Origin of the sequence: Gluconobacter japonicus (assembly GCF_002723975.1) — a bacterium.
Classification (GTDB): domain Bacteria; phylum Pseudomonadota; class Alphaproteobacteria; order Acetobacterales; family Acetobacteraceae; genus Gluconobacter; species Gluconobacter japonicus.
Map to the genome: position 1 here is coordinate 1 of NZ_BEWO01000002.1, position 230,686 is coordinate 230,686.

Genomic DNA, 230,686 nt, shown 5'->3' on the forward strand with positions numbered 1-230,686 from the left:
GACGGCCAGAAGATGATGGCCTCTCCCGAGCTAAGAGAGGCCGTAGAGCGGGTGATCAGCCGCGTGTCTTCACAATAATCTGGGAAAGATCACGAACAGCGCCATTGGCCGCACTGGTCGTCATGGCGGCATACGCTTGCAGAGCACGGGAGACGTAGCGCGTCCGGTTCGGCTTCCAGGCAAGTTCACCGCGATTGTGCATGGCTTCACGACGGCTGGAAAGCTCTGCATCCGAAACATCCAGATGCATACCGCGGTTCGGTATATCGATCACGATACGATCGCCATCTTCCACCAGTCCGATCAGACCACCTTCAGCAGCCTCTGGCGAGACATGACCGATCGAAAGGCCAGAACTACCGCCTGAAAAGCGACCATCTGTAATGAGGGCACAAACCTCGGCCAGCCCCTTGGATTTCAGATAGCTGGTCGGGTACAGCATTTCCTGCATCCCCGGACCACCGCGCGGCCCTTCATAGCGGATGACCACAACATCTCCGGCGACGATCTTGTTACCCAGAATAGCGGCAACAGCATCATCCTGACTTTCGAACACGCGGGCAACACCCGTGAAGGTCAGAATATCTTTTGCGACGCTGGCCGTCTTCACAATGGCCCCATCCTCGGCAAGGTTGCCGTACAGAACAGCCAGTCCACCATCCTGTGAGAAGGCGTTTGGTTTGTTGCGCAGAACACCCGCTTCACGATCCAGATCCAGATCATGATACCGGCTGGACTGCGAGAAGGCATGAACAGTGCGCACACCGCCCGGAGCGGCGCTGAACATGTGACGGGCTTCTTCATCCCCGTTCGCGATGTCCCATTTCTGCAGGGCATCGGTCATGGTGGGCGCATGAACAGTCGGAACTGATGTTTTAATCAGTCCAGCACGGTCCAGCTCACCGAGAATGGCCGGGATGCCGCCAGCACGATGCACGTCTTCCATGTGAACATCGGCCTTGGCTGGTGCCACCTTGCACAGGTGCGGAACCTTGCGAGACAGACGGTCGATATCCGCCATATGGAAATCGACTTCGCCTTCACGCGCTGCCGCCAGAAGGTGAAGAACCGTATTTGTGGACCCGCCCATGGCGATATCCAGCGTCATTGCATTTTCAAACGCACTTCGCGTCGCGATGCTGCGGGGCAAAACAGAAGCATCATCCTGCTCATACCAGCGACGTGCCAATTCCACAGAAAGACGGCCCGCGCGCAGGAACAGATCACGACGATCCGCATGCGTGGCCAGCAGGGAACCATTACCCGGCAGGGCAAGACCCAGAGCTTCCACGAGGCAGTTCATGGAATTGGCCGTAAACATGCCGGAGCATGATCCGCAGGTTGGGCAGGCAGAGCGCTCGATCTGCTCGGACTCACTGTCCGACACATTCGGGTTAGCAGCTGCCACCATGGAATCCACGAGATCCAGCTTGCGCTCGATGCCCGGACCGTTGAGCTTGCCGGCTTCCATCGGGCCGCCGGAAACAAACACGACAGGAATGTTCAGGCGCAGAGACGCCATCAGCATACCCGGCGTGATCTTGTCGCAGTTGCTGATGCAGACGATGGCATCTGCACAATGGGCATTGACCATGTATTCGACGGAGTCAGCAATCAGTTCACGCGAGGGCAGGGAATACAGCATCCCGCCATGGCCCATCGCGATGCCGTCATCAACGGCGATCGTATTGAATTCCTTGGCAACACCGCCCGCTTCTTCAATAGCGGACGCAACAAGAGACCCCATGTCTTTCAGATGGACATGACCCGGCACGAACTGGGTGAAGGAGTTCGCAATCGCGATAATGGGCTTTCCGAAATCCCCATCTGTCATTCCCGTTGCGCGCCAGAGGGCACGCGCGCCAGCCATGTTGCGGCCATGGGTTGTGGTACGGGAACGATAGGCAGGCATCAGAATAGAACTTTCATATCAGAAGGAGCCATGCTCCATAGCGAATCAAACAAAAAAAGACCAGCACAGGAAAGATATGAAAAGCATTCTTTCCCGCTCTTGCTAGATGGGAACACACGAGGCCAAAATCCATTCAAAGATCAGGAGCCTTTTGTGAAACGTTATCTTCTCAGCCTTGGAACGGCTCTTTCCCTTGTCTGTAGTCCCGTCGCACTGGCGGCTCCAGCATCTGCTGGACCGGCCGTGACGCCAGACATGATCCAGACCGGAAATGACATTCCAGCTCATGCCGCCCTGCCAACTGATCAGCAGGATTACATCAAGCGTGACGTCATGATTCCCATGCGGGATGGCGTGAAGCTCCATACCGTGATTGTCATCCCCAAGGGAGCAAAAAACGCACCGATCCTGCTCACGCGGACACCGTATCATGCCAGTGAACGCCTGAACCGCATTCCCAACGCGCCAACCATGCGTGAGATCTGCCCTCAGGGCGATGGCGTTTTTGTTGAGGAAGGCTATATCCGCGTCTTTCAGGATATCCGTGGAAAATACGGATCTGAAGGCGATTACATCATGACGCGCCCTCCGATGGGCCCGCTTAACCCGACCAAGACAGACGACACCACCGATGCGTGGGACACGATCGACTGGCTTGTGAAAAATCTTCACGAAAGCAACGGTCGCGTTGGCATGACCGGCTCTTCTTATGAAGGCTGGACCGTCGTGATGGCCCTCCTGGATCCGCATCCAGCCCTTAAAGTTGCGGCTCCCGAAAGCCCGATGGTGGATGGCTGGATGGGTGACGACTGGTTCCACTACGGTGCCTTCCGCCAGACCGGCCTTGACTACTTCACCATGCAGATGAGCGAAGCTGGTGAAGGGCCAACCATCCCCCGGCTAGACGCCGATGATTACACCAACTTCCTGCGAGCCGGCTCAACCGGAGCTTTCGCGACCAAAGCAGGTCTTGATCAATATCCCTGGTGGAATCGCCTGAAAGCGCACCCGGCCTATGATGCGTTCTGGCAGGAACAGGCTCTGGATCAGATTCTCGTCCGCAAGCCTCTGAAGGTTCCAACAATCTGGGAACAGGGTCTGTGGGATCAGGAAGATATGTGGGGGGCGATCCATTCCTGGATGAACCTCAAGGCCCATCACACGCAGGTCCCAAATGTCCTTGTCATGGGACCATGGCGCCATAGTGGCGTCAATTATGATGGCTCAACGCTTGGCCCGCTCCATTTCGATGGTGATACCGCACTCTGGTATCGTTCCAACGTCATGCGTCCGTTCTTTGATCACTATCTGAGAGACGGCGCCGATCCGCATCTTGATGAAGCGATCATCTACAATACAGGCGAGAATCATTGGGACCGTTTCCGCAACTGGCTTGCCGAGTGTGATACGACCTGCCTGATGCGAGGCGAGCGTCTCTACCTCCAGCCCGATCACGGCCTGTCGTTCAAGCGGACGTTGCCGGGAACGGATGCTTATATCTCTGACCCGTCTCATCCGGTTCCGTTCATGCCACGGCCTTACACCGCCAACGATCCACGCTGGAAACCCTGGCTTGTCACGGATCAGCGTTTTGCAGAAAGCCGTCCCGATGTTCTGACGTACGAGACACCCGTTCTTGATGCGCCTGTCCGCGTCTCCGGCGTTCCAACTGCAGACATTTTTGCATCCACAACAGGCACAGATGCAGACTGGATCGTAAAAATCATCGACGTTCAGCCCGGCGTTACACCGGACCGGCCAGAGATGGGCGGATACGAACTCCCGATTTCCATGGATATCTTCCGCGGACGTTACCGCAATGACTTCGCCCACCCATCCGCTATTCCGGCAGGGCAGGTTCAGGAATACAAGTTCACGCTGTCAGCCGTGAACCATGTGTTCCAGAAAGGGCATCGCATCATGATCCAGATCCAGTCGAGCTGGTTCCCGCTCTATGACCGTAACCCGCAGACCTATGTACAGAATATTTTCGATGCCAAACCATCGGACTACCACACCGCCACCCAGACCATTCACCGGGGCGGAAACGCTGCCAGTGCCGTCTGGCTGCCAGTCGTGAAATAAGGACGGGGCCTCCCTATATGGGGAGGCTCACCTCCCTCAGGAGATCCCGCTCATGAGTACACACTCTTCCATTCTTCTTGGCGCAGGCTGCTTCTGGTGCGTAGAGGCCGTTTTTACCGGTCTACGCGGAATCATTTCGGCTGATCCGGGATACGCGGGCGGCCATGTGGACAATCCGTCCTACGAAGCCGTCTGCACAGGGAATACCGGTCACGCAGAAGTCGTGAAGGTCGTTTTCGACCCTCAGGAAATTTCCCTGCACGATATTCTGCGCGTCTTTTTCACGACCCATGACCCAACCCAGCTTAACCGTCAGGGTAATGACATCGGCACACAGTACAGGTCTGTTATTTTCGGAGACGCAGAGCAGCAACGTGTTGCCCAGGCCGTCAAAGATGAAATTACGGCAGAACAGATCTGGCCCGCACCGATTGTCACAACCATCGAAGGTCCCGCCCATTTCTGGCGCGCAGAGGAAAAGCACCTCGATTATTTTGCTCGCAACCCGGAAACCGCTTACTGCGCAGCGGTTGTCGCTCCCAAGGTCGCCAAAGCCCGCAAACTATACCGGGATCGACTGAAAAACCCAGCCTGAGACCTTACTCTTCGGTTTCCAAATGAAAGCGGTCTGACTCTTCATCGTAATCGAAGAGTTCCGCATAGCGTGCCCAACCGATCGCTGTTGTCAGCGTCTGTTGGGCATAATCGGGAGACATGCTTTCTTCCAGCGCCTTTCGAAAACGATTGGCATCCACGACATGGTTGGACCGCTCATCGAGCGTACTGCGGATGGCGCGAAGAAGTGGCAGATAATGCAACAAGGCCGTGCGCATTATGTCACGTCGCGCATCAGCGTCCCCTTCGACAAACAGGCGTCCTTCATCCGTCAGAAGAATATCGCCATCCTCAAGCTCCGCCAGTTCCAGAAGCTGTAGCGACTCACCGAGCGAAAGCAGATCATCAAGCGTCATCTGAAGACGCTGCGCCAGTTCGGGAAGGTCCGCACGACCGGATAGAGGCGCGCCATTCAGCACTTCCATCAGCCCGACAAGAACCTCCACAGGAAGATCAGGCAACACAATGGAGAGCGGTGGCAACGCCGCAGGAGACAAACCAACTGTTGTCTCGGCTTCAGAAACGATCGGGGCCCGGCGTGTCATCAACGTATAGATCTGATCCACAAACCGGCGAAAATCCGCATCCTCACGGTTTCTAGGGTGCGGAAAGGGGACATTGATTTCGTGGGTCACGCGCCCGGGACTGGAAGAAAAAATCAGAATCCGGTCACACATCAGCACCGCTTCCTCAATGCCATGTGTCGCCAGCAACATGGCATGAAGGGAAGACAGTCTCTTTTCTGCCCAGAGTTCAATCAGGTCCGTGCGAAGATTTTCAGCACTCAGAACATCCAAAGCAGAGAAAGGCTCATCAAGCAGAAGCAAAGACGGCTGTAATGCGAGCGCTCGTGCAAGGGACGCACGCTGGCTCAACGCCTCCGACAGCTCCTTGGGATAAGCGTTTTCGTATCCTTCCAGTCCCATGACCGCAATCGCCGCACTGGCCTGGCTCTCACGATCCGCCCGCGATAAACGACGCACCTCAAGCCCGAGAAGCACATTCTGCCGCAGGGTCAGCCATGGAAAGAGCGCTCCGGACTGAAAAACCGTAGCAACACCATCGAGCGGCCCGTTAACGGGCTTTCCCTGCCAGAAAACCTTTCCTTCCACAGGCGGCATCAATCCGGACATCACACGCAGAAGAGATGATTTTCCTGAACCGGAACGCCCAAGGAGACCAAGAATTTCTCCGGCACGGACATCAAAGCTCACCTGATCGAAAACAACGAGATCAGCATTGCTGTCTTTCAGATAGGTCTGACGACAATTCTGGAGACTGAGCAGGGTTCGGGTCATTGGATCGCGTATTTCTGAGCGGCATGAACCGCAAGGGGCTGAAGAACGAGACGGTCCAGCAGCATGGACAAAAGTGTGAGAAGCATGAGAACAACAACCTGAGCCGCAATCTGCCCCTGAAGCATATCAGCCAGCAGCGTTGCTCCCAGACCGGTGTCTGACGGCACAAATGCCTCCGCAATCATGACAGCATCCCAGATGGGGACGGCCGCCAGCAGAAGTCCGCCACACAGATCAGGAGCCACGGCTGGAAGAATAAGCCGCTTCCAGAGCAGAACGCCTTTGAGGCGCAGACCTCGCGCCACCTGACGGAAAGGTCCCGGAATAGCCTGCATGGCATCCAGAACCGTCCCCCCCGTCAACCAGTGTGCGCCCACGAACAGCAAGACTGCTGCAGGGATAATCTCGAACTTGCGGAAAAGAGGATACAGCAGAACAGCCGGGAACAGCGCCCCCCCAAGCACAAACAGTCTTGCAAACCGGAAGACGCGCTCGCTTGCATCAAAAAAGAACAGGGCCAGAGGTAGCCAGAGCATCCCGCACAGTACCAGCGCGCCACAGACGTGCGAAAGCGTAAGAAGACTCTCGAGCAGATCATAGGGCAGGCGGTCTGTCAGGTGGCTTTTGGCAACTGCCAGCCCCAGAAGGATCAGGGACGCCAAAGGCACAAGCCAGTCTGGCACTGGAACAGAGACGGAGGACAGCGCAGGCATATGCCGGCGCACTCGACCCACACGCCAGTTTCCAATCCCTCCAATGAGCCTGTGCAGACCTACACTGGCTCCATTGAGGATCGCAGACTCACGCCAGAACTGGAGGACCCAGGATCGTCCACGGTTTTTCTGGGATTGCGGACCGTCCAGCCGGTAGCGCTGTGCCCACCCCATCATCGGGCGTGTCAGGCACTGATCGACGATCAGGATGAGCAGGACGGCCAGGCTACCGGCCGCCAGAAACCAGAAAGCGTGATGCGTTTCGAGGCCAATCAGAGCCTGCGCTCCCAAGCCGCCGACATCATGACGTATCAGGAGCGTCGCAAGGCCTTCCACACATAAAAGGCGGAACCATAAACCCGGCATGGCCTGAGACGCACGGAACGTTACAAGAGGAATGGCAACCGGCATCTGCAAACGCCAGAAATGCTGCCATCCCGTCATGTGAAGACCTGTTGCAACTTCGTTCAGTTCGGGCAGAAGCGTTTCTTCAGCATCCAGAATGGCAGTCAGGACACGCCAGATCATGTTGAAAGCCGCCACACTCACGATAACGGCGACAGGTGGTAGGGCCAACGCCAGAAGTCCCACCAACCCCAGTCCGGGAATGGATCGCGCTACGGACAGCGCAGGCACCAGCAATCGACGAAAGCGTGGAAACTGGCGGGACAAACCGGCCAGAGCCAGAGAGACGGCAACGACCGTGATCAGAGCCAGAAACGCATGCAAAAGCGTGAATAAAAGCTCTTGCCACACTGGAACCGCGGGCCTCTCTGGCAGCACCACAGAAGCAGGCACCCAGACTGCCTTCTTCACAAGAAAAAGACAGAGGGCAGTCCCGGCAAACAGGATCGAAAGTTCAATGCCGCTCATGCGCTGTCGCCAGCGATGCATGACACGGATGGGCATGGCCAGAGGGCTGCCCGTCATGATGACTGTTGTCCTCCCGGTTTCAGAGAAACCGAGAGTAAGGAAGGTTCTTCCGGAGGCTCAAGTGTTTTCTGCATATCTCAGGAGGTCTTAGTGGCCGGTACTGCCAAAACCACCTGCGCCACGTTCCGTTTCATCCAGAGACGGAACTTCCTGCCACCGTAGTCTGGACACAGGAGCCAGCACCCCCTGAGCAATCCGTGTGCCACGCTCGATCGTGAAAGGTTCCGTCCCGGCATTCATGACAATGATGCCAATCTCGCCACGGTAGTCTTCATCGATTGTCCCAGGAGAATTCGGCAGCGTAATGCCATGCTTCAGAGCCAGACCAGACCGCGGGCGTATCTGAAGCTCATAAGCTGAGGGCAGGGCGATGCACAAACCAGTCGGGACAAGTGCACGACCGCCTGGTTCAATCGTCACCGGGGCCGAAATAGCCGCAACAAAGTCGAAACCAGCGGCTCCGGAGGTGGCATAGGATGGAAGAGAAAGCCCTCCCGCATGAGGAAGACGCGTAATGCGGACATCAATCAGATCGGTCGTCATGACGCTTCTCTTATCCCGGATTTTCAGGCGGTTGAAGACTCGAAGGTTTTGGAAATCCGCTCTGCCAGCTTTCCTGCCACTGCGGATTTATCCATCTCCGGCCATTCTTCTATGCCATTACCGTCAATCAGGCTGACAAGATTCCGATCTGCCCCGAAAACCCCACGACGAACATCATTGGCCACCAACCAGTCACAGCCCTTACGCTGACGCTTGGCGAGCGCATTTTCCAGAACGTCATCTGTTTCCGCCGCAAAGCCGACAACCAGCTTGGGACGGCTGGCATGACGGCACAGCGTTGCCAGAATATCCGGGTTCTCAACAAGACTGAGGGTTGGGGGGCCATCGCCCGTCTTCTTGATCTTGCTTCCAGCCGGAACGCTGGCGCGCCAGTCACTGACAGCAGCCGTACACACGGCGATATCTGCGGGAAGCGTGGCCTCACAAGCCGCCAGCATTTCCTCGGCAGTCTGGACTTTTACGCAGGCCACACCATCAAGAGCAGGAATCGAGACCGGGCCGGTGACAAGCGTGACCCGCGCTCCAAGGGCCGCAAGGGCTTCTGCAATAGCATATCCCTGCTTGCCGGAGGAATGATTGGATATGAACCGAACAGGATCGAGAGGTTCGACAGTGGGCCCAGCCGTCACAAGAGCATGAAGTCCAGCCAAAGACTGGTCTGGCGTGAGAGCAGCCACAATCGCGTCCCGCAGCACATCAGGCTGACTCAGGCGCCCCGGCCCAAACTCGCCGCAGGCCATACTGCCCTCATCTGGCCCAACCACCTGCACGCCACGTTGCCGAAGAAGTGTGAGATTGGCCTGCGTTGCGGGGTGCTCCCACATGCGCACATTCATCGCAGGAGCAAGCAGGATGGGGGTCGTCGTCGCCAGAAGCAGCGTCGTTGCCAGATCATCAGCAATGCCATGCGCCATACGCGCCATGAGATTGGCCGTAGCCGGGCAGACCACGACGAGATCTGCGCTTCTCGCAAGCGCAATATGGCCGATTTCGCTTTCCTGCGTGGGGGCAAAAAGCGCGTCATGCACGCACTCCCCAGACAGGGCCTCCAGACTGAGAGGTGTAATGAACGCCTTGGCCGCGTCTGTCATGACCGGGGTGACGGCAATGTTCTCAGCTTTCAGAAGGCGCACAAGTTCGAGCGCCCGGTAAGCTGCAATGCCTCCACCAACAATCAGCAGAACACGACGCATGAATTACAGACGCCAGCCGGAATGAATGGCCGCGATTCCACCAGAGAGATTGCGATACTGCACGCGCTCCAGACCAGCATCACGCATCATCTGAGCAAGCGTCTCCTGATCCGGGAACATGCGGATGCTTTCCGCAAGATACTGATAACTGTCCGCATCCTTGGCGATCAGTTGCCCCATCTTCGGCAGAACCTTGAAAGACCACGTATCATAAACAGGTGACAGCGCAGCAATTTCAACGCGGGAAAACTCAAGACAGAAGAAACGCCCGCCCGGCTTCAGCACACGACGCGCTTCTCGCAGGACAGCGTCCTTGTCCGTGCAATTGCGCAAACCAAAAGCAATGGTCACACGATCAACGGAGCAGTCAGGCAGAGGAATCGCTTCCGCATCTACAACGCAGACTTCGATCTGGCCAATCAGCCCCGCCTTGATGGCGCGGTCACGGCCGACGGACAGCATGGCGGAGTTGATGTCGGACAGGATGGCCGGACCACCACCGGAGCGCAGCCAGCCAAACGTGATGTCACCCGTTCCGCCAGCCAGATCCAGCAGCTTCATGTTCGGGCGCGCACCAAGCATCCCCACAAAAATCCGCTTCCAGACGCGATGGATACCCAACGACATGACATCGTTCATGATGTCATATTTGCCAGCGACGCTCTCAAACACCTCCCTGACCATGGTCTTCTTCTGGTTCCGCGGGACATTGCGGTAACCAAAATCCGTGGTGTCTCCGGTCTGCTCGGAAGACGGGAAGGGCGGGACGTTATGTTCAGCGCTATCGGTCATGGGGCAATCGATATATCTTTGTGTCCAGTCATGCCAGAGCTTCCAGAAGTCGAAACCGTTATGCGTGGGTTCCGCACCGCCTTCGAAGGGCAGCGGATCCGTCACGTTACCGTCAACCGCCCTGACCTCAGATGGCCATTTCCCTTGGATCTCCGGGAAAGGCTGGAAGGACAGGACGTGCTCTCCTTTCATCGTCGCGCGAAGTATATTCTCATGCGCGTCGGGAAGGGCACGAGCATGATGCTGCATCTGGGAATGTCCGGCAGACTGCTCCTTGGACAGTCCGGTATGAACACGACTCCGTCCAAGCATGAACATCTGGTGCTGGAAACAGAGAACGGTGCCCGCGCGGGCCTCGTGGATCCGCGGCGATTTGGGATGGTGGATCTTGTTGCAACAGATCAGGAAAACGCGCACCGCCTCCTGAGCGGTCTCGGCATTGAGCCGCTCTCGGAAAGCATGACAGGCCCGTATCTGCACAGCCTCATGCAGAGCAAGCGCACTCCGATCAAAACGGCTCTCCTTGATCAGCGGCTCATCGTAGGTCTCGGCAATATCTATGTTTGCGAGGCGCTGTTCCGCAGCCACATCCACCCCACACGCATGGCCATGTCTCTTAGTAAAAGGGAAGCGAATAGCCTCGCCGCTTCCATACAAGCTATTCTGACAGAGGCCATCGCATCTGGAGGGTCGTCTTTAAGAGACTATGTTCAGGCCGATGGCACAAAGGGCGGCTTTCAGGACCTGCACCTTGTCTACGGACGGGCAGGAGAGGCATGCTTAAAGTGCGGGACAGGTTATCCTGTTTCACGCATCACACAGGCAGGTAGATCTACATTCTACTGCACAAACTGCCAGAAATAAGGAAGACTCTGCGCAGACGCCCCGTGTGTATAAAATGTGCAAAACGCTTGACGTCCCCGCTCATGACGGGTAGAGGGCGCCAATCATTTTCCGCGACAAGACCGCTAACTGAACCGAAAGATCCATGGCAAATACAGCTTCTGCCCGTAAGCGCATCCGTCAGAACGAACGCCGCCGCGAGCGCAACGTGGCCCGCGTGTCCCGTATGCGTACCTTCATCAAGAAGGTCGAACAGGCTATCCAGTCTGGCGACAAGACGGCTGCTGCCGAAGCATACAAGGTTGCACAGCCTGAAATGCAGCGCGCTGCTGGCAAGGGCGTCGTCGCAAAGAACACGATCAGCCGCAAGCTGTCCCGTCTGTCTGCCCGCATCAAGGCTCTGGCAACCGCCTGAGCCCCTTTGCAGGGTATGAACTGAAGAACGCGCTCCCCTCAGGGAGCGCGTTCTTTTTTGACCATACTGCAACACCTCGCCTCGGCACCTCTGAACCTTTCGTGTTCCAGCTTGCTTCGGTTTGGGCAGAAGCCTATCCTGCCAGATCAAGCTCAGTGCCAGAGGCTCTGTTTTCTCCGGTAAGCGTTCGCTTTATTTGAAGCGCCACCCAATCCTGTGTGGACGTTCTCCGTTGGAAGCATATCCACCCTGCGTGCAGGGAACCATGACAGACGCCCCATCGTATCTGGGGCAGAAATGAAAGGGGGTATCATAGGTGGAAAACGCTCAGTATCTGGACGCCAGCGCCTCCGCCCCCGGCTCGGCGGATCTTCTGGAAGCTTCCTGGCACAAAGTTCGTGAAAAGCTGAAGGGCGAAGTCGGCGAAGTCGAATATCGCACATGGCTGCGCCAGATCGTTCTGGGGCCAATCGAAGACGGCGAACTTATCCTGTACCTACCGACCCGTTTCCTGCGGGACTGGGTTCGCAGCCAGTACGAAGAGCGCCTTCAAACGCTTTGGCGCACCGAGCGTGCGGATGTGCAGGGTATTGAACTCCAGGTCAAACGTGGCCTGCCCGAAGTTCCCCCGTCCGCCGATATTGCAAGCGACAGCGTCGTTGAAGAAGTCACAGCTCAGGTCGCGGTCAGCCACGAAGTTCGCAGCGATCTTGCCGTTCCCCTGGATCCAAGGTTTTCCTTCGATAGCTTCGTCGTGGGCAAGCCGAACGAATTTGCCTATGCCTGCGCCCGCCGTGTGGCTGAAAAGCCGTCCAGTCCCGGCTTCAACCCACTTTTTCTTTATGGCGGTGTCGGCCTTGGCAAAACGCATCTCATGCATGCCATCGGCTCGGAACTAACGAAGACGGGGAATGTCTCGGTTGCCTATATGTCGGCCGAGAAGTTCATGTATCGCTTCATCGCAGCCATCCGCTCCCAGTCCACCATGGAATTCAAGGAGCAACTGCGCTCCGTTGACGTTCTGATGATCGACGATCTTCAGTTCCTGATAGGCAAGGACAACACGCAGGAAGAATTCTTCCATACGTTCAATGCTCTTGTTGATGCCGGACGTCAGATCATCGTCAGCGCGGACAAGAGCCCATCTGATCTGTCTGGTCTTGAAGATCGCCTGAGAACACGCCTTGGCTGTGGCATGGTTGCGGACATTCACGCCACAACCTTTGAACTCCGCATCTCCATTCTGGAAGCGAAGGCTAAGGCGTCCGGCACGCATGTTCCATCCAAGGTGCTGGAATATCTGGCTCACAAGATCACGACAAACGTGCGTGAGCTTGAAGGCGCACTGAACCGTCTGATTGCCCATGCCGATCTGGTCGGCCGGCCAGTCACACTCGATACGACTCAGGATGTCCTGAAGGACATGCTCAAGGCTCATGACCGTCGCGTGACGATCGAGGAAATTCAGCGCAAGGTTGCGGAACACTGGAATATCCGCCTGACGGACATGTCTTCTGCACGCCGCGCCCGGGCTGTAGCCCGTCCGCGCCAGGTCGCCATGTTCCTTGCCAAGCAGCTGACCAGCCGATCCCTTCCGGAAATCGGACGCAAATTTGGTAACCGTGATCACACGACCGTTATGCACGCCGTGAACCGCGTTGCAGAACTGATGGAGCAGGATACGTCTTTCGCAGAAGACGTCGAACTGATGCGCCGGATGCTTGAAGGCTGAGCAAGGACGACAACCCGCTATCGGTGCCTTTCGCCGGAAGCGGGTGTCTGCTAAGAAACGGCAAAACTTAAAGATTGCCGACCAGGGAAAAAAACGATGAAATTCAAGGTTGACCGCACCCTGCTGCAACGGGCCCTGGCGCATATTCATGGCGTTGCAGAAAAGCGGAACACCATTCCCATCCTTGCGAACGTCCTGTTGTCCTATGAAGGGGATATTCTTCGCCTGACGGCCACCGATATGGAAATTGCCGTCGTCGAAGACGTCGTAGCCACAGGTGAGCGCCTCGGCTCTACTACCGTGCCTGCTGCTGTGCTGTTCGAGATCGTTCGCAAGCTGCCAGATGGCGTGGAAATCGAATTTGACCACCCGGAAAGCGACGCACCGCTTGCCCTGCGCGCCGGCCGCTACGCCACCAGCCTGAACGTTCTGCCGGTTGATGATTTCCCAGCCATGGTGGCAGGAGATCTTCCGCACCGTTTCCGCATTCCAGCTGCGACACTCCGCGGGCTGATAGACCGTACCAAGTTTGCGATTTCCAATGAGGAAACGCGTTATTATCTGAACGGTATCTATCTGCATGTCGCAGAAGGCGGGACGTTTCCGATGCTTCGCGCTGTTGCTACAGACGGTCATCGTCTGGCTCGCGTCGAAACAGAGCTACCTGAAGGCGCTCGCGGCATGCCGGGCGTCATCATTCCGCGCAAGACAGTCGCCGAACTTCGCAAGCTGCTGGATGAAGGTGCTGCGGACATTGAAGTGTCCCTGTCCGATACCCGCATCCAGTTTCAGGCTGGCCCTGTCCTGTTAACGTCCAAACTTATCGACGGCACATTCCCTGAATACGAGCGCGTTATTCCCAAGGGCAATGATCGCATCCTTCGCACGACGAAGAAAGATTTCGCCGCGGCCGTCGGTCGTGTGGCAGCCATCAGTCAGGAGCGCTCGCGCCCCGTCAAACTGTCCGTCACGCACAATATGCTGACGCTTTCCGCTATCAGCCCAGACCAGGGCGTGGCACACGAGGAACTGGACGACAGCACAGTCACCTATGATGCGCCACCGATCGAAATCGGTTTTCAGGCCCGTTACCTGACGGACATCACAGACCAGATTGACGTTGAAGTCGAGTTTGCTTTTGCAGACAGTTCCGCCCCCACACTGGTGCGCGATACGGCGTCTCCGTCTGCCCTGTATGTTCTGATGCCGATGCGGGTCTGATCGGCCCGCATTGAGACTGATACGCCTGGCCCTGACGGATTTCCGGAACTACCAGCATTCCGTTTGGAAGCCCGAGACAAACATTTCAATCCTGACCGGCGAAAACGGATCAGGAAAAACCAACCTGCTGGAAGCTGTGTCGCTTCTGGCACCAGGGCGCGGCCTTCGAAACGCGCCCCTTCAATCCCTGTGCCGAACAGAGGCCTCTCAGTGGGGCGTAGCAGCCACGTTGAGCCATGGGCTTGACCAGACCCTGCTTGGGACGGGCGCCGATCTTTCCGAAAACAGCAGACGCTCTTTCAGGCTGGATGGTGCAAACGTCCGATCTCAGGCAGAGGTCGCGCAAGTATTTTCATGCGTCTGGCTGACACCACAAATGGATCGCCTTTTCCTAGAAGGCGCCAGCGGCCGAAGACGTTTTTTGGATCGTCTGGTCATGGCCTTGACCCCGGATCATGCACGTCAGATGGCGGCCCATGAACGTTCGGTTTCAAGCCGAAACCGCCTTCTGGCAGATCGTCCCAACGAAACCCTTTGGCTGGCCTCTCTTGAAGACTCCATCGCCCGACATGCTGTTGCCGCCTGCGCTGCCCGACTTTCCCTCGTAGAAAGCATGAACGCTCACCCTTTTTCCGGTGGCGACTTCCCCCAGAGCATTCTCAGCCTGAATTGCGACATTACCCGGAAACTCATGAGCGCTTCCGCACTACAGGTGGAAGACTGGCTAAGGGCAAAACTCCGCGACAGTCGGACCGAAGATCGCACGCGCGGCAGCACGTCCGTTGGTGCCCACAAAGCAGATTTTCTTCTCTCCGACGCAAAAACCGGTCGCTCAGCTGAGCTTTCAAGCAGCGGTCAGCAAAAAGCCATGCTGATTGGCGTTGTCCTGAGCCATGCTGCGCTGATCGAACAGAGTAGGGGGGATGCGCCTGTCATCCTTCTGGATGAACCGCTCCTTCATCTGGACGAACCCCGGAGAGATGCTCTTCTTGTCAGCCTGCTAAATCTCAATACGCCAGTCCTATTAACCGGGACAGATGCCGAACCCTTTTCGGCTCTCACCGGAAAGGCCGGATTTTTCAATGTTCAGGATGGGCATATCCAACCTGCATAGCGTGCGTGCTCTGGCCTCACAGGCTTCGACGCGCTATAATTAAGACAATAATTTTTCAGAGTTCCACGGAGACCGCCTCGCGCATGTCAGAGACCCAGAACCAGCCGGAGATTCCAGGCGCAGACGGTGAAGATTACGGCGCCTCCTCTATCTCGGTACTGAAGGGACTGGACGCTGTCCGTAAACGCCCTGGCATGTATATCGGTGACACGGATGACGGTTCCGGCCTTCATCACATGGTGTTCGAAATCATCGATAACGCCGTTGACGAAGCCCAGGCCGGTCACGCTACCCGCTGTATCCTCACATTGAACGGAGATGGGTCCGTCTCCGTTCGCGATGATGGCCGTGGTATCCCGACCGACATGCACCCTGAAGAGGGGATCAGCGCAGCCGAAGTCGTGCTGACCAAGCTTCACGCAGGCGGCAAGTTCAACCAGAACTCCTACAAAGTTTCCGGCGGTCTGCACGGTGTTGGCGCGGCTGTCGTGAATGCCTTGTCAGAATGGATGGAAGTTCGGATCTGGCGTAACGGGCTCGAGCACAAGATCCGCTTTCAGCATGGTGAGCGTGACGAAGCCCTAAGCGTTGTCGGCCCATCTGACGAACCCCGCGGAACACTCGTCACATTCAAGCCGAGCAAGCAGACCTTTACCAAGGTGGAATTCGAGTTCTCCATTCTGGAACGTCGCGTCCGCGAACTGGCCTTCCTGAACTCCGGAATGGAAATCATTCTTCGCGATGAGCGCCATGCCGAAAGCAAGGAAGTTCGCTTCTTCTATGAAGGCGGCCTGAGCGCATTCGCCGAGTGGCTTGATTCCTCCAAGACCTCGATCGTCACACCGCCGATCACGGGTGAGATCGACCATGTCGAATGTGGCATTCGCGTCGAGTTCGCCCTGACGTGGAACGACAGCTACCACGAGACAATGCTGTGCTTTACGAACAACATCCCCCAACGGGATGGTGGCACACATCTTGCAGGCTTTCGTCAGGCCCTGACGCGCGTGGTCGGCAAATACGCTGAGAGCGTTGCCAAGCGTGAATCAGGCTCCCTGACGGGCGAAGACATGCGTGAAGGCATGACGGCAGTTCTTTCCGTCAAGGTGCCGGATCCCAAGTTCTCGTCCCAGACCAAAGACAAGCTGGTTTCCTCTGAAGTTCAGCCGGTTGTGCATGCAACAGCGGCGGATGCGATTGCCCACTGGTTTGAAACGCATCCCAAGGAAGCCAAGGCGATCGTCGCCAAAATCATTGATGCAGCCAGCGCCCGTGAGGCTGCACGCCGTGCCCGTGAGTTGACGCGCCGCAAGGGTGTGCTGGACGTCTCCTCGCTGCCGGGGAAACTGGCGGATTGCCAGGAACGCGACGCCTCAAAGGCCGAAATCTTCATCGTTGAGGGTGACTCCGCAGGTGGTACGGCAAAGCAGGGACGTGATCGCCGCTTCCAGGCGATCCTGCCTCTGCGCGGTAAAATCCTGAACGTCGAACGTGCCCGCTTCGACCGTATGCTGGGCTCGGCCGAAATTGGCACACTCATTACGGCGTTAGGCACCGGTATCGGACGTGGCGAAGTGGATCAGGGCGGCTTCTCAGCCGAGAAGCTGCGCTACCACAAGATCGTCATCATGACTGACGCTGACGTGGACGGCTCCCATATCCGTACGCTGTTGCTGACGTTCTTCTTCCGCCAGATGCCTGAACTGATCGAACAGGGTTATCTCTATATCGCTCAGCCACCGCTCTATCGCGCAAAGCGTGGTCAGGAAGAGCGTTATCTGAAGGATGATGCCGCTCTTGAGCAGTATCTTCTGGATAAAGCGCTGGCAAATGCCTCCCTGCGCTTTGGAGACAATCTGGAACTGACAGGCGATGCCCTTCAGGAGGAAGTCCGCTTCCTCATCGCAGCAGCCCAGAACCTGAAAAATATTGCCACCAAGATCCCGGTCTGGGTACTCGAACAGGCCGCAATCGCACGCGTTCTGGAACTTGACCCGACAACAATTGGCGATCGCATCCCCGACTTCCAGCGCCGCCTTGACGAAGCATCCGCTGAGAACGAGCGTGGCTGGAAAGTCTCTCTTTCCAGCACCGGGGTTGAGTGTGCGCGTTCGGTTCGTGGCGTCAGCGAAATCTATCGTCTTGAACAGAGCGTTCTCAAATCCGCAGAAGCCCGCTGGCTGGCCTCGGAAGGGGAACGTCTGGCACGAGACTTCGCCACCCCCGCTATTCTGCGGCTCGATCAGAACGAGCAGAAGCTGTTTGGTCCGTCCAATGTCATGGACCGGATTTTCGCACAGGGCCGCCGCGGCCTGACGATTAACCGCTTCAAAGGCCTGGGCGAGATGAACGATGAGCAGCTCTGGCACACAACGCTCGACCCATCGACCCGGACCCTGCTTCAGGTGAAGATTGGTGACGTCGAAGAAGCGGGGCAGGTGTTCTCGACCCTCATGGGAGACGTGGTGGAGCCCCGCCGTGACTTCATCGTCGGAAACGCCCTGAAAGTGGCCAATCTTGACGTTTAAGACACTCCGAGCGCTGGCTGGAGCAGGTTTCCTGCTTCTGTCCGGCGTTTCCACGGCTCATGCGGCAGCCGGTCAGGTCAACACGTCTTACGCGGTTTATCTGCGCGGACTGCATGTGCTTGATACAGATGTATCCTATCAGATCGAGCACTGGGGCTACGGCGGAACCACCCATATCAGACCAGCAGGTATGATCAGCTGGTTCGTCAAGATGGATATCCGCTCTCGCGTAGAAGGAGATTTCGTCGAAGGCGGGAACGTCAAACCCATTCGGTATGATAGCGGGGGCATGTCGCGCGGGCAGCATCGTCGTGTTTTGCTCACCTATAATGGTAACACCCCACATGTTGATATTCTGGAACCCGTTGAAACAGACCGGGACCCCATACCAGACAGCGACTTGCCTCATACGATTGATACGCTGAGTGGCATGGCTCGCCTGCTGGAGACGTTGACGCAGACCGGACATTGTGACGGTTCTGCCGTCATTTTTGACGGGCTACGTCTGACAAAAATGACGGTTCACGGTCCGACACAGGCGGACATCCCGAGAACGCATAAACAGGCTTATGCTGGAGATCCGTCGCTCCGCTGTGATTTTATCGGTCAGCAGGTCGCAGGGTTTATCAAAGACTCTCCAAATCGGGCGAAACTGGCCACCCCTCAGCCTGGAGCGGCCTGGTTCAGGAATGTTGAAGGTATCGGGCTAGTCCCCGTCCGGATCGAGTTCAATCATCCGAAGCTGGGACATGTTACTGTTGTTATGCAGAACCCGCTTCCACCTTCAAAATCAGCTGCAACCATTTCGCAATAAACGGCAATCCGAAGTGATGGTGTAGCGCTCAACCATCGTTTGACGAACTGGCGCGGTTTGGATACCCGGGACGGAACATGACCAATATCGCACGCCACACCACAGCCATCATCCTTGCCGCGGGCCTCGGCACGCGCATGAAGTCCCGCCTTCCCAAGGCTCTGCAACGTCTTGGAAACCGTCCCATGATCACACATCTGATCGAGACTGCCCGCGAAGTCTTTGACGATGTGGTTGTGGTGGTTGGGCCTGATATGCCCGAACTTGAAAAAGTGGTTTTGCCCTACCGAACGATCGTGCAGACCGACCGTCTGGGAACGGCGCACGCCACCAACATGGCAAAAGACCTGTTCGGTGACGGTGACATTGCCGTCCTGTACGCCGACAATCCCCTGATCACCGCAGACACAATGCGCAAGCTCACGGCAGCCCGCCAGACCGGGGCAAGTCTCGCACTCCTTGGAATGCGTCCTGTTAATCCCGGTCGTTACGGTAGAATCGTTGAAGAACAGGGACGTGTCAGTCGGATCGTCGAATTCAAGGACGCAACCGAGGACGAGCGTCAGATTACGCTGTGCAATGCAGGCGTCATGTGCGCGGGTGCCAATGATTTTCGGACATGGCTTGCAGCCGTCGACAACAACAACGCACAAGGTGAATATTACCTGACGGATGTTGTCGCCATGGCCGCCACACAGGGGCGTGTTCAGTGTGTCGAGGCTCCTGAAAGCGAACTCGCAGGCGTTAACTCCCGAAGTGAACTGGCACAGGCAGAAGCCACACTCCAAGCACGCCTCCGGGCCGCTGCCATGGAAGCGGGTGTAACGCTTGTCTCTCCTGAGACCACCTTCTTGAGTACAGACACGATTTTGGAAGCGGATGTGGTGGTTGAACCAAACGTCTTTTTCGGGCCGGGCGTGACAGTCCGCAGCGGCGCGTTGATTCGGGCGTTCTCACATCTTGAAGGATGCACAGTCGGTGAGGGCTCCATGATTGGCCCCTATGCCCGTCTGCGTCCCGGGACGGTCTGCGCCGCAGACACGCATGTCGGAAATTTTGTCGAACTCAAGAATGTCGATCTCGGTCGCGGCGCAAAAGCCAATCACCTGACCTATCTCGGGGATGCGTCCGTCGGCGCGGAAACCAATGTTGGGGCAGGGACCGTGACCTGCAATTACGATGGATATTTCAAACACCGCACCATCATCGGTGAACGCAACTTCATCGGGTCGGACTCCATTCTCGTGGCCCCCGTCACGATTGGAGACGACGCGCTGATCGCTGCGGGAAGCACCATTACGGAAGATGTTCCGGCAGAGGGTCTGGCGTTCGGACGCGCCCGTCAGATTGTCAAACCAGGTCGCGGCCTTGAAATCAAACAGACCCTTAAAGCCAAAAAGGAGCAGGGCTGATGTGTGGAATTTGTGGCGTTGTAGGCCATCGTCCAGCCACCCCAATCGTTTTCGAAGCGCTGCGTCGGCTTGAATATCGCGGTTATGATTCTGCCGGTATCGCGACCCTGTCCGCCGACGGTACCATTGATCGCCGTCGCGCAGCCGGCAAGCTCGATAATCTCGAAGCTGTTCTGAAGGCTGAACCCCTCAGCGGCACAACAGGCATCGGCCACACGCGGTGGGCCACTCACGGCGCACCGACAGAAACCAACGCTCATCCGCACGCGGCTGGTCGGGTTGCGATCGTCCATAACGGGATTATCGAAAACTTTGCCACACTAAAGGCCGAGCTCGAAGCACAGGGCCGAATTTTCCTGTCTGATACGGATTCAGAGACCGTCGCCCATCTGGTCGATTTTTATCTGGATCAGGGCAAGACGCCGCGGGACGCAGCTTTTGCTGCCATCAAGCGCCTTGAAGGCGCGTATGCGATTGCCATCATTTTTCAGGGCCATGACGGCCTGCTGATTGGCGCCCGTCATGGCGCCCCTTTGGCCGTCGGCTACGGCGAAGGCGAGATGTTCCTTGGCTCCGACAGTCTGGCTCTCGCTCCCTTGGCAAGCCGCATCACCTATCTGGACGATGGCGACTGGTGCGAACTGACGCCTGGCAACGTCATCATCTTTAATGGCGAAGGTCAGGAAGTCAGCCGCCCGATCCAGAACATTGCGTTTATGGCAGGGCAAGTCGGCAAAGATGGCTATCGCCATTACATGGAGAAGGAACTGCACGAGCATCCGGTCGCCATCGGCCAGACGCTTCAGCGCATTACCGACCCTGCCTCCAAGACCATCGCATTACCGGACATGCCGTTTGACCCGGCTCAGGTTCCTCGCATCACCATCACAGCATGCGGTTCCGCTTTCTATGCTGGCATGGTCGGCCGGTACTGGCTTGAGTCTCTGGCCCGTGTACCCGTCGAAATCGATGTAGCTTCCGAGATGCGCTATCGGGACGCGCCACAGCCTGACAAAGGGGTTGCACTCCTCATTTCCCAGTCCGGTGAAACGGCAGATACGCTCGGCGTTCTGCGTAGCCTGAAGAAGGCAGGACAAAGTATCGTGTCTGTTCTGAACGTCGAACATTCAACGATGGGGCGTGAGAGCGATCTGGTTCTGGGGATGGTTGCTGGCCCGGAAATTTCGGTAGCTTCCACTAAAGCTTTTACAGCACAACTCTCTGTTCTTGCAGCTCTTTCCATCGACTTCGCACGCGCACGGGGTACGATCGACAAGGCTCGCGAAGAAAGTCTGACCGCCAACCTCCTCGATCTTCCATCCCGTGCAGCTGAAGTTTTCACGCGGGTTGAGGCCATTCAGGCCATGGCACGTGTTATCGCAGAAGCCAGAGATGTCCTGTATCTGGGGCGCGGCATTTGCACGCCAATCGCTTATGAAGGTGCCTTAAAGCTCAAGGAAATCAGCTACATCCATGCAGAAGCTTATGCTGCGGGTGAACTGAAGCATGGCCCGATCAGCCTGATTGACCGGACCGTTCCTGTCGTGGCGATCGCCCCCTCCACAATCCTGTTCGACAAAACCCTGTCTAACCTGCAGGAAGCCAAGGCGCGTGGTGGGCGCATTCTGGCCTTTACAGATGCGGCGGGAGCAAAACGCCTTGAAGGCATTGCAGAACATATTGTTGTACTGCCGGATGTAGATGCTTTTGTTGCTCCCATTCTCTACGCAATCCCCGTCCAGATCCTCGCTTACGAGGTCGCACTGCTGAAGGGCACGGATGTGGACCAGCCTCGCAATCTGGCTAAATCCGTCACGGTGGAATAAGGACATTTTCTTCCGGTTGGCGGGGCTTTCCAAGACGGTTCATTTCGCGGAGGATAGCCCCTCAACACATGACGTGAATGGGAGAAAAAATCATGGGTGGCGATGCAGCTTTATCAGGTGGAACCGTACATTCCGGTCTCACCCTGGCCGCATCTGAGATTGCCGCCCGTGATACTTTTCTGAGCCGGCTAAGAACTGAGGGATTTGAAGGGGACATCACCCCACAAGTTTCGGCACGGCTGGTGGCAGCCACTGACAACAGCATCTATCAGCAGCTTCCTGTTCTAGTCATTTATCCCAAAACTCTTGAAGATCTGAACCGGGCGGTTCGTGCGGCTGCCGGAGGACATCTGACACTTGCGATACGCGGTGGCGGGACAGGCACCAATGGCCAATCCCTGACGTCCGGGGTCATCGTTGATGTAGCCCGCTATCTTGACCATATTCTGGACTTCGATGCCGAAACCGGCCTGGTCACAGTCGAGCCTGGTGTCGTCCTCGCCAGACTGAATGCATTCCTGAAGCCGCACGGCTATTTTTTCCCCCCGACAGTCTCAACCGCAACCCGCGCTACGATCGGAGGCATGGTCGCTACTGACGCGTCAGGCAAGGGGTCGCGCCTCTACGGCCGCACGTCCGATTACATCGAAACAATGGACGTCGTATTGTCCGATGGGTCTGACCTGCATGTCGGGAAGCTTTCACAAACCGACCTAAAACAGGCTGAATCACGAGAGGATCTGCCCGGACGCATCTATCGTGAAGTTCATCGCGTCATCAAGGATCAGGCTGACGAAATCCGTCGCGTTTTCCCGGATATGAACCGTGGGCTCACAGGCTATAACCTGCAGAATATTTTTCTTGAAGACGGACGGTTCAGCCTCACTCGCCTGCTCGCAGGCTCGGAAGGGACACTCGCCCTGACAAAGCGCATGGTGCTGCGCGTGCGACGTCTCCCAAAGTTCAGACAGCTTCTGGTCGTCCGCTATGCCAGTTTCGATCATACGTTACGAGACGTGCAGACCCTCCTTCCATCCAACCCTTCGGCTATCGAAGTGCTGGATGACCGGGTCTTGGAAAAAGCAGCGCAGGATATCGTCTGGCAGTCTCTTGAAAGTGTTCTGGGAGCGCGTTCAGAAGTCCCGGTTCGAGGGATGAGCTTCGTCGAATTCGTGGGAGACAATGCTGCTCATCTGCATCAGCAGATGCAGGAAGCCGTGACTCTTCTTGAGAGCTCTCCTTTCGAAGTTATTGATTATAAACCTGTTTCAGATCAGGAGATCATCAATCAACTCTGGACTCTGCGGGAAAAATCCGTTGGGCTCCTAGGGCGACCTGATGGCCACAAACAGGGCGTGGCTTTTGTCGAGGACACAGCTGTTCCGCCCGAAGCCCTTGCAGATTATGTCTCTGAATTCCGAGCGATCCTCGACCGGTATGATCTGTCATATGGCATGTTTGGACATGCTGATGTTGGATGTCTGCACGTTCGACCTTTCCTGGATATGCTTTCCGAAAAAGATCGGGCCTTGATCCGGCCAATTTCAGACGCTGTCGCAAGCCTCACCAAGAAGCATGGCGGATTGCTATGGGGGGAACACGGGCGAGGTTATCGCGGAGAGTTCTCTCCTTTGTTCTTCGGGGAAACGCTTTTCAAAGAGTTGTGCCGGATTAAGGAGGCCTTTGATCCTGAAGATATTTTCAACCGTGGAAAGCTGGCTCCGGTTGGGAAACTCTATCCCGTGGACCGCATCGATGGCGTCCCATTCAGAGGTGAATTCGACGAGCAAATCTCTGATGATTTCAGAGAAAATTTTGGCCTTGCCGTTAGCTGTAACGGGAATGGCGCCTGTTACAATCGTGAGCCAGATATGGCGATGTGTCCGTCTTACAAGGCAACGAAGGACAGAACCCAGTCGCCTAAAGGCCGCGCAACACTTCTGCGGAGTTGGGCACGCCTGAACGCACTGCCAGATGATGCTTCCGACAAGAATGCTCTGCCAGAACTGACGGCAGAACTTAAAGCCTCGCTTGACACCTGTCTGTCCTGCAAGGCCTGTGCGACCCAGTGTCCGATCCGCGTGGATATTCCCTCCATGCGCTCCAAGTTTCTGGATCTGTATTTCCAGACACGGCAACGCCCCATGCGAGATTATCTGGTGTACTGGCTGGAGCCACTTCTTGGGATTGGGCGACGGATGCCACAAATCGCCAACATCCTGATGCAAAATCCAATTTCAGCCGGTCTGCTCAAAAAAATTGGGCTGGTCGATTTGCCAGTACTGAAACCGGCCACTCTCCCACGCACAGCACTTCTGACACAGAACTGGCTTCGACACGCCGCAAAGAATGATCGCTCTGTCGTGCTGATTCAGGATTCCTTTACCGGCAGCTTCGATGGTGGCGTCATCGAAAGTGCGTACCAGCTTTTGTCGTCCCTTGGCATGGACGTGCGGATCACGCCTGTATGGGATAACGGCAAGGCACGGCATGTCCGGGGCTTTCGCAAGGGATTTGCCTCCACGGCACGCGAAACCCTGCGGCAACTCCGTAACATCAGTCGCCATAATGTGCCCGTGGTTGCCCTTGATGCCGCAACGGGATTGATGTTCGAGCAGGAATATCAAGACGTTGCAGGCATGGAGCCCGTTCCGGCGGTGCTCTCTCTGGAAAGCTTTCTAAAACGCCAGATCGACAAACGCATAGTGGCCGAAAAGCCTCCTGCAGGAGATATGGCGCCCCTGACGGTTATTTCACATTGTACGGAACAGGCCGTTCGCCCCGGCAGTGCACAGGACTGGGCCACAGTTCTGCGACATCTTGGTGTACGGGCTCAGGCTGGCAAAGCCGGCTGTTGCGGTATGGCTGGTCTGTTCGGCCATGAACAAGAGCATGCAGATCTTTCGGCGACCATTTTCGAACAGAACTGGGCAGCGAAAGGCGATGTTCTAGCGACAGGTTTCTCCTGCCGTTGCCAAGGAAAGAGGCTGGCAGGAAAGCGTCCTGCGCACCCCGTGGAAATTCTCGCCGCACAACTTCATAGCAAGACACAAGAAATCCATACAAAACCATGAAATTAAATAATTTTACTGGTTGCAAAAAGCTTTCTTCCGTCCTGTTTTTTTCAACTTTATCCTTACTGTATCTTCTACTGGCCATTCGGGTTTCATCCCTCTGGCCAAAAACATCTGATCAAGCTTCGTATTTTCTCGCAGGTCTGGATGTTCTTCGCGGAAACTGGCGCCTCAAAGGCTGGGTTCTGACGCCTCCCGATTTCTGGACGTCAGATATTCCCTTGAGTGCAACCTTGGCGGCGTTCTGGTATGCTCTTGGCCATCCTGCGAGAAGCCCGTTTTTGCTGATGGTACAACCCGCCATTCTCTGGACTGGCGTCGTAATCTCCGCCTTTGCTGTAGTTTTTCTGCGGCTCCCAGATCGTCAGTCCCGCTTGGGAGCCGCTGCACTTCTTCTGCCAGTGCTGGCATTTCCGCTCCTGCGCGCACCAACGGCCTATTTCATCACGCTCTCGGCTATCCACATTGGCGTGCTGATCTATGGAGTGTGGGCTTTCCACTGGGCTGACCGGTTCCTGTCATCTGGCTCCTGGCGGTCGCTGCTCATTATGGCACTTCTTCTCTGCCTTGGCGTTATCGGGGACCCGTTACTGGCCATCACGGGAGCAGGATCGCTGCTTTTATATGCCGCTCTGGCAAGAGAACTCCCCAAGAAACATCGTTTCCTTATGGCAGGCGCCACACTTGTGGCCGTTATGCTGGCAAAAACCCTCCTGCATCTCAATGCTGCAACCGGAGGTTTTGAAACCGAACCGCTGGAGACCCGATTTGCGCCCTGGGAGCAGTTGAGCAGCAATTTTTTCACAACATTCCGCTCCATTCTACTCGTCTATGATGCCGATCCTTCTGGTCAGGTCGTTAGTGCAGTGCTTCCGGAATGTCTGCGTCTGGCACTTGTCGTTCTGGCCCTGGCCGGAGCCTATCGAGTGGCCAGAACAGCCTGGGCGAGTGGGGGCCGGAATACTCCCTTCTGCTCTTTCCTGGTTGTATCCGCACTGCTGGACTTTATCGCACTGGCCGTCAGCAACCGTATTGCGCTTGACGGAAGCCCGGTAGCTATAGCGCGCTACCTTTTCCCCCTCTGGCTTGATCTGGCCTGCATTACCGCACTTGTCTGGCCCACACGACGTATGGCCATCAGTATTTCGATAGCCGTGCTGGCGGTAACGCTCATCACAGATTACCGAACTCTCCCACCATACTCGACAGGGATCCTCAGCACGGAAGATAACCAGCTTCTCAGCCGGCTGGAAAAAGACTTCCCTCCTGATGGAATTGGCACCTGGTGGAGTTCAGGCAATCTCGAAGTGGCATCCCTTGGGAAAATTCATGTGTATCCGGCGATGATACAGGGCAACGGAACGATTGCCCCATTCGTGCATATTCGCAAACACATGGACTGGCACTCTTTGGATGGCAAAGCGTTCTTCATCGTCATCCCCCATCCCGAGGAAACCTTCAACGAGGCCGGCGCCATCAAAACTTTCGGCGCTCCCGCAGCCCGTGTCACAGAGGGCCGATACACCATTTTGCTTTACAACGCCGATCACCTTCCTGCGCGAGCCTCCTGACCGTCCGTAAGAGGTGTGTTACACCCATCACGGTTTTTCTGAGGGGGCAAACATGACAGAACCTCACATTCTGGTTCGTGGAGCCGGGGTGGCCGGCATGGTCACCGCCGTTGCTCTTGCCGAGCGCGGCGCCCAGGTCAATGTGTATGATGCTGGTGGTCGCATAGGGGCGGGAGCATCCTGGTTTGCGGGCGGGATGCTTGCCCCATGGTGCGAGGCAGAGTCAGCTCCCGATGAAGTCACCCAAGACAGTCTGTCATCACTAAACTGGTGGAAATCTCACGTCCCGGATGTAGTGCAGGCCGGAAGCCTTGTAGTAGCCCCACCGCGTGACACTCCTGAACTTACGCGCTTCGGACGCAGAACCAGTCACTTCGAGACAATCGGCGTTGAGCGTATCAGAGCCCTTGAACCCGATCTGGAAGATCGCTTCGACAGAGCGTTGTTTTTCGCGGAAGAAGGACATGTTGATCCGCGCAAAGCGCTGGTAGCCCTTGGAGACAAGCTGGCTCACCATGGTGGAATAATCGTCTCCAACGCTGCGATTGATACGGCCTCTTTTGACTGGATCGTCGACTGCACAGGTGTCGCCGCACGGGAGACGCAGAAAGATCTGCGAGGAATGCGTGGAGAGATGGTGCTTCTGCGCTGCCCCGAGATCACACTTCACCGTCCGATCCGGATGCTACATCCGCGTATTCCGGTTTATATCGTTCCGCGTGACAATTCGGTCTTTATGGTCGGCGCAACGATGGTGGAAAGCGATGATACCCGAGCCATCACCGTCCGCGCCATTACGGACCTTCTGAATGCCGCCTACACGCTTCATCCAGCCTTCGCCGAGGCTGAACTGCTGGAAGCCAATGCCGGACTGAGACCCGCTTATCCGGATAATGTTCCCCGCGTCCGGCGAGAGGGCAACAGGATTTCCCTTAATGGCATGTACCGTCACGGGTTCCTGTTATCTCCTGCGCGTGCAAGGGAAGTCTGTGAGATCATTTTCGGAACAGATCGGGCCTGAACCCTTTCTTCCTCATACAGCCCTGGATGGGAGAGACATCATGCAGATCACCGTCAATGACGAACCCAGAGAGGTTCATGCCCGGACCCTTGGAGCCATTCTTGATGAACTCGGCTACGGGAAAGCCCGTGTCGCTACGGCTCTGAACGGTTTTTTCGTTCCTGCAACGCAGCGCAGTGTCAAGGCTGTGGACGAGGGGGCCGTCCTCGAAATTCTGGCCCCGATGCAGGGAGGCTGACGCATGAAATTTTACGGCACCGAACTGTCCTCACGCCTGATGCTGGGGACAGCACAATATGACAGTCCGGCCATTCTTGCCGATGCGGTTAAAGCCGCTCAGGCTGGCGTCGTGACCGTATCCCTTCGCCGTGAGTCTGCGGGCGCTCAGGCCGGGCAGGCGTTCTGGTCGCTGATCCAAAGTCTGGATGTCCCCGTTCTGCCCAATACGGCTGGCTGCCACGGTGTCCGGGAAGCGGTCACAACGGCGCAAATGGCCCGCGATGTCTTTGGAACCAACTGGATCAAACTCGAAGTCATCGGGCAGGGCGACCTGCTCCAGCCAGATGTGTTCGGACTTGTGGAAGCAACCCGCATTCTGACGGAAGACGGGTTTCAAGTATTCCCCTACACGACGGAAGATCTGGTCGTTGCGGAACGCCTTCTACGAGCTGGTGCGGAAGTTCTCATGCCTTGGGGCGCACCGATTGGCTCGGGCAGGGGCCTGAACAACCTTTTCGGTCTGCGGGCTCTGCGTGGACATTTCCCGGATGTGCCCATGGTCGTGGATGCCGGGATCGGTAAGCCATCCCATGCGACCGCTGCCTTCGAACTGGGGTTCGATGCCGTCCTGATCAACACAGCCGTCGCCAAGGCTGGCAATCCGGCAGAGATGGCAAAAGCTTTTCGTCTGGCGTGTGAGGCCGGTCTAGCAGGGTATGCGGCAGACCCTATGGAAGAACGTGATATGGCGGTGCCCTCAACCCCGACACTGGGTCTGGCCCGCACTCTTGGTGGAGAAATGCTCTGATGTCCCGTTTGCCTTCGAAGATTTATCCGGTTGTTGACCATCCCCGTTGGGTTGAGCGTCTTGGGGGGGCGGGTGCACGCTTCATTCAGCTTCGCCTCAAGGATCTTCCACCCGAAGAATTACGCGCCCAGATCGAAACCGCGCAGGAACTCGCCGTACGCCATAATGTCGCCCTCGTGCTGAACGATTACTGGGAACTAGCAATCGAACTTGGCTATGAATGGCTGCACCTGGGACAGGAAGATCTTGATACCGCTGATCTTGATGCCATCCGACAGACAGGCATCCGCCTTGGTATCTCGACCCATAGCCATGAAGAGTTGCAACGCGCTCTGGCCTGCAAGCCGGATTATGTTGCGCTTGGTCCAATCTGGGAAACGAAACTGAAGAAAATGGCGTTTGGTCCTCAGGGCATTGAACGTCTGACGGAATGGCGGGAACTGTGCGGTGACGTCCCTCTGGTCGCCATCGGCGGCATAACGCTCGAACGTCTGCCATCCTGCCTCAAAGCTGGAGCTGACAGCGTGGCGGCCGTCAGTGATTTTATTCGCGTAGACGACCCGGAAAGTCAGGTGAAACAGTGGCTTGCAGCCGCTGACACATAATTTGAAGACAACGCTATCTTACAGCGGAAACGCTCTCTAGGATGGTATTCGAACTAAAAGGGTACGGAATACAATGATGGTGACAGGGCTTGCAGCCGTTCTTCTCGCAATTGCGTTCCTGCTCACGCTCGTCAGCATCATTCAGCCTCTGGCCAAACGGCTTGAGATTTCCGAAACGGTCCTGCTTGCCCTCGCTGGTATTGTTCTGGGCGGGGCGGCATCGCTCATTGTGCGCTCATCCGCCACAGACCTGCTGGATGGAGCGGCTGAAGCCCTGATCTATTTTCCGATCAACAGCGAAGCCTTCCTGCTGATCTTCCTGCCCATTCTGGTCTTTCAGGGCGCCATGGCCATTGACGTAAGACGTCTGGCACATGAAACGGCCACTGTTCTTCTGCTGGCCGTTGTCGCGGTTGTGGTTTCAACCGCCACGATCGGCTTCGCTCTCTACCCCTTTGCTGGTCAAAGCCTTGTTGTCTGTCTTCTGCTGGGCTCCATCGTCGCCACGACCGACCCATCCGCAGTGGCCGGCATCTTCCGGGAAATCGGCGCTGCGTCGCGACTGACGCGTCTTGTTGAAGGCGAGGCACTCCTGAACGATGCAGCGGCCATCGCAATCTTCGCCATCCTGCTGGCCTCGGTCACCTCACACCGACACATCCATCTGGGTGAGGCCGTTGTTGATTTCGCGTCTGCCTTCGGCGGCGCAATCGTTGTGGGTGTCTGCCTGGGCCGGCTGACACTGCTCCTGATCGCAGGTCTGGGTGGCGCACCTGCCGCAGAAATCACACTAACACTCGCTTTGCCCTACACGGTCTATATCCTGTGTGACGAAATGCTCGGCTTCTCCGGCGTGGTGGCAACAGCTGCTGCTGGCCTGACAGTCTCTGCTTACGGACCCTCGACATTCCGTCCGCAGGTCTGGCGGTTTCTCAACGACCTCTGGCAGCAACTGGTCTTCTGGGCCGGTTCACTTGTGTTCCTGCTGGCGTCCATGCTGGTACCACGCCTGCTGATCGGCATGACCCGCTGGGACTGTGTACTGATCCTGATCGCCAGTGTGGCCGGGCTACTGGCTCGCGGTGCCGTCGTGTTCGGCCTGCTGCCCATCCTTGCTTTCACAAAGCTTTCCCCACCAGTGCCAACACCGTTCAAGGCTACCATGGTCTGGGGCGGTCTACGCGGCGCCATCACGCTGGCGTTGGCGCTGGCCGTGACGGAGAACCAGAGCGTCTCCAGCCCGGTTGCCCACTTCATCGGTATCATCGCAACGGGCTTCGTTCTGATCACGCTGCTGGTCAATGGCACGACGCTGCGTTCTCTTGTGTTGTTCCTGAAGCTCGATCAGCTTTCACCAATTGATCAAGCTATTCGTCAGCAAATTCTGGGCATTGGTCTGGGCGAAGTTGCAGAACGTACCCGCGTCATGTCCGACGAACTGGGATTTAGTGAGCAAACACGCATTGGCGTCATCAGCCGCATTGAAAAGCGCGCAGAAAAGGAGAGGGCGGCCAATAATTTTGAATCTGCCCTGAGTGACCGGGCCCGCGTGAATATCGCGCTTATCACGATCGCCAATCAGGAGCGCTCCCTGCTTCTGGATCTCTTCCGCATCCAGGGCCTGTCACGTCGTGTGATGGAGACGCTTCTCCGCACTGCCGAGGCCATGTCTGATGGCGCCCGTCTTGAAGGACGGTATGGATACGTCAAAGCCCTGAAGCGCCGCCTCCAGCCACCTTTACGCTTCCGGATTGCTCAGGATCTGCACAGTCGCTTCCATTTCGATGAGCCACTGATGTATGCAATGATGGAGCGCTTCGAAATGCTCATCATCGCACATCTGGTCTCCCTGTCGCTGCAACGCTTCGTCCGTCAGCGCATGGAGCCAACACTGGGTCCACGCATTACGGAAATCGTGTCTGAAGTTCTTGGTCGTCAGCGCAAGCTGCTCGACGATGCACTGGAAACATTGCGTCTCCATTATTCCGGGTACTCAGAAGCCCTGGAGAGCCGGATTCTGCGCCAGATCGCCCTTCGTCTCGAAGACGAGGAGTACGACGCACTCCAGGCCGACAACCTGATTTCCGAAGAACTTCATAGGGAACTCCATCGCGATATCGAACGTCGGAGCGCGCGCCTCGAAGCGCCTTTGCGGTTCAACCTGAAAAGCGGCATCGAACAACGTTTGAGGGCTTTTCCGGCGTTCAATGGCGTGCCCGATAGTGTTTTACACACACTCTCCCGCAAGGTGGCGATGCGTTTCGTGTCTCCAGGGGAAGTGCTGTTCAAGCGCGGACAGAAAGTCCGAACCGTTTACGCTCAGGTGGCAGGACTGGCGGAAGTTCACCTACCTGAAAGGGAAATCCTGTTTGGGAGCGGGGATCTTATTGGTGCGGCCAGCGTCATTCGGAGCGAGCGTATGCCCGGTACAGTGCGCGCCCTTCAGTTCAGCCACTTGCTGGCCATTCCCAAGCCTGTCTTTGAGCGTCTGATCCACGACTACCCGATTGTCCAACGGCTTATTATCGCTCGCAGCAATAAGCGGGCAGACGGACTGCTGGACCCTTACGTCCTGCAAACGGCAGAAGGCGTCAGATTGGCTCCGTCACAGGATATGAGACGGATTGTCTCGCCCTGAAGGCACATTTTCCGGGGCCAAAAGGCTCCGGAACACAATTGAGCACATCAACAAAATCACCCCCGCAACCAAGCTGGCTCCACTGTGAAGGAGCCAGAAAGGAACATCTCCAATATGTCCGATCAGGGTTGAGAGCTTACCGATGGTCAGATTGGCCATAAAAAGATGAAGCGAGAAACAGGCTACGAAAATCGTATTCAAGCTTACCGGTGCAGCACGGGAATACATTGCCATTCCAATGGCATAGCTCATACTAAAGCCAATATCGTTGATAATATGAAAAGCCAGCCCCCAGAACAGGCTGATCTGATGAGGCTCAGGATAAAGCCATGATGCAAGCGCCAGAACAGCCGGGCCTGACGAGGCAATAAAAGTGCCTATGGCCACTTTGGTGATTTCTGCCGGGTCTGACCTGTGTCGGGCATACATTCGCCAGAACCACAGTACGGAAATTGTCATCAAAGTGCTGATGAAACCATCGAACGAGACGAGACTGCTGACAGGGAACAGATGTCCGAAGAACGTCAGCTGATAATGCTCACGCCCCCACAACAGATATCCGTCAAAGATCTCATCATTTGGCAGCGCACCTAAAGCCAGCACTGGCAGCAACACCAGAAGAAGAACGCTCGTTTTTTTCTCGCGGGATGTCAGGCGAGGGCGAGGGGATGAAGCCTTGAAAACCGTATCTTCTGGCAGCCAGCGACGCCCGAAGAGATAAACAATCAACCCAGTCAGCATCCCCAGACCAGCAGTCAAAAAACCCCAGTGCCAGGCTTTCATTGCCAACATTCCACAGAGGGCAGGCGACACAATAACGGCAGCCTGCACACCGAGAGAGTAGATCTGATAAGCGTCCGACCGCCGACGGTCATCAAGTTCATAAAGCGCACCAACCTGCGCCCGCAGCCCTCCGGCAGCTCCAATACCCAGCAGAAGAAAAACAACAACCAGCACGAAGCTCCAGTCGAACGACATCAGGACATGCCCGACGGTCATCAGAATGGCACCCAGAAGGATGGTCCGGGTTTTCCCCAGGAACCGGTCTGCCACAAAGCCTCCCAATAGGGGCGTCGCATAAACCAGAGCCAGGAAAAGCCCTGTTATGGCGCCAGCCGTCGCCTGAATCCCGACGGGAGCATAAAGAATGTCCAAAACGGCTTTTACAGCACCCATGCCCCAGACATTCTCAATATGTCCGGACTGAAGAAGATGATCAGCCAGATACAGCACGAGAATGGACTGCAATCCGTAAAGGGAAAATGCGACCCATCCTTCCGTCAGGACAAGAACCCAAAGCCCCCTCGGATGACCGAAGATCTCCTTATGACGAGGGACGGCCAAGGCATCGATAACGGGATCATTAGGAAGCACTTCAGTCAAAGCAGACCTCGGAGGCGGGAGAGGAAAACCTTTCGTAGCGGTCAGCACGACGTAGGGTAAAGGGGAAGAGAAGAGCATTGGCAAAATGCCAATGCGAAAATCTGTGGCAAAATGTCCCAAGCGCAATCTATGGCAAAAAGCCATAGATCTCATCCTCACAATTCTTTGTGGCTTTTTGCCACAGAAGAAACTGTCTGATTCCAAGGATATATTTTCCAGAAAATCCCTGAAAACTGCCAAAATCGGGATATATGGCAAAATGCCAAATCTCAACATCACCAATGCAACAGCCGTACAACCACGCGAAAGTCCTACAAAATGTTGGTTTGAAAGCCTCAGGAATTCAGTTTTACAAGCATCGGAAGAGGTTCAATATCAGCTCACACGTATGTCGTATAAGATATATTATGCCAACTTATGTATTAGGAAGACGCCGTTTCCTCACATAGTCGTGATACACGATGACTTGTTGCAAAGAATGGCCGTTTTGGCGCTAACGTGAAACGAAATTCAATTTCTCCCGGTCTTCGAACGCATTTTCGTGACCGGCTCACTCGATGGAACGGTCATTGCATGGCTCGCCTTTCTCTGCGTCAGATTGCCTTTCTGGGCTGCGCTTTCTCTCTGGGCTCGCTTACAGTTCTTCCTGCAACGGCACAGGCGGATGACTACACCGAACTTCTGGACATTCTTCGCGCCAAAGGCAGCCTGACGCGCGGCGAATATAATAGTCTTCTGGCACACCACCTAAGGCATGGCCGTTCTTCCAGCACTTCGACCAATCAGGACGATACATCCAGCCCCCCTGCAAGACACAACCGTTATCGTCGATACAACCCCAATCAGTACGATGGTTCTCTTGAACCGCCGGATGTCACAACCATTGCAGCCTCCCAGGCAGCGCAGCGTGCGGCTCAGGACGCTGCCGCCAGCGCACGTGACGCACGCTCCATGCTCGCACATTACGACCCGGACAGCATTGTCAGGGTCAAACCCTACGTCGCAGGCAAAGGCGTAACCGTTCAGGCTGGTCAGATCGAAATCAATCTGTCCGGCTTCATCAACGGCTTCTACACCTATAACAGCCCGGGCGGTGGCCGCCCCGTTGCCGGTGGAATCTCCACAGGGGCCAGCGGCTTTGACTCCTCATCCGTTCGTAACGGCCTGCTGCCAGGCGGCCTGATCCTGAAGTTGAACACCGTTCAGGACGGGATCAAGCTCGGCGCGGTTTTTGGAATGTACCCGGGTCTGAACAATGCGGATGTTGGTACATTCAACGCCAATTCTGGCGGTAGCCCGGTTGGGCTTGGTACGGCAGGCGTCGATTTCCGTCAGGTCTATATGACCGCCGGAACCGACAAACTTGGAACCATCAAGATCGGCCGTGACATCGCACTCTTTGCCTCCGATGCCATCCTGAATGACGCAACGCTCCTCAGCGTCGGCAGCACCGGCAGTAACGCCAATCCGGCCAATACCTCCCTCGGCCGTATTGGCGTCGGCTATGTCTACACCGACTGGCTCCCACAGATCACCTACATTTCCCCGAAATGGCATGGTCTTCAGGGCTCTCTCGGTATCATGACCCCCTTGGACCAATACAATTTTGCTGGCGGCGGCCTATCTGCCACCACAACACAGCACAGTTCTCCAATGGTTCAGGGTAAAGTCACTTACGACACCACCATCGCCGGATTCACCACACGCTTCTGGGCCAGTTTCCTGACACAGCACGTCCAGAACCTGACCAGTTCAACCCTTGGAACCGACAGTCGCAAAGGCGCGACGGTTGCCGCGGGCGACGTTGGCGTGAAACTGTCCCGCGGCCCATTTGAAGGCGTAGCATACTACTATTACGGCAACGGTCTCGGCACGACCGGCCTTCTGTTTGACGGCATTTCACAGACCGGACGCAAGCGGAACTCTGAAGGTTACTATGTTCAGGCATCCTATAAGATCCTGCCGCGCCTGAAGCTGGTCGGAAGCTATGGTGTCAGTAATCTTTATCAGGCGGCTGGCGAAGACAATCCATCACTGGTGCGACGTAATGAGTCCGAAGTCGGCGCGCTGTATTACACACTGACAGACTGGATGTTCCTCGTGGGTGAATATGCCCATACGGAATCAGCTGCTCACGGCCCGAACCGCGAAAGCGATCACACCATGTCTGCCGGTGCGATGATCACATTCTGATCCTAAAAAACCGGGCAGCCCCCTGCCCGGTTTTCAAAACTCCAGCACCATTCCGTCATAAGCTGGCCGCACATCTGGCGGCAGCGTTTTGCACAAGATGTCGTAATCCATATCTGTGCCCATATGGGTCAGAATTGTGCGCCCTGCCCTGATTTTCGTGCGCCATTCCAGCACACGCTCCAGCCACGCATGAGCGGGATGCGGTTCATACTGGAAACAATCAACAACCCACGTTCCGACACCATCCAGAAGCTCCAACGCCTCATCAGACAGCGTTTCAACATCTGTCGAATACGCAAACTTCCCAAATCGCAGCCCCAGAGACGTGATCCGTCCATGCTGCTGCTCGAAAATTCGCCCTTCAAGACCCGGAAAAGTAACAGACTGACCCGCCGCAACGACCTGCTCATCAAAGACCGGACGATAAAAATCTGGCCCTTTCCAAGGGGCAAAAGCGTAGGCAAAACGCTGTCTAAGTTCTTCCAGAGTGCTTTGCGAAGCCAATAGCGGCAATGGCCTGTCGATAACCCGATTGATGGCGCGCAGATCATCCAGTCCGGCAATATGATCACTATGCGGATGCGTATAAAGCACCGCATCAATGTGGCTCAGACCACAATTCAGCATCTGAGATGCGAAAATCCGGACCGGAATCAACGAGAAGCCGAAAGCCTCCCTCACCTTCGATCACGATCGACGAGCGTGTACGCCGGTTCTTTGGATTATCCGGGTTACAGTGCCCCCAGATCCCCGTCTGTGAGCCATCACGCCCCCCGAGCATCGGGACGCCCGCTGAACCACCACATCCGAGGATCGTGACTTTCACGGGCGCGTCCTTGTAAACAGCCGATGCACGTTGGCCGTTGTAATCTCCGCGATCCGTTCAGGCGAAACTTCCCGCTCCTGCGCCAAGCGGGCCGCCGTATGCGCCACATATCCGGGCGTATTGGGCCGTCCGCGCTTGGGTGCAGGCGCCAGAAATGGGCTATCCGTCTCCACCAGCAAACGGTCTTCCGGCACAATCCGCGCAACTTCGCGGATTTCCTCACATTTCGGGAATGTCAGAAGCCCCGAAAAACTGATGTAACCCCCAAGTTCCAGAGCCGCTTCCGCCAGCTTTGGCCCGGATGCAAAGCAGTGGATCAGAAACGGAAAGGCGCCCTTCCCGCTCTCATCCCGCAGGATTGCAATCGTGTCGTCATCCGCCTGACGCGTATGAATCACGACCGGCAATCCCGTTTCCCGAGCCGCGGCAATGTGTGTTCTGAAGGATTCATGCTGCGCTGGCTTCGCCTCATCTCCGCTATGAAAATAGTCGAGCCCGGACTCACCAATTGCCACCACGCAGGACGGCTCAGCTTTGCAAACCAGTTCCTCAACGGACGGCAAACGCTCCTCACCCACATGGTCAGGATGCGTCCCGATCGCGCACCAGACGCGCAGATCCGGCGTATCGAACCGCGTCAGGCCAATCTGTGTGTCAGCCTGAGAAAACCGCGTTCCGATCGTAATCATCCCGTCCAGACCAGACTGCCGCGCGATGTCCAGCGCGGCAGGCACATCGTCAAGACGGTCCAGATGGCAGTGACTGTCAATCAGTCCCGTCATTCTGCTTCCTCGACGACAAAGCGCGGGAACAGCCCTTCTGGCTTCGGCAGTGTACGACCACCCGGCAGTGGCGTTTCAAGAGCCGCGAATGAACGCTCACCCTCTTCCACACCAAGCTGCGTCAGCATCTTATCCATGGTGTTGGGCATGTAAGGCTGGAGCATTGTCGCGATACCGCGGATCACATCCAGCAGCACACGCAGCACATGCGCCATCCGCTCCGGATCGGTCTTCTTCAGCGCCCAGGGGGCCTGACGGTCGATGTACGAGTTAGCGGCACGAATGATCTTCCAGACTTCTTCAAGCGCATCCGTGATCGCCTTGCGCTCAATCTGTTCGCTCATAAGCGTCGGGAGTAACTGAACAGACGCCAGAATGGTCTGATCATCTTCTGTCAGCGGACCACGCTCCGGTACGACGCCACCAAGATTGCGTGCAACCAAACTCAGCGTCCGCTGGCACAGATTGCCAAGGTCGTTCGCCAGTTCGACATTCGTGCGCGTAATCATGGAGCGGCGGCTGAAGTTTGAATCGCCACCAAACGGCACTTCACGCATCAGGAAGAACCGCAGCGCATCCAGACCGAACTCATCAGCCAGTGCCTTCGGGTCCAACACATTGCCGAGAGACTTGCTCATCTTCTCGCCTTCGACCGTCCACCAGCCATGGGCAAACACGCTTTTCGGCAGTTCGATACCCGCAGCCATCAGGAACGCCGGCCAGTACAAACAATGGAACCGGGCGATTTCCTTGCCGACAATATGCAGGTCAGCCGGCCAGAACTTCGCACGCGGATCATTCAGGTCCGGATAGCCCACAGCCGTCAGATAGTTTGCGAGCGCATCAAACCAGACATACATGACGTGATCCGGATCATTCGGAACCGGAATACCCCATTTGAAGCTGGTCCGGCTGACGGAGAGATCCTTCAGCCCCTGCTTCACGAAGCTCTCGATTTCCCGACGGGGACCATGTGGGCCAATGAAGTCGGGGTTATCTTCATAAAGCTTCAGCAGACGGTCCTGAAACTCAGACAGCTTGAAGAAGTAAGACGGCTCCTTGACGCGCTCTACTGGCGCACCGGATGGAGCAACCATCGTGCCATCCGGCTTCTTGACCAGTTCGTCTTCGCCAATGAACGCTTCATCGCGCGTGGAGTACCAGCCTTCATACGCGCCGAGATAGATGTGGCCGTTGGCCGCGACCTTCTCCCACAGAGCCGTCGCAGCAATCTTGTGGCGCTCATCCGTCGTGCGGATAAACTCATCCGTGGAGATTGCCATGTCCTGCTGCATCTGGCGGAAGGACGCAGAAATCTTGTCGGCATAGGCCTGCGTGTCCATGCCCTGAGCGGTCGCGGTCTGCTCGACCTTCTGGCCGTGCTCGTCCGTCCCGCTGACGAACAGGACGTCTTCACCATTCAGGCGATGGAAACGGGCCAGAACGTCCGCCGCGATGGACGTGTAGGCATGCCCGATATGCGGAGCGCCGTTCACGTAGAAGATCGGAGTTGTAATGGTGAAGCGCCGCGTCATGTCCACTCGTCTTGTCATGCCCGAGCCATTCACATCCCGGCAGCGCGTTCCACTGCCTGACGGATGGCCTGGGCCTTGTCCAGATTAAAACCGTCTGTCTGCCGCTTCAGTGTATCAAGTTCCGAACACTGACGGGCAGAAGAATCAGCAAGAAGCAGATCGCCACGTCGTGCAGCCGAGCGTGCGCGTTCTGCTAACCCCTCGCCTAGCAAATCGCAGAGCAATGCGAAACCTTCCGTCTCCCGGGCGATCCGGTCAATGAGAGGGAGCATCTCTGCAGTCAGAGCCTTCCCGGCCAGAATTTCCGCCACAAAACCCGCAATGGCTCCATCCCGGTCCTGCGCCAGAAACAGCGCCCGTCCCGGTGAACCATGTGCCCTTGCCAGCACATCCTCGGACACATCTGGCAAAATAGCCCTCATGTCCTGATCCGAAACGGGAGACAACGCCAATGCCCGACAGCGGCTCCGGATTGTGGGAAGAAGCTTGCCCGGAGACGCTGTGGTCAGCAGCAGGATGGCCTGTGGCGGTGGCTCTTCAAGGATTTTCAGAAGCGCGTTGGCCGCGAAACGGTTCAGAAACTCCGCCCCGTCGACGATAACCACACGCCAGCCGCCTTCAGTGGCCGTGTGATGCAGGAAAGACTGGACCGGCCGGACATCCGCAGCCGTAATTTCTCCGCGCAGACGCCCTTTTTTCTCATCAACCGCACGAGAAATTTCCAGAAGATCACCATGTGTGGCGGCTGTAATACGCCGACCAGCAGGTGAGTCGGGATCTTCCCCGTTCAGAAGAAGACGCGCCAGACGAAACGCCAGCGTCGCTTTCCCGATCCCTGCAGGGCCGGAAATCAGCCAGGCATGATGAAGACGTCCCGATGCCAAAGCAGTCCGAAAAACATTTTCAGCCTCTTCATGACCCCAGAGTTCAAACGTATGCCGAGGATCTGTCACGCGCCAGAAACACTCGCCGTCTGATCCAGACGTTGCAGCACAGCTTCAAGCAATGCACGGCTGACAGCCTCGGGCGTGCGACCAGCATTGATACGCTTCACACGTTCTGGCTCTGCACGGGCAATCGTATCGAACCCCGTCAACACACGCTGATGAAAAGCCTCAGCCTGACCTTCATAACGATCCGTCCGCCCACCCCGGCTTTCCAGACGCTCAAGCGCCTGCTCCCGAGGAAGCTCCAGCAGCAATGTCAGATCCGGCTCGCGGGCCACGAGACGCCGGGCGCCCATAATGAAATCCAGACGCTCCGCTGATGCATTCCCAACGCCGTAGCCCTGATAAGCCAGCGTCGAGTCATGAAAGCGGTCACAAACAACAATCGCACCACGCCCAAGGGCAGGCAGAATCAGATTATCCAGATGATCACAGCGCGCTGCCATATGGGCCAGCACTTCCGCACGCCAGGAAAATTCCTCTTCCCCGAACAAAAGCAGATGACGGATGGCTTCCGCGCCTGGTGTCCCGCCCGGCTCACGGGTCAGGATCGTCTCGTAACCCCGATCTCGAAGTGCATCCGCCAGAAGGCGCGCCTGTGTGGATTTCCCCGCGCCTTCGCCACCTTCCAGCGTGATGAACAGACCGTTCTTAATTTGCAGGGCCATGACCAAGGCGCGCCATTGCACGTCCAACCAGTCCGAGTTTCGCAACTGACGCGCCAGCCTGAAGCGCCACACGAATATCCGCCATGCCCGGCGCTGAAATAACAATCGCTCCACAGGACTGCCCGGCGACAACCGGCGCAATCACGGGTGACGCATAATCCACGGCAATGTGAGAGCGCTGCTGCCAACCCACCGGCATCGTCATCACGATGTCAGAACCAGCCACGAGCGGAACAGCCTTACGCTCGCCCATCCAGACCGGCGCATGATCGACAACCTGCCCCTTACGGAACAGAGTCGCATTCTCAAAATTCGCAAAAGCCCACGCCATCAGACGCTCGCCTTCATGAGCGCGCTCATTGCTGGATGCCGTGCCGTTGATCACAACAATGACGCGATTGCCATTGCGGTTGGAACTGGCGCAAAGACCGAACCCACCTGCATCGGTATGACCCGTCTTCAGACCGTCAGCGAGGCCCTTGTCCACGAGGACGTTCCGGTTGCCCTGCTTGATCTTGTTGAACAGGAACTCGGTTTCACCGAAGAAATGATAGTACTGCGGAAAGTCGCGGATCAGATGCATGGCAACGGTCGCTACGTCATGAGCGGACATGTAATGCCCCTCAGCTGGCAGACCCGTCACATTCATGAAGTGCGAGTTGTTCAGCCCGATCTTGGGCGCTTCCTCGTTCATCATCGCAACGAAGCGTTCTTCAGACCCCGCAATACCTTCTGCCAGCACAACGCAGGCATCATTACCGGACTGGATCACCATGCCCTGGATGAGATCCTGCACCGCGACGCTCTCGCCAAGCGGCACGAACATCTTGGAACCCTGCGTCCGCCACGCTTTCTCGCTCACCGGGAGCGTCTGCTCCAGACGAAGTCGTCCGGTCGCCAACATCCCGAACACGATATAGGCCGTCATCATCTTCGTCAGGGACGACGGTGCCATACGCTCGTCAGCAGACTTGTCCAGCAGGACTGCTCCCGTGTCGAAGTCCACGATATAGGCCCAGCGCGCCACGGTATCGAACGGGCCGATCGGCGTATTCGCAGGTGTTCCAACTGGTGTTGCTGGAGCAGCAGAGGCCGCAGCTGCTGCGACCTTCGCGTGGCCAGCATGATGATGCGGGCGTGCCAGTGCACTCAGCGGCCCGCCAAAAGAAGCACAGGCAGCAAAACCTGCCACACCACCGAAAAGAGAGCGTCTAGTCCGCACGTTCGTCCCCAGTCTTTCAGCCTTAATCACGGCCGTCATTCCACAATGATCCGCGCGCCCTCTACCCCGCACGCATGGGTCCGGTCCAGTGCCGCATCGGCCTGGGCGGTATCGGTATAGGGTCCGGACCTCACACGCCAGTCCAGACCTGCCCCATCAGGCACGCGCTCAACCTCACCGGAGCACCGTGCCGCAATGCTGGCAGCAGCTCCACGACCGGAAAACTTGCCCAGCAAAACATAAAGCCCCGTAGGCCCCGGACTACCCTGCGACCACGTGACAGGCATCGCGGCAACCGTTGATGCAGCCTGATGCCCTTCCGACGAGTCGCTTCCATAGGTCTTCGCTACACCACCATCGAGAGATTCTGCACGAACCTCTCCAACCGGGGCGGATTGAACATCCAGATGAGGCGCGCCAGTCAGTCCTTCAACCAGAGCCCGGCTAGCGGCTTCTTCTTCCGTCACCTCTACAGGTGTATCGGCGGTCATCCCAAGAAGATCCGCAGCTTTCGGAGAGAGCGCAATAATTCGTCCGGCGTTCTCGGGACCACGACGCGTCAACCGGATACGCACAACCCGTCCGTTGATCAGATTGCGAACCGTCACAACGGCAGGAAGCTGCAAAGTCTGATGCGATCCGGTCATGCCATCCGCAGACCAAACCTCCCCATCAGACGCAAGCTGCCCCTTTAGAGGCATTTCGCGTGTAGCAAGGCCAGTCGCGCGGTAATCGAACTGCTCATAAGGATAAAACCACCCCTGCGGCCCATGCCAGGCATTCCCCAGCTCGTAATGAGGGTGTGCGACGGATACGGGCGCATCATCCTGATGACAGGCGCCAAAGAGAGGCAGAAACGCCAGAAGTGGCGCGCAATTACGGAGTAACAATGCCGGTTCCCAGAAGACCTACGCCCAGCGCGTAATAATCAGACGGATTGTAACGACGGATCACGTTGAAATTATGGTAAACCATGAAGGCCTGCGTGCCCGGACCATCCGGCTGGACAATCGCCCCTTTGACGTCACTCCGCGAGAAGCGCGCACCATCTGCCCGGCGAACGCCGAGAGACATCCATTCCGCCAGAGACTTCGTATTGGTCCGGCCGATCTGGCTCTTGTCCAGCACATTCGCCAGTGTGACTTCCTGCCCCCAGGGCTCATAGGGCTGCCAACCACATTTGCCCATATAGTTGGAGATGGAGGCAAACACATCTGGCTGGGACGTCCAGATATTGCGCTTTCCGTCTCCGTCTCCATCTGCGGCATAGCGCAGATAGGCACTTGGCATAAACTGGGCCTGCCCCATGGCTCCGGCATAGCTGCCCATCATAGCTTCAGGGGAGATATCCCCGTCGTTCAAAATCTGGAGCGCCTTCATCAGCTCTCCCCGGAAAAACGTGGAGCGGCGACCATCAAAGGCCAGTGTCGCTAACGCATCAACAACCGAGAACGTGCCGGTGTGTGCGCCAAAACCCGATTCGAGCGCCCAGATCCCCATGACCGCACGATCATCACATCCGAACCGCGCACTGATCGGAGCCATGATGTTTCCCACACCAGCGTAAACAGTGCGCCCTTTCTGAAAGCGCGACTCTGGCAGAACACGATCACGATACTGCGCCCAGGTCAGGGTAAACTCAGGCTGATGACGATCAAGCTTCAGAACCTTGGGGTTCGGCTCCCTCGTCAGCGACAGCGCGCGCGTTACGACAGCGGAAGACAGCCCCTGAGCCAGCGCCTGCGTCCTCACCCCTTCAAGAAACGCCCCGTAGTCCTGTGCTTCAGCGGAACGTATTCCCATCGCCGCGGCTCCGGCGACAGAGGAAAAGGCGGCAAGAAGGTTACGTCTTTTAAGCACTGGACTATCAGCCCCCACAGGGTGGTTCATTTGCAGCGCACGCTAGCAACCTGTGATGCTCCCCGCCAGTCTCCCGTCCTTCTTTCCGCCCTCAGACGGATGAAACCGCAGGCTTGAGATTGTCGCCAGCGCGCCAACATGCGACATCAACGTTCCATGATCATGGAACATCCCCCGGCATGATAGCCATTGGCCCCGCCCTGGCGTCGCAGCCTGCCTGGCTGAAAGCCGTCAGCATCATTGTGGGGACATTCATCCTTGAGGATGTAGCCACCGTTCTGTCAGGCGTCGCAGCCCGTGCCGGACATGTCAGCATAGCACTGGCTCTTGGGGCCCTCTGGTTCGGGGTCGCCGTCGGAGATCTGGGGCTCTACGGCCTTGGAACTGCCGGAGCACGCTGGCCTTACCTACGCCGCTTCCTGACCCTCCCCAAACAGGAACGCACGCAGGACTGGTTCTCGAAGAACGTCGTCCGCATCGTGGCCATCTCACGCTTCGTGCCCGGCGCCCGCCTCCCGCTCTACACCGCCTGTGGCTTCTTCCGCGCGCCTTTCCTGCGCTTTGCCCTGACGGCCGTTCTCGCTACGCTTGTGTGGACAACACTGTTGTTCCTGCTGGCCATGCGGATCGGCGGCTGGCTTCTGGCACACCAGGGAGGCTGGCGCTGGGCCGGACTGGCGGGATTTGTTCTGTGTATTGTCGTTGTCGGGCGTCTGATCGCCCGTATCCAGACCGTGAGCCAGTAATTGAATGTCCAAGACAGAGACCGAGCAAAATCCCCTTTCTCTTTTTGAGTTCTGGCCAGGTTCCATTTTCTACACGCCCATCGTCCTCTACTGGATCGCCATGGGCCTGAAATACCGAGATCTCAGCATCCCTACGGCTGCCAATCCGCGCATTGAAACAGGCGGCCTCTGCGGTGAGAGCAAGTCCTCGATCCTCGATATGGCCGGTCCCGTCGCAAAGGGTGCCATTGCGCCCTACGCGATTTTTCAAAGCGGTCCTGGATCAATGGAACGCGCTCTGACAGCCATGGAGCAGTCCGGCCTCTCGTTCCCCGTCGTCGTGAAGCCTGACATCGGTTGCAATGGAACAGGCGTGAAGCTTGTCCACACTCGCGAGCAAATGGAAGAAGTCCTTCCGCAGTTCCCGGATAACGTGGCGCTCATGGTGCAGGAACTCATCGATTACCCGGTTGAAGCGGGCCTGTTCTATATCCGCCATCCGGATCAGACACAGGGCCGCATTACGTCCGTGACCTACAAGGAAGCCCCGGTCCTGACGGGTAACGGACGTTCCACCATTGAGGAACTCATCATGCGCGACCCTCGCATGAGTCAGGTTCCCCAACTGTATCTGCCGCGCCTTGCAGGCCGGGAGAAAATGGTGCTGGCCGAGGGTGAGCAACTGCCATTGGTTTTCGCTGGCAACCATTGCAAAGGGTCCGTGTTCCGGGATGGCCGCGCAGACACCACACCTGAACTGACCGCCCGTCTGGATGCCATCATGAAAGACGTTCCGGATTTCTATTTTGGTCGGGTCGATGTGAAGGTGCCTTCAGTCGAAGCCCTGCAGCGTGGGGAAGACCTGCGGATCATCGAGATCAATGGCGTCGGCTCTGAAGCCATCCATATCTGGGATCGACGCACAACACTGTGGGAAGCCTATCGCGCCCAGTTTTCCCACTATCGCCAGACATTCCTGATCGGTGCAGCCAACAAGGCCCGCGGATGGAAGACCTCTGGCGCGTTCGGAATGCTACATTCCTGGCGCAAGCAGCGTCGCCTGCTCGCGTCCTATCCGATGAACGACTAAGGGAACATCAGTTCCCAAGGTTACCACCACCGAAGATATAATTGCTGACCTGCTGTTCCAGAGACAGCTGATCGCGAGTGTCCTTGATAACCCCGCCAGCAGTCAGCGTCTTCGGGTCTTTGCCCGGCTCGATCTGAAGCGCATTATCCGCCGTCATGCTGGGCGCACTGATCCCAACAGCCGTGTCGACCGGTAGATGAAGACGTTCATCCACCGAGAATGCCACGTCGGCCATCTGGCTCTGCGGATCCAGGCGGATGGACTGAACGCGCCCAACGGTCACTCCAGCCAGATCAACATCCGCACCCGGCTTCAGGCCGTTGGCCGAATTGAACTGAGCATGCATGACAATGCTGTTCTGAACCGGGTCCTTGCGCAACTCTTTGCCGTAAACAAGAAACGCCCCGGCAACGACAAGAACAAGGCCACTTGCCAGAATGGCACCGCCGCGCCCGCTGTATCCTGACTTCATGCCGCGCCTCAACTTTCAGAAAACCGAATAGAAAAGCGAGTTAATCTGCCCCCAGAGCCCGGTCAAGGTTGCGTCCCTTCGCCCCATCAGGCAAGTGACTTCCTTTTCCGCCCATCCGTGCAGGCTCCATGACGCTTTTCCAGGCCATCATCCTCGCCATCGTTCAGGGTATTACCGAGCCCTTCCCTGTCAGCAGCCTCGGTCACGCCGTTCTGCTCCCCGGTATCCTCCATTGGAACGTGGACGAACATTCAGACATGTTCCTGCCGTTCCTGACGATGCTCCATGTCGGAACCCTCGTGGCCCTGGCGGGTGTTTTCTGGCGCGACTGGATGGCCATTCTTCGCGGGATGCTTGGTCTGCACGGTCGATACAACCAGCTTGAGTCGATTCGGATCTTTGGCCTTCTCGTGATTGCGACAATTCCGGCTGTGATCTTCGGCGGCCTTTTCGAACATCGCCTCCGGGGCATATTCGGAGCCCCTCTGGCCGTCGCAGGGTTTCTGGTCCTGAATGGCCTTCTGCTTCTGGTTACCGAATGGCTCCGCAGACAGCGTGGACAGGCAGATCACCGCCCGATCTCTTCCCTGTCTCCCAAGGATGCCCTGGTGATCGGGTTCTGGCAGTGCCTTGCCCTGTTCCCAGGCCTGTCACGCTCAGGCGCCACGATGAATGGCGGCCTTCTGCGCGGGCTGGATCATGGCACAGCTGCCCGCTTCTCCCTTCTTATGGCCCAGCCAGTCGTTCTGGCCGCGACGGTCAAGGAAGGGTGGCAGATGCGGCACATGACGATCTCTCATGACGTCATGTTCCAATGCGTCGTAGGTGCCTTCGCAGCCGGTATCACCGCGCTGATCTGTTCTCTCCTGATGTTGCGCTTCTTCCGCAATCATGACGAATGGGCTCTCAAGCCTTTCGGCATTTACTGCATTATTGCCGGTCTTCTGGCAGGCGTTCTCATCGTTCTATAAACCTTTCCAGACGCCGCTTTTCCCGGCAGATTAGGGATCATGCCACTTCCGATACAATCCAGCGCATCCGCCGCCACAACTGCCCGTCGAAAGAGTCTCGAACAGATCATGTCCGAGAATGAATCGCATGGGCTGAAGCGCAGCCTCACAGCCACACAACTCATCCTTCTGGGCGTGGGATCAACAATCGGCGCTGGCATTTACGTCATGACGGGGACTGCTGCTGCAGAGTATGCTGGCCCATCCGTTCTCATTTCGTTCGTTGTCGCAGCTCTGGCCTGCCTCTTTACAGCGTTTTCTTATGGAGAACTGTCCTCCACGTTGCCTGTTTCCGGCTCAGCCTACTCCTATGCCTATATTTCAATGGGCGAAAAAGTGGCGTGGATCGTAGGATGGCTCCTGCTTCTGGAATATGGAATTTCCTGCGCTGCCGTGGCCGCTGGTCTGTCCGGTTACGCGTCGTCCCTGCTGGCCGTCTTTGGTATTCACCTACCTCAGTCCCTTATCCAAGCCACTCTTCAACCGGTTCCAGGATCGGAAGGCTCCTCCATCAGCGGAGGATGGAGGCTGGATCTGATCGGGTTAACTGCCGTTTTCCTGGTCACGGGTCTGCTCGTTCGGGGCATTGAGGAATCCGCCCGCGTCAACACGATCATCGTCTTTCTGAAAGTGGGTGTTCTCGCTTTGTTCGTGGCATTTGGCATTCATGCCATTCATCCTGCAAACTGGCATCCTTTCATCCCCTCCAATCAGGGCGGCTTCCATTACGGCGTCAAAGGTATTTTCCGGGCCGCCTCAATCATCTTTTTCGCCTATGTCGGCTTTGAGGCCGTCTCCACAGCATCAGCCGAGGCCAAAAACCCGACCAGGGACGTCCCGGTCGGAATTATTGGAAGCCTGCTGATCTGCACTGTCGTGTATATGATCGTCGCTGCAGTATTGCTTGGCATCGTTCCTTATCACGAACTGGACGTACCGGACCCGCTGGCCATTGCCGTGAAAGCCATGAACACGCCGTGGCTGGCCATCTTCATCAATGTCGGCGCAACAATCGGTCTCTGCTCGGTTCTGATGGGGCTTATGTATGCCCAGTCCCGCGTCTTGTTGACCATGAGCCGTGATGGCCTCATCCCTGCCCTGTTTGGCAAGGTTCACACACGGTTTCGCACCCCATGGCTTGGCACCATCGTTCTCGGTCTGGTCGTGGCATTCATGACCGCTACCCTGCCCATCGACATCATCAGCGATCTGGTCTCCATCGGCACAGCTGCCGCTTTCGGCATCGTCTGCTTCACAGTCATCTGGCAGCGAAACACGCGGCCAGACATTCAAAGACCCTTCAGCGTTCCCTTGGGCGGGTTTCGTATTCGTGGTTTCTGGGTTGGTATAACGCCCCTTCTAGGCATTATTTTCTGTCTGCTCATGACCATTCCCCTCATCACAGACATGATCCATGCAGTGGCCAGCGGTAACCCTGTCCCTCTGCTCCTTCTTACAGGATATGTAGTGCTGGGTGTCATGACGTATGTTCTCTACGGACGCCACAACTCTACGATGGCGCCGTAAATTCTGTCTGACGGATAAAGACGTTACAGACTGACTTCTCTATCCGTGTCACCATAACGCTGAACGCAACAAGCGGGACAAATAATAAAAGCCACTGGGACCCAGTGGCTTTTACCTTTACGCGCCGGGCGTACCGGGCCCCATATAGCTGCCTGGCGGAGGTCGATCGATCTTGGGAGATAGCAATTCGCTGGGCCATGCGTCCTCTCCCGGCCTCGGGGGCATCATCGCAAAACGCGCACGAGGCAATGCTTCAGGACATTCTTCCCGAATACGTGCAATGATTTTCTCCCGGATGTCACAGCGCAGATCCCAGCTTTGTAACGCATTCCGGGCACTGGCAATGATACGGATAGACATGACCTGAGCATTGCAATCTGCCACCTGCACATCAAAAACCTTACCATTCCAAAGCGGGCATGTGCGGATGATTTCGTTCAACATCTCCCGCACCTTGTCCATCGGCGCTTCATAATCCAGCCAGAGGAACACTACGCCGATGATCGCCGCGGAATTATGGGTCCAGTTTTCGAACTGGTTTTCCAGAAAGTAGGAAATCGGGACGATGTGTCGGCGCCAGTCCCACACCCGAAGGACAACATAGGTCGCGTTGATTTCCTCAACCCAGCACCAGTCCCCGTTGATGATGACAAGATCTTCCATACGAATTGGCTGTGTCACTGCAATCTGCACGCCCGCAATCAGATTGGTCAGCAGACCACGTGCAGACAAACCAACGATCAGGGACGCGGCACCAGCGGAGGCAAAAAGCGAAACACCGTATTGCTTGACGGACGGAAAAAGCATCAGCGCGGACGCCACCGTCACGATACCCACCATGATCTCTGTCAGACGACGCAGAACGCGGATCTGCGTCTGATGCGTACGGATCATGATGTCATCAGTCTGCTCTCGGGACGAAAGGCGATTGAGGTATGCCTCCGTCATGATCCGGAACACGATAATGGCCGAAAAGCCAAAGGTCAGAACCAGCAGGAACAGGAAAAACAGCTTGAGATCCTGCTCCGTCTCATAAGAAAACCCCGTGGCAGCCGGGAGTGCGCCCAACATGGCAAGCAGCGCAACCATGATCCGTGTTGGACGACGAAGAGCCGCAACAATTTTTCGGATCAGCGCTGCACTACGGGAACCAGGAATACGCAGCGTCAAGGACGTGACGAGGTTTCCGCAATAGAAAGCGAGAATACCCACGACCGCGAGCATCAGAACGGAGACGACAGGTGCCGGGAGCCAGGTAAAGTAGGATCGAACGGCAAACAGCGTGCTGACGAAATGCTGCGTCACTAGGCGGAAAACTCCTTAACAAGAGATCTGGAGAAAAGCGGAAAGCAGGCCAGCCATAACAGATATGACCAGTGTAAAAAATGCAGTGACCAAAATCCTGCATTTTCCTCTGGATAACGTGTTGACACTCAATCAGATCCCCCTTAAAAACCCGCCTCAACGCCGGGGCATCCCGGTGGGATGGCGGTGTAGCTCAGCGGTAGAGCAGGGGAATCATAATCCCTTGGTCGGCGGTTCAAATCCGTCCACCGCTACCATCCTTCTTTCCTAAAAAATTATAAAAATCTTTCAGGTATCTGATCTGAAAGCATTTTTGTATCCTGACGGTATGATCAAGAAACCTCTTGCCGTCGTCACTATGGTTTACAATGAGCCAGAACATCTTCTGGTCTGGCGCAGACATTACGGCGCGCAGGTTGGCGAACAGTCCTGCTACGTTATCGACCACGGCTCAGATGACGGATCGACAGATGCTCTCGGGCAGATCAATCGGCTCCGAATTCCCCGCTCTCCGCAGGATGATGAACGCAGAACAAGATCCATTGGGAAGTTCTGCGAGAGTTTGCTCGAGTGGTACGACAGCGTCATCTACGTCGATGTTGATGAACTCCTTCTCCCTGACCCGGACATCTTTCCGTCCCTCACACACTTTGCCCAAGCGAATACGCGACCAGTCGTAACCGCCACAGGCCTGGACATCATTCATCTGCCGGAGAGCGAAGCTTCCCTGGACTATACGCGCCTCGTCTCTGTCCAGCGCCAGCACGTGCGATTTTCAAGCGCCATGTGCAAACCCGTCCTGATCCGTACCGCCATCACATGGGCGCCTGGTTTTCATTGCTGTGCAGAAATTGCTCCCGAAATGGGCGTCCCGCTTTTTCTCTTCCATCTTCGTTATGCAGATCTGCCTTCTGGTCTACGCCGACTAGAGCGGACACGCACGCAGCCCTGGTGCTCCAACGACGTTGGGCAACATCAGCGAATTAACGATCAAGACTGGGAAAACATGCTCCGCGGCATGGCGGCTCTTCCCGTAGTGGAAGCCACTTTCGATCAGAACGATCAGCGTCTGCATAACTGGCGGCACGCTGTCGAGAACAGCGCAACGTCTCGAACACATGATCGCTACAGACTGGATTTGCACCTGAACGGAACAGAACTCTGGCGCCTGCCAGAACGGTTTATTGGCCGGATATAAAAAAACCGGCCCTGTGAAGGGCCGGTTTCAGAACTGTTACTCCGCTTCAGCCGGAGCTTCTTCCGAACGGGAAGACTCGATCGAAGGCTGATCATCGCCCTCGTCCTGCCCGTGTTCGTCACCGCCACGCTCGCCACGCGATTCACGGCGTTCTTCATAAGCCCGCTGACGCTGCATCTGACGCTCATTGCGCTCCTGCTGGCTCTGCTGAGCAGCCTGGTTCATGGCATTCAGAATACGGAAATAATGCTCTGCATGCTGGAAGTAGGCTTCCGCAAGGATGCGATCCCCCGTTCCTGTCGCATCCCGGCCAAGCTGGAGATACTTTTCGAAGAGCTGCTGGGCAGTTCCACGAATTCTGAGGTCCGGGCCATTGCTGTCAAACACATGGTTGCGGTTCAGAGGGGTCTGGGAATTGCTACTGCGTGGTGTCCCGCCGCCAGCACGATGATGCCGGCCTCTTATACGCTTCATATTCATCGACCCGTGATGCACTTTCCTGATGGCGTGCCCCACTTCTGCCCGTGCAGAAGGATGCGTCCGCCGCTGCCGAAAAGACGTCTGTCTATCTCGCTGTGGCTGGACACTGGCCAGCCTCTCATCCGCTGCCGGCTACTGAAAGACGGTCAACAGGAGCAACTGCATAAGGAAAAAACCGCCATTGCGGCTTCTACGACAGAATGCAGTTTCCTGTTCATATCAACTCTCAGTCTCTAAGCCAACGTCTTTCCTGAGTTTTCTGACCACTGAAGAACAAGAGCCCGTGCGATTCCACCCAAATCGTTCTGCCGCGCAACCTCCCGTAGTCCGTTAGCGCGACCGATTTCTGAGACAGCATCAATCTGGCCCAGACCCATTTCCAGAATAGCGTGACCGCCCGGCACCAGAAGTGACGGAAGCGCCTGACAGAGCAGGCGATATGCATCTAACCCGTCCTGACCACCATCCAGCGCACGAGAAGGTTCATAGCGAGCAACTTCCGGCATGAGATCGGGCACATCTGCTGTTTCAATATAAGGAGGGTTAGAAATCACCACATCGAACTTGCCGGCCAGAGCGGAATCCCAGTTTCCCGCCAGAAAACAGCTTCGGTCCTGCAATCCGTTCCGGCTAGCATTCCTGCAAGCAAGTGCTGCTGCTCCTGCGGAGAGATCCACCCCCACACCCCAGGCTTGCGAATATTCCGACAACGCAGAAAGAAGCAAGCAACCTGTGCCAGTTCCAAGATCAAGCATCCTGAGAGGCGCCGTACGATCCGGCCGCACAGTCAGAAGCGCCTCAATCAGAGCTTCACTATCCCCACGCGGAATCAGCGTGTCAGGTGTCGTATGGAAATCAAGCGTCCAGAACCCTGTTTCCCCGACAATAAATGCCAGTGGCTCCCGTGCCGCACGTCGCGTAAGAGCGTCTTCAAACCGAGTCGCATCAGCCTCCGAAACAGTTGTCAGGGAAAACAGTCCCGCTGGATCACGACCCGTCGCCCACCCCAATAGAAGCCGCGCTTCCCGCCGTGGATCTTCCAATCCGGCGCTTTGCAGAACCTCTGTTGCCTGTCGAAGAAGAACATCTTTTGCAGTCATCTTGCCCGAGAACCTGCTATACCTGTCATCATGAAGTCCAAACGTGCATTCTTATTCTCAGCCCTTCTTCTGGGATGCGCCTTGCATACGGCTCAGGCCCAGTCAGAACTGCCCGGTACCTTCACCGTGACAGATGAGCGCGCTTCAGAAGAAATATCCGAAGTGTCCCGTCTTTACCTTGACGGTAACCTTGTGGCGACCTTCCGGCTGGGGCTGTCCAAATCCCGCGAAACCCGCACTATTCCCCTACCCGCCGGACGATATGACGTTGATTACGCGCTCTGCGGCGAAATCACCATCATGCATAACGGTCATCAGGAAACGCATCAGGTCAGCAGCGAAGGACAACTCCATCATCCAGAAGGCCATACTCTGGATGCCGTCGGAAGTAACAACTTCACTGATTTCTTCCTTGTGGATTACAACGACCCCTCTGTTGCAACCCACCGACATGGACGCGCTGCTGTCTGCGCTACGCCGAGTTCCTGACTCTTAAAAGCCTTCAGCTGCAAGAAGCTCTGTCTGCTCCTCACGCGTCAGAGCATCAATAATCTCATCGAACTCACCTGCCATGATGCGCTCGATCTTGTAGAGGGTCAGGTTAATCCGATGATCCGTCACACGTCCCTGGGGAAAATTGTAGGTCCGGATGCGTTCTGAACGATCACCCGTTCCCACCTGAGACTTACGATCTGCGGCACGCGACTCATGCGCTGCGGATCGTTGACGCTCATAAAGGCGTGCCCGAAGAATCTTCATGGCCTTGGCACGGTTCTTGTGCTGGCTCTTTTCTTCCTGCATCGCCACGACAACGCCAGTCGGGATATGCGTAATCCGAACAGCACTTTCGGTCTTGTTAACGTGCTGTCCGCCCGCACCAGACGCGCGATAAACGTCGATCCGCAGATCGTCGTCATTGATCGTCACGTCCACTTCTTCCGCTTCTGGCAGAACAGCAACAGTCACCGTCGATGTATGGATACGGCCCTGACTTTCTGTGGCCGGAACGCGCTGAACACGATGAACGCCTGATTCATACTTGAGACGGGCAAAGACGGAACGACCGGAAATCGTCGCCATGCCTTCCTTCAGGCCAGCGACTTCGCTCTCGGCATATTCCATGACCTCGAACCGCCAGCCGTTCTGTTCCGAGAAACGGCGATAGGCGTCGAAAAGCTGGGCGGCAAAAAGCCCGGCTTCATCGCCACCCGCCGCCGGACGGATTTCCAAAATGGCGCTGCGCTCATCAGCAGCATCCTTGGGCAGAAGCGCAATACGCAGGTTGTGCTCCAACTCAGGGATACGCGCTTCTATCTCTTCAAGCTCGACCTGAGCGAGTTCCTTCATTTCAGGATCAGCAAGAAGAGCCTGAGCCCCTTCCCGCTGTTTTTCGGCAACCTGCCAGGCCTGAATGGACGCAACAACAGGCTCAAGCTCCGCATATTCGCGCGAAAGACGGGTGAACTCCTCTCCCCCCATTTCGCCGGACGACATCAGAGCCTGAATTTCTTCCGAGCGAGCAACAATCCGCTCCAGCCTGTCATCAAATGCCACGTCTCAGGCGCCTTTCAGAGCCTGTACGAGGTCGGATATGGCCACTTCCTGCTGCTCGCGGGCACCAAGGTTCCGAAGCTGTACGACACCGCGCGCAAGTTCTTCATCGCCAAGAACAACCGCATGAGACGCACCGGATTTCACAACGCGCTCCATACGCTTCTTCATGTTGCCACGCGTCTCGATCTCCGCACGTAAACCGGCTTCACGAAGAGCACGTGCAATGGCCGCCCCCTTGAGAACCGCTTCATCGCCCATGGGAACGATCGCAATACCAGCCGCAACGGAAGGCGTTTCTTCCAGCAGAAGCGCCAGACGCTCGATACCGCCAGCCCAGCCAATCGCCGGAATGGCAGGACCGCCCATCTGCTCGACCAGACCTTCATAACGCCCGCCAGCCAGAACAGTACCCTGCGCGCCCAGCTTGGTTGTCACAAACTCGAAAGCCGTGTGGCTGTAATAATCAAGACCACGTACGATCCGCGGATTCTCAACAAACTCCACGCCAAAGGCCGTCAGGTAAGACCGCAGATCATCCCAGAACTTACGAGACTCATCGTTCAGATAGTCTGCAAACGCCGGTGCATCCGCCAGAAGAGCCCGATCCTGCTCGGATTTGCTATCCAGAATACGCAGAGGGTTCACCTCAAGGCGGACACGGCTCTCTTCCGAAAGCGCGTCTGCATGCTGACGGAAATAGGCCACCAGAGCCTCCCGCCATGCCTGACGAGACGCAATATCACCCAGCGTATTCAGTTCCAGCACAACATGCTCGGACAGACCAAGAGCCTTGAGAATGTCGTAAGCCATCGTGATGACTTCGGCATCCCGCAGCGGCCCTTCAGCACCCAGCAGTTCCGCACCGATCTGGTGGAACTGGCGATACCGCCCCTTCTGAGGACGTTCATAACGGAACATCGGCCCGTGATAGAACGCCTTCTGGGGCAGCGACTGGGTCAGACCATTCGTCACGAGCGCACGACAGATGGAGGCCGTGTTCTCGGGACGCAGCGTAATGCTCTCGCCACCCCGATCCTCAAACGTGTACATCTCCTTGGACACGACATCAGATGTCTCACCGAGCGTACGGGAGAAAACCCGCGTGTCTTCGAAGATTGGCGTGCTCCATTCCTCAAACCCATAGGTTTCAAGAACCGAACGCGCCGTTTCCACCACATGGTGATGACGGCGCATGGTGTCGCCGATGAGGTCGTGTGTGCCGCGAGGCGGTTGCAGTCCTGACATCAGTGGCTCGCCGGATCCATCTGCTTGGCGGCTTCAGCGGCGGCGGCAGCCTCGGTCTGAGCCTTGTCCGCTTCGATAGCGGCAACTTTGGTTTCAACCAGATCCACAATGTGCTCGATCATGTCTTCGGCGGGCATCGTGTGATCCTGACGACCAGCGGAGTAAACCATGTGGCGGCCAGAGCCACCACCGGTCACACCGATATCGGTCATCAGGGCTTCACCCGGACCATTCACAACGCATCCGATGATGGAGAGCGTCAGCGGCGTCTTGATATGCTGGAGGCGATCTTCAAGCGTCTGAACTGTCTCGACCACATTGAAACCCTGACGCGCACAGGACGGGCAGGAAATGATCTTCACACCGCGATGACGCAGGCCAAGGGACTTCAGAATGTCCCAGCCCACCAGTACTTCTTCTTCCGGCGCAGCAGACAGTGAAACACGCATCGTGTCACCCACGCCCGCCCAAAGCAGATTGCCCAGACCGATGGAAGACTTCACCGTACCGGCACGCTTAGACCCGGCTTCGGTAATGCCGATGTGCAGCGGATGGTCACAGCAGTCTGCAAGCTGCTGATAGGCTGCAACCGCCATGAACACATCAGACGCCTTCACGCTGATCTTGAACTCATGAAAATCATGGTCCTGAAGGATCTTGGCGTGTTCCAGAGCACTTTCAACCAGTGCTTCCGGGTTAGGCTCACCGTACTTTTCCAGAAGGTGCTTTTCCAGAGAACCGGCATTCACGCCGATACGGATGGAACAGCCGTAATCCTTGGCGGCGTTCACAACTTCACGAACACGCTCGGCACTCCCGATATTGCCCGGATTGATACGCAGACAGGCCGCGCCGGCCTTCGCGGCTTCGATAGCGCGCTTGTAGTGGAAGTGAATGTCCGCAACGATCGGCACGTTCACTTCGTGCACGATCTCCTTCAGGGCTTCCGTGCTAGCTTCATCCGGGCAGGACACGCGAACAATATCTACACCTGCCAGTTCGGCCAGACGGATCTGGTCGATCGTCGCCTGCGCGTCGGATGTCAGGGTGTTGGTCATGGTCTGCACGGAGATCGGCGCATCACCACCGACCGCAACCTTGCCGACATGAATCTGGCGCGACTTGCGACGCTCGATGTGCTGATAGGGGCGGTAGCTGCTCATGATTTACCTCTTCGTGCCCGGACAAACCGGGTCCTGTGGGTCAGGGGCTTGGCCCCTGTTTAATGCGATGGAGACGATTGATCCAGTTGCCGGGCATTCAGATCGTCAGCAGAAAGTTCTGCGGAAGGCTTTGCAGGCGCTTTTGCCCGATGCGGCACGGGTTTCACAACAGGTGCAGGACTATCCTGCGATGCATCAACCGCCTCAGGAACAGCAGACGGATTTGACGGCTCAGACGCAGGTTGCGCAGGCAAGGCAACGCCATTGCCAAATGCCCCAGACTTGATGGCTTCTGCCGTAACCTCGACGTTCCGACGAACCTCACCTTGACGCCCGAGAGGCGCACTGGTCGTACCATCCGTTGAAAGAACCACGCCTCCGGCATTGCCAAATGACATTCGGAAAGGAGCACCTGCCGCGTCGCCCTGCCAGCTTTCTCCGGCTTTGAGAACACGCGAGACAAGAACATGACCGTCCTTATCTTTGACCTGCATCCAGACAGGAGCAAGCAGACGCACAACAACCGACCCGACAGGGACAGCCGGAGCGGGAGTTTCTGCTGGCGTATTCGTGGCAGGACCGAACTGGTCTCCGGCGTTCTGGTCCACATCTTCAGAACCTGCCTCAGCTCCTGCCGTAACGGCAGGAGCTGGCTGGACCTGAGACGCCGGAGGAACAGCCAGCGGCAAAGCCTTTGCAGGCGGAGCCTCAACAGATGGCGTCATGGCGGGCGCTACAGACTGCGAAACATGCGGTTCCGGGGTCGGCGCACGTCCCGGCATGACCGATGCAACCTGCGGAGAGGTCGTTGCGGGCGTTGCAGCGCCTGACATCAACTCCGCAACAGCCGGAACCCGGCGATCAGCCGGGCTTTCATGCGAGGCAAACCGATACCACCCCGCATAGGCGGCAACGACAACAACAAGCCCTGCCCCGACAAGAAGCCCGACTGGCAGGCCGCGCTCTCCCTCCGGTTGAGGAAAAACAAGATCTGTCTTGCGGTTAACAACACCGCGATATTCCTGGCGGAAGCGTGCAACCAGACCATCGGCATCCAGTTGCATGGCATGAGCATATGTCCGCAGGAAACCCACGGCATAGGCAACACCTGCCAGGGACGACAGATCATCCGCCTCCAGGGCAACCAGAAGACGGCTACGGATCCGCAGCCACTGAGCCACATCCTCAATCTGCCACCCCAACTCCTCCCGACGCGTACGCAGGATCGTTCCAACACTCGGCTGGTCTGAGCGAAGCGGCATCGTGCGGATATCGGAAGGAGGGGACATGGCTGAATAACCTGACCAGGCGGGGGCGTGAACGCGGTCTTCCCGCTTTGCAATGGCTTCCACAGCCTGCTCCACGAGCGTAGCGATGATTTCGGACACCGGACGGATCTCCTTGACCATACCAACAGACTGGCCAGCCATGACAGACCCGTTATCGACGTCCCCATCCATCACGGCACGACGCAGCGCACCAGCCCAGAAGTGCTCGATGGAAAGCTGGGCATCTTCCTTGCTCACAGCGCCATTCTGGAACTTCTGGATCGTCTCAGCCTGATGCTTCAGGAAGCCACGGCTACCCGCATTGGCAAGACCACGCACCGGAATGACCGGGAACTGCTCGTCAAGCTGCACGGATGTCACGGCATCACGGGCATTGGCTCGCAGGAACGCCTTCTTGAAGTTCTCGTGTGCGATGCTCTCCTGGGACGCCGCGAAGATCGTTCCAAGCTGTGCACCGGAAGCGCCCTGCTCAAGATAGGACACGATGGCATCGCCACGACCCAGACCACCTGCCACAAAGACAGGAACGTCCTTGATGTGCGGCAGGATTTCCTGCGCCAGGACCGTCAGGGAAACCGGACCAACATGGCCACCTGCTTCCGATCCTTCAATAATGAGTGCTTCAATACCCAGCTTCACCAGACGCTTGCCCAAAGCCAGTGCAGGCGCAAAACCAATCGCACGCGCTCCGCCATCACGGACACGCTTGATCGTGGCACTGGTCGGCACACCACCCGCCAGAACAACATGGGAGACGTTATGTGCAAGACATACGTCCACCAGCCGGTCTAGTTCAGGATGCATGGTGATAAGGTTCACACCAAACGGGCGCTTCGTCAGAGCCTGCGTGGCAACGATTTCTTCCTCAAGGCGCTCCGGCGTCATCGCACCGCAGGCAATCACACCAAAGCCGCCAGCATTGGAAATGGCTGAGACAAGATTGCGCTCGCTCACCCAGGACATCGCGCCGCCAAGAATGGCGACTTCGCTGCCCAGAAAGTCACATCCCGGCTTCCAGAGGCGGTTCAGGGTTTCGCGGGCGTCCGTCATTGCACTCACGTAGAGGGTTCCTCTTTCTTATCCAGCCCGTACGCGGTGTGCAGTGCACGCATCGCAAGCTCTTTGTATTCCGAATCAATCAGGACGGAGATCTTGATTTCGCTCGTGGAAATCACCTGCACGTTGATCCCGCGCTCCGCCAGAGTGCCGAACATGGTCGCCGCAAGTCCGGCATTGGAGCGCATGCCAACACCAACAACACTGATCTTCACAACGTTGTGAGATGTCTCAAGCTCACCATACTGGATATCGGCATGAGCCTTTTCCAGAACAGCGCGGGCCGCCGCCTCGTCGCTCTTGCCGACCGTAAAGGTCATGTTCGTCATGCGGTCAACGCCCGTGCTCTGCACGATCATGTCCACGTTGATGTTTGCCGCAGCCAGAGGTCCGAAGATGGCCGCTGCGATGCCCGGACGGTCCGGAATACGCCGGACGGAGAGCTTTGCTTCATCATGCGAGCTGGCAATGCCCGCAACCAGTTCCTTCTCCACGATCTCGTCCTCATCCACCACAATCGACCCACTGTCATCATCCGTCTCGGAGAATGACGACAGCACACGCACACGAACTCCCTCGCGCATCGCCAGCCCGACACTCCGGGTCTGAAGAACCTTGGCGCCTACGGAAGCAAGCTCAAGCATCTCTTCATATGTGATGCGATCCAGCTTCCGCGCACGCTTCACGATACGCGGGTCCGTCGTATAAATTCCATCAACATCCGTATAGATGTCACATTGATCCGCATGGATCGCAGCGGCAATCGCTACCGCAGATGTGTCTGATCCGCCACGCCCCAGTGTGGCAATCCGGTTATCCGGACCTACACCCTGGAAACCAGCGATAACCGGCACAACACCATTATCAAGACATTTCAGCAGTTCAGTCCCGTCAACGCCATCAATGGATGCTTTCCCGTGCGCGTCATCTGTCACAAGCGGGATCTGCCAGCCCTGAAAAGAGCGTGACGGAACGCCGATAGCCTGTAGCGCAATAGCCACAAGACCACTCGTGACCTGCTCACCGGATGCCACGACAGCATCATATTCCTTCGGGTCCGCCAGCGGGTCCAGTTCGGCACAGTATCCAACCATCTGATTGGTCACACCCGCCATGGCCGACACAACAACAGCCACACGGCGCCCAAGCGCATGCTCGGCCTTGACTCGCTGCGCAACGATCCGGATGCGTTCAATTGTTCCGACGGACGTACCGCCGAATTTCATGACGATCGTTTTCCGTTTCCCGCTATCCACAGACATGGAAAGAGTATCGGCACGACCCGAAACCTGGTCGTGAACGGGAGTATCGGACATGGACATCGCGGATAAGGCTCCAGTACGTGTCTGGCGTTGCGCGCTCGGGTCTGGCATCGGATACGGCACAAACAGATTTGCCGGCCGGTCTTCTGAACAGACTCTGCCGGTCCACATACTCGTCTCGCCACGCCGCGTCCAGCCGACGGCATCATGCGGGCACACAGAAGGACAGTTCTGATGGCCTCAGAAACCGTTTCCGGAAGCACCTTACATCGTTCTTCCGTTTCCGATTCCGAAATTGCCCATTTCAGCGCACTGGCCAAAGACTGGTGGAACCCTCGCGGCCCGATGGCCCCTTTGCACGCCATGAACCCCCTGCGTACAGACTGGGTCTCTTCCCGGACGACTTCTCTCAAGCCGTCCGAAGGAAAACGCCTTTCCCTGCTCGATATCGGTTGCGGTGCAGGCCTCGCCAGCGAAGCCTTTGCAAAACTGGGGTTCGAGACGCTCGGCCTTGATGCAAGCCCGGACGGGATCGAAGCAGCACGCGCGCATCAGGCTAACTACCCACTGCCACCGAGTGCCGCCCCCCTGACCTATCGCAATGGCAGCGCAGAAGATCTGGTCGAGGAAGGCGTAGAATTCGACGTCGTGTCAGCTCTGGAAGTCATCGAGCACGTCAACGATCCGCAGGACTTTCTGCACATGCTTGCAGCCCTGACCCGTCCGGGAGGCATGGTTGCCGTCTCCACAATGAGCCGCACACCGCGCTCATTCGCCATGGCAAAGCTGGGCGCGGAATACATTCTGCGGATGCTGCCCGTCGGAACACATGATTGGAAGAAATTCATCAAGCCGGAAGAACTGGCAGCCATGGCCCGTAACGCCGGTCTGCGCATGACGGATATTGCCGGCATGAGCTACCTGCCCCCGCGCTGGCGCACGACCCGCGACACTGGCGTGAACTATATCGCAATGTTCACGAAGGGCTGAAACAAAAAAAGGCGCTCTGAAGAGCGCCTTTTTCATGAAAGGTCAGACCTGCGTATTCATGAACGCAAACGTCGTCGGGCTACCGACAGGTGTAAAGTTCTCCGTAAACGCAAGCTGGCCAGTGTTCTTGTCCACCTTGAAGGACGTCACCGCATCCGACCGCTGGTTGGCGCAGAACAGGAACGTTCCTGACGGATCGAACATCATGGCACGGCCATAATCGGCATGCATCCAGACTTCATCCTGCAAGGACAGCGTTCCATCCGCAGCAATCGCGAACACAGCCAGCGAATCGCCCAGACGGTTGGAGGCATAGACATACTTTCCGCTCGCCGAGATCAGAATTTCCGCAGCCAGCGTTGAACCACGGAAGTGCGGCGTGACCGTGCTGACGGTCTGAATATTGGTGATGACACCCGTCAGCGGATCGAAGCTAGAGACCACGATCTTCGAGTTCTGCTCACACAGATTGTACATGATGCGCCCCGAGTGATTGAACTCGAAGTGACGCGGCGCAGAACCAGGCTCCATATCGTAATACGGCGTCTTGGCCGGAATCAGCTTTCCGGTCGTCAGGTTCAGTGTCCAGACATAGACCCGATCCAGCCCAGCATCATCCGCAATCACAAATCGCCCACTAGGATCAGAGCGGATCATATGCGGATGCGATCCGGAATGATCTGAAACGGCGAAGTTGCCCTGCGGATTGTCGGCTGCACGCTCTGGCTGACGCGGACCAGTGTTATGAACGACGTCCGTTGCCTCTCCCAGAGAACCATCGCTCCGGATCGGCAGAACGGCCACACAGCCTCCCATGTAGTTCGCCACCAGAACATAACGGCCTGAGTGGTGCACACTCAGATGCGCCGGAACGGCCCCGCCGGAACTGACCACGTTCAGCTTGCGCAGGGAGCCGGTCTTCTGATCCACGGCAAATGCCGTAACAGACCCATGCCCATCCTTGTTGTAATCATCAATCTCGCTAAGAGCGTACAGGAAATGATTATCCGCAGACAACGTGATGAATGAAGGACTGGCAATATCGGTATAAGTCGTGATCGGCGTCAGAACGCCGGATTCACGATCCATTTCGAAGACAGCAATTCCCTGCCCGTTTCCCGCTCCGCCAGGCGGAGCATGCTTGGTGTATCCGCCGACGAAACAGACCGTCTTGGAAACAGGCTTCGGCGGCGGTGGCGGAACGGGAATGACTGTGGGCTCATCCGCCGCATGAGACGTTCCTGCAACACCGGCTGCAACGGCACCAGCAGCAAGTCCAAGCGCAAAATCGCGACGGGAAACGGGGTGGGACATAGTGGTTCCACGGTCCTTTCAGTTTGGCGGATGCCAAGGCCACATCGGACCTGCACATTCCTGAAAGACCATATCAGAAGGATACGGTCTGCCATGATAGTTTCTCAGTGAGGCTGCGGAGGCATCTTGCACTGCGCGCCAAAGGCGCCACCGGTATACCGGGTCCAGGTCTCGGTTTTCCCCAACAAAGGCATTCCCAGAACATAGCCCCGCAGCTTCAGGACATTCGGCTCTGAAAGCCAGATGTAGGCCTGATAAACACGTCCGCTCCGTGGATCAAGAATGTGACCACCCCATTTGTGGTCTTCAACTGGTACAAAGTCTGTCAACATCCATAAGCCGCACTCAGCTCGACCCCAGGTGTCTTTCGGCATTTCCCCATCATAGTCCATGCCGACCAGCTTGCCACACAGGGCATTCCCGTTGCTTCCACAGCGTTCGATCGAGAAGACACCATCCTTCCCGCCGGACAACCAAAGACCCAGTTCAGTAGGACCCGCAGCCGAAGAGACATCAGCGGTTGCCGCGGCCCGCCCCATTGAAGGAGACAGACACGCCAGCAGACCCGACAGGATCAATCCCCACCGCACTCAGACACCGCCAAGCAGGGAATCAAGCCGCCCTGCTCGATCCAACGCCACAATATCATCGCACCCGCCGAGAGGCGTTCCGTTCACGAAGACCTGCGGAACAGTTCGGCGTCCCGACCGCGCAATAGCCTCCTCCCGCTCCGGCGTGCCATGGGGCGCATTGATCTCTTGGAAAGCTACACCCTTCGATCTGAGGAGATCGACAGCATGAACACAGTATGGGCATCCCGGCTGCGTGAAAATTTCAATTTTTGACATATTGTTTTTACTCCTCGGGATACGGAACATCCCGTTCATCGCCCTTGCCGGTCCGGGCTGCAACGAGAATATCCACCGATAATGCTCCCGCCTTCAAGAGTGCATCCGCGCAGACAGACGCCGTTGCTCCGGTTGTCAGCACATCGTCCACCAATAGAACGGCCTGCCCCGCAATTCGTTTTTCACGCCCTGGCCGAACAACAATCGTATCTGCAATTTCAGCATAACGTTCTTTTGGAGAAAGCCGAGCAAGCGCTCTGGTTGCCCGCCTGCGCTCAAGCCCATCCAGCAAAGCAGGCACCTTATTGCGACGCGCCAGTCCATGAGCGAGAAGCGCAGCCTGATTGTAACGACGCCTCCACAGTTTCCCCCGGTACATCGGCACAGGCACCAATACTGTTGCCTGCTCCAGCAAGGCTTTTCCGGCCCTTCCCATTTCCTGGGAAAGAACGGCTGCATTTTCCGTTCTGTCAGAATATTTCAGAGGAAGGATCATCCGCCGCGACCAATCATCATAAACAAAGGCCGCACGCCCCTGACGCCAGACGGGAGGCTTCAGTTGACAGGAAACGCAGATTCTTCTGGCACCCCCATAAGTTTCATTGATCAGTGGCGTCCCGCACCGGTCACAACAAGGGGGAATAATGCGCTGGGCCGACGAAAAACAGTCAGAGCAGAATGCTCCCTCTGTCACGACATCGGCTCCACACCCGGAACACACCGGCGGAAGCGCCAAATCGAGAAGCATTCTGCAGCAGCGGGAGAAAAGTGGCGGCAGTATGTTTCGCAATCAGGACTGAACCAACTTTAGCGTCACCCGGGAAGCATCAATCAGAACCTTACCCTCGTTCTGAAAATTGACAGTCACGCGTTCCGCAATTGCAGACTGAACCTGCCCCCAACCCCATTCCGGATAGTCAGGATGCTGCACGATCTGGCCGGGCTCTAGAAAAGACTGAAATGGCATGGACATTCTCCTGTCCATGCCATGAAAGCCGCTTCAGTGCCCAGCGTTTTCGCCAGAAAAATCTGGCGCCACAAGACCTGACGCCTCAAGCTGAAATGCCAAAGCACCCTTCAGACGATCAAGCCCTTCGTGGGTCAAAGCCTCTGCCCGGGCAACCAGAACCGCCTGGGTATTGGATGCGCGCAAAAGCCACCACCCATCTTCAGTATTGACGCGCACGCCGTCAATTTCAGAAACGTCAGCGCCTTCACTCCGAAGGCGCTTTGCAACCTCAGCTATCACGTCAAATTTTCGCGTATCGGCACAATCAAAACGCAGCTCAGGCGTGCTGACTGTTTCTGGCAATGCACGTCTAACCTGTGAAAGCGGCTGCCCCAGTCGAGAGACAATCCCTATAAACCGTACTGCCGCATAAAGTGCATCATCGAAGCCGTACCACTTGTCGGCAAAGAAGATATGCCCCGACATTTCGCCCGCCAAAGGGGCCTTTGTCTCAGCCATTTTGGTTTTTACCAAAGAATGGCCGGTCTTCCACATCAGCGGCTGACCACCTGCTTTCTCGACTTCATCAAAGAAAACCTTGCTGGCCTTCACATCCGCAATAATTGTCGCGCCGGGATACTCCCGAAGCACATCACGGGCCAGAAGCACCAAAATCTGGTCCCCCCAGAGAATTTGCCCCTGATCATCCACCACACCGATCCGATCTGCGTCACCATCAAAGGCGATGCCAAGATCCGCACCTGTGTCCTTAACCTTAAGAATCAGTTCCTGAAGGTTTTTGGGAACGGTAGGATCGGGGTGATGATTCGGGAAATGACCGTCAATTTCCGGAAACAAGACCGTATGTTCACCTGGCAATTTTTCAACCAGCCGACACAGCACGTCGCCCGCAGCAGAGTTACCATTATCCCACACGACCTTGAGCGGGCGTGACCCATCGTAATCCTGAAGGAGGCGGGCAATATAAGCACAGGAAATGTCTTCACTGCGCGACGTTCCCTCAGTCGCGGGAACAACATTTCCTGCTGCAGCCAGATGCCCCAGTTCACGAATCTGATCTCCGTAAAACGGCTTACCAGCACTCATCATCTTGAAGCCGTTATAATCCGGCGGGTTATGGCTTCCCGTAACCATAATCGCGCCGTCAGCCTTCAGGGCAACGGACGCAAAATAGAGCATGGGCGTCGGGCCGCAGCCGATGCGGATAACATCCGCACCAGATTCTACGGCGCCTTTGACAAGGGCATCTTCAAGAGCAGGAGAAGACAACCTTCCGTCAAAACCAATGACAACGCTGCGCCCACCCTGCCGGATGACCATGCTCGCAAAAGTACGACCAATCGCAAAAGCGTCTTCAGGGTGAAGCGTTTTTCCAACAATCCCGCGAATATCATATTCGCGGAGACTGGTTGGATCAAAATCATGTCTGAAAGACATCAAACAGCGTCGACATACTTCTTGAGGAATGCCTTCACCGCATCACCCAGATCAGGGCGATCAATCGAGAAGGCAATCTGTGCTTCCAGGAAGCCCGCCTTGTCACCACAGTCATAGCGCGTGCCTTCGTAGCGAAGACCATGGAACGGAACATGCCCGATCATCTTGGCCATGGCATCCGTCAGCTGCACTTCGTTACCAGCGCCACGCTCCAGCTTGGAAAGGTGCTTCATCACATCAGCCGTCAGCACGTAACGACCAATGATCGACAGATTGGACGGCGCATCTTCAGGATTTGGCTTCTCAACCAGACCCTTCACTTCCACGAGGCGGCCGTCGTCCGCACCAACATCCAGAATACCGTAACGGTTGGTATGCTCACGCGGCACTTCCGTTACGGCAACGACATTGCCGCCCGTCTGATTGTAGGCATCGACAAGCTGGGCAACGCAGCTGCGGCCGCTCTTTACGATGTCATCCGGGAGAAGGATAGCGAATGGATCGTTACCGATAAAGGACCGGGCACACCAGATGGCATGACCGAGGCCCAGTGGCTCCTGCTGACGGACAGCCACAAGTGAGCCAGCCTGCACACTGCTGGGCTGCAGGGCTTCAAGCGCACTCTTCTTGCCACGCTCTTTCAGCGTTGCCTCAAGCTCGTAAGCGATATCGAAATAATCGATCAGGCTGTCTTTACCGCGTCCAGTGACGAGGCAGAATTCTTCGATGCCAGCTTCGCGCGCTTCATCGATGGCGTACTGGATCAGCGGCTTGTCAACGACAGGAAGCATTTCCTTTGGCATAGCCTTGGTCGCCGGAAGGAACCGCGTTCCAAGTCCTGCAACGGGAAGGACTGCTTTCTTTAGGGGCTTGATCACGAAACCTCACACATCAGCCAGAACAATCATCCGACCGCCGAGCCGAAGCTCACAACGCTCTGATGAAAACATAGAAAGGCATAACGGTGGATTAGCAGTCTGGCAATAAAATGGCACAGACGCAAAACACCACTCTGGATGCCTTAACTCTGGCATTCAGGAGGAGTTTTATTTTTGTGATTTTTTCGAGATTTTTTCCATTTCCCTCAAAAGGGAAATGGTGCGGCCGAGAAGACTCGAACTTCCACGGGGTTGCCCCCACAAGCACCTCAAGCTTGCGCGTCTACCATTCCGCCACGGCCGCCCCGTGACAAACCGTCTTGTGTAGTGCAAGACCGTCCGGTGAGGGGCGATATAGCCGAAGCCTGAAGCGAGAGCAATGACCAGAAACGATATTTGTGAAGAAATTTTGTGGAAAAAATCAGACGGGCTGACACCTTATCCTGAAGCTCTGGATTTCATGGCAACGCATTCTCGCCAAATCCATGAGGGCACTGCCAGCCCTCTCGTCTGGTTGGTGGAACATCCTCCGATCTTTACTGCGGGAACATCTGCCCGCCCGGAAGACCTCTACAACCCTCATGGATACCCGACCTACAGCGCAGGCCGTGGCGGACAATGGACCTATCATGGACCTGGCCAGAGATTGGCCTATGTCATGCTAAATCTTGGCCAGCAGAACGGCACCATCCCTCCCCGTGATCTAAGAGCGTTCGTCAAAGGGCTGGAACACTGGATCATCGAGACGCTGGCACGTCTCGGTGTGGAAGCCTTCACCCGTGACGGACGCATCGGCGTCTGGACCGTTGATCCTTTGAGCGGTCAGGAAGCAAAAATTGCTGCGCTTGGCATCCGCGTCAGCCGCTGGGTCAGCTGGCACGGTGTCTCGATTAATCTTGACCCGGCTCTGGACGATTTCGATGGAATTGTTCCCTGCGGCATCCGGGAATTTGGCGTCACGAGTCTTCGCCGCTTCAATCCAGCCCTGACCATGCAGGATCTGGACGAGGCGCTGGCCGCAGCATGGCCAGCGCATTTCGGATCTATCCCCCAGGAGGAGTGAAAACCGTGGGGGTAAACGCCACCCCCTCCTCCACGCTGTTCAATGACACGCTGAAACGGTTCTGACGGGCATCCACGCCCTGAAGACCCATGAGGGACAACTTACCGTCTATATCAGAGAACTGAAGCGTGAGAAGCCCCTGAGACGGGTTGTTTGCCTTAGCCACGGAAATCTGAAGCGATCCCTGCCCTCGCCTCACATCCGTGACCTGAATATCCCGATCAAAGCGGATCGGATGATGCAGAAGCAGGCCCAGCGGATTCCGCTTCAGAGACAGATGCGTCACGGCCCCACTGTCCATGTCATCCAGCACAAGATGACCGTCACCCGCGACAAGCTCCATGATGTGTGGAGTTACATAGTCGAGGCGCAGATGCCCAGGCATGTAAACGAATCGTCCAGAACTATGCCCCTCATCCGGACCAATCTGGTTGAATGACGCCCGCATCCCGGTCACACCGTTCATGTAGGTTTCAATGCGATGTACATCTGCCTGTTGATCAGCAGGAAGATGGCCATAGCCGCTCGTGGCGCAGCCAGACAGAAACAGAAGAGCCAGAAGAGCACGCTTCATGGAGTGGTTTCTCCGTGGAGAACAAGAGACAGGGCGTGTAGTCCCGTTTCAAACTCCCCGGCGAGCAATCCGTTCACCAGACGATGCCGGGCAATCCGGTTCAGACCATCAAACTTCGCACTGGTGATAGCGATATTGAAATGCGTTTCCCCCGGATTACCAAGAGCTTTTGCCCCGGCATGATGAGCGTGACGGGCACTGTCGTCATGAATTTCCAGAGCACTGGGCGCCAGTTCCCGCGTGAGAATTTCGGCAATTCTGTCCCGTCTTGTAAGGGGCTGTGTCATGGTCAATTAAATCCGACTTGGTTTGTCCGCTTGCATCAGGCGGCTCACATTGCCCATATCAGACACCATGCAGCGTAAATCTACCAGACATCGGGCCTTTGACCCCGATCCAGAGGCACCGGACCAGACCTGCGACCATCCGGGCTGCACGGAACGTGCCGGCTATCGCGCACCCCGCGGGCGGGATGCCCTGCGATCCTACTTCTGGTTCTGCCTTGATCATGTGCGCGAATATAATTCCCGCTGGGATTTCTACCGTGGCATGACACCCGGCCAGATCGAGGCCCATCTGCGGGCCGATACGTCCTGGCAACGCCCTTCATGGAAACTCGGTACCGGCACGGCCAACAAGGCTGAGTTCAACGAAGAGGATATTCTCGACCCGTTGGATATTCTTGGCGCCAGCCGTCGGAATCGTGCCGAACGGGCCAAGGAAACCGCCAGACAGCGTGCCGCCGCCAGTGGTCCACCAGAACCACTTCGCCAACCATTGGCCACACTGGATTTGTCCTGGCCTGTGTCCCTTGATGACGTGAAGACCCGCTATCGCGCGCTAGCGCGTCGTCATCACCCCGATGCGAATATCGGTGACCAGAAAGCTGAAGAGCGTTTTAAAGCCATTGGATCCGCGTATGCGGTGCTGAAAACGCATTTCAGTCGCGAGTCAGAGTTCGTTTCCTGATTTTCTCTCTGGAAGAATATGGCCCAAAGGCCCATCTTTTCAGAACATTCCTGAATTCAATGAAAGTCCGTCAGACCCATGAGTGATTTCGCGACGATCGACGCCCCGGAAACTGTCACCACCGCCGAGAGTTCAACTGTGCCAACCAGCGTTCTCGGTGCGCCTGACCTCATGGTGTCTTCGCGTGAGGTGTTTGGCATCAAGACGGATATTCAGGTGCCCGCCTACTCGGTGCGGACCGAGCACGTCCCCGATATCGACGAGTCCTACAAGTTCGATGAAGACACAACCCGCGCCATTCTTGCAGGCTTCGCGTACAACCGCCGCGTCATGGTGCAGGGCTTCCACGGTACCGGCAAGTCATCCCACATTGAGCAGATTGCAGCACGCCTGAACTGGCCCTGCGTCCGCATCAACCTCGACAGCCATGTGTCGCGTATCGACCTGATCGGCAAAGACGCCATCGTCCTGCGAGACGGCAAGCAAGTAACGGAATTCCGTGAAGGTCTGCTGCCATGGTGCCTCCAGCATCCCTGCGCGCTGATCTTTGACGAGTACGATGCTGGCCGCCCGGACGTGATGTTTGTGATCCAGCGTGTTCTGGAAGCCGAAGGTCACCTGACCCTGCTCGACCAGAACCGCGTGATCCGCCCGAACCCGGCGTTCCGTTTGTTCTCCACGGCCAACACGGTTGGTCTTGGGGATACGACCGGTCTGTATCACGGCACCCAGCAGATCAATCAGGGTCAGATGGACCGCTGGAACATCGTCGCCACTTTGAACTATCTGCCGCTGGAGCAGGAAGTCGCCATTGTCACGTCCAAACTTAAAATTGGCGCGGACGATAAGGACCGGACGAAGATGGTTGAGCGTATGGTGGCTCTTGCCAACCTGACGCGTTCCGGCTTCATGGCTGGAGACATTTCCACAGTCATGTCTCCCCGCTCCGTCATTGCCTGGGCAGAGAACGTTCAGATTTTCAATGACGTCGCTTTCGCCTTCCGCCTCACCTTCCTGAACAAGTGTGACGAAGCGGAGCGCGGGATTGTGGCCGAGTACTATCAGCGCTGCTTCAACGCCTCCCCGGTGGAGTAAAAGCCTTGTCAGCGCCCAAGAACTCCCCCCCTGATGAGAACCGTCAGGAGGGCTTCCGCCGCGCCACCATCGCGACCCTTCGCGCTCTGGGCGGTACGCCTGACCAGAACGTTGACTTTCAGGGCGTGGTCGTGGGCAACCGACTGCCAGCCCCTCCGGCACCAGACTCGATTCAGTTGCCTTACATGTCGCGCAGCATGCACGACCGGGAAATCCAGAAAGTCCGTGGTGCAGCCGATGCCGCGGCCCTGAAACTCCGCCACCACAAAGATGGTCTGGACACGCATTTTCCCGAGCCACAGGCTCAGGAAGCGTTCAGCGCGCTTGAGCAGGTCCGCTGCGAGGTTTACGGCTCCCGGCATATGGCAGGCGTCCGCGCCAATCTGGACCAGCGCGTCATCCAGCAATGCGCCGAGGCTGGCTGCAACCGCATGGCCACCAAGGACGATATGCCCGCAGCCATGGCACTTGGCCTTCTGGCCCGCGAGGCCATGTCCGGCGAACATGCGCCTTCACAGGCAGGCCCGGCTCTCGATGCATGGCGCTCCTCCCTTTCGCCATCTGCGCGTAGCGCTCTGGCTGAAATGGCCGAAACACAGGGCGATCAGACAGCATTCGCCAAGGCGATCACGCATCTTCTGGGTGCCTGTCAGCTTACCGAACTGCCGGAAGAGATTGAGCAGCAGGCTCCGTCTGATGATTTTTCAGAAGACGAGCAACAATCTGAAGACGATGCAGCCGTCCCACAGGAAGACGAACAGACGCCCGCAGGCGAAGAGCCGGATCAGGAAGACGGGTATCAACCCGAGAGCGGCGAAAGCGGCGTCACAGGTGAGACGGAAATGTCTTCCGACGCGCTCGATTCCCCTGAAACCGGCTCGGAAGAAGCCGCTGGCCCCTCCGATCAGACGGGCGATGGCACAAGTGCGGGCATAGCGTCGTCCTACAAGGCCTATACGACGAAGTTCGACGAGGAAGTCGGGGCGGCTGATCTGTGCGATCCGGATGAACTGGACCGTCTCCGGCAGCAACTTGACCAGCAGCTTGTTCAGCTTCAGGGCCTTGTGTCCCGGCTGGCACACCGTCTGCAACGCCGCCTCATGGCGCAGCAGCAGCGCCGCTGGGAGTTTGAGCAGGAAGAAGGCATTATCGACGCCGGACGCCTCTCCCGCGTCGTGACCAATCCGACCCTGCCGCTGTCCTATAAGTATGAAACCGAAATGGAGTTCCGCGATACGGTCGTGACGCTCCTGATCGACAATTCAGGCTCCATGCGTGGTCGCCCAATTGGTACAGCAGCCATCTGCGGCGACATTCTGGCGCGCACGCTGGAACGCTGTGGCGTCAAAGTGGAGGTTTTGGGCTTTACCACCCGTCAATGGAAAGGTGGTCAAAGCCGGGAACAATGGGTCAAAAACGGGCGCCCACCTGAGCCAGGCCGCCTGAATGATCTGCGGCATATCATTTACAAGGACGCGGATACCCCTTGGCGTCGGGCTCGGAAAAATCTGGGCCTGATGCTGCGTGATGGTCTTCTTAAGGAGAACATTGACGGGGAATCGCTGCTCTGGGCCTGGAAACGCCTGAAACGGCGCCCAGAGCACCGCCATATCCTGATGGTGATTTCAGATGGTGCGCCGGTAGATGACAGCACGTTCTCTGCCAATCCGCACAACTATCTTGAGAACCACCTGCGTGAGGTCATCAAGCGGATCGAGAGCGATCGCAACACGGAACTTCTGGCTATCGGGATCGGCCATGACGTAACGCGGTACTATCGACACAGCGTGACCATCAGCTCCGCCGAAGACCTGGGCGGAACCATGATGGCTCAGCTGAGCGAACTTTTTACGCCCGTCGGTCAGCGGCGAGCGCGATAACCGCGTCAAGCATACGGTCGGTATCGGCGGTCGTGGTGCGGTGATTGACGATCGCCGCCCTCACCGCCAGCCGACCGTTGATCCGTGTCGTGGACGGCGCTGCCACACCGCTTTCATGCAGGTCCTGCACAAGTTCGGACACGTCCTGATCTAACAGGCCATCAATCCCGAAACAGACAATATTCAGCGTCACTGGCGCCAGAAGAATAAGACCCGGTGTCATCTGGACACGATGTGCCAAGTTCGTCGCCACGCCGCAGCATTCTTCAACCATTTGCCCCATACGTTCGGAGCCATAATGGCCCAGCGTCATCCAGACCTTGAGCGCCCGAAATCCGCGAGACAGATCCGGCCCAAAATCACAGAACCATGGCGCACCGCTCGCCAGGCCACGCGGTTCGCGGGTCAGGTAATCAAGGGACTGAGCAAAAGCAGCCGCATGCGCTTTTCGATCCCGCACAAGAACACATCCCGCGTCATAGGGAACCTGTGCCCATTTGTGGAAATCGAAAGCCAGACTATCCGCTTTCTCAATACCGGAGAGCGCCTTCTGAAACCGGAACGACAGACAAGCCAGAGCCCCAAACGCTGCATCGACGTGAAACCAGAGCCCGTTCTCACGGGCAATCGCTTCGATCCCGGCAAGATCGTCAATCGCGCCACAATCCACGGTTCCAGCCGTTCCGGCCACCATGAACGGGATATAGCCCGCTTCACGATCTTCCCTGATCATACGCTTCAATGCGATCAGATCCATCCTGTGATCTGCGAGAACCGGAACTCGTCTGAGGGCATCGCTGCCAAAACCCGCCAGATCGAACGCTCTCGGAAGGCAACCATGAGCAGTCGTCGCGGCATAGCCGACCATCTTACGGCCCCCCGTGCCTTGGGAGCGCAAGGAAATATCCTGCGCGCGACTGGCTGTGATGATGCTGATGAAATTGGCCATGGAAGACCCGGTCACCAGACAACCAGAGCCGTCTTCCGGCATGCCCACCATCGAAAGAGCCCAGCGAATGACTTCGCGCTCGACTTCATTGGCAGCATGACTGCGCCCACCACAGTTAGCGTTCATACCGCCAGCCAGCATCTCCGCCAGCATCCCTACGGGCGTTCCGGCACCATGCACCCAGCCCATGAAACCCGGATGGGTGTTTCCGTTGCCATACGGAACAACAAAATCCGTGAAGCGACCATGCAGTTCTTCGAGAGACTGCCCCTGTTCGGGGAAACCGGTTCTGAGAGCGTCACGGGCGTCATGCGGCATAGACTGCCAGACGGGCCCTTCCCCCACATGCTCCATACGATCAAACAGGGCATCGAGCATCTGGTGCCCCATCGCGCGGATGCCGCTCCAGTCTTCAGGGTCCAGTCCCGCCACAAAGAGATCCTTTTTCGCTGCCAGATGTCTCTAGCCGCGATACAGACCTCCCGCTGCGATGTCACGCAGCAGGCTCAGAAAAGCGCTGAATAGAGGTTAGATGATGTTGAAGAGCTGCCGCCCGTAAACAGGGACAGAACGCCATCAGAAGATCCGCTGCTGCCGTAGAGGGTCAGCATGCTCGCCGGGGTTGTAGTCTTGTCTGGATTGACCTGAAGAAGCGCCAGATACTGCTCTGCAAACCGTTGCACACCACTCGATGTGCTCAGCCGCGACAGATCCAGCTTGTCACTCAGCAGACGCACCTGTTGATCATAATCCAGTGCACCGAACTGAGTAGTGTCAAACCCGGCTACCTTCTCAGCCACCTTGAGAAGCTTCGGGTCCGCCATGATATTCGTGAGCTTCGTGTCAGACGTCACGGTCCGGGTAAAATAGAGCGCATCGCCCAGACCCGGCGTCTCTTCCTGAACGCTGCTTTCATAGCCATTCGTCAGATAATTCTGCGTAATGGTGGAGACTGTATCGGCCGAGGCCAGCGGCGACGTGGACCAGTCTGAAAAAGCCTTGGCAAATGCCTTCCAGGAAGCATTGCCACTTCTCTGCGCCAGCGACGTGGAAGATGTCGGATCCTGCGTCATAAGCTGTTTCAGAACAGCCGTCTGATCAATGTTTGACGACATGTTGTAAGCGCCAAGAACAACTTTCAGCGCCTTGTAATTCTTAAGCAGCTGATCGGGCGTCGTAATCGAGGACGCCTCACTCGCGAATGTTGCAAGCCCCTGCCGGGAGTCGGAGCTTGTCTTCTCCCATTTATTCACGGCTGTCTGTTCGTCTTTGACGATGGACAGATACTGCGGCACCGCTGGCATGGCGGAAATGGACGAAGACATGCACACTCACCCGCAAGAAAGGATATTGGGGAACCATTGTCTCTCCATAATCCTAAGAGAGTCTTAACGATCTTGAAGCAACACGTTGTCCAAGAGACCGGACACCACCAGCACCGAGGGCATGATGTCTTTCCGCACCCTTCTTCTGACGGCCATCGCGACGGCTCTTCCAGCCTTCGCATCCTCCGCTTTCGCAGACACACTGCCCAATATCCCCGCCTCGTGCTTCACGTATTCGCTCAGCGGCCACCAGGCTGCATCACATGCGTTCTCCGCCTCAGGAATGCACGCAACCCTGACCGGCACCGGCATCGGGCTGGACATCGGCCCTGTCAGCCTGAAAGACCCAAAAGGGGCAGTTGAAGAATCAAAACTCGAACAGTTCAATGCGACTGCGGCCTATGCAGCCCTCAGCGCCTTCCGCGGCGGCCTAAGCCCGGCGTGTCAGGGTCAGGACGCAACCATCACGGTCCGCAATATCCATGAGGGTACCCCGGAAGCATCCTGGAGCAGCGTGAAGCTGTCTCGCCCCGGCCATACGATGACGATTCAGCACGCGACCATCAATGCCGTTGAGACCAATCCCGACCTCCGCATGAAGGTCAACGGGACCGGCATCCACGATTCGAAGCAGCCACTTATTCCCTCTGCACTCTCGGCTGATCTGACCGTTCACGGACTTTCCGGCGCGTCACAGCAGATCACCATCAACGCCCTGCACGCTATCTCCGGCAGCAGCACGGTCGATGGAACCGGAACCATCCAGATCGGATCTTCCGCAGCCACATCAACTGCCGACACGCATGTCAGCATCACAAACATTGCTGACCTGATCGAGAAAATTCACCAGACAGCACCGACCAAGGTCGTGACTGCCCTGACAATCGCCCGCCTGATGGGCCGCCAGAATGGCGACACCACCAGCTGGGACATTGCCCTTCAAGGTGGCGTTGTAACGGTTAATCGTATCCCGCTTCCAATCGCCGTTCCTTAAAAAGAACCGGAAGGCGCGTTCAGTCCACGTCTTCCATCTTCCGCACCAGTTTGCACAGAACGGTCGTCACCTTCTTTGCAAAACCAATCCGGGTGGCGTTCGTCATTTCCCGGATCACGGCCAGCTTGTGGTCCGGGCGAATCTTCACACCCGAGTCCTTCTTCCGGGTCGCCCAGTCGATCAGCCCGGCGGGATTGCGGAACCGGTTCTTGCGGAACTGAAGCACCATGCCCTTCGGCCCGGCTTCCAGACGCTCCACACCCGCTTCACGGCACAGCCGCTTGATGAGCACCACGTCCAGCAGATTGCCGACTTCTGGCGGCAAGGATCCGAAACGGTCCACAAGTTCAGCGCGCATGGCTTCGACTTCCGCTTCCCCATTCAGAGATGCAATGCGGCGATAAAGCCCCAGTCGAACAGGCAGGTCAGCAACATAAGTTTCCGGGATCAGAACCGGCAGACCCAGAATGATATTGGGCGTCCAGCTCTCATCCTCTTCAGCCTTGCGACCCCGCTCGCGACGCAGATCCAGAACCGCGTCTTCCAGCATCTGCTGATACAGCTCAATGCCAACTTCCTTGATGTGACCGGACTGCTCATCACCCAGCAGATTGCCAGCACCACGCAGATCCAGGTCATGAGAGGCCAGCGTAAACCCTGCGCCCAGCGAATCCAGCGTCTGCATAATTTCCAGACGCTTCTCGGAAGCCGCCGAAAGCGGGTTCGTCTGCGGCCAGGTTAGATAGGCATAACCACGCTGCTTGCCACGACCCACGCGCCCACGAAGCTGGTAAAGCTGCCCCAGTCCGAACATATCCGCCCGATGGATGATGATCGTGTTCACGCTGGGCATATCCAACCCGCTTTCCACGATATTAGTGGAGAGAAGGATATCGTACTTCCCATCCGCAAACTCGGTCATGACCCGTTCGAGTTCCGTAGGCGTCAGACGGCCATGGGCCTGAACGACCTTGGCGTCCGGTACGATCTCGGCCAGACGGTCCGCCATCCGGTCCAGATCCGCCAGACGCGGCAGGACGCAGAAGACCTGACCGCCCCGGAAACGCTCGCGCTGAATGGCCTCACGGATCATCACGCTATCGAACGGCGTAATAAACGTGCGGACAGCCAGACGATCCGTCGGTGGCGTGGCGATCAAGCTCATTTCACGCACGCCGGACAGGGATAGCTGAAGCGTGCGCGGCAATGGCGTGGCGGACAGCGTCAGGACATGCACGTCTTCACGCAGAGCCTTGAGCTTCTCCTTATGAGCCACACCGAAATGCTGTTCTTCATCGATAATGAGAAGGCCTAGGCGATTGAAGGACACTGTCTTGGCGAGCAACGCATGCGTTCCAATGACAATATCAAGACGGCCATCAGCCATCTCTTCGCGCACCTTCGTTGCTTCCTTGGGCGTCACCATACGCGACAACTGGGCAATCCGGACGGGCAGCCCTTCAAAGCGGGCGACGAACCCCCGATAATGCTGACGCGCCAGCAAAGTCGTCGGGACGACAACAGCCACCTGCATGCCAGACAAAGCGGCCACGAAGGCTGCCCGCAGTGCCACTTCCGTCTTTCCGAACCCGACGTCGCCACAAATCAGACGATCCATCGGACGTCCGGAACTCATATCTTCCAGAACATCCGCAATGGCGCGGGACTGATCTTCAGTCTCCACAAATGCAAAGCGCGCACAAAATTCGTCCCACAGACCTTCAGCAGGTGCCAGCGTCGGTGCTTCGCGCATCGCACGGGCGGCAGCGGTTCGGATCAGTTCACCCGCCATAACGCGGATGCGCGACTTCATCTTGGCCTTGCGGGCCTGCCACGCCGTACCGCCCAATTTATCAAGCTGAACACTGGCCTGCTCAGAGCCGAATCGGCTCAGAAGCTCAATATTCTCAACCGGGAGAAGAAGCCGCTGCTCTCCATCATAGAAAATGGAGAGGTAATCATGCGCCACCCGACCTTCGCGAATGGTCTGCAAACCCACATAGCGCCCGATGCCGTAGTCCTGATGAACAACCAGATCGCCTTCCGCGATTTCCCCAACCTGGGAAATAAACTGCTCGCCGCGCTTCTTGCGACGGGGTGGACGGGAGATACGCTCACCCAGTAGATCCTGCTCAGAAACGAAACACAGCCGGTCTGAGACAAACCCGCGCTCCACTCCAAGCACCAGCAGTCCAACCGTTCCGCGTGATATCCCCGCAGCCGACGGCCAGTCATCGTAGCTTTCCGTGGTCAGGCCATGTTCCTGAAGCAGATGGGCAATCCGCTCCCGCGAACCGCGGCTCCAGGCCGTCACATAGGTTCGTCGGCCAGACTGCGCCCAGTCTTCTACCTGCTTGCCGAACGCCTCGAACACGCCATCACGCGACCCATCCTTGGCTCGTGCGAAAAGCGGGCCTGGACGATTGCCCGCATCAATGCCGTCACCAAGGTCTGGTTTTGCAAAAGCGTTGAGCAGCACAGATGGCGTACGGGAGAGCATCGCGTCCCAGCCATGCCGATCCAGATATAGCCGATGTGGCGGAAGTGCCCGATATGGCATTTCCCCTTCACGAACGGGGACACGACGGGCCTCATAATGGTCCGCAATCATATCCAGCCGGGCTTTCAAAATATCTGGAGCGTGGCTGTCAAAACTGACGGCTGCATCAGGAAGATAATCCAAAAGCGTTTCCATCTGATGGCCATCGCCATCATGGAACAGTGGCAGATAATGCTCCAGGCCCGGATAGCGGCGACCGTCCGAAACGTTTTCGTAAATCGTATCCGATGCGGCAGTCGGGCCGAACGTATCGCGCCAGCCTGTCCGAAAGCGGCTGATGCTGTCCGGGCCCAGCGAAAATTCGGAAACGGGGCGGAGTTCGAACCGGGCAAGCTTTTCGGTCGAACGCTGCGTCCCGACGTCAAAAGCACGAATATTTTCGACTTCATCGCCAAACAGATCGAGACGGATCGGGTCCGGCGCACCCGACGGGAACAGATCGAAAATTCCGCCACGCGTTGCGAATTCGCCAGCTTCCATGACGGTATCCGTCCGGGTGTAGCCATTGGCGACCAGAACTTCGATCAGCATGGACTGGTCCAGCATTTCGCCGGTGGCCACGCTGATGGACTGCCCTTTGAAGGCTGAACGCGGGGGGACGCGCTGCAGAAGGCTGTGAACTGTCGTCAGAACAATCCGGCGCGCCTTGATCGGCTCCAGAAGACGACAGAGCGTTCCAACGCGCTCGGCCACAATGACGGAGTTCGGAGAGACGCGGTCATAAGGCAGGCAGTCCCACGCAGGCAGACGCAGGACTTCGACTTCGGGCATCAGATAGGCCAGCATGTCCGCAAGGGAGGCTACTGCAGCATCATCCCGGGCAACATGTAAAAGCGGCCCGTCATGTTCAGACAGTCTCTGGCGCAGCAGGAGGGCTACGCTTCCATCAGGTACACCCCAGACGGTTGGACCAAAGGATGCAAGTGGGATTTCACGGGTCATGGTTTCGTTTTGTTCCATCCTGCTCTTGCCCTATACCTGCCGTTTCATAGCCTGACACATCAAGAGGAGCCGGGGAGCGCCCGTTGCAATGCAGTCCGAACAGCCGTCTCCAGATCTTCTTGCCCCGCTCTTTGCACCCCTGACGTCCCTGCCCGGTATCGGGCCGCGACACGCCAGTCTGCTGGAAAAGATCGCAGGCGGACGGCGCGTCCTGGACCTGCTGTTCACTCTTCCCGAGCGGATCGTTGATCGTCGTATTCTGCGCACAGTTGCCGCCGGACACAATCTCGCGCCCGGAGAAATCCTGACAACGCGTGTCCGTGTCGTTTCGATGCGCAAAGCTGCACGCCCCGGACAGCCCTCCGTCATCCGCACAGAAGACGATACGGGACGGCTGGATCTGGTCTTCTTCCAGCAGAAGAATATGCCAGCTCCGACTGTCGGTGCGGAACTTCTTGTGTCCGGCAAAACCAGCCGGTTTCAGGGCGAACTGACCATGCCGCAGCCGGATCACGTTACAAGCTGGAGTAAGCGGGATAGTTTTCCTCGACTTGAGCCCGTCTGGCCCCTGACGGCTGGCCTGTTTCCCTACACGGTGCGCAAGGCCATGAAGGCTGCTCTTGCCCTCCTGCCTGATTTTCCCGAATGGCAGGACCCCGCTCTTGTTCACAAACGACGTTGGCTGTCCTTTTCACAAGCCCTCAGGCTCATACAGGCGCCGGAAAACAGTCCTGCTGATGTGGAATGGGCGCCTCTGCGTGAGAGAGCTTTGACCCGCCTTGCAGCCGACGAACTTCTAGCTGACCAGCTCTGTTTTGGCCTCGCACGCCTCAAAGCCCGCAGCCGGTCGGGCCGAAGCATGCCGGGAGATGGCACACTCCGCGCCGAACTCAGCCGTCGCTTTGGTTACCCCCCCACGGAGGCACAATCACGCGCCATCGCGGAAATCCTGAAAGACATGGCGTCGCCCACGCCCATGATGCGCCTTCTTCAGGGCGATGTGGGAGCGGGTAAGACATTCGTCGCCATGAATGCCATGCTTCAAGCTGTGGAATCCGGCGCTCAGGCTGCGCTTATGGCTCCAACGGAAATTTTGGCCCGCCAGCATTTCGAGACCCTTTCCCGCCTTTGTCCGACCGAATGCGTGTATCTGAGCGGGACCATCAAGAGTGCAGCACGCCGGGAAACGCTGGCCGCAATCGCCGATGGAACGGCCAAAATCGTTATCGGGACACATGCCCTTTTTCAGGACGGCGTCACTTTCGCGGATCTCGGGCTGGCAGTCATCGACGAGCAGCATCGGTTTGGCGTTGAACAGCGGATGAACCTCAGCGCCAAGGGCGAGGCCACAGACATTCTGGTCATGACGGCTACGCCTATTCCCCGAACACTCCAGTTGATGGAATGGGGGGAGATGAGCGTGAGCCGACTGGATTCAAAACCGGCAGGACGTCAGCCAATCCGCACAACGCTGCACAGCATGGATGCCATGCCGGAAATTCTCGCGGCCATTTCTCGCGCGATTGCAGATAATGTGCAGGTTTTCTGGGTCTGCCCGTTGATTGAGAACAGCGAAACCCAGTCCGCTGCTGCTGCCGAAGAGCGCTGGGCCATGTTGAGCGAACGCTTTCCCGGTATCGTCGGGCTAGCGCATGGCAAACAGGATATCGCAATCCGCCAGGCCGCTCTTGAAGCTTTCCGCCTGGGAGAAACCCGCATTCTTGTCGCAACCACTGTAATCGAAGTGGGTGTGGACATCCCGAATGCCTCCGTCATGGTGATCGAACAGGCCGAACGATTTGGGTTGGCTCAGCTTCATCAATTGCGCGGACGCGTCGGAAGGGGGGCAAAAAAATCGTTCTGCTTGCTGCTTCATGATGGCATGGCTACGCCAACTGCCGTCAAACGCCTCACCCTTTTACGCGACACAAACGATGGATTTATGATTGCTGACGAAGATTACCGGATTCGCGGCGGTGGAGACCTTGCAGGAAATCGCCAATCCGGCCTTCCCGGCTTTCGTCTGGCTCAAGGTGCACGCCTGTCTCTTCTGGTAACCGCCATGCAGCAGGACTCCGAACGAGAACTCGGCCGAAACCCTCACCTTGAAGGATCTCGAGGAGCGGCGCTTCGGACCCTTCTGTTTCTTTTTGATCGCAACGAACCAGACCGACTTTTGATCTCTGGTTAGAAGATCGTTAAAGATAAGTGTGTAATCCAAGCGTCTGAAGAAGGAACTTTTTCTACTTCAGATGGTTACAACGGCTTCAGAATACTGGGCATTAAAGTATGACGTTAACTGGTACAGATCGGCATGCGGCCTCTCTTTCAACTGGAAACATGCCTGCCAGTTATCAACCCATTCTCAGAGTGGCTCTCGCTATTACCGGAGTATCATCGGCAGCCGTCTACAATTTTTCCACTACTACAGCTTTGCCTGTAGAGATTTCCCGTATTGGTCCATCTTTTTCGGATCAGGTTCAAAATTTCCCATTTTCTGACCTATTTCATTCTTCTTCAGTCGTGAAATTCAAAGCCGAGGGCGGCTACAGTATCCACGGTGTAGCCATCGGTAATCCTGCGTCTCCGCGACAGATAGCTCTTTTGATATTCGCGAATGATGAAACCAAATTTCATTCTTCCAGCGACGCTGTACTCGAGGACATGGCCAAACTGATACGTAGCCCTGTCGAAAACTCCCCTTTCGCCATGCCTAATCGACTACAAACCCTCGAAGCCATTCAATCCCATATTGACCGAACAAAAGATCTTACGAAGCGCGCAAACTTTGGACTGATCTGGTTCAATCTCGATCACCTGTCTTTCATCAACGAAAGATATGGCTGGGATACCGCGGATCACATGCTGGAAGAGATTATCAGCCGTGTTGCTAATCTTCTCCCTCAAGGCAGTTTTTTCGGCAGCATGGGCGGAGGTAATTTCGTCGTTCTCACACCACCGGGTCACACAGCAGTGACGACGCGGTCTCTTATGACATCGATCCTGCACATATCAGACAAACCCATCTGTCTTGCAGAAATGTCCCTTCCTTTCTCTCTTTCCGTCGGCTGGGGCATGTTTCCCGAAGATGGAAAATCCGTTGAAGATCTGCTGACAGGTGCCAAGGCAGCATTGGTCGAAGCACAGAGAACTGGTGGCGGACATGAAAGACGCGCCTCAACAGAAAAAACAGAACTCCATCTTCAATCCTCCAGTCTTGAGCAGGACCTCGCCCAAGCCGCCGAGAAAAATGCCCTGTTCCTGAAATGGATGCCGATCGTCGATACAGCGTCCCAGAGAGTGATTGCCCATGAGGCTCTACTCAGATGGAACAGACCCGGTCATGGTGAGGTTTCGCCTGAACTTTTCATTCGATGCGCTGAAGAAGCCGGAATGGTAGAGGTTTTGGATACCTGGAGTCTTCGATATGCGTGCAAGGCAGCGGCACAGTGGGAAAAGCCTTACCGGGTCTGCGTCAATATTTCTCCCGTCTGGCTGGCAAGCGAAAGGCTTTCGAAACTCATTGCAGAAATCCTGCAGGAGACTGGTCTTGCCCCTAACCGTCTTCAGATAGAAATGTCTGAATCTCGCTTTTTTGGGCCAGAAGACATTACATTCCGCGAATTAGCGCGTGTTCGTGCACTCGGTGTAAGGCTTGCTCTGGATGACTTTGGCTCAGGCCATTCTTCTCTGGAGCGCCTACGATTTTATCCACTTGATCAGATCAAGCTCGACAGAGGCTTCATCAAGGGGCTGGGTGAAAATGATCGCGCCAATGACGTGATGTCTTCTGTTCTGGCTCTGGCTCGCGCCCTGAACATCACAACCTGCGCAAAAGGCGTGGAAACCGAATACCAGATGGCGTTTCTGGACGCCTACGGCTGCGAGGAAGTACAGGGATACCTGCTAGGCTCACCCGTTCTGGACCAGACACAGCCTCTCTCTCGCCCCGCATAAAAAAACCCCGGAGAACCGGGGCTTCAAAATGATCTAAATCAGATCAGAATTTCACGGACAGTTTCAGTGATCCGTAATTGAACAGTCCTGCCTTCTGAGTCTTGAATTGAGCCGTCTGCCAGTTCTGGCTGTAGGACAGTCGAACGCCGTGCCACATCACAGCCACACCGGCATGAATTTCACCCACATCCCAGACCTTGTCGACATGCGGGGCATTCGCACGCACTGTGCTGCCCTGAAGGCTGGAGTCGTACCCTACAGCCTGACCTTCGACACCACCGTAGAAATACCACGCCAAAGGACGGGTTGCACGGAAGGCATCCGTTCCATCCGTTCCTGGGCCAATTGTCGAGTTTCCAAAATCACTGTTCAGACCCTGACCGATACGGAAGGTCGCGGCCGCATCAGCATACGTACGATAGTCACCTGCTGCGCCAGATACGGCGGGAAGAACATCCATCCCGACGCCATAGAGATCCACGATCGGCAAACGCCAGATACGTCCTGCCTGAATCTGCATGATCGGCTGGTTGGCCAACTGGTGGCTCCAGCCTTTGTTCGGCGTATCACTGATCAGATTGTGGAAACCGTTCTGAACCTGGCGCCCCAAACCTGCCGGGCCCATGACACCAAACTGGATTCCCATAACCGTACGGGACAGATCCGTATCGTTAATGAGATTAACAGTTCCCAACAGAAGACCGGCGTATGGACGGTCTCCCTGCGGTGGCTGAGCCATCTGGGTTTCACGGGGCGTCATGATCAACTGCTGCAGCCCGATACTGATGCGCTGCTGACCATTACCCATCAGGAAGTGATTCAGATTCGCAAACGGAAGCGGCAGATTGTCCGTGCCCGATGTCCAGTTGATACGCAGACCCGAGGTGTAATACTGATCCGACGTTCCCTTGAGCGTTGAAACTGCATCGTTTTCACCTTGGATCGTCCAGGTCCCGTAGGGATCCTGAAGAGGGGTCGCCATGGCGGACGAAGAGGCCAGTGCAAGCAGGGCTGTGGCCCCGAGGGAAAGAGTCAGTCGGGTCTGCATAGGCACCTCTGTTCTCGCGAACGATCAGGATCTGGGGCATTTATAATGCGTCTGTATGTCATCTCCGGGCTGTGAAGCAAAGCCTTCCAGCAGGCGTGACAATCTTAAAATCCGCGCGAGTTGGGCGCTTCTCTCACTTTCGTTGTGGCAGGAGGGCAAAAAACCATGCTAGTGATTCTCTTAGAGGAAGGCGCTGGCGCTGAACTCACCTTTTTTGAAATACGTCACGACAGGGAATTGACCCCCTCCGTGGCGCCCCAGTCTCGGGATTAGACCGTTGAGAAACAACAGAACCGACCGCAGCTTTAACTCACCTCGCCGCGGCGGGTTTGACGGGGACTATTCGTCCCAGCCGTCCTATGGTGACCGTGGTGGCTTCGGTGGCGGCGGTGGTGGTGGCTTCGGCGCCCCTCGCCGTGGCGGCGCTGGCAGCAGCTTCGTCACAGCATCCGGCCCAGAAATCAGCTCACGCGTTAAGTGGTTCAACACGGAGAAGGGCTTCGGCTTCGTGGAACTCGCTGACGGCTCCGGGGATGTGTTCCTGCACGCCAACGCTCTTGGCAACGCTGGCGTAAGCAGCGTCAACCCGAGCGCAACCGTTGTTGTTCGCATCGGTCAGGGCCCGAAGGGTCGTCAGGTTGCGGAAGTTCTTTCCGTTGACGAAAGCACGGCTGAAGCACCGCGTCCGCGCGCTCAGTTCGGCGCTCCGCAGCAGCCGCGCTTTGGTGGTCCGTCCGCTCGTCCGGGCCGTCCGGCTCCTGACCTGTCCGACGCACAGGACATCCGCGGCACCGTGAAGTGGTACAACTCCACGAAGGGCTTCGGCTTCATCACACCTGACTCCGGTGGCAAGGACATCTTCGTCCACGCTTCCGCTCTCGAGCGTTCCCAGCTTGCAACCCTCGACGAAGGCCAGACGATTAACGTCAAGGTTGTTCAGGGTCAGAAGGGTCCGGAAGCTGCTGTCATCAGCGCTGACTGATCGCCCTTCAGCGCTTTGCTGAACGAATAGAAAAACCGCTGTGGACTTAGTCCACAGCGGTTTTTTTGTTTCTGTCTAATATGCTGTTTAGCGAGACAAAAAAGTAATTTGGTTAGTGTTTCAAAAAAACTGGCGCTACCGAAGATTTAATAATCCCTGCCCTTGCTGCGGATCAGGCGCGCCTTGTCACGCTGCCAGTCACGCTCTGCAATCGCGTGACGCTTGTCCTCTTTCTTGCGGCCCTGCCCTAATCCGATCGTTACTTTCGCGACTCCACGGTCGTTGAAGTGAATATCCAGAGGCACGAGAGAAGCGCCCGCCCGCGTTACAGCAGACAGGTAATGGGCAATCTGCTTTTTGTGCATCAGAAGCTTACGAGGTGCTCTTGGCTCAAAACGAGACAGAACACCGCCCTGATATTCAGGAATATAGGCATTGAAGAGCCAGATCTCGCCGTCACGTTCAGCAGCATAGGCTTCCGTGATCGTTGAACGACCTAATCTGAGGCTTTTCACCTCAGGACCTTTCAGAACGATACCCGCTTCCGTCGTTTCAAGAATCGTATAATCGAACCGGCCTTTACGGTTCTGAGCGACGATCCCATGAGAGATCATGCCACTCTTCTCTTTTTTTCCGGCCATTTAGAAATATCAGTCCAATAGATCGAGAGAACGCAGGGCTGCGTCGATTGCCTTGCGCGTTGCATCCTGAGGCTCAACCAGCGGCAAACGCAGCGTGGCTGTGCACAGTCCCAGTCTGGACATAGCGTATTTCACTGGCCCCGGGTTGCTTTCCATAAACATGGCATCATGCAGCGGAGAGAGGCGATCCTGAAGAGCGATCGCGTCCTGCACGCGACCTTCATTCCAGGCTGCATGCATTTGTGCGCACAGATCCGGCACAACATTGGACGTCACGCCGATGCAGCCATCACCACCAGCAGCAAGGAACGAAACAACCGTATTGTCGTCACCAGACAACTGGTTAAGCGGCTTCTTCACGTTCCGACGCACAGCAATCGGCCGTGCCATGTTGGCCGTAGCGTCCTTCACACCCACGATATTCTGATGCTCGCCCAGACGGCCAAGTGTTTCTGGCGTCAGATCCACGACGGAACGACCGGGAATGCAATACAGGTACATCGGCAGTGGCGTTGCATCCGCAATCGTCATGAAATGGCGGTAAAGCCCTTCCTGCGTCGGCTTATTGTAATAGGGCACGACAACCAGCAGGCTATTCGCGCCCACCGAGTGAGCATGCTTTGCCATCTGCACAGCTTCGGAGGTGCTGTTTGAACCCGCACCCGCCATAACAGGCACGCGCCCATTGGATGTCTCGACGCAGTGCGCGATGATCTGACCATGCTCTTCATGAGACAAAGTCGGGCTTTCACCGGTGGTCCCAGCGGGAACAAGACCACTGGTACCGGCTTTGATCTGGCGCTCGATGAGCTTTGTCGCCACACCGAAATCGATACGTCCATCCGTATCCATCGGGGTAACCAGAGCCGTCAGCGACCCCTTGTACATGCCCGTCTCCACCATCGTCTCGCCTCTGCTCATCATGCGTTCCATCCTGCTCTTCCGATCCGTCAGCGTCATGTGCCGGAACGAGCAAGACTGCGTGGGTATGCACCCAGAATCTTCAAATTGTTGCTGGTCTGCTCCAGTTCTTTCAAAGCGGCTGCAAGCGCAGGCTGGTCCGGATGTCCTTCGACATCCATCAGGAACTGCGTCGCCGTGAAAGAGCCGTTCAGCATGTAGCTCTCAATTCGGGTCATGTTTATACCATGCCGCGAAAATCCACCCAATGCCGCGTAAAGCGCACCTGCCGTATTTCCGACCCGCATCAGAAGCGTGGTCAGCGTGTCGTTCCGGCTCACATCTGGAAAATTCGGTACAGGCGCCACTCGGTAAAATCGCGTGGTGTTATGTGCCGCATCTTCCACATTCCGCCTTAGAACGGTCAAGCCGTTGAGTTCACCGGCAAGGGAGGACGCAATTGCTGCATCCTCTTTGCGGCCCCATTTGGCCACCAGTTCGGCAGCTCCAGCGGTGTCAAACTCCGGCACGGCTTCCAGATTCAGCTCACGAATGAGCTTGCGAACCTGCCCAAGTGCCACGGGATGCGTATGCAAGCGGCGGATATCTGAAATTTCAGTCCCCGGAACAGCAAGAAGGCAGTGCTCAACGCGCTGGAAATGCTCTCCCACAATGTGCAGGCCAGCCTCTGGCAGCAGGGAGTGAATGTCCGGCACACGCCCGGCGAGCGAGTTCTCACAAGCCAGCAGAGCTTCGTCTGCGCGTCCATCATGAACAGCCTCAATCGCAGCTGCGAAACTTGCGCATGGGAGCGTGATCCAGCCCGGACAGGCCTGACGGCACGCGAGGTCTGAATAGGCGCCAGGCTGCCCCTGAAAAGCAATGACCGGCATCAGACCAACTCCCTCACTCGTTCCAGATCTTGTGGCGTATCAACGCCCTGTGGCGCATGTTCAATACGTGCGCATCCAATGGTCATCCCGGCTTCCAGCGCCCGAAGCTGCTCAAGGCTTTCCCGGCGCTCAAGCGCCGATGGAGGCAAAGACACAAAGCGTTCAAGCGCCTGCCGTCGCCACGCGTAAACTCCAACATGGTGCCAGTGCAGACCAGCGCCCCATGGGATCGGCAGACGTGAAAAATAGAGAGCCCGTGCGACAGAAGCGGTCCCAAAATCACAGGCGATTTTCACCACCTGCTCGGCATTCCGCTCCCATTCACTTTGGACAGGCGCGGCCAATGTCCCGATATCGAAATCGCCCTGTTTGAGAGGCTCAAGAACAGCCGTGAGGCTGGCAGGCTCAATGAGAGGCAAATCGCCCTGAAGATTGATGACAACATCATGCTCGCCATCGGGGTCCACCTGCTGAAGCGCGGCGTGGACACGGTCCGAACCGCTGGCCAGAGACGAGTCGGTCAGGACACCCTGAACGCCTTCCAGTTTACTGACTGCATCGAGAATCTCCTGATCCCCAGCGGCGACCACTACTTTCCCGATTTTTGCTTCAAGAGCCCGTTTCGCAACACGGACAATCATGGGAAGACCGCCAATATCCGCAAGGGGCTTGCGTGGAAGACGGGTCGAGGCAAGTCTGGAGGGAATGACGATGATCGGACGCATGGCCCTTCTGATGCCGCCCACCTGATCGGGCGTCAATCTCACTCTGGGTTTTCTGTGAGTATTACTGAAAGAAATTGGAAAATATGACTGAAACAGTTCTGAACAAGGCGCTTGCCGTCGCCGAAGCCTGTGCTGATGCTGCCCGCAGGACTGTCATCCCCCATTTCCGGACATCTTTACAGGCCGATGCGAAGTCCGACGACAGCCCCGTCACCGTGGCCGATCGTGCTGCGGAAAAGGTCATGCGAACCATTCTGGAAGATGCTCTTCCAGACCATGCCATCCTTGGCGAAGAAAGCGGCATGAGTGGACATGCAAGCGACTGGCTCTGGGTTCTCGACCCGATTGACGGAACACGCGCTTTCCTGACGGGGCGCCCAACCTTCGGCACCCTGATTTCGCTTTTTCATCAAGGCCGTCCGGTATTGGGTCTGATTGACCAGCCACTGACCGGAGAACGCTGGATTGGTGTTGCAGGACAGGAAACTCGCTTCGTCTCAGATCGCCTTCCTGGAGAAATCGGAACACGCCTCTGCCCGGAATTGAAAGAGGCCGAACTGTCCTGCACCTCTCCGGAAATCATGACCCCTGCCCATACGCCGCGCTTTACCAATCTCCAGAAGCACGTCCGCCGCACCTCCTGGGGCGGAGACTGCTACGCCTACGGATTGCTGGCGCTCGGACAGATTGACGTCATTGCGGAATGCACGATGAACCCTTGGGACTGGGGCGCTCTGGTGCCCGTTATCGAGGGTGCGGGCGGTAGCATCACGGACTGGCAGGGCCAGCCCCTCAGCCTGGAGAGCGATGGAACGGTTCTGGCCTGTGGCAACCCTGCTCTGCTTCCAGAGATCGTGAGCCACCTTTCCCATTTGTGAACGATGCGTTAGGCATGACGCCCCGGTGATCATGGGCCGGGACAGGTTGGAATGAGAGCCGGAGCCTTCCGGTTCAGGACCGGGATGGAAATATGGACGCGCAATTCTCTCTCCCCAAGAACAAGATCCGCATTCTCCTGCTTGAAGGCATCCATGAGAGTGCTGTCGAGCATTTCAATGTGCAGGGTTATGCAGAGGTCACACGCCTGAAAGGCGCCCTTGAAGGCGATGCTCTCAAGGAAGCACTCCAGGGCGTGCATATGGTCGGCATCCGGAGCCGCACGCAGCTAACGAGAGAGGTTCTTGAATCCGCTGATCGCCTCATGGCGATTGGCTGCTTCTGCATCGGAACGAACCAGGTTGATCTGGAAGCCGCTCGCATGGCCGGTATCCCGGTCTTCAACGCCCCCTATAGCAATACACGTTCTGTCGCCGAACTGGTGATGGGCGAAGTTGTCATGCTAATGCGCCGCATCCCCTCCCGTTCCGAACAGTGCCATCAGGGTGGCTGGGACAAGTCTGCCATCAACGCCTGGGAAGTCCGCGGAAAGACGCTCGGTATTGTCGGTTACGGTTCGATCGGCTCGCAGCTTTCCGTTCTGGCCGAAGCCTTCGGTATGCGCGTCCTGTACTACGATATCATGCCACGCCTTCCCCATGGCAATGCAGTTGCTGTGGCCACGCTAAAAGACCTGTTGGCCCAGTCGGATGTCGTGACGCTCCATGTTCCGCAGACACCGGACACGGATCTGCTGATTGGCGAAGCTGAAATCCGAGCCATGAAGCCCAACTCCATCCTGCTCAACAACGCGCGCGGTAATGTCGTGGACCTGGAGGCGCTGGCTGCTGCTCTCAAGGACGGCCACCTCATGGGCGCAGGTGTAGACGTTTTCCCGGTCGAACCGAAGATTGCTGGCGAGCGTTTTGTTTCCCCGCTTCAGGGTCTGAAAAACGTGCTTCTCACCCCGCATATCGGCGGCTCCACCATGGAAGCGCAGGAGCGGATTGGCGTTGAAGTCGCTCGTAAGCTGGTGGACTATTCGGATGTTGGCTCCACCATTGGTGCCGTAAATTTTCCGAGCGTACAGCTTCCGGAGCGGCCACGTGGCACGCGTTTCATGCACGTTCATGCCAACCGTCCCGGCATCATGCGGCAGATCAACGAGCTATTCGCAGCCGAGAACTGCAATGTGACGGCACAGTATCTGCAAACGGATGGTGAAGTCGGATACGTCGTCGTTGAAGCCGAATCGACCGGCCCTGACATGGACCAGCAGCTTCTGGACGGTCTGCGCGCTATGGACGGTACGCTCCGTGCACGCCTGATTTACCAGCGTTAACCATCTAGTAATATGTTCTGGCTACGATCTCGTCCCATGACGACATCCGGCCAGAACACACCTCCCAAGACCACCCCCACTCTCGCCCGTATCCAGAGCTTCGCCTTCTCAGGCATCGAAGCTGTTCCGGTCACGGTCGAAGTTCAGGTTTCTACCGGTTTGCCTGCGTTTTTGGTTGTCGGCATGGCCGATAAATCTGTTGGAGAAGCGCGCGAACGTGTTCGCGCTGCTCTGACGGCAATGGGCTTGGCGCTTCCACCCAAACGTATTCTGGTCAATCTGGTGCCTGCCGACCTCATCAAGGAAGGCGCACATTTTGACCTTCCCATTGCCCTGGGTCTGCTGGTGGCGATGGGACTTTTGCCGTTCGAAGCCGTGTCTGCTTATGCCGCCGTTGGTGAATTGTCTCTGGATGGGCGTGTTAATCCAATCAACGGTGTTCTGTCAGCCGCTCTGGGTGCCGCGACAGAGGGGCTAGGCCTGATCTGTCCTTCGCTTCAGGGTACGGAAGCACGTTGGGGCAATCCCGATCATGACATTCTGGCTCCAGAAACATTGCTCGCGCTTGTTTCCCATTTTCGAGGCGAACAGGTTCTGACGCCTGTTCTACCGGCGCAGGGCTACACGCCCGATTACGGGCCAGACCTTGCAGACGTCAAAGGTATGGCATTGGGTCGGCGCGCTCTGGAGATTGCCGCCGCCGGTGGACATTCCGTTCTCATGAGTGGGCCGCCCGGCGCAGGAAAATCCATGCTGGCATGTCGTTTGCCAAGTATTCTGCCGGACCTCACAACGGAAGAAATGCTGGAAACCAGCCGTATTCATAGTGTCTCCGGTCTTTTGAAAGAGGGACGCCTGACGGTTCGGCCGCCTTATCGTGCTCCGCATCACAGTGCGAGCCTCCCTGCCATGGTCGGCGGGGGTGCAAAAGCGAAGCCTGGTGAAGTCAGTCTGGCGCATAACGGGGTGCTGTTCCTTGATGAACTCCCCGAATTCTCCCGCTCCTGTCTGGAATCGCTGCGTCAGCCTATTGAGACGGGTTCCATCTCCATCGCGCGTGCGGCCCAGCACACGACTTATCCAGCCCGTTTCCAGTTTATTGCCGCGATGAATCCCTGCCGGTGCGGCTATCTGGGAGACCCGGAACGCAGTTGTCGCAAAGCGCCACGCTGCGGTGAGGATTACAGTGCCAAAATCTCAGGCCCCATGCTCGATCGCATGGATATCTGCGTACAGATTGACCCGCTTTCGCCTGTCGAAATCAGCCGGGCACCGCGAGGCGAAGATAGTGCGACGGTTCGGGCCCGCGTTGAAAAAGCGCGGGCACGACAGATCGAACGGCAGGGTGCTTGCAATGCTCAGGTCTCACCAGACCTGTTCGTCATGGATGATGACGCCCGCTCCCTTGCTGAACAGGCCGCCGAGAAAATGCGCCTCTCCAATCGGGGACTGACACGCCTGATGCGGGTTTCCCGAACCATTGCGGATCTGGAAGGCACACAGCAGATTCAACGCCATCACGTTGCCGAAGCCTTAGGGTTTCGGCGGCGTTGATCCATTCTTACGTCGACCCAGATCCCGAAAAGACGGGATCATGGCGACCATGATGAACAGCGTGATCCAGAAATTGATCTGGTGGAACATCGCCGTTCCATACAGCCAGAAACCGTACAGCAGGGTTGCGGTCATGACGGTATAACCCACCAGCATGACCCACCAGATAATCCATTCCTTGCTTGGCATTACTGATCCACCCCTGCCAGACCATCCAGTCCGCGCGCCAGATCTGCCTTGAGATCCTCTACGTTCTCCAGACCAATATGCAGGCGGAAAGTTGCCGCTTTTGGCCCACCGTCTCCCGTCACGCGGCGAACATGTCCGGTCGTGGGCAGCACAAGGCTTTCGTAGCCTCCCCAGGAGGCCCCGATCCCGAACATGCTCAGATTATCGATCATGCGTTCCGCGGCCTCGACACTGATATTCGGCTGAAGCTCAACGCCAAACAGCCCGCACGCACCGGTAAAATCACGCTTCCAGATATTGTGCCCCGGACAGTCTTCCAGAGCCGGATGCAGCACACGCGCCACTTCCGGACGTGTCTTCAGCCACTGAGCAATCTCAAGTGCAGAACGGGACTGATGAGCGAGACGCACACCCATGGTTCGCAGACCACGAAGAGTCAGCCAGCAGTCATCCGGGCTGGCACACTGGCCAAGCTGGATGGAGGCATCCCGCAAGGTCTTCCAATGCGTCTCATCATTGACCGTGATGGAGCCGATAATGACGTCCGAATGGCCCCCGGGATATTTCGTCAGGGCCTGGATCGACACGTCTACCCCATGCTCGAAGGGTTGGAATACGCCGATTCCCCATGTGTTATCGAGGAACAGCAGCGCCCCTGCCTGATGGGCCACATCCGCCAGCATTGGCACGTCCTGCACTTCGAATGTGTGGCTACCGGGGCTTTCAGCAAAAATGATGCGCGTTTCAGGCCGGGTCAGGACTTCAATTTCTGCGCGTGTCGTCATTGGCGCGTAGTACGTTGTGCTGACGCCCAGACGTTTGAGCATGGTGTCAGCAAAGCGGCGCGTTGGCCCATAAACCGAGTCGGGAAGAAGCAGATGGTCGCCCTGCCCCAGAAACGCCACCAGCGGCGTTGTACAGGCACTTAGACCGGAATTGACAACCTGTGTGTGGGTCCCGCCCTCAATGGCCGATAACAGCACTTCAAGTTCGTGCTGGATCGGTGTTCCCATTGCGCCATAAACCGCCTTGTGGGCATGGCTGCGGCCATCCATCCGGTTCATGGATTCAAGCGTGGGAAACAAGACCGTCGAACCGCGCGAGACAGGCAGGTTCACCAGTGTTCCGCCCTCGCTGGCCTCTGCACGCCCACCCTGTACAAGGGTTGACGCCAAGCGGTTCCAGCCCGCGCTGACACGTGTTTCGAGATCGCTCATGCCTGTTCTCCCGTCACAATCGGCGCATCCGGATCACTCCCCCATTCCGCCCAGGAACCATCATAAAGTGCGCCATCCGGCAGCCCGGCGATTGCCAGCCCAGCCAGAAGTGTTGCGGCTGTCAGTCCTGATCCACAGCTTGTAATCACCCTCCGCCCGGCAACCGGTGCGAACAAGGAGCGAAGCGTTTCCGGCGGAAGGAAATGACCATGCTCGTCGACAAGTCGTGTCCAGTCCATGCTGATAGCGCCCGCCATATGGCCGCCACGCACACCCGGTCTCGGCTCTGGCACAGACCCCGCAAAACGCCCATGACTGCGGGCATCCAGAACAACCGTCTGAGAAGGTGCGTTCAGAATATCACCGCTCCCTGCCAGCAGACCGTAACGCGGACGCGTTCTGTACTGAGCAGGCTCCACACCCACAGGGTCTCCGCGTTCAACCGAACCACCAGCTTCCCGCCATGCAGCCAGACCGCCATCCAGAATCCTGACATTCCGGTGCCCAAACAGGCGCGCCAGCCACCAGCCCCGACAGGCTCCGACGCTTCCCTTTCCGTCATAAAAAACGATTGGCGTGTCTTCGGTCAGACCGAGTTCGCCCATCAGACGCGCAAACCGGGCGGCACCCGGAACAGTATGCGGCAGGCGGCTCTCCGGATCAGCAAAGATATCAATGTCGAATCGACGTGCACCCGGAATATGGGCCTCACGGAACGCAGCGTCCGGATTCCCGTTCTGACCGGGCAGGAGAACGCTGGCATCCAGCGGAACGTAAGCCGTTGTCCCTGCAAGGAGGTCCTGTGCGGCAAGAAGCGGTGAATTCGTCATCCCTCTACCATAGGTCGAGGGATGCGCGGGACGCCAGAGCGTGGCAGACTGTTCAGCCATGAATATGCAGGTCCCTGCCTTGAAGCCATTGACCCCCCGGAAATCTGTTCCATGACAACAGAGCGGATCATTCTGGGCTTCGTCCTTGTTGGCGTAGCCTATGGATGCGGCGTCATCCTCTGGCCGTTCCTTTCGGCCATCCTCTGGGCGGCTATCCTCACTTTTTCCAGTTGGCCCATCTACCGATGGCTGAGACGCCATATCCGGCCGTCGCTTGCCGCGCTGGGCATGATGTTTCTCAGTGCCGTGACCATTATCGTTCCCCTGTCGGTTCTCACATCCGCTGGAATCAGTGACATCCCGGAAACGATTGGCACCCTCGATACGCTCCTTCTCAGGGCAGGCTCGGCCGGACCGCCTCCAGCCTGGATGGCTCATATCCCGCTGGCAGGGCCCCATCTGGTCGAATGGTGGCACCATCTGACCCATGACGTTGGCGCGGCCACGGAAATGCTGCGTCCCTATTTCGGCCAGATCGCTCACTACACGCTTGCCATCCTGATGAAGCTGGCCAGTGGTCTGGTGGAACTTGTCATGGCTTTGTTTGTGGCATTCTTCCTCTGGCTGAACGGCGATTCGCTGGGTCTCACCATTACCGCGCTAATCGCCCGGATCGCTGGCCCTCGTGCCACCCCCCGTCTCATCAATGTCATCGGACGGACAATCCGGGGAACGGTGTACGGGGTACTGGGTACGGCAATCATTCAGGGTGTTCTGACAGGGATCGGCCTCATGATTGCAGGCGTTCCTTCCCCGGTTCTTCTGGCGGGTATTGCAGCGTTTGTTGCGGTCTTTCCCATTGGCGCGCCTCTGATCTGGATACCCGCGGCCATCTGGCTTGGCATGACCCACCATGTGGGGCATGGGCTGTTTCTGGCGGCTTACGGCGTCATCGTTATTTCCGGTGCAGACCATCTGATCCGACCGATCTTCATCTCACGTGGCGCGCAGTTACCCTATCTGCTGACCGTTTTGGGTGTTCTTGGCGGCGTTGTGGCTTTTGGCGGCCTCGGGATTTTCCTTGGCCCCGTCCTGCTGGCTGTTGGATACACGCTTACCAGTGAATTCGCTGCTGGCCCTCACCGACCTGAACCACGGCATCTTTATATTTCGGAGTCTTCCAAGTGACGGCATCGCTTCTGTCCGGCTCACCTTTTCGCATTCTGAGCTGGAACCTTCTTCGCTGGGACGGCGCATCGCTGGAAGACGTTCTGACCGTGATTCGTGCGGAAGACCCGGACGTCGTTCTGATGCAGGAAGCACAGGAACCAGTTGATGTCCTGCCTGAAATTCTGGGCGGCTATTATGATCGTATTCCGCTTCCCGGTCGCCCGCATGGCACGGCATGCTGGAGTCGTCTGCCGTTCACGCGACCGCCGTCTTTCTGCCATCTCCCGCGTGGACTGGTTGTGAAGCGCACGGCACAGATCATTGATTTCGGAAGTTTTTCCCTGGCCAACGTGCATCTGTCCCACGGACAGATCCTCAACCGCCGACAGCTTCGCAGCCTGACGACCAGCATGCATCGACGCGCTGTCATCATGGGGGATTTCAATCTTGTGGGTCCAGTCATGCTCCCCGGATTTCATGACGTTGGCCCCAAGGAGAAAACCCACCGGATGCTGGACCGTCTTCCCCTGCGACTGGACCGTTGTCTTGTCCGCGGTGTGAACCGTCTGGAAGCCCGTGCACTCCCGCGTTTCGGCTCGGATCATCGTCCGATTTCCGTCACGCTGCGGCTCACGCCCTAAGCCTTACAGATAGGGCAGGAACAGCCTGAGCGCTGCGTTACGGATCTGGATCAGATAAGGCGTCCGATCAATGTCGTGGTGGGTCAGTCGGTTTTTGCGATGCGTATCCATAAAGGCCGACAGATCCCGAGCCACTTCCCGATCGTAAATCTCCAGATTGATTTCGAAGTTCAGGCGTAGGGAGCGGACGTCCAGATTGGTGCTCCCAACAAAGCTCCATTCCTCATCCACGACCATCAGCTTGGAATGATTGAACGGCGGATTGGCCATCCAGACCCGGCATCCCGCATCCAGAAAAGGTCTCAGGTTGGCGTCGCGTGCAAAATCAATAATCGCGTGATTGCTGCTTTTCGGCACAACAATATCAATCACGACGCCGCGTAAGGCTGCCAGATTGAGAGCCGAGGTAAACCGGTCATCCGGCAGGAAATAGGGTGTCATGAGACGCACATGTTTCTTGGCCAGAGTAATGGCCTGCAACATGCCATATTCAATCTTCTCAAGGTCGGCATCCGGGCCGGACGTAACGATCCGCATGGGAATATCGCCGACGGGCAGCGGTTCGGGCAGATAAGGTTCGCCCTTGAGTTCTTCTCCTGTCGTGAAAGACCAGTCCCATGCAAATGCCACGGACAACTGATGCACGACCGGGCCGCGCAGCTCGAAATGTGTATCCGCTACAGGGAGTTTTGTCCGTAGGCGAAGCATGTTTTCTTCACCAATGTTCAGGCCGCCCATGAAACCGACCCGACCATCCACAACAAGGATCTTGCGATGGTTGCGGAGATTGATGAACGGCATGCGCCATGGCCATACGGAATGCATGAACCGGGAACATTTCACGCCATCGCGTCTAAGCCGTCGCTCTATCGCACAGCGGAAATAGCCGCTCCCGATTCCATCCACCAGAACACGGACTTCCACACCGCGTCTGTGTGCGTCCACCAGAGCTTCAGCAAACTGCTCACCAATCCGGTCTGCCCGGAAAATATAAGAGCAGAGAATAACCGATGTTTTCGCCTGCCGGATGGCGTCTATCATGACAGGATAGGCATTATCCCCATCGTGCAGAACCTTCACGGAGTTCCCGCGCATCAAGGGGCGCTCTGTAAGACGACCCAGCATTTTTGCAAGCGGGGCCAGGTCCCCTTCCATCACCTGCCGGTACTTGGCGAGGAGTTCGCGCCCTTCCCAGGAGTGATGGTCGATCATCTTGCGCGCCCGGCGATGAACACGGTTGATACCGAACATCAGGTAAAGTGCGGTTCCAAGAAATGGCCCGATCCAACAGACGCCAATCCACGCAGCGCACGCAGACGTGTTGCGTTTGTGGCGCAAGGCATGGAGTGTGACCATAATGGGAAGTGCCCAGCGAAGGCACGTCAGAACGAAATCCAGAACAGGCCAGTGCCTCATAAAACTCCTTGGCAGACCGAGACTGTGCTCTTTCCGCGAAGATGATGGATGCGTCAGCCGGATGTCTGAGCTACGCTAGGCAATCAATCCGGTATTTTCCAAGAGGAGCGACCCTGTGCAGCATCGTCCTCAGCTCTTCTATACGACAGAGCCAGCTCCCTGCCCGTACCTGCCCAACCGCATGGAGCGCAAGGTACTGACAGATCTTTCTGGCCCCGATGCTGCCTCCCTGCATGACCGTCTTTCCCAGGCCGGGTTCAGACGCAGCCATACGATTGCCTATGCCCCCGTCTGCGTGGACTGCCGGGCCTGCAAACCGATGCGCCTGCCTGTGGCTCTTTTCCGGCCGTCCCGCACACAACAGCGCATCTGGAAACGCCATCAGGACGTCAAGGCTGCCATTACAGCGCCAATTCCAACGCAGGAACAGTTTGCACTGTTTCAGGCGTATCAGAAAAGCCGCCATACAGATGGGGATATGGCCCATATGTCCTGGCAGGACTACGCCGATCTGATCTCAAACACTCCGGTCGAAACGATTGTCATAGAGTTTCGCACGTCGGCAGACCAACTCGTCTGTGTGTCTCTTGTCGATGTCATGTCGGACGGACTGTCCGCCGTGTACACCTTTTACGACCCCACGACCCCTGCTGCATCCTGGGGAACATTCTCGATCCTGTGGTTACTCCACTTGGCCAAACAGCGCGGACATCTTCACCTCTATCTGGGGTATTATGTCCCGGGCAGTCAGAAAATGGCTTACAAAGCCACCTTCCAGCCTGCCGAGATTTTTCAGGGTGGTCACTGGACCTCCCTGATTCTCTCCGCCTGAAAGGTTAGGTCGGTTTGCGCAGCATCCATTGCGGTGCAGCCTTCCCGACCGCCCCACGGCGCCCTTCCAGCGGTGCCAGATCGGCAGCCGGACGGACGCGCTGTCCCTCCTGCCACAGGAGTCCATCCTCAAGCGTGAAAGCCCGGAGATCACGCAGTGTGCTCTCTCCAAGCTTCTGGAAGGAGACGCCCGATCCACGGCTCATCTCCGGCACCTGCTCCATTGGGAAGATCAGAGCACGTTTGTTTTGTCCCAGAGCCAGCACATGCGTTCCAACAGCCGGGATGCAGGCGAAGATGCTTTCGCCCTCCTTGACGTTGAAGACCTGCTTGCCGGTGCGCTTCTCCGCCACGATCCCAGCTTCAGAAACGATCATGCCACGCCCGCTCTCAGACGCGATCAGGCGCTTGCCGTCTTCCATGACGGGGAACATCGCAACCACACGCTCTTCCTGTGCAATATCCACAAGCGTCCGAACAGGCTGACCAAATCCACGTCCACGGGGCAGATCCGCGGCTTTGAGCGTGAACGCCTTGCCTCCACTGGCAATCAGACAGATCCGATCCGTGCTCTGACATTCCGCCATGAGACCGGCTTCGTCCCCTTCTTTGAAGCGATGCCCCTGTGGGTCCAGCCCATGTCCCTTCATGGCCCTGATCCAGCCCTCGCGAGACAGAAGAATGGTCAGTGGCTCGCGATCCACTTCAAGCGCTGCCGAAATATCGATAGCTTTAGGGGGCTGTGCAATCTGCGTCCGTCGATCGCCCAGCGGGCCACTTCCGAACTTCTTGATCGTCGCATCCAGATCCTTGCCAATCCGGGTCCAGCGGCGCTTTTCAGATCCCAGAAGGGTCTCAAGAGATTTGCGTTCATCCGCAAGGGCATCACGCTCCTTGCGGATCTCCATTTCTTCCAGCCTGCGCAGCGAACGCAGACGCATGTTGAGAACGGCTTCCGCCTGAATATCCGTCAGGGTGAAGGTCTTCATCAGGCTGACCTTCGGCTCATCCTCTTCCCGGATGATGCGAATGACTTCATCCAGATTGAGATAAACCGCCAGAAAACCATCCAGGATTTCCAGACGGCGCATGACAGCCGCAAGACGATGGTTTGACCGACGCACCAGCACTTCATGGACATGCGCCAGCCACGCCTGAATAACCTGCTTGATTGACAGCACACCCGGCACGCGGTCTCCGCCGAGAACATTCATGTTCAGGCTGAAGCGGTTTTCCAGCGCCGTATTGCGGAACATCGTCTCCATCAGGACTTCAGGGTCACACCCCTTGGTCTTGGGTTCCAGCACCAGACGGATATCCATCGTGCTCTCATCCCGCACGTCTCCAAGTAGCGGGAGCTTACGCTGCTCCATCAACTCGGCGATCTGTTCGATCAGACGGGACTTCTGAACCTGATAAGGAATTTCCGTGACAACGATGCACCAGGTTCCAAACCTGCCCTGCTCCACTTCCCAGCGCGCACGCGTCCTGAAGCTGCCACGACCGGTTTCATAGGAACGAATGATCGACTCGCGATCTTCAACCAGAATACCGCCGGTCGGGAAATCCGGACCGGGAATGAAATCGACCAGTTCCGCTACGGTCGCATCCGGCTTTTCAATCAGATACTTCGCCGCACGACAGATTTCCGCGGCGTTATGCGGCGGAATACTCGTCGCCATACCGACGGCAATACCAGCCGCTCCATTAGCCAGCAGGTTCGGGAATGTGCCTGGCAGGACGACAGGTTCGTGGTCTTCGTTATCGTAAGTCGGGCGGAAATCCACGGCATCATCATTGATACCGTCCAGCAGCGTCTGCGCGATCTCGGTCAGGCGGCTTTCCGTATAACGCATGGCCGCTGCGCCATCGCCGTCGATGGAGCCGAAATTGCCCTGACCTTCGACGAGCGGATATCGAACGGCAAAATCCTGCGCCAGACGCACGAGTGCTTCGTAAACGGACGCATCACCGTGCGGGTGAAACTTACCGATCACGTCGCCGACGACACGTGCACACTTTTTAAACCCTGATGTGGGATCAAGGCGTAACTGCTGCATCGCATAGAGGAGGCGCCGGTGCACCGGCTTGAGACCATCACGCACATCCGGAAGGGACCGCGACATGATCGTCGACATCGCATACGCAATATATCGCTCGCTCAGAGCCTCCGCGAGCTTGGTATCCTCAATATGACCCGCCAGATCAACGCCCATGCACTTCCCCTTTTCTCAGCAGGACTTAGACACTGCCGCCCGCTCCTGTCCAGCGTTGCGCTCGTTCTTCTTTCAGCCTGTTCGCCGTACCGGCCGATCCTTCATGAAGAAGATACGCTGGCCCGTAACGGCTTTGTCGCCCATGAGGCTAATACCACAGCCCGATGGCAGATGATGAACCTGCTGCCTCCAAACACCATGACCTATCGCATGCAGGGCAATGTAGCCGTGATGCTCTATGCGGACCCGACCGCATGCGGATGCGTCTATATGGGCAATATGGTGGCCTATCATGCCTATCAACTCAGCCACCCTGTTTCCGCCGATGATGAGCAGCGCATGACAGCGGAAATCAACCAGCATCCGGGATGGGACTGGTCCGTCTGGAACTGGACTGCCGACCCGGATGTCGTCAGCGGAGTTCGTCCGGGTCCTGTGCAGGTTCGATATTGAGATCTTCGATGATCTCATCTTTTCCGGTCAGCCTGCGAATACGTTCGAACAGCCTTTCGCGCGCCGCAGGCAAGGGCTGGTGCCGCACGCCAAAAACCCACCGTGAAAGAAAGTGGCCGGTCAGCGTCATTCCTGCCAGCCAGTCTTCGGGGCTACCCTCTTCCGTTTCATTGGCCAGAAACGCAGGAAGCACCAACAGCCGATCGCGCCAGGCACCAGCACCCTCGTCGCTCACGGCGCGCCCGGACTTTGGGGAGACAAAATTCAGGTTGTCACACCCTCCGGTGACGGCACAGGCAGAAAGATCCAGTCCGTAACCCAGTTCGCCCAGTAATTCTCGTTCCCAGCGCAGATAGGCCGCTATAGGAGGCGGCTTAGGCGCGATTCCTATCAACGTCAGAAGCCGGATCAGGCGCATGAAAAGTTCGGGATGAGCTTCCCCTTGGGGTAGAGCACCATCCGCCAGAGCGCACGCACTACTCACCATGGCCAGTTGAAGAGGAAGATCAAGCAGTCTTGCCCCTACACTCTGAACAGGTTCAGCCGTAACGGCACCAAGCTGATCTGACAGTCTGGCACGCCAGCGCGCCATGACAAGATTACCTGTTTGCCAAAGAGGGGCCTGTTTTCTGGACCCGCCACCGCGCACCATTCCGTGTGAAACGCCATGCTCTTCGCTCAGCAGATGAACAAGAGCACTGCCTTCTCCGTAAGGACGAACAGACAGGACCAGTGCAGCCGCTTCCCACTCCATCACAGCACGATGCTCCCGACAAAGACCAAAAACAGAAAAACTCCCGCACGAGTACCGTGCGGGAGTTTCCAATCTCTTTCAGTTTCAACCAGGCAGACAAGCCTGCCTGGTCAAATGGAAAAAGATCTTACTTGGTGCCAGCAGCAGCAGCCACTTCGGCAGCGAAGTCGTTTTCTTCCTTCTCGATGCCTTCACCAAGCTGGAAGCGCTCGAAGCCAACCAGCTTCGCGCCAGACTTTTCCACAACCTTTGCCACGCGGCTTTCGCCATCGAGAACCCAGACCTGCTCCAGAAGAACAACTTCTTCATAGAACTTGCGGATACGACCTTCGACCATCTTCTCGATGATGGCTTCCGGCTTGCCGGAATCACGGGCCTGTTCGATCAGAACCGTACGCTCACGCTCCAGAGACTCCGGATCGACGCTTGCAACATCCAGAGCAGCCGGACGGGTTGCAGCAACATGCATGCCAATCTGGCGGCCGAGCGTCAGGAGAGCGTCGGACTCGGACGGAGCCTGAAGAGCGGCGAGAACACCGATCTTCCCAATGCCCGGGCGCAGTGCGCTGTGGACGTAGCTGGCGACAACACCGGACTCAACAGACAGAACGCGAGCGCGACGGATCGACATGTTCTCGCCGATCGTAGCGATCAGATGCGTCAGTTCGTCGGCAACCGTACGGCCGGACGGAACCTTGGCTGCCTTGATGGCTTCCAGATCTTCGCCAACTTCCAGAGCAACCTGAGCAACCTGCTCGACGAATGCCTGGAATGCTTCGTTACGGCCAACGAAGTCCGTCTCAGCGTTGACTTCAACCATAGCGGCGCGGTTCGGACCGGAGACAACGCCAACCAGACCTTCAGCCGTTGTACGGCCGGACTTCTTGGCAGCCTGGGACAGACCCTTGGTGCGAAGCCAGTCGATGGCTGCTTCCATGTCAGCAGCAGCTTCCGTCAGAGCCTTCTTGCAATCCATCATGCCTGCGCCGGTCTTCTCGCGCAGTTCGCGAACCAGGGCTGCGGTGATTTCTGCCATGTTCTCTTATCCCTCGAAAAGATCATGCGGCCGAGCGTAAACGCCCGACCGCATGCATGTTTCTTCCAGTTACCGCATCTTCAGATGATGACACGGCACGCTGTCTCAGTTGGCGGCTGGAGCCTGCTCTTCAGCGGCTTCCAGAACAGCCGTCTCAGCCGGCAGTTCTTCTTCAGCACCGATGTCATGACCCGAAGCAGCCAGTTCAGCGGAAATACCGTCCAGAACTGCGCCGGAGATCAGGTCGCAATACAGCGTGATCGCACGGATTGCATCGTCGTTGCCCGGGATCGGGAACGTAACGCCAGCCGGGTTGGAGTTGCTGTCCAGAATGCCGATGACCGGGATACCCAGCTTGTTGGCTTCTTCAACAGCCAGCTTTTCCTTGTTCGTGTCGATCACGAAAATCAGGTCCGGCAGGCCGCCCATTTCCTTGATGCCGCCGAGGGAACGCTCGAGCTTCTCGCGGTCACGCGTGATGTCGAGAACTTCCTTCTTCGTCAGACCAGCCGTGTCACCAGCAAGCATTTCATCGATCTGGCGCAGACGCTTGATGGAGCCCGTGATGGTCTTCCAGTTCGTCAGCATGCCGCCGAGCCAGCGATGGTTCACATAGTACTGACCGCAACGCTGTGCAGCTTCAGCAACGTGCTCAGCAGCAGCGCGCTTCGTGCCAACGAACAGAACGCGGCCACCGTTGGCAACCGTCTCGCGGACCAGCTTCAGAGCGCGGTCGAGCAGCGGAACCGTCTGCTGCAGGTCGATGATGTGGACCTGGTTGCGAACACCGAACAGGTACGGCGCCATAGCCGGGTTCCAGCGACGGGTATGGTGACCGAAGTGAACACCGGCTTCGAGCAGCTGGCGCATGGTGAATTCTGGCATTGCCATGATTCAAATTCCTAGCATCTGGTTGGACCTCCGCATGGCGACGTCCCTTGCGGAACACCAGAAAACCTCAGGGCCATGCGTGCGGATTGACCGCTTTCTCCCACGAGGGATGCCAGCGGACGAGCGCGATATGGCCGATCTTTGGTCAGATTGCAAGGGTTTTCCGCCAGATCAGCGCTGTTCAGCCTTCTCGACCCCCCGAACAGTCCGTAGGCGTTCAGCCAGACGTGGTGTGACCCGATATGTGCCCGGAAGTGCGATTTCCACATCTCTCGTTTCTTCGAGAGAGGGCAGGAAAACAACTTTCCCGTGTCCTCCCCGCATTTCCGCCAACATTTCAGAAAGCGTGGGAAGCGCATCCATCTGCTTCAGCCATACGCGCATTTCAGACCGTTCAGCCGCAGCAGCGGTTTCGAGATCCATGACGCTTTGCGCCGTAATCCGCAGTGCATCTCCATCCAGTTTAAGCTCTGCTGTCACCAGAATAGCCTGTCCAGCCACCAGAAGATCCCGGCACGAAATCAGAGTTTCCGCGAAAAGCGTAACTTCACATCCGCCGCCGCTGTCCGAAAGGTTGACCCAGGCCATCTTTTTGCCAGTGCGGGTCGGACGCTCTTTCTTATCAACAACGCACCCCGCTATCTTGACGCGCATAGTGCCTGTTTTTGCAGCATTTTCCAGAGCGTTAGAGGGTGTGACACCCAGCCTTCTGAGAACCGTACGATAAGCATCCAACGGGTGAGCGCTCATATGAAAGCCAATGGCCGAGGCCTCAAGCGACAGGCGCTCGAAATCCGGCCACGGGCGCCCTTCATTCAACCGCAAAATCTCACGATCCTGACCGCTACCGCCAAACAATCCTGACTGGCCCATCTGCTGCTCCTGAGCCCGCGACTGCGCCCGACGTAACAGAATATCTGCACTCGAAAAAACGGTATGGCGATCCTTAAGAAGACTGTCAAAAGCTCCTGATTTTGCAAGACTTTCTATCTGTATTTTATTCAGGCTTTTGGGATCACAACGCTCTGCAAAATCCGTTAGATCCTGGAAAGGCTTATTACCGCGGGCGGCAACGACAGAGTCCATTGCGGCTGCACCAACACGCTTGATGGCGGATAGGGCGTATCGAATTCCTTGACGACCGTCCTCAAGTGTCTCGATCGAGAAATCTGCCATGGACTTGTTGATGTCGACAGGGAGAACTTTAATGTTCATCCGCCGCGCTTCCTGACAGAGGGCTGCCAGCTTATCCGTCTTTTCGCGTGCCAGTGACATGCAGCCCGCAAGGAAAGCAACAGGATGGTTCGCCTTCATCCATGCTGTTTGATACGAAACCAGCGCATAGGCTGCAGCGTGAGACTTGTTGAACCCATAATCAGCAAAACGAGCCATAAGATCAAAGACTTCAACGGCTTTGTCTTGGGGGATTCCTCTGGCTGTTGCACCTTCCGTAAAGATCTCGCGCTGCTTCTCCATTTCGGACGCGATCTTTTTGCCCATGGCGCGTCTTAGAAGATCAGCGCCACCCAGACTGTAGCCGGCCATCTTCTGGGCGATCTGCATGACCTGTTCCTGATAGACCATGATGCCATAGGTCTCTTCAAGGATGTCACGGATCTCTTCGTGCGGCGGCTCCCATGGTTCACCATGTTTGCGGCGGCAGTAATCCGGAATGTTGGCCATTGGCCCCGGACGATACAGAGACACGCCCGCAATCAGATCTTCCAGACGGCTGGCAGCCATCTGCTTGAGCATGTCCCGCATACCCGCGCCTTCGAACTGGAAGACACCGGCCGTATCCCCTTTGGCAAGCATTTCGAAGGTCTTGGTGTCATCCAGAGGAATACGTGAGAGATCGACGATAACACCTTGTTCTTTAAGGAAATCCAGACCTCTTTTCAAAATTGTCAGGGTCGTCAGGCCAAGGAAGTCGAACTTTACAAGACCGGCCTGTTCCACAAACTTCATGTTGTACTGGGTAACCAGCATATCGCTCTTTGGATCGCGATAGAGCGGTACAAGTTCGACCAGTTCACGATCCCCGATCACCACACCCGCAGCATGGGTTGAGGCATGGCGGTAGAGTCCCTCAAGCTGGAGCGCGATTTCCAAAAGACGCTTCAGGGCTTCATCACTGTCCCGCATTTCCTGCAGGCGCGGCTCTCCGTCGATCGCCTGCGCCAGCGTAACAGGCTTCGCGGGATTGTTCGGGATAAGCTCGGCAACGCGATTAACCATGCCGTAAGGCAGACCCAGCACACGCCCGACATCCCGGACAGCCGCCTTCGCCTGCAGCTTTCCAAAAGTAATGATCTGAGCGACGCGACTGCCGCCGTATTCTTCGCGGACATACCGGATCACTTCGTCACGGCGGTCCTGACAGAAGTCGATATCAAAGTCAGGCATCGAGACGCGTTCCGGGTTCAGGAAGCGCTCGAACAGGAGCCCGAAAGGAAGCGGATCGATATCGGTAATGGTCAGGGCGTAAGCGACCAGTGAGCCAGCGCCCGATCCACGTCCTGGCCCCACGGGAATATCATGAGCCTTGGCCCATTGGATAAAGTCGGCAACGATCAGGAAGTAACCTGGGAATCCCATCTTCGCGATGATGTCGAGTTCCGTCTGAAGACGTTCGGAATAGATTTTCCGTTTATCTTTATCGGCATTGATCGCCTCAAGCCGCTTTTCCAGCCCTTCCCACGCCATGGCCCGCAGCGTTTCTTCTTCCGTTGAACCTTCGCGAACCTTGGGACAGATGGGCAGCAGTGGCTTGCGGGTACAGGCGGCCACGGCGCATTTCTGCGCAATAATCAGCGTGTTATCGCAGGCTTCCGGAAGATCCTTGAAAAGCTCCCGCATTTCGGCAGGCGTCTTGAACCATGCCTGCGGTGAAACATGCCAGCGGTCAGCCTCCGCCATGGTCCGCCCCTGTGCGATACAGATCAGCGCATCATGCGCTTCATGCATCTGCGGCGTGGGAAAGAAGCATTCATTGGTCGCGACAAGAGGAATGTCGAGCTTATCGGCCAGAGGCACAAGAATACTCTCAATTTCCTGCTCGCCAGCCTCACCCAGACGATTCAGTTCGACTGCAATGTTCTGGGGAAATGCCTCCATCAAACGGCGCAGAAGAACTTCCGCCTCGTCTTTCTGTTCATCATAAATCAGGCGATTGATCGGCCCACGATTACCCCCGGTGAGCAGAAAAAGACCATCCGCATGCTGGCACAGAACATCTACGGCAACGGTGGGGTCAGCCGGATCACCGTTCAGGAAGCCATGCGAGGACAGGATCTGCAGATTGGCAAGACCCGTTTCGTTCCGTGCCAGAACCACCAGCGGCTCGGAAGGCGCGCCGGGTTTTGTGCTCCGCGATGGTAGGGAGAGCTGGCAGCCAACGATAGGTTGAACACCGGCATTGCGACAGTACAGGGAAAATTCCAACGCCCCGAAAAGATTGCCACTATCCGTCAGGGCGACGGCAGGCATGGCATTTTTGGTGGCGAGCCCGACAAGATCTGCAATGCGAATGGCTCCCTGACTCAGGGAGTATGCGGAGTGATTGCGAAGATGAACGAAATCGGCATGAGACATGCCATCATTCTATCAGGACCGACGAGCAGATACAGCGTTCTTCTCGTCAGTTCAGGGCAATTCAGAAAGGAACGAGCTTTCCATCCCGCAACGTAACCGTGCGATCCATGCGTGCTGCGAGTTCCTTGTTGTGGGTTGCGATAAGGGCTGCAACGCCTTCCTCACGCACCACACGCAGGAGTTCGTCAAAAACATGGTCGGAAGTCGCGATATCCAGATTGCCCGTCGGTTCATCCGCCAGAAGAAGCTTCGGGCGATTGGCAAGCGCACGGGCAATCGCCGTGCGCTGCTGCTCTCCACCAGAAAGACGTCCAGGCAGGGAGTTGAGGCGATGAGACAGACCAAAACGACCTAGCAGATCCTCTGCACGCACTTTTGCAGCTTTTGCCGAAACGCCAGCCACCAACTGAGGCAGCATCACGTTCTCACAAGCCGTGAATTCACCAAGAAGATGATGAAACTGGTACACGAAGCCGATCTGATCCCGGCGCACAGCCGTTCGCACGGTATCGCTCAAACCGCTGACCGGCTTCTCGCCAATATAGACAGTACCTTCCGTTGGTGCTTCCAACAATCCTGCCAAATGAAGCAGCGTGGATTTACCAGTACCGCTTGGCGCCACAAGGGCTACAATTTCACCTGGATAAAGAGAAAACGATGCTCCAGAGAGAATCTCCAGAGTCTCTTCACCAGATTTGAAGCGACGGGTCAGATTTTCCAGCCGTAGAGCCGTCATTCGGGCTTCACTCATGACGCAGAGCCTCGATCGGGTCAGTCCTTGCGGCTCTCCAGGACGGATACAGTGTAGCCAGCAGCGACAACACCAGTGACATGGCAATCACCTCTCCAACCTGCGACCAGACAAGTTTGGCTGGCAGCCGCTCAAGAAAATAGACTTCCGGATTGAAAAGATTGGTTCCCGTCAAAGACTGGAGCCACTGGCGGATACGCTCAATATTGAGCGCAAACGCGATACCCAGTGCTGACCCTGCCGCGGTTCCAACAATCCCGACAAATGCACCATTCATCAGGAAGATTCTCATGATCGCGCCGCGGCTTGCACCAAGCGTACGAAGCACAGCGATATCGCGCGTCTTATCCTTCACCATCATGATGAGGGACGAAATCACATTGAAGGCCGCAACCAGAATGATGAGCGTCAGGATAAGGAACATGACGTTCTGCTCGACCGTGACGGCATCGAGAAAACCATTCGCGCTCTGCGTCCAGTCCAGAACCCGCAGACGTGGGTCATCAAGGCGCTGCACAATGGCCTGACGTGTAGGCTGGACGTTCGAGGGGTCGTTGGTCGAGACCTGAATCAAGGAAACGGCATTCCCAAGCATCAGAAATTTCTGTGCAGCAGGAAGCGGTACCAGAACGATGTTTGAATTATAGTCGTTCCAGTTGGCATCGAAGATCGCGGCCACATGATACGTTTTCACACGCGGCATTGTGCCAAACGGCGTTGCCTGACCATCCGGGGACAGGAGCGTAATGGGGGAGCCGATCGTCAAGCCAGCACGATCTGCCATCGTCGTCCCGATGGCAACCGCGTCGTCTCCAGTAAAGCGATCAATCGAGCCGGCGATGACACCACTACTCAGAGCACGCCAGTCCCGAAGATCCTGCTGGGCGACACCCTGAACCTCTGCGCCAGTCGAATACCGACCAGCTTCGACAAGAACGGTTCCCTGCGCCATGGGAATGACTGACTTCACGCCCGGCACAGAACGAATAGCCTCGACGTCATTCTGATAGGCCTCGATAGGGCGCCCGTAGCCAAACACGGTGAGATCCCCGTGCAAGCCAAGGATACGCCCCATCAGATCAGCCTTGAACCCGTTCATCACCGACATGACGATGATGAGCGTGGCCACCCCGAGCGCAATGCCGACCAATGAGAAAACTGCAATGATCGAGGCGAAGCGTTCGCCACGACGGGCGCGCAGATAGCGCCCCGCCACCATACGCTCGAAGCGGCCGAACATCAGGCTGCTCCGATCTTGGCCAGCGCTTCAGCCACCGGCAGTTCGAACCGCTCGCCGTCTGCACGACGCTTCAGTTCAACCTTGCCTTCCTTGGCACCGCGCGGACCAACGATGATCTGCCAGGGATGACCCATCAGATCAGCATCATTGAACTTCACACCTGCACGCTCGGAGCGGTCATCGTACATGAAGTTCTCAGAATCTGTTCCGTAGATCTCTTCGCAGATTGCATCGCAGGCTTCGTCGCCCGGGCGCAGATTCAGGATCGCAGCTTTGTATGGCGCGACGGAAGCAGGCCAGATGATCCCAGCCTCGTCATGCGAGGCCTCGATGATCGCGCCGACCAGTCGGGACACACCGACGCCATAGGAGCCCATATGAGGCGAGAACTTCGCCCCATCGGCGCCGCTGACTTCGATCCCCATGGATTCCGTGTATTTGGTGCCGAAGTAGAAGATGTGGCCCACTTCAATGCCACGCCCTTCCCGCTTCCGGTCATCCGGCACTTCTGCCCAGGCAGCCTCATCATGCTTCTCATCCGTTGCGGCGTAGTGATCCGTTACGGAAGAGAAGAATGCAGCGAGATCTTCCTCGTTGTCACAGTCCACCGGACGGCCCAGCCAGTCCTGCTCTTCAAGAGCCGCGTCAAAGAACACGCCGCTTTCACCTGTCGGGGCCAGAACCAGAAACTCATGGCTGAGATCGCCACCGATCGGTCCCGTATCTGCAACCATTGGCACAGCGCGAACGCCAAGACGCTGGAAAATCCGCAGATAGGACAGCATCATGCGGCGATAGCTGTTAACCGCGCCCTGATAGTCTGCATCGAAGGAGTAGGCATCCTTCATGAGGAATTCACGACCACGCATCACACCGAAGCGCGGGCGAACCTCATCACGGAACTTCCACTGGATGTGATATAGCGCCTTCGGAAGCTGCTTGTAGGAACTGACGGACGATCCGAAGATATCCGTGATCATTTCCTCATTGGTCGGCCCATACAGCAGCTCACGGCCATGACGGTCCTGAATACGGAGCATTTCCGGACCGTAAGCGTCATAACGCCCCGAACGGCGCCACAGATCAGCAGACTGAAGCGTCGGCATCAGGACTTCCTGAGCACCAATGGCATCCTGCTCTTCGCGGATGATCTTCTCGATGTTCCGCAGGACGCGCAGACCAGCTGGCAGCCAGGCGTAAATACCGGACGATGTCTGACGAACCAGACCTGCACGCAGCATAAGGCGATGAGACGCAATCTGCGCCTCCGCCGGGACTTCCTTCAGCGTCGGCTGAAAGGCTTTACTCAGACGCATACTCTATTTCTTCTCTTAGACGCGCAGCAGATGAACATCGACAAGCGGACGCTTCTGAAGCTTGCGCCCCAGAGCACGGCGCAGGGCCGTCTTGGCTGCGTCACGGAATGCCGTGTCGTCCTGTCGCAGCTCATCCGGGATTTCGTCAATGGAATCAGCGAATTCTTCCTGAATGCGAATGCTTTCCGGATCTTCCGCCTCAAGCAGACCAGGTGCACTGATCTTGGGCTCGCCAATGACATAGCCTTCGTCATCTACAGCGAAACTCGCAATGACCATGCCGTTAAACAGCATCTTGCGGCGGGCAGCCAGAACGCCACCCGTCATCGGCAGAAGGCGCCCACCATCCAGTGCCAGACGACCAGTCGGCGCCGTGTCAACAACCCGGACATCACCTGGAGACAGATTCAGAATGTCACCATCTTCCAGCAGGATCGGCTCAGAACCCATCTCGTGCGCCAGAGCGGCATGAGCCGTCAGATGACGCCATTCACCATGGGTCGGAATGCTGTATTTCGGGCGGACAATCCCGTACAGCACACGAATGTCATCGCCCGTTGCGTGGCCAGACGTATGGACCTTCGCGTCCTTGTCCGTCAGAACCGTCACGCCACGACGGGACAAATTGTCCTGCACGGCCATGACAGCCTGCTCATTCCCCGGAATGACGCGTGAGCTGTAAATAACCGTATCGCCTTCGCCGAGCGAAATATTCGGATGCGTATCCGAGGCGATGCGAGACAGCGCAGAACGAGGTTCGCCCTGACTTCCCGTGATGATCATCAGAAGATTATCATCATGGATATCGCGTGCATCCTGCTCCGTCAGGAACGGCGGCAGATCACTGAAATAGCCGCACTCACGGGCAGCCGTTTCAAGATTACGCAGGGATCGCCCCACGATCATGACCGCACGACCGGCGGACATGGCAGCCTTCGCAATACTCTCAACGCGCGCCACGTTACTGGCAAAGCACGTCACGGCAACGCGGCCATGAAGGCTCGTAATCAGATCCGTCAGGCCCTTGCGAACATCAGCCTCAGACTCTGAACGCCCTTCCTTCATGACGTTGGTGCTGTCACCCACCATCGCCAGAACGCCCTCGTCTCCAAGGCGACCGAATTCTTCAAGATCCGTCTTAGGGCCGACCAGCGGGTTCTCGTCGAGCTTCCAGTCGCCCGTATGGACAATGAGACCATGCGGCGTACGAAGCGCAACAGCCTGCGCTTCAGCCACAGAGTGGGTGACAGCGACAAACTGAAGATCGAAAGGTCCGACGTGAAACCGCGAGCTTGGCATCACGACATGGATCTTTACCTGATTGACCAGATGAGCCTCATGCAGCTTCCGACGCAGAACAGCCGCAGCAAACGGGGTCGCATAAACCGGGCAACGCAGATACGGCCACAGATGTGCAACAGCACCAAGGTGATCTTCGTGCGCATGGGTAATCACGAGGCCGCAGAGGTCTTTTGCTCGATCCGCAATAAATGTCGGGTCCGGCATCAGGACTTCGGCTTCAGGCGTATCATTGCCCGAAAAGCCAATGCCACAGTCGATGGCGAGCCAGGTTTCCTTGTTGTTTTTCGTGAGACGATAAAGATTGAAATTCATGCCGATTTCGCCCGTCCCACCCAGAGGCAGGAAGGACAAACCGTCAGATGTATCCGTCATAGTTGTTCCTTACATTTGTTAACATCATCAGTGATATTCATTGCCGAAAGCCTACATGCCTTCAGGGGAATGGGTGTGCTGAGCCATCGCATTACGATCAGCCAGAAGACGGAGGCCATCCAGGGTCAGATCAGGGGCCATCACGTCAAACAGGTTGGTGCCCTCTGAAAACAGAGGCGCGAGACCACCTGTTGCAATAATCTTGGGGCGACCGCCCATTTCTTCGGAAATTCTTCCTACGATCCCTTCAACCAGGCCAACATAGCCCCAGAAGAGTCCGGAACGCATGGCAACGCTTGTGCTTCGGCCAATCGCGTTCAGAGGACGCCCGATGCTCATACGTGGCAAACGGGCAGCAGCTCTGTGCAAAGCGTCGATGGAAAGATTAACGCCCGGAGCAATCGCTCCACCGCAGTACTGGCCATGTTCATTCACGACATCAAACGTCGTTGCCGTGCCAAAATCAACAACAATGAGAGGGCCGCCATAAAAGTGCTGGGCTGCAAGACCGTTCAAACGGCGGTCTGCTCCAAGTTCGGAAGGATTATCAACCAGCGCTTCAATGCCCCACTCCAGACCTGCATTGGCTACAAGCGGCTCAACATCCAGCCACTGCCTGCAGAAACGACGTAAATCGTAAAGCGCCGCAGGAACAACCGTTCCGATGATAGCACGTGTGATGGAGCCAGCATTCAGCCCAATGCGATCAAACAGGCCCAGAAGCCAGACAGCGTATTCGTCAGCAGTACGGGAGTCGCTCGTGGACATGCGCCATTGACCGACCCACGACGATCCATCGTGAACTGCAAACACAACATTCGTGTTGCCAGCATCAATGACGAGAAGCACGTTTCAATCCGGTCCTTCAGTCCAGCAAGATATCGCCGGTTACAACCGGTATGATTTCACCACTTGGAAGCGCAAGAAGCAGACGTCCCTGCTCGTCCAATCCTGAAAATGAACCTGATATATATGTTTCACGGCGCTGAACCGCAAGATGACGTCCGACAGGATGCGCACGGTCAAGCCACGCTTCCCGAATTGGAGCAAATCCTGCAGCTTCCCAGACACCGACCCAATGATCCATCTGCAAGGTCAGGTTACGACCAAAAACCACGGGATCAGGGGGCGCAGCCACTTCGGACAACGCGGACAATTTGCGGCCCTCAATTTCGGGAGCTTGCCGGAGATTAGCTCCAATGCCAACGACGATCCATTTGTGATCTGCACGTCCCCCTGCTTCGATCAGAACGCCTGCCATCTTGCGTTCAGAGAGCAGAAGATCATTCGGCCATTTCAACATGAAATCAGCTTCACCCGTACTGAACTGCCGCGCAGTCTCGTAGAGGCTCAGAGCCGTCAGAAAAGGAATAGCAGCCAGAAAATCTGTTGCATTCACAGGTCGGAAAAGAAGAGATATTGCCAGATTACCGCCAGGATCGACCCAGCTTCTACCACGAGTTCCGCGCCCAGAGGTTTGGGCAAAAGCTTGAATGGCGAGCTTTTCTTGCGCTCCAGCCTCAGCTTTTTCTTTACAGAGATCGGAAGTCGATCCCAACGTCTCATACAATTCGAAACGCCAGGCCATATGTACAGTCAGTCTTCATGTGGTGGGCGATGACAGGATTGAACTGCCGACCCTCTCGGTGTAAACGAGACGCTCTACCGCTGAGCTAATCGCCCTCAGAAAACACGTGGCCTATATACACGGTTCTGAGCGCCCGTAAAGACACCCAGAACCATAAAAGCGAATTTTTATTCGCTTACGGCGTCCTTAAGACCCTTGCCCGGCTTGAAACGGACAGAGGTGGATGCCGGAATGTCGATCTCTTCGCCCGTGCGCGGGTTGCGGCCCTTGGCAGCCTTACGCGTAGCGGTCACGAAGCTACCGAAGCCCACGAGACGGACTTCCTGCTTCTTGGCGAGCGTCTTCTCGATCGTGCTGAACACCGCATCGACAACTTCGCTGGCCTTTGCCTTCGGAAGATCGGCGGCGTCTGCAACGGCGGCGATCAGTTCCTGCTTGTTGAGGGGCTTCTCCATGATGTGCCTTTCTGGTGTTAGAGCACCCGAGCCATCCTCCGAAGAGTCTTGCGGCTCAGGTGCTTGTTCGATCTGCGGCCGCACTATGAAGCGCTTTTTGGCCGCGTCAACTGTAAGAATCGCAGAAGGACCCAACCGTTAGTGTGGAAGTGCCGCCGGAGAGGCTTTCTCGCCAGCAATTCCACCTATTGGGTCCACACTTTCATCCCATTCAATTGCCTCAGGCATGCGCGTGAGGGCAATTTTCAGAACCTCATCGACATGGGCGACTGGAATGATCTTGAGCGCATGACGGACATTTTCAGGAACCTCTGCAAGATCCTTTTCATTGTCCTTCGGAATGAGAACCGTCTTGATTCCAGCTCGCAATGCAGCCAGCAGCTTCTCTTTCAGGCCGCCAATCTCCAGCACACGCCCACGAAGCGTAATTTCGCCCGTCATCGCAACATCCCGGCGAATGGGGATCTGCGTCATGATGCTGACGAGAGACGTTGCAAGCGCAATACCCGCGGACGGACCATCCTTCGGGGTTGCTCCCTCCGGAAGATGAACGTGAATATCCCGCTTTTCAAAGAGCGGCGGCCGGATACCGAAATCCTGTGCCCGTGAGCGGACATAAGACAGGGCTGCTGCAATGCTTTCCTGCATCACATCACCCAGTTTACCCGTCTGCTTCACCTGCCCCTTACCGGGAACCATAACGCTTTCGATGGTCAGGATCTCACCGCCAACCTGTGTCCAGGCCAAGCCGGTTACGACACCAACCATATCCTCCGTCTCGGTTTCTCCGTGACGGAAACGACGCACGCCTGCGTATTTACCAAGATTCTCTGGTGTGATTTCAACGTGCGTTACGCCAGTCGTGATGATTTCCTTCACAACCTTACGGGCCAGACGAGCAATTTCGCGCTCGAGATTTCTGACCCCTGCCTCACGAGTATAAGACCGGATCAACTCAAGAAGCGTCTCGTCAGAAACAGTCCACTCATCAGGCTTGAGATTATGAGCCTCCGCCTGCTTGGAGAGCAGATGTCGACGCGCAATCTGTACCTTCTCGTCTTCCGTGTAGCCCGAGAGATTGATGATCTCCATGCGGTCCAGAAGTGGCTGCGGCATATTGAGGCTGTTGGCCGTTGTCACGAACATGACGTCTGAAAGATCGTAATCAACCTCCAGATAATGATCGGCGAAGGTGGAGTTCTGCTCCGGATCCAGCACTTCAAGAAGCGCGGAAGACGGATCACCTCTCCAGTCAGCCCCCAGCTTGTCGATCTCATCCAGCAGGAACAACGGATTGGACGTCTTCGCCTTTTTCATGCCCTGAATGATTTTCCCAGGCATGGAACCGATATATGTCCGGCGATGACCGCGGATTTCCGATTCGTCACGCACACCACCAAGGGACATACGAACGTACTGACGGCCCGTTGCCTTGGCGATCGAGCGTGCCAGAGACGTTTTACCGACACCCGGCGGCCCAACGAGGCACAGGATTGGTCCCTTGATCTTCTGGGAACGCGTCTGCACGGCAAGATATTCAAGGATGCGCTCCTTGACCTTCTCAAGACCGTAATGTTCGGCTTCAAGCACACCTTCAGCGTGCGTGAACTCCTTGGTGATCTTGGAGCGCTTTTTCCACGGAATACCCAGCAGCCAGTCCAGATAATTCCGGACGACTGTGCTCTCTGCGGACATCGGGCTCATACCGCGCAGCTTCTTCAGCTCGGCATGGGCCTTTTCCTTGGCTTCACGGCTCAGACGGGTCTTGTTGATCTTCTCTTCAAGCTCGGCAAGTTCATCCTTGCCGTCTTCGCCTTCTCCAAGTTCCTTCTGGATCGCCTTGAGCTGCTCGTTGAGATAATACTCACGCTGCGTCTTCTCCATCTGCCGCTTCACACGGTTTCGGATGCGCTTCTCAACCTGCAGAACCCCGATTTCCGTCTCGATATGAGCAAACACGCGCTCGAGACGCTGCTCGGCGGAAGGCATCTCAAGAATTTCCTGCTTTTCAGAAATCTTGAGATTCAGATGGCTCGCAATCGTATCCGCAAGCTTGGAGAGATCATCGATCTGATTGATCGAGACCATGACCTCAGGCGGGATCTTCTTATTGAGCTTTATATATTGCTCGAACTGGGAAACCGTCGAGCGCCCAAGTGCTTCGAGATCACTGCCTGGCGTCGCGGAGAGCGGCGCATCTGCAATTTCTTCAACCTCGGCCTCGAAATGCCCGTCCACGTCAAACAGTCGCGTGATGTGAACCCGGCGCGTGCCTTCAACGAGAACCTTTACTGTTCCATCTGGCAGCTTGAGAAGCTGCAGAATGGTGGAGACCGTCCCGTAGCGATAGATATCGTCCACAGATGGATCATCCTGCGAGACGTCTTTCTGCGCGACAAGAAGGATCTGTTTGCTGTCCCGCGTAACTGCCTCAAGAGCCTTTACAGATTTCTCACGGCCAACGAAGAGCGGAACAATCATATGCGGGAAAACGACAATGTTCCGCAGCGGAAGAACCGCCATGACATCGTGACGAGCAGCCGGAGCGGCCTCCGTCACAACTTCTGCAGGCACAGCTTCTTTGGGAGCTTTTGTCGCACGAGGTCTGCGGACGGTCTTTTTTTCAACGACCGCAGCATCGTCCACTTTTTTTGTGCGGCGACGCGTCTTGGGTTTTGTATCGTCAGTCATTCACTTGATCTCCGTAGGGACGATCTTACGGCCCCCGCCCGCCTGGCAGCGCGAGCACCGTAATGTCTCTTCATGCAGAAAAGGCACGAATTCAGACAGCGTCTGTCTTCAATGTTGTGACAAAAAGGCCGACTGACAAGACGGCCTTTTCGACATCATCAAGCAGACTGTTCTGTCGGTTCGCTTTTGCCCTTCCCGTACACATAAACCGGGTTGGCCTTGCTCTCCGCCACTTCACGGTTGATGACGACTTCCTCAACGCCTTCCAGTCCTGGAAGATCGAACATCGTCCCAAGCAGGATGTTCTCCATAATGGAACGAAGGCCACGGGCACCGGTCTTGCGTTCGATAGCCCGCTTGGCGATGCCGGAAAGTGCGTCTTCCGTGAAGGACAGTTTGACCCCTTCCATCTCGAAAAGGCGCCCATACTGCTTTGTCAAAGCATTTTTCGGCTTGCTGAGAATCTGGATCAGGGCAGCTTCATCAAGATCATTCAGCGCTGCGATAACCGGCAGACGACCAATGAACTCCGGAATAAGACCGAACTTGAGCAGATCTTCAGGCTCTACTGTCTGAAGAATTGCCCCCAGACGACGCTCATCCTCAGAACGCACATCCGCGCCAAAGCCGATGCCTGATCCTTTGCCACGAGCCGAAATGATCTTGTCCAGCCCCGCAAAAGCACCACCACAGATGAACAGCATGTTCGTGGTGTCAACCTGCAGGAACTCCTGCTGCGGATGCTTGCGACCACCCTGCGGCGGCACGGACGCAACCGTCCCTTCCATAAGCTTCAGAAGCGCCTGCTGTACGCCTTCGCCTGAAACATCACGGGTGATGGACGGATTGTCGGACTTCCGCGAGATCTTGTCGATTTCGTCGATATAGACAATGCCGCGCTGCGCACGCTCGACGTTATAGTCAGCAGCCTGAAGCAGCTTCAGGATGATGTTCTCAACGTCTTCACCCACATAACCGGCTTCGGTCAGCGTTGTGGCATCTGCCATCGTGAATGGGACATCAAGAATACGAGCCAGCGTCTGCGCAAGCAGCGTCTTACCCGAACCTGTAGGACCAATCAGAAGAATGTTGGATTTCGCGATCTCGATATCGCTGTTCTTCTGCGCATGGGCCAGCCGCTTATAATGGTTGTGAACGGCGACCGACAGCGCGCGCTTGGCCTCGAACTGCCCAATGACATAATCGTCCAGAACCTTGCAGATTTCCTTGGGCGTCGGAACACCGTCGCGGGATTTCACAAGGTGCGTCTTATGCTCCTCGCGAATGATATCCATGCAGAGTTCAACACACTCATCACAGATGAAAACTGTTGGACCAGCGATCAGCTTGCGAACTTCGTGCTGGGATTTCCCACAGAACGAGCAATACAGGGTGTTCTTTGAATCGCCGGATTTGTTGCTCATCGCTGTTCCTCTTTCCCCTCACACACGCACCGACCGCTTTTCGGCAGCAGACATGCTGAAGCACTTAAAACTCTAGGCCGAGGTCTCAGCCTTCGGCAACCCCGGAGCACGTAACTCCAAGACATGAAAAGCGGCATATCGGGATGCCGCTTTTCTTTTCCAAGAGGAGCAAAACTCCTCTTGCGTTCTGAAACCGGTCAGTCCTGAGCAGACTGAACTGCCGGATGACGGCGCACGACCGCATCAATCAGACCAAACTCTTTAGCTTCTTCAGCAGACAGATAGCTGTCGCGTTCGAGCTTGCGCTCAATCTCTTCCAGCGTCTGCCCGGTATGCTCACGATAGATTTCATTCAAGCGCTGACGAATCAGCAGAATTTCACGAGCTTGAATTTCAATATCGGACGCCTGACCTTGCGCACCACCAGAAGGCTGATGCACCATCACGCGCGCATTTGGCAGACAGTACCGATGCCCCTTCTCACCACCGGCCAGAAGCAGCGACCCCATGGACGCCGCCTGACCAATACAAACCGTGCTCACCGGGCAACGGATGTACTGCATCGTGTCATAGATCGCGAGACCAGCAGAAACGACACCGCCTGGGCTGTTGATATAGAAAGAAATTTCCTTGGTCGGGTTCACGCTCTCAAGATAAAGGAGCTGCGCACTGATCAGAGAAGCAACCTGATCGTAAACCGGGCCGGTCAGGAAGATGATACGCTCCTGAAGGAGACGTGAAAAAATGTCGAAAGCTCGCTCTCCGCGGGCAGTCTGCTCGACTACCATCGGCACCAGAGAGTTGTTGAACACCTCGACGGGATCGCGGTCCCCAATGGTCATACTGTCTGTTCCTCAATGCCCGATGGGCTGTCTGTATTCTTTAACATGGACCCGGCAGAGCGTTCCGTCAAAGGGAGCAGACAGCAAAACGGGCACTCCGAAGAGTGCCCGCCTTTTCTGCGTCAGTACTCTCAGAGCTCTGCAGGCGGGATTTCTGCGAGTTCTTCCGGTGTGACTTCCTTTTCGGTGACATCAGCCAGCTCGATCAGATAATCGACAACCTTGTTTTCCAGGATCGGGCCACGAAGACCTTCAACAGCCTGCGGGTTCTTGGAGAAGAACTCGAAAACCATCTTTTCCTGGCCTGGGTAACGCTGCGCTTCCTGCTGCATCGCACCCAGAAGTTCCTCGCGGGAGACCTGGATTTCCTGCTTGCGGCCGATTTCAGCCAGCAGCAGACCCAGTTTCACACGACGCTCTGCAATACGACGGTAGTCTGCACGCAGGGTCTCTTCGTCCTTGCCTGCGTCTTCTTCGTCCATACGGCCAGCTTCACGGTCCTGCTCGACGCGGGCCCAGATCTGAGCGAACTCGGCATCAACCATGCTCTGAGGAGCTTCAAAGTCTGTCTTCTCGGACAGGGCGTCCAGAAGTTCACGCTTGATGCGCAGACGGGAGAGCTGCTTGTACTCGCCTTCAGCCTGCTCCGTGATCAGGGAACGGATCTGCTCGATGCTGTCGAGACCAATGTCCTTGGCCAGATCGTCGTTGATTTCCGGATCAACAGGCTTCTTCAGGGACTTCGCCTTGATGTCGAATGTCACGGCCTTACCGGCCAGTTCTTCCGCCTGATAGTCTTCCGGGAACGTCACGTTGATGACGCGCTCTTCCCCGGCCTTCATGCCTTCCATCTGCTCGGCAAAACCCGGGATGAAGCCTTCGCCGCCGATTTCGACGTTCACGTCTTCAGCCGTGCCGCCGTCAAACGGCGTGCCATCCAGCTTACCCACGAAGTCAACGCAGACCACGTCGCCCTTTACGGCTGCACGATCTTCTTCGATGGCTTCGAACTTGCGGCTGCGACGGGCGAGATCAGCCAGAGCCTTGTTAACGACCTCTTCATCAACCTTGGAAGTCAGGCGCGTCAGCTTCAGACCGGACAGATCCGGAACTTCGATTTCCGGCAGAACTTCCATCTCAACCTTGAACTCAAGATCGCCTTCGGAATCAGGAGCAGAAACCAGCTCGACCTTCGGCTGCATGGCCGGACGAACGTCCTGTTCCTGAACCAGCTTGCCAACCGTATCGTTGATGACTTCTTCCACCAGCTCTGCGTTGACGGCAGCGCCGTGACGCTGCTTGACGAGAGAAGCCGGAACCTTGCCCGGACGGAAACCCGGAAGCTTGATCGTGCGCGCAACTTCAGCGAGTCGGGCTGCACGACGGGCCTGCAGGTCCGCAGAAGGAACAACGACAGTGAAGGCGCGCTTAAGTCCTTCGTTGAGCGTGGGCGTAACCTGCATGAGCCAGGCGATCCTCTCGGTCGGGTAAGTTAAAATCTCTTCTCAGGAAACCGGGTTGGTACGGGCGGAGGGACTTGAACCCCCACGACTTGCGCCACCAGAACCTAAATCTGGCGTGTCTACCAATTCCACCACGCCCGCTCAGCCCCGTCTCCGGGGTTCGTGTTACCGAACCTTGGAAGCGCGGCCTTTAGCGCATGACACGCTACTTCACAACAGGGCGGCCACCGGGTTTTTGCTTAAATTGTCCTTGGAAAGCTCTGTTGCAAGCTTTCTGGCAGCACCGAGTGGCAGGTCCAGATCCTCTGCTACGGGCCACCCGCCATGCTGCCTCGCCGCCTGCATCCCGGCCTCTCCATGCAGCCAGACACCTGCACAGCAGGCCTCCCAGACCTCCATTCCCGCAGCCAGAAGCGTTGCAATAACTCCTGTCAGCGTGTCTCCGGAACCAGCTGTAGCCAGCGCGGACGTCGCATGAGCATTGATCGCAATACGTCCATCCGGGGCGGCAATGATGGTATCCGGCCCCTTCATGACCATGACTGCATTGAGTTTCTGCGCGGCAGCAAGAGCAGCATCCGGGCGACTACCCTCAACCGGGCCGAACAGTTTTTTGAACTCACCAATATGAGGCGTAACGGCAGCAACCCCTTTCAGGCGTGACAGATCCTCAGCTCCCCAGGCGAGCGCCCCAGCATCTGCAAGAACGGTTCGATCAGCACCCAGCAACTCAGGCAGCACGGCAGAAACTTCATTAGGCGCAAGCCCCGGCCCACAGATCCAGACTTTCCGTCGTTGATCTTTCAGCAAGTCTGACAGCAGCCCATCATCAACAATCAGCCCGGGATCACCGAGTCGGTATGACTCCGCAGCGTGGCCCGCAGCAATCCTCACAAGTCCCGCACCTGTCCGACGCGCTGCTTTGGCGGCCAACCGCGTTGCTCCCGGCATGACCGCTCCGCCGCAGACACTCACAACACCCCGGCGATATTTGTAATCCCCGTCACCGGAAACAGGGAGCATCCAAAGCCCTGGCCAGTTCAGAGTGATTTTCGGAGCAAGGCCGTCCCAGGCCTCGGCGGGCATACCAATGTCTGCACAAACCAGCTCGCCACACAGCCCTTTGCCGGGCTCAAGCAAATGCCCCGGGCGCGGACGCACAAACGTTATCGTCAAAGCACAGGCCTGCGCGTGCCCAAGCACACACCCCGTCAACCCGGACACGCCACTCGGCATATCAATGGCAACCCGAAGCGGAACAGCCCCCAAAACTGTTACCACATCATCCTGAACAGGCCGCTTGAGACCTGAACCAAAAACGGCATCCACAATCATATCCACCCCTTCAACAGAGCGGACATCGAACGGCAGTACCGGCCCATTCCAGTGACTGGCAGCATCATGGGCAGGGCTACCCTCCCTGGGAGCCGCCATGGCCACAACACGCACTGACCATCCCCATTGCGCAAGAAAACGGGCAGCAACATAGCCATCCCCCCCGTTATTTCCCGGGCCGCACACCACTGCGACACGGCAGGGTGCGAACCGCTTGCGAATGGCACGTGCGACTGCCCATCCCGCCCTTTCCATGAGCTGTGAAACAGGAACAACGGCTGAAGCCGCATGATCCATCCTATCGCTTTCCTGTGGTGTCAGAAGGGCAAGTGGATATGAAGACACGGCGCTGTTTCTCCTGATGGGATCACTGTTTGCAGAAAGCAGAGAGCTCTTCCGCGTTCCCTATGGCATTCTGCCGGTGGGGTCGGGTAATCTTGCAAAGATACGTCAGGGATACGCCCTGCCCTTCCTTTACGCACCTGACCATGATGAGGATCAATGACCGGTTCAATTGTCTGGAGCCTCGTGCTCGCAATCCATCTTCTCTGCATGACTTACTGGATCGGCGGATCGATATATTCGGCTCTGGTTGTCCGCTCCACGGTTGGCCTGCTCGACCCAGGCCCGCGCGCTTCGGTACTGCTCCAGAATTATACCCGGTTCTTCAAAGGACTCTGGCAGGTTGTTCCGTTTTCGCTGGTCAGTGGCTGGGCACTGGTCATCCATGAGGGCGGTTTTGGCGCCGTCAACTGGACGATTAACGCCATGCAGTTAATCGGCATTGCAATGGCGATCGTCTTCATCACAACAGCTCGTGGACCTTTCCTGCGTGCAAGACGGGCCCTTCGGCCACAGCCAGCCGTTTTTGACACTCTGCGGAACCGGACCGTCCTGATGGCGGGACTGGGTCTTCTGAACATTCTGATTGCAGCCATGGCGCACGGCATGTGATTGTGGTAGCGATATGGCGCTCTATGGGCTGTATCGCTTGCCTTTCCAGCGTTTAGCCGATAACGCACCACTTTAAAGTTGCGGGACACGTGCCCGCCCTCAACTCCGGCGCAGTCTATCTGGCCTGTACCGTCAACGAGAGTCTCGAGAGTCATTTGAGCGCGAAAACGACCTCCGGTCCTTCCAAGTCCCGTACCTCTGCCCCTGCAAAGCGCGGCCGTCCCGCTGGCGTTCGTGCGAAGGCAACCAAGAATTCATCGACTGAACCAGAGAGCCTTGATGAGGCTGTCTCTCAACCAGTCGTTACAGAGAAGAAGACGCGAGGCCGTCGTTCTGCGGTAGAAAAGACTGCTATCGAGGCAGTTGCCACACCCGTTCGCCGACGCACCAAGGCTGCAGATCCGGCTGTGACCGAAGCAGAAGCTGAGTCTGCAAAGTCGACTCCAATTCGTCGTACCCGGCAGGCAAAAACACAAGACGCGGCTTCCGAACCTGCGCCTCCACCACGTCGTCGCAGTCGCAAAGTCGATAGCGTTGTGGAAGAGGTCGTCGAAACGACTCCGCAGGAGGCTGTCGATACTCCTGCACCCAAACGTCGCGGTCGTAAGCCCAAAGCTGTCGCTATCGAAACTGTAGCCGAAGAGCTCGTGGTTCCAACTCCGAAGAAGCGTGGGCGCAAACCTAAGGCCGTCGTCGAGGAAGCGCTAAAAGTCGAAGAAGCTGCTGTTGTTGAGGCCCCCAAACCGCGCCGTGGCCGGAAACCCAAAGCGGCAGCTGAAGTGGTGACAGACAGCACCTCCATTCCGGCCCCTAAAAAACGCGGACGGAAACCAAAACTCCCATCTGAAGTCTTGCCGGTCACGAAAGAAACGACTTCTGACGCCCTCGAAAGCTCTGATCTTCTGACGACGCCTCCCGCTCAGCCCGTCAAAGTACCCTCACGTCGTGGGCGGCCTAGAAAAAATCCTCTCCCGGTCGAAATCGCCGTAGAAACGCCTGTGACAGATGTTGCAGTGGTCGTGGACACTGAAGCAGCACCGGCAGAAACGCCCGCTCTTTCCGAGACCTCCACATCATCTGCTGATCAGCCCCGCTTTGCAGATCTGGGTCTTTCAGAGCCCATCATGCAGGCAATTCAGGAGTTGGGTTATGAACACCCGACGCCTATCCAGGCCCAGGCTATCCCGGAAGTCCTGAAAGGCCATGATGTATTGGGCGTTGCGCAGACAGGAACCGGTAAAACGGCGTCCTTCACACTCCCCATGCTTGAGAAGCTGTCAGGCTCCCGCGCGCGCGCAAGAATGCCGCGTTCGCTCATTCTTGAGCCAACACGGGAACTTGCCCTGCAGGTTGCAGATAACTTCAAGCTGTACGGCAAACATCTCCGGCTGACCCATGCACTGCTGATTGGCGGAGAAAGCATGGCTGAACAGCGGGATGTTCTGAACCGCGGCGTGGATGTTCTGATTGCAACTCCCGGTCGCCTTCTTGATCTTTTCAGTCGTGGCGGCCTGCTGCTGACGCAAACCAGCACGCTCGTGATCGACGAGGCAGACCGTATGCTGGACATGGGATTCATTCCAGATATTGAGAAGATTGTCGGCCTTCTGCCCCGCAATCGTCAGACGCTATTTTTCTCCGCAACGATGGCTCCTGAAATCCGTCGACTCGCAGACGAATTTCTGAGAAATCCGGTGGAGATTACGGTCTCTCGCCCCTCTTCTGTCGCAACGACGATTGAAGAAGGTCTGATTATCGTCGACGAAGACGAGAAACGTCGAGCTCTTCGCAAATTGCTTCGCTCGCAGGATGTGCAGAGTGCAATCGTATTCTGCAATCGCAAGCGTGACGTGGACATGCTCCAGCGTTACCTGACAAAACATGGTTTCGCAGCAGGTCATTTACATGGTGATCTCGCGCAGTCATTGCGCTTTTCCACGCTGGACAAATTCAAATCAGGCGAATTGAAAATTCTCGTCTGCTCTGACGTTGCAGCACGCGGAATCGATATTGGCGGCCTGTCTCACGTCTTCAATTTTGATCTTCCGTTCAATGCAGAAGACTATGTACACCGTATCGGTCGCACAGGCCGTGCCGGCAAACACGGTCATGCGTTCAGCATTGCTGGCCCTCGTGATCGTCGTCTGCTTGAGGCCATCGAGACTCTGACGGGAAAAACCATTGCACGTCTTGATGCTCCGGAAATCCACTCTGTGGATTGGGCACAGGAAGACGAAAATGGTCGTCCGATTATGGCTCCAAAGCAGCCTCTCCCTCATCAGCAGCACGCAGTCGAAGCCGGGAATGACGACGAATCGGAAGGGCAGCGTAAAAAACGTCGTCGTGGTGGCCGCAAACGCAACCGCAACGGCCGGGATGAAACCATTGAGACAGGGGTGACCATTATGGAAGCCCCCCCTGTTTCAGCGCCTGTTCAGAATCGCAAATCTGTTGAGCTGGCTCCAGCCTTTGAAAACGACGCGCCCAAAACTGGCTTTGGCGGGGATACTCCCGCATTCATGCTGGTGCCCCGTCGGCGCCGTCTGTCAGTCTCCGAAGAGACGGATCTGACTCTTCCAGTTCAGCATGACGCTCGTCATTACGGTGATGAATAACCCGGGGACCGGAGCATTCCCCCTCCGGATTGAAGGTCTTGGCGCCGCAGGTGACGGCGTTGCTCATCATGATGGGCATGTTCTTTTTCTTCCCGGCACACTACCGGGAGAAGAAGTGCTTGCGCGCTTTTCAGGAACTCGTCCTGAACTGATCGAAGTTACTCATCCATCTGCGGATCGCGTTGCTCCCCCATGTAGCCTTTTCGGCGAATGTGGCGGATGTGCGATTCAGGAAATGTCACTTCCAGCCCTCTTGGAATGGAAGACAGCCCGCGTTTCCGCTGCTCTGGATGCCGCAGGCTTCGAGGATATTCCGCCTCCCGGCCAGTACCAGACAGCACCCTATACGCGTCGCCGGATGGATCTTGCTATTCAGCGTATTCCCGGAGGCATTATTCTGGGGTTACACCGCCGGAATGGTGATCCCGTTGATATGACGGAATGTCACCTTCTGCATCCGGAACTGTTTGCTCTTCTCTCGCCATTGCGAGAGGTCCTTGGAACTTTGGGTGCCTTGACGGGACGCGGCAGCCTGGTGCTGAACCTTCTGGACAGTGGCCCGGACCTGACGCTCTCTACCCCTGCGGAACTGACGAGTGCTGATCGCAGCAAACTGGCGGCTTTTGGTCGGGCTTATAATCTTCCAAGAATATCGTGGCAGAATCCGAAAGACCGTTCGATTGAAACGGTTTCTCAGACAAAACCCGTCACGGAACGCTTTGGGGAGGTGGAAACATCTCCACCGCCTGCAGCTTTCCTTCAGGCAACACGCGACGCTGAAAACGCTATTGTTCAAGCGGCTGTTGAGGGACTGCCATCCCTTAACAAAAAAGATATCACCGTAGAGCTTTTTGCTGGCTGCGGTACTCTGACGTTCCCCCTTTCAGAAAAGGGACGCGTGCTTGCGTATGAAGGCGAACTTGCTGCTGCAAATTGCCTGAAGGCGGCTGCAGGTGGACGTCGCGTCGAAGGTTATCAGCGCGACCTTATGCGGCAGCCGCTTCTTCCGCATGATCTGAAATCGACACGTGCTGTCGTTCTGGACCCGCCTTATGCAGGTGCCGGAGCACAGACAATCCCGCTCGCCAAATCTGGCGTGAAGGACATTGTCTATATCAGCTGTAATCCGGCAGCACTTGAAAAGGACGGTCGTGCTTTGAAAGAAGCAGGATACTCCCTGCTGAACTGGACAGTCGTGGACCAGTTCCTCTGGTCCACGGAAGTGGAAACGGTCCTTGTGTTCTCACGCGATCCGAAACGGATCAAACGTGAAAGCTCTCGCCGCAGCCACAGCGCCCCTTCTCATTTGGATTCCTGAACGTGAACCCGGCTTCGAGGTCTTTGACCTCGTAGTCCATCACCGTTCCGGTCAGAAATAGCGTAGCCTTGCGGTCCACCAGCAGGGTTACGCCCTGATCTTCCACCCGCTCATCAGTGTCAGCTGGTTCCTTAACGAAGGTCATCTCGTAGGACAGGCCTGAGCAACCCCGCGTTCCTACGCCGATCCGCAGCAGTTCACCTTGATGAGCCCCGGCATAGAGAACCCGTAGCCTTTGAGCTGCGCGGTCAGAGACTGTCATAAGTGTCGGAAGCGGCCGACGTGTCAGAGTTTCGGACATGATTTTGCCCTTTCAGATCAGAACATATTGAGCGCAAGTCGCGCATCGTCACTCATACGACTCATATCCCAAGGCGGATCCCAGACGATTTCCACCGTGGCCATTGTTACACTTGGAACCTTCAGAATGGCATCCCGCACCATTTCTGGCAGTTCCTGAGCACTGGGGCAGTTTGGCGCCGTCAGCGTCATTTCCACATTGACCCGGCCATCATCATGCAGATCAATGGCATAGATCAGGCCCAGCTCGTAAATATTAACCGGGATTTCCGGGTCATAGACCGTAGCAATTGCCGCAATAACAGCATCCTGGTCCGGAGCTGTTCCGTCAGGTGCAGGTACGGTGGTTTCTTCTACTGGATTTTCGGTCATGGCTTCACTCATGTGAGCATCATCCGGGCCCGTTCAAGGCCTGTGATCAGAACGTCAATCTCGTCCTGCGTTGTGTAGATGCCAAAACTGGCACGAGCCGTGGCATGCAGGCCAAGCCGACGAATCAGAGGCTCTGCACAATGCTGCCCGGCCCGGATGGCAATTCCCAGTTGATCCAGCAGCGTCGCCAGATCATGAGGATGCGCCCCATCCAACGTGAACGACAGAACACCGCCACGCACGTCCGGAGATCCAAGGACTTTAAGACCCTGAACCTCACCCAGCCGCTGTTCAGCGTAAACGGTCAGTTCGGTTTCATGGGCGGCAATGGTGTCGTACCCAATGTCTTCCACAAATTCGATCGCCGCTTTGAGGCCGATCGTTTCGAGAATGGCAGGGGTTCCAGCTTCGAATTTATGCGGCACTGTCGCCCAGGTCGCACGTTCGAAAGAGACATTCTGGATCATTTCTCCACCGCCCAGAAAAGGCGGCATCACATCCAGAAGCTCTTTTTTGCCCCAGAGCACACCAATACCTGTAGGCCCGTAGAGCTTATGACCCGTGAAGGTAAAGAAATCGGCCCCGATGTCCTGAACATCGATTTTGCGATGCACGACAGACTGCGATCCATCAAACAAGATACGCGCGCCATGGGCATGAGCAATTTCTGCCAGCTTTTTCGCAGGCGTGACTGTTCCCAGCACATTGGACATATGCGTGATGGAAACGAGAGCGACATTGCCATCTTCAAGAAGCGCTTCATACGCTTCGAGATCCAGATCGCCATTCTCCGCCATGGGAGCGACACGAAGTTCAATCCCTGCACGGTCCTTCAGCATGAGCCACGGAACAATATTGGCATGGTGCTCAAGTTCGGAAATCAGGACGGCCTGCCCCGGCTTCAGAAGCGACCCTAAGCTATGCGCGACCAGATTGATGGCTTCAGTGCTGTTTCGCGTGAAGATGACTTCGTGGCGGTCCGGCGCATTCAGTAGCCGAACGACAGCATCACGCGTGCTTTCGTAGGCTTCCGTCGTACGCTCGCTCATCCAGTGGAGGCCACGATGAATGTTGGCATACTGGTGATATGCAGCCTCACGCATAGCCTCAATCACACGTTCGGGTTTCTGGGCCGACGCGGCGCTATCGAGAAAGACCAGCGGGCGCCCATGCACCCGTTCGGACAGGATCGGGAATTGGGAACGCACCGCCGGAGTCATGCGCGAATGCTCCCCTGCAACAGATCGCGCAGTGTCTCGTCCGTGACCAGATCCAGCGCATCCAGAAGAAAAGCGCGAACCAGAATGTCACGCGCTTCAGCCTCCGGAATACCGCGGGAGCGCAAATAGAAAAGCTGCTCGTCGTCCAGCGCCCCCACGGTCGCCCCGTGGCTGCACTTTACGTCGTCCGCATAGATTTCCAGCTCAGGCTTGCTGTTGATCTGCGCTTTTTCCGATAGCAGAAGCGCCTGATTCATCTGGTAGCCGTCTGTCTTCTGGGCAATGCGATCCACGAGGATCTTGCCCTGGAACACACCCTGCCCGCTTTCGGACAGCACTGTCTTGACGGTCTGACGCGAACCACAATCCGGCGCGGCATGGTAGATCATGGACGTCAGGTCGTTCAGGCGGCTGCCATCGACGATTTGGATTCCATTGACATGAACCTGTGCATGAGCGGCTGTCAGCTTAGCCACAACTTCATGACGAGCCAGTTCACTCCCATTGTTGAGGGTGAAGCTATCATAATTGCCATTCCCATCGACGGAAGCCGCAACGATGGCAAGATGCCCTGCTGTAAGACTGTCTTGTTGCAGCTTCACGTGCGTCAGACGCGCGCCTTTGCCAACGACAATGTCCAAACGTGGATTGGTGACATAACGCCCCTCTCCCGCATTGACGTCAAACAACGTCAAGGACGCACCCTCTTCAAGTACAATCCGATGACGCAGGTGCGTGGAGATGTTCTCGCCAACTGTCAGAGACACCAGTGCCAGCATTCCGGCATCAGTTCCCGCAGGTATGCGAACTGACAAGCCGTCTTGCACAAGTGCTGCATTAAGAACTGCCGAAAAGCGATCTTCAAGCGGGTCTTCTGCTTCTGCTGCCGTCGAAACAATGCTGTCCGACAGGCTGCTGAGCGCTTCGACCCTCCGGCCATTGGCGAAAACCACACAGCTTCCGGCTTCTGGCAGAGGAAGACCAGCAAGCACTGTCTGCGCCTGAGCGTCTGAAAGAGCCGGAGCTTCGGCCCAGACTGTATCAGCAAACGCACGAAGTGGCGTGTAGCGCCACGCCTCAACACGACGCGTCGGAATACCCATGGCAGAGAGCGCAGTTCCCTGCCCTGCGGAACGTCCGACAAAAGCCTCCAGCCCTGGAGAAGTCTGAACTGTTGTCGCTACGTTCACGCTGCTGCCTCGAGGAACTGCGTATAGCCCTGCTTTTCAAGCGTCTTTGCCACTTCCGGGCCGCCGCTATAAATGATCTTGCCCTTGGCCATCACATGCACGCGATCTGGCACGATATAGTCGAGCAGACGCTGATGATGGGTAATGACCAGAGCGGAGAAATCAGGGCCACGCAGCGAGTTTACGCCATCCGCAACGATACGCAGCGCATCAATATCCAAGCCACTATCCGTCTCGTCAAGAATGGCGAAAGACGGCTGCAACAGCCGCATCTGAAGCACTTCATTGCGCTTCTTCTCGCCGCCGGAGAAGCCGACATTGACGGCACGCTTCAGCATTTCGTCCGACATGGAAAGACGCTTCGTCTCGGCACGAACGGCCTTGAGGAAAGCAACGGCATCCAACTCGTCTTCGCCACGCGCCCTGCGGACCGCATTGACGGCTGTCCGCAGGAAGTTTGCGTTGTTCACACCCGGAAGTTCGACAGGAGACTGGAACGCCAGAAACATGCCCAGCGCCGCACGCTCTTCAGGCTCAAGCGCCAGCAGATCCTCACCCTTAAAGGTCGCGCTACCGCTCGTCACTTCGTAGTCTTCACGGCCCGACAGCACATAAGACAACGTGGACTTGCCGGAGCCGTTCGGGCCCATGATGGCGTGGATTTCACCCTTGGGGATTTCGAGATCTATCCCTTTGAGGATTTCCTTCGGTGTACCGTCGGCATCAATGCGGGCCTCGAGACCCTGGATTTTCAGAAAATCACTCATGTCTTTAACCCACACTTCCTTCGAGGCTGATCTGCAGCAGCTTCTGAGCCTCGACCGCGAACTCCATCGGCAGCTCTTTGAGCACCTCGCGGCAAAATCCATTGACGATCAGACCAACCGCGTCTTCTTCAGACAGTCCACGGGAGCGGCAATAGAAAAGCTGGTCTTCGGAAATCTTTGACGTCGTTGCTTCATGCTCGATGCGCGCCGTCATGTTCCGGCTTTCAATGTAAGGCACAGTATGTGCGCCACACTGGTCACCGATCAGAAGGCTGTCGCACTGCGTGAAGTTGCGTGCATTGCGAGCCTTTGGCTGCATGCGAACGAGACCACGATACGTGCTATCTGATTTACCGGCCGAAATGGTTTTAGCGATAATCGTCGAGCGCGTATTGGGCGCCAGATGGATCATCTTCGTACCCGTATCGGCCTGCTGATGATTATTGGTCACGGCTACGGAGTAGAACTCACCAACCGATCCTTCACCAGCCAGAACACAGGACGGATATTTCCACGTGATGGAAGATCCTGTCTCAACCTGCGTCCAGGAAATCTTGGAGCGTACACCACGGCAGGCACCGCGCTTCGTTACGAAGTTATAGATGCCACCTCGTCCTTCATCATCCCCTGGATACCAGTTCTGGACCGTGGAGTACTTGATGGAGGCGTCATCCATCGCAATCAGCTCGACAACGGCAGCATGAAGCTGGTTCTCATCACGCTGCGGCGCTGTGCAGCCCTCAAGATAGGACACGCTGGCACGTTCTTCGACGATGATGAGAGTCCGCTCGAACTGCCCGGTATTCCGCGCATTGATGCGGAAATACGTGGACAACTCCATCGGGCAGCGCACGCCTTTGGGTACGTACACGAAAGATCCATCCGTGAAGACAGCGGAGTTCAGCGCAGCGAAAAAATTGTCACCGGCGGGAACGACTGACCCAAGGTACTGCTTGACCAGATCCGAATGCTCGCGAATGGCTTCGGAAATCGGGCAGAAGATAACCCCAGCCTCTTCCAGCGTCTTACGGAACGTCGTCGCCACAGACACACTGTCGAACACCGCATCCACGGCAACCGGCATCCGCTTCTGTTCTTCCGCACCTTCAACACCAGCCAGCAGAGCCTGCTCGTGAAGGGGAATTCCGAGCTTTGCATAGGTTTTCAGAAGCTCTGGATCGACTTCATCCAAGCTCTTCGGGCCAGGCTTCTTTTTCGGTTGAGCGAAATAATGGGCATCCTGATAGTCGATCGGCGGATGGCTGACCTTGGCCCACTCCGGCTCTTTCATTTCCAGCCACATGCGGAACGCCTTCAGACGCCATTCCAGCATCCACTCAGGCTCTTCCTTGCGCGCAGAAATGAGGCGGACTGTCTCTTCATTCAGGCCTTTGGGAGCGATATCCATCTCGATATCGGTCTCGAAGCCCCACTCGTAGCTGGACTTCGCGAGCTTCTCGACTGTCTCGCGGGTCTCCGTCACGGCTGGCATCGTCTCGTGTCCTCAGTTCACCGGATCCGCTACGGGCGTAGCCGCAGCGCCGGTCGTGTCGAGAGAAGGCTCCCTGGAAACCTTCCCGCTATGCAGGGCGGAATGTTTGTCCATATCCGCAAGGGTAATGCTGTTGAGCGTTCGCAGGATGGCGTCATTCACCATGTCCCACTGGCCTGAAAGACCGCACAGGGAACTATGCTCGCACTCACGCCCGTCACAGCAGGCCGTAATGGAGATCGGACCATCAACAACAGCAATGACTGTGGCGATCGTGATCTCTTCAAGCGGCCGCGACAATCGGTATCCGCCACGAGCTCCACGATGGGAAATAACAAGCCCGCTTGAGGCCAGTCCTTTCAGGAGCTTCGCAACAGTAGGTTCCGGGACGCCAGTCTCTCCGGCCAGAGCGGCGGCTGTTGCCAGACCCTCATGCTGCCCGAGATGGACCAGAAGGACGGTGGCATAATCAGCCAGTTTGGAGAGCCTCAGCATAGCTTGCACACTCACATTGCATTCATTCAAGACTTAGGAAGTCCTGATTAGGTTCCAGATGACCCATGCTGTCACAAAGGTCAAGAAGTTTGTGATATCCTGAGAGGGTATAAGCCCGTCAGACACCAAAAAACAGACGGGAAATGACATCAAGGCCAGCCCCCGCCAGAAAACCCACGACAGTCCCGTTGACGCGGATGTAGGCGAGATCTCGCCCCACACGAGCCTCCAGACGCTGCGCCAGATCGTCGCCGTCCCAACCTGACATGACATTGGCAATGAACCCGGCCAGCTTGTCCCTTATTCCGGGAAGTAACCTGGAAACCATACGTTCCACGGCCTGATTGATCCGCTCTCGCAGGGCATCGTTTTCACGCATTGAGCCTGCCAACCCGATAATGGCAGCATCCAGAACCGATGCGCTCCAGCCCTCGTCTTTAGCGCAATCTTCTTCCGCCATGCGACGGACCCGATCCCAAAGTTCCCCGCTCCACGCCTTGAGACTGGAATGAGTCAGAACCGAGCCAATAGCTTGCGTCATATCCTGACGACGTTCGGGGTCAGTTTCCATACGATCGATTTCGGCTCTCACCCATGCCGTAAAACCATGTCGGATTTCCGAATCCATGGGGTCGATACGTTCGATTTCCGCTTGGAGAGCCGTCAATACACGATTGGAGACAGAGCCTCCAATGGCCCATCCGAGGAAACGACCACCCTGCTCACGAACACGGTCTTCAACAAACTGTCTTAGGTCACCTTCTTTTGCCGCAACTGTCATCTTGAGCTTGGCCAGCAGGAAAGACAGCACCTCCTGATGCATTTCGCTGTCGACCATGGCCCGCATGGCACGCGAGACCAGAGGAGCCATTTCCTCACCGTTCAGAAGAACTGGCAACGCCCGGGACAAAGCGGAGCTTGCCCGACCGTCTTCAAGACGATCAAAAAGGCTGGGAATACTGGCCCTGAGAGTCGCAACCAATGTAAGACGGGTCGAAGGCTCGCTCAGAGCATCGGCGATCAGGCCCGGCAGGTCGATTTTTGAGAGCGCGCGGTGGACATCGGCCTCGGTGAAAAACTGACCGGAGACGAATTTTCCAAGAGCTTGGCCCAGACGAACTTTCTGACGTGGCAGAATAGCCGTATGCGGAATGGGAATCCCCAACGGATGCCGGAACAGGGCCGTTACGGCAAACCAGTCCGCCAGTCCGCCGACGACACCGGCCTTTGCACCAGCCCTAAGAATACTGAGAGCCCAACTCTCTTCATGAAGGTGATGCGCCGCAAGATAGGTCGTCCCCGTCGCGAGTGCCCCCATGCCGATCAGCAAAGCGCCAGCCAATCTGGAAGGCGAATTAGGCCGCTGCGAGTAGGCCTGACTGACATCTTTCTTCATATCCGGATGCATGTATGCCTCGATAGCATCATCCTCATGCCCTGTCGCGGTCGCAACAAGGTTGCGCTTACAGGCCGGGCATGGAACATAACTTGCCCGTTTTCAATTTACCTTCCGCAGAAGCGAGACTGCTCCCGATGTCTGACTGCGCCTCCCGGCACGACACATCCCTTTCCGCACGCATCGACACCATGACCGCGCAGCTTATTAAAGAGCGTAATGGTCTGGGTGATCTGATTGCCTCCATTGGTGAGGATCTGTCTATCGGTAAGGGTGAGAAGATCGAGGAGCTGGAACAGACCGTTCGTGCCTTGCGCGACGAACATTTCATCCAGCGTGCTGCTCATCTACGTCAGTATGTCGGCCTGGATGACGCCAATCCTGCAACGCGTCTCGAACAGGTTGCAGCACGCCTGGTCGAACAGGCAGCCTCTCCGGAAGTCCTCTCCAAAGCTGCCATTGCAGCCGTTTTTACGGCTCACCCAACTTTTGCTCTGGCAGATCATGTCTATGCTCTTCTGGCTGAACGGGCTTCAGATCCTGAACTGCCCCTGCCATGTCTGACAACGCACCGCCGTGCGACGCCACCGACACTCGCACATGAACAATCTCTGGCTCTTGCAGCAATTCTGCGTGGCCGTGATGCACTCGATGACCTGAGCGCATCCCTTATCGAACACATGACCTCCCGATGGGCCAATGAAGCCGATCATGTCGATCCCGCTCCGGTCATTCTGGCAAGCTGGGTCGGCTTTGATACTGATGGGCGCAACGACATCGGCTGGTGGGACACGATCCGCATCCGGCTGGAACTCAAACTTGCGCAGCTTGAGCGGCTTGACGCAGGCCTTACTGGCCTCAATCTGCAGGAGTCAGCTCTGGCAATGCGCGTCCGTCGCGCCATGGAAGCCGTCAAAACGCAACATGCAGCCTGCCCATCCGGAAAGCATGCCGCTCCTGAAAGCATTCGTGACTTTGCCCAGACACTGATCACACATCGCGAGAAAGCTCTCCTCGATGCACGCGAGCTTCTTCCCCTCTTCCGCGATGCCGCCACAGATCTGGACGCTTCAGCAACCCTGACGCTGAGGACCATTCGTGCTGGCTTCATGAGCCATGGTCTGGGCATCGCGCATATTCATACACGCCTCAATGCCGCTCAGATCTATAATGTTGCCCGGACGCGCCTTGGCCTGACGGATGACCCCGCACTCCCGTCCCGCCGCCGCGTACTTTTATCTCGCATCAATGATGCTCTCGACGACCTGACACCACGTCATGTAGATTTCGGTTCGCTTCTTGTAGAGCCCGCTTCTGCCGCCCGCCTGATGATGACGATGGCGCAGATCCTCAAGCACATCGATTCCGGTTCGCCCATCCGCTTCCTGATTGCCGAGACGGAAAGTGGTTACACCCTTCTCGCGACACTTTGGCTCGCGCGCCTGTTTGGGATTCAGGACCATCAGATCGAAATTTCCCCGCTTTTCGAGACAGAAAGCGCGCTGGAAAATGGCGAAACAATTCTTGAGGAAGCCTTCCGCTCTCCACACTGGCGAAACTATCTGCGCGCCAACGGTCGTCTGTCTCTGCAATTTGGGTATTCTGACTCTGGGCGCTACGTTGGCCAATTGGCGGCAACGAATCTTGTTGAACGCCTACGGATGCGCACGCTGGATCTTCTCAAGGAACATGACCTTGAAGATGTCTCCCTGACGCTGTTCGATACGCACGGTGAAAGTATTGGCCGCGGTGCGCACCCGTTCAGTCTGCGTCAACGCCTCGACTACTTCTCCCCTGCCCGCACACGGATTGCTTTCCGCGAGGCAGGTGTAGGCTGCCGGGTAGAAACGGCCTTTCAGGGCGGCGATGGTTACACGCTCTTCGGGACAAACAGCATTGCCGCGTCCACCATCGCAACTTTGGCTGAACATGTCGCTCATGTCCCTACCAGCGTAAACGATCCGGTCTATGATCGCCCTGATTTTGCCGCTGATTTCTTTTCCACGATTGCGCTCGATATGGGCACGCTCGTCAACGATCCAGGCTACGCGGCTCTTCTGAGCGCTTTCGGGCCATCTCTTATCGACAAGACAGGCTCGCGCCCTTCTGCGCGACAGTCTGATGCCGCAACCGTAACCCGCATCACACACCCCAGTCAGCTTCGGGCCATTCCGAACAACGCCATTCTCCAGCAACTCGGCTGGTGGGCGAATGTTCTGCATGGCCTGGGCAACGCCGCACAGCGTCATCCGGAAACTTTCGAGCATTTCGTGACCAGTTCGCCGCGTTTCCGCGAAGCCATGGATTTTGCACGTCAGGCGTTAGCCCATTCTGATCTGGAGGTTCTGCGGGCAACCGTACGCCAGCTTGATCCGGGAACATGGCTTGATCGGGCTTCCAAAGCGGAGGACGAAGAAGAGCGCCAGAATTATCTGACCATCTCACACGGTCTCGAAGTGCTACAGTTCTGGACGAGCGCTCCCGCAATGTTCCGTCGTATCCAGACGGACCACATCGCCTTGCGGGCAGCATGGCCAGATGCACCGCATATGGAACCCTGTGAAAAGCTGCTTCATGCCATCCGGTTTGCTCTCATTGACCGACTATGGCTTCTCTCCACCCGCATCCCCTATTTTGGGCCACGCAATAATCTGACGCGGGATTCCATAACAAATCTTATCCTGTGCCTTGATATTCCACGTTCGCTCGATCTTCTGGATGACCTGTTTCCCATGTCCGCTCTCAGCGTCTCCAATCTTGATTTCGGGGAACCGGGAGGCGCGGGAGAAGAAAGCGGCTTTGCACGTGAACATCGTGAGATCTTCCAGCCACTGGAACGGTGCTTTAATCTGCTCAGAGAAATTGGCATTGCGATCATGCACGCCAACCGTGCTTTCGGTTAAAAACGAAACATTATAACAACGTCTTGTCTGCAAGGCAGCTATGCGATTAGAGAAGGGCAACACAATCAGCAGAAAGCCCTTTCTGAATGCTACGCAAGGCTCTTCTTCTCGGTGTTGCCATGATGGCAACACCTGTTTTCGCCGCTGAGACAGCCAAGGATACACCTGCGCCGAATGCCGATAGCGTCACGCGCGCGACGGTCGTCGTTGATGGTACGACCATCCCTTATCAGGCTGTTGCGGGAACCATTCTGGTTCATGGTGCTGGCTATAATGATTCAAACGACGTTCTGAACAAACGCGGGGTCAAGGTTGAAGCCGGGAAGGATGATGAGGATAAAAATCCTCCTGTCGCTTCCATGTTCTACACAGCCTATTTCAAGGAAGGCGTTCCCTCAGCCAAGCGCCCGATCACCTTCCTGTATAATGGCGGTCCTGGTTCAGCATCCGTCTGGGTTCATATGGGCACATTCGGACCACGCCGCGTAAATACGCCGGGCGACCAGCATCTCCCCGCCGCTCCTTACGCCCTGATTAACAACCCACAGTCCCTACTTGATGTTTCGGATGTGGTGTTTGTCGACGCACCGGGGACAGGCTTTTCCCGGATCGCAGGCAAGGATGCTGCCAAGGAATTTCTGGGCGTCGACGGAGACGGTGAAGCCTTCACGCACTTCATTTCCAAGTTTTTAGCGAAGTACCATCGCTATAACTCACCGAAATATCTGTTCGGTGAAAGCTACGGTACAATGCGCTCAGCAGTCGTCATCAATGATCTTGAGCAGGAAGAAAACATCGACTTCAACGGTGTCATTCTTCTTTCCCAGATCCTGAACTACGACAACAGCGCTGATGGCCCGCAATTCAATCCCGGCGTCGACGACCCTTACGTTCTTGCACTTCCAACTTACGCCGCGACCGCCTGGTATCACCACTGCCTGCCGCAGCAGCATGCTGATCTGAAAGCCTTCCTGAAGGAAGTCGAACATTTTGCAGTAACGGACTACACCGTCGCTCTGCGTCAGGGTGCAGACCTGCCTGAGAATGAGCGTCAGGCCATTGCCGAAAAGCTCCATGACTACACGGGCCTTCCGACTGATTATATCCTGCGGTCAGACCTTCGCGTAAACGGCGGACAGTTCGAGCAGCAGCTCCAGGCCAAGACAGGCATGGCGACGGGTCGTCTCGATACACGCTATTCGAGCCCAACGCTTGATCCAATGTCCAAAGAAGTGGATTACGATCCACAGTCCAGCGCCATCAGTTCGGCCTATGTGTCGGTCTTTAACGACTATGTCCGCAATACGCTGAAGTACGGCACGGACGAGACCTATCGTCTGTTCAACCCGGAAGATCACTGGGACAACAAGCACACGCAGCCAGGCCACGGTTATCAGCCAAAAGGCGTTCCGAACGTCATGAGCGATCTCGCCATGGCCATCAAGACGAACCCCAATCTGCATGTTATGCTGAATGGCGGCTACTACGATCTCGCAACGCCTTATTATGAGGGCATTTACGAGATGAAGCACCTACCGATGCCTCTGAACCTTCAGAAGAATATCGAATACGCCCAGTATTCTTCGGGACACATGGTTTACGTGGACCCCAATGCTCTTCAACAGTTACATGACAATGTTGCAGCCTTTATCCGCCGTACTGATAACCTGCACTGATTAACAACTCTGTAGTGGGAGAATATTTTATCTCCCACTACAGACACCGTCTTTTATTCGGCGAGAACCAGCCAGCCACCCGATCCGGATCAACACATGATTCGGCCCCCCTGAGAGCAAATTGATGCACTCCCCATAACTTTAGGGGCGGCATATTGTTTTCAGAGCACCGGACACTGAAAATCCAAGTCAAACGATCTATATCTGCCCGACGGAAACAGAGGCAAAATAGATTGCGCTTGTCATCAGGCAGCCCATCCAAGGCATAGCCTGCGTCAAATGGTGCTCATCACCATTAACAAAGCCAAAATCCGGTAATTTTGCGCGTTATCACTTAGCTCTCACTTAAATGTAGCGCAAAAAAAGCTCTCGGCCCTTCCATCTAACTAACAGCAAAAACGCCAATGACGGACTAAGTGTTAGCTCTATTGTGAAGCTGCATTCGTAGCTCACTGATATTCAACAAAAAACCCCGCCAGATTGCTCTGACGGGGTTTGTCGTTCACCGGAGGTGAAAAGATCAAGCGGACTTTGCCATGATCTCTTCTGCCACGTTACGCGGCACCGGATCGTAGTGGTGGAACTGCATGGTGAAGGATGCACGACCCTTCGTTGCAGAACGCAGATGGGAAATGTAGCCGAACATTTCCTTCAGCGGCACCTGTGCGCGGATCATCACGGTCGAACCAGACGTTTCCTGGCTCTGGATGATGCCACGGCGACGGTTAAGATCGCCCACGACGTCACCGACGTGGTCGTTCGGCGTCGTGATTTCCACGTCCATGATCGGCTCAAGGATCACCGGACCGGCGTTCTTCATGCCTTCACGGAAGCAGGCCTTGGCAGCGATTTCGAAGGCCAGAGCCGACGAGTCAACGTCATGGTACTTACCGTCAAGCAACGTGAACTGGAAGTCCACCGTCGGGAAGCCAGCGAGAACACCCGTGGTGCTCTGCATCCGGATGCCCTTTTCGACTGCCGGAATGTATTCCTTCGGAACCGTACCGCCGACAATCTTGTTCGTGAAGATGATCTCGTCCGGCTTGTCAGACGGAGCGAACTCGATCTTGACTTCAGCGTACTGACCCGAACCACCAGACTGCTTCTTGTGGGTGTAGGTCTCAACGTGCGGCTTCGTGATCGTCTCACGATAAGCCACCTGAGGTGCACCGATGTTAGCATCAACGCCGTATTCACGACGCAGACGGTCAACAATGATGTCCAGGTGAAGCTCACCCATGCCGGACAGGATGGTCTGACCCGTTTCCTGATCCGTCTTGAGGTGCAGGGACGGATCTTCAGCCGTCAGCTTCTGCAGAGCCAGCGTCATCTTCTCGACGGCGTCCTTGGTCTTCGGCTCGACGGAGATGTCGATAACCGGAACCGGGAACTGCATACGCTCCAGAACCACCGGATCAGCGGCATCAGCCAGCGTGTCACCCGTGACCGTGTCCTTCAGACCAACGAACGCAGCAATGTCACCCGCACCAACGGACTTCACTTCCTGACGCTTGTCAGCATGCATCTGGAACATGCGGCCGACGCGTTCCTTGTGACCCTTCGTCGTGTTCAGGATCGTGTCACCAGCGTTCAGAACGCCACGGTAGACGCGAACGAAGGTCAGCGTGCCGTACTTGTCGGAGATGATCTTGAACGCAAGGCCAGCAAACTTTCCGTCTGGATCAACCGGAACGATCGGCAGGAAGTTCTCGTCAACCTCTTCGCCTTCCGGCGGAGCGATGCGGATGCCTTCAACTTCGTCAGGAGCCGGCAGGTAGTCGATAACGGCATCGAGCAGAGGCTGAACGCCCTTGTTCTTGAACGCCGTACCACACATGACCGGACGGAACTCACCGGAAATCGCACCCTTCTTGATGCACTTCTTCAGCGTAGCAACGTCAACGTCACCCTTCTCGAAGTACTCTTCCATGGCTTCGTTGTCCATGGCGAGCGCCGTGTCCAGAAGCGTCTGGCGAGCTTCCTCAGCCTTTTCCTTCAGGTCAGCCGGGATTTCTTCGTAGTGGAACTTGGCGCCAAGTTCGCCGCCTTCCCAGATGATGGCACGCATCTCAACGAGATCGACAACACCAACGAAGTTTTCTTCAGCACCGATTGGCAGCTGCAGCGGAACTGCAACGATGTCCAGCTTCTCTTTCAGCGTGCTGAAAGCGTAGTAGAAGTCTGCACCCGTACGGTCGAGCTTGTTGATGAAGATGATGCGCGGGACGTTATAGCGGTCAGCAAGACGCCAGTTGGTCTCGGACTGCGGCTGCACGCCTGCAACACCTTCGATCACGAAGATGGCGCCATCGAGCACGCGGAGCGAACGGTTCACTTCGATGTTGAAGTCAATGTGGCCCGGGGTGTCGATGATGTTGATGCGGTGGTCGTTCCACTCACACGTCACGGCAGCGGACGTGATGGTGATGCCGCGCTCACGCTCCTGCGCCATGTAATCGGTGGTGGTGTTGCCGTCGTGGACTTCACCGATCTTATGGGAGACACCCGTGTAGTACAGGATGCGCTCGGTCGTGGTGGTCTTACCAGCATCGATATGTGCGGTAATACCGATGTTGCGGATCTTCGAGAGAGCCGATTTGGCTTCCTGAACGCTTTCAGACACGGAGAACCTCCAAAAAACAATAAAAGGTGTTTCAGTCTGGACTGAAACACCTCCGCTGCGGCTCGTTAAAGCCGAACCTGATTTGTCCCAGTGGCGGCTGAATGACCCAGACCGCCATGGTTTTCAAGAGTAATCTTTATGAACCGACCAAAGCCGGAAAGATTTCTCAGGCAGTCTGTGCAGCCTTACGTTCCTGAACGCGCAGGATACGGCGCTTGATGACCTGAGCTTCTTCAGGAAGCTTGCGGTTCGGCGTTCCCAGCAGGAACGAATCCAGCCCACCATTGTGCTCGATCGTACGGATACCGTTGGTGGAAAGGCGCATACGCACCGAAGCACCAAGAATATCGGAGATCAGCGTGGTCTCCTGCAGGTTGGGGAGAAAACGACGGCGGGACTTGTTATTGGCGTGGCTGACGTTATTGCCCGTCAGCACGCCCTTGCCCGTGACCTGGCAACGGCGAGACATGGTAGCACTTTCCTCGATGCTGGATGACGCAGGACAGCGAGGCCCGGCGTGTTCCGTAAATCAGGCGCGGCTTATGGCGAACGATAGGCCTTTCGTCAAGCCCTCATGACTGTTTCGCCCGCCTGAACCGACCACATTCGGGCATAATAACCGTTTTTACGGAGCAATTCAAAATGGGTACCGCGCTCAACGATCCGCCCGGCATCAAGAACAACGATCTGATCCGCATCCTGAATCGTTGAAAGACGATGCGCTACGATGACGGTCGTCCGTGACTGGGCCAGTTCGCGCAACTCCTGCTGGATTGCGGCTTCCGTCCACGTATCGAGTGCGCTGGTTGCTTCATCCAGCAACAAAATCCGTGGGTCCTTGAGCAGCACACGGGCAATCGCCGCACGTTGTTTTTCGCCACCAGAAAGTTTCAGTCCACGCTCGCCAACAACCGTTTCATATTTTTCTGGCAGTTCATCGATAAAGTCATGAATCTGCGCTTTACGGGCTGCCTGATGAACCTCTTCTTCCGGAGCCGAGGGATCTCCGTAAGCGATATTTTCTCCAATCCCTGCATTAAACAGAACCGTATCCTGCGGGACAGTCCCGATGACGCGCTGAAGATCTTCCACAGCGACATCCCGCAAATCATGACCATCAATCCGGATCGCACCTGACGTTGGATCATAGGCCCGCGTCAGAAGCCGCCCCATGGTGGATTTGCCAGACCCGGTATGCCCTACGATGGCCAGGGATGTGCCTGCAGGGATTTCCAGTGAAATATTATGAAGAATCTGACGCGCAGGATCGTAACTGAAGGACACATGATCGAATGTGATCCTTGCTGCGCCACCATCAGCCAGCCTGACCGGAAGATGGACAGGGTTGGCTGCTTCGACGATTTCAGAATGCGTCCCCAGAAGCTCAAGATAGTTTTCAAGATCAACCCGGGCATTGCGCCATCCGGCACTCACATAATTCAGCGCCCCCACTGAACTATATAATCCACGCAGATAACTTCCGATCAGGACGAACTGAGCAACACCAATCCGGTGCAGCACAATATCATGTGCGGCCAACCCCAGAAGAGCCGTCGTTGCACAGGCAATCAACAGGCTTCGCGCCATCTGGGAAAAGCCAACAAGTCTTTTTAGCCGGATTTCCGCACTTTTCAGCGCCTGCCTGGAGCGGTCATACCGCAGAATTTCCTGACGACTGTTTGCAAAACTTCGAACAGTCTCGAAATTCAGCATACTGTCGACAAGCTGATATTGCGCCTGACTGTTGGCTGTGTTCCGCGCCCTCCGCGCTGTCATGCGCATCCGCGTAAAAACGTAGGAGACAGCCGCATAAACGCCGATCCCGGCAACAACAATCGCGACATATCGCCAGTCAAACACACGCAGGATGACGAAAAGCGTCATCACTAACTCAATCGTATTGGGCAGCACGTTAAAAAGTACGAGGCTGAGTAGCGTTCCGACGGCATCGGAGCCCCGATCCAGCGTTCTTGTCAGTGCTCCGGTCTGGCGATCCAGATGAAACCGCACACTCATGGCATGAAGATGCTCAAGCCCGACCAGAGCCACCCGACGCTGAAGATCGGCCTCAAGTGGGGCAATAAGCATTTCGCGGAGAGGAGTTGAAATCCCCGCGACCACCCGAATGATCGTATATTGTGCGATCAGCCAGACAGGAATTGCGAGAAGCGCCTGATGCTCTGACAGGGCAGCAACCATGCGACTGAAGACCCAGGGCGTTGCAACAGTCGTTCCGCTTTCAACAAGGAGAAGAACAAGAGCTACGCCGACCCAAAAGAAGGTACGCACAGGATTTTCGGGGCGGATTTTTTTCCAGAGTTGCCCTAACGGCAGCATTTCCGACGTCGAATCGTATTTCTTTGACATGCCGGACTATGAGAAAGAGAGGCTTCGCTTTGCAATCTCTCCTGCGCATGCGAAACTTTCCATCGTGTTCGATAAATCCATATCCCCGTCCCTTTCTCGTTTTCTTCGCCATATCGAGGCCTGTAACAGTGCCCGCTTGCCAGGAAACCGACTTCCGTTTTTCTGCGCCCAGAAACAGATCGGATGGATCTCTCCTGAAATCGCAGATCTGCTGGAAGGTTTAGGCCTGAAAGACGAGACAGGCTTCGGAGTTGCGTCGGGACAGGAGCTTTTCCCTCTTTCCCGGACATTGGCCCAACAGGGTGTGTACGCCTCCCATAACGAGCCGTTTGACGTCAGGAACGATCTTGGCGTTGTCGTTGGTCAGGTAGATCGAGGTGCCATTCCGGTTCTCGGGGTTGCTGCCGAGGGCGTGCATCTGAATGGTCTGGTTGAAGACCATCCTTCCGGCCCCATGCTTTGGATTGCGCGCAGAAGCATGGCCAAACGACTGGATCCGGGGAAACTCGATCATCTTGTGGCTGGCGGCATGAGTGCAGGGTTTGATCCGCACACAACCGTCATCAAGGAAGCGAAGGAAGAGGCTGGGATCCCTGAAAGCCTGGCAGGCCATGCCCAGCCGGTCAGCCGCCTTCAATACGCCATGGAGCGCCCTGAGGGGCTCAGGCGAGATGTCCTGCACTGCTACGACCTGATTCTGCCACGCGATTTTACCCCCATCGCAGAAGATGGCGAAGTCGAGAGCTTCCATCTGCTTCCGCTGACAGACGTTTTTGCACGCGTTCGGGACACGGATGATTTCAAATTCAACGTCAATCTTGTTCTAATAGACCTTTTCATCAGACGGGGGCTTTTCACGCCTGATGAGGCTCTCATTCTTCAAAATGCTCTGACGCGAAAAACATTATGAAAAAACTTGGCTTCACCGCCCTCATCCTCGCGCTTCCTCTTCTGGGAGGATGCGTTGTGCCCGTAAGTGTCACACCCGACCTCTGCCGCGAAATGCGCGCTCAGGATACTTTGCAAATTCGGATGATGTTCGGGCAAACCCGCCCAGGCGGCCTCCCGATCACGGATACTGAATGGCAGGACTTCGTGACGAAGGAAATCACTCCACGCTTTCCGAGCGGCCTGACCGTTTTCAATGCTGACGGTCAATGGATGAACACGGTGATGCATATTGTTGGCCGTGAGCCTTCCCGCATTCTCTGGGTCGTCGTTCCGGCCGACAAGAACCTGCAACACAATCTTCGTGCAATTCAGGCTGCTTACCGGCAACAATTCTCCCAACAGGCCGTTGGGCTCACCATTCAATCCGGATGCTCTCTGTTCAACTGACAGTCGTAGCGTTTCCCGAAGCCTGCAAGTTGGACTTATCCGACGCAGGTAGCCATCGCTATCTTCTTTGCAGGCTTCCATTTTCAGGATCCCCATGATCGACCAGCTCCCTCCTCGCTCCCCTGAAGTCATCCCGGTAGAAGCGTCTGATTCTACCGGAACCATCCAGCGGCGGGCTCGCGGATTTCTGGCTCTCTTCTTTGTCGCTATCGGTCTATACACGCTCAAGAGCTTCCTGCCGGCTCTGTTGTGGGGCTGTGTTTTTGCCATTTCGCTCTGGCCTCTGTACCAGCGGGCGGAGCGCCGTTTTGGCCGAAGTGACTGGCTTCCGATGGTCTTCACCCTTGTCGTGGCCCTGATCTTCCTCGTCCCGGTCTCACTCGTCGGCGTGAAGCTTGCTGATGAGATAAGAAGTGCGCTCGAGTGGATAGATGACGTCCGCAACAATGGCATTCCGATGCCAGAGTGGGTGCCGCATCTTCCGTTCATCTCATCCCAGGCCACGACCTGGTGGCAGAACCACATGACGAGCCCTCAGCGCCTGTCCCGCCTGCTCCATTCTGTGGACGTAAGTCACGGTATGCAGATGACAAAGCAGGTCGGATCTCAGGTGGCTCGACGAGGAACGCTCTTTGCGTTCTCACTGCTGACGCTTTTCTTCCTGCTCAAGGACGGCGACTATGTCATCCGTAAAGGGCTTGTTGGGTCCCATCGACTGTTTGGGGCGCAAGGGGAAAGTCTGGCCAAGCAGATGATCTCTTCCGTTCACGGAACACTTGCAGGGCTGGTTCTTGTTGGACTGGGAGAAGGCGCGATTATGGGTGTAGCCTATATGTTGACAGGCGCACCCCAGCCACTCCTGTTTGCCATGCTGACGGCAGTCGCAGCGATGATCCCCTTTCTGGCATGGCCTACCGTGGGACTGGTCGCCTTGCTGCTCCTCGCCAAGAGCAGCATGATTGGCGCTATTGTCGTCATGGCTCTCGGGTCAGTCGTGATTTTTGTGGCAGATCATTTTGTGCGCCCGGTTCTGATTGGTGGCAGCACCAAGATGCCTTTCCTGTGGGTTCTGCTCGGTATCCTTGGAGGAGCAGAAACCTGGGGGCTTCTGGGTCTATTTTTGGGGCCAGCAATCATGGCGGCGCTTCACCTGCTGTGGACGCTCTGGACTGAAGAGCGCACAGACGGGGAAAATGCCTCTTAGGCCTTTTAACAAACTTATTTTTTTGGAAATTACCGCAGGACTGGTCGGGCAGGCGGGATTCGAACCCACGACCCCCAGTCCCCCAGACTGGTGCGCTACCAGGCTGCGCTACTGCCCGTTTGTCCTGCGGTGGCGGTGGTTTAGCAGCGTAGCGCCATCACCGCAAGGGCCTCTGATTCAGACAGGCAGAAGATTTCTCAGAAGCTGAAGTTCTTCGAGAATTTCTCTAAGCTCGGCGCGTAAAAATTCGTTCTCGGCATCCAAATGCTTCACAGACGCGCAGAGATGCTGATTCGCATCCTGAAGCGCCAGAACCTCTTCCGTGTCGCGAATTGATAAAGCTTCGGCTTCGGCTTCGGCTTCGGCTTCGGCTTCGGCTTCGGCTTCGGCTTCGGCTTCGGCTTCGGCTTCGGCTTCGGCTTCGGCTTCGGCTTCGGCTTCGGCTTCGGCTTCGGCTTCGGCTTCGGGCGGCGTAATTCCTGTCAGGCATTCGTCAAGCACATGAGATGCTTTTTCTTCTTCCGGAGACATCTCCGGTTCCGAGGCATTCAAGTCTTGCTTCTCTTCATGAAAGGACAGGACCACAACCTCATCCACAACTGGGTCAGAGACATGAAGACGGTCCGAAGGAGCTTCCGGAAACGCAATATCATCAACAGATGAAACTGGAGTGGCCGAAATGTCTTCCATAGTCGTTTCTACAGGCAGATCGTCAACGGCCGGAAAATGCTCAATCGGAGCCGATGCCACCGGATGCGGAACTGCAACGGGATGTTCAGAAGCTTTTCTTGCTTTGCGCTCTCGCAGGACACGGAGAACACCTTGCCCTTTGTAGCCCTGAACGTAGAGGAGATCGGAGATCAGCCGAAGCGTTTCGACGTGCTCCGGATTGTAGTACCGCCTACCGCTTTCCCCCCGGAAAGGCTTTACACCGGGATAGATGGTTTCCCATGAGCGCAGACGATGCTGCGGAATATGGAGCTCTTCTGCAACTTCGCTAATGGTGCGGTATGCTTCCGGACCTTTTTTTGCCTTGGAAGGATTCAGGTTTTCCTGATCCTGCTCAGCCTCATTGACTGAAGTCGACAAATTTTCAGTCATCCGCGTCGTCCACCCCATGAGCCTCATTAACGATACCGTTCATCCGGTCCCTGAGAATTTGGGACGGTCGGAAGACCAGTACGGCTCTGGGAAGAATGGGGACTTCTACGCCGGTTTTGGGATTTCTCCCGATACGCTCCCCTTTCTGGCGAACAGAGAACGTCCCGAAGCCACTCAGCTTCACGGATTCTCCGGTCTCGAGCGTCCCGGAGATTTTCTCCAGTACACTTTCCAGAATCATGGAGGAATCGTGCCGGGACAGCCCAACACGGCTATAGATGTGCTCGACAAGATTCGCGCGCGTGACTGTACTCATGACACATGCGTATCATGACGTTCAGAACAGTCAAAGGAATCAATCGTTAACCTTGAAAGACTAGGATGCACTCACATGCGAACGAGCGCGGATCCCCAGGTCAGACCACCGCCCAGAGCTTCCATCAGAACGAGATCGCCCCTCTGGATACGTCCGTCACGGACAGCTTCGTTGAGAGCGAGCGGAATGGATGCAGCCGAGGTATTGGCGTGACGATCTACTGTCACCACGACCCGATCGGACGGCAGGGCCAGTTTCTTGGCCATCCCGTCAATGATACGCAGATTGGCCTGATGCGGGACGAGCCACTGAATATCCTGACCCGTCAGGTTATTGGCTTCCAGCGCTTCATCAACAGCTTGTGAAAGCTTGACGACCGCATGACGGAACACTTCGCGCCCCATCATCTTGAGATGCTGCGTCGTACCCGAACAGCCGACAGCGCCGTCCACATAAAGAATGTCGCCCGATCGCCCATCGGAGTGCAGATGGGTTGAGAGAACACCCTCACCGTCTTCGGCTCCAGCCTCAAGAAGGACAGCACCAGCACCGTCTCCGAAAAGCACGCAGGTTGTACGGTCGTTCCAGTCCAGCAGGCGCGAGAACACTTCGCTGCCAATGACCAGAACCTTCTTCGCCAGCCCCGACTGGATGAAAGAATTGGCGGATGCGAGCGCATACACAAATCCAGAACAGGCGGCACTGATATCAAAGCCGAAGCCCTTAGTGATGCCAAGGAGGGCTTGCACCTGTGTAGCAACAGCCGGGAAAACCTGATCCGGCGTCGAGGTCGCAACCAGAATGGCATCAACCTCTTCGGCATTCACACCAGCCTGCTCAAGAGCCTGACGGGCTGCCTCTGCGGCCATGGACGCCGTTGTTTCATCGGCTGAAACAATATGCCGCTGTCGGATACCAGTCCGGGCCCGGATCCATTCGTCGGATGTGTCGATTTTCTGGGCAAGATCGTCATTGGTGACAACCGTGCGAGGCAGATAACCACCCACACCTGTCAGACGCGCGCGAATAGGACCGGACATAATTTTCAGCTCACAGGTTCTGGAGCGACCGCATTGGCAGGTGTTGCGTCGGTGTCGGCGCCAAGCATGCCAAGCTGATCCAGACGGGCGCGGATCTTGTCGTTCAGGTTATGGGTAACAGCGTCCATGGCGACATCAATGGCAGAAGCAAAGCTTTCGCCATCAGCGCCACCATGAGACTTCACGACAATGCCGTTCAACCCGACAAAGACTGCCCCGTTATAGCGCCGCGGATCGATCCACTCCCGCATGCGCTCCAGTCCAGGACGGACCAGAAGATATCCGATACGCGTCAGCAGATTGGTCTGGAAAACATTTTTCAGCAGACCGAAAGCCAGCTTAAGCGCACCTTCACCGGTCTTGAGAGCAACGTTTCCAGTAAAGCCGTCTGTCACAACGACATCCGTCGTGCCAGCCGTAATGTCATGCCCTTCCACGAAACCGTGGAACTGCTCTGCCAGCACACTTTCACGCAGACGTTCAGCGGCCTGACGGAGACGCTCGTCGCCTTTCAGATCCTCGGAACCGACATTGAGAAGGCCAATCGTAGGTCTTGGAAGACCGAGCGCTGCCTGCGCGAAAGCTTCGCCCATAACCGCAAACTCAACCAGATTGCGGGCATCGCAAGCAATATTCGCCCCGAGGTCCAGCATCACGCTATCACCGCGCGACGATGGCTGCACAGCCACCATGGCAGGTCTGGAGATCCCTGGAAGAGCTTTCACGATAATTTTGGCGAGAGCAAGCATGGCGCCACTGTTACCAGCGGAGACCACTCCGAGTGCTTCACCAGATGCGACAGCTTCCATTGCAAGACGCATGGATGAGCCGCGGACGCGCAGAGCTGCGGTCGGCTTCATTTCCATGGAAATGCTAGCAGGGGCGTGACGGATGTCACAGATACGGGCAGCTTTTGGGTATCGTGCCAGAGCCGGCTTTAGAGCCACCTCATCTCCGATCAGGAGCACTCTGGCTGTCGGATGCCGGTCTGCGGCCAGTTCGAGGCCAGCAAGAACGATATCCGGTGCCCTGTCTCCTCCCATTGCGTCGACGGCGAGGGCGTAGGGCCTTGGGGCCGCGACGTCACGATCAGACGCGACAGGCGCTTTAGACATTAAGACAGTTTCCCGGACAGCATCGCAGATGCGGGCACGCCTTGAGGGTGCCCGCAGAAGAGATCAGGCGCGGACGGCCGTCTTCAGGCTCTTGCCTGCTGCAACAACTTCACGACCATCATAATGGCCGCAGTGGCTGCAAACGTGATGCGGGCGCTTCAGTTCGCCGCAGTTTGCGCATTCAGCATGTGCTTCAGCCTGCAGGGCATGGTGGCTGCGACGCATACCAGCACGGGACGGCGTGGTCTTTCTTTTGGGGACGGCCATGGCTTTTATGCCTCTTTCTGCTTCTGTGTCGGCACCCTCTCCGCTCCCAGCGGCATGCGGTGCCCCGTTATTCGTCGTCTCGTATTTACGCCGAGTTCAGGCGGGCGGCTCTAGCAGAGCAAACGGAAACCCGCAAGCCAAAGCTGGGGATTTTATTCTTTTTTATCCCCGTTCTTCAGGGTCGCCAGCGCCGCAAACGGGTTCGGACGACGCTCTGACTCTGGCAGGTCATCAGAATGACCGACCTCTTCTTCCCCTTCTGCGGGCGTAACGTCAACAGCATTTTCGAGACCAGCACCCGGCTTGCGCGGATAAGGGTCCAGCATCAGGGCAAGCTGCTCGGCCGCGGCTTCACCGATATCGAGACCACGCCCGTCATGCGGAACTTCGTCCGGGCCTTCAAGATCAATGGAATCGATATCGAACTCGTCTTCCGGCATTTCCGACTCAGGAATGAAGCGAAGAACAAATGTCTCTGCGAGAACATCGTCAAATTTTTCTGCCGTAATGACACAGACCTGCGTCACTCTGGCTGACAGACGTCCTTCCGCAACAATGTGCGTCTTGTCTTCGGGCGTCAGGAGGAAGCGGCATTCCAGATGCTGGATGGCAGGAATACCGAAACGCCGAGCCAGAGCCTCACGCTCCTGCTCTGTTGCCGTAATCGTTTCTTCCAGACCCGATCCCAGCCGACTCAGGGGAATACGGCGGGAAAATTCGGGAGTATTGGACATTTGAGCACTCCACCCCCGATCATCATGGGGGAAATCGTTGACAGGCGGGTTCCGTTTAAGGCACGCGCTGGGTTGAGCGGTTCTCTTGCACAGGATAGTTTCCGGTTCCATGAATAACGCATCTTTTCCGACGGCAAAAAGCAGAACACCTCTTCTGCGTCGCCTGAGCCTGTCTGGCCTGGCCTGTGCTCCGCTTCTGCTGGGAGGATGCTCCTTCTTCAGCCCGATTCCCGAACCTCGCGGATCGCTAATCGAAAAGGCGGATTACGCCCAGCTCGTACCGGGAACCAGTACGCGTTCAGATGTTCTGGATGCCATGGGCTCTCCGACCGCACATGCGACATTCGATGACAATACGTGGATCTACGTATCCATGATTACGTCTCCGACGCCACTGGGCTTTCCATCGGTCGACAAACAACAGGTCGTTGTTCTGAATTTCGACAACTCTGGCGTTCTGCGAAAACTGGACACGCTGAATCGCAAAGATGGCATCCGCGTTGGCATGGTTGGGGAAAAGACCCCAACACCAGGAACAAAAACCTCTGTCATCCAGCAGCTGTTAGGCAACGTTGGCCGCTACAACCCAATGAGCAACATGAGCAGCACCTTTGGCGGCAGCCAGGGACCGCTGGGCAACCAGGGTACCGGCAATGGCGGCGCAGGCAATACGCTGCCCTGATCTGACTGGCTATTTTGGCAGGCTGAGCAGCACGCTTAGTCCGCCAAGAGGGCTTTCCAGCAGCCTGATGGTGCCACCATGGGCATGAATAATGTCCCGGACGATGGTCAGCCCCAGACCAGTACCGCCGTTATTTCCTGAACTACCAATCTCAAGAAGCGTCTTTCGACGGTCCGCCGGGATACCACCGCCGTCATCTTCGACCGTAATCTCGATCCGGCGCTCCCCTTCCCACAGCGAAAACCGCATGGCTCCGCCGTGTCGTCGTGCATTGTCTGCAAGATTTGTCAGAGCCCGTTTCAGCGCATCCGGGCGCACCGGCACCTCTACGCCTTCTTTGCCTTCTACACTCAGCACCCGGCCACCCGCGCGCCGCGCTGCGACAGCGACGTCCTCGATCAGGGCGCGAATATCAGTCAAAACCGGTTTCTCAGCCCCCTCGCCGCGCGCGAAGGACAGGTAACTGCCAATCAGGCGCTCCATGTCCTCAATATCCGCCACCATATCGTGAACATCTGGCTGAATGTCCTCGGCGCGGATCATTCCTTTAGTGGGCAGCATGGCCATACTCAGACGCAGACGGGTGAGTGGCGTTCTAAGGTCGTGGGAAACACCGGCCAGAACGGCCGTCCGTTGCGCTACGAAGCGATTGACGCGTTCCTGCATCCGATTGAAGGCAATGGCTGCCTGACGCACCTCACGGGCTCCCTGAGGGCGGATTGCCCCCTCATCACGCCCCAGACCGAACAACTCGGCTGCTTCTGCCAGTCTGCGGATGGCACGGACCTGATTGCGCATGAACAGTCCGGCGATCAGAAATAAAAACGCTGAACTGCTAAATGCCCAGGCGAGGAACATCCAGATTGGCCCGATGCTAAGTCTTTTGTGCGGCGTCAGAACGTCCAGCATCCCGTCTGGCAGGCCGATAGAGACGCGGACCGTCTCCGGTGCGGCAGACCAGTCCACAAAGAACGGGCGACCAAGGCCCTGCTTGAGGGCACGCTCAAAATCATCGTCAATCGGGCCGAGAACGTGATTCGTCCCTTCCCGCCTCAAAGTGGCATGAGGATGAAAAACGAACTGAAGTTGGGTTCTCGCCGCTGCGTCTTTCAGGAGTTCTTCGCGCCGGTCTGCTTCAGGCGTGCGCTCCAGCATGGAAATGACGAGCGAGATCTCACCGGTAATGCCATCTGAAAGGCGCCGGGAGACGACATTCAGATACGTTCCATAAAACAACACTAGCACGATGGCCTGCGTCACCAGGAGCGGGATCAGTACGATCAGCATGGAGCGCCCCAGCAGGGAGCGGGGCAACACACGCCTGAGCGGCCGGTCCAGCTTGCCCCAGCGCTCCTCAGAGTCCGGGTTTGAGAACATAACCCTTTCCGCGCACAGTATGCAGGAACCTGGGCTCCTTGGGATCAGCTTCAATACGACGACGCAGACGGGTGACCTGCACGTCAACGGCGCGTTCGCCGATCTCGTCCATATCCAGAGCTTTCGCAATGTCTTCACGGGACATCACGACCCCCGGTCTGGTGGTAAGGACGCCCAGCAGGGCTGCCTCGCCACCCGTGAGATGAACTGGTCCGTCTGGCCCAGTCAGCAGTCCGCGCTCAACGTCAAACTCCAGAGGACCAAGCCTGAGAACGGATGGGACCTCCGTAACAGGTGACAAGGCTGGCACCACACGCCTGAGATGCGCTCTCAGGCGCAGCAGGAGTTCCCGCGGTTCGAAAGGTTTTCCAAGATAGTCATCTGCGCCAGACTCCAGACCATCGATCCGGTCAGCCGGTTCGCCACGAGCCGTCAGCAGAAGAATGGGTAAAGACAGCCCCTCTTCTCTCAAAGACTGCGTGAGGGACAAACCGTCCTCTCCTGGCATGGTCACATCGAGAACAAGAGCATCCGGCTGGATGAGTTTCAGGACGTCCCGTGCCTGTACGGCATCCTGCGCGGTGGTAACCCGATACCCATTCTCCGCGAGGTAGCGCTGGAGGAGCCTTAGAAGGCGCTGGTCGTCATCGACGACGAGAATATGTTCATCGCTCATCGAAAGCCCCCTCCCGGAGTCATCTGCAGAGGAGAGAGGACGCGCTTGAACCCTTCCACGGCTGTAACTCCAGCCTCCCGGTAAGCCCGCGTCATGGCTTCACGAATCAGTTGGAAAAGCTGGCGTTCGATCGCCTCTCCATGAGGTGTCAGTTTCAAAGGGCGTTTGCGGCGATCATGGCGATCTTCCTCCTGAATGAGAAGATTGCGCTCCCGCAGATCACCCAAAGCGCGCCCAAGAGACTGTTTGGTAATCCCAAGACTGGTGAGCAGAACACTCGGCGTAATGCCAGGATGCGCTGCAACGAGAAAAAGAATTCTGTGATGCGCAGCACCGAGGCCATTTTCCCTCAGGAAAGCCTCACATTCAGAATTCAGACTCCGCCAGGCCAGCATGAGGGATTCATAAGACTGACGGATTTGTTCTTCACGAAGGTAAAGATGCGCTGTGGTAGAGGAAGGCCCTTCAGGCGGCCGCGCTGTCACCGAACCATTTCCTCCACATAACCAAAGCGTGCGAAGTCCTGAATGCGCTGCGGATACAGCACGCCATCAAGATGGTCATTCTCATGCTGCAGAACATTGGCATGAAAGCCTACGGCCTCGCCGTCCACAGGATCACCGTTTTCATCCAGTCCTCGATACCGGACTTTTGCGTATCGCGGTACGTCGCCTCTGAGGCCAGGAATCGAGAGGCATCCCTCACTGCACACCATCATTTCATCACCGACAGGAGTAATTTCCGGATTGATGAGAACGCGGGGCAGCATTGCCTGTTCCGGGTCCGACACCCTGTTTGCAGGAACGTGATAAACGAACATCCGCAAGGGGACATGAACCTGCGGGGCAGCCAGTCCAGCACCTCGTGCATCTGCCATCGTTTCCAGCATATCACTTATAAGACGGCGGATTTCCGGCGATTTTGGATCACTGACGGGCTCGGCCACCTGATGCAGGACAGGGTGACCCATACGGGCAATTTTAAGCAGAGCCATGAGCTTCCTTTCTCTGTGACAGCTTATTAACGCAGAAGTCGCGGGCAGATTGCGCACAGATAAAAATCCGCACAAGAACCATCGAATGAATTGCACACCGCCAAAAGAGTGTGTTAAGGGCTCCATCCCAATTGGATTGCCATATCACGGGTGACGCTAAAGGCGGGCCCAGAAGGAGTTGACGGCACCGTGCAGGTACTCGTTCGTGACAATAATGTTGACCAGGCGCTAAAGGCGCTCAAGAAGAAGATGCAGCGCGAAGGCGTTTTTCGCGAGATGAAGCTGCGTCGCCACTTCGAGAAGCCCTCCGAGCGTCGCGCCCGCGAAGCAGCAGAAGCTGTTCGTCGTGCCCGCAAGATGGAGCGCAAGCGTCTGGAGCGTGAAGGCTTCTAAAGTCCTTCCCGTCATCTGAACGGACGAGAAAAGCCGCTACCCTTCAGGGAGCGGCTTTTTTTATTACTCTTTGAGATTATGCGACATCCGTTGCACCCATGCTCTCGCCTCATCAGGCAAGAGCATGGGTGATGCTCAGGTCAGCGAGGGTCCATCAACTGCTTGCTGAGGTAGATGGCCTCCAGCGCCCTCTCATGGGCAACCTCGGCCGCATTGACGGTACCGGCGTGGCCGCCTTCCGTATCCTCATAATAGAAGAACGGTACATGCAGATTCTGAAGCCTCGCGGCGAAGAGGCGGGCATGCACAGGTCCAACGCGGTCATCACGCGTAGAGGTAAAGATGAACGGCACCGGATAATGCACATCTGGTTTGAGCGCCTGTAAAGGAGAGGTTTTCTCCCAGAAGCCCTTTCCTTCGGATGTCGAGACACTTCCGTATTCTGCAGCCCATGAAGCACCAGCCGCCATATGTTCGTAGTTGAGCATATCCAGAAGCGGGACGCCGATGATGGTCGCATTCCACAGTTCAGGGTGCTGCGTAAACTCAACCCCCATCAACAGACCACCGTTGGAGCGACCACGGATTCCCAGCCGTTTGGGCGACGTGATGTTTCTGGCAAACAGATCACGAGCAACGGACGCAAAATCGTCATACGCATGCTGCCGCCCTGAATAGCGGGCTGCTTCGTGCCAGGCCGGACCGAACTCGCCACCGCCGCGGATATTGGCCATCACATACACCCCACCGCGCTCGAACCACGTAATTCCCAGATCAGGATGGTAGACAGGCAGGTAAGACAGGCCAAAACCGCCATAAGCTGTCATCAGTGTCGGATTGAGGCTGTTCTTCGTCCAATCTTTGGCATGAACGATAAAATAAGGAACCTGCGTGCCATCCGTACTGGTCGCGAACTGTTGTTCGACAGTCAGTTTGGACGCATCGAAGAGATGTGGCTGACTGTAAAGCAGGCGCGTGGTCTGCTGCGCCGTATCGACGCTCCAGATCTGTGGTGGCTGAATGAACCCTTCCAACTGAAGGTATGCGTTCGAACTTCTGGGATCTGACGAAACAATCGTCGCAGCCATATTCTGCGGAAGCTCTATGGTTCGTCCGGCCCAATGCCCGCTGGCGCTCCGGCGATAAAGCATCAGCTTTGGCTGCACATTATCGTACAACACCACAATCAGCCCGTCTTTGGTCGTCGCTATTGCACCCTCCATCCCGTCTCCAATCGTCTGACGAGATGTAGGAGACACGATGACTTCTGGCTCTCCCGGATGCTCAGGATTGATTGCGACGACACTGTCAGCCGAAATACGGCCATGTGCCGTCTTCCACTCCTGCAGAAGGTGGAAAACCAGCTGGCCATCCTGATAGCTCAGGCCATCGTACTTCTCCGGCATGGGAAGCTGGCTGACATGAAGAGTTTTCGGATCAATTTTTTCCACATCACTATGGAAAAAATCTTTGTGTCGATCGATCAGAAGAAGCTGGTGCCCCTGCCCGTCCCGCAGAACCATGGGAGCAACTTCCATGTCGCTTGCCGTCCCCCTGAAAACTTCCTGTGCCTGCAGGAGTGACTGACCCCGCTTCAGGGCACGGACAACATAAGGGTAACCAGAAGTCGTCAGACCAGCGTCCTGAGTGCCCCAGTCCCGGGATACCAGAAGCGTATCCTGATCGAGCCATGCCACGGCCTGCTTACCATTCGGCAAAGCAAAGCCTTGCGAGACAAAACGATCGGTAGAGGTATCATACTCCCGCAGTTCGTGCGCGTCCTCACCGGCGTTGGACAATCCCATCAGACAACGCCGGTCTTCCGGCTCAAGGCAGTTCAGACCTTCCATGACCCAGTTGGCATGTTCCGACTTGGAAAGCACATCCAGATCGAAACGTGTTTTCCAGACCGGATGTCCTGACTGGAAATCCGCTATGGACGTGCTTCGCCATATGCCACGTGTATGGGCCTTATCCTGCCAGAAATTCCAGATCGCTCCTGCCATCTGGGTTGGTGTTGCAAGACGGTCTGGAGACTGTTGAGCAGCAAGGATACGCTCATAGAGCGGCTTGTATCGTGGATCCGACGCAAGAGCCTGTTGGGTTGTGGCATTTTCCGCTTTGACCCAGTGCAGGGCAGTCGGGCCATCAACCTGTTCAAGCTCCGCGCGGGGCGGGACCTGCGGAGAGTTTTGGGTGCCAGCGTGCGCAGAAGACGCCAGAGGGAAAAGAGGAAGTAAGAGACAGAGAGCCCGCAGTGCGGAGGGGCGCATGCCAGATCCTTTCGCCGCCATTTAGGATGATGACGGCATCGTAAAGGTCACACTCAGGAAAACAACCTCAGTTTACGGCCACGGCACTGAGGGATTCTTCGACTTCCTGAAAGGTCGGCATGAGATCTGACGGAATGCTCTTACGCCCGATCTCTACGCTAACCTGCGGAGCATTGCCCTGAAGGTGCGCCACGATAACGGAGCGGACGAGATCAAGATACGAAGCCTCCTCTTCCACCACACCTCCGAGCCGCCCGGCGATGGGTGCAACGATACCGTAAGCCAGAAGAATACCGAGGAAGGTTCCTACAAGGGCCCCAGCAATCATCTCACCCAGGACGATAGGTGGCTTGCTGATGGAGGCCATCGTCTTGATGACGCCCAGCACTGCCGCCACGATCCCCAAGGCTGGCAGAGCATCTGAGACCGACTGAAGAGCATGTGGGAGATGCATTTCCTCACGCAGATTTTTCTTCAGTTCACGCCCCATGACGTCATCCATCTGAAACGGGTCTGTCGCGTTCATGCCTGCCATACGGAGATAATCGCAAATAAACGAACAGACATGCGTATTGTCCCGGATCTTGGGAAAAGCTCCGAAGACTGTGCTGCCCTGGGGATCTTCGATATGGCTTTCAATCGCCATCATTCCCTTCGCGGCCGCGAGCCTGGTCATGTGAAACAGAAGTCCGAGGAGTTCCAGATAATCCTGACGTGTGTACTGGGAGCCTTTCATGGCCTTTTTAATTCCAGCAGGCAGGTGTTTCACCGCGCCAATGGAATTGGCCATCACGAAGGTACCGACAGCAGCTCCGAGAATGGTCAGAAGCTCAAAAGGCATTGAAGCGAGTAATGGCCCGATGGCTCCTCCGGATGCCACGAACGACCCAAAGACGCACGCAAGGACAACGCCCAGACCAATAAGAATAAACATTCAAAATTTTCCTGACTGGCGAAGAATTACGGCTGATCCGGGGAGAGGACGAGAACAACACGTCTGTTCCGGGCGCTGAGAGGATTGGCGGGGTCGAACAGGTTCCGGTCAGCGTAGCCAGTGACAGCTTTCAATCGTCTGTCGGGAAAGCCGCTGTTCACAAGAATATCCCGTGCCGCCACAGCACGGCCGCTCGACAGGCTCCAGTTTCCTGGAAGACCGGGACGATAGGGTGCGGCATCTGTATAACCACTGACGGACAGACGGCCGGGCAGCTTTTCCAGATACGGCGCAATCAGCTTAAGAAGATCAGAAGCATGTCGTGTTGGAACGGCGGAGCCCAGTGCGAACATGGCCTGATGGTCGGAATCTGCAATTTCGACGTGCAAACCGTCATCTCCCAGACTGACCGACACCTGAGAGCGCACGTCTGCCAGTTGCGGTGCCCCATCCAGCGCTTTGCTGATTTCCGTAGCCGCACGCCGCAATTCACCCTGCTGAGTGTCTTGCCCATGAGGCGCTGCAGGAGGCATACCGGGTTGAACCTGTCGATCATGAAGAACCACAATCTGGGTACTACGGTCTCCTGCATCCTTGTTCAGGAGATGATCCTTACCTGGCTCCCCGTTATCCGGATGCGCGCCTGCAGGGTCTCCCGGATGAATGGCCGCAGGTTTCTGGGATGAGGCAACCGGGTCCGGGACCAGATGGATGACATTCTCAGCCGGAGGCGGAATATCCTGCTGGATCGCCATGGGGTTGAAGAAATTGGCGATGCCCCTGCGCTGCTCTTCCGTTGTGGCGTTGATGAGCCACATCACGAGAAAAAATGCCATCATGGCTGTTACAAAATCGGCGTAAGCGATCTTCCAACTACCACCGTGATGGCCGCCCTCCACCACTTCAAAGCGCTTGATAATGATCTTGCGCTCGTCCTTGCCACCTGCTTTCGACATTCCACCTCCTGAGAGACCTCAAGTATGGCAGTCAAAGGTTAAGGAGAGCTTTAAGAGTGACGTGGCAACTGCACGCCAAGAGGATTTTCGACCACGGTCATCTGATAGCAGCGAACTGTCCGCCTCTGACTTTCCCGACAGAGAACATCCATCGGCAAAGGGCTCGGAATATGATGAATTTCCTCAACACGGAGCCCTTTCTCTCCCCTTGCGGCAGGAAGACGAAACAGTTCCCAACGACGATCTGTCCCAAAGACGCTCAGACCAGAGTTTCCTTGATTGAAAGCCAATTGTGAGGCGAGACCGTAATCTTCTGCCATGAGAACCGTAGCCCCTTGAGCCACTGCCAGCCGTTCCAGTTTCTGGTCGAACTCCGGCCAGCCAGCAGTCTGGCGTTGAACCGGGTCTTTCGCAGGAGGTATCGGGAGAAAAGCGAACGCTGCCTGCAAACAGACCAGAGCAGTCACCACAAAGCCACTTGCTGCCGCCCAGCGAATACGCCGCCCCGCCTCTACCGCGGCCAAGGCAAGGACAGGGTACACAACAGCCGGCCAGTTCGCCTGAACGCGGTCTCCGAAGGCGTGAAAAATGAACACGGCCAACGGAAGGGCGCCCAGCCAAACCAGAAGTATGTTGCGCTTGAAACAGGCCCACAGCCCTATTACGAACAGGCCGAAAATTAGGGGCGTAGCGAGGCCGATCTGCCCTCCAAAAAGTTCTGACTGAAACTGGATTGCCCGGGCAGGATGCCAGTCCCCTGCTCGCCCTCCCTGCTTGAGCAAGCTCGCCCAATGATGCGTCGCGTTCCAGTAAAGAACGGGCGATATTGTCGCTAGCAGAACCGGAATGGCGAGCCAGGGACCCGGTTGCTTTCTCCATGCGGGAGAAAACACAACCGCGCCACCAAGCCCAAACCCAATCAGAACGGCCGTATATTTCGAATCAAACGCCAGCCCTAGCAGCATACCGGTCAGCAACCACCATCCGAGTGCCTTGTTGGTAGGCAGAGTGACCGCTTTGCCGATAGCGTACAGAGCCACCGAGACGAAAAATACCAGTGGTGTATCAGGCGTCATGGTCGCAGCGCCCAGCCCCAGCATCAGGGTCGCGTTCAAGAGAAGAACAGCCTGAAAGCCGGAGAGCGGCCATGATCGAGACGGCAGCAATAGCCGGGCAGCATGAAACAAGGCCCAACTGCCGGGCAACACCGAAAGAGGCCCCAAGAGACGCACCCCCAAAGGCGTGTCTCCGGCAATCCAGGTGCCAATCCGTATCCAGAGAGCCACCATGAACGGATGGTCAAAATATCCCATCTGCAAATGGCGGGACCAGACCCAGTAATAGGCTTCATCCGGTGTCAAAGGCAGAAGAGCCGCCAAGGTAAGGCGCAATACAGTCAGGAGACCGAGAAAGCCCCAGAACATTCCGGGGGTACGAACCGTGTCGGTCTGCATGTCAGCGCCAGATCAGCGTTGAAGACACCGCATAATTCCAGACGACACCAATGACAGCTCCCGCTGCTGACGCGCGATCCCAATGGCCATGACCCAAATCGTGGAGAACCATTCGCGCGACACCGATATTGGCGAAGACACCAACGGAGCATACTGCTGCGAAGAGTGCGAACCCCCGCCACATCCTTGCACCTTTAAGGCGCCGGTCATGATAGGTCAGACGGTTGTTCAGCAGAAAATTCGTGAGAATAGCGACGGCCGTACCGATAAGCTGTGACTGGGAAAAATCCATACCCGACACGCGGGCCAACTGCATAACTGCAACATTCACGATAACGCCCACCAGCCCGACCAGCGCAAACGCCAGAAATCGTGTTGGCAGCCAGCCATGCGTGAGTTTGTCGAGTAGCATCGTCGCGAACTGCAAAAGCACGACAACGTCGAGTTTACTTTCCCCAGCGACCCTTGGGCGGAAAACAAAAGGGACTTCCGTGATTCTGGTTTCTTTGGGCACGGACATGACAAGATCCAACAGGATCTTGAAACCAGTGCCAGACAGCTTTGGAAGTGTTGCCGTAAAAAGATCCCGCCTCATGACGAAGAAACCACTCATGGGATCTGTCAAAGGATGAGGTAAAACGACTTGAGCGGCGCGGATGCCAGTGTCTGACAGTAAATGCCGCCAGTGTCCGGCAAGACCGGCATTATCGCCGCCTTCTACATGACGACTGCCGACAACCATCTGCGATCCGGCATCCAGGGCAGCAAGCATCTTTGGGAGAACAGATTCGTCATGCTGGAGATCTCCATCCATGACCGCCACATATGTCGCGCTGGATGACAGAAATCCTTCTATAACGGCAGAAGATAACCCTCTCCGTCCGACGCGCCGCACAACACGAACACGTGGATCATTCTTGGCAATGTCTGAAACGCGGGCCGACGTGCCATCAGGAGAGTTGTCATCAACAAAAATGACTTCCCAGTATTCTTCTGCAAGGACACGACTAAGAGCCGCAACCATGGGAGCCACGTTCTCTGCTTCGTTGTAGCAGGGAACGATAATGCTCAACCGTGCAGGCAAAAGGAGATCTTCTTCAGATCTCAAAGTCATCAGATAGGAACCCCTGCCAGATCCCGGCTGGTATGAATAGTCTGGAGGGTCTGGACGCGGACGACATGAACACTGTCCGTCAGGCGGCGGGTCAGGATGTTCTGATGGGCTGCATCACGCGCAACAAGACGGACCAGGAAGTCGCCTCCCCCACGTATCATGTGACACTCACGGGTTTCAGGCCAAGCACCAACCTGCGCCTCGAAAGCCTCGAGAACACTGCCTTTCTGGCTATCCAGCCCTATCAGGGCATAGAAATTCAGGGACCATCCCAGCAGAGGCGCATCGACCTCAGCATGATAGCCCTTGATGATCCCCAGTTCTTCAAGGCGTCTGACACGCCTCAGACAGGGAGGTGCAGAAATGCCAGCCCGTCTGGCCAGCTCCACGTTGGTCATGCGGCCGTCTGCCTGAAGCTCGGCGATAATCTGCCGGTCAATGGCATCCAGTTCGACGGGGATGGGAGAAAGAGAAGCGTTCATTTGACTCTGAGGTATATGGCAGGAGGCGACGTCCGCAAAGATGGCACATGCGTCTGAAACCTTTATATGAGGGTCAAAACACGGACGAGGATCAATCATGCCTGAAATCCACCATACGGACCTTCTGGTCGTGGGCGCGGGCCCCGCTGGTTACACTGCAGCCATCTACGCCGCACGCGCCAGCCTGAAACCGATTCTCGTGACCGGCCTTCAGCCAGGTGGTCAGCTGACAATCACAACGGATGTCGAGAATTATCCCGGATTTGCTGCACCGGTGCAGGGGCCATGGCTCATGGAACAGATGCGCGAGCAGGCAGAACACGTCGGGACACGCCTGATCTACGATCTGATCATGGAAGCGGATCTTAAAAATGGACCTGCATCTAATGGATATTTCCGCCTCAAGGGAGATTCCGGCGACGAGTATCATGCTCGAACGGTCGTGATCGCAACAGGCGCTCAAGCTAAATGGCTGGGTCTCGAGTCGGAAAAGCGTTTGCAGGCTGGAGGCGTGTCCGCCTGTGCAACCTGCGACGGATTTTTCTATCGGGGAAAAACCGTAGCCGTTGTTGGCGGTGGCAATACGGCAGTCGAAGAAGCCCTGTACCTGACCCATCACGCTGACAAGGTTCACCTCATTCATCGCCGTGATGGATTGAGGGCGGAACGGATTCTCCAGCAGCGTCTTTTCGCGAATCCGAAAATTGAACTCCACTGGAATCAGGCAGTTGAAGAAGTTCTGGGCTCAGGCTCTCCGGAAGTTGTCTGTGGGGTAAAACTTCGGAACACACAGACGGGCGAGTTCACCACACTGCCAGTTGACGGGGTCTTCGTAGCGATTGGCCACACACCGAATACGGGACCGTTCCGCCATGAAGTGCGCTGCGATGAAGACGGTTATATCCTGACCGAAGCAGGCGGGACCGCTACATCAGTGGAAGGTGTTTTTGCCGCGGGTGATATTCAGGATCGTATTTACAGACAGGCTGTCACGGCCGCCGGCACAGGATGCATGGCAGCTCTGGAAGCCGAACGCTACCTTTCTGGCATACCTGCTATGACAAAAACTTGACCCTCGCCTCGGCATAAGACAGTTTCGTCCCTTCAACGACACACCGCAGAAATAACGCCAGGTGACATGGGTAAGAAGGACGAAGACCGACGCGCCAGCGATCGGGGAGATCACCACATGGACTGGGACAAGCTGCGTATTTTTCACGCAGTCGCTGAAGCCGGGTCCTTCACCCATGCGGGCGACAGACTGAACCTCAGTCAGTCTGCCGTCTCGCGTCAGATTTCCGCACTGGAAGAAGTGCTGCGGGTGCCGCTGTTCCACCGGCATGCCCGTGGCCTTATTCTGACGGAACAGGGTGAAGTCCTGAACCGGACCGTGCGGGAAGTTTTCTCGAAACTGGCTCTGACACAGGCTTTTCTGAGCGAGAGCAAAGAACGCGCGGCTGGCAAGATCAAGATTACAACCACGACCGGATTTGGCCTGTGCTGGCTGTCTCCGCGACTGCAGCGGTTTCTGGAATTGCATCCCGATATTGAGGTCACGCTTCTACTGGAAGACGCGGACCTGCACCTTGGAATGCGTGAAGCGGATGTGGCTATTCGCCTTCATCCGCCCACACAACCGGATCTTGTTCAGCGCCATCTTGCCAATTTCCCGATGCCTATCTACGCAAGCCCAGATTATCTGGAGCGTTACGGCACGCCAACCAACCTGCGGGAACTGGCAGAACATCAGATCATCGGGTTTGCAGGGCGCAACCTTCCCTTACCCAATGTCAATTGGCTCCTGGACCTGCTGAGGCACGAAGGGCTTGCTCATCGTGGCAGCCGTTTGGCCATCAACAACATCGCAGCCGTCGCGAATGCTATTTCAGCCGGTACAGGGATCGGCTCGTTACCGCTTTACACTGCGGCATCATACTCCAATCTGGTACGAGTACTGCCGGATCAGCCTGTTCCGCTGGTAGAAGCTTACTTTGTTTATCCTGAAGAACTTCGAACCTCCAAGAGGATCGCTGTTTTCAGGGATTTCTTGCTAGCTGAAATCAGCAGCCTCAAAGGACAGGATTAATCATCCCAACAGACGTCGTGGCTCAACCGCGACGTCCATGTTCCATAATACAGGCGTGCTGATTGGCCGAAGACCGAAATACGGCCTCTCCAATCGGAGCAAAGCTATTTGAATGGCCTAGATGGCCTTTTCCCGGGCTGGCCTTCAGAAAGATCAATCCAGCCTGAGACTGGTAGCAAGGCGCACCTTGCATTTTTTGAGGCATATCCCGTTGTGCGGAATGTCTGGCATGAGCCGAGACAGGTTTGTGCGTATTAGCCGTCGATGCTGCGAAGCACGGCTTCACGACAATCGCCAGACCGACGGCAAGACAGACAGGAATAACTGCAGAACTCAAGAAAACCTCTCCCCATACGGTGAGAAGAATACTGTATTTGGATGCAGAATATGCACCCCAATACAGTGGTTCAAACATTCCTGTTCCGCATGATGCATAGACAGCACAGTGCAGCGTTGTTCAAGGAAACGCAGCAGTGCGTCATTCCTCATGCACAGAAGACACTGCGCTATGATTAACGCGCTCGCGCAATTCCTTCCCGACTTTGAAAAACGGAACACTTTTCTCATCTACAGAGACGGTGTCGCCCGTTCGGGGATTACGTCCGGTCCGCGCATCACGCTGACGCGGAATAAAAGCGCCAAAGCCCCTTAACTCGACGCGATCTCCCCGAGCGAGAGCTGCCCCGATTTCATCAAAAATCGTATGAACGATCCGTTCAATATCCCTGGCCAGGAGGTGGGGATATTGTGCGGAAAGCTCGGCAATGAGTTCCGATCTGGTCATGATTGCAGCCTATCTGCCTCCGCCCATGAAACGAGCTTCAGGGTTGCAAGATCGCAACGGCCCCGTCAAGGCTGCTGATTGCCAGTTGCCTATCCATTTTTTCCATGATCCCCGCTCCGAACACACCTTCAAGGATGGCCCGGCGATGAGGAAAATCATACCAGTGCCGTGATGTTTCAGAGAGCAAAGGCATGACGGGATATTGAGCATTGCCGATTTTCAACTGCTTGCGAAGCCACAGTCGGGCGGCATCTTCATCCCCCAGTTCATCTATGAGACCCAGACTGATCGCCTGACGCCCTGTATAGGCCCGTCCATCAGCAAGGCTACGGACTTTTTCCTCCGACAGATGACGCCCTTTGGACACCATCCCGACGAACTGATCGAAAAGATCATTTACCAACCCCTGCAGCATGGCTTTGCCCTCAGGAGTCAAATGACTGGTCGGATCTGTTTGGTCCTTCATGGCGCCTGACGTAATGGCCGCCACATCGATTCCCACGCGCCCAAGCAAAGGCGAAACATCAGGACGTTGCAGAATGACGCCGATTGAGCCTGTCAGCGTGGAAGGAAGCGCCACGATGTGTTGTGCAGGCACAGAAAGCATATAGGCGGCTGATGCGCCCATATCCCCCATTGTGACGACAACAGGTTTTTTGGAAGCGAACTGTTCGATCGCATCATGCAGACGCTCGCCGCCTGTTACACCGCCACCCGGGCTGTCTACGACAACGAGAAGTCCAGTCACGGAAGGAGAATTCTGGGCTTTTTTCAGTGCTGTCGTAATCCGCGAGACATCGTTTCCAATGACCCCCTTAATGACAACACGAGCAATATGAGGCCGCCCTCCCAAGTCAACCGCGACGGGGTGGCCTTTACCGACAGCCACGACAAGAGCTGTCAGAAAAAACAAAAGAGCGGCAATTCTCCATCGGAGAAGCCGCCGTTTCTCAGTCTGGGTCCGGAGAAGGATTTCTGCTTCAGAATTCATGAAACAGTAGTCTCCGGCCCGACCGACAATGTCAATTTCCCCAGCGACTTTTATACTGGAGAACCAAAGACTTTAGCCTTGCTTCTTAGACTGACGAGTACGGGCGCCTTCTTTCTTGCCCTCTCCCGTTGCACTGATTTTGCGACCAAGACCTATTTCGCGAGCGAGAGCGGAGCGGCGCTGGGCATAATTAGGAGCCACCAGCGGATAATCGGAGGGCAGCCCCCAGCGCTCACGGTACTGTTCTGGCGTCATGTTATATGCACTTTGAAGATGACGCTTGAGCATTTTCAGCTTCTTGCCGTCTTCGAGACAGACAATATAGTCCGGGAATACAGACCGCTTGATAGGAACAGCAGGCTGCGGACGCTCTGGTTCAGGCTCCTGTTGTGGAACACCGGCATTGGCAAGGGCTTCATAGACCTGCCGAATCAATGCCGGAAGAGTTTCCGCATCCACACTTCCTTTGGAAACCTGAGCGGCAACGATCTGCGCAGTCAGTTCCAGCAGATCCGGATGGGAGGACGTATTCTCCGACATAATATTTTACCTTCCCTAAGGGGTAATATTTTTAGCCATTTACGGCATGAAAACATTCTGCCTGTTATGATCGCAGAATATACGGTCAACACCATGCAGATAGCGAATCAATTTTAACAAAATTTCTAGAATATGCAGCCTAAAAAAGAAGTAATTATCTTATTATCCCTTTCGAAATCCACCAATGTTCCTTTGTGAGCCTTATGCAATCCATCACTGCCATACTCTGCTCCCCAAGTGATTTCATGGGATGGCGCTCTCTCAGCCGTGATTTCCTGAACCGACAGGTTGCGGCAAGCGCGATTCATTGGTCCACACAGGAAACAGACTCATTATACGCCCCTCAGAGCAAGCGTATTCTTCCGAATGCTCCGTCTTCACTGAAAATACCTCGTTCTTTCGGTCGATTAATGTCTTCGGTGTTTGCTTCGTCCACTCCCGACCGGTTTGATCGACTCTACCGCGCGCTGGCACATATCCAGCACTCTGGAGAGCCTTCCAGGACCGACCTGCAGGATTTCGAACAGATTGCCGAAAATGTCCGAGAGCAAATTCTCGCACTGAGAAGCACATTCCCGGAAAATCGGCTTAAAGACTGGCAGGTCATCAAAACAGACTATGAACCACAATTAATTGATAGTCAGATTGGGCCACTTGGCCGATTACGGACTGCACCATGGGTTCTTCTGTCAGACAGCAGGACGCTCTGCTGGGATGGTCAGGACTATCGTATCGGTCCAGCACTACCAGATATCACGGCATCCTCCGGTACAGACCTACTTCCCCAAGCCTTACAAATCGCGACAGCAACTCGCGCCAATGCTTATTGGCAGGGTTTAGGCACAGTGCACGTAACACCTACAAGCGCAGACATTGAGCAGTCTCCTTCCCTCACCGCCCTGCGGGCACTTGCTACAGACTGCTCGCTTTGTGATCTGTGTCATCACGCTACGCGAACCGTCTTTGGTGAAGGCCCTCAGAACGCGGACATTCTATTTGTTGGGGAACAACCTGGAGATCAGGAAGATCTTCAAGGTCGTCCTTTTGTGGGGCCAGCCGGACAGCTTTTTGACAAGGCTTTTGAGGAAGCCCGAGGGCAGCGCCATGAAGCGTGGGTCAGTAATGCTGTCAAACACTTCAAATTTATTCAGAAAGGAAACCGGCGCATTCACCAGAAACCGGGATCAGTGGAGGTGAACGCCTGCTCGCCCTGGATTTCGGCAGAACGTCGGCTTCTACAGCCCAAGGTAACAGTCATGTTGGGCGTGACAGGAGCCAGCGCTCTTCTCGGACGCCCCGTTACGGTTTCCCGTGAGCGTTCCCGGCTTTTCAAACTTGAAGATGGGAGCCTTGGTCTTGTGACAGTACATCCCTCTTATCTGCTGCGTCTGCCGGATGAGGATGCAAAGACACGCGAATACATAAAATTCGTCGCAGATCTGAGAATGGCCATTTCGGCTCTCGCCTAACGGGAACCATCGGGGCTAAGAAAGCCCTGCAATGAGTGGCAGCACTACGTCAGCAGGACGTCCGACTCCGAACAATCCCTCCTCCGGTGCAAGTGCGTCAGCAGCCTTGCGCCCGCGGATTAAACTACCCTTGTCCTGGGTCTATGCTCCCTCGACGGCGACACTCACCTTCGCACTCAGAAATACTTTTGCCGCATGCCTCGCGATCGGCATCGCATTCTGGATGGAACTCGATAGCCCTGCCTGGGCTGCGATGACCGTCTGGGCCGTTGCACAGGCAACGCGCGGGGAAAGTCAGTCAAAAGCCAAATGGCGTATTATCGGGACCATTACCGGTGCTGTCGCCTCGATTGCTTTGATGGCTGCGGCTCCGCAAGCGCCATGGCTGTTCTTTCCCATGATTGCCATCTGGATTGGCATGTGCAGCGGACTGGCGACATTTGTCAGTAACTTTCGCTCCTACGCCCTTGTTCTTGCAGGATATACCTGTTCGATCATCTGCATGGACGCGGCATCCGATCCTGACAATATTTTCACAGTGGCCGTCTCCCGCACCACTTACATTATTCTGGGCGTGCTGTGCGAAGCGTTCATGGGCCTGATCTTCGCAACGACCCAGGAACGACAGGCGCGCGCGCAATTGCGCCAGAAGCTGGAATCCGCACTCGTTCTCGTAACCGGGACCTTATGCAGCATCCTTGGTGAAGAACGCGGAGCCCTGAATGCCGCACGCCGACAGTTCGGCACCATCCTCAGCATCAACGATCAGATCGAATTTGCTGAAGTAGAAATGGGGCCGCACGGTCACGAAGGCGATCACGCCCGCGCTGCTCTGGCCTCTGTGTCTGCTCTGCTGTCCCGCGGGTTTGGCATGGCCATGCGGCTCCAGCTCCTTAATCATGAACATCCTGCATTTACGCAGGCCGCAGACGAAATTCTTTCTTTCCTCAGAGATTTTCCAAAACGGATCGCCAATACGACAACCGTTCCCGACCTTCTGGCGGAACTCCAGCATCTTCGAGACGTGTGCCGCCTGTATGCCGCCCCGCATCGGGAGACGGATCTTCAGAACAGCAATGAGCCTGTTCCGGGTAATGATCCTTTCGATCTCAGACTCAATGAGCAGGATACGGAAGCCCATCTGGATGAGCGCGTCCTGTTCATGTCTCTGGGCGAACTACTTGGGGACCTTGAGCTTGCGATCAAGGAATATGAAGCCAGTACACACTCCATTCCCGGCGATCATTTCCATTTTCAACGACAAACCCATCGGGATACCCGTGAGGCCATCCATAACGGGCTTCGGGGAGCATGCGCTGTTCTGGTAACGGCCCTGATTTATGAAATTACCGCCTGGCCCAGTGGGCTTGGTTTCATTGCCATTACGACTCTGGTGTGCGGCCTGTTCGCAACCAAGGAAAACCCCGTTCTTGGGACCATGGAATTTCTGAAAGGCGCGCTTGCGGCCTATGTCGTCGCGTGGATTCTGGTCTTTGTCTTGATGCCGAAGGTCACAACCTTCGAAACGCTGACGCTTTTTCTGGGCCCTGCAATGTTTCTCGGTGGATTGGCGAAAGGGAATCCCTCCACCGCAGGGGGGGCCGCAGCATACGGCCTGCTGCTTCCTGCCATGCTGGGACTTGAAAACCATCATGTCATGAATGAAGTGGCGTTCTACAACAGCAACATGGCTGTTGTGATGGCTGTTGGTATCAGTGTTCTGGTTTTTCGTACCGTTCTGCCGTTCAGCAGTTCAGATGAGCGGTTTCGTCTGCGTCGCATTATGTTGACGGAACTCCGTCATCTGGCAGACCCGAACTACACACCCCAGATCAGTGTTTGGATCGGACGTAACACGGATCGTTTTGCACGCCTCATCCGGCACGCCGGCCCAACCCCTGCCCCACTGATTGAAGCGTGTATTCTTGGAACACTTGCAACACTGACATTAGGACTGAATATCATCCGCCTTCGCACGCTTCTCGATCGGGAATATTTACCGGATAGCGCGCGACGCCCCATTCAGTTGGTGCTTCATTATGTTGAGCAATCCACAAAGCGACATGATAAGGCAGCCCGCGTTGCAAACGCCGCAGTCAGACGCTTACGTGCTCTTGATGAGCATGAAACAGATCTCGTGACACGGTTGGAAATGACCCGTGCCATCACCTATCTCGTCGTGATTGCCTATACAATGCAAAGCAATGCGGACTTTCTTGACGCAAGCCGCCCTTTCAAGGGCGAGCGCAGCCATCTGAAACTTCAGGATACTGTTCAGTAATTGCTTTGTGAGACAACGACTATTGCTTCAAAGCTTTTTAAATGTGACCGATGCTACGAAATACGGCAGATAAAACCGGATAAGTCTGATTGAATCAGAACGTCAATCAAACGCTAGTTTCTTGAGTTATCTGGCGGAGAGGGTGGGATTCGAACCCACGGTACCCGCGAAGGCACAACGGTTTTCGAGACCGCCCCAATCGACCACTCTGGCACCTCTCCGTACGGTCTGGATGAGCAGACCTGATCGATGGAGCGGCTTATGGCGAGGTTTTCCTGAGATTGCAAGAGGGCACGACCATACCCCTTGAAAAAAGTACAACCACAACCTTTGACCGTGCTGTTTTTTATTGACGTAGAGGACATCGCGCTGTATCGACCCGCCTGTTCTGTCCGTCTTTCGTAGATTAGGATGGGAACCAACGATAAGAAGCGACTGGGTTGCGCCAGATCGGGAATACCCCGGCAAAAGCAGCCACGAGATCGGAACAGCGAGAGTTTCCAGAATGTTTGCAGTCATCCGCACGGGCGGAAAACAGTATCGTGTTGCTCCCGAGAGCATCCTGAAGGTTGAAAAGCTTGAGGCGGAAGCCGGCAGCACCATCACCTTCTCCGACGTCCTGATGGTCGGCAGCGAAGGCAGCGTCACTGTTGGCGCGCCTCTGGTTGCAGGCGCAACCGTGACGGCCACCGTGGTCGCACAGGATCGTCTGGCCAAGGTGATCATCTTCAAGAAGCGTCGCCGTCAGAACAGCCGTCGCAAGAACGGCCACCGCCAGCACGTCACCGTGCTGCGCATCGACGCGATCAACGCGGCCTGATAGTCCGCACCAGGAAGGATAAACAGCCATGGCACAAAAAAAGGCAGGCGGTTCCAGTCGTAACGGGCGCGATAGCGCCGGTCGCCGTCTCGGCGTCAAGAAGTTCGGCGGCGAAAGCGTTCTGGCAGGCAACATCATTGTCCGTCAGCGTGGAACCAAGATGAAGGCTGGCAGCAATGTCGGCGTTGGTCGCGATCACACCCTGTTCGCCCTTGTGGACGGACATGTGAAGTTCCAGCGTCGCGCCGAAGGCCGCGTCCACGTTTCCGTGGCGCTGCCGGAAGCCGCCGAATAAGTCACCGCGCCCTCAAGCGCGAGCGGAAGGGCCGGTCCTCCTCAGGGCCGGCCTTTTTCATATGTTGCGGATAATACGATGAAATTTCTCGACCAGGCCAAGATCTATGTACGTTCCGGCGATGGCGGTGACGGCGTGATCGCCTTCCGTCGGGAAAAGTACATCGAGTTCGGCGGCCCCGATGGTGGCAACGGCGGCCGCGGCGGCGACGTTCTTTTCCGTGCGGTCCCTGCCCTCAATACGCTGATTGATTTCCGGTACACCCAGCATTTCAAGGCCCGCAAGGGCGGGAATGGCGCTGGCTCTGATCGGACCGGTGCTGCTGCGGAAAACGTCATCATTGATGTTCCTGTCGGTACACAGATCTTCGACGAAGACCGGGAAACCCTCCTCGCAGATCTCGATGAAGCCGGTAAGGAAATTCTCCTGTGCCGTGGCGGTGACGGTGGCCGTGGTAACGCCCATTACAAAACCAGTACCAACCGTGCGCCACGCCGTGCCGACAAAGGTTGGCCAGGCGAAGAGCGCTGGGTTTGGCTGCGCCTGAAACTTATTGCGGATGTTGGCCTTGTTGGCCTCCCGAATGCAGGCAAATCCACCTTGCTGTCTGTGGCTTCCCGTGCACGTCCGAAGATTGCAGATTATCCGTTTACAACACTCCACCCTCAACTGGGTGTCGTGCGCCTGAACACGACTGAAGAATTTGTCATCGCGGATATTCCTGGCCTGATCGAAGGCGCAAGCGAAGGTGCTGGGCTTGGGGATCGCTTCCTGGGTCATGTAGAGCGATGTGCAACATTGCTTCATCTGATTGATGGAACAGAGTCCCAGATCGTGAAGCATTGGCGGCTGATCCGACATGAGCTTGAAGCTTATGATCCGGGCCTTGCCGCAAAGCCCGAAATCATTGTGCTCAACAAATGCGACTCCCTCACGGCGGAACAGAAATCTGCCAAGAAGCGCGCACTGGCCAAAGCATCCGGCGCAGAAGTCCTGACCCTCTCTGGCGTGACTGGAGAGGGTCTCCCCGAACTGCTCCGGCTACTTCAGGATCGCGTCAACGCTGCGAAGGAAAGCAAACAGGCATGACATCCCCGGCCGCTGCCCCTCACCTGGCGCAGTCGCGCCGGATTGTCATCAAGATTGGTAGCGCTCTGCTGGTTGATAGCGCACAGGCGGCACTGCGGACGGACTGGCTCCGCAGTGTTTGCGAAGACATTGCCAATCTCCGAAAAGCGGGCACAGAAGTTGTCGTTGTTTCCTCGGGGGCGATTTCGCTAGCCCGGCACCAATTAGGTCTAATGAACCGTCGACTTCGGCTCGACGAAAAGCAGGCCCTTGCCACAGTCGGCCAGATCGGACTGGCGCAAGGGTGGAGCACGGCACTGGCCGAGTATGGCCTCGTTGCCGGACAGCTTCTTCTGACCCCGGATGACACTGAGAGCCGTGAACGGTATCTTAATGCCCGCGCGACCCTCCAGACGTTGCTTGATCTGGGATGTATTCCGGTCATCAATGAAAACGACGCAATTGCCACGTCTGAAATTCGGTTTGGCGACAATGATCGTCTGGGCGCGCGTGTTGCACAGATGATTGAGGCAGACTGCCTGGTTCTTCTGTCCGATATTGATGGTCTCTATACTGCTGACCCGCGTACAAATCCTAATGCACGCCATATTCCTGTGATCGAGCAGGTCACAGACGAGATTATGGCGATGGGTGGCGAACCTCCTCCCGGATATTCCTCAGGTGGTATGCGCACCAAGCTTATGGCAGCGCGCATTGCCAATCGTGCCGGTGCAGCCATGGTGATTGCGGCGGGCCAGACACAGAACCCTCTTCAGAGACTTCTGGATGGTGGTCTGTGCACCTGGTTCCTGCCGCAGACGGATACCGGATCAGCACGCAAACGCTGGATCGGCAGCAGCCTGCATCCCAAAGGTGCGCTGATTGTGGATAGTGGCGCCCGACAGGCCCTCATCGTCGGCGCTTCCCTGCTCCCTGCCGGTGTTACAGCCATTGATGGGTATTTCGAGCGTGGTGATCTCGTCCTCATCAAGGACGAGAGTGGCAGCATCATCGGGCGGGGTTTATCTTCCTACAGCGCCGATGAATGCGGGAAGCTGATTGGCCATCGCTCAGCAGAGATGGAACAGCTTCTCGGGTACAGAGGCCGGGACGTACTCATCCACCGCGACGACCTCGCTTTGGACCAGCACTGATTCCAACAAAACGCGTCAGTCTCTTGGAGGCCAGCGGAGTTTCGGCTCAGCACGCCGACGAAATGTTTCCTCATCATCATTTCGCGTGGCAACAGAACGCGGTGCAAGTTCTTCACGCTCACGGCTGCCCGCTTGCGAGCGCTCATCTTCCCAGGGAGCACGGGACCAGCTTTTTGCGGGCTCCTGCCGTCTGACAGCACGACGCAGAACCTCCGGTTCAGCCGCCATTGGTCCGTCCTCATAGGTCGGACCTTCCGCACGTACGACTGCAACAGGCTCGAAATAGTCTGCCGTTTTTGGTGATGCAGGTTCGACGGAGCGTACTTTCTCTTGCGTAGACCGCAGAGGCGCACGCATGCCGCCTTCCAGCCCCTGCCCTGACGCTACTGTCCTGTCCGACGGAGGAGCAGTCAGGCGAAGCGTGAGAGATTGCAGTTCGGCCCGCAGTTCCGCGATCTGGAACTCCAGTTCCTGCAATCTTGGCTTCACGCCAAAAATTGCAAACGGCATGCACAGCAACGCCAGCCCGAACAGACCAGCGACAATCAAAAGACACATCAGTGCCCAGGCGGGCAGCCATGAAATATCGGACATCATGTTCCGGTCGCGATGTTAGGGAAGTCTGACGATGCTGCGTTAATCCAGAGTATATACCCGAGTTACATACCCAGAGCACGGCGATAGATGTCGAGCAGCGTTTCCTGCTCTTCCACCTCGGCAGGCTCCTGCTTGCGCAGCTTGATGATCTGCTTGATCACCTTCACGTCAAAACCGGCAGACTTCGCTTCCGAGAAAATGTCCTTGATGTCCCCTGCCAGAGCCTTGCGTTCTTCTTCCAGACGCTCAACCCGCTCGATGATGGAGCGCAGGCGGTCGGCAGCAATGCCACCCGTTGCGGCGCCTTCGATTTTGCTTTCTGCGTCCATGTTCGATTTCCTTTTTCAGGCATAAGTCCAGAGTGCCGCAAAGATGCGATACCAGCCGCGCGGCTTATCGCGCCGGGGCTTGGGAGGTCAACGGGTTTATGTGCACATTTAGGGAACGCACGCGTTTCCGTGATGCGACCTCCCGATGTCGTGCATGCTCGTTCCCTTGACAGAAAGCCCCCCAGAGCGGAACTAGACCGTGCCTGCAAAGGTCTGAACCCTAAACCCTTTTCCCCGACAATCCGGGTTCGAGAGGTCAGAGAGCACTCATGGAACACGTCCAGCAGGTCGAGCCATTCGACTATGTTATCTTTGGCGCCACCGGCGATCTCACGATGCGCAAGCTTCTGCCTGCGTTTTATAACCGTCTCCGCATGGGGCAGATTCCTGATGATGCCCGCATCATCGGAACCGCGCGTACGGATATCGACCGGGAAGGCTATGTTGCCCGCGCCAGAGAGGCGCTGGAACGCTTCATACCTGATGATGTCCGGTCATCGGTCCTTGTAGACCGTTTTCTCAGCCTTCTACACTATGTCACACTTGATGGCACAAAGGCAGACAGTGAATGGGGGGATTTGTCTTCCCTTCTCTCTCAGGCCCCGGCCGACCGGATCCGCGTCTATTACTTCGCGACAGCACCTCAGCTCTATGGTCGCATTTGCGAGAACCTGCACAGCCACGGTCTCGTAACGCCCCATTCGCGCGTTGTGCTGGAGAAGCCGATCGGCACGGATATGGCTACAGCCACCGCCATCAATGACGGTGTTGGCCAGTATTTCCCCGAAAACCAGATCTACCGCATCGATCATTATCTTGGAAAAGAAACCGTCCAGAATGTTCTGGCGCTGCGCTTTGCCAATCCGATCATGAATACAATCTGGTCTGGCGAGCAGATTGAGAGCGTACAGATCACGGCCGCCGAAACTGTTGGCGTAGAGGGACGTGCGTCCTACTACGACACGTCAGGCGCCATGCGCGATATGATACAGAACCATCTTCTTCAGGTTCTGTGCCTTGTCGCCATGGAAGCTCCGGACTCTCTGGAAGCCGACACTGTTCGCAATGCGAAACTGGCCGTCCTGAACGCCCTTCGTCCCATCACGGATGAAACGGTAGCGGCTGAAACAGTTCGCGCTCAGTACACGGCAGGCGTTGTCGGTGGTCAGAGCGTTCCGGGCTATCTGGAAGAGCTTGGGCAGCCAAGCAACACGGAAACCTACGCTGCCATCCGGGCCTGGGTTGATACACCACGTTGGAAGGGTGTGCCGTTCTACATCCGCACTGCAAAGCGGTCTGCCCACAAGGTCAGCGAAATCGTTATTCGCTTCCGCTCTGCTCCGACCACGCTTTTTGGTTCAGCACCGGCAGGAAACCGTCTGGTTATCCGCATTCAGCCCAATGAAGGTATCGAGCTTCAGCTGAACGTCAAAAACCCGGCTCTGGACGCCTATACACTGCGCACTGCCGATCTGGACACAGCGATCCGGATGGAAGGCGGACTGCCCTTCCCGGACTCTTACGAGCGTCTTCTCCTTGACGCGGTGCGGGGCAATCCTATTCTCTTCATCCGTCGTGACGAGGTCGAGGCGGCATGGCGCTGGGCTGAGCCTGTTCTCAACGCCTGGAGCGAGAACAAGGTGCCGATGCAGACTTACAGTGCCGGTTCGTACGGTCCGGAAAAGTCTGCTGAAATGCTCGCCGCCAAGGGCGACAAGTGGCACGAAGATATGGAGTAAACGCTTTTGACTGACAACGCGAACGCAAAGCCCCGTTTCTCACGGGGCACACGGCGTCCGCCTCGTACACTCAAACAGCATCTGATGCGCCGGCTCCTGATTGTGGTGCCGGCGTTTCTGTTGATGTTCGTGATCGTTCGTACCGGACTTCTGGACTTTTCTTATGACAAGTTCACGTTCAACAAGCTGAGCTGGTTCGACAACACAGCCCTTGTGGAACATCTGCGCCTTGTCGTGACCAATGACGGCCTGACGGATATGCCGAAAAAGTGCCTGGTATTTGTCGTGAATGGCAATGCTGCGGACAATAATCCGATCATTGACGTTCTGGGACGACATGGAAACGGTTGCCCGGGTGACAAACCTTCCGCTGACAAGCTGTTCAGCGTGAAAGTTGATCGCAGCGAGCGAACCCTTCAGACGGACGCAGGGACACCCGGTTCCTTTCGTCAGCTTCAGCCCTGACAGAACTGGCTTTTCAGGAAGACGCTGTCCCGGCCTTCCTGAATGCTTCCTTCAGAAACCCGCCTCCTTCCCGCAGCGCCGTCCGTCCATCCCGAAACAAAGCGTATCCATTCAGAAAACCATGGATCATGCGCGGGAAAAGACGATACCGAACCGGAACACCTGCGTCTCTGAGCAGACGGGTATAAAGCTCTCCCTCACCTCTTAACGGATCGAAACCAGCCGTTACGATCATCGCAGGTGGAAGATTCTTGAAGGTCTCGGCAAAAACTGGCGAAAACTCTGGATCAAATAGATCATCCGGAGCCGCAAGGGTCTGCCCACAGTACCAGTGCAGCAATTCCGTAGTGAGCATATAGCCTTGGCCATAGGCCTGCCGGGACGCAGGAATGATCGGTCCACTGACGGCCGGGTAATACAGAAGCTGAGCAGCCAGAGTAATATGTGGGTCGATACGACTCCAATGCGTAAGCGCAGCTGAAAGATTCCCTCCAGCACTGTCACCCGTCACTGCAATCGGAAGCTTGGGTGCAACTTGCCTGAGCCATTTAAGGGCTGCCTGTGCATCTCTCAGACCTGCAGGGAAACGATGCTCAGGCGCAAGACGGTAATCGAGCGATAGAACCATAGCCCTGGATGTCGCAGCCAGTCGGCAGCAGATACCGTGGTGGGAGATTGTGTCGCAATGAACGAATCCTCCACCGTGCAGAAACAGCACGATGCCCGTGACTTTTCCTCTGGGACGATAGAGCCGCGCAGGCCGCTCTCCCACTTCACCTGGTACGTTGATCTCAATCCATTTGCGAATACGCAGCGAGGACAGACATTGAGGAAAACTTGGTCTCCCGGTCACCCGCCTGAGATGCGCGAGAGCCGTAGCTGACGGCATAGGCGCCGGGATGTCCGGCACCACATCAATGGGCACGGAACGAGACATCATTCCGCGACGGCGGGCTTGCCATTCCAGCCAGAAAAGAAAGATCCGCAGAGCAAAAGTCGGTTGCATTCCAGCATCATGGCGACAAATGAACCGAAAGTCTGCCCTTGACCCGCAACCGCTCCCGGCGCAAGGTCCGCCCGCCAGACGGCTGGACGATCGCTGTGACCGGGATGAGGATCCCTGTCATGGAGGAAAGTCCGGGCTCCATGGGAAAACGGTACCGGCTAACAGCCGGCGGGGGCGACCCTAGGGACAGTGCCACAGAAAACAGACCGCCCGCCGGACTGTTCCTTCTGGAACATGTCGCGGGTAAGGGCGAAACGGTGCGGTAAAAGCGCACCGCGATTCCGGCAACGGCGTCGGTCACGGTAAACCCTACCGGGAGCAAGACCGAATAGGAACGGCAGGCTGTCGCAAGGCAGCCGGGAGCATCTCACTCCGTCGTTCGGGTTGGTTGCGTGAGGCATGCAGCAATGCATGTCCCAGAGGAATGATCGTCCCGCCTTTGGCGGACAGAACCCGGCTTACAGGCCGTCTGGCACCTCTGATCCAAAACCGTTCTCCAGTACTTCCCAGAGCAGATATCAAGAGAACATAAAGGGAACAAATAGCGGCAGGTATAGATCTCGCCGGACGATTATCCCTGATAATTCCTAATAAATAGCAAAAAATTGCGTCACAATTCCCGCATTGAAAATAGCCGCAGTTTTCTGCCGTTTTTCGCAGATATGTGTTTGACGTCCCATAAAATCCCATGGTATCCCAAGAAAGAACAGAGAAATACCTGAACACCTTGCGCGGGTCCTGAAGTGAAGGGAGGCACATCATCAATGAGCATGTTCCTCGGCACACATCAGAACCGCTTTGACGCCAAGGGACGTGTTTCCATTCCGGCTCCTTTCCGATCCGCTCTCAGAACACAGGCCCAGCCGGGCGAGGCTCTGGTTATTCTTCGTCCATCGCATCTGCATCCCTGCATTGAAGCCTGGACGTCGGCTGCCTTTGCTTCCCTCGCTCAGCCGCTCGACGAATACGATCCGTTCTCGGAAGATCATGATGACCTTGCTGCCAGCCTGTATGCGGATGCCTACCCGCTGGACAGCGACAAGGAAGGCCGGATCATTCTTCCGGATGTTCTGCGCACTCACGCCTCGCTGACAGACGAAGTCTCGTTCATGGGACTGGGTCGCGTTTTCCAGATCTGGAATCCGGAAGCTGCAGCGGAGCGTCGTCTTCAGGCGCGTGCACGGGCAAAAGAACTGACAGGCAGCCGCAGACCGGCCAACGGAGTTGCGGCATGAACGCGATTACTCTCATCCATCAGGGGCATGTCCCCGTCATGCTGAAGGAAGTGCTCGAGGCGCTTTCTCCCCGCGATGGCGGTCGCTATCTGGACGGTACCTTCGGAGGCGGCGGCTATGCCCGTGCCATCCTGAACAGTGCGGATTGCACCCTGCACGGCATTGATCGTGATCCCACGGCCATTGCACGCGGCGAAGCCATGGCTCAGCAGGCTAATGGCCGCCTGATCATGCATCAGGGCACGTTCGGGAATATGGAAGAGCTCGTCGGGCAGGATGGTCCGTTTGATGGGATTGTTCTGGACCTGGGCGTCTCATCGTTTCAGATCGATCAGGCCGAGCGAGGATTTTCTTTCCGCAATGACGGCCCGCTGGACATGCGTATGGGCACTGACGGCCCATCCGCTGCAGATCTCGTTAATTCCATGAAGGAAAGTGATCTGGCGGATGTTCTCTATCGCTACGGCGAAGAGAAGCTCTCCCGCCGCATTGCCCGCGCTATTGTTACCGCACGCACCGAAGAGCCAATCACGACAACAGGTCGTCTGGCTCATATCGTGCGCTCCTGCGTTCCCAAAGATCGCTCCAAGATCGATCCGGCCACCCGCAGCTTTCAGGGTCTTCGGATTGCCGTGAACGACGAGTTGGGTGAACTGGAACGCGCACTGGAAGCTGCCCCTCGCCTTCTGGCTCCGGGCGGTGTGTTCGTTGTTGTGACGTTCCATTCTCTTGAAGATCGTCTGGCAAAGCGTGCCATGGCGGAACTGGCTGGCCGCACAGCCAACCCGTCCCGCTACGATCCGGCTCCCGTCCGGAAAGAGCCGCCAGTTTTTTCCCTTCTCCATTCCCGCCCCCTGCCTGCCACGGAAGAGGAAGCGCGGGAAAACCCCAGAGCAAGAAGCGCACGTTTGCGCGCCCTGGTTCGTAATTCCGCCTCTCAACCGTCCGCCTCAGGAAACCGAGCATGATCCGGCCTTTCACCATCGCCTGCGCTGTCCTCGCCGCAGGGTCCGGCCTGTTTCTCTATACCAAGAAACATGAGACGACGGTCCTTGATCAGAAGATTACCAAGATCGTTCAGGAGACGCAGAAGGTCCGCTCACAGACAGCCATGCTGCGGACGGAATGGGCGCTTCTCAATCAGCCGGATCGCCTGAATGTTCTGGCAGCACGCTTTGTGCCCGATCTCCACCCGATGGCTCCGGATCAGTTCGTGCGGATGGCCAGCGTGGAAAGCCGCCTGCCCGCTCCTGGCTCCCGTCCGACCCCCGCTGATCCGCGCGAGGGACTCCATGAAGTCGTGAACCGCGCAGCAACCGAGGCGCATCTGCCGCTTCCGGCAGCACCTGTTACCCACCCTGTCGTACCAGTCACGCATGCTCCGGTTATTGCCGCAGCAGCCCCTCAGCCTCTTCCAGCCACGCCACGCATCGTGACAGCCAAGGCCGTTGCGATACCTCATCCTGTTCATCCGCGAGCAGACCGGATTGTTCATAGCGCCGACACCGAACTGGCATCTGCGGCAGCCACGCGCCCTGTGGTTCCTCATCTGAGTACGGCACGATCTGATGTGACGCCAAGCGTACGCCTGGTGAGTTACCATGGAACACGCCCGACGCCTGTGGTCGCCACGGCCTGGCACAGCCAGCCAGTTCATCAGGTCCGTGAAGCGTCACTGACGCGGGTTGCCGAAGAAGAGCGTCCGCGCGTCCGTCATCATGCCAGCTCTGCGCTGGGAAATGATGGAGATGCATTGCCCCCGCCGGTTCCGTTGGCTAACTGAGACCTCCCTCTCGTTAACTGCTCGTCAAGTATTTTCCGGATAGCTTCGGGCGAGCACCTTACATAGGACGCAACGCCGCACGATGCCTCAGGACGTGCCACCCCCATCAGGTTCGCGTCGCGCAGCACGCCAGAATAAGCGGGCGGAGCAGCGCGGCTCGCAGGCAGCGGGACCGAAGCCTTCGTCCCGCCGCCTGAACCTTGACCAGATGCATGGCCGCCTTCTCGTGGCGGGCATGGGCTTTCTTGCGATCTATGGTGCAGTCGCCCTTAAGGCGACTTTTGCAACAGTTCTGATGCCGATGGAGCCAGAAAAGCGGCAGATCGCGCCTCAGGTTCCGGAAATTCCCAAGAGTGATCCACGCGGTGAGATGGCGGGCGATTTTGTTCTGCCTTCCGTCAAGCGCGCGACCATTACGGACCGAAATGGTCAGACGCTGGCTCTCTCTCTTCCGGTTGCGCAGGTCTACGCCAATCCGATGGAATTGATTGATCCAGAGGATGCGACAAAGAAGCTGAAGACTGTTCTGCCAAAACTGGATGAGACAGAAACAGTCCGTCGCCTCTCCCTGAAAAAGCAGTTCGTCTACATTGCCCGTGATATTTCTCCGGTGCAGGAAATCGCGATCAATAATCTGGGTATTCCCGGTATCTATTTTGAAGCTGGCGAGCGTCGCCACTATCCGCTTGGCCGGACGGCTGCCCAGATCATGGGAAGCGTGGATATTGACGACCACGGCATTGCTGGCGTCGAGCGGTTTTTTGATCAGCGCCTGAACTCAGATCGCACACCGCTTCGGCTATCTCTGGATGTTCGTGTGCAGGCCGTGGCCCATGACGAGCTTGCGGCTGCCAAGGATGAGTTTTCGGCCATTGGTGCCTCAGCAATCGTCATGGATGTGCGGACGGGCGAGATCCTCGCCATGGTCAGTCTGCCTGACTATGACGCTAACGACTTTAACCATGCGCCAAATGATGCCCGCTTTAACCGCGCTGTGACGGGCATGTACGAACCGGGTTCGACGTTCAAGCTTCAGACTGCTGCAATGGGTCTCCAGCTCGGCGTTGTGCATATCTGGGATCGGTTCTCGACCATTCCCATCCGGATCGGACGCTTCACCATCCGTGACATGAAGACCGATCATTTTGCGCCCTGGCTGTCTTTGCCAGGTGTTCTGGCCTACTCATCCAACCCGGCGGCGGCACACATCGCTCTGGATGTTGGCGCTCAACGTCAGCAGGACTGGCTACGCAGTATGGGGTTTTTCAACCGTGTTCCGGTTGAGTTGCCCGAAGCCGGACGTCCTCTGGTGCCAGCGTCAAAGAACTGGGGGCTTTCAACGGTTATGACCGTGGGCTTTGGCCATGGCGTAGCTGAGCCTCCTCTGGCCATTGTCCGTGGCACCGCAGCGACTGTGAATGGTGGGATCCTGCTCAAGCCGACGCTTGTAGCACGCGACCAGCAGGATGAAGCCCAGACACCAGACGCCAAGGTCCGGCCCGTTGCCTACAAGCCGGATGAGACCGATAATGGCGATGATATCGGCGCACAAACGCCCGTTGGAACGCGGGTTCTGTCAGAAAAGACGTCTGCCCTGCTTCGCAAACTGTTGCGCCTCGACGTCACGGTCGGCAGCGGCAAATCAGCTGAGGTTCCGGGGTACTATGTTGGTGGTAAGACAGGTACGGCGGAAAAGATCGGTGCTCATGGCGGATACCTGAAACACGTCAACGTTTCGGCCTTCACCAGTGTCTTCCCGATGAACAATCCGCATTATGCGGTTTATGTCATGCTCGACAGTCCGCAGGGTACAGCGGCAACCCACGGCTGGACCACAGCTGCCTGGAACGCCGCGCCAACCGTGAAAAAGATCATTTCACGTGTTGGACCAATCCTGAACCAGTTCCCGGACACAGCCAACAAGGACGCGATTGAAGCGTCTCTCGCCATTCCCATGAATCCGTCTGTGCCAGCGGGCTATCGTGCCCTCGGTCCCGGAAACGATCCCGGTGATCCGCGCAATCAGGCGCATTCTCCCAAGACACAGCACTGAGCCTGCCCATGCGTCTCTCTGAACTTCTCCGGCAGAATGGTTCCGTTCTGTCGCCTTCCGTCGACCCTGAAATCCTGACTGTCACGGCAGACAGCAGACAGGTTCAGCCGGGCACACTGTTTTTCGCTCTGCGTGGCGCGAAACAGGACGGAGCAGCATTTATTCCTCAGGCTGTCGCAAAGGGTGCCGTCGCCATCATTGCGGATCATCCCGCTGAAGCAGACATCCCGGTTCTCCTGACGCCGGACGCCAAGCATCTGCTTGCGCTGATGGCGGCAACACTTGCGGGGCCTCAGCCCTCCTGCATTGCAGCCGTCACCGGAACGAACGGCAAGAGCAGCACGGCTGAGTTTCTGCGTCAGCTCTGGACGCTTCAGGGACTCAAGGCTGCAAGCCTCGGCACGCTGGGACTGATTGCGAATGTCGATGTTCCGCCTCCCCCTTCCCTGACAACACCCGATCCGGTCTCACTGGCAGCCACGCTGGCGTCTCTGGCCCAGCATGATGTGAACCATGTTGCCCTTGAAGCATCGTCTCATGGTCTGGAACAGCATCGGCTGGATGGTGTGAGGCTCAATGCTGCCGGGTTCTCGAACCTGACGCGGGACCATCTGGATTATCACGGCACTCTTGAAGCCTATCGTGCAGCGAAACTGCGTCTGTTCGAAGATCTCCTGCCCGCCAGTGGTATTGCTGCCGTCAATGCGGATATGGATGCAGACACGCTGAACGCCCTGCACGCTATCGCAGCACAACGGGGCATGACACTTCGGACAACGGGCAAGACGGGACAGGCCCTGCGCCTTCTGGAAACGCGCCCAACGCCAACGGGCCAGATTGTGCGCCTGTCTCTCTATGGCGAAGACTTACCGGAAATGACGCTTGGTTTGCCGGGACTGTTCCAGGCCGACAATGCGATGCTGGCGGCGGCAATGTGCTGGCAGACAGAAAACGACGCACGTGGTCTTGTGGATCTGCTCCCCCAGTTAACGGGTGTGCGCGGGCGTTGCGAACGAGCTGCTGAACTATCCAATGGCGCCGCAGCGTATGTGGATTACGCCCATACGCCTGATGCTTTGGAACGCGTTCTGGCAAGTCTTCGCCCCCATACAGAAGGCCGTCTGGTTGTGGTCTTTGGGGCGGGTGGTGATCGGGATCGTGGCAAGCGTCCGCTCATGGGCGAAGTTGCAGCCCGCATGGCCGATGTGGCAATCGTCACGGACGACAACCCCCGTACGGAAGAACCGCAGAGCATTCGCGCTGCCATTCATGCAGCCTGCCCGGATGCACTGGAAATCGGTGATCGCCGGTCTGCCATTGCAGCCGGTCTGGAGGCCCTTAAGCCCGGTGACATTCTGGTCGTGGCGGGCAAAGGTCATGAACAGGGGCAGATTGTTGGCCAGACGGTTCTTCCGTTTGATGATCGCAGCGTAATCCGTGAACTGGCAGGTGCAGCATGACCGCTCTCTGGACCAGTCAGGAACTTCGTGACGCTACACAGGGCACACTTGCCGCTGATATCAGTGTGACGGGTATTTCCATTGATACACGCACTCTGAAGCCCGGCGATCTGTTCATTGCCCTCAAAGGCGAAACCAGTGATGGGCATGCCCATATTGCACAGGCACTCGAAGCTGGCGCGGCGTGCGTCATGGTTCATGACACGCAGGGTTCGACAGACCCTCGTCTGCTGATCGTCACGGATACGATGGGTGGCCTTGAAGCACTCGGGCGTTACGCGCGCGACCGTTTTGACGGAAAGGTCATTGCCGTTACGGGAAGTGTGGGGAAGACCACCACGAAAGATATGCTGCGTACGGCTCTGTCGGCTCTTGGTCCGACACATGCGGCCGTCGCGTCCTACAACAACCACTGGGGTGTCCCTCTGACGCTCGCTCGTCTGCCACGGGACGCACGGTTCTGCGTCAGTGAAGTTGGCATGAACCATGTCGGTGAAATTGCGCCATTGGCGACGCAGGTGCGGCCGGATGTGGCAATCATCACCACGATTGGGACGGCGCATCTCGGCCATATGGGCAGCGTTGAAGAAATTGCACGCGAAAAAGCTACGCTCTTTGGTGCTTTGACTGCGGATGGCACGGCCGTCGTTCCTGACGACGCAATCGGACAGGATTTGTTCCGTGCGGCACTCCCAGCCCATGCGAAGCTCTGGCACAGTGGTCTTTCCGTTAATTCTGAAATCCGGCTGACTGGTCTTGTCTGCACAGCAAACGGAAGTGACTTTGTCCTGACGCTTCCGGAAGTCGGAGACCTGAGCGTGCATCTGAATGCACCGGGTCGCCATCTTGCTCGCAATGCAGCACTCGCTCTGGGGGCCATCGCTGCACTTGGAGAAGATGTTTCCGAGGCGGCGCGTGCTTTGACGGATTTTGTCCCGGGTGCCGGGCGCGGTCAGATGCGTGCAGTGCTGAATGGTGTTCAGTTGCTTGATGAGAGCTACAACGCCTCCACAACCAGTATCCGTTCGACGCTCGAAACGCTTGCCCTTCTGCCAGCGAAACGTCGCGTGGCTGCCTTAGGTGACATCCGCGAACTTGGCGCGTTTGCGGATGCCGAACACTACTCTTTGGCGGATGCTGTCATCGCATCCAATGCGATCGCTTTCTGCTGTGGCGAGCATATGCGCGCCCTTTACGACGCTCTGCCTGAAGCTCTGCGCGGGGCTTACGCACCAGACTCACGTTCGCTCGCCCCTCTCCTTCTCAACGCTCTCCGGCCCGGCGATCTTCTGCTTGTCAAAGGCAGCCTGGGTAGCCGGATGCGCGATGTCATCGCCGCTCTCGATAACGCTTCCAACCCGGTCTCTGCCTGATGCTCTTCAATCTTGTTGCCTCACATGCCTCGTCGCATGGGGGCTTCTTCAACCTTTTCCATTATCTGACCTTCCGTTCTGGATGTGCCTGTCTGACGGCACTGGTGATCTCGCTTGCGCTCGGCAATCCGTTCATCGCGCAACTCAAGCGGATCCAGCGTGAAGGCCAGCCTATCCGGGCACTTGGTCCTGAACGTCATATTCTGGAAAAGGCGGGCACGCCGACCATGGGCGGGATGCTGATCCTGATTGCGCTGTTTTCCGCAACGCTCCTCTGGGCGGATCTGACAAACGGCTTTGTCTGGGCGGTTATGTTGACGACTGCGGCTTTTGGAGCGGTTGGGTTTGCGGACGATTACCTGAAGCTTTCCAAGCGCAACACGCAGGGCGTCTCAAAACGGATGCGACTGGGCTGTGAATTTGCGGCCTCCCTTATTGCGGGCATCTGGCTCCAGCATCTGACGCCCCCGGAAATTCGCAACGCCGTAGCCTTTCCCTTTGTGAAGGATATTCTCCTGCCCCTGGGTTATGCTTTTCCGCTCTTTGCCATGATTACGATTACCGGGTTTGGCAATGCCGTGAACTTCACGGATGGTCTGGATGGTCTGGCCATTGTTCCGGTTGTGATCGCGGCACTGGTCTTTGCGCTGATTGCCTATCTGGTCGGCAACCATGTCTTCGCGGATTACCTTCAGCTCCACCCAGTTCCTGGGACCGGAGAACTGGCGGTTTTCTGTGCCGCACTGATCGGAGCCGGGCTTGGCTTCCTGTGGTTCAACGCTCCGCCAGCAGCCGTTTTCATGGGGGATACGGGCTCACTTTCGCTTGGCGGCGCACTGGGTGCCGTTGCTGTGGCCGTCAAGCATGAGCTTGTTCTGTGTATTGTTGGCGGCCTGTTTGTGGCGGAGACGCTGTCCGTCGTCATTCAGGTGTTCTGGTACAAACGCACCGGGCGGCGGGTATTCCTGATGGCTCCGCTGCATCATCACTTCGAAAAGAAGGGCTGGCAGGAGCCGAAGATCGTCGTACGGTTCTGGATTGTCTCCATTGTTCTGGGGCTGTGTGGTCTCGCCACACTGAAACTGAGATGAACGGATTTCCGACAGATCTTCTTGCAGGTGAGCGCTACGCTGTCTGCGGTCTCGGCCGTAATGGTGCAGCCGTGGTTGATGCGCTTCTGAGAATGGGGGCCGAGGTTCAGGCATGGGATGATCGCAATCCTGTCCTTCCGCCTCATGACCGCCTGACGCTCGCTCCTCTGACGGATCTGTCGGGCATGACAACCCTTGTGCTGTCACCGGGTATTCCCCATCTTCTCCCGAGCCCGCATCCCGTTGCCGAACTGGCCCGCGCACAGGGTATTCAGATCCTGTCCGATGCCGAACTGCTCTATCGCGCAGTCAGAAAAGCCGGATCACAGGCGCGTTTTGCCGCCGTCACCGGGACCAACGGCAAATCCACGACGACGGCCCTTCTGGCCCATCTGCTTCAGTCCGCCGGAGTCCCTTGCGCGGCGGGTGGCAATCTGGGAACGGCATCCCTCGCCCTCCCCCTGCTTCCTGATCAGGGCGTCTATGTCATTGAGATGTCGTCCTATATGCTGGAACGGCTCGACCGTTTTCATGCCTCCACGGCATGCCTGCTGAACATCACGCCAGACCATCTGGATCGCCATGGCGATATGGACGGGTATGCCGCCGCCAAAGCGCATGTCTTTGACAATATGACGTCAGATGACCTGGCTGCCATCGGACAGGATGATCCATGGTGCCAGAGAATTGCAGACGATGTCGCGCCTCAAGGCGTGACAGTCACGTTCCTTGACCCTGATGCAGTACCTGAATTTGTGGGGGACGCCCTGCCGGGCCGACACAATCTTCAGAACGTTGCAGCAGCCTGGGCCATGGCGCGCCATCTTGGTCTGAGCGATGATGATATTCGCAAGGGGCTGGCATCCTTCCCTGGCCTCGAACACCGGCTTCAGAAAATCGCCGAACGCGATGGTGTCGCTTTCATCAATGACAGCAAGGCCACCAACGCAGAGGCTGCGTCCAAGGCGCTTGGATCTTATGAGCGCGTCATGTGGATTGCAGGCGGAACAGCCAAGGCAGGCGGCATCGACATGCTGGTTCCGTGGTTTGACCGGATTGCGCAGGCATTCCTGATCGGTCGGGATACAGCCATTCTGGCGGAAACACTCAAGGCCCATAACGTGCCCTTTACGCTTTGCGAAACGCTGGATCGTGCCGTCCCTGCAGCGTTTGAGGCGGCTTTGGCAGAAGGCGTAAACACCGTTCTGCTCTCCCCAGCCTGTGCAAGTTTTGATCAGTTTCGCAGTTTTGAGGATCGTGGGTCACACTTTCTCCAGATTTGCGATAATATTGTGAAATCAGGCTATTCGGGCGAAATGCTCACAACAGAACAGGAAGGGTGACGGTCATGGCGGGTACCTCCCGTGTCGATTCATCGGCAGCCGCCCGCTGGTGGCGCAATACCGACCGGGTCACGCTCGCCTGCGTTGGCATCCTGATTGGCCTTGGCTACGTTCTGATGCTTGCAGCCAGCCCGGCCGTTGCATCGCGCATCGGCGCGTCCCGCAACATGTTCATTCTCAAGCAGGTCATCTTTCTGGCTCTTGCCGGAGCGATCGTGCTGGGTGTTTCGTATCTGTCCCGCGAAGGCGTGAAGAAACTGGCCTTCATTGGCGGAATCATTGCACTTGCCGCCACGGCCATGACGCTTGTTCATGGCATGGAAATCAAAGGCGCGCGGCGATGGATTGCGCTCCCCATGATGTCCGTTCAGCCGTCCGAGTTTTTAAAACCCTGTTTCGCCGTGGTGACGGGGTGGCTGCTGTCTGCCCGGCGTACCGTCGTGCTGCGTGGAAATATTGCGTTTCCCGGTATGATCCTCGCCTTCGCCTGTTTTGGAATCATTCTGGCTCTGCTGAAATCCCAGCCCGACATCGGCATGTTGTCCGTCATTACGATGGTCTTCATGACGCAGCTTTTCGTGGACGGTCTGCCGCTTTATTGGGTCGGGCTCTGCGTTGCGGGCATGGTTGGCGCATTCGGTATGGCGTTTGTCATGTTCCCGCATGTCCGTTCCCGTGTTGAGCGCTTCCTACATCCGGATGTCGGCGATCACTATCAGATCGACACGGCTCTGCGCGCGTTCGGCAATGGTGGCCTTCTGGGCCGTGGCCCGGGCGAAGGACGCGTCAAGGACCTGCTGCCTGACGCCCATGCTGACTTTGTATTTGCAGTTGCGGGCGAAGAATATGGGCTGTTGCTCTGCTTTGGCATCATCATCGTTTTCGGGATTATCGTTCTTCGCACATTGCTGAAGCTGATGCGGGAAGAAGACCCGTTTGTGATCGTCTCTGCTGCCGGTCTGGTCACAGGTTTTGGGTTGCAGGCCTTCGTCAATATGGGATCAACGCTCCATCTCATTCCGACGAAAGGCATGACCCTGCCGTTCATTTCTTATGGCGGCAGTTCGGCCATGTCCGTGGCAATGACGATGGGCATGGTTCTCGCACTGACGCGCCATCATGTTGGCCCAGGCAGGATTGCCCAGCGCGTCGCGACGCCCTACACCCCCGGTTCCCTGCTCGAAAGACACACACCATGAAACGCCCGATTGTCATTGCTGCCGGCGGAACGGGAGGACATTTCTTCCCAGCTGAAGCTGTTGCGACAGTTCTGGCGGAACGTGGTCATGATCTTGTTCTCATGACGGATGCCCGACATGGGCGCCGTGAGACGGGTCTGTTCAAGGATCGTCCGCAATATGTGCTGGACGGTGCTGGCGTGGCGGGCAAAGGCATTGGCGGCAAGTTGCGTGGCGTGACGGCTCTGCTGCGCGGGATGCTGGAAGCCCGCAAGATCCTGAAAACTTTGGAAGCGGCAGCCGTTGTGGGCTTTGGTGGGTATCCCTCCATTCCGCCGTTGCTGGCGTCCCGGATGTTGCCGAAAGCCCGGCGGCCGGAGATGGTGATCCATGAAGGCAATGCCGTTCTGGGTCAGGCCAATGCGTTCCTGTCCCGTTTTTCTCCACGGATTGCTACGTCCTATGAGAACGTGGCCCGGTTGCCACAAGGCTCGCATGTAAGCTTGACGGGCATGCCCGTTCGGGCGGGCATTGAAGCGCTCTTTGGACAGCCCTATGTCGCGCCAACTGAAACCGTTCGCATCCTTGTCTGGGGCGGATCTCTTGGTGCGCGTGTGTTCTCGGATGTTGTCCCGCAGGCTTTGGCGGCTTTACCGATCGGGTTTCGCACGCGTCTGCATGTGACACAGCAGGTTCGCGCCGAGGATACAGACCGTGTTCGCGCCATCTACGAAGAAGCGGGCATTGATGTTGACGTTGAGCCCTTCTTTAATGACGTGCCGGATCGTCTGAAATCCGCTCATCTGGTGATCGGCCGCGCAGGCGGCTCGTCTGTGGCAGAACTGGCCATGGCGGGTCTGCCGTCCATTCTGGTTCCGCTGCCCATCGCAGCCTCGGACGAGCAGGGTGCCAATGGCAAGGCGCTTCAGGATGCAGGTGCCGCGTGGATGATCCGCCAGCCGGACTTTACATCTGCCGCCGTTACGGCCCTGGTCGCCGATCTGCTGACTCATCCGGAACGTCTCGCGGCCGCTGCGGAAGCCGCCCGACACTTTGCTCGCCCTCATGCTGCCGCAAAGGTAGCCGACCTGATCGAATCAGTCCTCAAGTCCTGATCTTTTCCTTTTGTCCTATTACCTCAAGAGTACCTGCCCCATGCGCGCCCTGCCCCTGAACATCGGAACCATTCATTTCGTCGGTATCGGCGGTATCGGAATGTCCGGCATTGCGGAAGTTCTGCATATGCTGGGCTACCGGGTTCAGGGTTCGGATATCGCGGAAAGCTCGAATGTGCAGCGGCTTCGTCAGGCGGGCATCCAGATCCATATCGGACACGATGCCGCCAATTTAGGTGACGCTCAGGTTGTCGTGACGTCCACGGCTGTCAAGAAAGACAATCCGGAAGTTGTTGCCGCGCGTGCAAAGCTGATCCCGGTCGTGCGTCGTGCGGAAATGCTGGCAGAACTGATGCGTCTGCGGTGGTCCGTCGCTATTGGTGGCACGCACGGCAAAACCACAACGACAAGCCTCGTGGCCTGTGTTCTGGAACACGCCAAGCTGGACCCGACCGTTATCAACGGCGGCATCATCGAAGCTTACGGCACCAATACGCGCATGGGCTCCGGAGACTGGATGGTCGTAGAGGCCGATGAGAGCGATGGGTCCTTCCTGCGCCTTCCGGCCGTTATTGCCGTCATCACGAACATGGACCCCGAGCATCTCGATCACTGGGGAACGGAAGAAGCCATGCAGGCGGGCTATGACCAGTTCGTCTCCAACATTCCGTTCTATGGATTTGCAGTCCTGTGTGTTGATCACCCACAGGTCCAGCAGATGATCCCACGCCTGTCCGATCACCGCATCATCACCTATGGCTTCAGCCCGCAGGCCGATGTTCGCGCCGAAAAGGTTGTGATGGACAAGCGCGGTGCGACATTCGAGGTTGTGGTTACGAACCGTGCTCATAACCGGACCCGCCGGGCTGGGCCTTTCCGTCTGCCGATGCTGGGGCACCATAACGTTCTGAACTCGCTGGCCGCCATTGCCGTGGCGCTGGAAATGGAAATCAGTGACTCCGTGATCGCGTCTGGCCTCGCATCCTTCAAGGGTGTGAAGCGTCGCTTTACCCGCACTGGCGAATATAATGGCGTCGCGATCATTGATGACTACGGCCATCATCCAGTTGAAATTGCGGCTGTTCTGAAAGCTGCCCGTCAGGCTGGTGCGAAGAACGTTATCGCTGTTGTGCAGCCTCACCGTTATTCCCGTCTCAAAGGGCTGTTTGGGGAATTCTGCACCTGCATGAATGATGCAGACACCGTGATCGTGGCGGACGTCTATGCCGCTGGAGAAAGCCCGATTGAAGGCGCAGATCGGGACGCTCTGGTTGAGGGACTGCGTGATCGTGGCCACCGATCCGTTGTCCTGCTGCCTTCTCCCGAGCTTCTCCCGGAAATGATCAACGCCATCGCCAAGCCGGGTGATTATGTTGTCTGCCTTGGCGCGGGTACAATCACACAATGGGCTCAGACACTCCCGCATGATCTTGAAGCCCTGAACGCCAAGAAGCCAACAGCGGAAAGCGCGGTATGAACGACGCTTTCCCTGTCAGCGGACTGCGCGGACGCCTGACAGCCAATGCGCCTCTGGGTGCACGCGCGTGGTTCCGGACTGGTGGCCCTGCGGACTGGCTGTTCGTTCCGGAAGATGTGGAAGATCTCGCCGATCTTCTGCGTAACCGCCCAACCGATCTGCCGCTGACCGTTCTCGGGGCTTGTTCGAACGTCATTATCCGTGATGGTGGCATCGAGGGCGTCGTCGTACGTCTGGCCCGTGGCTTTTCGGATATTCAGGTCGAAGCGGACGGCATCATCGCGGGAGCGGCGGCTCTGGATGTCACGGTGGCCGAACACAGTGCTGCGGCTGGACTGGCAGGGTTGGAATTTCTTGTTGGGATTCCGGGGTCCATCGGCGGTGCGGTGCGCATGAATGCTGGTGCCTATGGCTCCGATATCAAAGCTGTTCTCGACTGGGCCGAAATCCTGACGGCTGATGGTGAACTGCGCCGCCTGTCCTGCGAAGAGCTGGGTTTCGATTACCGCCATTCCGAATTGCCAGACGGGGCGATTGTTATCCGTGCCCGCCTGCGTGGTACGCCTGACAACCCAGAGGCCATTCGTGAACGCCTTGCGGAAATCCGGGCCTCTCGTGAAGCCTCTCAGCCCGTGCGCGCCCGTACGGGTGGATCGACATTCCGCAATCCGGAAGGTCACAAGGCTTGGGCGCTGGTCGATGAAGCAGGCTGTCGCGGGATGATGCTTGGCGGTGCGCAGGTCAGTGAGAAGCACTGCAATTTCCTGCTCAACATTGGCGAAGCGACAAGCGAACAGCTTGAAACACTTGGTGAGACCGTTCGCCAAAAAGTTCTGGAGCAGAGCGGTATTGACCTGCACTGGGAAATCAGACGCATTGGTCGCAGGACTACAGGAGAGAAGACGATATGAAGGTCGCAGTTCTTTATGGCGGTACGTCCAGCGAGCGACCTGTCAGTCTTGTCAGTGGCGAGGCTGCCATCTCTGCCCTGCGCGAAAAAGGCCATGATGTCACGCCTGTGGATGTCGGATCCGATATTGCTGTCACGATTCAGGCCCTGAAGGCTGCTGCTCCGGACGTTGTTTTCAACGCGTTGCATGGCCCCAAAGGTGAAGACGGGGCCATTCAGGGCGTTCTGGAATGGCTTGGCATGCCCTATACGCATTCTGGCATCCGGGCGTCTGCTGTCGCCATGGACAAGGGAGCGACACGTATCCTTCTTGCCGCAGCTGGTCTGCCCGTTGCAGAAGGTCGCGTCGTCACGGTTGCCGAACTGGCAGAGGCTGATCCCCTTCCCGTCCCATATGTCATCAAGCCTGTTGCGGAAGGGTCTTCCGTTGGCGTTGAGATCATCCGTGCGGGCGATAACCGTCGTGCCGAAATTGCGCGGACATGGCGTTTCGGCAAGGAAGCCCTTGCGGAGAGCTTTATCCCCGGACGTGAACTGACGGCGGGTGTCATGGGGAATCGGGCACTTGCGGTAACCGATATCCTGCCAGCCGAAACTGCTGCATTTTACGATTTCGAGGCCAAGTACAAGGCTGGGGGCTCCCGTCACGTCGTGCCCGCTGACCTGCCTGCGGATGTCACGGAACGCGCGCTTGATTACGCTCTGCGCGCTCATCAGACACTCGGCTGCGCCGGGGCCAGCCGGACGGACTTCCGCTACGACGATGAGACTGACACGCTCATCATTCTTGAAGTCAACACACAGCCCGGTATGACCCCAACGTCCCTGTTGCCGGAACAGGCTGCTTATTGTGGCATTTCTTATCCGGACCTGTGTGACTGGATGGTTCAGGAGGCACTGAACCGCTGATGCGCAGGGACGGCCGCCCTCAGGAACCCGATTTCCACCGTGATCCCTCTTTTCGGGGTAATCGCCCGGCGGTTATGCCCCCGTATGAGGACAGGCCATCACGCGCAAAGCTCTTCTGGCGTCGTCAGAGGCGTCTGATCCGGCCAGGAATTGTGCTGCTGGTGGTCATGGGAATAGGCGTTGTGGGTGCCCGTCTTCTTTACGATGCGGCCTCCGAGGAGCGTTTCGGTCCCTTGCGCGAGAAACTTGTCGCCATGGAGCCTTTGCCCATCAGGCACGTCATCATCAATGGCCGTGGCATGACCAGTGAAGAGGCCCTTTATGACGCACTGGGTACAAATCTTGGCCGACCTATTTTCGGCTTTTCCGTGGAAGCTGCCCGCAAACGGATTGACGACCTGCCTTTTGTCGATCACGCCACAGTCGAACGTCGGATGCCCGATACGATCGTCATCAATCTGACGGAACGGACCCCGATTGCCGTCTGGCAGACCCATGGTCACTTCACCCTGATCAACCGTGCGGGCGAGGAAGTTCCGGATCAGGGCCTGACAGGAAAAAATGCTCAGGCTTTTCTTCAGCTTCCATTGGTTGTTGGTGAAGGCGCCAACAAGGCCGCAGCAAATGTGATTGATGCTCTGGCCAAACAGCCAGATGTCAAATCCCGTGTTACAGCACTGATCCGTGTCGGGGACCGCCGCTGGAACGTCACACTGAAAGACGGAACGACCGTCTTCCTGCCAGAAGGTGAGGAAGCCGCAGCATTCGCCCGCCTCGCCCGCTATCAGGGATCCATGCAACTCCTGGACCGGCCCGTTGTCTCGATTGACATGCGCTTGCCTGACAGAATGGTGATTCATCAGGTTCCGGCTCCTTCTCCCCCGCCTGATACCGCAACGGCTGACACTGCCAAGCCTGATCCAGCAAAATCCAACGCTGTTCCCTCCGCCCCTCCTTCTGACAGTAAGCAGACGACACAACAGCCATGACCGATCTCACACCAACGTCCGATCTTCCGGCTTTCCGTCGCCGGCGCGGTCTGCGGGGCCGGTCCCTGATTCCCGTGGGTGGGGAGCGTGATGTCGCGCTGAACCGAACACCACGAGAGATTCTGCCACTTCCGCCGGAAGAAACGTCCAAACCGCGCGTCTGGCGCAATGGCGTTTTCGGTGCGCTTGATATCGGCACGACCAAAATGACGTGCCTGATTGGAAAAGGTGAGCCTGACGGCTCCATTCAGGTGCTGGGCTATGGCTGGCGTCGCTCGCACGGCATCCGATCGGGATCCATTGTCGATATCCGTGAAGCCGAAGCTGCGATCCGTGCAACCGTCGGGCAGGCAGAAGAAGCCGCTGAACGTCGTATGGACTCACTGGTTGTCAATCTTTCCTGCGGGCATCCCCGCAGTCGCCTGATTGACGCACAACTGCCAATTGGTGGCCGGGAAGTTACGGATGGAGACGTTCAGCGGTTGATTGCAGACGGGCAGGCACGCGCTTGGTCGGAAGGGCGGGATGTCATTCATACCTTACCGATCGGGTATGTCGTGGACTCCATGTCGGGCATTGTTGATCCGCGGGGACATCAGTGCGAGCAACTCGCCACCAAGCTGCATGTCGTGGATATGAACTCCAGTGCCTTGCGTACGCTAGACACAGTTCTTCAGCATTCCGAACTGAAACTGGATGGTCTGGTTTCAAGTCCGTTTGCGTCCGGTGTTGCTGTACTGGCCGACGAAGAGCGGGATCTGGGCGTTACAGTTGTTGAAATGGGCGGCGGAACAACGTCTCTGGCCGTGTTCTGTGAAGGCAAACTGATCCACACAGCACAAATTCCTGTCGGCGGTCTGCATGTCACGCGCGATATTGCTGGCGTACTTTCCACGTCTCTGGAAACAGCCGAGCGCCTGAAAACCATGTATGGCGCGGCACAACTTGGCTCTGACGACCAGCGTGAGATTTTGTCAGTTCCCCTGATCGGTGAAGGGCGTGACCGTCTGGCCCGTATTCCGCGCTCAAAAGTGATTTCCGTTATTCAGCCTCGCGTTGAAGAGACGCTTGAACTTGTGCGTCATGCTCTCGACAATGCTGGCCTGGGGCGGCTCGCCAACGGGCGCGTCGTTCTGACAGGTGGCGCATCCCTGATGGAAGGGATTGTGCCTGTTGCAACACGTATTCTCGCTCGGCCGGTTCGCATGGGCAAACCGCTGAACGTTCATGGCCTGCCGGAGACTGCAGCAGCTTCGGCCGGTTTTTCCACCGCTGCGGGGCTTCTGGCCTGGGCAGCGGGTGCCGATCGCGATTTTGGAGACATTTCTGCTCCTGAACCTCGATCTGGTGGCCTTCTGAAGCGTTTCGTAGGCTTCATCCGCGATCGTGGATGAGCTACATAGAATCAACGCTCTTTTTTACTTTGCCTTCTCGCAGTTCCGGACCTGATCATGACTTTGAACCTTACCCCGACCCCGAACTCTCACGTTGAACTCGCGCCACGCATTACCGTCGTAGGCGTTGGCGGCGGCGGCACCAATGCCGTCAACAACATGATCGATTCGGAGCTCAAGGGTGTTGAGTTCGTTGTGGCCAACACGGATGCGCAGCAGCTTGCCCATTCCAAGGCAGAACGCCGCGTCCAGCTTGGCCCCCATCTGACGCGCGGCCTTGGCGCCGGTGCCAAGCCGGAAATCGGCCGGGAAGCTGCTGAAGAAGCGGCACAGGAAATCGAGCGTCAACTCGAAGGGGCAAATCTGGTTTTCATCACGGCTGGCATGGGCGGTGGTACCGGTACAGGCGCGGCTCCTGTCATTGCACGCATGGCGCGTGAACGTGGCGTTCTGACAGTCGGCGTTGTTTCCAAGCCGTTCAACTTTGAAGGACGTCGTCGTACGCTGGCTGCTGAGTCCGGCATTGCCGAACTTCAGAAGCACGTCGATACCCTCATCGTCATCCCGAACCAGAACCTGTTCAATTCAGCCAATCAGAACACGACGTTCCGTGAAGCCTTCAAGATGGCCGACAACGTCCTGAACATGGGCGTTCGGGGCATCACGGACCTGATGGTTTCTCCAGGTCTCATCAATCTCGACTTTGCGGACGTCAAGGCCGTGATGGAAGAGATGGGCAAAGCCATGATGGGCACAGGCGAGGCCAGCAGCGAAGAAGATGGCGAAGACCGTGCCGTTGCTGCTGCCGAGCGCGCCATTTCCAATCCGCTGCTGGAAGATGCCTCCATGGCAGGGGCTCGTGGCCTACTGATCAACATCACTGGTGGCGAAGATCTTACACTCTACGAAGTGAATGCGGCTGCAGATCGTATCCGTGAAGAAGTGGCGGAAGAAGCCAACATCATCTTCGGTGCGCTCATTGATGAAAACATGAACGGCCGGATCCGTGTCTCCGTTGTTGCAACAGGCATTGATACGCAATCCAAGAATGGTCCGCAGGGTCCAGAGACCGTTTCTGCTCAGCCGCCGGTTCAGCCACAGGCTTCGTCGCCGTCCTCTGCACCACGTGACAATACGTCCCAGCCTCGTTCGGCTCCGCAGAATTTCCAGCCTGGCTCAACCTACGCCGGTGGCCCTGCACGTCCGAATTTCAGTCTGGACCCCAACGCTCAACCCCAGCAGTCCCAGCCAGCCCCTGCAGCAGAGAGCCCGGTGGTACCGCCCGCCCATGTTGCGCCGCAACAGCACGTTCCAGCTCCGCAGGACGAGATGTCCCAGCGTTCTCCGCGGGCAGGTCTCTTCTCTGAACCACCCCGGAATCCTGCTCCTGAAGCCCCTCGTAGCCTCTTTGGCCTAATGACGGGAGCTTTCCGTAACCGCCCGGCACCTCAGCAGCCTACGCAATCGGCACCGCGGTCGGAGCCGCACGCGCGTGACTACCCTTCCGACCAGCATGGAACGCAGGATCAACGTCATCATCAGGCACCGACTGACGGATCTGACGATTCGACGCTAGATATTCCAACCTATCTGCGTCGCTAACAGCGGCTCAGTCCTTCCGCGATCTCCTGCTTCGCGGAAGCAGCCGGGTAATATCCGGCAACAATCATTGAGTGGAACTCCCCCGATGACTGGGTTTTATTAAAGCAGTCCAAATCATCGGGGGTTTCATGCAGGCCAAGCCAGCGCAACACGGAAAGTCTGCATCAACGGATCGTCAAATCCGGCAGATCCTTTCCAGCGTATCTGACACCAGTCAGCTACACTCCTCTTCCGGGCGCCCCGATTTGAAGACCCTGCAAACGACCCTTTCCTCACCTATTTCCTGTCGCGGAATTGCGCTCCATAGCGGAGTGAACGTTGATCTTGAGATGCTCCCGGCCAAAGCCGACACAGGCATTCGCTTCCAGAGAAGCGACTATCCAGGTTCATCGTCTTTTCCGGCCCGTTACGACCGGATTGTTGATACGAAACTTTCGACTGTGGTTGCCTGTGAAGACGAGCCATCTCTTCGGGTTGCAACCATCGAGCATCTTATGGCTGCTCTGCATGCCCTGGAGATTGATAACGCCCTGATCCGTGTGAGCGGGCCGGAACTGCCGGTTCTGGATGGCTCGGCGGATGCCTTTGCCTTTCTTATCCAGTGCGCTGGAATAAAGATTCTCGAAAAGCCGCGGCGCGTCATCGAAATTCTCCGCAATATCCGTGCAGAAGGCGACAACGGTGCCTTTGCCGAGCTCCGCCCTGCACAACGTGGTCTTTCCCTTGCTATTTCATTAAGTTTCGAAGCTACGGCAATCGGTAACCAGCGTTATGCCATGCAGCTTGATCCGCAGCGTTTCCTTGAAGAAGTCTCGTTCTGCAGAACCTTTGTAAACCGCAGGGATATTGAATATCTCCAGAGCATTGGCCTTGCACGCGGCGGCTCTCTTGATAACGCCGTTGTTGTGGACGGAGAAAATATTCTTAACCCTGCGGGCCTGAAAATTGAGCGGGAATTTGCCCGCCATAAGCTTCTGGACGCCATCGGAGACCTTTATTGCTGCGGTCACCGACTGAAGGCCGGTTTTATTGGTCACAAGTCCGGGCACAAAATCAACAACGAGCTTCTTCACGCCGTTTTTTCGGATCGGCGCAACTGGCGTTTTGAGCCGGACGCGGACGTCACACCCGTTCGAAACAACCGACGCACGCGCGTGGCGGCATGAGGATGACTGGCGGGTCTTTCGCCGCCGCATTCCCGTGATATAAGACGGGCATCACGGGAAGAGCAGGTATGCCAAGCAGCACACAACGTCATCTTGAAGTGTCCTCCAACGGGCGGAGTCTGATTCTGAAGGCTACGGCCGTCAGCGGGCTTCTGCTTCTGTCAGGGTGTTCTCTGTTTTCTCACAAGCATGAGAAGCCTGTTATTCCCAAGACAGCGGATGCAGAGACTCTTTATAATTACGGCATCGACGCTCTGCGCTCCGGTCGTTACGAGCTGGCGGGTGGCGAGTTCGAGCTTCTTCAGCAGAATTACCCGTATTCCGGTTTCACCGGAAACGCGGAGCTGATGGAAGGATACTCGTATTATCTGCAGGGCGAATATGCCTTGTCCGTCCAGCAGCTTGAGCGTTACCTGCAGCTTCACCCGACCAGCCCTGATGCAGCTTACGCCTTCTATCTGCGTGCCCTCTGCTATTATGAGCAAATTGCCGATGTTCAGCGCGATCAGCAGGGCACTGTTGAAGCGCTGAATGCTTTGGAAGAAGTCATTACGCGCTTTCCCCAGACGTCTTATGCCCGTGACGCTCAGCTGAAGATTGATCTTTGCCGTGACCATCTGGCCGGTAAGGAAATGCTTGTTGGTCGCTGGTATCAACAGCAGCGCAATTATGAAGCCGCCATGACACGCTATCAGCGTGTGGTTCAGGACTATCAGACAACCAACCATGTTGCTGAGGCACTGGAACGTCTGGTCGAAGTCTATCTGGCTCTGGGCCTGAAAAATGAAGCACGGCAAACGGCGTCTGTTCTTGGTTACAACTATCCGGACAGCCAGTGGTACCGCTATGCCTACGCAAACCTGCGGGACAACAAGCTTCTGTCTGAAGATTTCAAGCAGCCCGCAACCCAGAAGCCAACCAGCAAGCCGCGCGGCTTCTTCTCGCGCGCCTGGCACAGCGTCTTCTGATGTGAGGCGTTTGAAACACGCCTCCCCACACACAACATTCCCGTCATGCTGACCCATCTCTCGATCCGTGACGTGGTTCTGATCGAAAAACTCGATCTGGCCCTGGCTTCAGGTCTCACCGTTCTGACCGGTGAGACCGGAGCCGGTAAATCCATCCTGCTGGATAGTCTGGGGCTTGCTCTTGGCGACCGCGCCAATGCAGGTCTGATTCGATCCGGGGCGACGCAAGCCAGTGTTGCCGCCATTTTCGAAGTTCCACTCAAACACCCTGTTTTTGCCCTTCTCAGCGAACAGGGCATCGCTCTGGAGGATCCGTCAGAGCCTCTGGTGCTACGTCGCATCGTCACGCAGGATGGACGGTCACGCGCTTATGTGTCCGATCAGCCAGTCGGGATCACATTACTACGGCGCATTGCGTCCCAGCTTGTTGAAATTCAGGGCCAGCACGAACAGATGGGGCTGGCAGATCAAAGTACACATCTGGCTCTTCTCGATGCGTTTGGTGTAAAGCCAGCGCTGCTGACACAGACCTCCATAGCCTTTCGCCAATGGGCCAACGCACGCACCGCCCTCGAAAAGGCCCGTAGCGATATGGAAGCTGCGGCCCGCGAGGAAGAGTGGCTCCGTGCAACGGTTGACGATCTTTCAACCCTCGCCCCTCAGGAGGGTGAGGAAGACTCACTGGCCGCCCTGCGCGTCAGCCTGCAACAGGATGAAAAGCGCGGTGAAGCTGTCGCGGCCGCTCTTGCAGAACTGACACCTCGTGATCGGCGCTCCTCCAGCCCCGCCGCAGCATTACGTTCAGCCAGCCGGGCGCTGGTGCGTCTCCTGCCTTCCAGTACGGAAGGTGAAAACGGACCTTCCGCGCATCAGGGACAGGCCCAGGAAGCTTTGGATGCTTTGGAAAAGGCCGAAGAAGCCTTGGCGGACGCAGAAATGCTTCTCACCCGCCTTGCCGCCGATACAGAGGGAGACCCTCGCCTTCTGGAAGAAACGGAAGAACGCCTTTTCGCGCTTCGGGCCGAAGCAAGAAAACATAATGTTGCGGTTGCGGAGCTTCCCTCTTTCCTCGCCTCCCTGAAAGCGCGTCTCGCAGCCCTTGATTCTGGCAATGCAGAACTGGCGCGACTGGAAACGGCTTTGACGGAAGCCCGACTGGCCTATGAAGATGCTGCAAGACAGCTTTCTGAGGCCCGCAAACAATCTGCTCAAAAGCTGGAACAGGCTGTCACGCGCGAGTTGAAACCCGTCAAGCTGGAACGGGCCCGCTTCATTGTCTCTCTGCTCCCTTTATCGCCAGATCAGTGGAACAGCAGAGGCATGGAGCAGTCTTCCTTTTTGATCGCGGCCAATCCTGGTCAGCCTCCTGGTCCGTTGGCCAAGGTTGCGTCCGGCGGCGAATTGTCTCGCCTGATGCTGGCCCTCAAAGTCGTGCTGGCACAGCGTTCCGACATTGGCACTCTTGTCTTTGACGAAGTGGATTCTGGTGTCGGAGGCGCAACGGCGTCCTCCATCGGCGACCGCCTTCACAAAGTGGCGCAGGATGTTCAGGTCCTGGTGGTCACGCATAGCCCCCAGGTTGCGGCGCGCGGCGATCAACATCTTCGTATCGCCAAACGTATTCGCAATGAGCGCACTGAAACGCTCGCCGAGCCTCTCTCCCGCGAAGCCCGACGCGAAGAAATCGCGCGTATGCTCGCGGGTGACGTTATTACCGATGCGGCTCGCGGCGCCGCTGACAGCCTTTTAGGACAGACCGCATGATTCCTGCCGATCGTCACGCCGAACTTGAAGTCCTTCTTTCCCGCTGGGACGAGGCTTATCATGGCAAGGATGATCCGGAAATTTCCGATGCGGAATATGATGCGGCCCGTCAGGAACTGTTACAGCTTGAAGAGGCTCACCCGGAACTGAAACGGGAAGGCGGTGCCAGCGATCGTGTGGGTACCATGCCAGATTCCGCGTTTGGCAAACACCGCCACCTCGTGCCCATGCTGTCATTGGATAATGTTTTCGGTGCCGAAGGGTTTGATGGTTTTGTATCTCGCGTTGGCCGGTTTCTCGGGCTGACGGAAGAGGGTCTTCAGGCCCTTCAGTTTGTTGCCGAGCCGAAGATTGACGGGCTTTCCATCAGCCTGACCTACGAAAACCGTAAATTCGTTCGTGGCACCACGCGCGGGAATGGAATCGAAGGGGAAGATGTCACCGCTAACCTTCTCACATTGAAGGATGTTCCCTCCACGCTCCCGAATGATGCGCCCGATGTTCTGGAAATCCGCGGAGAAGTTTTTCTCTCAAAGAAGAACTTCCTTGATCTGAATGAGCAGCAGGAAAAACGCGGCATCAAGCCCTTCGCCAATCCGCGCAACGCCGCTGCTGGCTCTCTTCGCCAACTCGATCCTGAAATCACGCGCAATCGGCCACTCTCACTCTTCGCCTATGCGCAGGGATACTCGTCTTCCCCTGTCAGCGAGACACACTGGGAATATCTGGAGACCCTTCGACGTTGGGGCTTCACTGTTAACCCGCTGTCTGAACGCATCGAACACGCTCGAGACATTCCAACTTATGTAGAAAAGATCGCACGGGAGCGTTCAGGCCTAGATTACGATATCGACGGTATCGTTTTCAAATTAAACGATCTTTCCCTTCAGGAGCGCTTAGGATTTGCAGGCCGTGCGCCCCGTTGGGCGATTGCCTGGAAATTTCCGGCCGAGCAGGCGATGACACGTTTGCTTAAGATTGAAATTCAGGTGGGCCGAACGGGAGCGCTTACGCCTGTCGCACATCTGGAGCCGGTCAATGTGGGCGGCGTGATCGTCTCTCGTGCGACGTTGCACAATGAAGACGAGATCGAACGCAAAGACGTACGTGACGGCGATCTGGTGCGGCTGCAACGCGCCGGAGATGTGATTCCGCAGATACTAGGGGTGGTCGAGAGTGATAAGCCTCGCGGTCCACGCTATGTTTTCCCGGATCATTGTCCTGTCTGCGGATCTCTGGCGGAACGCGTCCATGGAGAAGCCGTACGCCGGTGCACAGGTGGCCTGACCTGTGAAGCGCAGGTCGTTGAACGCCTGATCCATATGGTATCGCGTGCAGCTTTCGATATTGATGGACTAGGCGAACGGAGCATTCGGGAATTTCATGCTGCGGGTTACATCCTCAAACCTGGGGATATTTTCCGCCTGAAAAACCATCAGGATACGCTGTTGAAGCGGGACGGCTGGGGTCAGCTTTCGGTCGAAAACCTGCTTCGTGCCATTGAAGAGCGCAGAACCATTTCTCTTGCCCGCCTCATTTTCGGCCTGGGTATCCGACGTATCGGAGAACGCAACGCACAACTTCTGGCTCGTCATTACGGCACTTTCGAAAACTGGCGTGATGCCATGGTTTCCGCCCAGAGCGGCACGGAAGAACGAGATGCTCTTGGATCCATTATGGGGGTTGGAGGCGCCATTGCAGATGAACTGGTGGCTTTCTTCTCCGAAGAGCACAACGTCGCCACACTGAATGACCTGCGCTCGGAACTGCACACGATCGAGACAGAAGCCGCGCCTTCAGATGGGCACCTCTCTGGCAAGACCATTGTATTCACCGGCACACTGACGACCATGACACGCCCTGAAGCCAAAGCCATTGCCGAGCGTTTGGGCGCGCAGGTGACGGACAGCGTTTCCAAAAAAACGTCTCTGGTTGTTCTTGGAGAAAAGGCAGGTTCGAAAGCAAAGAAAGCTGCGGATCTTGGACTTGAAACTGTTGATGAGGCCGGCTGGAGAACATTGGCCGGTCTTTGACAGTTCCATGACATTATTGGTCTGCATGGCTGCCATCCGAAGATAATTGGCATTGTTTCTGTTCTTCGGAGTATGATGCCGCCCGCATGTCAGTATCATCTCCTACCCAGCACATGATTATTCTTCTCCTGCTGGGTCTCGTCGCGACCATCGTTCTGATCGCGGTCTCCGTATTGATCTCCCTCTCCGAGATCTCCTTTGCAGCTGCCCGGGACGTCCGACTTCGCTCAAAAGCCGAATCTGGTGACCCTCGGGCTGTCGCTTTTCTCAAGTTGCGGCGCAATAGCGGACAGGTCATCACCGTCCTGCAGATCTGCCTGAACGCTGTTGGTGTTCTTGGTGGCATCATCAGCGAATCAATGCTGAGTGAGCCAATAGCGGCAGGTCTCGAGTGGATCGGCTTCTCGCCTGTTCTGGCCTCGAATACAGGTTCTACCTGCTCCTTCATCCTGATTACCGGCCTGTTCGTTCTGTTTGCCGATCTGCTTCCCAAGCGGATTGCCATGAATGCGCCGGATCGGATCGCGCTCAAGGTCGGCTGGTTCCCGGCCCTCGCCCTGAAGGTGCTTTATCCTGCGGTCTGGGTTTTTTCGCGTATTTCGGATGTCCTGCTACGCGTGATGAAAATTCCGGCCGCTGCAACGGTCGAACCTGTCACACCGGAAGACCTTCGGGCTATTCTGGCCGCAGGTACGGCCTCGGGTATCCTGCTGGAGCAGGAACACCAGATGATCCAGAACGTACTGGGCCTGCAGGATCGTTCCGTTACGTCGGCCATGACGCCGCGTGATGAAATTGTATTTCTGGACGTTCAGGAAACACCTGAGAGCCAGCGGGACAAGGTTCGTGTCCGTCCCTACTCCCGATACCCGCTGTGTGATGGCGGCTTGGATCGCGTCATTGGGTCCATTCGCGCGGAGGACGTGCTGGTTGCCGTCGTTGACGAGCCGCAGCCAAAAGAAAGCCTGACACCAGTTGCCAGCCAGATTTTCAAAATGCGCCGGGATGTTCTTTCCCTGCCTGATACTCTCAATCTCTGGGAAACACTGGCTCAATTCGATGCCCATTCCGCAGGCTTCGCACTGATTGTGAATGAATATGGCCTGGTCGTGGGTCTGATTACCTACAAAGACATCATGGGTGCTTTGATGGATGGGTTGGTCAGCCCATTTGAAGAACAGGCTATTGTTCGACGTGATGCGAATTCCTGGCTGATCGACGGTGCAGCTCCAATCGGAGATGTCATCCGTGAGCTTGATATCCCGTTATTCGACGATGCGCAGAACTTCGATACGGTCGGCGGTTTTGTGATGAACAGGCTTCGTCGCATGGCCCGAAAAGCTGACAGCGTTGAGTCGTCTGGCTTCCGTTTTGAAGTCGTGGATGTTGAGGGCTTTCGTATCAACCAGCTTCTCGTCACCCGTCTCTGAAAAGCTGCCTTTCTTAGGTGGCCCGGGACTGATTAAGATCACCAGCATTGTGTTCTCACTCAGCCCCGAAAGACCGCTCCGTGCCAGATTTTCAGCAGTCCGCACTGATTATTGTGGACGTCCAAAATGATTTCCTGCCGGGCGGCGCTCTTGCTGTTCCGGACGGAAATGAGGTCATCGCCCCCGTTAATATCCTCTCTGGAATGGGATTTGCTGCTGTTATTGCAACGCAGGATTGGCACCCGGCGGATCATTGTTCCTTCACTACACAGGACGGTCCCTGGCCGGTCCACTGCATTGCAGCTTCGACGGGTGCTGATTTTCCATCAGCCCTGCACCTGCGCCCGGTAAGTCATATTATTCATAAAGGCATGGCTCAGGATCGCGACAGCTACTCCGCTTTCTTTGACAATGATCATGAGACGTCCACCGGATTGGACCATTTGCTCCACGGACTAAAGGTCTCACACGTTGTTGTCTGCGGACTGGCACTCGATTTCTGTGTTGCTGCAACCGCCCGGGACGCCATGCGCTGTGGCTTCAGGACCGACATTGCTCTTGAGGCATGCCGAGGAATTACGAGCGATCAGGCTCCACTCCTTCATGACCTGCAAACACAGGGTGTCGGTCTGATAAAAAACATCTGATCCGAAAGAAGGACGCTTTATGAAACAGCGCCTTACAGTTCTGACGCTCGCCTGTTCCCTGCTCTGCGGCACCGCCACAGCCGCCCCTCCTACGACGCAGGATCTGCTGGAGACATCAGGATTCAAAGAAGCTTATAAAGCTATGATTACGCTTCCGGCCTGGGTTGTTTCCGGTAAAGGCACGTCCACCCCGGTAGAGTACTTCACGCAAAATGGGAAAAAATATGCACTTGGTCACATGTGCAAGCCCCATGACTGTGCCGCTCAACAGTTGGAACTGGTTCTGGCCACTGACCACTCAGGCTCCTGGGGGCTTCTCTCCATCAAGGCAAACAATGCCCTGAAACAGACCATTCTTGGATCACCCTCTCCTGAAATCGAGAAGGCTTTGAGAGACGCCTATACCAAAAATAATCCGCCAGACTGATTATCGCCCACCAAGGGTCGCGGGAAGGTGAGTGGTCCATTCGTCAGGTTGAGGTGTACTCTTGGGTATCAATCCGTAGAGGAGCCAGAATACGATGAAGCGATTTTACAATCACCGCGATACTCTTGTTACTGAAGGCATTGACGGACTTCTGAGATCCTCTGCTGGGCGCCATCTCTGCCGCCTGTCAGGACATGAGAATATCCATGTTGTTCTAAGGCGCGACTGGGACAAAGCAAAAGTTGCTATCGTTTCGGGTGGCGGTTCCGGACACGAGCCAGCCCATGCCGGGTTTGTCGGCAGAGGCATGCTGACAGCCGCTGTATGTGGCGCTCTTTTTGCCTGCCCGAACGTCGATGCCATTCTTGCCGCAATTCTGGAAGTAACCGGTGAAGCTGGCTGTCTTCTGATCGTCAAGAATTACACTGGCGACCGTCTGAATTTCGGGCTGGCAGCAGAACAGGCCCGAGCCTTGGGAAAACATGTTGAACTGGTCATTGTGGCAGATGACATCGCGCTTGATCAGGGAACCAATGCCCGTGGCATTGCCGGAACAGTACTTGTTCAAAAAATTGCAGGACATGCAGCAGAGACAGGCGCCAGTCTGGCAGACGTCAAACAGGCGGCTCTAAACGCCATCAAGTCTACGGCCTCCATCGGTCTGGCTCTGACGGATGTGAATGTCTACGACCCGCAACATGAAACGCGGCTTGACGACCATGAAGCCGAACTGGGCCTTGGTATTCACGGAGAGCCGGGAGCCGAGCGCATCGCTGTAGAGAAGCTGGATGCCTTGGTGGCTCGGGCTGCAGACACACTGATTAACCATCTGGCGGATGAAAAACAGGCCGTCATGGTGAATATGCTCGGAGCCGTACCCGTTCTGGAAGCACAGGCCATTGTGGACGCTCTGGCCCGGACGTCTCTGGCCGAACGTACCGCATTTATCATCGGGCTGGCCCCGTTAATGACGTCTCTGGATATGTACGGATTTTCCTTGTCCGCCATTCCTGCAAAAGATGCTTTCATTGATGCTCTGTCCGCTCCCGTAGAGCCATGGGCATGGCCAGGAATTGCCGCCTTTAAGGATGTTCAAACAAAACCCACGCCGACATTGCCGGAGACATTTGCGTTTGAAGCATCGCCTCATAACCTGCTCGAAAAGCTTATCCGGGAAGGAGCGAAAATCCTTATCGACAACGAGAAGGATCTCAACGCACTGGATGCCCTGATTGGCGACGGAGACGCCGGGTCAACCTTCGCAGAAGCTGGACGTGTGATTGTGAAGGATATTGAGCGGCTCCCCCTCGCGTCTCCACAGAAGCTCTGTGCGACAATCGGGCGCCTTCTGGCCAGAAATGCAGGAGGTTCGAGCGGTGTTCTGCTTTCGATCATGTTCTCGACAGCCGGACAGCAGGACAACTGGGTATCCGGGTTGGAAGCCGGCTTGCAGCGCATGCAGAGCTATGGAGGAGCCTCGCCCGGCGATCGTACCATGCTTGATGCCCTCTTCCCCGCCATAGCGGCACTCCAGACAGGCAGCCTGCATGATGCGGCAATTGCTGCTCGGAAAGGCGCAGATTCGACACGTTCGATGTCTGCTCGCGCAGGTCGCGCAGCGTATGTGCCGCAAGCGCAGTTAAAAGATATTCCGGATCCGGGCGCCGAAGCCATTGCACGCCTCTTGGAAGGACTTGCAACTCTCACTTGAGAAAATCGCAACCGTGAGGTGTTTCAAAACAGAGTCGCAACATGAAGGCTTTGTTTTGAAACGGTATGGCGAAGATCTGGCCGCCAGAGAGTATTCGAATATTTGAGGCGGCATTAATGCCAAAAGGAATCGGCGTGTCGCTAAGCTGACCAGCCACCTTATCGATTCGGTACGCTCAGATTAAAATTGTAGCTTATGAGAAAAAGTAGTTTCGAAGCTGCGGCTTTACGAAAAATTGTCGCAGCTAGAGGAAACTCTTGGGAAACGGCATTTAGCGTTTCCTCTGCCCCTTCTCTGAAATATTCAAAAGAAGGGGGACAGGCGCGCTGGGTGGCGCGCCCTGCTGGATTCGAACCAGCGACCCACAGCTTAGAAGGCTGTTGCTCTATCCAACTGAGCTAAGGGCGCAGTAGAGAAATCTTGAAACTGGTCGGGGCGCCCGGACTCGAACCGGGGGCCTCCTGTACCCAAAACAGGCGCGCTACCAGGCTGCGCCACGCCCCGAACCGAGGCGGAACATAGGGGCAGTAAGTTTCAGAAGCAATAGGGTTTTTTCACTCTTTTTCATTTCTTACGAGCGGCGGCACGAAAAGTGGTGCCGTATCCCAAGGAAACAGCACCCATGTGTCCTGTGCGACTTCCGTCACGTAGTGATCGGTGTGCGGTTTACCGTCGGGTTTTGCATAGAGGCACGCGAAAACAGCCTTGGGCAGCATTTCACGAACGTACTTCGCCGTAACGCCGGAATCGACCAGATCATCAACGATCAGGAAGCCTTCCCCGTCACCTGCAGCGGTCGGAGCTTTCACGACCTTTGGCTCATGCTGGGTGCCTTCTTCACCAGCATAGCTGATGACAGAAACGCTTTCGATCAGGCGGCAGCCCATCTCGCGGCCCAGAATGGCGGCAGGGATGAGTCCGCCACGCGTGATCGCAACGATACCGCGGAACGGTCCGTGCTTTTCCATGAGCGTTGTGGCGAGGGTACGGGCGTCACGGTGGAGCTGGTCCCAGGTGACGGTCGCATACGTTATGGGTTTGGGTGTCTGTGTGGCAGTCATGTTCTTCATCTGCCTTCCGTCTCGGAATTTTGCAATAAACTTGAGGAGCGGAAATGCCTAAGGTGGCAGGATGATTGACCCAGCATTGCGGGCCCTTCCCGGCCTTCGCCCCCTGATTATAAGCCGAATCTGTTCGCAGCTCTCCGCCACCACCATGACCATCGCCATAGGCTGGCAGATCTATGCCCTGACTCACAGTGTAGCGTCGCTTGGCTATCTGGGATTGGCGCAGTTCCTGCCCATGGTGCCGTTGACATTCATTTCTGGGCATGTGGCAGACCGGTTCAATCGCCGGAACATTGTTCTGACCTGTCAGATTTTGGAGATTCTTAGTACTGGCGCTCTCGCAGCAGCGGCAGCCATGCAGATTTTGACGCCTGCCCTCGTTTATACGTTTGCAGCTTTTTACGGCACACTTCGCAGCTTTGAGATGCCTTGCCAGCAGGCCTTCCTGCCTGCCATCGCACCGCCTGAACTTCTTCCACGCGCTCAAGCACTTCTGTCGTCCCTGTTCATGACCGCATCCATTGTCGGACCAAGTCTGGGTGGCCTGCTGTACGGGCTGGGTGCCGTAACCTGCTACAGCCTTGCCACCCTTGGATTAGCACTTGCCTTTTTCGGGACGCTGGCTCTGCGCCTTCACCACACGGTTCCGGCAAAAGAGCCTGTAACATTTGCCTCCGTTTTTGCGGGGCTTGGCTTTCTGAACAGACGCCGAGATCTTCTCGGAGCAATCTCTCTGGACCTTTTTGCAGTTCTTCTTGGGGGTGCCACTGCGCTTTTGCCGGTCTATGCGGATAGCGTCCTACATGTTGGACCGATTGGTCTCGGCTTCCTTCGCGCGGCTCCCGCCATAGGCGCGCTGGTCACATCTGTCTGGCTGTCCAGACATCCTCTGGGCAGGCGCGCTGGCGTGACCATGTTCATTTCGGTTGTCGTCTTCGGTGTCGCGACCATTGTTTTCGGCGCGTCTCACATCACATGGATTTCCGTTCTTGCGCTCATGATTCTGGGCGCCGCAGACGTGATCAGCGTCGTCATCCGGTCATCTCTGATCCAGCTTGCCACCCCCGATTCCATGCGAGGGCGCGTTTCAGCCGTAAACTCCCTGTTTATCGGCTCCAGCAATCAATTAGGAGAGTTTGAGAGCGGCACACTAGGCGCGGCCATTGGACCGGAAGCTGCGGTCATTGCAGGCGGCGTAGGCACCATTCTGGTCGCCATTGTGTGGATCCGGCTTTTTCCGAAATTATGGTCGCTGGATCGCCTCGAAGACGTACGGCCAGAAATTCTCTGAACGCCGTCCAGGCCACCAGCATCCGAAAGGACTGGTGGTCAACGACAAATACAGCACAAATGAAAAAAGCCCCGTAAGGGGCTTTTTCTTTGTACCGTGGCCAGTTTTTCAAGAAGAAAAGTGGCTCCCGAAGTAGGACTCGAACCTACGACCCAGCGATTAACAGTCGCTTGCTCTACCAACTGAGCTATTCGGGACCGGTGAGGAGGTATTTAGTCCAACCGACGGGGTCGGTAAAGCCCCTTTTTTCAACTTTCTGCATTTTTCTGAACTTTCCTCAGTAAGATGCAGAAAACATGACTTTATTCAGAGCTCTTCCCGCCCACGCGTGGCCAGAACATCCACCCGTTCGTTGTTCACGTCGCCAGAATGGCCCCGAACCCAGAGCCATTCGATCTCATGCGGCTTGGCTGCGTCCAGAATGCGCTGCCACAGATCCATGTTGGCCACGGGATCTCCGGCTGCATTACGCCAGTTCCTACGGACCCATCCCGTATGCCAACGGGTAATGCCATTCTTCAGGTATTCGCTATCTGTATGAAGTTTGACCTGACAGGGACGCTTAAGCGCTTCCAAAGCCTCAGCGGCGGCAGTCAGTTCCATCCGGTTATTGGTCGTTTCCGGATGACCGCCCCACATTTCCTTCTCCTTGCCTTTGCAGCACAGAAGAACGCCCCATCCTCCCGGGCCCGGATTGGGCTTGCAGCCTCCATCCGTCCAGATTTCAACCAGCAGGCTTTCTGTCTCAGACATTCGCATGTCCTGCGGGATATTCCGCAAAATGCCGGAGCCGTCCGAGATAGGCGAGCGGGTCCTTGCGGGTCACAAGCGCATCAGCGGGCGTATTGATCCAGTCATAGAGACGCGTCAGCAAAAAGCGGATCGATGCTCCCTGACACAGAACTGGCAGAGCTGCCTTTTCCGCTACTTCAAGCGGGCGCACTGTTTCATAGCCATCAATCATGGCTTGGGCGAAAGACGGCTCGAAAACCTTTTCGTCCCGGAAACACCAGGCGTTCAGACAGATGGCCAAGTCGTAGGCGAAGAGATCCGTGCAGGCGAAATAAAAATCAATCAACCCGGAAATTCTGCCATCCTGAAAGAACACATTGTCAGGGAACAGATCCGCATGAATCTGCCCGCGTGGGAGCGTTCCTTCTGCTGGCCACGCCTTTTCGATCCGGTCCAGAGCCTGGATCAGTTCTTGTGTCAGTCCGGGAAGCAGATCGTCTCCTGCGCCCTGACAGCTCTCAAAAAGAGGTCTCCACGCTTGCACAGAAAGTCCATTCGGACGCTCTGCCGAGTAGTCCCGCCCCTTTTCATGAAACGTGGCCAGAACCTGACCAAGCTGTCTGCAGGATTCTGCCGTGATCTCCGGGATGGCGCTTCCCGGGAGGAAGGTCGTGATGGCAGCAGGACGGTCCGCAAGGCTCCGCAGAGCCTCCCCGTCACGCCCGCCAACAGGAAGAGGACAGTTCATCCCCTTCCCTGACAGATGTTGCATCAGCCCCAGAAACCATGGAAGATCCGAGGCTTTCACGCGTTTTTCAAATAGCGTGAGTATGAACTTCCCGCTCGTCGTCTGGAGCAGGAAGTTGCTGTTTTCGACGCCTTCAGCGATTCCCTGAAACGAGATCAGGGTGCCGATGTCATATGTGCCAAGGAACGCTTCAAGCGTCTCGGCCGCCAGTTCCGTATAGACGGCCATGAAATCTCAGTTGTCCTCACCAGCAAGCGGGCCTGGCAGACGGAAGTTGATGTTCTCTTCCTTCACGATCCGCTCTTCGATCTTCAGCGTGTACTTGGCCGCAAGCGCCGTCACCATTTCCTGCACCAGACTTTCCGGAGCGGACGCACCGGCACTGATGCCCAGCGTCTCCACACCTTCCAGAGCGGACCAGTCAAGGTCTGCCAGCTTCGGTACCAGCAGCGCCCGGCGCGCACCCGAACGCTCCGCCACTTCCCGCAGACGCTGCGAGTTGGAAGAGTTTGGCGACCCGATGACGATGACCAGATCGCTCTCGGGCGCGATGGCCTTCACAGCTTCCTGACGATTGGTCGTGGCGTAGCAGATGTCTTCGCGCTTCGGCCCTTCGATCAGCGGGAAGCGCGAGCGAAGAATATCGACGATTTCAGCTGTATCATCGACGGACAGCGTCGTCTGCGTGATGAAGGCCAGCTTTGCCGGGTCTTCCGGCTGGATCGTACGGGCTTCCTCGGCATCGTTGATGAGCGTCACGGCGCCGGGAGGGAGCTGACCCATCGTGCCAACGACTTCCGGATGGCCGGCATGCCCAATCATCAGGATATGAAGCTGCTCTGGACCACCGCCAGCAAAGTGACGTTCTGCCTCACGATGAACTTTGGACACCAGCGGGCAGGTTGCATCTAGATAAAGCAGGTTGCGGCGCTGCGCTTCAGCCGGCACGGATTTCGGCACACCATGAGCCGAGAAAACGACGTGCCCGTCGGCTGGCACCTCGTCGAGTTCCTCAACGAAAATGGCGCCCTTGGCTTCCAGCCCCTCGACCACGGTGCGGTTATGAACGATTTCATGACGCACATACACTGGCGCGCCATAACGACGCAGGGCTTCTTCAACGACGCGGATCGCACGATCCACACCGGCGCAGAAACCACGCGGGCCGGCGAGCAGGACCCGGAGCGTCTTCTGGTGTGCAGCACGTTCTGGTGCAAGAGTTGTCTGTTCTGGCATGGTGTTCCCCAAGCGGGCGGAGTTCGATATGTAGGACTATTATCGACCGGATTGAGGCATGTCGCAACGTCCGGGCCGCTTTGTGGGAGTTTCTACAGCAGATGCCAGCCTTCCGGCGCCTTGCCACGTCCCTGTTTGTCCCGGCTTTTGCCGTTCTCGCCCTTTCGACACTGGCAGGGTGCGACGAATCCAATCCGGGCATGTTCGCTCCGGCCTGCCCTGCCACGGAAATTCCGAGCGCCGCATCTGACCGGTTCGTTTATGACGGTCGCGGACTGGACGTTGGCAGCCTGGTCAGCCATGCCCAGCTGACATCCATTGCCGGAGACTGCCAGCGTGGCCCCAAAGGCCCGAAAGGTCAGGAAATGGTGCGGACCCGCATCAGCCTTGCAATGAATCTGACCCGCGGCCCGGCTTCCGAGAGCAGCAGCATTGATGTTCCGTATTTCATCGTCATCATGCGAGATGGAAAGATCGTAGATAAAAAAGTCTTCACGGACACGTTCAAACTCCAGCCGAATGTGAGTGCCCAGCCCGTTCGTACAGAGCTACGCCTGATTGATCTTCCGGCTTCCAAAAATCTGCAGGACAATCCTTACACGCTGGAAATTGGCTATCAGCTCACACACGATGAACTGGACTATAACCGCGCCCATCTTCCTGTCGTAAAGTTCCGTGGCCGGACACAGTAACGGCCTTTCTTTTCCTCTTTCACCCGTCGTCAAAACCCGTATCACGCTGAAAATGACCCTGGCCTGTCTGACAGGCTTCGGGTCTTCAGCCTTTTCCGCGCCCCTTGACGTTTCGGCATCGAAAGAAGAACAGATCAAGGTTCATCACGCAGAGCGTCCAGAAATCCAGAACTTCCCTCATGCGGGCTTTCTGGAACAGCCTAGACGCCTGACCACACGTCAGAATCTTGCCCCAATCGGACGGCAGCCGCACTGGGGTGGGTTCAATCGCGGCAACGGTGAAGGCGCGGGCTTCGGTCCTGTTGGCCGTTACGGCGTGGCACCCTGGGCAGAAGACTGGTCTTATCTGCGCGATCAGAGGCATCGGAACGATCTGTTCGACCCTTTGAAGTTCATTGCCCTGAATAACCAGCGCACCATCTGGCTTTCTCTCTCAGAACGTACCCGCCTGCGTAACTGGTACAACGACTATCCGATGCTCGGGACAAACCCACACTCTGGTTCTGGACGCTTCGTCACCCGGAACATGTTCGGAGCCGATCTGCATCTTGGGGAACACTGGCGCATTTTCGGGCAGCTTGTGAATGGGACCGCCGCTGGTTGGAATGGCTACGGCTATGGCAGCACCTACCGAAAACGACTGGATCTGCATCAGGCGTTCATTGAATACAAACAGACCATTGGCACGGCCAAAACGGGACTGATGTTCGGGCGTCAGCAATTTCTCGATGCGCCCTCCTACGTTCTTTATGACCGTGAACCGCCCAATATCCAGATCATCTGGAACGGCCCGCGTGCCTACGCCATTCTGCCGCATGTCCGGTTTGATCTGTATGACTTCGTAGCGACGAATATTACTCCCCGGGCCATGTTCCATGACACACAGGACTGGAACACGCGGCTGTATGGCTTCAACACCACGTTCGATGTGCCAGCCTTCCATCTGGGCCTACAGCGTATCCAGTCTTATCTGGATCTGTTCTGGATCGGGTTTCATCTGGGCGGAAAGACGGGGTCAGTGCCGGTCTTGAGTTCAATTGCTGTGAAATCCGTAACTGGCGCGACCAATCGCAACAATCTGGGCTTTCGCTGGTACGGCACAGCCCAACAACTGGAATATGCTCTGGGCGTTCTGTGGCAGCAGGGCAATTTCACGCCCTATGGTACAACAGCACGCAGGCAGGTCTCTGCATACTCCGTCAATACAACCGTGGGATACAGACGGTCCGACCTGCTGTTCAAACCTTTCTTTGGTGTGCAGACGGATGTCTATTCGGGCGGGAACGAACGTCATCGAACGGGAACAGTGGGAACTTACAGCGCACCCTTTGCCCCCCAGAATCCCTATCTGGATTATACCGGCTATATCGGCGCTGCGAACCTGATCAATCTGTCTCCGATCCTCGTCGGCTCTTATGGAAAGGTCTCGCTGCGGGTGAAAGCACCAATCCTGTGGCGACAAACTACACAGGCTTCGGTCTATTCCATCACGTCGGCCTACAATTTTCCGAAGTTCCGCAGTCACTTTGTCGGCGTTGCGCCAAACGGCCTGCTGACATGGGCTGTAAACCGCCACTGGAACTGGACTCACGTTGTGGCCTGGTTCGCCGCTTCGCATGATCTGAAAAACGCTGGCGCCAAAAGCGGGCTGTATTATCAGTCCAGTCTCTCATTTGCCTTCTGAAGAATAGTTGCAGAGCCGCGCCCTGCAGCGTAATGCCCCCATACTCACGCGACATCACAGGATTGCCCCATCATGAAATATATGGACAGCCGCGAACTGACCTTGAGGGGCATCATACTGGGTGCACTCATTACAGTCGTCTTTACGGCCGCCAATGTTTATCTGGGCCTGAAGATCGGTCTGACGTTTGGCTCATCCATTCCCGCCACCATTATTTCAATGGCTGTGCTTCGCCTCATGGGCGGCGGCACGATGCTCGAAAACAACATGGTCCAGACGCAGGCTTCAGCAGCAGGAAGCCTGTCCTGCATCTTTGCAGCCCTCCCGGGCCTGATCATGGTGGGATACTGGCACGAGTTCCCCTATTTCGTGTCCCTGCTGCTGACGCTGGGCGGTGGCATGACAGGGGTCATCTTCACCATTCCGCTGCGTCGGGCGCTGGTGCGCAACTCTGATCTTCCTTACCCGGAAGGCACGGCCTGCGCAGAAATCCTGCGGGCCTCGTCTCCAGAGGGAGACGCAGAAAGCCTTCGCTCCCTTACGAAGGGTACGGCCGTTTCGGCTGTCGTCGCCTTTGCGACGTCCGGTCTGCGTATTTTGTCAGATGGGGTTTCCGCAGCTACCAGCTGGGGCGCTTCAGCCTTTCGTCTTGATATCAGCTTCTCTCTGGCTCTTCTCGGAACTGGCTATCTCGTTGGCATCGCGGGCGGCATTGCCATGCTGCTCGGGGTTTTCCTGGCTTGGGGGATCATGATCCCGGTTCTGGGGCATCTAAACCCGGTGGCAGATCCTCTGGCTGCAACGACAGCATTATGGCTGCACAAGGTGCGTTTTATGGGGGCTGGAGCAATCGCCGTTGCTGCAATCTGGACCCTTCTTGCGCTTTCCGGCCCCGTTGCTCAGGGACTGAAAGAGGCTCTTTCTGCCAAACACCGTGCATCGCAGGATGAGACAGATCTCGACCTTGCTCCCCGCACACTGATTGGCCTGAGCATTATTCTTGCGCTAATTTTGTCAGGGCTGTTCACGCATTTCCTCTGGCCCGTCATGCCTCATGGCGCATCCATGACCACACTGGTCATTCTGGGCATTGTGGCGTGTTTCGGTCTCGGCTTTCTGGTGGCGAGTGCCTGCGGATATATGGCGGGGATCATCGGCTCTTCGTCATCACCCATTTCCGGTGTGGGCATTATTGCCATTATTGCTATTTCAGTTGCTCTGTGGGGGCTGGAAAGCGGCGGCATTCTCTCACCCGAACAACGCCCTATGGTGATCGCTTTTGGTCTTTTTGTTCTATCAGCCATTACTGCTTCTGCCGCGGTATCCAATGACAACCTGCAGGATCTGAAAACAGGTCAGCTTGTAGGCGCAGCGCCCTGGAAACAGGAAGTGGCCCTGCTGATCGGCTGCGCTGTTGGCGCTATTGTTATTCCGTGGGTGCTCCAGACACTTTATCAGGCTTACGGATTTGTCGGCGCAATGCCACGCGAGGGCATGGACCCGACACGCGCTCTGGCCGCGCCTCAACCTGCTCTAATGGCGGCAATCGCCAAAGGCATCCTGACCCACGATCTTGACTGGCTGATGCTGGAAATCGGTGCAGCCATCGGTATCGTTCTGGTCGTTGCGGACATGCTCCTAAAGCGCCGTAACCTGTCTCTGCCCCCCCTTGCCGTCGGCATGGGCATCTATCTCCCGGCAGACGTCTCCGTGACGATCGCAATCGGTGCAGGTCTGGGATGGCTGCTTCGTCGCTTCCCCAAAGATCAGGGAACGATGATTGCGTCAGGATTTATTGTCGGGGAAAGTCTGGTAGGTGTCGCCGTGGCTGCCATTGTTGGCGCCACGGGCAGCACCGAAACATTGTCCCTTCACCTACCCGCGATGCTGCGCTCCGGTCTGGGATGGGTCGTGTTTCTGGGTGTGATGTTCTGGTTCGGGCGGCGTATCAGCCGCCAGTCGACCTGAAAGCTTCGGCCTGACAGAGTCAGGCCTTCACCCACCACTGAACGGGCTCTGGCTCGTTCGATTCAACGTCGGCCAGAACAGGCTCTTCGGCAACCATAACATCGTCTTCAACGACAACCTTACGCGGACGCCCTACCGGACGCGGTGTCCGGCGAGCAGCTTCAGCAGCCTGCTCCCGCGCCTGATGAAGCTGCGCCTTGAGAGACTGGATCTGATCCTGATGATCGCGCAGATTCCGGTTCAGTTCCGTAATGTGAATCTTAGCATGAGCTTCACGTGTTTCGAACGCCTTAAGCTGCGTCCGAATATCTGAGAGGCTTTTTTCGGCTTCTTCCCAGCGGCGCTGTTCACGCTTCACCGACTGACGAAGACGCTCGATTTCTTCCTGCTCGTCCTGACCAGGTCCATTGTTCCGCTGACTAAAGCCACGGCTGGCCTGGTGTTCAACAACAACCTGTCCGTCACGTACAAAGCGACGGCGGCGTTCCGTAGTTGGCGTCACCGGGCGAGGCTTCTGGGAGCGGGATGATGATCCCGATCCTAGACGAGCCAGCGCCTCTCGCAGTTTGTCTTCGCTAACCTGCTGATCGTCCTGCATTCTTTGTTTTTTCAACCAATAATGAAATTTATGCTGTGTTTCCCAACAGGGACGACCTCTCTGAATAACAGAGAGACTGAAAAGCCCATGAGCCAATCAGCGAAACGTGTCCTGGCAAGGAAATTGAAAGTCGGCATTAACGGAATTCATGAATGACCCGTTTTGTCAGACAATGGCCTTTTATCAGGTCCGCCAAGGCCTGTCATCAAAACAATAGAACTGTATTCGTATTTCTTTATTTCCACTGACCCGGTTGCCAGAGCACATCTTGGGCACCGTCCTCATTCGCATGGCGAGCAAGAACAAAGAAATAGTCTGACAATCGGTTCAGAAACCGGAGCCCTTCCGCGGGCATCGGCTCGAGGGAGATCAACCTGCGCTCCGCCCGGCGGGTGACTGTACGAGCCAAGTGGGCATGGGCTGAAATCAGAGAGCCTCCCGGCAAAATAAAACTACGGAGTTCAGGCTGCGCGACCCTGAGCCGCTCAATACAGGCTTCGATCCAGAAAACCGCTTTCTCCGTCAAAGCAGGCGGGCGACCTGTATCGGGGATGCAGAGATCAGCCCCCAAATCAAATAAACAGGACTGTATCTGCCGAATATCAGAAGAAATACTGAAAGTATTTCCATCTCTTCGTATGTGATATTCAAGAACCCCCAAAAGAGCATTCAACTCATCGATCGTCCCCATGGCATCAATCCGGGCACAATCCTTGGAGACACGCGAACCATCCCCAAGGGATGTCTGCCGCTGATCTCCTCCGCGGGTCACGATACGATCAAGCCGAATACTCATTCCGGAAATCTTTCCTCAGTGACGGCCGAAGTGATGGTGATGACCCTTGATGGTCTTCGCACCACTCAGATCACCTGCCCGAATCGTATGATCCTGAAGCATTTTGGTCGTGTCCCCGGCCAGGGTCTTGATATCTGCCGTCCCACCCGACTGCGTAGCGGTGGTGAGAGCGCTTGTCAGAGCAGGCGTCTGAACACTTTTGATTTCGCTCAGGAACACACGATCAAAAGATGTGCCATATAGATGACCGAACGTCGCAACGTGCGCTTCGTCGCCAGCGTTCAGCTTGTCCATGACTGTCAGGTGCGCATCTGTCGCAATTTTTGCAACAGCCTTGCGGTTCGTCGTGTGGTCACTGACAACCGTGGACGCAAACGCTTTCACGACGTCACTGTTGCTGTGCGATGCAGCCAGATTGGCGATGCTGATCTGCGTCAGATCCATGGCATCAACCTGCTGCAGGAACGCCGCATCCGCTGTGGAAAGTGTATAGGTCGAAGCCGCAGACGGCAGAGCCGGAGCTGGCGGCGCATCCGGTGCATTACAGGCCGCAAGACCGGCAAACAGGCTCAGGGATGCAAAAGCAGCAAAACGTGCGGTGGCTCTCATGAAGAGACAGTCCTTTCATCGGTGAGACCGGGAGAAGCCCCCCGGCCGCTACGGGTGAATGGCCCCGCGTTCAAAACGGTCCATTCATGTTCCGGAACACTTCATGGTACATTCAACGCATGTCCGCAAATCCCCGCCTCCCTGCCCTTTCTGGCATCTTCCGCTTCTGCTTTGTTTCAGGTGCATTGGGAGGTGCTGGCGGACTCGTACTTGGGACACTGGCATCGCATTTGCCTGACGCTGCCTTTGCCGTTCCGAATGGAAGAGGCGTTCTCCATACAGGTGTTGAAATCCTGATGTGGCACGCCATTGCGCTTTGTGCTCTTACGCTTGGCGCCCCTTTGCTAGGGGGCCGTCTCGTCCGGCTGGCGTGCCTCACCATGGCGCTAGGGACAATTCTGTTCTGTGCGCCCGTGACGTTATACGCTCTTTTCGATCTAAAGATCGGCACGTTATCCGTCGCGCGGATTGCACCTTATGGTGGCACGCTGCTGATTATTTCGTGGCTTCTGACGGCCGCTTCAGGCCTGCGTAAAGCCTCTTCAGACACTTTATGATCTGCTTCGTATCCTTTTGATAACCGCAAGTCCGGCGATCTGAACAATCAGCGCCGCGCAGAAGCAGAAAACGATGATACCGATCAGAATCATCTGCTCCCGGCCCAGCGCGGAGTCGACACGGAATAGCGTGTAAAGCCATTGCCAAGCATGGGTCGCCGCAACCATCTGCACCAGCTTGATCGTCGGATGCCAGAACCGGAATATCGCTGCGAATGCAAGTGTCAGCCCCACTAGGCTAACGGTTCGCAGGAGCGTTTCGGCAATGCTGACTTCCGGGACAGTCTTTGGGGACTGAGAAGGCACTTGGGATTTTATCAAGAACATGACCTCAAGGTTGAATTCAGCTTTAATCGTTTTTCTGCAAGATTGCGTTATGTCATGCAGTCTCTTCCTTCAATGAAAGCCTTTTTTATGCGCGCTTCCTTTCTCGCCGCAGCCGGACTGGGTCTGGCGCTCTCCGCTCCACTTGCAGCCCATGCTGCAACGACGCCAGCGCCTCATCTGAGCGAAACATCCGCTCCCCCCGTCGCTGCACCGTACCCGGACACGTCTGTTGCCCAGGCGCAGGTCAAGGATGCTTTTGCCCTCGCCGCGAAAACCGGACGCAAAGTGCTCATCGATTTCGGTGGAAACTGGTGCCCGGACTGCAAGATGCTGTCCGGCATTTTCGCACTTCCTGATGCCAAGGCATGGCTCGACAGCCAGTTTGTGATTGTTCCGGTCAATGTTGGCCGCATCAACACCAACCTGGATCTTGCCCAGAAATATGGCGTGATGATCAAAGCTGTCCCGACCGTCATCATCGTGACGCCAGACGGAAAGCCTCTGAACGGAGACGGGTCGAAGGCACTCGGCAACGCCCGCAGCATGTCCCCTCAGGCCGTTCTGGACCTGATTTCAGAATGGAACAGCCGCGGCTGATTTCACTTTCTGGCTCCGGAAATAACTTCGGAGCCAGAAAAGGCTTTCAGATCCCGAGTTCCTGCTCGGCTTCATGAACAACTTCCGCCAGCGCGTCCGCCTCGAACGGCGAGACAAGCCCTGCATCCGCCACCAGCTGTGCAAATGGCTTCGAGCCACCTTCGGCGCAAAGCTGGCGATAGGTTTCGAACGTCCCTTCCCGATCCATCCGCGACCGAAGCCACAGCTGAAGCGCACAGCACTGAGCCAGCGCGTAATCAATGTAATAAAATGGCAGGCGGTAAATATGAAGCTGAGCCTGCCAGCGTCCACCCTTGGCCGGATAGTCCAGATCGCCCCAGTCCCGCCATGGCATGTACATCTTCTCCAGACGTAACCACGTCTCATGCCGTTCGGCTGCGGTCATCTGCGGGTTAGCGTAGACCTCATGCTGGAAATGATCGACGCAGACGCCATACGGGAAGAACGACAGCGCATCAATCAAATGCATCCGCCGATACCGGTCAGCGGCTCCATCCTCAACCAGCGCGTCAATTTGCGGCCATGTCAGGAATTCCAGACCCATTGAATGGATTTCCGCTGCTTCCATCGTGGGCCAGAGCTGATCCACCCAATCCTGATTACGGCTTTTCCAGTTTTGGAACGCGTGACCCATTTCATGGGTAAAAACGCCGATGTCGTTATGCGTGCCGTTGAAATTGGCGAAGATGTAAGGGCTACCAATCGTTGGAAAAGACGTGCAGAACCCGCCACCCGCTTTGCCATCACGGTTTTTCAGATCCAGATACCCGAGATCGCGCATCTGAACGTAGAAATCGCCCATCTCGCCCTTGGGATCGAGCGCTCGGAACATGCCTTCAGCACGGGCCACCAGAAGATCGTGATCACCGGCAGGTTTCGGGTTGCCCTGAAGGTCAATCAGCGCTTCGTCCCAGGCCCAGACCTTGTCCCACCCCATTTTCAGACGACGGCGTTCCAGCAGAGACTGAACCAGCGGTGTGACAGAATTCAGAACTTTCTCACGGAAGGCTGCAACCTGCTCGGGGCCGTAATCCGTCCGCCGCATCCGGCGATAACCGAGTTCGATATAATTCTCGAACCCTAGCGTTTTCGCCATACGATCACGCAGTTCAACGAGGCGGCTGTAAAGGGTGTCGAGTGCCTCACCATTCTCTTCGAAGAACGCCCAGCGAGCCTTTTCGGCCGCATGTCGCATCTCACGGTCCGGGCCTTGCAGGTAAGGCACCAGACCGGAAAGATTAAGCACCTTCCCGTCAAACGGGATCTTCGCCGATGCCAGAAGAGCCGTGTACTCGCCCGTCAGACGCGCTTCTTCTTCCAGATCGGTGCTGATGCGTGGATCGAAAGTTGTGGTATCGGCTTCCCACAAACGGACAATATGGGGCGTGACCAGAGCTTCGAGAGCCGCTCTATCCGGGTCCCCCAGAAGGCGCTTCTTAATCGTAACTTCATGGTCAGTCGCGACCGGCGACAGACGATCTGCATAGTCACGATCCGTCTTGGCCTGCTCGTCCTGCGTGTTGCGCGAGAACTGAAGGTGGACGTGTGATGCCCAGGATTCATATTCGCGGCGCACGAAATCGAAAGCCTGCGCGGCATCCTTGGAGCGCCCCTGATCCAGCAGAAGCGCAATATCGTCGTAACGCGCCTTCAGGGACGCTTCGTCAGGACGGGGGAAAGACAGGTCAGAGAACGGAGGGATTGTCTGTGTCATGGGTCTAATTCTGACATTCCGCTCCGTCTCCGTCCATGCCTCTCAGGGTTTCTGAATCGCTTTCACAAACCCAGCCAGACGTCTGCAGGCTTCCGCAAGCTGCTCATCCGATGCCGCGCAGGATAAGCGCAGATACGGGCTGTATCCGAAGGCTGTTCCGGGGACGGTCGCAACATAGGCCTCGTCGAGTAGGGCTTCAGCGAAATCCACATCCGTGTTCAGCACACGCCCATTACCGGACGTACCACCAAGAAGTGCGCCGACACCCGGATAGACGTAAAACGCTCCTTCCGGGATGGCACAGGTCAGACCGGGGATCGCCTGAAGAGCGGCCACCATGGTATCACGCCGACGCTGATAGGTCTCACGCATCTGTTCAATGCGCTCCAGCCCACCATTCAGCGCAGCAACAGACCCCGCCTGCGCCAGCGTGCAGACGCCAGACGTTGTATTGCCCTGCACAGCAATCATCGCTTTGATGAGCGGCACCGGGCCACAGGCGAACCCGACACGCCATCCCGTCATGGCGTAGGCTTTCGCCATACCGTTGATGACGAGGATACGATCTGCCAGATCGGGAGCCACCTGAAGCAGGGACAGATGCTTGCGGCCATCAAACGTCAGATGCTCGTAAATTTCATCTGACATGATTAGAACATGTGGGGCTTCACGCAGGACATCGGCAATCGCCTCAAGATCCTGTCGCTCCAGAATGGCTCCGGTTGGGTTGTTGGGGAAATTCAGAACCAGCCAGCGGGTTTTCAGTGTAATCGCGGCTTTGATGGCAGATGGGTCAGGGCGGAAACCATCCTCTTCCCGGCAGGCTACTTCCACAGCCTTCCCACCCAGCATCCGCGCAATCAGTGGATAACTGACCCAGTACGGCGCAGGGACAATGACTTCATCGCCTTCCTCAAGTGTCGCCGTAAACGCATTATAAATAACCTGCTTGCCACCGTTCGCGACCATGATCCGGTCTGGTGTCGCAGCAATATCATTATCCCGTTTGAACTTCTGGATAATAGCGTCGATCAGTGCCTTCTGGCCGGGGATAGGCGGATAACCCGTATCCCCCGCCAGACCAGCCGCATAGGCCGCTTCGATGGCTTCCGGCGGTGATGGAAAATCTGGCTGCCCCAATGCTAGGGAAATGACATCCCTACCCTCGGCCCGTAGTTCACGGGCCCGCGCGGCCATGGCAATGGTCGCAGGCTTGGGAAGCGTTGCCAAACGGGATGCGATGCGGAACGTCATGACAGACCCTGACAGAACTGCTGGATACGGGTGCAGGCTTCCTTCAGAAGTTCCGTGCTCGTAGCATAGGAAATCCGGAAATACCCAGGCGTCAGGAAGGCACTTCCATGAACAGCCGCCACGCCCGTTTCATCGAGAAGCGCCGTCACAAAAGCTTCGTCACTATCGATCAGATGGCCGCCCTTACTCGTTTTGCCAAGCGTTCCCTCTATGGATGGGAAGACGTAAAATGCGCCTTCCGGCTTGGCACAACTCAGGCCAGGTGCTTCATTGAGCATGGACACCACAAGATTGCGGCGCTGCTCATAAACGCTCACCATTTCGCCAATGAAATCCTGCGGGCCTGAAACAGCCTCCTTGGCCGCAGCCTGTGCAATAGAGCATGGATTGCTTGTGCTCTGTCCTTGCAGCTTGATGAGCTGACGTGTCAGTTCCACAGGAGCCGCGGAAAAGCCAATTCGCCAGCCGGTCATGGCATAGGCCTTGGACACGCCATTCATCGTCACCGTCCGGTCTCGTAGACGGGGCTCGACCTGAACGAACGTCTTGGCGACGGCACCTTCATACATCAGCTTGGCGTACATATCGTCTGTCAGAATCCACACATGCGGATGCTCCATCAGAACGTCAGTCAGCGCTTTAAGATGATGCTCATCATAAGCTGCACCTGTTGGATTACAGGGTGAATTCAACATCAGCCATTTCGTCTTCGGCGTAATAGCTGCGCGAAGCTGGTCAGCCGTCAGGCGGAAACCGTTTTCAGCCGTCGTTTGAACCACAACAGGCGTTCCGTCCGCCAACGAGACGATATCAGGGTAAGACACCCAAGCCGGCGCCGGAATGATGACCTCATCACCTGCATTCAGGGTGGCAACCATCACATTGTAAATGACCTGCTTGCCGCCAGTCGAAACACAAATTTCCTCAGCACGGTAATCCAGATCGAAATCAGCGTTCAGCCGGGCAGCGACTGCTTCACGGAGCGGCATCGTGCCAGCAACGTCCGTGTATTTCGTCTCGCCGTTCTGGATAGCGCGAATGGCAGCCTGCTTAACGAAGTCGGGTGTATCGAAATCCGGCTCGCCTGCGGAAAGGCTGATGATGTCACGGCCTTCCGCCTTCAGGGCGCGGGCTTTCTGCGTAATCGCAATCGTCTGGCTCGGCAGGATACGGTTCAGACGGTCGGCAATGAAAGACATGATGGGTTCCTGATGGGCTTTATCGCGCAGGAACCCTACCGCTCCCGATAGGCATTTGACCACAGCCCATCTGCAGATGAGAGGTGCGTTTTTTACATAAAAAAAGCCGGATAACCCCCTTAGGAGCCATCCGGCCTTTTCACACTTCAACTTACCTGAATATCAGGCCAGCTTTTCCATTTCACGAACGACAGCCTGGCCCATCATATCTGTGCCAACGCGAGCCATCCCCGGAGACATGATATCGGCTGTGCGCAGACCACTGGCCAGCACGTTGGACACTGCCTTTTCGATCAGGTCAGCATCTTCTGCGCGATTCAGCGAATACCGCAGCAGCATCGCGAAGGAGAGGATCTGCGCCAGTGGGTTTGCAATGCCCTTGCCAGCGATATCCGGCGCGCTGCCATGGATCGGCTCGTACAGCGCATTGCGCTTGCCATCTTCACGGACAATGCCAAGCGTTGCAGACGGCAACATACCGAGCGAACCCGTCAGCATGGAGGCCAGATCGGATAGAATATCTCCGAACAGGTTGCCCGTAACAATCACATCAAACTGGTTCGGGTTACGAACGAGTTGCATGGCACAGTTATCGGCCAGCATGTGGGACAATTCCACATCCTGATATTCGCGCTTGTGTAGATCCGTGACGACTTCCTTCCACAGGAGGCCGCTTTCCATCACATTGCACTTCTCGACGGAGCAGACGCGATTACTGCGCTGACGGGCCATCTCAAAAGCAACGCGGGCGACACGTTCGATCTCGGACGTCGTATAGACTTCCGTATTGATCCCGCGACGGGACCCGTCTGGAAGCGTCTCGATGCCGCGCGGCTCGCCGAAATAAATACCACCGACCGTCTCACGGACGATCATGATATCGAGACCGCGAACGACTTCTGGCTTCAGGGCTGACGCATCAATCAGCGCATCAAAAAGCTGGGCCGGACGAAGGTTTGCAAAAAGTTCAAGCTCCTTGCGCAGCTTCAGAATGGCCACTTCAGGGCGCTTGTCGAACCCGACATGGCCCCAGGCCGGATCACCGACCGAACCAAACAGAACCGCATCAGACTTCCGGGCAAGGTCGATAACCTCATCACGGATAGGAACGCCATGGACTGCGAGGGAAGCCGCGCCAACGAGTTCTTCCGTGATGTCCAGTTTCAGGCCACGGTTTGCGTCCAGCCAGTGCACAATCCGTGCAACTTCACGCATGACTTCCGGGCCGATACCATCACCGGCAAGAACAAGAAGCTTGTGGGCTTCACTCATTTTGCAGTTCCCATGCTGATTGACGGCACCCATGCACGGCTGACCTGATGTTCAAAGCTGCTGATTTCCGCATCATGCGCCAGCGTCTGGCCGATATCGTCCAGACCCTCGAGCAGCATGTGACGGCGGAAAGGATCAACTTCAAACGGCACAACATTTCCATCCGGGCGGATGATGATCTGCTTTTCCAGATCGACCGTCAGACGGGAATTCGCACCCTGGCGTGCATCGCCCATCAGTTCGTCACAGATTTCCCGTGGCAGACGGATCGGCAGGATACCGTTCTTGAAACAGTTATTGAAAAAAATGTCGGCAAAGCTTGGCGCGATGACGCAACGGATACCGAAATCCAGCAAAGCCCAAGGCGCATGCTCACGAGACGAGCCACAGCCGAGGTTGTCATAGGTGATGAGGATTTCAGCATGACGATACGGCTCTTTGTTTAGAACAAAATCCGGGTTCTCGTTGCCGTTATCGTCGTAACGCTGCGCCGCAAAAGCATTCTTGCCGAGACCAGTGCGCTGGATGGTCTTCAGAAAGCGTGCCGGAATGATCTGATCGGTGTCGATATTTTCATTCGGCATCGGAGCCGCAATGGCGGTCAGTTCCGTGAACTTTTCCATCAGACGGTTTCCTTCATCAGCTCACGCACATCACATAGCGTACCCGTGACAGCCGCGGCCGCAGCCATGGATGGTGAGCACAGATGCGTTCTGCCGCCCGGCCCCTGACGGCCCTCAAAGTTACGATTGGACGTAGAGGCGCAACGCTCTCCCGGCGTCAGACGATCCGGGTTCATCCCCAGACACATCGAGCAACCCGCCTCGCGCCATTCAAAGCCGGCATCAAGGAAAATTTTGTCCAGCCCTTCGGCCTCGGCAGCCGCTTTCACAAGGCCTGAGCCCGGAACAATCATGGCGCGAACAGTCTTCGCAACATGCCGTCCGCGCACAACTTCAGCAGCAGCGCGCAGATCTTCCAAGCGACTGTTGGTGCAGGAGCCGATAAATACGACATCGACCGGCGTTCCGGCGATTTTCTGGCCAGCCGTGAGGCCCATATAATCCAGAGCGCGCTGAACCTGTGCGGCCTGTGCCGGATCCTTGAAATCAGAAGGAGACGGCACAACGCCATCAATCGGCAGAACGTCCTGCGGGCTATTGCCCCAGGTCACTGAAGGCACAATGTCTTCGGCCTTCAACGTCACTTCCGTGTCGAAATGAGCGCCTTCATCCGATGCCAGCGTGCGCCAGTAAGCACAAGCCTGCTCGAATGCTTCGTCCTTCGGGGCAAACGGACGCCCCTTCACATAGGCGAAAGTTGTTTCGTCCGGAGCGATCAGACCAGCCTTTGCACCGCCCTCAATGGACATGTTGCAGAGCGTCATGCGCCCCGCCATGTCCAAGTCGCGGATTGCAGAGCCAGCAAACTCGATCACATGGCCAGTGCCGCCAGCCGTACCGATCTTGCCAATAATGGCCAGCATGATGTCCTTGGCTGTCACGCCCGACCCCACTTTGCCCTCGACAGAAACACGCATATTCTTTGCGGGCTTCTGGAGAAGCGTCTGGGTCGCCATGACGTGTTCGACTTCTGACGTACCAATACCGAACGCCAGCGCGCCGAGCGCACCATGTGTCGAGGTATGACTGTCACCACAAACGATCGTCATGCCTGGTAGGGAAATACCCTGCTCCGGGCCGACAACGTGAACGATGCCCTGAGACGCGGAACGCAGCGGAAAATAGGGAACGCCGAACTCAGCGACATTCTTCTCCAGCGTTTCGATCTGGAGACGGCTTTCCGGCTCTTCAATCGGCTGGGAACGGTCGGACGTTGGGACGTTGTGGTCCACAACGGCGACTGTTGCGTCCGGACGGCGCAGGCGACGTCCGGCCATCCGCAGACCTTCAAAAGCCTGCGGGCTTGTCACCTCGTGAACAAGATGACGATCAATGTATAGGATGCACGTCCCGTCTTCGAGGCGGTCAACAACGTGATCGGCCCAGATCTTGTCAAACAGTGTTCTGGGCGAAGAAGAAACGGGCATCCTTATACTCCAACCTTGACTTAGGAAGCGGCTTTTTCACCAGCCTTCGGCAGATCGCGCGGGCGCTCTGCAATACGTGCAGACTTACCCGAACGGCCACGCAGATAGTACAGCTTTGCACGACGCACCTTACCACGACGCACCACTTCGATGCTGGCGAGAGACGGAGCGTACAGCGGGAACACACGCTCCACGCCTTCACCGTTGGAAATCTTGCGAACCGTGAAGTTGCTGTTCAGGCCCTTGTTGGAACGGGCAATGACAACGCCTTCGAAGTTCTGCACGCGCTCACGCGTACCTTCGACAACGCGGACGCCAACGCGAACCGTGTCACCTGCGATGAATTCCGGAACTGCGCGAGCTGCGGAAAGACGCTCGATTTCGCGCGCCTCGTACTGCTGGATAATGTTCATGACCAAACTCCTGGAAACAAAAATTCAATGAACCTGCTGTCGCGCCAGGTACGCATCCCACAGATCGGGGCGACGTGCCTTCGTGACGGCGATTGACTGTTCATGACGCCAGCGGGCGATGGCACCATGATTGCCGGAGAGCAGGATTTCGGGCACTTCCCGCCCATCCCAGACCGCCGGCTTCGTATATTGCGGGTACTCCAGCAGACCTTCGGCAAAACTTTCGTCCTGCCCACTCATCTGGGAACCCATCACTCCCGGTAAAAGACGTACGCATGCGTCCAGAAGCATCAGGGCTGGAATTTCTCCACCTGACAACACGACATCGCCCATACTGAACTGTTCGATGTCGTGCTTTTCCAGCACACGTTCGTCGATCCCTTCAAAACGCCCACACAGAACCACGACGCCCGGCCCTGCCACGAAACGCTCTGCATCCTCATGGGACAGACGGCGCCCACGCGGTGTCGGGTAAATGACTGGACGGCCATCCAACGCGGGAAGCGCCGAAAGAGCCGTGTCCAGAACATCTGCCCGCATCACCATGCCAGCACCGCCGCCGAACGGCGTGTCATCCACAGCGCGATGACGACCCAGTCCATGCTCACGCAGATCATGCGATTCACAGGACCAGATCCCGCGCTCTAGCGCCCTGCCCGCCAGGGAAAAACCCAGCGGACCCGGAAACATATCCGGAAACAGGGTCAGGATGTCAGCGCGCCAGCTCATGCCCGAACCTGAACCTCTCCGTCGAGATCACCTTCAACCTCGACTTCGATCGGCGGCACGACGGTCACGCGACGCTGCGCGAGATCGACATGCGGCACACAGGCCATCGTAAATGGAACAATCAGCCCCCGATCAATCTCGAGACTGACGCCAGCACCGTAGTCATGGACCACGGTAATGGTTCCAAGAACGTCGCCACTTTCGGAGACAGCCGTCATGCCAATCAGATCAGCATGATAGAACTCGTCTTCCTCAACGGCAGGCAGAACGTCGCGCGCAACATACAGCCGACGGTTGACAACCCGCTCGGCAGCCGTCCGGTCTGGCAGAGTGTTTCCCTGCCCGTCCGTCAGCGCTGCGACACCGGGAGAAACCCAGCGCGCCGTCCATGCCGCTCCATGCTCGTCATGCAGCACACCGATCGTTTCAACCGTTTCCGGATCGTCAGTGGCGCCATGCAGATGCACCAAACCGCGAACACCATGCGGGCGACCGATGGTGGCGATCAGAACATCACTGTCAGGGTTGAAGCGGGGCACGGGGTCAGGCGTCCTGATGCGTCAGCAGTTGATCAGCCGGCCGTAGCAGCAGCGGCAGCAGCGGCATCAGCAGCGCGCTTCTGTGCCTTTGCCTTCGGAGCGGACTGCTTCGGCTGCTCGCTGTATGTCGGCTTCGGAGCCAGACCAGCGTTACCAAGGAAGCGTGCAACGCGATCCGTGGCCTGTGCGCCATTGGACAGCCAGTGCGTGATACGCTCGCCATCGAGGCGGATACGGTCAGCATGATCGGAAGGCAGCATCGGGTTGTATGCGCCAACCTTCTCGATGAAACGGCCGTCGCGCGGGCTGCGGCTGTCAGCAACAACGATGTGGTAGTAAGGGCGCTTCTTGGCACCTGCGCGTGCAAGGCGAATCTTAAGGCTCATGAAAAACTCCTGAAGGACAAACTTGAAAACTTGAGACTGATCAGGCGAAAGGCGGGCGGCCACCAGGCTTACCCATCCCCTTCATCATATCAGCCAGACCACCTGCCCCACCCATGCCACGCATCAGGCCACCAAGGCCCATTTTGCTGATGCGCTTCATCATTGTGGACATGTCGTCAAACTGCTTGAGCAGACGGTTCACTTCCTGAACCGTCGTTCCGGAACCCGCGGCAATCCGCTTCTTGCGGGATGCCTTGATGATTCCCGGCGTCTTGCGTTCCTGCTTGGTCATCGAGGAAATGATGGCCTTGTGACGCTTGAAGATCGATGTGTCGATCTCCTTGTCACCCAGCATATCCTTGATCTTCCCCATGCCCGGAAGCATGCCGAGAATACCCGAGATCGACCCCATGCGGTTGATCTGGTTGATCTGGGAGACATAGTCATCCAGATCAAACTTGCCAGCGAGCATCTTCTTCGCGACACGCTCGCCTTCCTCGTGGTCGAGCGTTTCCGCTGCGCGCTCCACGAGACCAGCCACGTCACCCAGACCGAGAATACGACCGGCCACGCGTTCCGGATGGAATTCTTCAAGGGCTTCCAGCTTTTCGCCAGAGCCGGTCAGCTTGATCGGCGCACCCGTGATGGCCTTCATGGACAGAGCCGCACCACCACGGGCGTCACCATCCATACGGCTCATGACGACGCCGGTAATACCGACAGCCTCATTGAAGGACTTGGCCGTATTGACCGCGTCCTGACCCGTCATGGCATCCACGACCAGCAGCGTTTCCGCCGGGTTCGTGACAGCGCGAATCTGACGCAC

General features: G+C 56.6%; 205 protein-coding genes, 9 tRNA genes, 1 other RNA gene and 3 pseudogenes (1 of these 218 cut by a window edge). 93 read left to right on the top strand and 125 right to left on the bottom strand.

Features of this window, described 5'->3' with window-relative positions; genetic code table 11:
* Positions 1 to 55: 55 nt before the first annotated feature.
* Positions 56 to 1,912, bottom strand: coding sequence for a dihydroxy-acid dehydratase (gene ilvD / locus GJA01_RS01365; protein WP_062505707.1), 1,857 nt, complete (start codon positions 1,910 to 1,912; stop codon positions 56 to 58).
* 153 nt (positions 1,913 to 2,065) lie between these two features.
* On the opposite strand from ilvD, the gene GJA01_RS01370 reads away from it, so the two are divergent.
* Together GJA01_RS01370 and msrA are read left to right on the top strand one after the other, a co-directional pair.
* On the top strand, positions 2,066 to 3,997 hold the full coding sequence (locus GJA01_RS01370) for a CocE/NonD family hydrolase (protein WP_062505733.1): 1,932 nt from the start codon (positions 2,066 to 2,068) through the stop codon (positions 3,995 to 3,997).
* A 52-nt stretch (positions 3,998 to 4,049) separates the two neighbouring features.
* The gene (gene msrA / locus GJA01_RS01375; protein WP_062016932.1) at positions 4,050 to 4,592 is read left to right on the top strand and encodes a peptide-methionine (S)-S-oxide reductase MsrA; all 543 of its coding nucleotides are present in this window, start codon (positions 4,050 to 4,052) and stop codon (positions 4,590 to 4,592) included.
* A 4-nt stretch (positions 4,593 to 4,596) separates the two neighbouring features.
* On the opposite strand, the gene GJA01_RS01380 is transcribed toward msrA, so the two are convergent.
* The 5 genes from GJA01_RS01380 to GJA01_RS01400 all read right to left on the bottom strand — a co-directional run bounded on the left by GJA01_RS01380 (position 4,597) and on the right by GJA01_RS01400 (position 10,105).
* Positions 4,597 to 5,910, bottom strand: coding sequence for an ABC transporter ATP-binding protein (locus GJA01_RS01380; RefSeq protein ID WP_062505706.1), 1,314 nt, complete (start codon positions 5,908 to 5,910; stop codon positions 4,597 to 4,599).
* A complete protein-coding gene (locus GJA01_RS01385) occupies positions 5,907 to 7,553 on the bottom strand; it encodes an ABC transporter permease family protein (RefSeq protein ID WP_062505704.1) in 1,647 nt (548 codons plus the stop codon). The genes GJA01_RS01380 and GJA01_RS01385 overlap by 4 nt, the downstream gene beginning before the upstream one ends.
* A gap of 90 nt (positions 7,554 to 7,643) precedes the next feature.
* The gene (dut, locus tag GJA01_RS01390) at positions 7,644 to 8,099 is read right to left on the bottom strand and encodes a dUTP diphosphatase (protein WP_062505702.1); all 456 of its coding nucleotides are present in this window, start codon (positions 8,097 to 8,099) and stop codon (positions 7,644 to 7,646) included.
* A 23-nt stretch (positions 8,100 to 8,122) separates the two neighbouring features.
* The gene (gene coaBC / locus GJA01_RS01395) at positions 8,123 to 9,313 is read right to left on the bottom strand and encodes a bifunctional phosphopantothenoylcysteine decarboxylase/phosphopantothenate--cysteine ligase CoaBC (RefSeq protein WP_062505700.1); all 1,191 of its coding nucleotides are present in this window, start codon (positions 9,311 to 9,313) and stop codon (positions 8,123 to 8,125) included.
* 3 nt (positions 9,314 to 9,316) lie between these two features.
* Positions 9,317 to 10,105: a class I SAM-dependent methyltransferase gene (locus GJA01_RS01400; RefSeq protein ID WP_010501584.1), complete on the bottom strand. Its 789-nt coding sequence runs from the start codon at positions 10,103 to 10,105 to the stop codon at positions 9,317 to 9,319.
* A gap of 30 nt (positions 10,106 to 10,135) precedes the next feature.
* On the opposite strand from GJA01_RS01400, the gene mutM reads away from it, so the two are divergent.
* The 16 genes from mutM to GJA01_RS01480 all read left to right on the top strand — a co-directional run bounded on the left by mutM (position 10,136) and on the right by GJA01_RS01480 (position 31,946).
* Positions 10,136 to 10,969, top strand: a complete 834-nt coding sequence (gene mutM, locus GJA01_RS01405; protein WP_062505731.1) for a bifunctional DNA-formamidopyrimidine glycosylase/DNA-(apurinic or apyrimidinic site) lyase — start codon at positions 10,136 to 10,138, stop codon at positions 10,967 to 10,969.
* A 124-nt stretch (positions 10,970 to 11,093) separates the two neighbouring features.
* Positions 11,094 to 11,363 carry a 30S ribosomal protein S20 gene (gene rpsT / locus GJA01_RS01410; protein ID WP_010501582.1) on the top strand — a complete coding sequence of 90 codons (270 nt, stop codon included), beginning with the start codon at positions 11,094 to 11,096 and terminating at the stop codon, positions 11,361 to 11,363.
* A gap of 316 nt (positions 11,364 to 11,679) precedes the next feature.
* A complete protein-coding gene (dnaA, locus tag GJA01_RS01415) occupies positions 11,680 to 13,095 on the top strand; it encodes a chromosomal replication initiator protein DnaA (RefSeq protein WP_010501581.1) in 1,416 nt (471 codons plus the stop codon).
* A 96-nt stretch (positions 13,096 to 13,191) separates the two neighbouring features.
* Complete coding sequence (dnaN, locus tag GJA01_RS01420; protein ID WP_010501579.1) at positions 13,192 to 14,316, top strand: DNA polymerase III subunit beta; 1,125 nt, start codon at positions 13,192 to 13,194, stop codon at positions 14,314 to 14,316.
* 10 nt (positions 14,317 to 14,326) lie between these two features.
* The gene (recF, locus tag GJA01_RS01425; RefSeq protein ID WP_062505697.1) at positions 14,327 to 15,430 is read left to right on the top strand and encodes a DNA replication/repair protein RecF; all 1,104 of its coding nucleotides are present in this window, start codon (positions 14,327 to 14,329) and stop codon (positions 15,428 to 15,430) included.
* 83 nt (positions 15,431 to 15,513) lie between these two features.
* Positions 15,514 to 17,958 carry a DNA topoisomerase (ATP-hydrolyzing) subunit B gene (gyrB, locus tag GJA01_RS01430; protein WP_062505695.1) on the top strand — a complete coding sequence of 815 codons (2,445 nt, stop codon included), beginning with the start codon at positions 15,514 to 15,516 and terminating at the stop codon, positions 17,956 to 17,958.
* A complete protein-coding gene (locus GJA01_RS01435; RefSeq protein WP_061933087.1) occupies positions 17,948 to 18,772 on the top strand; it encodes a DUF3108 domain-containing protein in 825 nt (274 codons plus the stop codon). The genes gyrB and GJA01_RS01435 overlap by 11 nt, the downstream gene beginning before the upstream one ends.
* A 77-nt stretch (positions 18,773 to 18,849) precedes the next feature.
* Positions 18,850 to 20,184 carry a bifunctional UDP-N-acetylglucosamine diphosphorylase/glucosamine-1-phosphate N-acetyltransferase GlmU gene (glmU, locus tag GJA01_RS01440; RefSeq protein WP_061933089.1) on the top strand — a complete coding sequence of 445 codons (1,335 nt, stop codon included), beginning with the start codon at positions 18,850 to 18,852 and terminating at the stop codon, positions 20,182 to 20,184.
* Complete coding sequence (glmS, locus tag GJA01_RS01445) at positions 20,184 to 22,010, top strand: glutamine--fructose-6-phosphate transaminase (isomerizing) (RefSeq protein WP_062505693.1); 1,827 nt, start codon at positions 20,184 to 20,186, stop codon at positions 22,008 to 22,010. Before glmU ends, glmS begins: the two co-directional genes overlap by 1 nt.
* Before the next feature lie 92 nt (positions 22,011 to 22,102).
* Entirely contained in the window at positions 22,103 to 25,084 is a 2,982-nt protein-coding gene (locus GJA01_RS01450; RefSeq protein ID WP_062505729.1) for an FAD-binding and (Fe-S)-binding domain-containing protein, read from the top strand.
* Positions 25,081 to 26,655 carry a hypothetical protein gene (locus GJA01_RS01455; protein WP_062505691.1) on the top strand — a complete coding sequence of 525 codons (1,575 nt, stop codon included), beginning with the start codon at positions 25,081 to 25,083 and terminating at the stop codon, positions 26,653 to 26,655. Before GJA01_RS01450 ends, GJA01_RS01455 begins: the two co-directional genes overlap by 4 nt.
* A gap of 52 nt (positions 26,656 to 26,707) precedes the next feature.
* On the top strand, positions 26,708 to 27,676 hold the full coding sequence (gene thiO / locus GJA01_RS01460; RefSeq protein ID WP_062505689.1) for a glycine oxidase ThiO: 969 nt from the start codon (positions 26,708 to 26,710) through the stop codon (positions 27,674 to 27,676).
* A 40-nt stretch (positions 27,677 to 27,716) separates the two neighbouring features.
* Positions 27,717 to 27,914, top strand: a complete 198-nt coding sequence (gene thiS, locus GJA01_RS01465) for a sulfur carrier protein ThiS (RefSeq protein ID WP_010501562.1) — start codon at positions 27,717 to 27,719, stop codon at positions 27,912 to 27,914.
* A 3-nt stretch (positions 27,915 to 27,917) separates the two neighbouring features.
* Positions 27,918 to 28,703, top strand: a complete 786-nt coding sequence (locus tag GJA01_RS01470) for a thiazole synthase (protein ID WP_062505687.1) — start codon at positions 27,918 to 27,920, stop codon at positions 28,701 to 28,703.
* The gene (locus tag GJA01_RS01475) at positions 28,703 to 29,308 is read left to right on the top strand and encodes a thiamine phosphate synthase (protein WP_010501559.1); all 606 of its coding nucleotides are present in this window, start codon (positions 28,703 to 28,705) and stop codon (positions 29,306 to 29,308) included. Before GJA01_RS01470 ends, GJA01_RS01475 begins: the two co-directional genes overlap by 1 nt.
* 73 nt (positions 29,309 to 29,381) lie before the next feature.
* Positions 29,382 to 31,946: a cation:proton antiporter gene (locus tag GJA01_RS01480; protein ID WP_034880361.1), complete on the top strand. Its 2,565-nt coding sequence runs from the start codon at positions 29,382 to 29,384 to the stop codon at positions 31,944 to 31,946.
* On the opposite strand, the gene GJA01_RS01485 is transcribed toward GJA01_RS01480, so the two are convergent.
* A complete protein-coding gene (locus tag GJA01_RS01485; RefSeq protein ID WP_062505727.1) occupies positions 31,914 to 33,320 on the bottom strand; it encodes a peptide MFS transporter in 1,407 nt (468 codons plus the stop codon). The genes GJA01_RS01480 and GJA01_RS01485 overlap by 33 nt on opposite strands.
* Before the next feature lie 582 nt (positions 33,321 to 33,902).
* Here GJA01_RS01485 and GJA01_RS01495 point away from each other — a divergent pair.
* On the top strand, positions 33,903 to 35,522 hold the full coding sequence (locus GJA01_RS01495) for a porin family protein (RefSeq protein WP_062505685.1): 1,620 nt from the start codon (positions 33,903 to 33,905) through the stop codon (positions 35,520 to 35,522).
* Between the two features lie 33 nt (positions 35,523 to 35,555).
* On the opposite strand, the pseudogene GJA01_RS01500 reads toward GJA01_RS01495, so the two are convergent.
* The 8 genes and pseudogenes from GJA01_RS01500 to GJA01_RS01535 all read right to left on the bottom strand — a co-directional run bounded on the left by GJA01_RS01500 (position 35,556) and on the right by GJA01_RS01535 (position 43,305).
* Positions 35,556 to 36,348, bottom strand: a pseudogene (locus tag GJA01_RS01500) (MBL fold metallo-hydrolase).
* Entirely contained in the window at positions 36,345 to 37,130 is a 786-nt protein-coding gene (locus tag GJA01_RS01505; protein WP_062505683.1) for a TatD family hydrolase, read from the bottom strand. Before GJA01_RS01505 ends, GJA01_RS01500 begins: the two are co-directional and overlap by 4 nt.
* Positions 37,127 to 38,665 (bottom strand): methionine--tRNA ligase, encoded by a 1,539-nt coding sequence (gene metG, locus GJA01_RS01510; protein WP_062505681.1) that lies wholly within the window; start codon positions 38,663 to 38,665, stop codon positions 37,127 to 37,129. The genes GJA01_RS01505 and metG overlap by 4 nt, the downstream gene beginning before the upstream one ends.
* A gap of 29 nt (positions 38,666 to 38,694) precedes the next feature.
* Positions 38,695 to 39,618 carry a DNA polymerase III subunit delta' gene (locus tag GJA01_RS01515; RefSeq protein ID WP_062505679.1) on the bottom strand — a complete coding sequence of 308 codons (924 nt, stop codon included), beginning with the start codon at positions 39,616 to 39,618 and terminating at the stop codon, positions 38,695 to 38,697.
* The gene (gene tmk, locus GJA01_RS01520) at positions 39,615 to 40,280 is read right to left on the bottom strand and encodes a dTMP kinase (RefSeq protein WP_062505677.1); all 666 of its coding nucleotides are present in this window, start codon (positions 40,278 to 40,280) and stop codon (positions 39,615 to 39,617) included. Before tmk ends, GJA01_RS01515 begins: the two co-directional genes overlap by 4 nt.
* A complete protein-coding gene (locus tag GJA01_RS01525; protein WP_062505675.1) occupies positions 40,264 to 41,541 on the bottom strand; it encodes a D-alanyl-D-alanine carboxypeptidase family protein in 1,278 nt (425 codons plus the stop codon). Before GJA01_RS01525 ends, tmk begins: the two co-directional genes overlap by 17 nt.
* Positions 41,538 to 42,392: a septal ring lytic transglycosylase RlpA family protein gene (locus tag GJA01_RS01530; RefSeq protein ID WP_062505673.1), complete on the bottom strand. Its 855-nt coding sequence runs from the start codon at positions 42,390 to 42,392 to the stop codon at positions 41,538 to 41,540. Before GJA01_RS01530 ends, GJA01_RS01525 begins: the two co-directional genes overlap by 4 nt.
* The gene (locus tag GJA01_RS01535) at positions 42,379 to 43,305 is read right to left on the bottom strand and encodes a lytic murein transglycosylase (RefSeq protein WP_228118858.1); all 927 of its coding nucleotides are present in this window, start codon (positions 43,303 to 43,305) and stop codon (positions 42,379 to 42,381) included. Before GJA01_RS01535 ends, GJA01_RS01530 begins: the two co-directional genes overlap by 14 nt.
* A gap of 236 nt (positions 43,306 to 43,541) precedes the next feature.
* Here GJA01_RS01535 and GJA01_RS01540 point away from each other — a divergent pair, with 236 nt between their 5' ends.
* Both GJA01_RS01540 and GJA01_RS01545 read left to right on the top strand, forming a co-directional pair.
* A complete protein-coding gene (locus tag GJA01_RS01540; protein WP_062505671.1) occupies positions 43,542 to 44,108 on the top strand; it encodes a DedA family protein in 567 nt (188 codons plus the stop codon).
* 4 nt (positions 44,109 to 44,112) lie between these two features.
* Entirely contained in the window at positions 44,113 to 45,177 is a 1,065-nt protein-coding gene (locus GJA01_RS01545) for an ATP-grasp domain-containing protein (protein ID WP_062505669.1), read from the top strand.
* Positions 45,178 to 45,184: 7 nt separating this feature from the next.
* Here GJA01_RS01545 and GJA01_RS01550 read toward each other — a convergent pair whose 3' ends face one another.
* The gene (locus GJA01_RS01550) at positions 45,185 to 45,649 is read right to left on the bottom strand and encodes an MlaD family protein (protein WP_062505667.1); all 465 of its coding nucleotides are present in this window, start codon (positions 45,647 to 45,649) and stop codon (positions 45,185 to 45,187) included.
* 128 nt (positions 45,650 to 45,777) lie between these two features.
* Here GJA01_RS01550 and GJA01_RS01555 point away from each other — a divergent pair, with 128 nt between their 5' ends.
* Together GJA01_RS01555 and GJA01_RS01560 are read left to right on the top strand one after the other, a co-directional pair.
* Positions 45,778 to 46,620, top strand: coding sequence for an undecaprenyl-diphosphate phosphatase (locus GJA01_RS01555; protein WP_061933124.1), 843 nt, complete (start codon positions 45,778 to 45,780; stop codon positions 46,618 to 46,620).
* A 39-nt stretch (positions 46,621 to 46,659) separates the two neighbouring features.
* Positions 46,660 to 48,186 (top strand): APC family permease, encoded by a 1,527-nt coding sequence (locus GJA01_RS01560; RefSeq protein ID WP_062505665.1) that lies wholly within the window; start codon positions 46,660 to 46,662, stop codon positions 48,184 to 48,186.
* Between the two features lie 117 nt (positions 48,187 to 48,303).
* On the opposite strand, the gene GJA01_RS01565 is transcribed toward GJA01_RS01560, so the two are convergent.
* Complete coding sequence (locus GJA01_RS01565) at positions 48,304 to 49,491, bottom strand: mechanosensitive ion channel family protein (RefSeq protein WP_010501527.1); 1,188 nt, start codon at positions 49,489 to 49,491, stop codon at positions 48,304 to 48,306.
* Positions 49,492 to 49,673: 182 nt separating this feature from the next.
* On the opposite strand from GJA01_RS01565, the gene GJA01_RS01570 reads away from it, so the two are divergent.
* Both GJA01_RS01570 and GJA01_RS01575 read left to right on the top strand, forming a co-directional pair.
* Positions 49,674 to 49,748 (top strand) — tRNA-Met (locus GJA01_RS01570).
* A gap of 71 nt (positions 49,749 to 49,819) precedes the next feature.
* Entirely contained in the window at positions 49,820 to 50,689 is an 870-nt protein-coding gene (locus GJA01_RS01575) for a glycosyltransferase family 2 protein (protein ID WP_172794503.1), read from the top strand.
* Between the two features lie 36 nt (positions 50,690 to 50,725).
* On the opposite strand, the gene GJA01_RS01580 is transcribed toward GJA01_RS01575, so the two are convergent.
* Complete coding sequence (locus GJA01_RS01580) at positions 50,726 to 51,169, bottom strand: DUF4167 domain-containing protein (RefSeq protein WP_010501523.1); 444 nt, start codon at positions 51,167 to 51,169, stop codon at positions 50,726 to 50,728.
* Positions 51,170 to 51,402: 233 nt separating this feature from the next.
* Positions 51,403 to 52,269: a peptide chain release factor N(5)-glutamine methyltransferase gene (gene prmC, locus GJA01_RS01585; RefSeq protein WP_062505661.1), complete on the bottom strand. Its 867-nt coding sequence runs from the start codon at positions 52,267 to 52,269 to the stop codon at positions 51,403 to 51,405.
* Positions 52,270 to 52,299: 30 nt separating this feature from the next.
* Here prmC and GJA01_RS01590 point away from each other — a divergent pair, with 30 nt between their 5' ends.
* Positions 52,300 to 52,758, top strand: a complete 459-nt coding sequence (locus GJA01_RS01590) for a hypothetical protein (protein ID WP_010501516.1) — start codon at positions 52,300 to 52,302, stop codon at positions 52,756 to 52,758.
* Between the two features lie 3 nt (positions 52,759 to 52,761).
* On the opposite strand, the gene prfA is transcribed toward GJA01_RS01590, so the two are convergent.
* From prfA to GJA01_RS01620, 6 genes and pseudogenes are all read right to left on the bottom strand, one after another.
* Positions 52,762 to 53,823: a peptide chain release factor 1 gene (gene prfA, locus GJA01_RS01595; RefSeq protein WP_062505659.1), complete on the bottom strand. Its 1,062-nt coding sequence runs from the start codon at positions 53,821 to 53,823 to the stop codon at positions 52,762 to 52,764.
* A 3-nt stretch (positions 53,824 to 53,826) separates the two neighbouring features.
* A complete protein-coding gene (gene hisS, locus GJA01_RS01600) occupies positions 53,827 to 55,068 on the bottom strand; it encodes a histidine--tRNA ligase (protein WP_062505658.1) in 1,242 nt (413 codons plus the stop codon).
* Entirely contained in the window at positions 55,068 to 56,231 is a 1,164-nt protein-coding gene (gene ispG, locus GJA01_RS01605; protein ID WP_062505656.1) for a flavodoxin-dependent (E)-4-hydroxy-3-methylbut-2-enyl-diphosphate synthase, read from the bottom strand. The genes hisS and ispG overlap by 1 nt, the downstream gene beginning before the upstream one ends.
* 59 nt (positions 56,232 to 56,290) lie before the next feature.
* Complete coding sequence (locus GJA01_RS01610) at positions 56,291 to 57,520, bottom strand: helix-turn-helix domain-containing protein (protein WP_062505726.1); 1,230 nt, start codon at positions 57,518 to 57,520, stop codon at positions 56,291 to 56,293.
* A gap of 18 nt (positions 57,521 to 57,538) precedes the next feature.
* Positions 57,539 to 58,570, bottom strand: a pseudogene (locus GJA01_RS01615) (NAD(P)H-dependent flavin oxidoreductase); the annotation flags it as partial.
* Positions 58,571 to 58,575: 5 nt separating this feature from the next.
* Positions 58,576 to 59,898: an aspartate kinase gene (locus GJA01_RS01620; RefSeq protein WP_010501509.1), complete on the bottom strand. Its 1,323-nt coding sequence runs from the start codon at positions 59,896 to 59,898 to the stop codon at positions 58,576 to 58,578.
* A gap of 174 nt (positions 59,899 to 60,072) precedes the next feature.
* Between GJA01_RS01620 and ubiG the strand changes: the two genes are divergently transcribed.
* Positions 60,073 to 60,828, top strand: a complete 756-nt coding sequence (gene ubiG / locus GJA01_RS01625; protein ID WP_062505654.1) for a bifunctional 2-polyprenyl-6-hydroxyphenol methylase/3-demethylubiquinol 3-O-methyltransferase UbiG — start codon at positions 60,073 to 60,075, stop codon at positions 60,826 to 60,828.
* 42 nt (positions 60,829 to 60,870) lie between these two features.
* Here ubiG and GJA01_RS01630 read toward each other — a convergent pair whose 3' ends face one another.
* The 9 genes and pseudogenes from GJA01_RS01630 to GJA01_RS01665 form a co-directional block, all read right to left on the bottom strand.
* On the bottom strand, positions 60,871 to 62,142 hold the full coding sequence (locus tag GJA01_RS01630; protein ID WP_010501507.1) for a lactonase family protein: 1,272 nt from the start codon (positions 62,140 to 62,142) through the stop codon (positions 60,871 to 60,873).
* A 104-nt stretch (positions 62,143 to 62,246) separates the two neighbouring features.
* Positions 62,247 to 62,732, bottom strand: a complete 486-nt coding sequence (locus GJA01_RS01635) for a DUF2147 domain-containing protein (RefSeq protein ID WP_062505653.1) — start codon at positions 62,730 to 62,732, stop codon at positions 62,247 to 62,249.
* Positions 62,733 to 62,990, bottom strand: a complete 258-nt coding sequence (grxC, locus tag GJA01_RS01640) for a glutaredoxin 3 (RefSeq protein WP_010501504.1) — start codon at positions 62,988 to 62,990, stop codon at positions 62,733 to 62,735. It abuts the gene before it with no gap.
* Between the two features lie 7 nt (positions 62,991 to 62,997).
* Positions 62,998 to 63,486: a ComF family protein gene (locus GJA01_RS01645; protein ID WP_231875975.1), complete on the bottom strand. Its 489-nt coding sequence runs from the start codon at positions 63,484 to 63,486 to the stop codon at positions 62,998 to 63,000.
* A 75-nt stretch (positions 63,487 to 63,561) separates the two neighbouring features.
* Positions 63,562 to 63,738, bottom strand: a pseudogene (locus tag GJA01_RS15475) (double zinc ribbon domain-containing protein); the annotation flags it as partial.
* 42 nt (positions 63,739 to 63,780) lie between these two features.
* Positions 63,781 to 63,963, bottom strand: coding sequence for a DUF3553 domain-containing protein (locus GJA01_RS01650; RefSeq protein WP_051400821.1), 183 nt, complete (start codon positions 63,961 to 63,963; stop codon positions 63,781 to 63,783).
* Positions 63,964 to 63,990: 27 nt separating this feature from the next.
* Entirely contained in the window at positions 63,991 to 65,397 is a 1,407-nt protein-coding gene (gene pgmG, locus GJA01_RS01655) for a phosphoglucomutase/phosphomannomutase PgmG (RefSeq protein WP_062505651.1), read from the bottom strand.
* Positions 65,397 to 66,275 (bottom strand): UTP--glucose-1-phosphate uridylyltransferase GalU, encoded by an 879-nt coding sequence (galU, locus tag GJA01_RS01660; protein ID WP_010501497.1) that lies wholly within the window; start codon positions 66,273 to 66,275, stop codon positions 65,397 to 65,399. The genes pgmG and galU overlap by 1 nt, the downstream gene beginning before the upstream one ends.
* A gap of 218 nt (positions 66,276 to 66,493) precedes the next feature.
* Positions 66,494 to 66,579 (bottom strand) — tRNA-Leu (locus GJA01_RS01665).
* A 75-nt stretch (positions 66,580 to 66,654) separates the two neighbouring features.
* On the opposite strand from GJA01_RS01665, the gene lipB reads away from it, so the two are divergent.
* Entirely contained in the window at positions 66,655 to 67,338 is a 684-nt protein-coding gene (gene lipB / locus GJA01_RS01670) for a lipoyl(octanoyl) transferase LipB (protein ID WP_062505649.1), read from the top strand.
* Here lipB and GJA01_RS01675 read toward each other — a convergent pair.
* The gene (locus tag GJA01_RS01675) at positions 67,319 to 67,912 is read right to left on the bottom strand and encodes a LolA family protein (protein ID WP_062505647.1); all 594 of its coding nucleotides are present in this window, start codon (positions 67,910 to 67,912) and stop codon (positions 67,319 to 67,321) included. The genes lipB and GJA01_RS01675 overlap by 20 nt on opposite strands.
* Positions 67,909 to 68,199 (bottom strand): BolA family protein, encoded by a 291-nt coding sequence (locus GJA01_RS01680; protein ID WP_010501492.1) that lies wholly within the window; start codon positions 68,197 to 68,199, stop codon positions 67,909 to 67,911. The genes GJA01_RS01675 and GJA01_RS01680 overlap by 4 nt, the downstream gene beginning before the upstream one ends.
* A 67-nt stretch (positions 68,200 to 68,266) precedes the next feature.
* Here GJA01_RS01680 and GJA01_RS01685 point away from each other — a divergent pair, with 67 nt between their 5' ends.
* From GJA01_RS01685 to GJA01_RS01695, 3 genes are all read left to right on the top strand, one after another.
* Positions 68,267 to 68,881, top strand: a complete 615-nt coding sequence (locus GJA01_RS01685; protein ID WP_062505645.1) for a J domain-containing protein — start codon at positions 68,267 to 68,269, stop codon at positions 68,879 to 68,881.
* Positions 68,882 to 68,959: 78 nt separating this feature from the next.
* Entirely contained in the window at positions 68,960 to 69,976 is a 1,017-nt protein-coding gene (gene cobS, locus GJA01_RS01690; RefSeq protein ID WP_062505643.1) for a cobaltochelatase subunit CobS, read from the top strand.
* Positions 69,977 to 69,981: 5 nt separating this feature from the next.
* Positions 69,982 to 71,856, top strand: coding sequence for a cobaltochelatase CobT-related protein (locus GJA01_RS01695; RefSeq protein ID WP_062505641.1), 1,875 nt, complete (start codon positions 69,982 to 69,984; stop codon positions 71,854 to 71,856).
* On the opposite strand, the gene GJA01_RS01700 is transcribed toward GJA01_RS01695, so the two are convergent.
* Both GJA01_RS01700 and GJA01_RS01705 read right to left on the bottom strand, forming a co-directional pair.
* The gene (locus tag GJA01_RS01700; RefSeq protein WP_062505639.1) at positions 71,825 to 73,237 is read right to left on the bottom strand and encodes a pyridoxal phosphate-dependent decarboxylase family protein; all 1,413 of its coding nucleotides are present in this window, start codon (positions 73,235 to 73,237) and stop codon (positions 71,825 to 71,827) included. The two genes, GJA01_RS01695 and GJA01_RS01700, sit on opposite strands and share 32 nt — an antisense overlap.
* Before the next feature lie 74 nt (positions 73,238 to 73,311).
* Positions 73,312 to 74,130, bottom strand: coding sequence for a DUF1217 domain-containing protein (locus GJA01_RS01705; protein WP_062505637.1), 819 nt, complete (start codon positions 74,128 to 74,130; stop codon positions 73,312 to 73,314).
* A gap of 85 nt (positions 74,131 to 74,215) precedes the next feature.
* Here GJA01_RS01705 and GJA01_RS01710 point away from each other — a divergent pair, with 85 nt between their 5' ends.
* Positions 74,216 to 75,124: a DUF2125 domain-containing protein gene (locus GJA01_RS01710; RefSeq protein ID WP_255312258.1), complete on the top strand. Its 909-nt coding sequence runs from the start codon at positions 74,216 to 74,218 to the stop codon at positions 75,122 to 75,124.
* A gap of 19 nt (positions 75,125 to 75,143) precedes the next feature.
* Here the strand turns inward: GJA01_RS01710 and mfd are convergent, their stop codons facing one another.
* Positions 75,144 to 78,644: a transcription-repair coupling factor gene (gene mfd, locus GJA01_RS01715; protein WP_062505633.1), complete on the bottom strand. Its 3,501-nt coding sequence runs from the start codon at positions 78,642 to 78,644 to the stop codon at positions 75,144 to 75,146.
* A 70-nt stretch (positions 78,645 to 78,714) separates the two neighbouring features.
* On the opposite strand from mfd, the gene recG reads away from it, so the two are divergent.
* Both recG and GJA01_RS01725 read left to right on the top strand, forming a co-directional pair.
* Complete coding sequence (gene recG, locus GJA01_RS01720; RefSeq protein WP_062505631.1) at positions 78,715 to 80,817, top strand: ATP-dependent DNA helicase RecG; 2,103 nt, start codon at positions 78,715 to 78,717, stop codon at positions 80,815 to 80,817.
* Positions 80,818 to 81,290: 473 nt separating this feature from the next.
* Positions 81,291 to 82,583, top strand: coding sequence for a putative bifunctional diguanylate cyclase/phosphodiesterase (locus GJA01_RS01725; RefSeq protein ID WP_253783454.1), 1,293 nt, complete (start codon positions 81,291 to 81,293; stop codon positions 82,581 to 82,583).
* Positions 82,584 to 82,626: 43 nt separating this feature from the next.
* Here GJA01_RS01725 and GJA01_RS01730 read toward each other — a convergent pair whose 3' ends face one another.
* On the bottom strand, positions 82,627 to 83,631 hold the full coding sequence (locus GJA01_RS01730; RefSeq protein ID WP_062018712.1) for a lipid A deacylase LpxR family protein: 1,005 nt from the start codon (positions 83,629 to 83,631) through the stop codon (positions 82,627 to 82,629).
* A gap of 277 nt (positions 83,632 to 83,908) precedes the next feature.
* Here GJA01_RS01730 and GJA01_RS15710 point away from each other — a divergent pair, with 277 nt between their 5' ends.
* Entirely contained in the window at positions 83,909 to 84,613 is a 705-nt protein-coding gene (locus GJA01_RS15710) for a cold-shock protein (protein WP_062505626.1), read from the top strand.
* A 146-nt stretch (positions 84,614 to 84,759) separates the two neighbouring features.
* On the opposite strand, the gene smpB is transcribed toward GJA01_RS15710, so the two are convergent.
* From smpB to GJA01_RS01755, 4 genes are read right to left on the bottom strand one after another with little or no spacing between them, the layout of a single operon-like run.
* Complete coding sequence (gene smpB, locus GJA01_RS01740) at positions 84,760 to 85,254, bottom strand: SsrA-binding protein SmpB (protein WP_010501467.1); 495 nt, start codon at positions 85,252 to 85,254, stop codon at positions 84,760 to 84,762.
* Between the two features lie 9 nt (positions 85,255 to 85,263).
* Entirely contained in the window at positions 85,264 to 86,187 is a 924-nt protein-coding gene (dapA, locus tag GJA01_RS01745) for a 4-hydroxy-tetrahydrodipicolinate synthase (RefSeq protein WP_010501466.1), read from the bottom strand.
* A 23-nt stretch (positions 86,188 to 86,210) separates the two neighbouring features.
* Positions 86,211 to 87,047 carry a prephenate dehydratase gene (locus tag GJA01_RS01750; protein ID WP_062505625.1) on the bottom strand — a complete coding sequence of 279 codons (837 nt, stop codon included), beginning with the start codon at positions 87,045 to 87,047 and terminating at the stop codon, positions 86,211 to 86,213.
* Entirely contained in the window at positions 87,047 to 87,772 is a 726-nt protein-coding gene (locus GJA01_RS01755) for a 3-deoxy-manno-octulosonate cytidylyltransferase (RefSeq protein ID WP_062505623.1), read from the bottom strand. The genes GJA01_RS01750 and GJA01_RS01755 overlap by 1 nt, the downstream gene beginning before the upstream one ends.
* Positions 87,773 to 87,855: 83 nt before the next feature.
* Here GJA01_RS01755 and GJA01_RS01760 point away from each other — a divergent pair, with 83 nt between their 5' ends.
* The 3 genes from GJA01_RS01760 (at position 87,856) to GJA01_RS01770 (ending at position 91,544) form a co-directional block, all read left to right on the top strand.
* Positions 87,856 to 88,650: an inositol monophosphatase family protein gene (locus GJA01_RS01760; protein WP_062505622.1), complete on the top strand. Its 795-nt coding sequence runs from the start codon at positions 87,856 to 87,858 to the stop codon at positions 88,648 to 88,650.
* Between the two features lie 92 nt (positions 88,651 to 88,742).
* Positions 88,743 to 89,990: a phosphoglycerate dehydrogenase gene (gene serA / locus GJA01_RS01765; protein ID WP_062025453.1), complete on the top strand. Its 1,248-nt coding sequence runs from the start codon at positions 88,743 to 88,745 to the stop codon at positions 89,988 to 89,990.
* A 36-nt stretch (positions 89,991 to 90,026) separates the two neighbouring features.
* The gene (locus tag GJA01_RS01770; RefSeq protein ID WP_062505620.1) at positions 90,027 to 91,544 is read left to right on the top strand and encodes a YifB family Mg chelatase-like AAA ATPase; all 1,518 of its coding nucleotides are present in this window, start codon (positions 90,027 to 90,029) and stop codon (positions 91,542 to 91,544) included.
* On the opposite strand, the gene GJA01_RS01775 is transcribed toward GJA01_RS01770, so the two are convergent.
* The 3 genes from GJA01_RS01775 to GJA01_RS01785 are packed head-to-tail and all read right to left on the bottom strand — an operon-like array spanning position 91,524 to position 93,840.
* Positions 91,524 to 91,733 (bottom strand): hypothetical protein, encoded by a 210-nt coding sequence (locus GJA01_RS01775; protein ID WP_010501455.1) that lies wholly within the window; start codon positions 91,731 to 91,733, stop codon positions 91,524 to 91,526. The two genes, GJA01_RS01770 and GJA01_RS01775, sit on opposite strands and share 21 nt — an antisense overlap.
* Positions 91,733 to 92,950 (bottom strand): cystathionine beta-lyase, encoded by a 1,218-nt coding sequence (metC, locus tag GJA01_RS01780; protein WP_062505617.1) that lies wholly within the window; start codon positions 92,948 to 92,950, stop codon positions 91,733 to 91,735. The genes GJA01_RS01775 and metC overlap by 1 nt, the downstream gene beginning before the upstream one ends.
* Positions 92,947 to 93,840, bottom strand: coding sequence for a sulfurtransferase (locus tag GJA01_RS01785; protein ID WP_253783452.1), 894 nt, complete (start codon positions 93,838 to 93,840; stop codon positions 92,947 to 92,949). The genes metC and GJA01_RS01785 overlap by 4 nt, the downstream gene beginning before the upstream one ends.
* Positions 93,841 to 93,891: 51 nt before the next feature.
* Between GJA01_RS01785 and GJA01_RS01790 the strand changes: the two genes are divergently transcribed.
* Both GJA01_RS01790 and GJA01_RS01795 read left to right on the top strand, forming a co-directional pair.
* A complete protein-coding gene (locus tag GJA01_RS01790) occupies positions 93,892 to 94,968 on the top strand; it encodes an AI-2E family transporter (protein WP_062505722.1) in 1,077 nt (358 codons plus the stop codon).
* The gene (locus tag GJA01_RS01795) at positions 94,965 to 95,591 is read left to right on the top strand and encodes an endonuclease/exonuclease/phosphatase family protein (protein WP_010501447.1); all 627 of its coding nucleotides are present in this window, start codon (positions 94,965 to 94,967) and stop codon (positions 95,589 to 95,591) included. The genes GJA01_RS01790 and GJA01_RS01795 overlap by 4 nt, the downstream gene beginning before the upstream one ends.
* A gap of 3 nt (positions 95,592 to 95,594) precedes the next feature.
* On the opposite strand, the gene cls is transcribed toward GJA01_RS01795, so the two are convergent.
* Positions 95,595 to 97,007: a cardiolipin synthase gene (gene cls / locus GJA01_RS01800; RefSeq protein WP_010501444.1), complete on the bottom strand. Its 1,413-nt coding sequence runs from the start codon at positions 97,005 to 97,007 to the stop codon at positions 95,595 to 95,597.
* Positions 97,008 to 97,122: 115 nt separating this feature from the next.
* Here cls and GJA01_RS01805 point away from each other — a divergent pair, with 115 nt between their 5' ends.
* Positions 97,123 to 97,839 (top strand): arginyltransferase, encoded by a 717-nt coding sequence (locus GJA01_RS01805; RefSeq protein WP_082785324.1) that lies wholly within the window; start codon positions 97,123 to 97,125, stop codon positions 97,837 to 97,839.
* A 4-nt stretch (positions 97,840 to 97,843) separates the two neighbouring features.
* On the opposite strand, the gene parC is transcribed toward GJA01_RS01805, so the two are convergent.
* On the bottom strand, positions 97,844 to 100,054 hold the full coding sequence (gene parC, locus GJA01_RS01810) for a DNA topoisomerase IV subunit A (RefSeq protein WP_062505614.1): 2,211 nt from the start codon (positions 100,052 to 100,054) through the stop codon (positions 97,844 to 97,846).
* Between parC and GJA01_RS01815 the strand changes: the two genes are divergently transcribed.
* Positions 100,031 to 100,507 (top strand): hypothetical protein, encoded by a 477-nt coding sequence (locus tag GJA01_RS01815; RefSeq protein WP_023942696.1) that lies wholly within the window; start codon positions 100,031 to 100,033, stop codon positions 100,505 to 100,507. The two genes, parC and GJA01_RS01815, sit on opposite strands and share 24 nt — an antisense overlap.
* On the opposite strand, the gene recO is transcribed toward GJA01_RS01815, so the two are convergent.
* The 18 genes from recO to GJA01_RS01905 form a co-directional block, all read right to left on the bottom strand.
* Positions 100,467 to 101,261, bottom strand: a complete 795-nt coding sequence (gene recO / locus GJA01_RS01820) for a DNA repair protein RecO (RefSeq protein ID WP_062505612.1) — start codon at positions 101,259 to 101,261, stop codon at positions 100,467 to 100,469. The two genes, GJA01_RS01815 and recO, sit on opposite strands and share 41 nt — an antisense overlap.
* A gap of 127 nt (positions 101,262 to 101,388) precedes the next feature.
* The gene (gene tsf / locus GJA01_RS01825; protein ID WP_010501436.1) at positions 101,389 to 102,297 is read right to left on the bottom strand and encodes a translation elongation factor Ts; all 909 of its coding nucleotides are present in this window, start codon (positions 102,295 to 102,297) and stop codon (positions 101,389 to 101,391) included.
* A gap of 105 nt (positions 102,298 to 102,402) precedes the next feature.
* Positions 102,403 to 103,188 carry a 30S ribosomal protein S2 gene (gene rpsB / locus GJA01_RS01830; RefSeq protein ID WP_010501435.1) on the bottom strand — a complete coding sequence of 262 codons (786 nt, stop codon included), beginning with the start codon at positions 103,186 to 103,188 and terminating at the stop codon, positions 102,403 to 102,405.
* A gap of 171 nt (positions 103,189 to 103,359) precedes the next feature.
* Positions 103,360 to 106,782, bottom strand: a complete 3,423-nt coding sequence (gene dnaE / locus GJA01_RS01835; RefSeq protein WP_062505610.1) for a DNA polymerase III subunit alpha — start codon at positions 106,780 to 106,782, stop codon at positions 103,360 to 103,362.
* Between the two features lie 61 nt (positions 106,783 to 106,843).
* Positions 106,844 to 107,533, bottom strand: a complete 690-nt coding sequence (locus GJA01_RS01840; RefSeq protein WP_062505607.1) for an ABC transporter ATP-binding protein — start codon at positions 107,531 to 107,533, stop codon at positions 106,844 to 106,846.
* Entirely contained in the window at positions 107,526 to 108,773 is a 1,248-nt protein-coding gene (locus GJA01_RS01845; RefSeq protein WP_061933207.1) for a lipoprotein-releasing ABC transporter permease subunit, read from the bottom strand. Before GJA01_RS01845 ends, GJA01_RS01840 begins: the two co-directional genes overlap by 8 nt.
* Complete coding sequence (proS, locus tag GJA01_RS01850) at positions 108,773 to 110,089, bottom strand: proline--tRNA ligase (RefSeq protein ID WP_061933209.1); 1,317 nt, start codon at positions 110,087 to 110,089, stop codon at positions 108,773 to 108,775. The genes GJA01_RS01845 and proS overlap by 1 nt, the downstream gene beginning before the upstream one ends.
* Positions 110,090 to 110,104: 15 nt before the next feature.
* A complete protein-coding gene (locus GJA01_RS01855; RefSeq protein ID WP_062505605.1) occupies positions 110,105 to 111,763 on the bottom strand; it encodes a ribonuclease J in 1,659 nt (552 codons plus the stop codon).
* Positions 111,764 to 111,814: 51 nt separating this feature from the next.
* Positions 111,815 to 112,612 carry a type III pantothenate kinase gene (locus GJA01_RS01860; protein ID WP_023942708.1) on the bottom strand — a complete coding sequence of 266 codons (798 nt, stop codon included), beginning with the start codon at positions 112,610 to 112,612 and terminating at the stop codon, positions 111,815 to 111,817.
* A gap of 16 nt (positions 112,613 to 112,628) precedes the next feature.
* Entirely contained in the window at positions 112,629 to 113,351 is a 723-nt protein-coding gene (locus tag GJA01_RS01865; RefSeq protein ID WP_062505603.1) for a biotin--[acetyl-CoA-carboxylase] ligase, read from the bottom strand.
* Between the two features lie 20 nt (positions 113,352 to 113,371).
* Positions 113,372 to 113,446, bottom strand: a tRNA-Val gene (locus tag GJA01_RS01870).
* A 72-nt stretch (positions 113,447 to 113,518) separates the two neighbouring features.
* The gene (locus tag GJA01_RS01875; RefSeq protein ID WP_007282110.1) at positions 113,519 to 113,806 is read right to left on the bottom strand and encodes an HU family DNA-binding protein; all 288 of its coding nucleotides are present in this window, start codon (positions 113,804 to 113,806) and stop codon (positions 113,519 to 113,521) included.
* A 138-nt stretch (positions 113,807 to 113,944) separates the two neighbouring features.
* Complete coding sequence (gene lon / locus GJA01_RS01880) at positions 113,945 to 116,497, bottom strand: endopeptidase La (RefSeq protein WP_026017410.1); 2,553 nt, start codon at positions 116,495 to 116,497, stop codon at positions 113,945 to 113,947.
* A gap of 158 nt (positions 116,498 to 116,655) precedes the next feature.
* Complete coding sequence (gene clpX, locus GJA01_RS01885) at positions 116,656 to 117,921, bottom strand: ATP-dependent Clp protease ATP-binding subunit ClpX (protein WP_010501414.1); 1,266 nt, start codon at positions 117,919 to 117,921, stop codon at positions 116,656 to 116,658.
* A gap of 197 nt (positions 117,922 to 118,118) precedes the next feature.
* Entirely contained in the window at positions 118,119 to 118,763 is a 645-nt protein-coding gene (locus GJA01_RS01890) for an ATP-dependent Clp protease proteolytic subunit (RefSeq protein WP_010501413.1), read from the bottom strand.
* A 131-nt stretch (positions 118,764 to 118,894) separates the two neighbouring features.
* Positions 118,895 to 120,226 (bottom strand): trigger factor, encoded by a 1,332-nt coding sequence (gene tig / locus GJA01_RS01895; protein WP_010501411.1) that lies wholly within the window; start codon positions 120,224 to 120,226, stop codon positions 118,895 to 118,897.
* A 56-nt stretch (positions 120,227 to 120,282) separates the two neighbouring features.
* Positions 120,283 to 120,367: transfer RNA gene (locus GJA01_RS01900), tRNA-Leu, on the bottom strand.
* Positions 120,368 to 120,436: 69 nt separating this feature from the next.
* Entirely contained in the window at positions 120,437 to 121,906 is a 1,470-nt protein-coding gene (locus tag GJA01_RS01905) for an NAD(P)H-hydrate dehydratase (protein ID WP_253783450.1), read from the bottom strand.
* A 156-nt stretch (positions 121,907 to 122,062) separates the two neighbouring features.
* Between GJA01_RS01905 and GJA01_RS01910 the strand changes: the two genes are divergently transcribed.
* From GJA01_RS01910 to GJA01_RS01925, 3 genes are all read left to right on the top strand, one after another.
* Positions 122,063 to 122,515 (top strand): hypothetical protein, encoded by a 453-nt coding sequence (locus GJA01_RS01910; RefSeq protein WP_010501407.1) that lies wholly within the window; start codon positions 122,063 to 122,065, stop codon positions 122,513 to 122,515.
* 902 nt (positions 122,516 to 123,417) lie between these two features.
* Positions 123,418 to 125,130, top strand: a complete 1,713-nt coding sequence (locus tag GJA01_RS15725) for a DEAD/DEAH box helicase (protein WP_062505716.1) — start codon at positions 123,418 to 123,420, stop codon at positions 125,128 to 125,130.
* Entirely contained in the window at positions 125,102 to 126,448 is a 1,347-nt protein-coding gene (locus tag GJA01_RS01925; protein ID WP_082785323.1) for a class I SAM-dependent RNA methyltransferase, read from the top strand. The genes GJA01_RS15725 and GJA01_RS01925 overlap by 29 nt, the downstream gene beginning before the upstream one ends.
* Here the strand turns inward: GJA01_RS01925 and GJA01_RS01930 are convergent.
* The 8 genes from GJA01_RS01930 to GJA01_RS01965 form a co-directional block, all read right to left on the bottom strand.
* The gene (locus GJA01_RS01930) at positions 126,393 to 126,749 is read right to left on the bottom strand and encodes a HesB/IscA family protein (protein WP_062505602.1); all 357 of its coding nucleotides are present in this window, start codon (positions 126,747 to 126,749) and stop codon (positions 126,393 to 126,395) included. The two genes, GJA01_RS01925 and GJA01_RS01930, sit on opposite strands and share 56 nt — an antisense overlap.
* A 17-nt stretch (positions 126,750 to 126,766) precedes the next feature.
* Positions 126,767 to 127,132 carry an SUF system Fe-S cluster assembly protein gene (locus GJA01_RS01935; protein WP_010501398.1) on the bottom strand — a complete coding sequence of 122 codons (366 nt, stop codon included), beginning with the start codon at positions 127,130 to 127,132 and terminating at the stop codon, positions 126,767 to 126,769.
* Complete coding sequence (locus GJA01_RS01940) at positions 127,129 to 128,340, bottom strand: cysteine desulfurase (protein ID WP_062505600.1); 1,212 nt, start codon at positions 128,338 to 128,340, stop codon at positions 127,129 to 127,131. Before GJA01_RS01940 ends, GJA01_RS01935 begins: the two co-directional genes overlap by 4 nt.
* Entirely contained in the window at positions 128,337 to 129,530 is a 1,194-nt protein-coding gene (sufD, locus tag GJA01_RS01945; protein WP_062505599.1) for a Fe-S cluster assembly protein SufD, read from the bottom strand. Before sufD ends, GJA01_RS01940 begins: the two co-directional genes overlap by 4 nt.
* On the bottom strand, positions 129,527 to 130,297 hold the full coding sequence (sufC, locus tag GJA01_RS01950; RefSeq protein WP_062505597.1) for a Fe-S cluster assembly ATPase SufC: 771 nt from the start codon (positions 130,295 to 130,297) through the stop codon (positions 129,527 to 129,529). The genes sufD and sufC overlap by 4 nt, the downstream gene beginning before the upstream one ends.
* Before the next feature lie 4 nt (positions 130,298 to 130,301).
* Complete coding sequence (gene sufB, locus GJA01_RS01955) at positions 130,302 to 131,789, bottom strand: Fe-S cluster assembly protein SufB (RefSeq protein ID WP_062505595.1); 1,488 nt, start codon at positions 131,787 to 131,789, stop codon at positions 130,302 to 130,304.
* Between the two features lie 12 nt (positions 131,790 to 131,801).
* Positions 131,802 to 132,284, bottom strand: a complete 483-nt coding sequence (locus tag GJA01_RS01960) for an SUF system Fe-S cluster assembly regulator (protein ID WP_010501388.1) — start codon at positions 132,282 to 132,284, stop codon at positions 131,802 to 131,804.
* Positions 132,285 to 132,402: 118 nt separating this feature from the next.
* Complete coding sequence (locus GJA01_RS01965) at positions 132,403 to 133,692, bottom strand: DUF445 domain-containing protein (RefSeq protein ID WP_062505593.1); 1,290 nt, start codon at positions 133,690 to 133,692, stop codon at positions 132,403 to 132,405.
* Between the two features lie 125 nt (positions 133,693 to 133,817).
* Here GJA01_RS01965 and GJA01_RS01970 point away from each other — a divergent pair, with 125 nt between their 5' ends.
* Positions 133,818 to 136,583 carry a phosphoenolpyruvate carboxylase gene (locus tag GJA01_RS01970; protein WP_062505591.1) on the top strand — a complete coding sequence of 922 codons (2,766 nt, stop codon included), beginning with the start codon at positions 133,818 to 133,820 and terminating at the stop codon, positions 136,581 to 136,583.
* Between the two features lie 86 nt (positions 136,584 to 136,669).
* Positions 136,670 to 138,259, top strand: a complete 1,590-nt coding sequence (locus GJA01_RS01975; protein ID WP_062505589.1) for a S10 family peptidase — start codon at positions 136,670 to 136,672, stop codon at positions 138,257 to 138,259.
* Between the two features lie 520 nt (positions 138,260 to 138,779).
* On the opposite strand, the gene fusA is transcribed toward GJA01_RS01975, so the two are convergent.
* From fusA to GJA01_RS01990, 3 genes are all read right to left on the bottom strand, one after another.
* On the bottom strand, positions 138,780 to 140,882 hold the full coding sequence (gene fusA, locus GJA01_RS01980; protein WP_023942740.1) for an elongation factor G: 2,103 nt from the start codon (positions 140,880 to 140,882) through the stop codon (positions 138,780 to 138,782).
* Between the two features lie 166 nt (positions 140,883 to 141,048).
* On the bottom strand, positions 141,049 to 141,351 hold the full coding sequence (gene rpmB, locus GJA01_RS01985) for a 50S ribosomal protein L28 (protein ID WP_010501379.1): 303 nt from the start codon (positions 141,349 to 141,351) through the stop codon (positions 141,049 to 141,051).
* 95 nt (positions 141,352 to 141,446) lie between these two features.
* Positions 141,447 to 143,171 (bottom strand): ABCB family ABC transporter ATP-binding protein/permease, encoded by a 1,725-nt coding sequence (locus GJA01_RS01990; RefSeq protein WP_253783446.1) that lies wholly within the window; start codon positions 143,169 to 143,171, stop codon positions 141,447 to 141,449.
* A gap of 142 nt (positions 143,172 to 143,313) precedes the next feature.
* Here GJA01_RS01990 and GJA01_RS01995 point away from each other — a divergent pair, with 142 nt between their 5' ends.
* From GJA01_RS01995 to GJA01_RS02005, 3 genes are all read left to right on the top strand, one after another.
* On the top strand, positions 143,314 to 144,159 hold the full coding sequence (locus GJA01_RS01995) for an NUDIX hydrolase (RefSeq protein WP_255312259.1): 846 nt from the start codon (positions 143,314 to 143,316) through the stop codon (positions 144,157 to 144,159).
* The gene (locus tag GJA01_RS02000; RefSeq protein ID WP_062505584.1) at positions 144,156 to 144,587 is read left to right on the top strand and encodes a DUF3574 domain-containing protein; all 432 of its coding nucleotides are present in this window, start codon (positions 144,156 to 144,158) and stop codon (positions 144,585 to 144,587) included. The genes GJA01_RS01995 and GJA01_RS02000 overlap by 4 nt, the downstream gene beginning before the upstream one ends.
* Before the next feature lie 94 nt (positions 144,588 to 144,681).
* Positions 144,682 to 145,791, top strand: a complete 1,110-nt coding sequence (locus GJA01_RS02005; protein WP_062505582.1) for an AI-2E family transporter — start codon at positions 144,682 to 144,684, stop codon at positions 145,789 to 145,791.
* Positions 145,792 to 145,832: 41 nt separating this feature from the next.
* On the opposite strand, the gene GJA01_RS02010 is transcribed toward GJA01_RS02005, so the two are convergent.
* From GJA01_RS02010 to GJA01_RS02040, 7 genes are all read right to left on the bottom strand, one after another.
* Positions 145,833 to 145,909, bottom strand: a tRNA-Pro gene (locus GJA01_RS02010).
* A gap of 59 nt (positions 145,910 to 145,968) precedes the next feature.
* On the bottom strand, positions 145,969 to 146,892 hold the full coding sequence (locus GJA01_RS15390; RefSeq protein WP_255312260.1) for a MerR family transcriptional regulator: 924 nt from the start codon (positions 146,890 to 146,892) through the stop codon (positions 145,969 to 145,971).
* A complete protein-coding gene (locus GJA01_RS02020; RefSeq protein ID WP_010503906.1) occupies positions 146,885 to 147,208 on the bottom strand; it encodes an integration host factor subunit alpha in 324 nt (107 codons plus the stop codon). Before GJA01_RS02020 ends, GJA01_RS15390 begins: the two co-directional genes overlap by 8 nt.
* 71 nt (positions 147,209 to 147,279) lie before the next feature.
* On the bottom strand, positions 147,280 to 148,248 hold the full coding sequence (locus GJA01_RS02025; protein ID WP_062505578.1) for a beta-ketoacyl-ACP synthase III: 969 nt from the start codon (positions 148,246 to 148,248) through the stop codon (positions 147,280 to 147,282).
* 5 nt (positions 148,249 to 148,253) lie between these two features.
* Positions 148,254 to 149,363: a phosphate acyltransferase PlsX gene (gene plsX / locus GJA01_RS02030; RefSeq protein ID WP_010503910.1), complete on the bottom strand. Its 1,110-nt coding sequence runs from the start codon at positions 149,361 to 149,363 to the stop codon at positions 148,254 to 148,256.
* Positions 149,364 to 149,426: 63 nt separating this feature from the next.
* Positions 149,427 to 149,630, bottom strand: coding sequence for a 50S ribosomal protein L32 (rpmF, locus tag GJA01_RS02035; protein WP_010503912.1), 204 nt, complete (start codon positions 149,628 to 149,630; stop codon positions 149,427 to 149,429).
* Positions 149,631 to 149,782: 152 nt separating this feature from the next.
* Positions 149,783 to 150,364, bottom strand: coding sequence for a YceD family protein (locus GJA01_RS02040; RefSeq protein WP_061933246.1), 582 nt, complete (start codon positions 150,362 to 150,364; stop codon positions 149,783 to 149,785).
* 109 nt (positions 150,365 to 150,473) lie between these two features.
* Between GJA01_RS02040 and GJA01_RS02045 the strand changes: the two genes are divergently transcribed.
* The gene (locus tag GJA01_RS02045) at positions 150,474 to 151,046 is read left to right on the top strand and encodes an outer membrane protein assembly factor BamE (protein ID WP_010503914.1); all 573 of its coding nucleotides are present in this window, start codon (positions 150,474 to 150,476) and stop codon (positions 151,044 to 151,046) included.
* A gap of 9 nt (positions 151,047 to 151,055) precedes the next feature.
* On the opposite strand, the gene GJA01_RS02050 is transcribed toward GJA01_RS02045, so the two are convergent.
* From GJA01_RS02050 to def, 4 genes are read right to left on the bottom strand one after another with little or no spacing between them, the layout of a single operon-like run.
* Positions 151,056 to 152,423, bottom strand: coding sequence for an ATP-binding protein (locus GJA01_RS02050; RefSeq protein ID WP_062505576.1), 1,368 nt, complete (start codon positions 152,421 to 152,423; stop codon positions 151,056 to 151,058).
* Complete coding sequence (locus tag GJA01_RS02055; protein WP_010503917.1) at positions 152,401 to 153,099, bottom strand: response regulator; 699 nt, start codon at positions 153,097 to 153,099, stop codon at positions 152,401 to 152,403. The genes GJA01_RS02050 and GJA01_RS02055 overlap by 23 nt, the downstream gene beginning before the upstream one ends.
* The gene (locus tag GJA01_RS02060; RefSeq protein ID WP_062505574.1) at positions 153,096 to 153,584 is read right to left on the bottom strand and encodes a MarR family winged helix-turn-helix transcriptional regulator; all 489 of its coding nucleotides are present in this window, start codon (positions 153,582 to 153,584) and stop codon (positions 153,096 to 153,098) included. The genes GJA01_RS02055 and GJA01_RS02060 overlap by 4 nt, the downstream gene beginning before the upstream one ends.
* Positions 153,581 to 154,093, bottom strand: coding sequence for a peptide deformylase (gene def / locus GJA01_RS02065; protein WP_062505572.1), 513 nt, complete (start codon positions 154,091 to 154,093; stop codon positions 153,581 to 153,583). Before def ends, GJA01_RS02060 begins: the two co-directional genes overlap by 4 nt.
* A 189-nt stretch (positions 154,094 to 154,282) precedes the next feature.
* Here def and rpsU point away from each other — a divergent pair, with 189 nt between their 5' ends.
* The gene (rpsU, locus tag GJA01_RS02070) at positions 154,283 to 154,486 is read left to right on the top strand and encodes a 30S ribosomal protein S21 (protein ID WP_007283570.1); all 204 of its coding nucleotides are present in this window, start codon (positions 154,283 to 154,285) and stop codon (positions 154,484 to 154,486) included.
* Between the two features lie 140 nt (positions 154,487 to 154,626).
* Here rpsU and GJA01_RS02075 read toward each other — a convergent pair whose 3' ends face one another.
* From GJA01_RS02075 to GJA01_RS02100, 6 genes are all read right to left on the bottom strand, one after another.
* Complete coding sequence (locus GJA01_RS02075; RefSeq protein ID WP_062505570.1) at positions 154,627 to 156,759, bottom strand: prolyl oligopeptidase family serine peptidase; 2,133 nt, start codon at positions 156,757 to 156,759, stop codon at positions 154,627 to 154,629.
* A 67-nt stretch (positions 156,760 to 156,826) separates the two neighbouring features.
* Positions 156,827 to 157,693: a flagellar motor stator protein MotA gene (motA, locus tag GJA01_RS02080; RefSeq protein ID WP_010503921.1), complete on the bottom strand. Its 867-nt coding sequence runs from the start codon at positions 157,691 to 157,693 to the stop codon at positions 156,827 to 156,829.
* 26 nt (positions 157,694 to 157,719) lie between these two features.
* Positions 157,720 to 158,649 carry a flagellar motor protein MotB gene (locus tag GJA01_RS02085; RefSeq protein WP_062505568.1) on the bottom strand — a complete coding sequence of 310 codons (930 nt, stop codon included), beginning with the start codon at positions 158,647 to 158,649 and terminating at the stop codon, positions 157,720 to 157,722.
* Positions 158,650 to 158,699: 50 nt separating this feature from the next.
* Positions 158,700 to 160,103: a glycosyltransferase family 39 protein gene (locus GJA01_RS02090; RefSeq protein ID WP_253783442.1), complete on the bottom strand. Its 1,404-nt coding sequence runs from the start codon at positions 160,101 to 160,103 to the stop codon at positions 158,700 to 158,702.
* Between the two features lies 1 nt (position 160,104).
* Positions 160,105 to 161,217 (bottom strand): glycosyltransferase, encoded by a 1,113-nt coding sequence (locus GJA01_RS02095; protein WP_062505566.1) that lies wholly within the window; start codon positions 161,215 to 161,217, stop codon positions 160,105 to 160,107.
* Complete coding sequence (locus GJA01_RS02100; RefSeq protein WP_007283564.1) at positions 161,217 to 161,699, bottom strand: Lrp/AsnC family transcriptional regulator; 483 nt, start codon at positions 161,697 to 161,699, stop codon at positions 161,217 to 161,219. Before GJA01_RS02100 ends, GJA01_RS02095 begins: the two co-directional genes overlap by 1 nt.
* A 97-nt stretch (positions 161,700 to 161,796) precedes the next feature.
* On the opposite strand from GJA01_RS02100, the gene trxB reads away from it, so the two are divergent.
* Positions 161,797 to 162,771, top strand: a complete 975-nt coding sequence (trxB, locus tag GJA01_RS02105) for a thioredoxin-disulfide reductase (RefSeq protein WP_062505564.1) — start codon at positions 161,797 to 161,799, stop codon at positions 162,769 to 162,771.
* Between the two features lie 117 nt (positions 162,772 to 162,888).
* Entirely contained in the window at positions 162,889 to 163,785 is an 897-nt protein-coding gene (locus tag GJA01_RS02110) for a LysR family transcriptional regulator (protein ID WP_062505710.1), read from the top strand.
* A gap of 22 nt (positions 163,786 to 163,807) precedes the next feature.
* Here the strand turns inward: GJA01_RS02110 and GJA01_RS15490 are convergent, their stop codons facing one another.
* The 4 genes from GJA01_RS15490 to GJA01_RS02130 form a co-directional block, all read right to left on the bottom strand.
* Positions 163,808 to 164,122 carry a hypothetical protein gene (locus GJA01_RS15490; protein WP_253783440.1) on the bottom strand — a complete coding sequence of 105 codons (315 nt, stop codon included), beginning with the start codon at positions 164,120 to 164,122 and terminating at the stop codon, positions 163,808 to 163,810.
* Between the two features lie 141 nt (positions 164,123 to 164,263).
* Positions 164,264 to 164,569 carry an integration host factor subunit beta gene (ihfB, locus tag GJA01_RS02120; RefSeq protein ID WP_010503930.1) on the bottom strand — a complete coding sequence of 102 codons (306 nt, stop codon included), beginning with the start codon at positions 164,567 to 164,569 and terminating at the stop codon, positions 164,264 to 164,266.
* A gap of 37 nt (positions 164,570 to 164,606) precedes the next feature.
* Positions 164,607 to 165,560 (bottom strand): signal peptide peptidase SppA, encoded by a 954-nt coding sequence (gene sppA / locus GJA01_RS02125; protein WP_062505562.1) that lies wholly within the window; start codon positions 165,558 to 165,560, stop codon positions 164,607 to 164,609.
* 72 nt (positions 165,561 to 165,632) lie between these two features.
* The gene (locus tag GJA01_RS02130; RefSeq protein WP_062015261.1) at positions 165,633 to 166,100 is read right to left on the bottom strand and encodes a MucR family transcriptional regulator; all 468 of its coding nucleotides are present in this window, start codon (positions 166,098 to 166,100) and stop codon (positions 165,633 to 165,635) included.
* Between the two features lie 203 nt (positions 166,101 to 166,303).
* On the opposite strand from GJA01_RS02130, the gene GJA01_RS02135 reads away from it, so the two are divergent.
* Positions 166,304 to 167,569 (top strand): UdgX family uracil-DNA binding protein, encoded by a 1,266-nt coding sequence (locus tag GJA01_RS02135; protein WP_062505560.1) that lies wholly within the window; start codon positions 166,304 to 166,306, stop codon positions 167,567 to 167,569.
* 31 nt (positions 167,570 to 167,600) lie between these two features.
* Positions 167,601 to 169,850 carry an FUSC family protein gene (locus tag GJA01_RS02140; RefSeq protein WP_062505558.1) on the top strand — a complete coding sequence of 750 codons (2,250 nt, stop codon included), beginning with the start codon at positions 167,601 to 167,603 and terminating at the stop codon, positions 169,848 to 169,850.
* Positions 169,851 to 169,981: 131 nt separating this feature from the next.
* Here the strand turns inward: GJA01_RS02140 and GJA01_RS02145 are convergent.
* Positions 169,982 to 170,071, bottom strand: a tRNA-Ser gene (locus tag GJA01_RS02145).
* Positions 170,072 to 170,355: 284 nt separating this feature from the next.
* On the opposite strand from GJA01_RS02145, the gene rplU reads away from it, so the two are divergent.
* The 4 genes from rplU (at position 170,356) to proB (ending at position 173,187) form a co-directional block, all read left to right on the top strand.
* Positions 170,356 to 170,670 carry a 50S ribosomal protein L21 gene (rplU, locus tag GJA01_RS02155; protein WP_023942800.1) on the top strand — a complete coding sequence of 105 codons (315 nt, stop codon included), beginning with the start codon at positions 170,356 to 170,358 and terminating at the stop codon, positions 170,668 to 170,670.
* A 28-nt stretch (positions 170,671 to 170,698) separates the two neighbouring features.
* Positions 170,699 to 170,965: a 50S ribosomal protein L27 gene (rpmA, locus tag GJA01_RS02160; RefSeq protein ID WP_007283551.1), complete on the top strand. Its 267-nt coding sequence runs from the start codon at positions 170,699 to 170,701 to the stop codon at positions 170,963 to 170,965.
* 78 nt (positions 170,966 to 171,043) lie between these two features.
* Entirely contained in the window at positions 171,044 to 172,054 is a 1,011-nt protein-coding gene (obgE, locus tag GJA01_RS02165) for a GTPase ObgE (RefSeq protein ID WP_062505556.1), read from the top strand.
* Entirely contained in the window at positions 172,051 to 173,187 is a 1,137-nt protein-coding gene (proB, locus tag GJA01_RS02170) for a glutamate 5-kinase (RefSeq protein WP_062505554.1), read from the top strand. The genes obgE and proB overlap by 4 nt, the downstream gene beginning before the upstream one ends.
* 15 nt (positions 173,188 to 173,202) lie before the next feature.
* Here the strand turns inward: proB and GJA01_RS02175 are convergent, their stop codons facing one another.
* A complete protein-coding gene (locus tag GJA01_RS02175; RefSeq protein ID WP_062505552.1) occupies positions 173,203 to 173,784 on the bottom strand; it encodes a hypothetical protein in 582 nt (193 codons plus the stop codon).
* Between the two features lie 62 nt (positions 173,785 to 173,846).
* The gene (locus tag GJA01_RS02180; protein WP_007283547.1) at positions 173,847 to 174,113 is read right to left on the bottom strand and encodes a DUF2312 domain-containing protein; all 267 of its coding nucleotides are present in this window, start codon (positions 174,111 to 174,113) and stop codon (positions 173,847 to 173,849) included.
* 269 nt (positions 174,114 to 174,382) lie between these two features.
* Here GJA01_RS02180 and zwf point away from each other — a divergent pair, with 269 nt between their 5' ends.
* Together zwf and GJA01_RS02190 are read left to right on the top strand one after the other, a co-directional pair.
* Entirely contained in the window at positions 174,383 to 175,852 is a 1,470-nt protein-coding gene (zwf, locus tag GJA01_RS02185) for a glucose-6-phosphate dehydrogenase (protein ID WP_062505551.1), read from the top strand.
* 84 nt (positions 175,853 to 175,936) lie between these two features.
* Positions 175,937 to 176,317, top strand: a complete 381-nt coding sequence (locus GJA01_RS02190) for a hypothetical protein (RefSeq protein ID WP_082204513.1) — start codon at positions 175,937 to 175,939, stop codon at positions 176,315 to 176,317.
* 13 nt (positions 176,318 to 176,330) lie between these two features.
* Here GJA01_RS02190 and GJA01_RS02195 read toward each other — a convergent pair whose 3' ends face one another.
* Positions 176,331 to 177,323: an alpha/beta hydrolase gene (locus GJA01_RS02195; RefSeq protein WP_062505549.1), complete on the bottom strand. Its 993-nt coding sequence runs from the start codon at positions 177,321 to 177,323 to the stop codon at positions 176,331 to 176,333.
* 74 nt (positions 177,324 to 177,397) lie between these two features.
* Here GJA01_RS02195 and rnpB point away from each other — a divergent pair.
* From rnpB to GJA01_RS02320, 25 genes are all read left to right on the top strand, one after another.
* An RNA gene (gene rnpB / locus GJA01_RS02200) (RNase P RNA component class A) lies at positions 177,398 to 177,800 on the top strand.
* A 287-nt stretch (positions 177,801 to 178,087) separates the two neighbouring features.
* Positions 178,088 to 178,558, top strand: coding sequence for a division/cell wall cluster transcriptional repressor MraZ (mraZ, locus tag GJA01_RS02205; protein WP_010503946.1), 471 nt, complete (start codon positions 178,088 to 178,090; stop codon positions 178,556 to 178,558).
* Positions 178,555 to 179,526 (top strand): 16S rRNA (cytosine(1402)-N(4))-methyltransferase RsmH, encoded by a 972-nt coding sequence (rsmH, locus tag GJA01_RS02210; protein ID WP_062505547.1) that lies wholly within the window; start codon positions 178,555 to 178,557, stop codon positions 179,524 to 179,526. The genes mraZ and rsmH overlap by 4 nt, the downstream gene beginning before the upstream one ends.
* A complete protein-coding gene (gene ftsL / locus GJA01_RS02215) occupies positions 179,523 to 180,341 on the top strand; it encodes a cell division protein FtsL (protein ID WP_062505545.1) in 819 nt (272 codons plus the stop codon). The genes rsmH and ftsL overlap by 4 nt, the downstream gene beginning before the upstream one ends.
* An 82-nt stretch (positions 180,342 to 180,423) precedes the next feature.
* Positions 180,424 to 182,394 (top strand): peptidoglycan D,D-transpeptidase FtsI family protein, encoded by a 1,971-nt coding sequence (locus GJA01_RS02220; protein ID WP_062505542.1) that lies wholly within the window; start codon positions 180,424 to 180,426, stop codon positions 182,392 to 182,394.
* A gap of 8 nt (positions 182,395 to 182,402) precedes the next feature.
* Complete coding sequence (locus GJA01_RS02225) at positions 182,403 to 183,854, top strand: UDP-N-acetylmuramoyl-L-alanyl-D-glutamate--2,6-diaminopimelate ligase (protein WP_062505541.1); 1,452 nt, start codon at positions 182,403 to 182,405, stop codon at positions 183,852 to 183,854.
* Positions 183,851 to 185,227: a UDP-N-acetylmuramoyl-tripeptide--D-alanyl-D-alanine ligase gene (locus GJA01_RS02230; protein ID WP_062505539.1), complete on the top strand. Its 1,377-nt coding sequence runs from the start codon at positions 183,851 to 183,853 to the stop codon at positions 185,225 to 185,227. The genes GJA01_RS02225 and GJA01_RS02230 overlap by 4 nt, the downstream gene beginning before the upstream one ends.
* Positions 185,227 to 186,318 (top strand): phospho-N-acetylmuramoyl-pentapeptide-transferase, encoded by a 1,092-nt coding sequence (gene mraY / locus GJA01_RS02235; protein WP_010503952.1) that lies wholly within the window; start codon positions 185,227 to 185,229, stop codon positions 186,316 to 186,318. Before GJA01_RS02230 ends, mraY begins: the two co-directional genes overlap by 1 nt.
* A complete protein-coding gene (murD, locus tag GJA01_RS02240; RefSeq protein ID WP_062505537.1) occupies positions 186,315 to 187,661 on the top strand; it encodes a UDP-N-acetylmuramoyl-L-alanine--D-glutamate ligase in 1,347 nt (448 codons plus the stop codon). Before mraY ends, murD begins: the two co-directional genes overlap by 4 nt.
* A 5-nt stretch (positions 187,662 to 187,666) precedes the next feature.
* Entirely contained in the window at positions 187,667 to 188,860 is a 1,194-nt protein-coding gene (locus GJA01_RS02245) for an FtsW/RodA/SpoVE family cell cycle protein (RefSeq protein ID WP_062505535.1), read from the top strand.
* A complete protein-coding gene (gene murG, locus GJA01_RS02250; RefSeq protein ID WP_062505533.1) occupies positions 188,857 to 189,954 on the top strand; it encodes an undecaprenyldiphospho-muramoylpentapeptide beta-N-acetylglucosaminyltransferase in 1,098 nt (365 codons plus the stop codon). Before GJA01_RS02245 ends, murG begins: the two co-directional genes overlap by 4 nt.
* A gap of 40 nt (positions 189,955 to 189,994) precedes the next feature.
* On the top strand, positions 189,995 to 191,431 hold the full coding sequence (gene murC, locus GJA01_RS02255; RefSeq protein WP_062505531.1) for a UDP-N-acetylmuramate--L-alanine ligase: 1,437 nt from the start codon (positions 189,995 to 189,997) through the stop codon (positions 191,429 to 191,431).
* The gene (murB, locus tag GJA01_RS02260; protein WP_062505529.1) at positions 191,428 to 192,342 is read left to right on the top strand and encodes a UDP-N-acetylmuramate dehydrogenase; all 915 of its coding nucleotides are present in this window, start codon (positions 191,428 to 191,430) and stop codon (positions 192,340 to 192,342) included. The genes murC and murB overlap by 4 nt, the downstream gene beginning before the upstream one ends.
* Positions 192,339 to 193,250 (top strand): D-alanine--D-alanine ligase, encoded by a 912-nt coding sequence (locus tag GJA01_RS02265; protein ID WP_062505527.1) that lies wholly within the window; start codon positions 192,339 to 192,341, stop codon positions 193,248 to 193,250. Before murB ends, GJA01_RS02265 begins: the two co-directional genes overlap by 4 nt.
* The gene (locus tag GJA01_RS02270; protein ID WP_062505526.1) at positions 193,250 to 194,239 is read left to right on the top strand and encodes a cell division protein FtsQ/DivIB; all 990 of its coding nucleotides are present in this window, start codon (positions 193,250 to 193,252) and stop codon (positions 194,237 to 194,239) included. Before GJA01_RS02265 ends, GJA01_RS02270 begins: the two co-directional genes overlap by 1 nt.
* Positions 194,236 to 195,633 (top strand): cell division protein FtsA, encoded by a 1,398-nt coding sequence (ftsA, locus tag GJA01_RS02275; RefSeq protein WP_010503963.1) that lies wholly within the window; start codon positions 194,236 to 194,238, stop codon positions 195,631 to 195,633. The genes GJA01_RS02270 and ftsA overlap by 4 nt, the downstream gene beginning before the upstream one ends.
* A 57-nt stretch (positions 195,634 to 195,690) precedes the next feature.
* Positions 195,691 to 197,235: a cell division protein FtsZ gene (gene ftsZ, locus GJA01_RS02280; RefSeq protein WP_010503964.1), complete on the top strand. Its 1,545-nt coding sequence runs from the start codon at positions 195,691 to 195,693 to the stop codon at positions 197,233 to 197,235.
* Positions 197,236 to 197,363: 128 nt separating this feature from the next.
* Complete coding sequence (lpxC, locus tag GJA01_RS02285; RefSeq protein WP_010503965.1) at positions 197,364 to 198,401, top strand: UDP-3-O-acyl-N-acetylglucosamine deacetylase; 1,038 nt, start codon at positions 197,364 to 197,366, stop codon at positions 198,399 to 198,401.
* Positions 198,402 to 198,469: 68 nt separating this feature from the next.
* Positions 198,470 to 199,369: an outer membrane protein assembly factor BamD gene (locus GJA01_RS02290; RefSeq protein WP_010503966.1), complete on the top strand. Its 900-nt coding sequence runs from the start codon at positions 198,470 to 198,472 to the stop codon at positions 199,367 to 199,369.
* Positions 199,370 to 199,414: 45 nt separating this feature from the next.
* A complete protein-coding gene (gene recN, locus GJA01_RS02295; RefSeq protein WP_062505524.1) occupies positions 199,415 to 201,133 on the top strand; it encodes a DNA repair protein RecN in 1,719 nt (572 codons plus the stop codon).
* Positions 201,130 to 203,166: an NAD-dependent DNA ligase LigA gene (gene ligA, locus GJA01_RS02300; protein WP_062505521.1), complete on the top strand. Its 2,037-nt coding sequence runs from the start codon at positions 201,130 to 201,132 to the stop codon at positions 203,164 to 203,166. Before recN ends, ligA begins: the two co-directional genes overlap by 4 nt.
* Positions 203,167 to 203,252: 86 nt before the next feature.
* Positions 203,253 to 204,596: a hemolysin family protein gene (locus GJA01_RS02305; RefSeq protein WP_061933308.1), complete on the top strand. Its 1,344-nt coding sequence runs from the start codon at positions 203,253 to 203,255 to the stop codon at positions 204,594 to 204,596.
* An 80-nt stretch (positions 204,597 to 204,676) separates the two neighbouring features.
* Positions 204,677 to 205,243 carry an isochorismatase family protein gene (locus tag GJA01_RS02310; RefSeq protein WP_010503971.1) on the top strand — a complete coding sequence of 189 codons (567 nt, stop codon included), beginning with the start codon at positions 204,677 to 204,679 and terminating at the stop codon, positions 205,241 to 205,243.
* A gap of 19 nt (positions 205,244 to 205,262) precedes the next feature.
* Positions 205,263 to 205,670 (top strand): Ivy family c-type lysozyme inhibitor, encoded by a 408-nt coding sequence (locus GJA01_RS02315; RefSeq protein ID WP_010503972.1) that lies wholly within the window; start codon positions 205,263 to 205,265, stop codon positions 205,668 to 205,670.
* Between the two features lie 94 nt (positions 205,671 to 205,764).
* Positions 205,765 to 207,381 carry a dihydroxyacetone kinase subunit DhaK gene (locus GJA01_RS02320; protein ID WP_062505519.1) on the top strand — a complete coding sequence of 539 codons (1,617 nt, stop codon included), beginning with the start codon at positions 205,765 to 205,767 and terminating at the stop codon, positions 207,379 to 207,381.
* A 331-nt stretch (positions 207,382 to 207,712) separates the two neighbouring features.
* Here GJA01_RS02320 and GJA01_RS02325 read toward each other — a convergent pair.
* The 3 genes from GJA01_RS02325 to gpt form a co-directional block, all read right to left on the bottom strand.
* Positions 207,713 to 207,789, bottom strand: a tRNA-Arg gene (locus GJA01_RS02325).
* 19 nt (positions 207,790 to 207,808) lie between these two features.
* Positions 207,809 to 207,885, bottom strand: a tRNA-Pro gene (locus GJA01_RS02330).
* A gap of 50 nt (positions 207,886 to 207,935) precedes the next feature.
* Positions 207,936 to 208,451 carry a xanthine phosphoribosyltransferase gene (gene gpt, locus GJA01_RS02335; protein WP_010503974.1) on the bottom strand — a complete coding sequence of 172 codons (516 nt, stop codon included), beginning with the start codon at positions 208,449 to 208,451 and terminating at the stop codon, positions 207,936 to 207,938.
* A gap of 61 nt (positions 208,452 to 208,512) precedes the next feature.
* On the opposite strand from gpt, the gene GJA01_RS02340 reads away from it, so the two are divergent.
* Positions 208,513 to 209,739 (top strand): MFS transporter, encoded by a 1,227-nt coding sequence (locus GJA01_RS02340; protein WP_062505517.1) that lies wholly within the window; start codon positions 208,513 to 208,515, stop codon positions 209,737 to 209,739.
* Positions 209,740 to 209,860: 121 nt separating this feature from the next.
* Here the strand turns inward: GJA01_RS02340 and GJA01_RS02345 are convergent.
* The 4 genes from GJA01_RS02345 to ispH form a co-directional block, all read right to left on the bottom strand.
* A tRNA-Asn gene (locus GJA01_RS02345) sits at positions 209,861 to 209,936 on the bottom strand.
* A gap of 109 nt (positions 209,937 to 210,045) precedes the next feature.
* A complete protein-coding gene (rnhA, locus tag GJA01_RS02350; protein ID WP_010503976.1) occupies positions 210,046 to 210,492 on the bottom strand; it encodes a ribonuclease HI in 447 nt (148 codons plus the stop codon).
* Positions 210,485 to 211,447, bottom strand: coding sequence for a homoserine kinase (locus tag GJA01_RS02355; RefSeq protein WP_062505515.1), 963 nt, complete (start codon positions 211,445 to 211,447; stop codon positions 210,485 to 210,487). The genes rnhA and GJA01_RS02355 overlap by 8 nt, the downstream gene beginning before the upstream one ends.
* A 6-nt stretch (positions 211,448 to 211,453) precedes the next feature.
* Positions 211,454 to 212,455: a 4-hydroxy-3-methylbut-2-enyl diphosphate reductase gene (gene ispH / locus GJA01_RS02360; protein WP_010503979.1), complete on the bottom strand. Its 1,002-nt coding sequence runs from the start codon at positions 212,453 to 212,455 to the stop codon at positions 211,454 to 211,456.
* A gap of 101 nt (positions 212,456 to 212,556) precedes the next feature.
* Between ispH and GJA01_RS02365 the strand changes: the two genes are divergently transcribed.
* The 3 genes from GJA01_RS02365 (at position 212,557) to GJA01_RS02375 (ending at position 216,799) form a co-directional block, all read left to right on the top strand.
* Positions 212,557 to 213,147 (top strand): hypothetical protein, encoded by a 591-nt coding sequence (locus tag GJA01_RS02365; protein ID WP_062505513.1) that lies wholly within the window; start codon positions 212,557 to 212,559, stop codon positions 213,145 to 213,147.
* Positions 213,131 to 214,831: an alginate export family protein gene (locus GJA01_RS02370; protein WP_062505511.1), complete on the top strand. Its 1,701-nt coding sequence runs from the start codon at positions 213,131 to 213,133 to the stop codon at positions 214,829 to 214,831. The genes GJA01_RS02365 and GJA01_RS02370 overlap by 17 nt, the downstream gene beginning before the upstream one ends.
* 72 nt (positions 214,832 to 214,903) lie before the next feature.
* On the top strand, positions 214,904 to 216,799 hold the full coding sequence (locus GJA01_RS02375) for an OPT family oligopeptide transporter (protein ID WP_062505508.1): 1,896 nt from the start codon (positions 214,904 to 214,906) through the stop codon (positions 216,797 to 216,799).
* A gap of 19 nt (positions 216,800 to 216,818) precedes the next feature.
* On the opposite strand, the gene GJA01_RS02380 is transcribed toward GJA01_RS02375, so the two are convergent.
* The 3 genes from GJA01_RS02380 to GJA01_RS02390 form a co-directional block, all read right to left on the bottom strand.
* Positions 216,819 to 217,397: a hypothetical protein gene (locus GJA01_RS02380; protein ID WP_062505506.1), complete on the bottom strand. Its 579-nt coding sequence runs from the start codon at positions 217,395 to 217,397 to the stop codon at positions 216,819 to 216,821.
* Positions 217,398 to 217,632: 235 nt separating this feature from the next.
* Entirely contained in the window at positions 217,633 to 218,193 is a 561-nt protein-coding gene (locus tag GJA01_RS02385) for a cob(I)yrinic acid a,c-diamide adenosyltransferase (RefSeq protein WP_062505503.1), read from the bottom strand.
* Positions 218,194 to 218,208: 15 nt separating this feature from the next.
* Positions 218,209 to 218,802 carry a DUF4142 domain-containing protein gene (locus GJA01_RS02390; protein ID WP_061933331.1) on the bottom strand — a complete coding sequence of 198 codons (594 nt, stop codon included), beginning with the start codon at positions 218,800 to 218,802 and terminating at the stop codon, positions 218,209 to 218,211.
* Between the two features lie 119 nt (positions 218,803 to 218,921).
* Between GJA01_RS02390 and GJA01_RS02395 the strand changes: the two genes are divergently transcribed.
* The gene (locus GJA01_RS02395) at positions 218,922 to 219,359 is read left to right on the top strand and encodes a DUF423 domain-containing protein (RefSeq protein WP_062505502.1); all 438 of its coding nucleotides are present in this window, start codon (positions 218,922 to 218,924) and stop codon (positions 219,357 to 219,359) included.
* Here the strand turns inward: GJA01_RS02395 and GJA01_RS02400 are convergent.
* The gene (locus tag GJA01_RS02400) at positions 219,354 to 219,686 is read right to left on the bottom strand and encodes a hypothetical protein (RefSeq protein WP_062505500.1); all 333 of its coding nucleotides are present in this window, start codon (positions 219,684 to 219,686) and stop codon (positions 219,354 to 219,356) included. The two genes, GJA01_RS02395 and GJA01_RS02400, sit on opposite strands and share 6 nt — an antisense overlap.
* Between GJA01_RS02400 and GJA01_RS02405 the strand changes: the two genes are divergently transcribed.
* The gene (locus tag GJA01_RS02405; protein ID WP_062505498.1) at positions 219,666 to 220,283 is read left to right on the top strand and encodes a thioredoxin family protein; all 618 of its coding nucleotides are present in this window, start codon (positions 219,666 to 219,668) and stop codon (positions 220,281 to 220,283) included. The genes GJA01_RS02400 and GJA01_RS02405 overlap by 21 nt on opposite strands.
* Positions 220,284 to 220,329: 46 nt before the next feature.
* Here the strand turns inward: GJA01_RS02405 and GJA01_RS02410 are convergent, their stop codons facing one another.
* From GJA01_RS02410 to ffh, 11 genes are all read right to left on the bottom strand, one after another.
* On the bottom strand, positions 220,330 to 222,018 hold the full coding sequence (locus GJA01_RS02410) for a M3 family oligoendopeptidase (RefSeq protein ID WP_062505496.1): 1,689 nt from the start codon (positions 222,016 to 222,018) through the stop codon (positions 220,330 to 220,332).
* A 42-nt stretch (positions 222,019 to 222,060) separates the two neighbouring features.
* Positions 222,061 to 223,272: a pyridoxal phosphate-dependent aminotransferase gene (locus tag GJA01_RS02415; protein WP_062505494.1), complete on the bottom strand. Its 1,212-nt coding sequence runs from the start codon at positions 223,270 to 223,272 to the stop codon at positions 222,061 to 222,063.
* On the bottom strand, positions 223,269 to 224,471 hold the full coding sequence (locus GJA01_RS02420; RefSeq protein ID WP_061933344.1) for a pyridoxal phosphate-dependent aminotransferase: 1,203 nt from the start codon (positions 224,469 to 224,471) through the stop codon (positions 223,269 to 223,271). Before GJA01_RS02420 ends, GJA01_RS02415 begins: the two co-directional genes overlap by 4 nt.
* 162 nt (positions 224,472 to 224,633) lie before the next feature.
* Positions 224,634 to 225,743, bottom strand: coding sequence for a 3-isopropylmalate dehydrogenase (leuB, locus tag GJA01_RS02425; protein WP_062505491.1), 1,110 nt, complete (start codon positions 225,741 to 225,743; stop codon positions 224,634 to 224,636).
* Positions 225,740 to 226,366, bottom strand: coding sequence for a 3-isopropylmalate dehydratase small subunit (leuD, locus tag GJA01_RS02430; protein ID WP_062505489.1), 627 nt, complete (start codon positions 226,364 to 226,366; stop codon positions 225,740 to 225,742). The genes leuB and leuD overlap by 4 nt, the downstream gene beginning before the upstream one ends.
* Positions 226,366 to 227,793: a 3-isopropylmalate dehydratase large subunit gene (leuC, locus tag GJA01_RS02435; RefSeq protein ID WP_062505486.1), complete on the bottom strand. Its 1,428-nt coding sequence runs from the start codon at positions 227,791 to 227,793 to the stop codon at positions 226,366 to 226,368. Before leuC ends, leuD begins: the two co-directional genes overlap by 1 nt.
* Before the next feature lie 20 nt (positions 227,794 to 227,813).
* A complete protein-coding gene (gene rplS / locus GJA01_RS02440) occupies positions 227,814 to 228,206 on the bottom strand; it encodes a 50S ribosomal protein L19 (protein WP_010504000.1) in 393 nt (130 codons plus the stop codon).
* Between the two features lie 24 nt (positions 228,207 to 228,230).
* Positions 228,231 to 228,935, bottom strand: a complete 705-nt coding sequence (trmD, locus tag GJA01_RS02445) for a tRNA (guanosine(37)-N1)-methyltransferase TrmD (protein ID WP_061933346.1) — start codon at positions 228,933 to 228,935, stop codon at positions 228,231 to 228,233.
* On the bottom strand, positions 228,932 to 229,474 hold the full coding sequence (gene rimM, locus GJA01_RS02450; RefSeq protein WP_062505484.1) for a ribosome maturation factor RimM: 543 nt from the start codon (positions 229,472 to 229,474) through the stop codon (positions 228,932 to 228,934). Before rimM ends, trmD begins: the two co-directional genes overlap by 4 nt.
* A 32-nt stretch (positions 229,475 to 229,506) precedes the next feature.
* Positions 229,507 to 229,860: a 30S ribosomal protein S16 gene (gene rpsP / locus GJA01_RS02455; protein WP_007283494.1), complete on the bottom strand. Its 354-nt coding sequence runs from the start codon at positions 229,858 to 229,860 to the stop codon at positions 229,507 to 229,509.
* 40 nt (positions 229,861 to 229,900) lie between these two features.
* Positions 229,901 to 230,686, bottom strand: the 3' portion of a protein-coding gene (gene ffh, locus GJA01_RS02460) for a signal recognition particle protein (protein ID WP_062505482.1). It continues 630 nt past the right edge of the window; 786 of the gene's 1,416 nt are visible here — the last part of the coding sequence; its start codon lies beyond the right edge, outside the window; the stop codon is at positions 229,901 to 229,903.

Excerpts from the sequence above, each read along its gene's own strand:
- ilvD (WP_062505707.1), bottom strand. The coding sequence starts at position 1,912 with ATGCCTGCCTATCGTTCCCGTACCACAACCCATGGCCGCAACATGGCT.
- msrA (WP_062016932.1), top strand. The coding sequence starts at position 4,050 with ATGAGTACACACTCTTCCATTCTTCTTGGCGCAGGCTGCTTCTGGTGC.
- GJA01_RS01380 (WP_062505706.1), bottom strand. The coding sequence starts at position 5,910 with ATGACCCGAACCCTGCTCAGTCTCCAGAATTGTCGTCAGACCTATCTG.
- GJA01_RS01385 (WP_062505704.1), bottom strand. The coding sequence starts at position 7,553 with ATGACGGGCAGCCCTCTGGCCATGCCCATCCGTGTCATGCATCGCTGG.
- dut (WP_062505702.1), bottom strand. The coding sequence starts at position 8,099 with ATGACGACCGATCTGATTGATGTCCGCATTACGCGTCTTCCTCATGCG.
- coaBC (WP_062505700.1), bottom strand. The coding sequence starts at position 9,313 with ATGCGTCGTGTTCTGCTGATTGTTGGTGGAGGCATTGCAGCTTACCGG.
- GJA01_RS01400 (WP_010501584.1), bottom strand. The coding sequence starts at position 10,105 with ATGACCGATAGCGCTGAACATAACGTCCCGCCCTTCCCGTCTTCCGAG.
- mutM (WP_062505731.1), top strand. The coding sequence starts at position 10,136 with ATGCCAGAGCTTCCAGAAGTCGAAACCGTTATGCGTGGGTTCCGCACC.
- rpsT (WP_010501582.1), top strand. The coding sequence starts at position 11,094 with ATGGCAAATACAGCTTCTGCCCGTAAGCGCATCCGTCAGAACGAACGC.
- dnaN (WP_010501579.1), top strand. The coding sequence starts at position 13,192 with ATGAAATTCAAGGTTGACCGCACCCTGCTGCAACGGGCCCTGGCGCAT.
- gyrB (WP_062505695.1), top strand. The coding sequence starts at position 15,514 with ATGTCAGAGACCCAGAACCAGCCGGAGATTCCAGGCGCAGACGGTGAA.
- glmU (WP_061933089.1), top strand. The coding sequence starts at position 18,850 with ATGACCAATATCGCACGCCACACCACAGCCATCATCCTTGCCGCGGGC.
- glmS (WP_062505693.1), top strand. The coding sequence starts at position 20,184 with ATGTGTGGAATTTGTGGCGTTGTAGGCCATCGTCCAGCCACCCCAATC.
- GJA01_RS01450 (WP_062505729.1), top strand. The coding sequence starts at position 22,103 with ATGGGTGGCGATGCAGCTTTATCAGGTGGAACCGTACATTCCGGTCTC.
- GJA01_RS01455 (WP_062505691.1), top strand. The coding sequence starts at position 25,081 with ATGAAATTAAATAATTTTACTGGTTGCAAAAAGCTTTCTTCCGTCCTG.
- thiO (WP_062505689.1), top strand. The coding sequence starts at position 26,708 with ATGACAGAACCTCACATTCTGGTTCGTGGAGCCGGGGTGGCCGGCATG.
- thiS (WP_010501562.1), top strand. The coding sequence starts at position 27,717 with ATGCAGATCACCGTCAATGACGAACCCAGAGAGGTTCATGCCCGGACC.
- GJA01_RS01470 (WP_062505687.1), top strand. The coding sequence starts at position 27,918 with ATGAAATTTTACGGCACCGAACTGTCCTCACGCCTGATGCTGGGGACA.
- GJA01_RS01475 (WP_010501559.1), top strand. The coding sequence starts at position 28,703 with ATGTCCCGTTTGCCTTCGAAGATTTATCCGGTTGTTGACCATCCCCGT.
- GJA01_RS01480 (WP_034880361.1), top strand. The coding sequence starts at position 29,382 with ATGATGGTGACAGGGCTTGCAGCCGTTCTTCTCGCAATTGCGTTCCTG.
- GJA01_RS01495 (WP_062505685.1), top strand. The coding sequence starts at position 33,903 with ATGGCTCGCCTTTCTCTGCGTCAGATTGCCTTTCTGGGCTGCGCTTTC.
- GJA01_RS01505 (WP_062505683.1), bottom strand. The coding sequence starts at position 37,130 with ATGACGGGACTGATTGACAGTCACTGCCATCTGGACCGTCTTGACGAT.
- metG (WP_062505681.1), bottom strand. The coding sequence starts at position 38,665 with ATGACGCGGCGCTTCACCATTACAACTCCGATCTTCTACGTGAACGGC.
- tmk (WP_062505677.1), bottom strand. The coding sequence starts at position 40,280 with ATGGCCCTGCAAATTAAGAACGGTCTGTTCATCACGCTGGAAGGTGGC.
- GJA01_RS01525 (WP_062505675.1), bottom strand. The coding sequence starts at position 41,541 with ATGACGGCCGTGATTAAGGCTGAAAGACTGGGGACGAACGTGCGGACT.
- GJA01_RS01535 (WP_228118858.1), bottom strand. The coding sequence starts at position 43,305 with ATGGGAATACGTTCCGCTGAAGCACAGGACTACGGGGCGTTTCTTGAA.
- GJA01_RS01540 (WP_062505671.1), top strand. The coding sequence starts at position 43,542 with ATGATAGCCATTGGCCCCGCCCTGGCGTCGCAGCCTGCCTGGCTGAAA.
- GJA01_RS01545 (WP_062505669.1), top strand. The coding sequence starts at position 44,113 with ATGTCCAAGACAGAGACCGAGCAAAATCCCCTTTCTCTTTTTGAGTTC.
- GJA01_RS01550 (WP_062505667.1), bottom strand. The coding sequence starts at position 45,649 with ATGAAGTCAGGATACAGCGGGCGCGGCGGTGCCATTCTGGCAAGTGGC.
- GJA01_RS01555 (WP_061933124.1), top strand. The coding sequence starts at position 45,778 with ATGACGCTTTTCCAGGCCATCATCCTCGCCATCGTTCAGGGTATTACC.
- GJA01_RS01560 (WP_062505665.1), top strand. The coding sequence starts at position 46,660 with ATGCCACTTCCGATACAATCCAGCGCATCCGCCGCCACAACTGCCCGT.
- GJA01_RS01575 (WP_172794503.1), top strand. The coding sequence starts at position 49,820 with ATGATCAAGAAACCTCTTGCCGTCGTCACTATGGTTTACAATGAGCCA.
- GJA01_RS01580 (WP_010501523.1), bottom strand. The coding sequence starts at position 51,169 with ATGAATATGAAGCGTATAAGAGGCCGGCATCATCGTGCTGGCGGCGGG.
- prmC (WP_062505661.1), bottom strand. The coding sequence starts at position 52,269 with ATGACTGCAAAAGATGTTCTTCTTCGACAGGCAACAGAGGTTCTGCAA.
- GJA01_RS01590 (WP_010501516.1), top strand. The coding sequence starts at position 52,300 with ATGAAGTCCAAACGTGCATTCTTATTCTCAGCCCTTCTTCTGGGATGC.
- hisS (WP_062505658.1), bottom strand. The coding sequence starts at position 55,068 with ATGTCAGGACTGCAACCGCCTCGCGGCACACACGACCTCATCGGCGAC.
- ispG (WP_062505656.1), bottom strand. The coding sequence starts at position 56,231 with ATGAGCAGCTACCGCCCCTATCAGCACATCGAGCGTCGCAAGTCGCGC.
- GJA01_RS01610 (WP_062505726.1), bottom strand. The coding sequence starts at position 57,520 with ATGTCCCCTCCTTCCGATATCCGCACGATGCCGCTTCGCTCAGACCAG.
- GJA01_RS01620 (WP_010501509.1), bottom strand. The coding sequence starts at position 59,898 with ATGTCCATGTCCGATACTCCCGTTCACGACCAGGTTTCGGGTCGTGCC.
- ubiG (WP_062505654.1), top strand. The coding sequence starts at position 60,073 with ATGGCCTCAGAAACCGTTTCCGGAAGCACCTTACATCGTTCTTCCGTT.
- GJA01_RS01630 (WP_010501507.1), bottom strand. The coding sequence starts at position 62,142 with ATGTCCCACCCCGTTTCCCGTCGCGATTTTGCGCTTGGACTTGCTGCT.
- grxC (WP_010501504.1), bottom strand. The coding sequence starts at position 62,990 with ATGTCAAAAATTGAAATTTTCACGCAGCCGGGATGCCCATACTGTGTT.
- GJA01_RS01645 (WP_231875975.1), bottom strand. The coding sequence starts at position 63,486 with ATGATCCTTCCTCTGAAATATTCTGACAGAACGGAAAATGCAGCCGTT.
- GJA01_RS01650 (WP_051400821.1), bottom strand. The coding sequence starts at position 63,963 with ATGTCCATGCCATTTCAGTCTTTTCTAGAGCCCGGCCAGATCGTGCAG.
- pgmG (WP_062505651.1), bottom strand. The coding sequence starts at position 65,397 with ATGTCTTTCAGACATGATTTTGATCCAACCAGTCTCCGCGAATATGAT.
- lipB (WP_062505649.1), top strand. The coding sequence starts at position 66,655 with ATGACCAGAAACGATATTTGTGAAGAAATTTTGTGGAAAAAATCAGAC.
- GJA01_RS01675 (WP_062505647.1), bottom strand. The coding sequence starts at position 67,912 with ATGAAGCGTGCTCTTCTGGCTCTTCTGTTTCTGTCTGGCTGCGCCACG.
- GJA01_RS01680 (WP_010501492.1), bottom strand. The coding sequence starts at position 68,199 with ATGACACAGCCCCTTACAAGACGGGACAGAATTGCCGAAATTCTCACG.
- GJA01_RS01685 (WP_062505645.1), top strand. The coding sequence starts at position 68,267 with ATGCAGCGTAAATCTACCAGACATCGGGCCTTTGACCCCGATCCAGAG.
- cobS (WP_062505643.1), top strand. The coding sequence starts at position 68,960 with ATGAGTGATTTCGCGACGATCGACGCCCCGGAAACTGTCACCACCGCC.
- GJA01_RS01705 (WP_062505637.1), bottom strand. The coding sequence starts at position 74,130 with ATGTCTTCGTCCATTTCCGCCATGCCAGCGGTGCCGCAGTATCTGTCC.
- mfd (WP_062505633.1), bottom strand. The coding sequence starts at position 78,644 with ATGGAACAAAACGAAACCATGACCCGTGAAATCCCACTTGCATCCTTT.
- recG (WP_062505631.1), top strand. The coding sequence starts at position 78,715 with ATGCAGTCCGAACAGCCGTCTCCAGATCTTCTTGCCCCGCTCTTTGCA.
- GJA01_RS01725 (WP_253783454.1), top strand. The coding sequence starts at position 81,291 with ATGGCCAAACTGATACGTAGCCCTGTCGAAAACTCCCCTTTCGCCATG.
- GJA01_RS01730 (WP_062018712.1), bottom strand. The coding sequence starts at position 83,631 with ATGCAGACCCGACTGACTCTTTCCCTCGGGGCCACAGCCCTGCTTGCA.
- smpB (WP_010501467.1), bottom strand. The coding sequence starts at position 85,254 with ATGGCCGGAAAAAAAGAGAAGAGTGGCATGATCTCTCATGGGATCGTC.
- dapA (WP_010501466.1), bottom strand. The coding sequence starts at position 86,187 with ATGGAACGCATGATGAGCAGAGGCGAGACGATGGTGGAGACGGGCATG.
- GJA01_RS01750 (WP_062505625.1), bottom strand. The coding sequence starts at position 87,047 with ATGCCGGTCATTGCTTTTCAGGGGCAGCCTGGCGCCTATTCAGACCTC.
- GJA01_RS01755 (WP_062505623.1), bottom strand. The coding sequence starts at position 87,772 with ATGCGTCCGATCATCGTCATTCCCTCCAGACTTGCCTCGACCCGTCTT.
- GJA01_RS01760 (WP_062505622.1), top strand. The coding sequence starts at position 87,856 with ATGACTGAAACAGTTCTGAACAAGGCGCTTGCCGTCGCCGAAGCCTGT.
- serA (WP_062025453.1), top strand. The coding sequence starts at position 88,743 with ATGGACGCGCAATTCTCTCTCCCCAAGAACAAGATCCGCATTCTCCTG.
- GJA01_RS01770 (WP_062505620.1), top strand. The coding sequence starts at position 90,027 with ATGACGACATCCGGCCAGAACACACCTCCCAAGACCACCCCCACTCTC.
- GJA01_RS01775 (WP_010501455.1), bottom strand. The coding sequence starts at position 91,733 with ATGCCAAGCAAGGAATGGATTATCTGGTGGGTCATGCTGGTGGGTTAT.
- metC (WP_062505617.1), bottom strand. The coding sequence starts at position 92,950 with ATGAGCGATCTCGAAACACGTGTCAGCGCGGGCTGGAACCGCTTGGCG.
- GJA01_RS01785 (WP_253783452.1), bottom strand. The coding sequence starts at position 93,840 with ATGGCTGAACAGTCTGCCACGCTCTGGCGTCCCGCGCATCCCTCGACC.
- GJA01_RS01790 (WP_062505722.1), top strand. The coding sequence starts at position 93,892 with ATGACAACAGAGCGGATCATTCTGGGCTTCGTCCTTGTTGGCGTAGCC.
- cls (WP_010501444.1), bottom strand. The coding sequence starts at position 97,007 with ATGAGGCACTGGCCTGTTCTGGATTTCGTTCTGACGTGCCTTCGCTGG.
- GJA01_RS01815 (WP_023942696.1), top strand. The coding sequence starts at position 100,031 with ATGACCCGCCAGATCAACGCCCATGCACTTCCCCTTTTCTCAGCAGGA.
- parC (WP_062505614.1), bottom strand. The coding sequence starts at position 100,054 with ATGGGCGTTGATCTGGCGGGTCATATTGAGGATACCAAGCTCGCGGAG.
- recO (WP_062505612.1), bottom strand. The coding sequence starts at position 101,261 with ATGGAGTGGGAAGCGGCTGCACTGGTCCTGTCTGTTCGTCCTTACGGA.
- tsf (WP_010501436.1), bottom strand. The coding sequence starts at position 102,297 with ATGGCAGAAATCACCGCAGCCCTGGTTCGCGAACTGCGCGAGAAGACC.
- rpsB (WP_010501435.1), bottom strand. The coding sequence starts at position 103,188 with ATGGCAATGCCAGAATTCACCATGCGCCAGCTGCTCGAAGCCGGTGTT.
- dnaE (WP_062505610.1), bottom strand. The coding sequence starts at position 106,782 with ATGTCTCATGCCGATTTCGTTCATCTTCGCAATCACTCCGCATACTCC.
- GJA01_RS01840 (WP_062505607.1), bottom strand. The coding sequence starts at position 107,533 with ATGAGTGAAGCCCGAATGACGGCTCTACGGCTGGAAAATCTGACCCGT.
- GJA01_RS01845 (WP_061933207.1), bottom strand. The coding sequence starts at position 108,773 with ATGTTCGGCCGCTTCGAGCGTATGGTGGCGGGGCGCTATCTGCGCGCC.
- proS (WP_061933209.1), bottom strand. The coding sequence starts at position 110,089 with ATGCGTCTGAGTAAAGCCTTTCAGCCGACGCTGAAGGAAGTCCCGGCG.
- GJA01_RS01855 (WP_062505605.1), bottom strand. The coding sequence starts at position 111,763 with ATGACGGATACATCTGACGGTTTGTCCTTCCTGCCTCTGGGTGGGACG.
- GJA01_RS01865 (WP_062505603.1), bottom strand. The coding sequence starts at position 113,351 with ATGGCCTGGCGTTTCGAATTGTATGAGACGTTGGGATCGACTTCCGAT.
- GJA01_RS01875 (WP_007282110.1), bottom strand. The coding sequence starts at position 113,806 with ATGGAGAAGCCCCTCAACAAGCAGGAACTGATCGCCGCCGTTGCAGAC.
- lon (WP_026017410.1), bottom strand. The coding sequence starts at position 116,497 with ATGACTGACGATACAAAACCCAAGACGCGTCGCCGCACAAAAAAAGTG.
- clpX (WP_010501414.1), bottom strand. The coding sequence starts at position 117,921 with ATGAGCAACAAATCCGGCGATTCAAAGAACACCCTGTATTGCTCGTTC.
- GJA01_RS01890 (WP_010501413.1), bottom strand. The coding sequence starts at position 118,763 with ATGACCATTGGGGACCGCGATCCCGTCGAGGTGTTCAACAACTCTCTG.
- tig (WP_010501411.1), bottom strand. The coding sequence starts at position 120,226 with ATGCAGGTTACGCCCACGCTCAACGAAGGACTTAAGCGCGCCTTCACT.
- GJA01_RS01910 (WP_010501407.1), top strand. The coding sequence starts at position 122,063 with ATGACCGGTTCAATTGTCTGGAGCCTCGTGCTCGCAATCCATCTTCTC.
- GJA01_RS01925 (WP_082785323.1), top strand. The coding sequence starts at position 125,102 with ATGACGCTCGTCATTACGGTGATGAATAACCCGGGGACCGGAGCATTC.
- GJA01_RS01930 (WP_062505602.1), bottom strand. The coding sequence starts at position 126,749 with ATGTCCGAAACTCTGACACGTCGGCCGCTTCCGACACTTATGACAGTC.
- GJA01_RS01935 (WP_010501398.1), bottom strand. The coding sequence starts at position 127,132 with ATGAGTGAAGCCATGACCGAAAATCCAGTAGAAGAAACCACCGTACCT.
- GJA01_RS01940 (WP_062505600.1), bottom strand. The coding sequence starts at position 128,340 with ATGACTCCGGCGGTGCGTTCCCAATTCCCGATCCTGTCCGAACGGGTG.
- sufC (WP_062505597.1), bottom strand. The coding sequence starts at position 130,297 with ATGAGTGATTTTCTGAAAATCCAGGGTCTCGAGGCCCGCATTGATGCC.
- sufB (WP_062505595.1), bottom strand. The coding sequence starts at position 131,789 with ATGCCAGCCGTGACGGAGACCCGCGAGACAGTCGAGAAGCTCGCGAAG.
- GJA01_RS01960 (WP_010501388.1), bottom strand. The coding sequence starts at position 132,284 with ATGCTGAGGCTCTCCAAACTGGCTGATTATGCCACCGTCCTTCTGGTC.
- GJA01_RS01965 (WP_062505593.1), bottom strand. The coding sequence starts at position 133,692 with ATGCATCCGGATATGAAGAAAGATGTCAGTCAGGCCTACTCGCAGCGG.
- GJA01_RS01970 (WP_062505591.1), top strand. The coding sequence starts at position 133,818 with ATGTCTGACTGCGCCTCCCGGCACGACACATCCCTTTCCGCACGCATC.
- GJA01_RS01975 (WP_062505589.1), top strand. The coding sequence starts at position 136,670 with ATGCTACGCAAGGCTCTTCTTCTCGGTGTTGCCATGATGGCAACACCT.
- rpmB (WP_010501379.1), bottom strand. The coding sequence starts at position 141,351 with ATGTCTCGCCGTTGCCAGGTCACGGGCAAGGGCGTGCTGACGGGCAAT.
- GJA01_RS02000 (WP_062505584.1), top strand. The coding sequence starts at position 144,156 with ATGAAAAAACTTGGCTTCACCGCCCTCATCCTCGCGCTTCCTCTTCTG.
- GJA01_RS02005 (WP_062505582.1), top strand. The coding sequence starts at position 144,682 with ATGATCGACCAGCTCCCTCCTCGCTCCCCTGAAGTCATCCCGGTAGAA.
- GJA01_RS15390 (WP_255312260.1), bottom strand. The coding sequence starts at position 146,892 with ATGACTGAAAATTTGTCGACTTCAGTCAATGAGGCTGAGCAGGATCAG.
- GJA01_RS02020 (WP_010503906.1), bottom strand. The coding sequence starts at position 147,208 with ATGAGTACAGTCACGCGCGCGAATCTTGTCGAGCACATCTATAGCCGT.
- GJA01_RS02025 (WP_062505578.1), bottom strand. The coding sequence starts at position 148,248 with ATGTCCGGTCCTATTCGCGCGCGTCTGACAGGTGTGGGTGGTTATCTG.
- plsX (WP_010503910.1), bottom strand. The coding sequence starts at position 149,363 with ATGTCTAAAGCGCCTGTCGCGTCTGATCGTGACGTCGCGGCCCCAAGG.
- rpmF (WP_010503912.1), bottom strand. The coding sequence starts at position 149,630 with ATGGCCGTCCCCAAAAGAAAGACCACGCCGTCCCGTGCTGGTATGCGT.
- GJA01_RS02040 (WP_061933246.1), bottom strand. The coding sequence starts at position 150,364 with ATGTCCAATACTCCCGAATTTTCCCGCCGTATTCCCCTGAGTCGGCTG.
- GJA01_RS02045 (WP_010503914.1), top strand. The coding sequence starts at position 150,474 with ATGAATAACGCATCTTTTCCGACGGCAAAAAGCAGAACACCTCTTCTG.
- GJA01_RS02050 (WP_062505576.1), bottom strand. The coding sequence starts at position 152,423 with ATGTTCTCAAACCCGGACTCTGAGGAGCGCTGGGGCAAGCTGGACCGG.
- GJA01_RS02055 (WP_010503917.1), bottom strand. The coding sequence starts at position 153,099 with ATGAGCGATGAACATATTCTCGTCGTCGATGACGACCAGCGCCTTCTA.
- def (WP_062505572.1), bottom strand. The coding sequence starts at position 154,093 with ATGGCTCTGCTTAAAATTGCCCGTATGGGTCACCCTGTCCTGCATCAG.
- GJA01_RS02075 (WP_062505570.1), bottom strand. The coding sequence starts at position 156,759 with ATGCGCCCCTCCGCACTGCGGGCTCTCTGTCTCTTACTTCCTCTTTTC.
- motA (WP_010503921.1), bottom strand. The coding sequence starts at position 157,693 with ATGTTTATTCTTATTGGTCTGGGCGTTGTCCTTGCGTGCGTCTTTGGG.
- GJA01_RS02085 (WP_062505568.1), bottom strand. The coding sequence starts at position 158,649 with ATGTCGAAAGCAGGTGGCAAGGACGAGCGCAAGATCATTATCAAGCGC.
- GJA01_RS02090 (WP_253783442.1), bottom strand. The coding sequence starts at position 160,103 with ATGCAGACCGACACGGTTCGTACCCCCGGAATGTTCTGGGGCTTTCTC.
- GJA01_RS02095 (WP_062505566.1), bottom strand. The coding sequence starts at position 161,217 with ATGACTTTGAGATCTGAAGAAGATCTCCTTTTGCCTGCACGGTTGAGC.
- GJA01_RS02100 (WP_007283564.1), bottom strand. The coding sequence starts at position 161,699 with ATGAACGCTTCTCTTTCTCCCATCCCCGTCGAACTGGATGCCATTGAC.
- trxB (WP_062505564.1), top strand. The coding sequence starts at position 161,797 with ATGCCTGAAATCCACCATACGGACCTTCTGGTCGTGGGCGCGGGCCCC.
- GJA01_RS02110 (WP_062505710.1), top strand. The coding sequence starts at position 162,889 with ATGGACTGGGACAAGCTGCGTATTTTTCACGCAGTCGCTGAAGCCGGG.
- ihfB (WP_010503930.1), bottom strand. The coding sequence starts at position 164,569 with ATGACCAGATCGGAACTCATTGCCGAGCTTTCCGCACAATATCCCCAC.
- sppA (WP_062505562.1), bottom strand. The coding sequence starts at position 165,560 with ATGAATTCTGAAGCAGAAATCCTTCTCCGGACCCAGACTGAGAAACGG.
- GJA01_RS02130 (WP_062015261.1), bottom strand. The coding sequence starts at position 166,100 with ATGTCGGAGAATACGTCCTCCCATCCGGATCTGCTGGAACTGACTGCG.
- GJA01_RS02135 (WP_062505560.1), top strand. The coding sequence starts at position 166,304 with ATGCAATCCATCACTGCCATACTCTGCTCCCCAAGTGATTTCATGGGA.
- GJA01_RS02140 (WP_062505558.1), top strand. The coding sequence starts at position 167,601 with ATGAGTGGCAGCACTACGTCAGCAGGACGTCCGACTCCGAACAATCCC.
- rplU (WP_023942800.1), top strand. The coding sequence starts at position 170,356 with ATGTTTGCAGTCATCCGCACGGGCGGAAAACAGTATCGTGTTGCTCCC.
- rpmA (WP_007283551.1), top strand. The coding sequence starts at position 170,699 with ATGGCACAAAAAAAGGCAGGCGGTTCCAGTCGTAACGGGCGCGATAGC.
- obgE (WP_062505556.1), top strand. The coding sequence starts at position 171,044 with ATGAAATTTCTCGACCAGGCCAAGATCTATGTACGTTCCGGCGATGGC.
- proB (WP_062505554.1), top strand. The coding sequence starts at position 172,051 with ATGACATCCCCGGCCGCTGCCCCTCACCTGGCGCAGTCGCGCCGGATT.
- GJA01_RS02175 (WP_062505552.1), bottom strand. The coding sequence starts at position 173,784 with ATGATGTCCGATATTTCATGGCTGCCCGCCTGGGCACTGATGTGTCTT.
- GJA01_RS02180 (WP_007283547.1), bottom strand. The coding sequence starts at position 174,113 with ATGGACGCAGAAAGCAAAATCGAAGGCGCCGCAACGGGTGGCATTGCT.
- zwf (WP_062505551.1), top strand. The coding sequence starts at position 174,383 with ATGGAACACGTCCAGCAGGTCGAGCCATTCGACTATGTTATCTTTGGC.
- GJA01_RS02190 (WP_082204513.1), top strand. The coding sequence starts at position 175,937 with ATGCGCCGGCTCCTGATTGTGGTGCCGGCGTTTCTGTTGATGTTCGTG.
- GJA01_RS02195 (WP_062505549.1), bottom strand. The coding sequence starts at position 177,323 with ATGCAACCGACTTTTGCTCTGCGGATCTTTCTTTTCTGGCTGGAATGG.
- mraZ (WP_010503946.1), top strand. The coding sequence starts at position 178,088 with ATGAGCATGTTCCTCGGCACACATCAGAACCGCTTTGACGCCAAGGGA.
- rsmH (WP_062505547.1), top strand. The coding sequence starts at position 178,555 with ATGAACGCGATTACTCTCATCCATCAGGGGCATGTCCCCGTCATGCTG.
- ftsL (WP_062505545.1), top strand. The coding sequence starts at position 179,523 with ATGATCCGGCCTTTCACCATCGCCTGCGCTGTCCTCGCCGCAGGGTCC.
- GJA01_RS02220 (WP_062505542.1), top strand. The coding sequence starts at position 180,424 with ATGCCTCAGGACGTGCCACCCCCATCAGGTTCGCGTCGCGCAGCACGC.
- GJA01_RS02225 (WP_062505541.1), top strand. The coding sequence starts at position 182,403 with ATGCGTCTCTCTGAACTTCTCCGGCAGAATGGTTCCGTTCTGTCGCCT.
- GJA01_RS02230 (WP_062505539.1), top strand. The coding sequence starts at position 183,851 with ATGACCGCTCTCTGGACCAGTCAGGAACTTCGTGACGCTACACAGGGC.
- mraY (WP_010503952.1), top strand. The coding sequence starts at position 185,227 with ATGCTCTTCAATCTTGTTGCCTCACATGCCTCGTCGCATGGGGGCTTC.
- murD (WP_062505537.1), top strand. The coding sequence starts at position 186,315 with ATGAACGGATTTCCGACAGATCTTCTTGCAGGTGAGCGCTACGCTGTC.
- GJA01_RS02245 (WP_062505535.1), top strand. The coding sequence starts at position 187,667 with ATGGCGGGTACCTCCCGTGTCGATTCATCGGCAGCCGCCCGCTGGTGG.
- murG (WP_062505533.1), top strand. The coding sequence starts at position 188,857 with ATGAAACGCCCGATTGTCATTGCTGCCGGCGGAACGGGAGGACATTTC.
- murC (WP_062505531.1), top strand. The coding sequence starts at position 189,995 with ATGCGCGCCCTGCCCCTGAACATCGGAACCATTCATTTCGTCGGTATC.
- murB (WP_062505529.1), top strand. The coding sequence starts at position 191,428 with ATGAACGACGCTTTCCCTGTCAGCGGACTGCGCGGACGCCTGACAGCC.
- GJA01_RS02265 (WP_062505527.1), top strand. The coding sequence starts at position 192,339 with ATGAAGGTCGCAGTTCTTTATGGCGGTACGTCCAGCGAGCGACCTGTC.
- GJA01_RS02270 (WP_062505526.1), top strand. The coding sequence starts at position 193,250 with ATGCGCAGGGACGGCCGCCCTCAGGAACCCGATTTCCACCGTGATCCC.
- ftsA (WP_010503963.1), top strand. The coding sequence starts at position 194,236 with ATGACCGATCTCACACCAACGTCCGATCTTCCGGCTTTCCGTCGCCGG.
- ftsZ (WP_010503964.1), top strand. The coding sequence starts at position 195,691 with ATGACTTTGAACCTTACCCCGACCCCGAACTCTCACGTTGAACTCGCG.
- lpxC (WP_010503965.1), top strand. The coding sequence starts at position 197,364 with ATGCAGGCCAAGCCAGCGCAACACGGAAAGTCTGCATCAACGGATCGT.
- GJA01_RS02290 (WP_010503966.1), top strand. The coding sequence starts at position 198,470 with ATGCCAAGCAGCACACAACGTCATCTTGAAGTGTCCTCCAACGGGCGG.
- recN (WP_062505524.1), top strand. The coding sequence starts at position 199,415 with ATGCTGACCCATCTCTCGATCCGTGACGTGGTTCTGATCGAAAAACTC.
- ligA (WP_062505521.1), top strand. The coding sequence starts at position 201,130 with ATGATTCCTGCCGATCGTCACGCCGAACTTGAAGTCCTTCTTTCCCGC.
- GJA01_RS02305 (WP_061933308.1), top strand. The coding sequence starts at position 203,253 with ATGTCAGTATCATCTCCTACCCAGCACATGATTATTCTTCTCCTGCTG.
- GJA01_RS02315 (WP_010503972.1), top strand. The coding sequence starts at position 205,263 with ATGAAACAGCGCCTTACAGTTCTGACGCTCGCCTGTTCCCTGCTCTGC.
- GJA01_RS02320 (WP_062505519.1), top strand. The coding sequence starts at position 205,765 with ATGAAGCGATTTTACAATCACCGCGATACTCTTGTTACTGAAGGCATT.
- gpt (WP_010503974.1), bottom strand. The coding sequence starts at position 208,451 with ATGAAGAACATGACTGCCACACAGACACCCAAACCCATAACGTATGCG.
- GJA01_RS02340 (WP_062505517.1), top strand. The coding sequence starts at position 208,513 with ATGATTGACCCAGCATTGCGGGCCCTTCCCGGCCTTCGCCCCCTGATT.
- rnhA (WP_010503976.1), bottom strand. The coding sequence starts at position 210,492 with ATGTCTGAGACAGAAAGCCTGCTGGTTGAAATCTGGACGGATGGAGGC.
- GJA01_RS02355 (WP_062505515.1), bottom strand. The coding sequence starts at position 211,447 with ATGGCCGTCTATACGGAACTGGCGGCCGAGACGCTTGAAGCGTTCCTT.
- ispH (WP_010503979.1), bottom strand. The coding sequence starts at position 212,455 with ATGCCAGAACAGACAACTCTTGCACCAGAACGTGCTGCACACCAGAAG.
- GJA01_RS02365 (WP_062505513.1), top strand. The coding sequence starts at position 212,557 with ATGCCAGCCTTCCGGCGCCTTGCCACGTCCCTGTTTGTCCCGGCTTTT.
- GJA01_RS02375 (WP_062505508.1), top strand. The coding sequence starts at position 214,904 with ATGAAATATATGGACAGCCGCGAACTGACCTTGAGGGGCATCATACTG.
- GJA01_RS02380 (WP_062505506.1), bottom strand. The coding sequence starts at position 217,397 with ATGCAGGACGATCAGCAGGTTAGCGAAGACAAACTGCGAGAGGCGCTG.
- GJA01_RS02385 (WP_062505503.1), bottom strand. The coding sequence starts at position 218,193 with ATGAGTATTCGGCTTGATCGTATCGTGACCCGCGGAGGAGATCAGCGG.
- GJA01_RS02390 (WP_061933331.1), bottom strand. The coding sequence starts at position 218,802 with ATGAGAGCCACCGCACGTTTTGCTGCTTTTGCATCCCTGAGCCTGTTT.
- GJA01_RS02395 (WP_062505502.1), top strand. The coding sequence starts at position 218,922 with ATGTCCGCAAATCCCCGCCTCCCTGCCCTTTCTGGCATCTTCCGCTTC.
- GJA01_RS02400 (WP_062505500.1), bottom strand. The coding sequence starts at position 219,686 with ATGTTCTTGATAAAATCCCAAGTGCCTTCTCAGTCCCCAAAGACTGTC.
- GJA01_RS02410 (WP_062505496.1), bottom strand. The coding sequence starts at position 222,018 with ATGACACAGACAATCCCTCCGTTCTCTGACCTGTCTTTCCCCCGTCCT.
- GJA01_RS02415 (WP_062505494.1), bottom strand. The coding sequence starts at position 223,272 with ATGACGTTCCGCATCGCATCCCGTTTGGCAACGCTTCCCAAGCCTGCG.
- GJA01_RS02420 (WP_061933344.1), bottom strand. The coding sequence starts at position 224,471 with ATGTCTTTCATTGCCGACCGTCTGAACCGTATCCTGCCGAGCCAGACG.
- leuB (WP_062505491.1), bottom strand. The coding sequence starts at position 225,743 with ATGAGTGAAGCCCACAAGCTTCTTGTTCTTGCCGGTGATGGTATCGGC.
- leuD (WP_062505489.1), bottom strand. The coding sequence starts at position 226,366 with ATGGAAAAGTTCACGGAACTGACCGCCATTGCGGCTCCGATGCCGAAT.
- leuC (WP_062505486.1), bottom strand. The coding sequence starts at position 227,793 with ATGCCCGTTTCTTCTTCGCCCAGAACACTGTTTGACAAGATCTGGGCC.
- rplS (WP_010504000.1), bottom strand. The coding sequence starts at position 228,206 with ATGAACATTATCCAGCAGTACGAGGCGCGCGAAATCGAGCGTCTTTCC.
- trmD (WP_061933346.1), bottom strand. The coding sequence starts at position 228,935 with ATGAGCTGGCGCGCTGACATCCTGACCCTGTTTCCGGATATGTTTCCG.
- rpsP (WP_007283494.1), bottom strand. The coding sequence starts at position 229,860 with ATGAGCCTTAAGATTCGCCTTGCACGCGCAGGTGCCAAGAAGCGCCCT.